This is a genomic window from Rhodopirellula sp. SH410 (assembly GCF_055811895.1).
Window position 1 is genome coordinate 2,014,247 of the sequence record NZ_CM147949.1, and the last position, 230,686, is coordinate 2,244,932.

Below are 230,686 nucleotides of genomic sequence, written 5' to 3' on the forward strand. Positions count from 1 at the left end.
ATAAGCGCTAGTTTACTAAGCTTCATTGCTGTTATTAACTCCCCAAAGTCCATAATGGTAGTAGTAAATGTCTCGATAGCATTGGTCCGAATCGCTATCTGATGCCGCCTACATGCAGAGAGAAATAACCGCCATGGATCGCAGTTGCCTTGCCTTCGATTCCCACAGCGGCGAAATTTGATTTCTCGCTGCGTAGCTCCGTCGTCGTTTGGCGCCATGCGTCGGTCTTGCTAGATGTGGGTATCGGTGCCAAACCTGCTGGAAATGCACGTTTGTCTGCCTGAGAGTGCCAAACCGTCGCATCGGTGGTTGCGATAGGCTGCTCACCGAAAGCAGGAGGACTGGGGGGACTTTGGTGATTGCGGGTGATTTGTGGCGGTAGCTTTGCCGCATTGGGGGTATTCAGCTCGCTGTAGGCTCTCAATGTGTTTGAATCCCGCGTTTGACGCGTGGTCAGGAGAGTGGGGATAGAACAGGTAGGAACGGGGGGTGTGGGCTGCGGTCTGCGGGTGGTTGGCGTATTGTTCGAGGATTTGGTCCCGACATTCGTTGAGTTGGCGCGCGAGTCGAGATTGTGCTGGCGGCGGACTTTTGCGATGGTAGCCATCATCCACCACCTATTTCACCCTCTTGAGATGCCGGGCCGCCGCCATGTCCGACGATTTCGATACCGCCACGCTACCGAACTCCGCTCAAACGGACGTCGTCGAGCGGGAACCTATTCTCGAGGCCATTGGTCTGCAAAAGACCTACGGACGACGACGAGTGGTCGATGGTGTGAACTTGACCGTCGACGAAGCCGAAATTGTGGGTTTGCTCGGGCCAAACGGTGCTGGGAAATCAACCAGTTTTCGGATGATTTGTGGATTGGTCCAACCCGACCGGGGACGGGTTTATCTGGCTGGGCAAGACGTCACCGACTGGCCAATGTTTCGCCGCGCCCGCGACGGGCATATGGGCTACCTGCCGCAAGAGCCGAGTGTCTTTAAGAAACTCACGGTCGAACAAAATATCTCGGCCCTATTGGAACTCCTTGGCTTCGGCCGCAAGCGACGGAAAGAACGCACCAACGAACTGCTCGAAGAATTCAACATCACGCACATTCGCAAGAGCCCGGCGGCGGGGCTGAGCGGTGGCGAGCGACGACGGCTCGAAATCGCTCGCTGTCTCGTTTCGAATCCGAGGATCGTGATGCTCGACGAACCCTTCGCGGGGATCGACCCCGTGACGGTCCAGTCCATCCAAGGGGTGATCACCCAGCTTCGCGATTCCGGGATCAGCGTCCTGATTACAGACCATGCCGCGCGAGAGATCTTGACCACGGTCGATCGCTGCTACGTGATCTACCAGGGACAGGTCCTGATCGATGGCACACCCGATGAAGTCAAGCGGCACCCCAAAGTGCGTGAAGAATACCTCGGCGACCTCGACGCCGCCGCGGGAACGACCCCGCGACCGAGCGAGAGCGAACTGCAGACCCGCGTTGACGAAGCTCACCAACCGGTCCGAGTCAAACCCGCTGCCGCCCGCCAACGCCCCCGCCGCGTTACGGACGTGTGAAACCGCAGCCCGCTGTCGAAGAGAGTAACCACGAACGACACGAATCAAAGCTAGGTGGAGCTCCGCTTCTTTCGTATTCGCGTGATTCGTGTCATTCGTGGTCCCAGAAACGGTGCGTTGGTTGCTCCGTAATCGCTAGCGGATAATTCGTTCGTCTTGATTGAACCACGAATCACACGAATGGCACGAATCAAAGTTGGGTGGAGCTCCGCTTCTTTCGTATTCGTGTGTTTCGTGTCATTCGTGGTCCCAAAAACGTTGCGTTGGTTGCTCCGTAGTCGCAGGCGGACAATTCGTTCGTCTTGATTGAACCACGAATCAGACGAATGACACGAATCAAAGTTGGGTGGAGCTCCGCTTCTTTCGTATTCGTGTGTTTCGTGTCATTCGTGGTCCCAAAAACGTTGCGTTGGTTGCTCCGTAGTCGCAGGCGGACAATTCGTTCGTCTTGATTGAACCACGAATCAGACGAATGACACGAATCAAAGCTAGGTGGAGCTCCGCTTCTTTCTTATTCGTGTGATTCGCGTCATTCGTGGTCTCAAAAACGTTGCGTTGGTTGCTCCGTAGTCGCAGGCGGACAATTCGTTCGTCTTGATTGAACCACGAATCAGACGAATGACACGAATCAAAGCTGGGTGGAGCTCCGCTTCTTTCTTATTCGTGTGATTCGTGGTCCCAGAAACGTTGCGTTGGTTGCTCCGTAGTCGCAGGCGGACAATTCGTTCGTCTTGATTGAACCACGAATCAGACGAATGACACGAATCAAAGTTGGGTGGAGCTCCGCTTCTTTCTTATTCGTGTGATTCGCGTCATTCGTGGTCTCAAAAACGTTGCGTTGGTTGCTCCGTAGTCGCAGGCGGACAATTCGTTCGTCTTGATTGAACCACGAATTAGACGAATGACACGAATCAAAGCTGGGTGGAGCTCCGCTTCTTTCGTATTCGTGTGATTCGAGTCATTCGTGGTCACTGCCCGTCAGCGGCTTTCATTTGCGACCGGTGCCGGGGTTTGGAGCCACGCGAGATTGAAGCGATAGTGGAGCTGACTGCTGATCAAATGAATCACATTGTCGGGTGATTGTGTGGCCGCTAGGTAGCCTGCATGTTCAGCGTTTGTGGGTGTCGCGGTGAATTTCTGCGTCCACGCACCGCCATTGAAATCGCCTTCGCCGGGGGTGAGCAGTTTGCGAACGGGCCATGTCTCGCCCTCGTCGAATGACAGTGCCGCGTACATTCCATGGCCCAATTGCTCCTGCCCTGCAGCATTGATGAAGCTCATCTTGCCGGATTCGGGGTGTTTGCGGTCACCAGTCGTGAATGAGACGAGCAACAAAGGACCTTCGTTGAGCCGCCGCAGGACCAGTCGCTGACCACCTCCGATCGGTGGAAACACACTGGCCGAGTAAGTCCACGTCTTGCCCTGGTCAGCAGAGATGCTCTTAGGCATTTTGCCGTCGATGGAATCGCCGCGGCCCATCGCCATCCAGCGACCGTCGCTCAGTTCAGTCATCTTGGCATGAATTCCCGCGATCGTTCCTTCGCCCGTGCCACCAGCGACGAACTGTTGTTGTGGCTTGCCGGCCCCGGGATCGTTCCATGTCAGACCGAGATCGGAACTGATGTGAAGCGCCGTGCCACCGTTTCCGCCTGGGACCGCGTCACAGGGTTGAATCAATACGCCGTTTTCCGTCAATAACGTCCCAGAGATCACTTGATTGCGGCGTCGAAAGTTTGGATCGATCGCGGAGGGTGGACTCCACGTTACGCCGTTGTCCGAGCTCGTGCGCATCAGCAGCGCTAGATTCTCCCAACCCTCCTTGCCTTGGGCACCCATCCCATTGAAGTGATAGATTTTTCCCTGCCCGTCATGCAAGACGCTCGAGCCGTGCATGTTGTGGTCAGGGCACTTAAGGAATTCACTCGACGGATCCCACTCGGTTTGCCCCGCCCGCAGGCGGCTGGCGAGCACGGTCAGTTCGGTACCGACTTCACGGTCCGTTGAATACCAGACCGCGAGTAAATCGCCATTGGGCAACCACGTTATCGAGGGGCAATGGTTATGCGAATAGAATGGTTCTGACGTTTCCGTGGGCGCGATCACGTAGGAGATTGGCTGCGAGAAGAAAGCTTCGCTGCCACCGGCATTCTCGCTGGCGACGGTCGCATTCGTCCACTTGCGGGGGGACTGCGAAACGTCGCGGGCCCAACGAGGCATGTCCGCGTCGGTCGATGTGATCGGGCTCATCTCCGCGACGGCACCGTCACGCTGTTGGACTGTAAAATGCCGCCAAGTCGATGGCTGATCCGGAGACTGAGCGGTTCCCAAGGTTGCCATCAAACAGCCCACCAACACAGATGGAACGACAAAGCAGATTGATTTGACATGGGAGCTAGAATAAATAGGTTGCATTCGTTTGTTCGGCTAGAGTGGACGTTCGCTCGGCTCTCCGAGCGAACGTGGGATGGTCTTCCACGACGTCGATGCCGCCACGACGGGCTGGGAGCCGATCGGACGTTCATCGTGGGCATGCCGCATCGGCTGCTAGTGATCAGATACAGTATGGTTGGGGACGTCTCGCATGTCGTCCCCTGAACCCGTTCCGAAATCGAAACAACTCACGAGAAATATCTTGCGCAAACCGCTGCTATCTGGGGCGTTCACCACCGGGGTGTTGGTGCTGGTCACGAGCTCGGTCTCAGCAGCGGACACCAACGCTACCGTTTTCGAACTGCCGAAAGGTTGCTCGAATGCGGAGACGAGGGGAGAACCGCCGACGACGGGGCGGGGACTCGTTGCGGGAAGCTCTGGTTGTCAGGGCAACGTGATCTTTTCCAAGGCAGTCCCGTTCGCCGACAACGTCGAACCGTGCGACTACGATATGACGTGCTCGGCTGCCGCTCAGGCTTGCGATTTGGAGCAGTGTCTGCGATCGGTGGGATCCACGCACCAGATCACTCTTTCGGTTCAACCATGATCAGACTTTGGGTCGCCGGATTCGTCGCCGGGACGATGCTCGTGTGGCTGACCTCGCCGCTTTTCGTTCGCAGCTATCACTCGAAGGTCTACGATCCGGTCTGCCAAGGCTTGGTTTATCCTGTTGGGACGAAGTATCGATGGCGGAGCGAGGGGTATGCGACGACCGCATTCGGACCGTATGGAATGCCCGGGCGAAAAACTCTTCCCGAACGATCGGCCGCGCGAGTGGTGGCCCTGTGGGGCGATTCGCAAGCTGAAGGTGTGTGCGTTGCGGACCAGGACAAACTATGGCGGGTGCTGCAAACTCGCCTTAGGCTGGAGGATGAGACTGAATCGAGCGAGGTCTTGCCCATGGCCCATAGCGGCGAGAATGCGGCGAATTGGACGCGGGGATTTGCCGCCGCGGAAGAACAGCTCGGCGTCACCGAGCATGTGCTGCTGGTGTGCGAACTGGATGATCTCACCCCGCTCGCTCATCCTGCTTCGGATTCCTTGGCTGGAACGCGGTCACGTCACGGCAGCGGGGTGATTGATTTCATCCCCGATTTTGTGATTCACGCGGCACGAGGCCTGATCTTTCAGGGCGATTCGGTCGAACTGCGGCGACTTCGTTTCGGCGTCGGCCCAGTCACCAATGACGTTGAAACGCGGTCACACAAGTCGGTCGCCCCCATGAATCTGCCCGCAGCCGACATCGCCGCTAGGCTGGTTGAGTCAACGAACCGTCCCGTCACGGTGCTCTACGCTCCGAGTGTGCCGCGGATCATGGGGGGCGAGCTCCGATGGGATGATCCACAGGACCCTGCCTTTGTGTCGCTCGCCGAAGAGCTTCGACAACACGGAGTTCGCGTCGTCGACTGCCGCGACGGGCTACGGCAGCTAGCCGTTGAAGGTGCATTCCCGCACGGTTTTCAAAATGGGGTGATCGGCAACGGACACCTCAACCCCGCGGGATACCATGCGATCGCGGAGTCGCTCACGCAGGGCGAACGGCCGCGGGAATAATCCCACTGCGGCCGGAGATCGAAAGTGCCTGGTCGCTACGCTCGCCCGAGCGTGGCTGGGTTGGCTGCGAATGCCGCAGGTCCCGCCACCGTCTGGCGACGGTAGCGACAAGATAGAGGGCGATGCGGGGCGAGTTTTAGCCGCGACCGAGTCCCTCGCGGACTTTCTGCAAGAGGTTGCGGACAGGCTGGACGGGCTGAAAGCCCATCAGGCGTCGTCGCTTCCAGTGCCCGTCTTCTGTTTTACTGAACATGATGATTTGAGGGATCAGGTTTTGACCCTCCATCAATTGCGCGGCCAGTTCCGGCTCGGCATCACGATCGACGATGGCAACGCTCACGTTGTCCAGTTCGCCCGACCGAGTCATGTCCGCGATCGTCGTTTTTTTGAGGACTTGGCATGCCGGGCAATACGGGGCACTGACGACAACCATCAACGGCTTGTTTTCCTCGACCGACTTCTTATATGCCAAGGTGTAGTTCTGCTCACTCGGATGTGTAGGAGTTTCTCTCGCAGGCTCCAGCATCGACGAGCCGGTGGTAACGAATGAGAGAGTGAGACCCAAGAACAGTGACAACATTCCATGCTTCCTAGTGCAAGTTGGTAGGTCAAGACAGTTGCGGCACCAAGCCGGCGGCATCGAGTTAGGCGAATCGTACGCCATTGGGTTCCCAAGTCATGCGGGCTGTTTTAGCAAACGCTAATGCGACCCACGAAACCAGGCTCGAAGAAAAGAGGAAATGAACTGTCCGGACAAAATGTAAAGCCGCACCCCATAGAAGTCTCCGGAAATTCCCTTCCGTCGCTTCGACAAGCTGGGCAACATATCGCTTCGCAGTAAGTCGGCTCCTGTCTGCGTACTCCGACGCTGACGTAGGAAATGACTCTGGCCTGAGCAACACCATCGTTCACGTCTTCCAGATCGGGTGTTTCGGCAAGAAACAGAACTCGATTGGGTGAGCGATATTGTTCATCCACGCTGGCGAGGATTGTAGAAATGCAGGTAGACCGTGCAACCTGCAGAATCGGCATTTTCGGAATCCCTTGCCAAGGGAGCCGAAATAGCCGCTTGATGGCACCGTATGGCTTTTATCGTCTCCTACGTATCCTGCCTATCTTAACCATTTGCTAGCAAAGGCTCTCAGGCGTCCGGTTTTTGCATCAAAGTCTGCCGCGTGGATTGCTGCATTTTCGCCAGCCGGTTCCGTCCGTCTGAGCCGGTGCGCACCCGTTCCTTGCGACCGGCGAAGTCGTTGGCCGACAGGGATCCCTCCTATTTCCGTTTGCTCCCGGTTGGCGTCCAATAGTGCCGATTCCCCATCGTCCCCACCGTTCGCCAGAAATCGCTACCCATGACGAGTTGCCCACCTTTGGACCACGATCGACGGGCCATCCTGCGTATTTTGGACGCCAATGCGAATCGTGCCTCCGAGGGGCTGCGTTCGATGGAGGAAACCGCGCGTTTTGTGCTCAATGCCACGTCGCTGACCCAGCAGCTGAAATCGCTCCGTCACCGCTTCGCGGGCTCACTCGAACGCCTGCCGCGGATCGAATTGCTCCAAGCACGGAACTCGGCCCTCGATGTCGGCACGACGGCATCGACCGAACGGGAGCAGTATCGCGGCTCGGTAGCGGAGATCGTGGCCGCGGCGGCAAGCCGGACTCAGCAAGCGATGAGATCCTTGGAGGAGTACGGTAAAATCATCGACAGCCCATTTGCTGCCGAGATCGAACAGCTTCGCTATCGCTGCTACGACGTGTGCTCCCAATTGGAACAGATCTGTCTCGGAAACAGCGACCGTAGAAATCGATTGCAGCAGGCGCGACTGTACGCATTGATTGACAGCGGTACCAGCGAGCCGGAAATGCTTGACCGGATACGCTGCTTGGTTGCCGCGGGGGTTGATGTCATCCAGCTCCGAGACTCCAGCGTGGATGATCGCACGCTCTGGCAGCGGGCGGTTGCGGGAGCGCGTCTCGCTCGCGATCTCGGTGTGTTGTGGATCATCAACGATCGCGCCGATATCGCAGCGGCCTCAGGTGCCGACGGTGTGCATGTTGGTCAAGATGAGTTGCCGGTCGAACAGGTTCGCCTAATTGTTGGCGCCGATAAACTCATTGGGCTTTCAACTCACAATGTCGATCAGGTTCGCGAAGCGTTGTCCTCGACCGCCGATTACATTGGATGTGGTCCCGTGTTCCCAGGCAGCACTAAGACGTTCACCGAGTTCCCCGGCTGTGGATTCTTGCAGCAGGTCGTCAGCGAACTGAGGGGCGTCGCCGACGCCGATCCGACGTTCGCCGCTTTTGCGATCGGTGGGATCACACCCGCCAATGTGCAGGAGGTTGTCGCCGCTGGTTTGGGCCGTGTTGCGGTCACGTCAGCACTGAGTCCAGGCAGTGAATCGGATAACGCGGCATCGCTGCGACGGTGTTTACAGCAGGTTCCTTTATCTAATAACGAGATCGTTCTATGACTCGACTCGCAGTCTTTGTACTCGTCATCGCCTATCAGCTGGCGGCTTCGTTCCCCGCATCGGCCCAGCCGTCTGGCGCCGAATCCATCACCGATGTCGTCCAACTTTCCGGGACAACGGAGTTGATCGAGAGCAGTGGGCTCGTGTTTTCGACTCGGGATCCGAATTGTGTTTGGACGCACAATGACTCGGGCAATGCAGCGAAGCTATACGCATTTGATCATCGTACCGGCGAACTGACGGGTGAGTGTCGATTCACTGGGATGAAGGCTTTGGACTGGGAATCCCTCACATCGGCCGGTGCGGACTACCGCGAGCTGATTGTTGGCGATTGTGGAGACAACGATGCCCGCCGCAAACACATCACACTGTATCGTTTTGACGAGCCCGATCCGCACGCGGTCACGCGACTTTCCGCGTCGGACTACCAAACTCTCAATGTGCGTTTTCCTAGCGGGCCTGCTGATTGCGAAGCGGTTTGGTACGACGCGGCGGAATCGGGACTGATGTTGATGACCAAAGGTCGCTTGCCGTTTGCCAGTGTGTACCGAGTTTTCGATCAGCAATGGGGCCACGAAATAGAACCAGACATTACGCGGGAGAAGTCAGCGGCGGCCGGCGTGCCACCACGGATCGTCACCGCGACGAAAATCGCGACCGTCGCGTTGCCGATGGCCACCGGTGCGGATCGAGATCGAACGACGGGTGACATTTGGATTTCGAGCTATTTTCAAGCATTCTGTTTCCAGCGAGGGGGCCACGCGAGCGTCCCGGAGCAGCTCCGTGATGTTCCCCTCGCCGTCGAAATGCCACGCTGGCGACAGATCGAAGCGATCGCAGTGAATCAGGAGTCTCAAGTCTGGATCACGAGCGAAGGAAACCCCGCTAAGCTGGGCCGGCTGAAGTAGTTCACGGCGTTGCCATCCGCAGATCAATCCAACGAGGTTCCAGGTTCATGTTTGAGATCGAACAAAAGTATCACGTAGACGACCGTGAAGCATTGGTTGAGCGACTTGCCACCGCGGCAACCGTTTTGGTATCGACACAGGAAAACGATGATACCTACTACAACCATCCCAGTCGCGACTTCGCCGAAACCGGCGAAGCCCTGCGGGTACGGCGCATCGATGGCCTGCCACTGGTGACCTACAAAGGGCCGAAGTTACCGGGCGACGTCAAAGCACGTGAAGAGCTCGAATGGCGACTCGACCCCGGCGACATCGACGGATGTGCGATGGAAAGATTGCTGCACCATCTCGGATTCTGTAAAGTTGCCACCGTCAGTAAACGCAGGGAAACCTACCGTCTTGGTACCGACGAGGACTGGCTAACGATCACGATCGACGAAGTCCCCGCGTTGGCGCGTGATGGTGACCGGGGATTGTTTGCCGAGATTGAGTGTGTGCTGAGGACGGATGCACCCAGCGACGAGGACATTGAGCAGGCACGCCAGCGGGTCACCAGTTTGGCAGCAAGGCTGGGACTGACCCAGGCCGAGTCTCGCAGCTATTTACGAATGGTCTTGGAGGGCTAGCCCATCGCGAGTTCACGCTTCGCTTCGCTGAACTTCTCGATCGCGAAGCTCAGATCGTCTCGTGTATGAGCTGCGGACACCTGGGTGCGAATCCGAGCTTTCCCCATCGGAACGACGGGGTAGGAAAATCCGATAACGTAAACGCCCTTGGTGAGCATCCGATCGGCCATACGGACGGCCAAGGCCGCGTCGCCGAGCATGATCGGAACGATGGGATGTTCACCGGGAACGAGATCAAAGCCGGCTTTGGATAGACCGCTACGGAAAAACGCCGTGTTCTCAGCCAAGCGATCACGCAGGTCGGTTGACTGAGTGAGCAGGTCGATCGCAGCCAACGAACCGGCTACGATCGGCGGCGCGACGGAATTGGAAAATAGGTAGGGACGCGAGCGTTGCCGCAGCAGATCAACAATCTCCCGCCGTGCACTGGTGTACCCGCCGCTGGCGCCGCCGAGCGCTTTGCCGAGTGTGCCGGTGATGATATCGATGCGATCCATGACATCATGGTGCTCGTGAGTTCCCCGCCCATTTTTCCCCATGAAGCCGACTGAATGCGAGTCGTCCACCATCACAAGTGCATCATAGCGATCGGCCAGATCGCAGATGCCGGGCAAGTTTGCGATCGTGCCGTCCATCGAGAACACGCCATCGGTCGCGATCATGCGGAACCTTGCCGAGCCAGCTTCCTGTAACTTCGCCTCGAGATCGGCTAAGTCATTATTGCGATAGCGAAACCGCTTGGCTTTGCACAGTCGGACCCCGTCGATAATCGAAGCGTGATTGAGTTCGTCGGAAATAATCGCGTCTTGATCGGTGAGCAGTGTCTCGAATAAGCCACCGTTGGCATCGAAGCAGGACGTATACAAAATCGTATCGTCCATGCCGAGAAACTCACTCAGTCGCTGCTCGAGTTCTTTGTGGATCGCTTGGGTTCCACAGATGAATCGAACCGAGGACAGACCATAGCCCCACTTTTGTAATCCTTCGGCAGCCGCGGCGGCGATGGCGGGATGCTCGGACAAGCCGAGGTAGTTATTCGCACATAGGTTGAGTACTTCGTTGCCATCGCCGACACGAATGTGCATGTTCTGCGGCGACTGAATCGTGCGTTCAGACTTATAGAGGCCTGCCTCACGAATTTGGGCGAGTTCATGGGCCAGGTGTGATTGAAATTTGCCGTACATTTAACTGTTCCAGTTTAGGATTACTTTGCCGGATCGGCCCGACATCATCACTTCAAAACCTTTTTCAAACTCGTGGTAGTCGAAACGGTGAGTGACGATAGGAGAAAGGTCCAACCCGCTTTGCAGCATCACCGTCATCTTGTACCACGTGTCGTACATCTCGCGTCCGTAGATGCCCTTGAGGGTGAGCATATTGAAGACGACCGTGTTCCAGTCGATGGCGATCTCGTCGGCGGGAATTCCCAGCATCGCGATTTTGCCGCCGTGGCCCATCTGTGAGATCATGTCTTGGAACGCGCTGGGGTTGCCGGACATTTCCAAGCCGACATCAAAGCCTTCACGCATGCCGAGTTCCCGTTGCACGTCGCTCAGTTTTTCGCTGCGGACATCGACCGTCCGGGTCGCGCCGAGCTTTGTGGCGAGTTCTAGACGCCATGGATTGACGTCCGTCACAACGACATGGCGAGCGCCCGCGTGCCGGACGACTGCCGCAGCCATGCAGCCGATCGGGCCGGCACCGGTGATCAGAACGTCCTCGCCCAGAATCGAAAACGTCAATGCCGTGTGGACCGCGTTGCCGTACGGATCAAAGATCGCGGCGATGTCGCGATCAATCGCGTGGTCATGATGCCAAACGTTGGTCATCGGGAGCGCGATGTATTCGGCAAACGCACCGGGACGGTTCACGCCGATGCCCTTCGTGTCAGCGCACAGGTGCCGGCGTCCCGCCATGCAGTTTCGACAGCGTCCGCAAACCACATGCCCCTCGCCGCTGACGACATCGCCAGGACGAAAGTCCACCACGTTCGCGCCGACGTCAACGATCTCGCCGACAAACTCGTGCCCCACCACCATCGGCACCGGGATCGTCTTTTGTGCCCAACTGTCCCACGAGTAGATGTGGACGTCGGTACCACAGATACCCGTCCGATCGACTCGAATCAGAACATCATTGATGCCGAATTCCGGCATCGGGACGTCTTCGAGCCACAAGCCACGTTGGCGTTCGCGTTTGACGAGTGCTTTCATATAGACTTAACTCTGCCAGTTTGTTGAGCGATAGAATGAGTAGCAGCCTCTCAGTGAGACGCTGAATCGAGTCCCGTCGAGACCCGGCTACTCTTAGGCGGACGATGCTTCATATAGCGTACCGCGTTGTATCAAAACATAACTTCCTATCGCTGGGAAGCAGCGTGCTGTAGATACTGGACGATTTCCGCGATGGCATCATCCCCGAGTGTTTGCTGGAAATTACTCGGCATGAGTGATGTGGCGGCTTCGCGTCGCAATTCAATTTGATCGAGCGGCAGGTTCTGCACCTTTCCATCTGGCGCAACAACCAATACACGGACTTCGTTCTCGTCTCGCACCAGGCCATTGATGACGGTTCCCTCATCGGTCAAGAACGTCGTGGTCCGGAATGCTTTGTCGACATTTCGATCAGGCACCATGAGGTCTTCGAGCAAACGCTGCGCACTTCGACCGCCGACACCGTCGAGTTGAGGGCCAACGAGATCGCCTTGTCCGGCGAGTTGATGGCACACTGCGCAATGTTTGGTGAATAGCGTCCGCCCTAATTCCTTGTCCCCTTGGAAGTTCACCAGACGGTTGCGAATGTCCATCATCGATTGCTCAACGGCCGCATCGATCGGTTTCGCTTTCGAGCGGACCACCTCGGCACGGGCGATCAAACTGGCATCGGCGACTGTTTGCATGGGTTCCCAAACGGTCTTCTCGAGCAAAACATCCGGCGCGAGCGAGCCGTCCTCGATCATTTTGATCAAAACCGGAACCGTCTGTGTTTCGCTCGCCAGTGAAATCGCTAACTGTGATTGTTGAGCGGTGGTGAGGAGTTTTGCGAGTTTCGATGTCTGTTCGAGTTCGTCGATCGTTTCGCCTTGGGCAGCGAGAGAAATCCAGCCATCGATCAATGGGGCATGGATGGCCAGTTCAGTCGCTCGCGTCAGGAGTCTCGCCAAGGGGCGAGACTCATCGAGTTCGGCAATGACCGCGGCAATCCTTGTGCGGTTGTGTCGATCCTGGGGCAGCAGGGAGAGCAACTCAAGCAGATCGGCGCGGCGATCGATCATCCGATATCGAGTGAGCGTCGCGAGGATTCGCTCCACCGAATCGTCGGTCTCCGACAGCCAAGCGGGTTCGAAGGCGCCGCATGCGATCCACGCATAGGCTGCTTCAGCATCGCCATCGGTACAGCGAAGCACGACCGGAGTTCCCTGGCTGGTTTGGCAGTTCCAATGGACAGCAACCGCGGCATCGCGGCGTGGAGGGAATGCCGTTTGCAAAATCTGGCCCGTCGTTACGTCAACCAGTTCGATGCGATTGAGATGGCTGTCGTCGAGATCGGGGCGTCGGTTGTGCCCTGCGATGCGAAAGGAGATTCGCTCGGGGCACACGAACGGGCTGCTTGTCAGTTGTCCCGTATACGTTTCACCCAGTGGAAACGAACTTAGCAAATCAAGTGGCTGGCCCGTCTCATCGCTGGGGCGATTTTGCGTCGGCCATCGATTACCGTGTTCGTCATGCCAGCTGATGGCCAGCGGTTGTCCATCGTCTAGTCTGGATGTGACATGATCGAGATCGATCTGGATCAGTTCGTCCAACCACGCTCTTAAGTGGGGAGGTACCGGTTTACCTCGTTTGCCAAGCGTATCAACGAGCGTGTCGACGAATCGCTGTTGAGTGAGGGGTTGGTCAGCAGCGATTTGTTTTGCTAGATCAATCACAACGTTGATCCGCTCGTGGGATGCCTGCTCGATGATATGCTGCATGAGTTCCGCCGATTCCGCCGATGACGCCTGGTCTCTCGCGAGGTACGCCATCAAAAAATCAGCCGCCACCGGCGTGGTGACCGCCTGCATGATTTCAGCGAACGCCCGTCTTGGTTGCTCCGGCATCGATTCGGTCAGGCCTTGCAGCGACGAATCGAAATCGTTTTGTGAGCGCGCGATGTTTCGGAGGGCAATGCGAATCGTTTGCCGTTGGATGGGATCGTTGGGCGCGACGGTGGCGAGAGCCTCCAGCAGCGGGACAATCGCTCGCGTGCTTTTGCTGCCGCCGAGCGTCTCAGCGGCGGCGCATCGCACGTGGGCACTGTCGTCGCGAAGTCGTGTGATGGCGAGGTCAACGATGGATGCGACATCGAGTCGCCCCGCATCGAGCGTTTCGCCGCTGAGCGAGGCGGACATCGCTCGGCAGGCGTGGGTGCGTACTCTCGCCGCAGGATCGCTCATTAACTGTTTGAGCAATTCGATATCGAGCAACGCACGTTGCTGCAGATACCAAGTTGCCGTGATGCGAGCAGCCTGATTCTCTTCGCTCGGGGTGCGTACGAGCTCTCGCGCCTCATCGTCGAGGGACTCCGATGGGTGCTCGACGGCGTATTGCAACGCGAGGCCGCGAACCGTCGGATTGGGCGTGTTCCACGAGCGGGCAAAATCTTCGACGGCGGGAGGAGTTGCCGAGACTTCGTCGGGCAATCGCTGCGAACGAATTTGCCAGATGCGTCCTCGGAATCGATCGCGTCCAGGGTGCTCGAGAGGGACTTCGTAATGTCCGATGATCCGGTTGTAAAAATCGGCGACGTAGAGATGCCCATCCGGTCCGAGGCGGATATCGACGGGGCGAAACCAAGGATCGTCACTGGTGAGAAAATCGGGCAATTCGCCGGCCACCGCAGTCGCCCCGTGGTAGGCAACCGCGTTGCGATTGATCCGCGATGTCATCACATTCCCGCTGAGCATCTGGTCGGCCAGAGCAGGCCTCCCCAGTGTTTTGGAGAGGAACACCAATCCGGAAATCGCGGTGCTGCCATGGAAGTGATCCATCATCGGCGGCACCATACCCAAGCCGTCGTGGGGTTTCCCGAAACTCGGGTAGTAACCGTCGCGGACCATTTGACTGATCGGTTTGCTATGGCAATCCGCCGTGAAATCATTCCCCCAGTCGTCGCTCGCCCTGCCAAACGGATTCACCTGCCCCCAGGTCACATGCTCGACCCGCGAGCCATCGGGGCGAAACCGAAACGTGTTGCCCGAATGCATGACAATCTCGTGGCCATCGGAGCCCGCGACGGTTGACTGGTTATTAAAACCGTGGTTCGCGTAAACCCAACCGTCGTCACCGAGCCGCATGGAATTGATCATGCCGTGGGTATCACGCGTGGTATCAAAGGGCCCGAGGACAATGTCACGCTGATCGCAGACATCGTCCCCGTCCGTGTCGCGAAGGTAGTAGATATTCGGGATGCTATAGCAGAGGCAACCATCGCCGTAGGGCAGCACGCCGATCGGAATATTCAGTCCGTCCGCAAACAGGATCGAGCGATCTGAGCGACCATCCCCATCGGTGTCTGCGAGGATACGGACGGAATCGCTAGGCGTTTTCCCGTCGCTCGCTTGGTAGGGATACTCCAGGCTACTGGTCACCCACATTCGACCTCGACCATCAAAAGCCATGTTCATGGGCTTGGCGATTTCGGGTTCGGCAGCGAACAACCGGATTTCGTAGCCCTCGGGCAGGTGAAACCCAGCCTGTTCCTCGCTAGGCGTGCGCGCCTCGGTAGGACGCACACCCTCGCCATACCAACTCGGTGGAGAATTCGGTTCGGCCGCGCCCTCGTCAGCGTGAGACGCTGTACGCTCAGCCGCCGCGATGGGCGAAGACAGGAGCGAGGCAAATACCAGGAGCAGTGTAGATACTGGTACGACGACGGGAGCGATCATGGCGGGCCTGCAGGGTAGGATCTTCAACAAGGATCTTGTTGTCAGATTCTACCCTGAGGTCGTTTGCTCATGTCTTGGCAGCCGGCTGAAAGTTCCGGCATCGTCGGTTTGGAAGATCCTGCCGCATGAGGATCTTCCACGGTAGCCAAGGGCTCGCGGCGTATTGATGTCATGAGCCGAGTCGCGTGAGCGGCCGGGTGGCTCGCGTGAGCGGCCGGGTGGCTCGCGTGACCCGATGCCTGACGGCATTCGGCTCACGATTACCGGTTGAACTTCGACGGCATCAATCGCCTGTTAGGCCGAGAGCAGTTCGTCCATGGTAGCGACGAGCGACTTGACGGCGTTGACGCTATTTTGGAAAGCAGCCGTTTCGGTGTCGGTGAGATCGAGTTCGATGATCTTCTCGACGCCGCCGCTGCCCATCACGACAGGCACGCCGACGTAGTAGCCGCCGACGCCGTACTGCGAATCGCAGTAAGCTGCGACGGGGATGACGCGTTTCTTATCTTTGACGACCGCTTCGACCATTTGCGTGCACGCCGCGGCAGGTGCGTAGTAGGCGCTACCCGTCTTGAGCAACGAGACGATCTCGGCGCCGCCCTTGCGGGTGCGGTCGACAATCTCATCGAGTCGCGCCGAATCGATCAGTTGCGTGACGGGGATGCCGCCCACGCTCGTGCAGCTTGGGATCGGCACCATGGTGTCGCCGTGACCGCCCATCAGCAGGGCGCTGATGTCTTCGACACTCACGCCGAGTTCCATGGCCAGGAACGTGCGGTAGCGAGCGGTGTCGAGCACGCCGGCTTGACCGATCACGCGGGCGTGATCGAACCCGGTTACTTTCCACATCTGTTGGACCATCGCGTCGAGCGGATTGCTGACCACGATGACCACGGCTTCGGGACTGGTGGCTTTGATCTGCTCAGCAACGCTGGTGACGATTTTCGCATTGGTCGCCAACAGATCGTCGCGGCTCATCCCGGGTTTGCGTGGGATGCCAGCGGTGACAACGATCACGTCGCTGCCCGCGGTGTCGGCATAGTCGGTGGTTCCGACGATATTCGAATCAAAGCCCATGATGGGCGACGCCTGCATCAAATCGAGCGCCTTGCCACGCGGCATGTCTTCGGTTTGAGGGATATCGAGTAGGTAGACATCGCCGAGTTCAGCGGCTGCGCACCAGTGGGCACACGTGGCACCGACATTTCCGGCTCCGATAATCGTGATTTTTGCGCGACGTAGCATGAGGTTTCATCATTTTGCGGGGAGGTAAGTGGTCATCATTCCAATATCGTGGCAGCACCGTGCCGAGCGTCAAGAGGGGCTGATTCTCATTGTCGCTCGACGGCTCAGTCCGTCTGGGTGGATGTGGCTCAACTCGTCGCTGTGTGTTCAGCGAGTCTCGTGAATCCGTGCGGCGATCGCCGTCGCGACCAGCTCACTCGGACCGAGGTAGGGTGAGACATCAAACCGAATTTTTCCGTTGAGGTCGGCGATGCGATTGGTTTGTTCGGTGATCGCCTCATGCAGCCGGCCGGCAAAGAGCAGATGAGGTTGCACAACAATTCTGTCGAATCGTCCCGACTCGGCGACCGCGCGGAGCGTGTCGGGCAAGCGTGGCTCGGCCATCGCGTAAAAGGTCGTGAAGACTCCGCCCGCTGGGATGACAAATTCATTGGCGAGCGAAAGATGCGATGCGGCATCACGACCACGGACGGCGACTTCACTGAGCACTCGCATGTCTGAACTGGCGCAGACATCACGACTGCCACGACCGACCATCACAATCGCCGTTCGCTCGATGGCGGCGGCTGCGTCGGGAGACCTGCCGAGTGTCTCATGCAGCCGGGCGCGAACGGCATCGATCATCGCGGTTTGGCGAGTGATCGGTCGCGCATAACTCACCGGCACCGGAGTCCTGCTGGGCATCGCAGCTTCGGCGGCAGCGACTTCCGCAGGGATGTCGCCTTTGGCGTGACCAGCCGAGAAGAGCAGGAGCGGGGCCACGGTGACGCACCGAGCACCCTGCTCAATCAACGATTTCCATGCTTGAGAAATCGTGGGCTGTTGGAACTCCAGCAGGCACGGGCGCACGACCGTGTCATGACCCAAGAGCACGCCCAAACGATCGCTGAGCTGAAAGAATTCAGCGGTACCCGCCGCGTCTCGCGTACCATGGCCGACTAGCAGAACACCGCGGGGATCTCGCAAACTACTGAACGCGGGTGGCGTCGCTGAAGCCTTCTTCTTTCAAGCTGGCGAGTGCCTTGTCGATGTCAAAACCGGCATCGTATTGAACGATGACCTTTTTGACGGTCAGCGTTTCGGGATCGGGTTGTTCGATGAGTGTCACTTCGCTGACCCCATCACTGCTTTCCAAGGTTTCCTTGACGCGGGGATAGCAGGCGAATTGGCAATGCATGCTGGGCACCTCAAGAGTCAGCGTGCCCGCTTCGGCAAGCACCGCTGGGGAGGCCGAAACCGCAGTCGCCGAGGCCGCAGTCGCCGAGGGAGCCGGAGCTTCCGGTGTTCCGCTCGGTGCCACAATCAGGGCGATCATGATGCCCAGGGCGGCAATCCCGGCAACAGCGTAAACGATCGATTTCATAACAGAACCATGGTGAAAGGGGGGTGCTTTGTCACAGCTGAATCGTTGGGCTGAGTGTCGTGGAGTTTGTGAGGAAACCCCTCCGCAGATGAACCTCTCGCAAGATCCACTATCCCGAAATTCGTACGTGACAACTCAGTGGGTTGTTCGTTGCCTCTGATCCTAGCGGATGCTTGCCATGGCCGTAAAGCCGGAGAAAGTCACCCCAGCCGCCAACTCTCACTCCAGTTCACCGTTCGCAGTTCACCGTTCGCAGTTCACTGCCCAGCGGTTTCGGACGGCACTTGATCGATCGTTTCCGCCGGAGCGATCGTTTCCGCCGGAGCGGGCGTTTCCGCCGGAGCGGGCGTTTCGTCGTCGCGCGGGGCCGATAGCATTCGCTCGACCACCCCGACGAGCGGCTTGTCGAGTCCCCAAACGGTGTCGATTGAGAGCGGTTCTTCGGCCGCGGGAGGCGTCTGGCTGGGATCCTCGGTGGAGCGGGAGAAGAGGTGTCCGCGATCGATCCCTCTGAGCGAAGGGTAGGATGCTGCTTGCCAGAGGAGCATTAAACGCTGCAGATTCTCGGGTTCCATCTCGACGGTTAAACCCGAATCGGGCGTCACACCCCACACGTCATCTTCCTCGTCATTTTTGCCGCGGTGGATATTTTGGTCGCTCGGTCGAAAATACTTGGCAACGGTCAATTTCAATGCGCTACGGCCGTACTCCAAGGGCAAGATGTTCTGCACCGTGCCTTTGCCGAAACTGCGGGTACCGCCCACGATTGCCCGGCCGTGATCCTGCAGGGCCGCCGCGACGATCTCGCTAGCGCTGGCCGAATCATGGTCAATCAAAATCGCCATCGGTATGTCTTGGTCGACGAGCGTGCCGCTGGTCGCCACGTTGACCTCTTCCAACACGCCGCCACGAGTCTTCGTCGAGACGATTTTTCCAGTCTCCAAAAACATGTCAGCGACCGTGACGGCGGCATGGAGCAGCCCCCCTCCGTTGCCACGCAGGTCCAGTACGAGCGCATCGAAGTCGTTGTCGAGCTCCTTCAAAATCACTTCGAGATCGCCCACCGTTCGATCGCCAAAGCTTGTCAGCCGAACGTAGGCAACCCGTGGATTTTCCTCGAGACGGTACACCCAGGCGTTGTTCTCGTCGCGATGGTCGCCGATAACGGATTCCATTTGAATGGAGGCGCGAACGATTTTCGTTTCAATCTCTTCCTCACCGCGCCGCAGTGTCAACGCCACCTCGGTCCCGACCGGGCCACGCAATTGGTCGCTGACCTCGCGGATGTCCAGCGTCGTAACACCTTCGCCATTCACTTTGATAATCTCATCGCCCGGCAGCACGCCCGCGGCAAGCGCCGGTGAACCGACCAGCGGAGTGATCACTCGCACGGGGCCTTGCGGATCGGGTTGGTCGACATAAATGCCGATGCCCGCAAACTCTTGATGAATGCTGTCGCGAAAGGCATCATAGGCCACCGGCGGGATGAATTCGCTATGTTGATCGAGTTTCGACGTCATCCCCGACAGGGCCGCCAAGACCAATTCCCGATCGTCAACCGATTCAACGTAGTAGCGGTCAATCAGCGATAGAGCTTCGCCGATCACCAGTGCCGTCTTGGTGCGCTGTTGCAACGTGTGGCATGCCACCGAAGCGACAAACGTGATGCAAATGATCGTGAGATTACGTGGCAGCATCAGCGTTCGCCGGTGGGGGAGCGTGTCAGGAAACTACTTGGGGTCACCGCTGAGGATGCGGACTGGTGGTCGTGGATATTGGGAACGATCCTCAGGCAGCAGGCTCCAAAGCTCATCAGAGCGTTGCCGACTGGGCTTAGAACTGATGTCCCTTTTGGGGGCCATTTTTCGTTAGCGTGAGGATCTCGGGCCCGGTTTCTGTCATCAAGATCGAGTGTTCAAACTGGGCTGAGGGGCGTCCATCTTTGGTTCGCACCGTCCAGCCATCGCCCTTGTCGGTCTTGGCATATCGGGTGCCCGCATTGATCATTGGTTCGACAGTGAAGCACATGCCTGGGAACAACCGATCCACCCGGCTTTGCTTATTCGGAAAATGAGGGATCGAGGGATCGAGGTGAAATTGGCGTCCCAGCCCGTGGCCGACGTACTCGCGGACCACCGAAAATCCTCTGCCCTCCGCTTCGGGAACCACACTCTCGCCAATGGTCGCGACCCGGCATCCCGGGGTGAGCGCATCGATGGCCAAATGCATGCAGTCGAATGCACACTGCACGATTGCGCGGCGTTCTTCGGTCGTTTGGCCCAGAATAAACGTCTCACTTTGATCACCGTGCCAGCCATTGACGATGGTGGTGATGTCAACGTTGACGATATCCCCTTCACGCAGCACATAGTTGTCGGGGATGCCATGGCAGATCACCTCATTGACACTCGTGCAGCAGCAATTGGGGAACTTTTGGTACCCCAGTGTGGCAGCCTTGTGGCCACGCTCGTACGTCCAGTCATGGACGAGCTTGTCGATATCAAGCGTCGTGATGCCCGCTTGGACGTGCGGGCGAATGAAATCCATCAGTTCGCCGTTGACTTTGCCCGCCGCCCGCATCATGTCGCGTTGAGTCGAGGAAAGAATGAGTTTTTTTTGTTTGGTCAGCATACGTCGCCTTCGTAAGTAATGTGTTCGCACGCATTTTAACACGTTCTCTCAAAAAAGTTCAGCCTTCCCGGGCATTGAACTCCAGCTTCCAATGTCGATCTGATTGGCTGCTGTGACACCATAGTTCAAACATCCCGAGTTCGGTGACCCGCGATTGGAATCGAACGGGCACAAACGCCCGCTGCGTCACAGCCTGCGGCGCGGCGTCGGCGGGTTCGTCCTCGAGCGTCAATTCGATCGGCTCGCCTTCCTGCAGCTCCTCAGGGGTCCAGCGATCCAGTCGCGTCCCGGGTGCGTCACTAGACCGCACTGTCGATGAAAAGAAACGGAACTGGGCGGGCGTGCCGACGACCACGCCGACTTCCTCTCCGGGCACATCTGCCTCACTGCCCTCCTCCATGCCCTGTGGGGCGACGCACACAGCCCGCAGGGGGCGAGGGGCCCCGGGGATCGCCAGACCCGCGGTTTCGATGCCAATGTAGTATGACTTCGCCGTGCCGCCCCGAATGCGGATGCCGCCGGAGAGCTTGGTCCAGCCGTAGAACGCGGCGCCGATCGCGACCGCATGATCGAGGTCTGCGACCCCGCTGAGCGTTGTTGGCGATTGGTCGAACCAACTCGCGACCGTCGACTGCAGTCGCTCGCGAATGGAATCGCTGCGAAACACGCCGCCGTTGAGCAGTAACTCTGTTACCGAGCCCGCAGCGGTATCGACGTTCAGGTGGTCAGCCAAAAACGCTGCCACTTGTTGGGTGATTGCTGGGTCGGATTCATAGGGCAACCCGATGTCTTGGAACCCACTCTGCACGCTGGCCAGCGGTCGGGCATCGGCGCCGCACTGAGGGAAGAAGCCCTCGACTAAGGTCTCCGCCGCTTCGGCTTTTGAAATCGTGACCGTGATCGTGCCGCCAATCAGTGAGCTACCGCGGCCGAGCACCGAGATGGAGTGTTCGGCAGGCCCGTCGCTCGCCATCAATCGCTCTTTCGCATCGCGGCAGGCATGCCAAAGCGACGTGCTCTGCCAGGGGTCGAGATCATGGCCCAGGGCACGAAACTTTTCCGATGCGAGATACGCGAGAGCCAAGTCCATGTTGTCACCACCGACGAGCAGGTGACGTCCTACCGCTTGCCGGCGGAGCACCAGATCGCCGTCCTCTTCGGCCACACCAACCAAGGTCAAATCCGTTGTCCCGCCACCGACGTCGACCACCAACAAGGTGTCGTGGGGCTTCATTGACTCTCGCCATGAACCGCCCGTCGATGCGAGATAGCGATAGACGGCGGCCTGTGGTTCTTCGAGCAGCACGAATTGATCGCTCAACCCAGCTTCGATTGCTGCTTGGCGGGTGAGATCCCGAGCGGCCGGGTCGAACGATGCGGGTACCGTCAACACCACCTGTTGTTGGTCAATTGGCGCGTCCGGGAATGCGGCATGCCACGCCGCGATTAAATGTTGCAAATACTGCCGCGTGCAGTCGAACGCCGATACCTTGGGAACTTCCGCAGGTGATTGCCACGGCAGCACCGCGTCGGTACGGCCGGCCCCGGCATGGCAGAGCCAACTTTTGGCCGCGACAACAACCCGCTGTGGGTTGTCCGCTGATTGCTGACGTGCGTACACGCCGGCAACGCCATCGGACGCATCGGGAAAGGCTGCCGCTGACCCGCCACCGGGCAGCGTCGAGGCATCCATTTGCAACGCCTCGATTTCGCCCTCACGCGGCAAGTACAGAAACGAAGGTAACGAGAGCAATGACTCAGTTTGCCCCGGGCCGACGATTTGTGGGATCGGTAGTAACTCGATCTCCGGCGTCTCGTCACGTCGCGCTGCGCCGCCGGACTGCTCCGGACCGGTGGGCTGTGCGGGCGTGTATGCAACGACGCTGTTGGTCGTGCCCAGGTCGATGCCAATGCAAAATTTCGGGGCGTTCGTCACGGCTGGGATCCCATTTTCGTCAAAATATCGAGGACCTGTTGATCGTGACCGTCAACCCGCACACGCTTGAAGACTTTGACCACTTTTCCCTCGGCATCGAGCACATAGGTGCAGCGTTGCATCCCCATCGATTTCTTGCCGTAGTTGTTCTTCTCTCGCCATGCCCCGTATTTTTCGCTCATCGCATGGTCGGTATCCACCAACAACGGGAACGGCAAATCGAACTGGTCACGGAACTTGACGTGACTCTCGGCAGTATCCGTGCTGATCCCAAACAACTGGGCGCCGGCCGCCTGGAGTTCGGCGTAGCGATCTCGAAAGGCACAGGCTTCCTTGGTGCATCCGGGCGTGTTGTCGCGTGGATAGAAATACAACACCACGGGGTTGCCAGCCAGCTCGCTCAGTTTGACCGTGTTTCCATCCTGATCCTGTAGCGTGAACGCGGGCGATTTTGTGCCGGGTTCTAAAAAGTCAGCCATGAGTCAATTTTTCAGGGAGGGGTTTGTGGACGGTTCGATCGCAGGCGTGCGTGGGAGACCAGGAGGCCATGGAACACGCAAAAATGTACGCTGGACAACCCGTTTCGTCGACCCACCCGCCCCGCGTTGGACGCCCCTCAAACGGACATCGCCTGAAGACTTCGGTCCCGCGATGCCATTCGTAGAACCACACTGCCCGGCGTCTGAAAACCTTCGATGTGCCCCGGCCAATGGCCTAAGGATACCGCAGCGTGTGGAGCCGTTGGCGCAGTGGTATCCCCCGCCGCCGTCGCACCCCCGGCAGCGTTGGCCGAGCGGGCAGCGGGCTGGGCAATCGCCCGAGCAAGTCGTTCCCAATGGTGACGGTTCATGTCCCGGCGGGGCCAGCCGACGGTGTCAAAGGCGATTTGGCAGGCAGCTATGATCAAGCTCTGCTCGTTGGCGAGATCAGCACCATGTGGCCAAGCCCGCTGAGTATCCAGTGCGTGTCGGGTCCCCGGGCGACGAATATTCAACGTCGCTGGTTGCCTCGCGTCAGCTGGTTCGACAAAGGCGTCGATCCACTGCACCGCCAATCGTGTCAACATTTCACTGAACTGATTTTGATTGTCTGCCGCCCGCGCGAGTGCTTCATCAGCGTTGGGGAAACGCTTGCGAATGAGCGGCAGTACATCGTGCCGGATCCAATTTCGGGTGTACCGCGTCGACAGGTTGCTGGCGTCCTCACGCCATCCTTGGCTGCGGTCCTGGAGCGATTGCCGAATCGCATCCCGCCGGGTGTGCAGCAATGGGCGTAGGATCACGAAGTCACTGCCGAGCGAACTGGCCCGACGCATGCCCGCCATCCCCTGCGTACCGGTGCCACGCAATAGATGGTGCACAACCGTTTCGGCTTGATCGTCCGCGGTGTGGGCCAAAGCGATATAGCGACAACCGCTGCGAGCGGCGACATCGTGGAAAAACTGGCGTCGGTCCTGCCGCAGAGTCGCTTCCGAGTCGATCTCGGCGACAGGCGATGCGTGCCCGACGTCAACGGCGACGTCCAGAGAGATTGCCAAGTCACGAACAAACTGCTCGTCCTCCTCCGACTGGTCGCCGCGCAGGCGATGATTGAAATGGGCGATCCGAGGGGGCGGAGGTGCGCGGTGGCTGGCGGTCTGCGAAACGCGAAAGTGCTCCACCATCAGCAGCGTCAACGCGACGCTATCGGCCCCGCCACTGCACCCCACCACGACGCCGACCGAAGTTGCCGCATCGGGAGGCAATGCAGCGAGGAAATGCTCACGCACCACCCGCCAGCTGCCTGGTTCTGCCTCAGTACGTCTCATGTGGACACCGCCGATGAGGCGATTGGATCATTCGTGATTCGGTCCATTTTTCATGCATCGCGTTGACTGCTTTTCGCTGCGTTGCTCAGGGCCCGAGCCGCGGCAGCAGATCGTCCAGGTCCAGGAACAAAACGTAGTCTCCAAGGCCCCGAGGGGCGAGCGGGGGGGGGCGAACGCTCGTAGGATTCTCCCGCCCGAGGCGAACCACCCTTCTGGTTACGCCGCGCGGGCCGCCAGGGGAGCATGCGGGCGGACATGGGCGGTTTCCTCGAGGATTTCGGCAATCGCAAGGGCTTGCTCGGCCGCAGGTTGCGACACGTCGAGGAATAAAATTCGCCGACCGCGAATCTCGCACCACGTACTTCCGGCGCCGCCGAGTGGTTCTCCACGGATTTCGAATCCATGATTGCGCGCAATTTTGGCCATCCGGCCGAGTCGCTGCAGGACGTTCTCGTCAGCGGGATGGGATGTGGTGAGCGAGTCGTTGCGCATCGGGGACCCTGGCGGTGCGGCGGGAACGGGCAATTCACAGGCGTACGGTAAGTTTTACCGGTCGTTGAGACCGGATTTATCAAACATAACGCTTACGCCGATAGATCCAACGTGGAGCAGCTAACGCTGTTCTCGTTCCTCGCCGCACCCGCCGCTCCTCAAACGTCCATCGCATCATCATGCCAAACTCTGCACCCGCGCACTCCCATCGCTCCCAGCACGCCCCCGCGGTCGTACGCTCAGCGGCTTCGCCAGGGGCGGACGCCACCGTCGATCCCCAAGCGGAGTTGCTCGCCATGAAAGCGCAGATCCGGCACCTGCAGAGTCTCGCGTCGCTCGGTGAGTTGACCGGCACGGCGACTCACGAATTCAACAACATGCTGATGACGGTGATCAATTACGCCAAACTGGGATTGCGAAACCAGGACGCCGCCAGTCGCGACAAAGCCCTCACCAAAATTCTGGAGGCATCCGAGCGCGCCGCAATCATTACCAACACGATTTTGGCTCAGGCTCGCAACCGCAGCGACGCCAAAGAGCCGACCGATTTGGTGGCCCTGATCCGTGATACGCTTGTGTTGATGCAGCGTGAGATGCAAAAATATCGCATCAGCGTCGAGTTGGATTTGGCCGAGCACCTGCCGCCGATCTCCGCCAGCGGCAATCAGATCCAGCGCCTGTTGTTGAATCTGATGACCAACGCGCGTCAGGCGATGGGCGAGGGCGGCACGCTGCTGATTCGGGTCACCGCCGACACCTCTGCGGCGTCACCGCATGCGGCACCGGCACAGGTCGAACTGACGGTTCGTGATACCGGCGGCGGCATTCCCGACGAGGTCCTGCCGCGTATCTTTGATCCGTTTTTCTCGACGAAGGCTGGTCCGGACGAAACGGGTAAGGGAGGCACGGGATTGGGGCTGGCCGCGTGCAAGGAGATCATCGACGAGCACGGTGGTCGAGTCCGGGTGGAAAGTTCGCTTGGACGCGGTACCGCGTTCGTCATCCGGTTCCCCGTCACGACCGCCGAACAAGCAGCCGCCTGATGAGTCAAAATCCAGATCGCGCCGTTTCGATCGCTTCCAAAGCGGTCGCGCTTACCATTGCCGGATCGGACCCGAGTGGCGGAGCGGGCTTGCAAGCCGACTTAAAAGCCTTTCAACAGAATGGCGTTTACGGGATGTCCGTGGTGACCCTCATCACGGTCCAAAACACGCTCGGTGTGGACCGTGTCGAACTGTTATCGGCCGATCTCATCAACGAGCAGTTCGACGCTGTGGTTGGTGATATACCCCCGCGGGCGATCAAGACCGGCGCATTGGGCAGCGCGTCCATCATCGCCGAGATCGCTGCCAGGCTAGCTAACACAGACTGTCCCGTCGTGGTGGATCCGGTGATGATTAGCAAGCATGGGGTGAAGTTGATCGACGATGCGGCGATCCAAGCCTATCGAGAAGTCATGCTGCCTCGGGCAACCTTGCTCACACCCAATCGTTTCGAAGCGGAGTGTTTGCTCGAACGAGAGATCCGCAATGAAATCGATGACCTGATGCGGGCAACCGAGGATTTACGCGATCTCGGGCCTGCGATGGTGTTGCTCAAAGCGGGGGAATTCGAAGGCGAGCAAATGCACGCCTTCATCAATTCGACAGAGCTCCTGACGATCGCGCTCGAGCGGCATGCGACCAAGCATACCCATGGCGCAGGATGTTCGCTGTCGGCGACGATCACGGCGCAGTTAGCATTGACGCCACCGACCGAGCCCATGGAAATCAGGATGCGTGCCGCTGTCGAGTTCGGCATCGCAGCGGTCAACCACGCCATCCGATTTGCGCCGCAATATGGCCACGGATCGGGGCCAATCGAGTCGCGGATGCTACACATCGGCGACTAAACGCCACGTCTCTGTGAGACTCGGATGCGTTTCCCGCTAGAGCACCGAGGGCGCGAAAATGAGGTCGCGGTAGAAATGGAAATTGTTGACATGCCAATTGCCAATCTGATTCTGGTCATCCGGCGTCCACTGCATTTCGGTGACGATTTTCTCCTTGATCTTGCCGCTGGGGTCGAACCAGATGCTTTCAACACGCTCCATGCCGTAGTGCATGAACACCCGTGATGGTTCCTTCAGTTCCCATTGGATATTCGGCCCGGCGAGCTGGATCGCGTCCACTTCCGCACTGCCTCGCGGTTCTTCCTCCTGTGATGCGTTGGCGATTTGCTCGGCCTTGTACGCTTCTTTCAAATTCATGCCTCTGACCTGACGATTGCGGGACTGCTTGCGAAGCTCCGACGCCAGCTCAACATCTCCCTGGCCGATCAGCTCGAGGTACTCACGCGCGAAATACTCGGCTTGGCTCGTCATCGTGGCGCGCTTAGCCAAGGGGATCGTGAGTCCGCCGGCTCCGAAGCACGAGGCCAATACCAGTCCAATCACGGCCGCCGTGGTGCCCGCAGGCTTCGGCCCGTTGGACTTTCGCAGCGCAAAGATACCGAAGGCGATCGCGGCAATGGGCAGTATCAACATTTGCCAAGCGACCATCGCTGAGGCACTGAGCAGTCCCAACACCAGGCAAACCAGGCCGCTAGCACGCAGCGGCGGTACATCGTCCTCGCTGACGACCTGGAAACCGACCTCCGCGCCCATTCTGGGCAGGTCCAATCCGGACGCCGGGCGCGTGGGGGCAGAATGTTTATCACTGGAAGGGGCGGGCGAATACAACGAGCTGCTGGGGGAGCTCGCCTGCTCGGAGGAGTCTTTCATGGGGCCAATAACGACGCGGGGGGAATCAAACTCGCTGATAATAAACAACGGCTCCCTACGCAGCGAAGCGGTGAATGGTTTGCTCTCTGCCTAAACCGGACGAAGAAATCTGCATTTCCTTGCAAAGGAAATCCGCCGCTCGCCCCGATGCTCCTGGCAATCCGTACTGCTCGCGCAACGCTGTGAGGTCGTTTTTGACCCGCCGGTAGTAAAATGCGTCCGCCAGCATCGCACGGGTGGTCTCATGCAAGAAATCGATCGCGGGTTCGACGTCGCCCACCGAAACGAATTCCGGGAAGATTTTGCGACCGGCCATCAGGTTCGGTAAGGTCATGCTGTCGACCCGCAGTACATGGCGGCCCACGAAATGTAACAAGCGGCCGACTCGGTAAATCACCGCCGCCGGTGTCTCTCGAGCCATTAACTCAAGGCTGACCGATCCGCTGACCATCATCGCGCAGTGAGCCGACTCGATCACCTCAGAGGTGCGATCGACGAAAAAGTCAATTGGCAGGTCGCGGTCCGCCTCGGTGAGCTGGTTCCGACACCACAGGCAATGCCGGTCGCGGTAGGCGGCGACGGCATATCGCACGTGCGACGGCGAACGGGCCGAGGTGGGGCCGATTTCAGTGTCCGCATGCAGTCGACGAATCGCCTCCAGCATGATCGGGAAATTCCGCTGGACCTCGTGATCTCGCGATCCCGGCAGGACGGCGACCGTCTGCGTCGGTACGTCGGCTTCCGATGGCGGGCAAGGTGTTGCCTGTGGCGGGCACGGTGTTGCCTGGGGCGACCGGGAAGTGAGCTGCCGCAGGGCGACGGGATCGAGTTTCTGTTCCGCAACGGCATCGAAAAAGGGGTGCCCGACAAACGTGACCGGAATCCCATGCTCGCCAAAAAAGGTGGTTTCGATCGGCAGCACCGTCATCACGTGATCGACGCTCCGCCGCATTTTTTTGACGCGCCATCCACCCCACGCCCACAATTGGGGCGGACAGTAGTAGTAAACGGGGATGCCGTACTTCTTAGCTCGCCGGGCAATGTGCCAATTGAATCCCGGAAAATCGACCAGCACGACCGCGTCGACGCTACCGCTGGCGAATACTTCCTCAGCTTGATCGGCAAAGCGAAAGAACTCGCGGAGTTTGGGCAGCACTTCGACCAGACCCACGACGGCGTGCTGAGTCAGGTCGAGCTCGACGGAGCACCCTGCCTGCCGCATTTTCGGACCACCGAAACCGCGGCATTGCAGCGATTCCGATCCGGCCCGTCCAGTCAATTCACTAATCAAACGGGCGGCATGTTGATCGCCACTGGGCTCACCAACGGAAAAAAAGAGCGTTTTTGTCACTGCGTATGCCTTCGCCGGTTCAAATTGCGTTGGGTCCCGAGCACTCCAGTCCGACACCAACCACGGCCGATATGAGCTCCGTCGGCAGCCCCATCGATAGCGGCCGCCAAGGCGATTGGCTTGGGGAAACAGGTCTAGGGGTAACGCAATTGCCGCCGCCGCCGCAAGTCAAATTTTACCGTTCGATCGTGATTGTCTCGGCAACGTTGTGAGCGTGGTCGCGGACGCGAATGTACGCATTCAGGGCCGCCATGAATGCGACGCTTACCGCCGGCGGCATCGAAGCGTTGGATAATTCGTCGAGATGTTTTCGCCGCAACGCCTTGACCTCCGCGCGAATTCGCTTCCAAGCCGCTTCCGAGGCGACCTCGATATTCCGGTCTCCCTTGATCAATGCCTGGTGAATCGCCGCCACGTATTGGCTGACCAAGCGGTTGAGTCGCCCCAGATCCTCACGCTGCTCGGCTGTGAAGCGGAGTCCATCGCGGCGTAGTTTGCGATCAAATTTGTCGAGATTGACGATGTAGTCGCTGATGCTCTCGTATTCATCGGCGACTCTTAATTGTTGCCCCCCCTCCTCGGCCGTCGAATGCGACACGTTCGCGGCCATCAGCCCGGTGACAAATTCGGCCACCTCGTCCTGAACCGAATCGAGCACCCGTTCACGCTGTTTGAGGCGATCCCCCAACGCTTTGTCGGGCTCCTCCTGGTTCATCAACTCCAGGCACCAATCGAGCATCTTCAAACAACCGTCGCCCATCTTGAGGATCTCTTTGCGAGACTGTTCCAATGCCAGCAAGGGGGTTTCCAAAATGCGAATATCCAGGTCCGTCAAACGCGGCTTCTCTTTGAATGGCCGCCCCGGCACGATCCGCTCGAGCAATTTGACAATCGGACCGACCAATGGCATGAACAACAGCGTGTTGGCGACGTTGAAGACGCTATGTGTCGCGGCGATTGCCGCGACCGTATGGGGATACGTTTTGACGCCATTGACCATCACCATCTCGGTCACGTCAGAACCGACGATGCTCTGAATCAGTTTGATGTACCAAGCAAAGATCAGCGTGATCCAAAAGACGCCGACGAGGTTGAAAATGACGTGAAAATAGGCCGCTCGCCGCGCGTTGGTGGTCGCACCCAATGACGCCAGTAACGCCGTGATCGTGGTGCCGATGTTCTCGCCGAGAATCAGTGCTGCTGCCGTTGGGTAGCTAATCACGCCCTGTGTCGCCAGCGAAATCGTGATCCCCAGCGTCGCCGAGGAGGACTGCACCAGGGTCGTCATGATGCATCCCACCATGGCGCATTTCAGCACTCCCAAGTAAGTGTCGGCATTGAACCTCGCAAACCAGGCTTCGAAATCCGGGATTTCTTTGATGATCGCACAGGCGTCCTTCATGATTTCCAGACCGAAGAAAACCATGCCGATGCCCATCAGGAACATGGCCCAATAACGCCACCGATCACTGCGGGCAAAGAGGTACGTGAACGCGGCGCCACCGAGCAACGGCAAGCCGTACTTGCCCACCTTCAGAACGAGAATCCACCCCGTGATGGTAGTGCCGATATTGGCACCCATGATCACACCCACGCCTTGAGAGAGTGCCATCACCCCGCTGTTGACGAATCCAACGACCATCACCGTCGTGATTGAGCTCGATTGGACAATGCAGGTGACCAGAACACCGACCGTGGTCGCAAACAAGCGATTTTGCGTGATCGATCCGATCAAACGCCGCAGACTGTTGCCCGCCACCGCCTGCATCCCGTCGGACATGTTTTTCATGCCCAGTAGGAAAATGCCGAGCCCACCGACCAGCTCGAAAATCATGTTGAGAAGTATTGGGAATTCCAAAGCATCGTCGTTTCATTGAGAGGAGCGGTGGCGACGTCTGGAGCCAGACGCAGCGGATTTTAAGCGAACCTAGCGTCATTGCAACTCATTGCTAGCAAAAAAGATCGGTGAACCTGCTCTATTGCCCTGGCCCCCAGAGGTGGGCGCTTTATCTCGCGTAGCTACCGAGTATAGTATGCTCTTCAAGAACGCCCGCCCCCTGATTCCCACCCCTCTCCCCCCTTGAGCTATCTATGAAAACTCGTGTCTCTCTGTCACTCGCCACTTGCCTAGCGGGACTCGGCCTCCTGCTGGTCCCGACGAACGGTCATGCCGATGACGCCGCCTCCGCTGGCACCCAGGTGCTGTTCAACGGAAAAAACCTGGACGGCTGGCATGGTCAGCCCCACTTCGACCCCTACAAACTCGAAGAAATGCCCGCCGACGAACGAGCGGCGAAGATCGAAGAGTGGACCACCGAAGCCCGCGAGCACTGGACTGTGGATGGTGACGAACTCGTCAACGACGGCTATGGCCCCTATTTGACGACCGACGGCGAATTCGAAGATTACGAACTCGAGCTCGAATACAAAACTGTTCCCAAGGCCGACAGCGGGATCTACCTCAAAGGCACCCCTCAGGTCCAGATTTGGGATTCCACGGAAGAGGCCAAATTCGCGATCGGTGCCAACCTCGGCAGCGGTGCGTTGTGGAACAATTCACCAGGCAAGCCTGGCAAGGATCCCTTGGTACTCGCCGATCGCCCCTTTGGCGAGTGGAACAAAGTTCGCGTCGTCCAGGTTGGCGCCCGCACCAGCGTTTGGTTGAACGACAAACAGGTCGTCGACAAAGCCATCATGGAAAACTACTGGCGGCGAGATGAGCCCCTTCGCCCGCGTGGCCCAATCCAACTGCAAACCCACGGCGGCGAAATTCGCTGGCGCAACATCGCCCTCCGCGAACTCGATACGAAAGAGGCCAACGAATTTTTGGCCGATCGCGACACCGATGGCTTCACCTCGCTGACCGACGGCAAAACACTCGATGGATGGATCGGCGCTGTGGACGACTACGAAGTCACCCCGGAAGGTTCGATTCAGTGCAAGGCCGGTCACGGTGGTAACTTGCTGACCAAGGACGAGTACGGCAATTTTATCGTGCGATTGTTCTTCCGCTTGCCCCCCGGCGGCAACAACGGGCTGGCGATTCGCTGCCCCAAGGGCGTCAATCCAGCATACGGAGCCATGACTGAACTGCAAGTTCTCGACAACACCGCAGCGAAATACGCGAAATTGGACCAGCGTCAGTACCACGGTTCGGCCTACGGCATGGCCGCGGCGAAACGCGGTTATTTGCGACCCGTCGGCGAATGGAATTTCCAGCAGGTTCGAGTCGATGGATCAACCATCGAGGTTGAACTCAACGGGAACGTGATCCTGAATACGGATGTCTCCAAGATCACCGACTACATGGCCGACAGCGCCCACCCCGGCAAAGATCGCAAGACCGGCCACTTTGGCTTCGCTGGCCACAACGACGCCGTCGAATTCCGCGATGTGACGATCCTCCCGCTGAAATAGGCTCGAGAACCTCGCTCGGCGATCCATCGTTCGGATCGCCGAGCATCTCGATGCCATTTCCAAACGCAGCGCATATCGATAACCGACGTTCGGTCGGAACGATGTTGAACGCAGCGAATCACATGCGCATCGTTCTGGGATAGAACCCCGCGATTAGCCGATCGACGCTAGCCCGGTTACCGCGTGAAACGCGGAGCGTTTCGTGAACCGGGACCCAACGCTGAATGTCTAAGTCCATGCGGAAACTTCTACACAGGTGCTTATGAGCCGGGGGCTTCAGGCACCCCGGTCGCGACACCAGATGGCACGGGCCGGTAGCGGCGTCTTGATTTTTTCAGCCGAGTCGCGTGAGCGGCCCCATGGCGGGAGTGACCCGATGCCTCACGGCATTCGGCTTATTCTTGCCGGTCGAAACTTCGGCGATATCAACAGCCCGTTAGACGCGGGGCACGAAAATCCCTCGAAGACCACGGGGGTGCGAGCGAGGCAGAAGCCTACGTGAAGAATGTGAGCGGCAAGCATTCGGTTTGAGCGGTTCAGCTCCAACCTACTCTTTTCTGTCGATCAGCCTCTGCTGCCCTGGAGAACGCTCTGCCCCCAGGCCAACTGCAGGGCTGCTTACTTTTCCCTTTTCCAAATCGCGCCGCCCTTGTAGGTGGTGCCGACTTCGTAGCGAGGGTGTGGCGTGACGGCCTCGTCCATGGACGCGGCGATGCGCTGCACGATTTGGGGATGGGCGTCCGCCACGTTGGTCGTTTCGCCGATGTCGCTGGCAAGATCGTAGAGTTCCATCACGTAGCCCGTTTTCCTTGAGCGGATGCCTTTCCAGTTACCCAACCGGAGAGCTTGGGCGTATTGATTGCCGCGGCAGTGGCCATAGTCCCAGTACAGAACACGTTGCTGGTTGTTGACCGTGCCACCTTTCAGGGCGTTCAACACCGAGATGCCATCCAGATGGGGCGGGGGCGTGGCGCCCGCGAGTTTGGCGAAGGTGGGGAGCATGTCTTGGAAGGCGATGACTTGATCGCTCGCACGGCCAGCGGGAACGGTGCCGGGCCAACGGGCGATGAAGGGGACCCGGATTCCGCCTTCGGTGAGGTCGCGTTTGTACCCGCGCAAGGGACCGTTCGTGTCGAAACGCTCGTGAATGGTTTTGTGACCGCCATTGTCGCTTGCGAAGATGATGAGAGTGCGTTCGCGTAGGCCCAGGCCATCAATCAAGCTGACGATTTTGCCCACGTCGCGGTCGAGCATGTGGACCATGGCCGCGTACTTCTTGGACGTCAGGTCCCAGTCGCGTTGAGTGTAAGGATCGGTCGTGGGGACCGTAAAACCCTCGGGGTCTTCGACTCTCGCAGAGAAATGCGGGAGGGCGTAGGCGGCGTAAAAGAAAAACGGTGCCTCTTTTGAATCGTGGATGAAATTGAGTGCGCGCTTGGTGAGCAGATCGTGGGAGTAGTGTTGACGTGATTCAGTGTTGCCGGTGAGTTCGAGTCGCTGCTCGTCGTCATCGAGGTACTCCGGGTAATAATAGTGGGCATGGTCCTGGTTGAGATAACCGAACCAACTTTCAAATCCCTGGGCGGTAGCGCGGCCCTCGGTGTGGGCATCGCCGAGCGACCACTTGCCCATGCCACCGCACCGATACCCAACCCCTTGGAGGACTTCGGCGACGGTGATGTCGGCGTCGTGGAGGTAAGTTTGATAGTGGGGGACGTTATCGCGGGCGACGGAGTGGCCGTTGTGGAGACCGGTCATGAGCGCACAGCGGGCGGCAGTGCAGACGGAACCGCCGGAGTAGGCCTGGGTGAAACGAAGGCCTTCGGCGGCGAGTTGGTCCAGGTTGGGGGTCGCGATTGTCTTGCCACCGTAGGATCCAAGATCGCCATAGCCGAGGTCATCCGCCATGATGAACACAATGTTAGGCTGCTCGGCGCGGGAGGATTCCAAGCCGGCGAGGGCCGCGAGAACGCTGAACAGGATTGCAACAGTTGAAAGTCTCATTCGTCAGCCTGGGCGGGTTCATCGACGTCGTTTTCTCTACCGGTTGGCAGCTCGGTGAGGCACGCGACATGTTGGGGATTGGATGCGGCAAGTTTGTTTGTCCCACCAGGGTCAAGATCCCGCAGGCGGCTCAAGACGCTGGCGTGTCGTCCGGTTTGAGCGTGTTGTGGGAATGATTGTAGATCACGACCTGGCACACGTCTTGTGGGGGCACGGCAGCGGTGTCGGAACGGGCTTTGACACGGGGGCTGGCGGCGAGAGTACGCATATTCGACGTGTTTTCTCCCGTGGGGGTTTCATCACGACGCCCTCGGCGAGCATAATGAGGATTCGACGGGAAACGGGACGCTCGCCGGTTGATCGACGCGAGTCCAGTCGACAAGCGATCAGCGACTTCGTCGCATACGAACACCGTTCCCGTTCTTGCTCCTTGCCGATCCATTCGGCATCTCTTCCCTGTGGTGTCTTTCATGCGAAAACGTGGTCCCATTCTCATCGGTTCCGGCATCGCGTTGCTGGTCGCCAGCCAATTCTTCGACTTCGGGCTCGGTTTCCAGGATGGAAGCGGCCCCGAAGACTCCAGCGACCGGGACGCGCAGATCTCGATGGACCCGACCGTTTCTCGATCGCCAGCCGAGTCGCAGCAGGATCTGCTCGAAGAGGCCGCGACCGAAGACGTCATCCCGCAATTCACACCGACTGCCGAGCCGGAGATGGCTGACGTGGTCGATATCTTGATCGACGGGAGTCAGTATCTGGTGATTTCCGAGGCCGGCGAGAGCGAACGCAAGCCGATGACCTTGGACCAAATCGTCGCGATGGCCGCGATCGTCGATGGGGAACCGAGTGGAATCCGCGTTCGCGTAGCGCGTACCCCCAACGCGGTCGCATCGGCGGAAGCCGCTGTGATGAAACGATTGGCAGGGGCCGGGTTAGCGGCAGACCAAATCGATGCCCGGCGGCAGCTCGTCGAGCTGCCCTAGGTGAAACGTCCGCAGGGACTCACGTCCCTGTGCGTTCTAGATGTCTTTCCAGCAACGTTCCTTGGCGCTTTCCAATACCGCATCGCAAACCTTTTGGGTTTCCAACGCGTCTCGGAAATTCGGATGAAACGCTTCACTGGTTTCGAGTGACTTCAGGAAATCGGCGACCTGGTGAATGAACGTGTGTTCGTAGCCAATCTGCAGCCCTGGCACCCACCAGTTGCCCATGTAGGGTTGATCGGCGTCGCTCACGTGGATACTTCGCCAGCCACGCACAATCGAATCGTCGGCATGATCAAAGTATTCGAGTCGATGCAGATCGTGCAGGTCCCAACGCAGCGAAGCCTTCTCGCCGTTAACCTCAAGGGTATACAGTGCTTTGTGCCCACGGGCGTAACGGGTCGACTCAAATAATCCGAGTGAACCGTTGTCGAAGTGGCAGTGGAACATGCAGGCATCGTCGATCGTCACGGGTTGTTTGGCGCCCGTTTCGGCGTGCACACGCTCTTTGACAAATGTTTCGGTCATCGCCGAGACGTCTTTGATGCCACCGTTGAGCCACAGGGCCGTGTCGATGCAGTGTGCCAGCAAATCGCCTGTCACGCCGCTGCCTGCTGCTTCGGCATCGAGTCGCCAGGTCGCTGCACCGCCTTGGGGCACGTCCTCGTTGATCGTCCAGTCTTGCAGGAAATTCGCACGGTAATGGAAGATTTTCCCAAGCCTTCCTTCGTCGATCAGTTGTTTCGCCAAAGCCACCGCGGGGACGCGGCGGTAGTTGTACCAAACCATGTTGGCCACGCCGGCTTTCTCGATCGCCTCACACATTTCAACGCCTTCAGCCACGTTCATGGCCAATGGTTTTTCGCACAACACCATCTTGCCAGCCTGCGCGGCCGCGATGGCGATTTCCTTGTGCAGATTGTTTGGCGTGCAGATGTCGACGGCGTCGATATCGTCGCGAGCGATCAATTTCCGCCAATCGGTTTCGATCGATTCATAGCCTTGTTGGTCCGCAAAGGCTTGGGCCTTTTCTGCATTGCGTGCGCAGACCGCTTTGAGCACTGGTTGGTATTCCAGATCAAAGAATCGATTCGCTTGGCGGTACCCGTTGCTGTGTGTACGGCCCATAAAGCCGTATCCGATCATGCCGATGTTGAGTGGTTTCATAAAATCGTAGTGGATGTCAGTTTGAGTATGAGAAATGAATTTTCGAAACGACTAGTCGTCGTGGCTGGCCTGCAAAATACCCTCGTCGTGTAGCCACGTTTCGAACACGCAGGGATTGAGTGCATCGGCTAGCTCTAAGCTTCGTTCCAGCCATGAGCGTCTTGGACGCTGAGCATCGCCGCGAGAATGCCGTTCCACGTTTCGCCTTGATGCATGACATCGTTGGGGAACATGCAGCCGTCCCAACAGATATGCCGGCAGACTTGCAGCACATCACCGTGTTCGTCGCGCAGCCAATGCCCGGCGTCGACAGGGATGTTTAGTTTGCCGTTGGGATCGTTCGGCAAGCAGTGCCGACCGGTCTTGTCGTGGCTGCCGGTACCATGAACCGTGGCATCGTTCTGAGCGACGTGAAAATCAATCGTCCACGGCCGCAGGGCGTGCGTCAATTCATGCAACGCTGCGGTCTTCTTTTCTTCGTCCTGCCAATCGAAGTCGCGCGGCAAGATCGCATCTTCGGGTGCGTTGTAGCCGAGTAGGTACAACAGCGTGTGTGCCATGTCGGCTTGAAAGCCCAGTCGTTCGGGGTGGCCGACACGCTCGAGCAGGTCGACCATCGCCCGCCAGCTGTGCATTCCACCCCAGCAAATTTCGCCTTCGGCGGCGAGTCGTTCGTCGTATTCCTCAGCGATATCGCAGGCGGCTTTGAAAGTGTCCGCGATCGTGCTCTGGTTTTTCTCGGGGGCTTCGAACCACTGCGCCGTCGGTGTGGCACTGTCGATGCGTACGACGCCATTGGGCCGCACGCCGAGTTGACGTAGCTTGCGACCGATCTCGCAGCCCTTGCGCACCTGCGTCAGGAATGCTTCGACCTCTTCGGGGGTCCCCGCGGCGCTGCCGCCGCCCGTCGGAGTCCATACCGGGGCCACCACGGTGCCGATATCCAGCCCCCGGCTGCGGACTTTCGCGGCCACCTGTTCGAGTTCTTCGTCCGTAGCGTCGATCGAGATATGGGGTTCGCAAAGGAACACATCGACGCCATCAAATTTACGGCCATCCACTTCCGCGGCCGCGGTGAGGTCCAGCATCTCATCGAGTGAAATCACCGGGTTCGCATCGTCGTCACCTTTGCCGACTACGCCCGGCCAAGCTGCGTTGTGCAGTTTGGGGTAAGAATGAGGATGTTGGCTCATTGAATCAAAACCATTGAAAAGTGAGAAAGTTAACTAATAGGGAGCACAGCGCAATGGCCAGTGATTGTATTCTGCTTCGATGGCACGCGTTGCGGCATCACTGGCTTTGAAAATGCTTGCAGGTCCGCCCCATGATTGCAAGTAGTGTATCGCTTACCGCCCTAAATACTGGTCGAGTTGCTCGGCTTTGCGAAGTAGATACGGGATGTGCTGATCGGTCGCTTGGACCAAACGCTGCAGTTGTCGCAACTGATCCTGAAATTCTTGGCTGAACTTTCGCTGCTGCTCATCTCGCCAGGACTGCTCGAGTTGATTCATTTGCGCGGCAAGTGATCCGCCACGCTGCCGGAGTTCTTCCGTAAATTGCGACAATTGGGCCGCAAATTGACGGATTTGGTCGGGGTCTCCGATCGCTTGACTCATCGTGAAATGCTCCTAGGTACGTTGGTTCTTGGTAGGTTCCAGGACCGACGCGAGAGTTGACTTGTAGAGTTCGTGTGTTGCCGATACGCCATGACGATCAGCCAGGTCGATCAGTATCCTCAGTGCTGCGACGCGAACCTTCGGTGGTGAGGGGACGCTTCGCCGCAGCGCTGCCATCCGCAGCCAGTGCATCGATTCGATATCGTTGCCTAAAACCAAATGGCACTTGCCAATCCAATACGCTGCCGCCGAACTATGGGTGTCAACGTTGATCAGGGGCTCGAGCTCTTCGATCGCTGCGGCGTGTTTTTCGAGATCGTAGAGCGCCTCACCGAGCACGAGCCGGAGATGCTGTAGCGAAGGGTCCCGGCTCAGTCTCGCTCGGCAGACCTTCACGCGGCAATTTGCCCAGTCCACTGAGCAGCGGTCGAGGTCTTGGTCGAAGGCTGTGTTTTTAGCTTTCGCCGACATCTCGCGAACCTCCGTCAGCTGCTGGATCGATCTCGCGAGTTGAGCCTCCTCGCATTCCCAGAGCAGATCGAGGTCGTCGGGGAAAACCTCACATCCCAGCTTCAGGATCTTGGTCGCTTGCATCGGCCGACCTTCGCTGCGGTAGATCGTCGCAAGTTCGAGGTAGGCTTCGCGATCAGAGCGAGCGTCTTTGAGGCGATGCTCCAGTGCCTGTCGTCGATTCGGCCCCCCCGCCACGGCGTGGGAAGTCGATTTCTCAGGCGAATCTCCAGCGGGAAGAGCTGATGAGGACATCGGGCGAAATAGGTCGTTGAAGAGGGGGAAGATGCAACCGTATCACTATAACGCAAAAATTCGACCCGAGTTCGTCCGGCGATACCTCGCAGCCCCTACGCCACGTCCTCGTACAAGCCACGCACCGAGTCTGCGTCCAAGGCGATTGGGTTGAACGTGCCCGTCCACTGCTGGAGGGCATCCTCGACGAACAAGTCGAATTGTGACACGGGGATTGATAACTCGCTCAACGAGGTCGCCAGGCCCGCCGCTCGCACCCATCCCTCGACCAGGTCGGCCAAGCGATCGGGGGCCTCTTCTACCCGCAGCGGCGGATCCCCCGGCAGTGCAATCTCACGTAGCAACTCCGCGTACCACGGCGCATGCTTTGTCCCATTGAACCGAATGACCGCGGGCAGCATCAACCCGACCGCTTGTCCATGCACAATGTCGTGTCGGGCCGTGAGCGGGTTCGCTGTGGCGTGCGCCGCGCCGAGCATGGAGGTCTCGATCGCCATCCCCGCCAGCGATGCCCCGAGTTGCATATTGCCGCGTGCTACCAAGTCTTCGGGTGATTGCAATACCTGCAGGAATGACTTGGCGAGTAATCCAAACGAGCTGCGGCTGTATGTCGTCGACATCACATTGCGACGAACCGTCACATAGGTTTCGATCGCGTGAGAGATCGCGTCGATACCCGTCAGGCTCGTCACGCGTGCGGGCATCGTGACGGTCAGTTCCGGATCCAGAACCGCGATCCGGCAGGCCGCACGGGGATCGCCGCAGGCCATTTTGACATGGGTTTCGGGGTCGCTGATCAGGGCAAAACTTTGTGTTTCGCTGCCCGTCCCGCCCGTCGTGGGGACCGCGATCATGGGCAGTAAATCGGCGGTCGCCTTGCCGACGCCATGGTAGTCGTGGATCGAGCCACCGCAGCTGTAAACGAAATTAATGCCCTTGCAGCAATCCAGGCTACTGCCCCCGCCCAAACCGATCAGCAAATCCGGCGCAAACGCCGCTGCGACCACAACTCCAGCGTCGACCATTGCCGACGTCGGGTTCTCCGCGAAATCGTGAAATGAGCCGACCGCCAACCCGGCTCGCTGCAGCGAATCGGCGATGTGCTGGAAATGGCCAGCTGCGATAATTCCCGCATCACTGACAACCATCACGCGTTTGGCTCCCAGCGAAACAGCGAATTCTGCGATCCGGGCAGAAGAACCTGGGCCGAAGACTAATCGCGTTCGCGGTTGGAAATCAAACGGAGCCTGACAAGTCAATTCGGCGGTGGATACGTTGGACGTGGTCATATCGCCTTGAAAATCAAGTGTTCCCACGCTCCCGCGGTGTTTCGCGGAAATGCGGCAGGGATGATGATGAAATACGACGACCATCCTGCCGAGGATGAGCCGATCACGCCAGCCCCCCATGACGGTCAATCGTCGAGCGATCTCGCCGCCGCTTGGCACCGTAGACGGCTCAGGCAGATGCCCTCCAGGCAAACCCGCCACAGGTGGCTCCCGCGGCGGGGGACAACGTGGTCCCCCGACGCTCGGGCAGAGGTTTCGCCGGTCAACGCCTCGTACTTCAATCGGTGCATGCGCATCAGTGTCTGGGATAGAACCCCGCGATGAGCCGATGGAGGCTAGCCCCGGTTATCGTGTGAAACGCGGGGCGTTTCGCAAACCAGGGCCGGCCCATCGGCTAGTTTCAAACGAAAGCTTCTGCACAGGTGCTTACGTTTTGTTTTCAAACGTCTCAACATACGCGTCGAGCGGGTTATCGACCGCTCGACGGCGTTAGTTCGTGGCGATGTGGAATCGCACCACGGTGGGACGCACGGGTTGGCGAATTATCGCCCCCCACCGCGTCCACCACGTCCACCGCCAGCACCGCGGTCACCGCCGCGTCCGCCGTCGGCACCACGGTCACCGCCGCGTCCACCGCCGGCGCCACGGTCACCACCGCGTCCGCCACGATCTCCGAAGTCGAATTCCGCGCCCTTCATTTCCTTGAACTTGGCTTTTTGTTCGCTGGTCAACGTGTTCAGCACCGACTCCTCGACTTGATTTCGGATTTCAGTCATCTTTTCACGCATCGAGTCGCGGTCGCCGGACTCTCTTAATTCATTCATCTTTTCGCGGATGGCGGTTTCTTGCTCGCTGCGGACTTGGTCCAGTTTCTCAACTTGCTGCGAGGTCATGCCGAGTTCCTTTTGAACTTCTGCATCACTGAGGGCCATCACACCACGTTGCTGCAGTGCCAATTCATCGAGCCGTTGCAGTTGCGTAGGCATGAGTACCTCTTCGAGCAACTCGTGCGATTTCGCTGCTTGCTCTTTTTGTGCGGCTTGCATCTTCGCGAAAAACTTTTGGCGTTCTTCTTCGCTGGCATTTCGGAAATCGAAATTGCGAGCGTCTTCACCGCGAGGCTGATCTCGAACTTGCTGTTCGATCTTGTTGATCGCCGCTTCCTGCTCGGCATCCACCTTGATTTCTTTGCGAACTTCGGCAGAACGCAGCAAGGCCATGATGGGGTCACCGCCACGGGTCGGGCCACCAAACCCACGTTGCCCACCACCTTGACGGCCACCTGCACCCCGTCCGCCACCGCCTTCGGTTCGACCGGGCGGCTGAGCGAAAGCCGTTGGGACTTCAGAAATCTCAAGCACGATCGTGATCGCAACGAGAGCAGCTACACCGGTAAATAAACGTGTCTTCATTGGGGGGCCTGCAAGAAAGGGAGGTAGGGGCGAGGAAGTCGCCCGCAAGATTAGTGGACTCCCTAATGCAACCCTTTCGCGTTTACAAAGTTTCGCAAGTAAACGCGGGAAATATCCCAAATAGCGTGGCCAGATCGAGTCGCTCTCGCGATTCATACACGCAAATGCAAACCTGACGCGCTAGCGAGGAATCGGATTGACTTCCTCGCTGGCGCGTCGGGTTCGCGAATCAGAAAGCGATTAGCGGCGTGCTTTCTTAACCTTTGCGCCGCCTTGGCGGACTTTGAATTTCGGATTGCTCTTGCAGATCACGTAAATCCGGCCACGGCGTTTGACCACTTGGCAATCCGGGTGGCGATACTTCAACGCGCCGATGCTGCTGACGACCTTCATGGGTGGTTCTCTCGGTTGGTGGGCGATGGAAAGAGGGGCCGAAATGCCCCGATAGTTTTGAGGATCGGCAGGATAGCGAATTTTCTGGCGTCGGCAACGCCAAACAAGGGGCTATCGCAACATTTGGTCGAACGCGCTGACCAGTTCATCGAGCGGGAACAGGCAAAATGACAGCTCGCGGCTGGCCAAAATCTGCTCTTCGCTGGCCTCCAGACGCAGTCGCTGCAGTTCAGCTTGCATCTCTTGTCGCTGCGACTGGAGTTGCCGGGCGAACGCTTGATTCACTTCAGTAACGTCGTGTTGCCACTGAGCACGCTTGCCCTGGGGAGGCATGCGCTCCAGTAACTCCCGTTTTTGCTGTATTAAACGTTGGTTGTCGCCTTTTGAGGCGTCCACCCAATTCTCGCCGTGATAGCGGGTGTCTCGAATGCGGCTCTGCAGTGCCTGCATGGTGTGGGGGCGATCGGGGTTCCGATCTTGGCCCGGCAATCGTACCGTCGCGGATACGACCTGGAGCGCTGGCGGAGTGACGCCGAAAAAGTGGCAGATGATACGGTCGGCAAGTTGGTCGTATTTTCCGCCACCGATCCCATGGAGAAACAGGTCGCTGAGCAACAACCGAGCAAACATGGTGGTCATCAAGGCCCGCGGGCGGAGCTTGAATTCGGGGGACGCGGCGTCCACGAGCACCTCGGCCGCCCGGTCGCGGTCGTCTGCTGGCAGGACGATAGACTGCCGCGTCGAGGTGTCGCTACGCAGGTCACTGAGCTCAATCTGCCCCGCGTGGCGGCGAACCCAAACGGCGCGGCGACTGGGGTGATCGTTTCCGTACACCCATAGCGGCAATTCCAGCCACTCGCCGTCGTGACCCAAATTGGGGACCGGGTGGGCGGTGCTGCGGATGCCGTGCCAGGCCCGGTAGTGATCCGCAGCATGGTTGTAGACGTGACGGAATCGTTCGGCATCATCGATCATTTCCATCACGAATCTCGCGAAGGGCATGCCCCGGACGGCAACACCAAGCGGGATTTCGAGCGTCTGCCAGCCCAGATCGGCCTCCAGGCTGTGGCGGGCTTGGGCCAATGCACAGCCGGCGATCTCACAGCGGCGGATCGCCGCCCGAGCATGTGGCCATAACTCGCTCACCAGTGGATTGGGGACCAGCGGCGCAATCGCATGCCGGACTTCTTCGTCGAATCGATCAAACTGCCGCAGATCGCGGATTTTGGCTTGTTCGTAGGGGATCCCCGCGCCGCCTTCGTCATAATGAACGGAACTGGAGTATACCCGTCCAATGGCATCGCGGACGGGAACACGGATCGATCGTCCAGCGGCGACATCATTGTCGATGACTAGGTTGATCGCGTGGGCGCCTAGGTTGCCGCCGATTCGCTGCAATGCAAAATTCTTGAACCACACCCCGGGATGAAACAAGGTTGGTTGATGGCCGGCCATGACGATGGGAGTGGAGTCACTCGCCATGCCGTCTCGACCAGCCTGTGACGCGCCGGGAACGTTCCGATAAGCAGACGTGTACTGCCTCGCGTCGGCGAGCAGTTGGGTGCGAGATTGCCGCTGCAGCCCCGCCCAAAACTCTGATAGTGGCCGATCCAAGTTCCCCTTGAGTAACAGTTCAGCGTCGCCCAAGGGCGGCTGAACGAGAGCACTGTGGTTCTTGCTGCAGGCGCGATAGGCCAGGTAACCGGGCTCAGTAGTGTTGCCGGGACCGGCTCCAAGATCGCGATCAGCACAAGGGACTTCGTTCCAACTAGAGTCCATGGAACCGTCGCGGTTTGTTGTGGAAGTGGGTGGGGTGAGGATGTCTGTCAAAGCGATGCTTCAGGGCCATTGAGGGTCGGTGATCGAACGGTTCAAAGACGCGAGGCGTGATTGAACATCCAGTAAACGCTGCCATGCCGCCTGTTTCAGCAAAACCTGTTCCGTAGCTTCATCCGTTTCCGCGGATTCAATGAGCCGTTCGAGGCGGTGCTGCAGATAGTCCAATATTTCGCATAGCTGCGCTTTCTGACCAGGGGTCAATCCATCAGGAATCGCGGGCAATTCGTCAACCTGTAGGGCTTCGACCGGCAATTGACTTTCGGGTTCCTGATGAAGTTCTACCGCAATGGACTCATCGGATGATTTGATATCACGGCTGTGGGAGCCGCTGCCGCCGCCTATCGATCGCAGCCGTTCGGCAATTTGCTCCTCCGAGCCGAGCAGCATCAGACTGCGTCCCACCGCGATCAAATCACCGTGTCGCAGTATTTTCAATTGACACTCGGCGCCATTGACCTTGGTACCGTTGGTGCTGTCGAGATCCGTCAGCACCAATCGATCATTGTCACGCTGGATTTTTAGATGACAGCGGCTGACACGCTCATCGTTGAGCTGAATGTCGTTGCCTTCCTCGCGGCCGACGGTCAACGGCGTGCTGATGTTCTCAAAAATTTTGCCACGGTCCGACCCGTGCAAAACTTTGATCGTTACATTTGTCACCAATGGCCTCGATCGTGATGAGAGTGATTCGGATTCGATGAACTTCCCGTGGGCCCATTTGCCGCATCCATGACGCGGACTCGTGGGTCAACCTGCGCCAGCAATCTGGTTGGTGCATACGGGTCCTTTTGGGAACCGATCCGAAAACGGGGCTGGCCCTCTCCAGCAACTACTAACAATATAACCAAAAAAGGATGTCGCGTCGCCCCGGTCGATCATCGAGCCCCCGAACGCCCGGATTACGGTCCGGTATTTCCGAACAGTGTTATTGGACCTGCGCAATCACGCATTTCAAATAGTCGCTCTCGGGGCACGAGACGGCACAGGGGTGGTCAGGCGAGGGGCCACGCGATTGCAGGATGATGATGTCCCGCTGGCGTTTTCGCCCGGCGTCGACGAGCATGTTGAGGAAGTCGGAACGGGACACATGCCCCGAGCAACTGCAGGTGACCAGGATGCCGCCGGGGGGCAATAGATCGATTGCAGACATGTTTAGTCTCGCATAGGCACGCAGCGCCGCATCGACTTGGCGGCGGGCGCCCGCGAACCGGGGAGGGTCCAAAACCACCGCATCAAACGTTTCATTTCTCGCCCCGCGAGCTTTCAGGTCGTCGAAACAATCGGCGCGTTCGAACTGTACCTGGTCGAGCGAGTTCTCACTCGCGTTTCGGCGGGCCATCTCCAGTGCCTTCTCGCTGCTATCGACGCCGATCACGTGGCTGGCGCCGGCCCGCGCCGCTGAAAGTGCAAACCCACCGGTGTACGTGCAGATGTCTAGGACACGGCGGCCTGCCATATAACGCGCCGCTTCGGCGTGGTTGGCTTGCTGGTCGAGATAGCCCCCCGTTTTCTGCCCGTCACGCAAGTCAATCGCCATCTTCAAATCATTATGCCGATACCACACCGTATCCGCTTCGGTGACCACCCCATCGGGGGCCGATGGGGCGCACGAGATCCCCCGGCTCCAGGACTCGACTTCCGCGACCTGTGCAGGCGTGATTCCCTCGTGGCGAGCCGTTGCGGCATCGACACGAACGGTAACCCGGGTGCAGGGAGTGCCGTATTTTTCAGCCGCCCGCATGACCTGCTCGATCAAGAACGGCCCCCGCGAGAGCAGTGCTGCGGCGGTAAATTGAATGCTCAAGCAATCGGCGTAGCGATCCACGATCAAGCCGCTGATGCGGTCCGACTCACTGAAGACCAATCGCTCCCCCGCCTCGCTGAGGTCGGTCGTGGGCGTTAATCGGCGGCGTGCGACGGCTTCGTCAATGCGTTGAGCAAACAACGCGTCGTCAATCATTTGATCACGGGAAAAACTGTACAATCGCAAACGCAATCGGCTTGCCGGATTGCACAGACCACGTGCTACCCAATTGCCGTCGTGGTCGAGCAATTCCACCGATTCACCCACTTGGGGGGCCGTGTCGCCCGCGGCGACCGTCGCATCATTCGTGGCGGGGACGGGATCACTACCACCGGACGCGGCAAGCGAAGTGTCGTTTCCTTCCTGCTGACGATGCTTTCGCGACTGCGAAGCGTCTCTCGGCTGCCCAATCGCAGTTGCCAGCACCCAGGGATGTCGCGACAGAAACGGGAAATGGCGGTTGGGTTTGGTCCGTAGCGTCGTGGGCTCAGTCGCCGGTGTGGACGGAGCATGGCTGGGCGTTGAAGGCTCGGCAGGCGTTGGGTCTGGATGCGAATTCACGGAGTTCGAATTTTGAAGTAAGAAGGGCAATGAGAAATAAGTTGGAATTTTCGGTGTTGGCCGGTTGGCCCAAGCCTGATAAATAGGCAAACTAGGCTGCTAGTGATCCGGCTGGTTCGTCGATCTGTTCTCTGCGGCGACTTTTTATGCGAAAGTTTACCCGTCGCGAAGCCGATACTCGACGGGTTGCCGATACCACGACAGCTCGTCATGGCCGCTCGATCACAGCTGTTTTTTCCAAAAATAAACGAAGGTAAAAGTTATGCACGTCGTCGCCGAACCCTGCTCGGGATGCAAGTACACCGATTGTGTCGTCGTTTGTCCGGTGGAGTGTTTCTACGAGGGCGAACAAATGTTGTATATCCACCCGGAGGAGTGCATCGATTGCGAAGCCTGTGTTCCCGAGTGCCCCGTCGAAGCGATCTTCCATGAAGACAATCTACCTGATGAATGGAAGAACTATATCGAAATTAATGCGACGGAATCCGAAAAGTGCGAAGTGATCACTGAAAAGCAAGATCCTTTGGTGGATAACTAACTCCACTGTGCCTTGGCTTGCCTGGATTCAACGTGTCGTTTTTCTGCTTGTCGTGATCGGTTTGGTCAGTGCGGCGAGCAAGGCGGCTCAGCGATGGCGAGCGGAAACGTTCGCGCTATCGACCGAGGCGCAGCGGTTGCGAAGTGAGGCCGCTGCTCAATCGGATCCAGACGTCTCGGCAGCGCTGACGAGCGAGGCGGAGCGGCGTGAGGCCTCGTTGCCGCTATTGGGCAACGTTCGCTGGGATCGAGTCTGCCTCGCCAGTCTCCTATATGCGGTTGGTTTATTGCCATCGGGGTGGGTGCTCCATCGTGGCCTGCGAGCACTTGCGGTTCCCTGCACGCTTCGCCGGGCGATCGCCGCTCAATTACTCGGACATGCGGGCAAGTACATTCCTGGCAAAGCCATGGTCGTGTTGCTGCGTGTCGGTGCGATCTTGCCCAAATCGAGCCCCAGCGTTGCGGACGATCACGCCGCGCCGGCAGCGGACGATCACGCCGCGCCGGCAGCGGACGATCACGCCGCGCCGGCAACGGACGAGCCCCCGCCTGCTGCGCCAGTCGCCACGCGACCGATCGGACGGGTTGCGAGCTGTGTGTTTTTTGAAACGCTGCTGATGATGGGCGTGGGGGGCACGGTGGCGGGCGTCTTGCTATGGCGATCACCGCTGCCTGAATGGGTGCGCGTTTGCGCCGCGGCCATGGCGATCTGCTCCTTGCTCTTCCTCTGTCCACCTATTCTACGTCGATTGCTGGCTCTCGTTGCGGCCCGTCGCAAGCTCGACCCCAGTCGCGGCGACGCCATCACCTCGGCTAACATCACCTGGTCGTTGCTCGGCCAGTGCGGCTTGCTGTCGCTCGTCTCGTGGATATCAATCGGGCTCGCATTCACGCTGCTGATCACGGCGATCCCGTCGTTCGAACCGATGCCGCCGGTCGCCGAACTCGCATCGGTCGCCACCGCCGCGATCTCCTTGGGCATGGTGCTGGGGTTTGCTTCTCTCGTCCCGGGCGGCGCGGGGGTCCGCGAATACGTGACTCTGCTCGTGCTCGCGCCCTTGATCGGGCAAACCCATGCCCTGCTCGCCGTCATCGCGGCGCGGCTGATGTTTATTTTGGTCGAAGCTATTTTGGCCGGCGCGTCCGCTGCCTACCTGCGCCACCTCCGTTTCCTGCAACCGATCTCTCACGGATGAACTCAGCACCACCTCTTCCAACGCATTCGTTTGGTTTTCTGCCGTACGTCAAACCACGTGGCATGACGTCGCGTGAACTCGTCAATCGAGTCCAACGACGGCTGCGCCGCGAACTCAACGACCGCAAACTCAAGGTCGGTCACACGGGCACGCTCGATCCCTTGGCCGATGGGCTCGTCGTTATCGCAGTCGGTGCTGCGGCACGTCTCACACCATGGATGTTGCAGCACGCCAAACGCTACGAAGCCCGGTTCGAACTCGGCGTCAGCAGCGCGTCGGGCGATCTGGAGGAACCCGTTGTCGCACTCGCCGATGCACCGCAACCATCCATGGCGGAAATCCAGCACGCCTGTGAACAACTGCATGGTTGGATCGATCAAACGCCGCCGGGGCACTCAGCGATTTGGGTTGATGGCGAGCGTGCTCACCAACGCACGCGCCGGGGCGAGCAATTCGAGATGCCTACCCGCCGCGTTTGGATCGATTCGATCGACGTGATCGCGTATCAATACCCACACCTCGATGTCAGCGTTCGCTGCGGATCAGGGACCTACCTGCGGTCACTGGGTATGGATATCGCCGGTAAATGCCAAAGCGTGGCCGTGATGACCCGCCTGACACGCAGCGAAGTGGGGCCCTTTGGAATCGCATCGGCAGTCGCCGTCATTCCCCCGGATGACCCGCCACCGCAAAACCGGGAACAGCTCGCCGAGGGACTGACCCCGATGGAGGTGATCGGTGACCTGCGAAACGCCATGGAGGCTCCCGTCGCGGGACTGCCGCACCTGCCCTCGATGCAGCTAGGCAATGACGATGTCATGCGGCTCCGCAATGGTTTGCCGATTTCCGGCCAGCCGCAAATGCCATCGCAGACCGATCTCGATCTGATCGGCTACCGGGCCGAGTCCTCATCACGCCAGACCAGCGGTTCAGGATCACCCGAATCGTTTCTTGGCGAGTGCATCGCCACGGATGCGCACGGTGATTTGGTCGCTGTCATGCGACCCAAGGGCGGCTGTTGGGCTCCCTACCGAGTTTTCGCAGCGTCGCGCTGATGGGCTCTCGGTGACTGTCGCGGCGCGCGCGTGCGAAGAGAAATTGAGCAAGCGATTCGGAATCGACGCGAGCAGCTAAGTTGAGCCCCCTCGCCCCTCACCCCCTCTCCCCCACGAAGCCTGGAGGAGAGGGGAGACTGGACAATTGCGGCTGGTCGGCAGGAGGCGGAGGTGCAGAAGAAAACTTGCGCAATGCAAAACCACTGCAACCCCAAAGGTTTAGCGGTCCAGGCGAACGCCCAAACGGCTAATAGGGTTATGCGGAATTAAATAACCCGAACCTGCGTTGGTTGCCCACGATAGCAGAAAAAAACGGTGGCGAAGCATTGCTCCACCACCGTTTGAGTGTTTCGTCACTTGGCCAAGACCCGGCCTGATGACTTACTCCAATTGCTTCGTTTCAGACGAGGCGCGTGTGCCTAGCAGCGTGTTGAATTTTGCATAAAACGTCACGTCAAGTTTTGGCCGGTGGTCACGCGGCGCGCAAGCGTGAAAATTTGACGTGGGACTCAGTTGGACGCCTCCGTGGCGATACAAGACTCAAAATGAGCCTCCAGTTTGCCCAAAGCATGCCAAAATGCGAGAAAGCTCGCTCGGCGAGCACCGCCAAGTACCGTGGCTTGCCAGCACCCACCAGTTTGCGCATGACCTGCCCCAAATTGTGTGCCATCGCTGCGCTCATGTATCGCTTCCGCACTTTCTCGATGCCGCGAAGCCAAGTGCGACGGGCACCACCGGTATCACATAAATGAGCGAACGTACGTTCGACTCGCTCGCTGCGAAGACGCTGAAGTTTGCGGCCTCGATTGCCTTTGGTGTTCCGTCGATTGCGTCGGTAGGATGCTTCTCGTTCAGGGGATTTATCGGTCCACGTTCGATTGCCTTTTCGATCTGGTTCGGGAATGTAGGTGCGGGTGTTGCATTTGTTCTGAAGGTCATCGAGTGCCTGTTCGCTATGATAGCCCTTGTCGGCAACCACTTCCTCTACTTCAAGATTCGTACCAGCTTGCTTCAAGTTCACTTTGGCTGCGTTGACCGTATCCTCGATGGTGCTCGTGTCGCCTCGATCGCCGTGGTAAACCTCCGCTGAAACGATCACATTGGTTTCCAGATCGACTGCGTTCTCGGCCTTGTATTTCAAGTGAAAACGCCCGTCTTTCATCTTCCCAATGCGAGAATCCGGATCGGTTTCGCTTTCCCAGTGTTCGTTGCTGACCTTCTTTTTCGACTTGCGGCTCTTATCAAATCGTCGAAGCTCTTCGTCGGTGGGATTCGTCTTCCCAGTCTCTTCAGCGTAGAGCTTCCGGAGATACTCTTGCCAGTCGTCACCATTGTCTTTGCGAACGATACTCTTGAGCGAGGCGTTGGCTTCTAGGTCGGTGGCATCCACGCCGAGCGTCTTGCCTGCCAATAATCCGTGATCGGCAGTTGCTTTGAGAATCAGTTCAAAAGCGAGGTTGTGAATCTCCATCGGGAGTCGTTCTCGCGTTAGCGACAACGTGCTGTGGTCCGGCGTCGGTTCTTCCAGTGAGTAGCCAAGAAACTTCGCCAAAGATCGGCTGTCAGCACAGCGCCACGCAATCCCACGTTGAGAAGAGATGTCTTCAAAATAGCCAATGAAGATCATTCGGAAGTAGACGCCAGGAGCGAGCCCCTTGCGTCCGGTTTTCTGGTAGTAAGGCTCGGCAGCTGCTTCCAGCTCTTCGTCAAACCCAATTTCGTCTAATAGCTGATTCAAGCGATCGTAGAATGCATTTCGTGGCGCATTGCATAGCTTTTCAGTCGCTACCCAAAACGTGCCCTGCTGTTCTCGCCGTCGTTTTCCCAATGCCATCTCGGCTCCTCTAAACGTGGATCGCACATCGTAACCGATTCAGGCGAAAATCAACACGCTGCTAGGGCGCCCCACAACCCAAAGCTACTCTGTGCTCCAGTGTGGGCGGGTGTCATTTGCTGATTACCCGATTCGATACTGTCGGTAATGAATTTCACCGCACCATCGCCCATCAGCACGTGCGCGCCGCCTTGATGACGACTCGATGCCGATGAGATTCCCTGTGACGCGTCGCCACCACGGAAACAACTCAAACTGTTGGGTGGTTTGATGGTGTGGAAGGCAGTGTATTGGATCCGACCGTCGGCCCAGCGGCCGCCACGAATTTGGTTACCACCACCGACGTTGGCGCTCTGCAGCCAAAACTGAGGCCGCGTCGGGTCCACCTGATCGTCGCACGCGGCGGGGTTTGTGGAGATCGCGTCGGGGCCGTTGAGTACGAACTCCGAAATGATTTCACGGCCACCGAGGATCGTCGCGATCTCGCCCATGCAAATGGTGCCAGAGAGTCCATCCATGCAATCCCGGAATCGAGTAGTATGCCGGCACCAGAACATCCCACGGTTACGCGCTCGGGCCTCTTGAGCACGGTTGTTGTTGTTGCTACCGCCACCGCGACGCATGCTGCATTCGTCATTGTTCAGTGGATCGGTTGCATCATAGATGCCGCTTTCGTTCAGGCCGCCACTGTGCGTCAACTCCATGACATCCCCGACGCAAACCGCGTAGTTGCAGCGGCCCAACGCGGGCAGTCCACGCCCAGGGTCACTGGGGCAGCGCAGCATCGGAATCTCGGTCATCCACGGCGGATAATACGTTTGCCAAGGACCCGGGCCCATCGGTGGGCTGTCCGGCGGATATGCGAGCGTTCCATCGCCATTGCGATCGAAGGGATTGCTGATCTGTTGCCAAAGCGCCTGTTGCTCGACGAATGGGGTCAGGCCGACTTGCGCACTGAGATACAAGCGATTGCATACAGATGAATCGTTGGTATGCGTGCGTGTGTTGCCCGTCATGTGCTGCGGCAACTGGTTATAGGCCGAATGATAGTTATGTAACCCCAAACCAATTTGTTTGAAATTATTACTGCAGCTCATCCGACGAGCTGCTTCGCGGGCGGCTTGGACGGCAGGCAATAATAGCCCCACCAAGACACCGATGATCGCGATGACCACCAAGAGTTCGACCAGCGTGAATGCTGATCGGGAAAACCGTTTCATTGAACTAACCCTCTTAAAAGTAAAACAAAAACAAGATGCGTCACGGAGATGTTCCGTCCCGCAAGGATAAGAATGCCTCAATTACTCCATGAATCGCAGCGGCGGACACGGCCGTGCCCCGCCGTGCGGCCAGGCCGTCAGTGCGGCCAGGCCGTCAGTCTGGTGCGGGCCCGTCCATGTCATCCACGTAGGCCTGTTGCTCCGCCTGCTGTTCGGGGGTCATCCCGGCTTCGTCGACGACGACGGGCTTGTCACTGCTGCAACCGCTGAGACAAATAGCCAAGGCAAAAATAGAAAGAAACTTCTTCATCGCTAACCTACTTGGTAAACGTAAAAAGTGGCGAAAAGCGTGCGAGTCAGCAGGCTTTGCCTAAACCGGAAGAGTGAAAATCAGAAAAGAGAATGAACGATTGCGCGTCGGAAAACCGGCTCGCTTCGATGGCTCACATTCCCCACGGGTGCCGAGACGATTGGTCCCCTCGAGCCCGCTAGAAATCGCTGCCAAAACACGTAATGCGACTTCATTCGATCGCAATACGCATGCAGTGTGACTTCAAGTCGCCTTAGCGAGTTTGTTCGCGCAAGTCAATGTTTTTTTACGCAAAATGGGGTACTTGTTGGGGCCCCCGGCGTTAGACGCGATTTGCAAACACACCGTGACACCATCGCCATGACGACTCGACCGTGTCCCTGGGCGACGAAACTTGCCGACGTTCTTCTTGCGTGGTGACGCGACTGCCAATCGCCAGCGGCTGTCCCGATGAGGAAAGCAACTGTGACGGAGGTAATTTGCAGCGTCATAGGCTGACGTAGTGGATCTTGTCAAAGATCCTGTGCCGATGTGCACCTCAACAAGTTCCACGACGAATCGCTCCCCGGTCGAGAGAGACATGCAAGCCGGCTCAACAGCGAGCGTGAGGTTTAACCACGAATGACACGAATCATCAGCGTGGATCAAATTCGTGAAAGCAAATGTGACGGAGGTGGTTTGCAGAGTTGTAGGCTGACGTAGTGGATCTTGTTAAAGATCCTGTGCCGATGTGCACCTCAACAAGTTCCACGACGAATCGCTCCCCGGTCGAGAGAGACATGCAAGCCGGCTCAACAGCGAGCGTGAGGTTTAACCACGAATGACACGAATCATCAGCGTGGATCAAATTCGTGAAAGCAAATGTGACGGAGGTGGTTTGCAGAGTCGTAAGCTGACGTAGTGGATCTTGTCAAAGATCCTGTGCCGATGTGCACTTCAACAAGCTCCACGACGAATCGCTCCCCGGTCAAGAGAGACATGCGTGAAAACAAATGTGACGGAGGTAATTTGCAGAGTCGTAGGCTGACGTAGTGGATCTTGTCAAAGATCCTCTGCCGATGTGCTCCTCGATGAAGCGAGTTTGTTGGCGTGTGCCGCCTACGTCGACCTCAACCCGATTCGTGCCGCCATGGCGGGAACGCCTGAATCGAGCGAGTACACCGGAGCCAAGGATCGGATTGATGACTTCACTCAATGCTCAGATCGGACCCGCGAGAGCACCCATGACTGGGATCCGCTCGGAAAACACCCCACTTTGATTCCATCCGGGGGCGCTGCTGCGCCGATATCTGAAAATCGGATCAGAATCAGCTCCATGATCGGTGGCGGCGTTCTGAGAGAATCACACGGAAACCAAATCGGCCAAAACTAAGCGGTAGCCCTCTCTGAAAAGTGGGTGGCCCTCTTTTTCTCCTTTTTCCCGAACGGAGTCTTTGAGGGCAGTGTCTTGTTGCCAAATGCTCAGAGCAAGACGGCGAAAGACGGAAGAGTTTTCTTGGGTTCGACGATGCCGGATGAAAATTCGATTCGCTTGGCGAGTAAAGCCAAGGATCGGGGAAGATAGTCTTGGCGAAGCGAGTGGTTATCGGAATTTGGATGCAAACTGGTTGGTTGAACGACTGGCATGCAATAACTCGAATTCGGTGATCACTTGATCAATCAGAGAAGTTGACAGGGGCACTGCCTCCTCATTGTGATCCGTCCATAGCACCTTGGGGTTTGACGCATCGATGGCCTGAATCGTGGGAACCGTGAGCTCAGGGCTGTGGAATTTCGTCAGTTCAGTTGGTGGCTCAGTTTGTCTTTCGGACGGATCGACGAAACCCAGGCGTTGGAGTGTTTGCTCATTGTATGGAACCATTCCGACCGACGGCAGCATCACAGATTCCGCCTCGGCGTTTTCACCTTGTCCCGAAGATCGATTCAGTTCGTTGATGATTTGCAGTGCGTCCAGTGCCGTTACCAGTCGGTCTCGAGACACATCAAAGAAGCTAAACTTCGAAAGATCCAGTTGGTCAATATCCGGGAATCCATTCGCCCCATTCGTCCCGCCGGTGGCAAATCGAGGATTGTTCAGCTCGTTGATCACTTGCAACGCATCGACCGCGGTTACGACGCCGTCCGAATTGACATCAAACGGATTGAGAGGATTGGAGAAGTCATCGGGGCCGAACAGGTTGATCGTTGCGCTGCTGTTTGAGAATCGCCTGACCAGCAATCCGTTGACGATCTCGACGGCATCAAATTCCCAGTTATCGTCAAACTCAATCACATCACCTGGATCCGAGATGACGTCGATACTTCCGTTCGCGAACACACTGCCGATGACGGCCGCATCTAACATCAACGTGTTGTTACCCAAGCCACGCAGATCAAACCGTCTAATAAGCACGTCGGGTGAATTTATTCGGCATAATTAAAAAGCGTAGGCATATACGACACTTCTCCAAACTCATTGAGTGTTTTCGTAAGTGTGTTTAGCAGTGTACTGAAGCGCTCCCAGGCGCCAGCGGGGAGCAGTTGGTACTTGAGTTTTTTCCAAAGCATTTCAATTGCATTCAGCTCTGGACTGTATGGCGGCAGATGGTAGATGTAGAGTCCTTTCTCTGCCCAGTCTTCCATGCGAGTTTGAAATGCTCCGCTCGTGTGGACTGAGGCATTGTCAAGGACCACAACAGTTGGACCGTCGATTGTTTGGCAATAATCATCGAAAATTGCAATCACCATTTCGCTGTTCACGTAGCCTTTGTGGAGATAGGTGTGGGTTTCACCGTCTTGACCCTGAAACCCAATCGCTTGAACGTTGCTGCCGTGTGCCCCGGTTACGGGTATTTCGTAGCGTCGACCGATCGGTTGCCATCCGTAGGGAACAACTCCTTTGAGCGAGAAACCCGCCTCGTCAAAGTAAACAACGTTCAAATCCGGTTCTTCGAGAAACTCGGCTAGCTCTTCCTTGGCCAATTGAAATTTCTTTTCATCCCGTTTTTGCCGCAAACTTCGACGATAACGTTTCCAACTCAGCCGAAACCGCCTCGCGTATTCTCGCAGAGTGGGTCGCTTGATTTCCTTGCCGGTTTTTTCTTTCAGCTCTTTCAGCACCTTGGCTGGTCGATTCGGGTATTTTCGAAGTAGTCGCCGGAGAGTTTGCTGCTCTGAGGCGTTGAGTATCGGCGGCGCACCGGGATGCTCGGAGTCTTCAAGTGCGTCGGGGCCGCCTTCTGAAAATCTGTCAATCCAACTGGATACCGAATCTCGATCCACGCCAAAGATATCGACAAGGGAACTTATTTCGTACTGTTGGTCGCTGAGTAAGATTGCGTGCGCACGAACTCGCGTATAGTGGCAATGATGACTTTTCCACATTTCCGTCAGTTGCTGTTTTTGCTCGACTGAGCCAATTTGTGCGAATTTTGTAGAGGGGCGTGCCATTTGAATCTCCCGGTTCGTGAAACAGGGAGAAACATGATGCTTCGCATAATCTCGACCATCGAGCATTTGCTAGCAAATCAGAAAGGATTCCCAACTCAACATGGGTGCAAAAAGCTTGCCAGTTATACCGAAATACTTACCCAGATGTGCTTACCAGGATCCTGTGCACTGTTCTGAGTAAGCGAAATCGTCTGTCCCTCTGCGTCGACGACAAAGACATCCGTCACGGTAACATCGGCGGACAAGATGGTCTGGTTGCCCGCGGCATCGACGGCAGTGAACGAAACGGTCGTCGTTGTTCCAGCGGAGAACGTTGCTGGCGCATTCGTTTGTATCGCGGGCGTTGCATCGACGATGTCTGTTGCGGTGGCCCCATTCAAGAATGCGGTGATCCTCGACAACATATCTCCTGAAGCCGTGGGCGAGACGGTGAGGTTCGCTGGGACGGTCAGGGCTGGGGCTGTCGTATCCACAACCGTCACCGTCGCGATTCCCGCCGCACTGTTCAATGCGTCGTCCGTTGCCGTGAAGGTCACGGTCGTCGTACCTAACGGGAGAGAGGCCGGCGCGTCGTGGGTGATTGTCGGCGAAGTATCAACGATGTCCGACACATTGGCAGCGCCGAAAAAAGCCACCAATGCGGCCAGCGTCGCCTCCGCACCGGCCGAGGTGGTTGCTTCCACGGTGAGATTCGGCGGAGCGACAATCGTCGGCGCGGTGGAATCAACCACGGTGATGGTGATTGTCGAAGACGTCATGTTGCCCGCGAGGTCCATCGCCGTGAACGTGATCGGAGTATCACCGACTGGGATCGTTGCGGGCGCGTCGTTGGTGAGCGTTGGATTGCGGTCGACCTCATCCGTTGTCATCGCCGTAGCGAAAAGTGCTGCAACTGCCCCAGCACTCGACCAGGCACCCCCGACCGCGTCGCCTTCGAACACGACGGGGGTGGGCACCACTAGCGTCGGTGGCTCTGCATCAATCGACAACAATGCGAAGTCCTCGGCATCGAAAACGAAACCGTTGGACGACAATCCCGTCAGGCGGATTTCGCTGATCGCGGTCGCGTCACTGGCTTGAAATTCAATCGTGGCGAGTTTCGTTGACGACGTTGCACCTGCGGGCCATGCCCCCAAAAAGTCCGTGAACGAAAAAATCATCGTTCGATCGGTTCGCAAGTTGCCGTCGTCAACGGTCTCAAATTCGGGGCTCTCCGAATCGACATCGTTGACCAAACCATTCGCTAGCACGAACGGCAAGTCTGTGAAACGGATTCTCGACGAATCGTAGTGAACTTCCACTAACAACGCTGGCGGGATCAAACCGTTTGCATCGTCCACGTTGTACAGCACGTCAACCGTGAACTTTTCACCTGCGGTCAGGTTGGCATCGGACGGCGGCACCAAGGCGATTTGCCCCGGTGCTTTCAGTTTGTTGACGAGTTCCACGGATAGTGTTGAGGTTGGAAACGTAAACTCTGGACCGGCAACTGGCATCGCCACCGCAGTCGTCGACGTGGGATCTGAAACCCAGAGCGTCACCGTTTGTGTCCTTGTCGGTTCACCAGGAACAACATACTCGCTGGTGTAGATATCAAATGCGAACCCCGACACCGGATCGGTTTGTTGAGCGGGTAATTTTGTCCACACGGTGTTATCCGAGCGAATCACCGAATCATCGGCATCCGCGATCACCAGCAACGGATTGCCGGTGGGGTCGTTGTCGAACAATGCCTTCGCCGTCGCTGTGAGCGTGTTCGCACCCTCACCGCGAAGATCGATGACACCGATGCCCTGGATGTCGGATTCGCGAAGATCAACATGAGTCCCCTTTCCTTGCACCTCGATCCTGTCGGTCCAACCACCGGTCGGTGCCGTGTTCCCAAACTCCGCATGAAAACTAAATGGTTGATAGAGCGGCCCGGTACGAGCATCAAGAATGAGAGTGTCGTCGGCACCGGCTTTTCCGGTCAGTTTCAAGAATTGGTCGGTGCGAGTTTCATTGGGTAGCGCGAAGGTGGTATCGGCAAACAACGAAGCGTACGTGAATGCGGTACGATCGGTGTAGCGAGTGCTGAAAATCGGATCGGCGGGTGTTTCGACGACGGGACTATTGTCGATTCTGATTTCCGTGACAATGCCGCTCGCGACGTCTCCAGATATTTGGTTGTCGTCTTTGAAAAAGTGAACGACCGCGTTCGCTTCGCTTAAAACGGCTTGGTCATTTGAGTCAATGAAGCTGAACGCCAATTCTCCATCAATCAACATTTGAACTTCGCTGGTGGCGTCGACTCGAGTAAACAGAAGGTTGTACTGTCTTCCTCGCTGAATTGTGATGTTGGAATTTATATCGCTCGCGTTTTCGCGGTGAAAGAATATCACGTTGTCGATATTGTACAGCCCCGTGTTCAAGGTGAGGTCTTTAAAGTCGATGAGTTTTTGATAGTTTGTCCTGTCGCCAAGTTCGAAAGTCATCTCAATGGCATACTCTCTCGGGTTCGTGATCCCCGCATAAAGACTCAACCCTTGACCTGGCTCGAAAACATATCCGCCGTCAACGAACACTCCTATATCCGATGACCTCAATGAGTTCCCGCCGAACGAATCATCAAGCGTGTCATTGAATCCAAACAACCGAGGGTTTTTCCACTGAAGAATTTGATCAGGGACGGGATCGAGCACGATTGGCGCGTTGAGGTCTGGAGTCCCTGTCGTCACAGAAAAAGTGTCCGTTCCTACCAACATGCCCGAAGCGTCTCTAGCGACAATGACGAGCTTTGCCGAAGCACCCTCAGCGAAACCAATCGTCAAAACGTCGCTCGTGATCGAGCCTGTGACCGCAGGATTGTTTGACTCGACGGCGAGGGTCAGACCGGCGGCGTCAAAAACTTTAGAAACGTCGATTGTATGTTGGGTCGTTCCACTGGGCACAATCTGATCGAGAATCCCATGGGTGTCCACCAATTGAAACGGTTCGTTCGTTACCGTGACGCTGTAGGTGTCGGTCGTTGTACCACCCCGAAGCCCTGTGGCATTCACCGTTACACTCGATCTTCCGGCAAACTCTCGATCGTATTGCGTTGACAATCCAAAGGGGATTCCCATCGCCGGGTTATCCACCACAGCGACGTTGGCAGTCTGGTCCACACGCTGGATATGCAAGCCCTTTGCGCTGAACAACCCATCAAAACCGAACCTGTCGATTTGGACAGATAGAAATCCGTTTATCACACGGGTTTCAAACAAATCTTGGTAGTTGATACCGTCAATGACCGCGTCTGGTTTTGCCTCGCGGCGTTGGTCAACCGCAATGCGGGTGGGATCAGGATTCGAAGCCCTAGAATACGCAGTGGTGTAGATCACGCCGTTGGACAGACTCTCATCTGCGTCCCAGGAAGCCGAAACTTGATACACCCCCGGTTCAATAAAATAAAACTCCCAGGCAAGTCGAGACTGGCTGGTCAGGCCCTTGAGGACCTGTGCCGGATAGTCGTTGGTAACCTCTACATCCAAGGAGATGTCTTGACTCGACAACGGAGTCTGGACACCACTCGTGCTGACTTCCAAGAACGCTCCATCACGGGCGATGCGAGTCTCAAAGCTGGTTGCATCCGAGCCGACGCCAATTTGAATCTCGTTCAAGTCCGACAATTGCTGACGATCCGCGAGTACCTTCACCGTCAAATCAGGTGCCGGCGCGACCGGTCCGCTCAATACCAGACCAACGGTCAGATCTAAATCAGCATCCGCTCCGTCACGTGGATCGAGGATTCGCGGGGTCACGATCGGACGCGGGTAGAGTTCAAAAGTCGACACGCCAGCTGGTAGTGTGAACGGCTCGCTCATCGATATCTCGAACCATTCGCCGGTCGCGGGAATGTGCAAATCAAAGTCGATTGTCGTACCCGAATTCGCCTCGGTGTGTTGGTAGAAAATATTTCCGCCGACATTGGGATCGAAGTGCAATTCGCTGACCGAAACACCCGCAGGTAGCGTGAACTCGAAGCCCTCCGCATTGGGCACACGGACGAACAAAGGCTCTTCAGTACCCAGCACCGGAGTTCGCTCGGCGTTTTCAAACCGGCCGACCAAAACATCGATTTCTGGCGATAGTGGGTCTCCTAGATACTTGCGAAACTCATCGGGAAGATCAATCGTTCGGCCAGGCGTGCCCTTCGCTCGACTGCGGACCAACGTGCGGATACTCGGATCGTCCTTGTCCACCAAGAACGTCTCATCGAAGATCACGTTCTCACCGAAAGTACTGAGAGCGAACACGCCCGTGCCATCGACAAAGGGTGTCAAGACGGGGGCGAACGGTGAGGAACCCGTCACGGCGGAACTGGACACACGGAAGGTGGGAATGCCCGAACGATCGGACAATGACAACACGCCATCAGCGTACGTTGAATTCAACGTTGGGCTTTGGCCACCGTCAATGAACGCTCGAATATCTGCCGGCAAGGTTCGCTTGGCACCCGGAGCGAATGTCAAGCCATCGGTCAGTCCTTGCTGAGTCGTTGACGAACCGCCGATGCCGGAGAAATGACGCAAGATCAATACGGCGTCGTTCAGGGTTTCGCTTGCGTCGTCATCCACATCCAATCGTCCCTTGACGCGCAGCCCTTGTAAGTAGGCGAGTATCTCTGCTGCGTCGGTTCGCGTTGCCGTGTCCGAGATGACGTCGGCTGATGTGATGCCTGCGATCAGGGCGTCACCGGATTTCCCCTCGATGAATCGAGCGATCAAGGTGCCGTCGGTGGTGGGCGACAGCAATCCGTCACCATCAATGTCCAGCGCCAAGTCAAACTGACGTACAAAGATATTTGCGGCGGACTCGAACTCTGCTTGTCTCGCATCGGTCAGCAACCGCTCGGTGTGCACACCAATGGCGCCTGGGGCTTCAGCGCCTGCGGCAGTCACCGTGATATCTCGCGCTGTTCCACTGGCAAACTTAACGCCAAACGTAGCGGCACTCCCTAAAAGGTTTTCAAAGCCGCGAAGCCGGAACGTCTGAGGCCCCAAACCGTTGGCAAACGTCGTGCCGGCCACATCCAACTCAAAACTACTTTGAACCCGGCCATCGCCATCGAGCAACTCGAGTGTCGTTCCCCCGTACGGCGGACGAATCTGGACGATATTATTTCCGGTCGTTTCAAACAGCACGTCTTGGTGGATGACACCATCGGGACCGACCAGTGGAATCGTGAAGTAGGTCGTTTGATTGTTGAGCGGTTCGACTCGAGCGGTGGTTCCCGATTCCATTAAGAACGCACCGCCAGGTGATGCTCCATCTCGCAGCGATCCAGAGTCGTTCCCACCGAGCGTGAAAGCTGCCAGCCTCGTTTTCGTTGCTGGCAGATTGAAAGTGCTGGAAAAGATCGAACCAAGGTCGAATGAATCGATCAGGGTATGAGTATTTTCATAAACGGGACCTAGATCAAAGATCTCCGTGCTGAACGCGTTCAGTTTGAGCCGCAAAATCTCCAGCATGCCCTGCAGGTCAACGTCCAGCCCGATGTCGTTGGAGAACCGGTTGCCAACGGTAATTGACGGAGCGATGTTGACGGTCTTGCCGCCCGATTCCACTCGGATTTCCGTTCCTGGCATGAAGGAAATCGAATCGCCTGTGTTGACCTTCAGTGCGGTCGTGGTCGACCCAACAAACACATTGATTGTGCCTCCACCGGCGAACGTAAAATCAAAACCCGCTTGGTGCTGGGCATCGAAGAACGGTTCGACCTTGATGTCTTGCGACAGCGCTAAGCGAGGCGTGATGACATAGGAGACCGTAGTGGCTTCGACATCGATCGGCCCGGCCGAGAATTCATAAACGCCAAACGGCCCGAGAGCACCCACATCGACAGACAAAGCGGCGATTTGACGCTTCGCATCCAACGCCGACCCCAAACCAAAGTCGTCGGTGCTTGCCGAAAGGGTACCTTGTTCGTTATCGAAACTCTGGTCGGAAAGTTGGATTTCCGGTACCGTCAATGCGAGCTTGCCAAGTGACTTGGAGATCCCGACTGATCCAAGTTTTCCGATCTTCGGTGTCTTGGTTCCGATTCCGAGTTCGACTTCAACGCCGAGCAAATCTTCGGATTGACCGAACGAAACGGTGAGACCGGCACCGCCACTGGACTGCTTTGCTCCCGGATCCTTGGTCGTGGCTTCTTGCTCTTCAGCCTTACCTTCTCGGATGGTCTTGTCGTGATCCCCGGGCTTACCCTCGGCCTTATCAATTTCTGCCTTGCGTGTTTTCTCGCGCGCATCACCCAATGAGTTGACGAGCTTTTTGGCTTTGCTGTATCCAGACGAAATCAGATTGATGTAATCGATCAGCGCGAGATTGATGTCGCCATCGAACGCGGGCGGATTGCTGCCATTATCGCTGTCGGACGTCAGCGTACCATCGGGCCTCACAAATTGAAGGTTGCCAGCATCGTCTTCTTCCTGTCGATTGATCGAGAACAGTGGCACGGTTTCGTCAATCGAGATGGGAATATTGCCCTGGGCGCATGACACGACACAGGCACGTCCACCGATACTGGCATTGAATTCAAATACCAAGTCCACGAAAGCACCGACTCGGGGCGACACCGTGTAAACGCTGCCGTCGGTTAGCACGGATCCGGTACCAATCACGAACACACCGTCATTGACTTCATTGAGCGAGTAGGCAAACGAACCGTCATAGAAAGTATCGACGCTGCCAGAGTTTACATAATATCCATACTCGAGCCCCAACCGACCATCAAAGTCGACCGTTGCGTCACCACCCCACTGGGTACCGAAAAACGGATCTTCGTAGACACCTGGTCCCACGGTGAAGGACTGGTCAAATTCGATCCCCAAGAAACCGGGCTCTTTGGAAATTGTACTGTTTGGCAATCCATCGTCGAAACCTTGACCAAAGACGGCTGCGCTACCGGCTCCGAATTGGCTGGCGCCACGGATCTCCGCCGTGAACGGCACTACCGTCACTTGGCTCGATTCAAAAGCACCAATGTCGCCGAACTTGTTGTCGGTACCTCGCGAATCGAAAAAGTCATCCGCTTGATCGGTGACGGGAAACCCGCGTTGATCGAGCAACCCCAGTCGCTCGCCGTTATCGATTGCAATGCTCGTCGCACCAATCGAATGCGTCAAAGTCCGACCACCATTGTCCGCGAGCGAAGAAAGATTCGGATCTTCCTTATAAGTCGTCGCCCCCACAATTTTAGTCAATTGTTGGGTCGAGATATTCGCAATCACGTTCGGTTGTTTTGCGGTCACTGTGAATAACAACGAGACTTGCTCTCCCACCGTCACGGCCCCCGAGCCAATTTGTTGCGTATTGGCACTGACAATGCTGTTGGACAACTCAATTCTGTCAATAATCGTAAGTCCTGAGCCTTCAACGATAGAGCTATTCGTGTTTCCAATAACACGATTGTTTGCGATCGTGCTGTCTATAATAAGGGTCCTCAGGTAGTCCGTTGAAAGCCTATCATCACGACTGGAGGTATGAAAACCGCCCCCGGTTGCTTGTTGTCCCCGTGCGACATTCCCTGAAATCGTACTGCTGATAATCTTATTGACAGAGCCTCCCGATCCTATTGCAATGCCACCGCCAATTCCCAAATCGCTGCTTTCGGCGGTGTTGCCGGAAATCGTTGTTCGCTCGACATGAAGCCCATCACTTGCATAAGCACATCTGGGTAAGTATTTCGGTATAACTGGCAAGCTTTTTGCACCCATGTTGAGTTGGGAATCCTTTCTGATTTGCTAGCAAATGCTCGATGGTCGAGATTATGCGAAGCATCATGTTTCTCCCTGTTTCACGAACCGGGAGATTCAAATGGCACGCCCCTCTACAAAATTCGCACAAATTGGCTCAGTCGAGCAAAAACAGCAACTGACGGAAATGTGGAAAAGTCATCATTGCCACTATACGCGAGTTCGTGCGCACGCAATCTTACTCAGCGACCAACAGTACGAAATAAGTTCCCTTGTCGATATCTTTGGCGTGGATCGAGATTCGGTATCCAGTTGGATTGACAGATTTTCAGAAGGCGGCCCCGACGCACTTGAAGACTCCGAGCATCCCGGTGCGCCGCCGATACTCAACGCCTCAGAGCAGCAAACTCTCCGGCGACTACTTCGAAAATACCCGAATCGACCAGCCAAGGTGCTGAAAGAGCTGAAAGAAAAAACCGGCAAGGAAATCAAGCGACCCACTCTGCGAGAATACGCGAGGCGGTTTCGGCTGAGTTGGAAACGTTATCGTCGAAGTTTGCGGCAAAAACGGGATGAAAAGAAATTTCAATTGGCCAAGGAAGAGCTAGCCGAGTTTCTCGAAGAACCGGATTTGAACGTTGTTTACTTTGACGAGGCGGGTTTCTCGCTCAAAGGAGTTGTTCCCTACGGATGGCAACCGATCGGTCGACGCTACGAAATACCCGTAACCGGGGCACACGGCAGCAACGTTCAAGCGATTGGGTTTCAGGGTCAAGACGGTGAAACCCACACCTATCTCCACAAAGGCTACGTGAACAGCGAAATGGTGATTGCAATTTTCGATGATTATTGCCAAACAATCGACGGTCCAACTGTTGTGGTCCTTGACAATGCCTCAGTCCACACGAGCGGAGCATTTCAAACTCGCATGGAAGACTGGGCAGAGAAAGGACTCTACATCTACCATCTGCCGCCATACAGTCCAGAGCTGAATGCAATTGAAATGCTTTGGAAAAAACTCAAGTACCAACTGCTCCCCGCTGGCGCCTGGGAGCGCTTCAGTACACTGCTAAACACACTTACGAAAACACTCAATGAGTTTGGAGAAGTGTCGTATATGCCTACGCTTTTTAATTATGCCGAATAAATTCACCCGACGTGCTTAAATGCCCCCACCGCGGATGTTCCCAGATGCAGTGGCTGAACCAGCTTGGTTTCCGCTGATTGTGGAGTCGATGACTTCAACGGTGGAATTGTCATTTAAGTCGCCAATCGCGCCACCATGCTTCCCTGACCGATTACCGCTCAATTCGCTTCGACGGATGAGGGTTGTTTGAGGTGGCATACCACCTCCCCGAAGTTCATCACTGGCAGTAGAAATGGCACCACCGTTGTTCAATGCCACATTGCCGCTTAGCTTTGAATCCTCAATTGTAAGCAGCACACGTGTGTAGATCGCGCCGCCGTCGATTTCTGCTTCGTTATTTTCGAGAAGAACATTGGGTCCGATATGCAGTTCGTTATCTTGTACGGAGTACCTGAAGTCTCTAGAGTCAAACAGTAAGTTGACAATCGCACCGCCCATCGCTTCAGAATGGTTATCGCGAAGTACGGAGTCCTTGATCGTCATGCTTCCTACGTTTGCGATTGCGCCGCCACCAGCAAAAGCGGCAGCAAGCTCATCTCCTGAGAAACGACTTGTGTTGTCAGCAAACAAAACGTCTTGGATCGTTGTGTTACCAGCATTGAACAATGCGCCACCCTGTGCGCTGAGGTCAAAGCCATCGAAGGTGGCGGTGCTACGCTCTCCAACTCCATCGACAAAGGCCAAGCCAGAAATGAACGTGTTCGCGAGCGGTCCGACTTCAATCATGCGTGTCTGATTCGAACCGCTGATTTGGAGCAAGTCAGACCCCGGCCCCGAAAGCACTAAGTCAAACACGATTTCGATTGGCGTCGTCAAGAAAATCGTCGAGATGATTCCTTCGTCAGTTTCGATCAATGAAGATGCGAAACGAATACCATTGGCATCCGGTGACAAGTTCGCAATCTTGACTGCTTCGCGAAGTGATAGATCGCCATAAGAGTAGTCACCGTCATCTTCGTCTACCAACGTCGAGACCACTAACTCATGGTTGGTGAACACGGGGCGAAACTGGTTTTCGTACGCGCCAATGTCAATGCGTCCCAATACGAAGCCGCTTTCATCAATCGAACTATCCGCTCGCAAGAACGGATAACTGCGGGCGTCGGAGTTCAACGCATCCTCATACCGCAAAGTAGGGATGATCGGAGCACCAGCCTCATCAAAAAGGATTCCCTCGCTTGCCGAAGGTAGAAACGGCGTCCCAGCATCGAGTGCGGGACTGTCCAACTTCAGTGAATGGACCGCTGGAGCCTTGATCCGTTTGTTGGTACCAAAGAGTGGCGACAGTGGCGCGTTGCCCAAATTGTCGGCCAAGTTTCGGAACAGTATTTGATCGATGTTGATCGGTTGGCCGGCCAAATCACCCACGATGTTTCCAGTTCCCAGCGAACTAGCGCGATCGTCGAGCAATCCTCCCGCCGATGCGGGATCGCCGATCAAATTGAATCGGCTTTCGTTCACGAGAATCGATGCAGCCGACATCAGATAAATGTCGCTTGGCGCTGCAACGGAAGTGTTTCCGGCCACAATGGTATTGACGAGCTTTGCCGTCGGTAAACCGACGACCTCGTTGACAGCGAGACCACCACCACCGGCTGCGGATTCGTTCAGTGTGATTGTCGTGTTGATCAGTCGTAATTTTGCATCGTCGGTAGAGACAGATTGTGGGTCGTGAAAAATGCCCGCACCAAATCCTGTAGCCCGATTCCCTGAAATCGTTGTGTTGTTGAGTGTGGTCGCGGGACCATCCGATGCAACAGGGCTAGTGACCCGCCTGGACGAGATCGCACCGCCATTCTGACTTGCCTCGTTATCAAAGAAGGTGCTATTGGAAATCTCCAAGGTTCCACCGACGTTATCGATACCGGCACCGATCGGTGCTTGATTCGACGAGATCGTGCTACCGCTGAGGATCAGTTGAGCGCCCACACCATCATTTAAACTCGTGAAGACATACACGCCGCCACCGGACTCCGACGCCGTGTTGCCGTCGAGAACACTATCTCGCACCTGGACAACTTGCCCTGCTCCTGCAACGTAAATACCGCCGCCGAGAACCGCGTCGTTGTTTGCGATCTCCGATTCGTAAACAGAAACAATCGACGCATTGGCGAGGCTAAATTCACTTTGAATAACGTAAATCCCGCCTCCGCTCGAGGTCCCAGAGACGTCACCCACCGCAGTGTTTTCCACAATCGTGCTACGGTTAACGACAACGGTTGCCCTATCGACTGAAATCCCGCCGCCCCGGTGTGCCTGATTTCCACGGATGAGTGAGTCTTCGACCACGACGGTCGGCAGTCTACCCTCGACTGACGCCGTAACATCAATCGCACCGCCAGTTTCTGCGATCGTTTCGTCAGCAAGAAATCCGTTGTTCTCGATCGTGCTGTGCTTTACTGTTAGCACACCGTCAGTCAGTTCAACGCCGCCGCCGGCGTTGCCATCAATCAAGACATTTTCGAGCGTCAGGTCAAATGCGCCCCCGGACCTGATGGCGCGGCCTGTACTTCCCGTCATCCTCATTCCCGAGACGTCGATGATATCTTCCACAACGAAGATGGTTTCAGCTCCGCCCGCATCGATGGTAAATAGTTCCGGTCCCGGTCCGAAAATTGAGATGCTCTCTTGGCCTACGCTCGGTGTCCTATCTCGCCCCTGTCCCAACGCGTAGAGCACCCCAGGAAAAAACAATCCTACGTCCTGGTCAGGCTCTCGATGCAAGTCGGGGCGTAGGGTGAGCGTCGCTGGCCCGTCACGGAACAGAGCCTCGCTAAAACGAATGATGTCGTTCGAATCGCCCGCAGGGAGTCCATGCCGAGCTTCGTCGGTAGAAGCTGCCTCCAGCGCCTCTCGCAGAGTCGTTCCGCTGCCGTCATCGGTGAGACTGTCGACGACGTAGGTCGCCAGCAGATTCCGTTTTTCGAGCGTTTCGAATCGGCGGAATCGGCGGAATCGGCGTCGATCGCGAGCTTGCCTCCGCTGTGGCTTCGGTTTCCATCCGAACAGATGTGAAAAGCGATTAGTCGAAAGCATAGGTTCACCTGGCGAGTGGGGCACGATCGAAGCAAGCGGTTCCATCCGATCAGCACCAAAATCGGTGCGATGCGACTTGCGTCAGTAGTTGTTCGTAAAACCGTTACGCAAAAAGGAAACGCCGGAAAGAAATCTGATCGCTTTTTGCGACAATGTACTCAGTTGTCTGCTTATACTCTGCGTGAGAAATTCGTTTTTAAATTTGACTCGTCGCTCCGAGACCACTCGTGTCACCTGCACCTATCTCCTCAATGACGTCGGCCAGCTTGTTGGCGGGAATGGCGGCACGTGATGACGAGACCTGGATGCGTTTTCTTCAGGTGTACGGGCCGCTTGTTTACGAATGGATCGGCCGTGCGGAAGTCAATCCGAGTGCCGTTGACGACATCGCCCAAGACATTTTCACCGCTGTCGCGACGAGTTTCAACAACTATCATCACGACGCGAAACGCAGTGGAAGCCTGCGGCGATGGATGTGGGGCATTGCCAAAAACAAAATTGCTGATTGGCAACGCAAGGATGTGCAGCAAGTCAAAGGCGGGGCAGGTTTTTCTTTTTTTCAAGTCATCAACGAATTGCCCGAAGCTCCGTTCGAAGACAGCGACCCCGGTTCACAGCACAAAACACGCATGCAATTGGCGGCGCGAGCGCTGGCGATCTTGCAGACTGATTTCGAAGAGAATACGTGGCAAGCGTTTTGGCGATCGGTGATCGATGGTGAAAAAACTTCGGCGATCGCCAAAAGCCTTGGCATGACGCCCGTGGCAATTCGACAATCCCGGTTTCGTATTCTCCGCCGATTGCGAGAAGAACTCGGTGCGGATTTACCGGGGACGCTATAGCGACCGATGGCGTCCGTGGAAATTGCGAATTCAAAGCGGACGCCACATTTTTGCAGTAACGGTTTTGCGAAGAGCTCGGTATGAACTTTACACCCCAACACTGCCCCGATCCCTCGACCCTGGCTGATTGGATCGAGGGCGCGGTTTCTGACGACGTCGCTGAAACGGTGATGGCCCACGTCAGCGAGTGCGAGACGTGCAACGAATGGATTGAAAGGGCCGAGGCCGAACCACGCAGCTTGATCGCGATGCTTCGCGACGGAATCCAAACTCTCGCTCCCCACGCCGGCGTGGACCACCCGTTGAGATACATGGCTTCCCTGCCCCAGCCACTTCTGACCAAAGACTTGCCAACCCACCTTGGTGAGTTTCGCATCGTTCGCGAGCTCGGTCGTGGGGGCATGGGCGTTGTTTACGAGGCCGAACAAGTCGCCTTGGGGCGGCGTGTCGCGCTCAAGGTGCTGCCGCCGCATTCGCTGCAAAACGACAATCGAGTCAAACGCTTTGAACGTGAGGTGCAAGCGGCGGCCCGGTTGCACCATACCAATATCGTTCCGGTTTTCGGTGTCGGAAGCGATCGCGACTTGCACTTCTATGCGATGCAGTACATCCAGGGCCGTGGACTTGACCAAGTGATTGCGGAAACACGGGCACGCGTTTTCCCTCGCTCGCCCATCCATTCGGCGAACTCGCTGCAGGATACCGTCAACATCGCGCCCACGATCTCGACGGCGGCGATGCGGTTGTCGAGAACGCGAGCGAGTGAGCCTGATCAAACCGATTTGCCTTCGATCGATCCGCGATTGCAAGAGGCTCCGTCGTCCGAGGCACGCCAATGTGATTTGCCGTACCAACGCTTCACCGCCGACATCGGTGCTCAAGTCGCTTCGGCTCTCCATCACGCGCATGCTCAAGGCGTTGAGCACCGCGATATCAAACCAGCGAACTTAATCCTCGATGAACGCGGCACCGTATGGGTTGCCGACTTTGGTCTGGCGAAACTCGATGACGGATTGGAATTGACTGGCACGGGGAGCCTGCTGGGGACGTTTCGTTTCATGGCTCCGGAAACTTTCCAGGGGCACTCGGACCCTCGTAGTGATATCTATTCACTCGGCATCACGCTGTACGAATTGTTGACACTCACCCCTGCTTTTGTTTCGACAAATCAACGCCAACTGGTTCATGACATTACCAATCGCGGTCCCCGGTCCTTGACCCAAGTCCTCAACGGCGTGTCTCGCGATTTGGCTACGATCATCCACAAAGCGATCGCGCATGATCCCAAGGACCGCTATCACAATGCGGCCGAGTTGGAACACGATCTGCTCAGTTTTGTGAACGACGAGCCCATTTCGGCTCGTCGCCCGTCAATCTCCGAACGGCTCCGGCGTTGGGGCAAGCGGAACCGCTCGCTCGCCGGTTCGTTGGCCACATTGGTCGCGCTGGTGTTGATCGGCTTTTTCGCAAGTACTTGGGCGGCCATTCACTTTCGGCGAATGGAACAATCCCAACGTACGCTCACCACCGAGCGGCAAACCGCGTTCGAGCAAGCCGAAGCGAGTCGACTCGATGCCCTCACCAACTTAAAGAAAGCCCAGATCGGCGAATCTGACATGCAAACTCTGTTGGGTTTGCAAGCGACAGAACAAGGCGATCTTGGCGAATCCCTTTTATGGTACGCCAAGGCCGCCATGATCGGCGACGAGGATCCTCACCGACTTTGGGCGAACTCGGTTCGCTTTCGCACGACGTTGCGACAGGTTCCCCAACCCGTCGCCGTGACCGACCCTAAGACGAGACACACCGCGGAGGAATTTGAGTTTCATTGCTCGCTTGACTTCCTGGCCTGTCAATCTTACCGCGATCGAAACCACGATTTCATTTGGAATCTCATCAGCAACGAAACGTTGAAGCTGCCACCGACAATCGGAAACCTCTATCGCTCGCGTTGGAATTCGGCTGGTGATGTGTTGGCGGTGGCGAACGACTCGAACCAGGTTTACCTACTCTCATTTCCTGGTTTAGCGGTCCTCCATCAAGTTGACCTTCCCGAAAGATGTCGTCACCTCAAATTCACTTCCGACGGGAAGCAACTCTCGATTGCGGCAGGTCCGAGTGCCTACTTAATGTCCACCTCGACACCTTGGTCAACGATCCAGTGTCAACCATTTGATGACGACGTGTTGGTTTGCATGTTCGATCCGACGAATACGAAATGGGTCGCGTTGAGCTCTGATCAATTCGCTGTCATGGATATTTCGGATCCATCGACGATGCCTTCGGTTTCGTTGCTTGGCCGTCATCGAAAGCTTGGGTTCAACGGGCACCTGTGGCCAATGTTCACGACCACCAATGAGATCGTCACTTATGAGGAATCAAATCTTTCTTGGCATAGTTTGGACACCAACGAAGAAACACGAACCATGCCGTTGCCACTCTCGCCGTATTGTCTCGCGATGGCACCCCAGTCGAACGACATCTACTCGTTCGCGTTCTCTGGTTCGCATCAGATCACGGCCGATGACACGACATTGATTGGCAAGGCTCCTTACTTGGCGGTTGCTCAAATCGGAACGACTAATTCGTTTTTGACCGTGGGACCTCGGCCGACATCGCGAATCTGGAACAGCACCAACGGGGAGTCGCGATTGGGACCGATCTACAATGGTCGTGGATCGACTTCGGTTAATTTTTCACAGGACGGCAAGCGACTCGCAACCACGGATCACGACGGACAGATCCGTGTATGGACGTGGCCCGGGGAGACACCCACCGCCGAGATCATCAAACTGCCAAGGCAATCCATCCTTGAACAACAACGATTTAGCCCGGACGGAGAACACTTCTTAACCACCAATCAAACAAAACAAATGGTGGAGGTGTTTGAATCGTCAGCGGGAGAACCGATCGGTCGATCGTTTCGTGCGACCGGCAGGGTCTTGGACGCTCAATTTCTGGGAGATGGATCGCGAATCTTCACCTATTCCGCATCGACAGCCAGTTCGTCGCTCATCGAGGTATGGACGTGGCGTGACTCGATCGAACGAGTCCATGCGATTGAAATGCCCCATCCAGGGAAACAGTCTCTCATCGGCCAACCCACCATTCGACCGGATCGTACAGGCGATCATTTAGCGATCGTGTTCAACGACAACACAGTGGGTGTTCTGGACCTCCCCGCTGACAAGCTGCTTTCGACCTCACCACTCGACACGCCGAAGTCGATCGAATGCTTTGAGTATCCCGATTTGCTCTTCGTTGGGTGTGGGTTCAATAATAAGCGTGATAAAAACGCACTGGTGCGAATTGATCCGGTTAGTGGCAAAGAAATATTTGTTTGTCAACCGAAGTCGAATGCAAAGGACTTTGCAGTCGCAGTGAAGCACCGGATCATCGTCGCGGGAACGACCAAGGCAATTGAATTTTACGATCTGGAGACCGGCAGCCCGTTTGAGCGAACCCAAATCGAATTGCCGAATTGGGTCATGGCGCTGACGATGTCGACTGACGAGGATTACCTGATGGTTGTCACCAAAGACGATCTGTTGCGGGTGATTGAAATGGACTCACTCGAACAGGTCTCGCAAGCCATCGAAGTGGGCCCAGATCCTCGATGTTGGATGCTTGCCAACGACCGTGTCATCGCGACCTACGACGACGTGGGAATTGTTCGATTCTGGGATTGGCGCGATGGCAAGCCGTTGGGGCCTGCCATATCGGTACCGACAGTGTTGCAGCACCAAAATGGCGGTGGCCATTGCTTTACCGTCAACGGTGATCAGCAGCGGATGTTGATCGGTGGGATTCCGGAATCGGTGCTCTACGATCTAAGCGATTTCCACGAGCAAGTTTATGCGGCACCCGAATTCACACAACGATGGGCGGAGTTGGTGTCGCAACGCAGCATCGAGAGCGGGTTTGCAAGTCTGTCTGCTCGCGAGTGGTTTGATCGTTGGAGTGCCTCGTCGGATATTCGAAAGTTTTTTCGAAATCACAGTGAGAACCAAACGACTTCTCAAACTCAATTCCTGAGCTTCGTTTTGTCTGGGGATATTGACAGCGGCGTGCGTTTTGCCGAGCAATCTTTGAAAGAGAATCCAACGCAAACCCCACTCCGAACTCGATTGGCAACCACGCTCGGTGATCGAGCGAAAGATCAAGCCGAATCCATCGATCGGAACCGCGATGCCTCGACGGCGATCCATCACCTGCTTGTCGTCCTGCAACAAGATCCTGGAAACGCGGTTGCCATGGCCAGCGCGAATGATTTGCTGGATCGATTCTTTCCGATTGACGCCGAACAGATACCAGACCATTTGCGTTCGCTGGCGGGTTTGGAATTTGATGATGGTTATTCGAAGCTGATAACATCCTTGTTGATCAGTGGCCGTGCTGCGGAAGTGGCTGGTATGATGGCCAATTCGCCATTATCCGCATCGGCGTCCCCATTGACTCGGTCGCTCCTCAAAGCGATTGCCAATGAAGAAATCGGAGAGGAGGTGACGGCTCGCGAAACCTTCGATAAGGCTCAAAAAGGGTGCGATCCACGTAATGCGCCCTTGATTTGCTGGGATTGGTATTCATGAAAAGAGGCTTCCTCCTGCAAAATGTTGGTTCTCACACTAACACCGCAGGAAAGGAAGCCTCATGGATGTCAAAGCTAACGTCGGAAGCCTTATTCACGCAATCGCAACTGATGAGATTGCGCAGTTCACTGGCCAAATTGCCGACGATTTGCGGCAACAAGTCACCATGCTGCTGGAGTTGTTCGCCGGGAACGACCCGACACCTTCGCGAACGCTTGACCTGGAAAATGCTCTTCAAGACCATCTTCGGGAATTCGGACGCAAGTTGATACAGTGGCTCGTTTCTCGACTTGAACCGGAACTCTCGCAGATGCCCGGAACGATCAAGCACCAACGTAAATCTTATCGTCGCTTGGCCGAAAAAACGCCACGGACCGACGTTGTCACGCGGTTCGGGAAAGTCACAATTGTTCGCGCTCGCTATCGACGCGGTCGATCCGGTCGAACGATTTTTCCGCTCGAAATGTTGCTTGGCGTGGAGAACGGATTCACGCCCGCAGCGGCGACCCGCGTCGGCAAACAATTTGCTGCCGCAGGAAGTTCTCAAGGCCGAACGCTGGAGTTGGTCGAGGATCAAATGGGTACGAAAATCGGCACCGAGAAGCTTCGCAAACTCGTCGGCACACTCGCTGGTGGCATGGAACCCTTTCGTGAGCAGGCTCAGGTGGACAAGTTGATGAAACTGGTCGAGCAAGCCCGGCAGCGGAAACTGAAGCCGGTGCTGTCGGTTAGTCGCGATGGTGTGGCCTTGGGCTTGGCACCATGGAGCTTCTTCGAGATGGCGAGCGTGGCCTGCGTGAGCGTGTTGGCTGACGGCAAGAAGCTCGGTACAGTCTACCTGGGCTGCACTCCCGAAAGCAATCAAGTCACGCTCTCGACGCAATTGACCAGCCTGCTTCAATCGACGATCCGTCGCTGCGGTGACTGCGTGCCGGAGATCGTGTACGTCAGCGATGCCGGCAAGGTCGAGACGGCATATTGGAAGAACACGTTGCGGAAGTTCTTCGTCGATGGCGTGCGGATCAAGATCACTCGCGTCGTGGATTACTACCATGCGGCGGAGCGTCTGACGACGATTGCCAAAGCGCTCAAGTTTGGCAAGAACAAAGGCAAGCGGCAGGAGTGGCTTGAACATGCTCGCTGGTTGCTGCTGCAGCCCGGCGGACACGGAAGGATGCTTCGCAGTATCGCGAAAATGCGAGAGCTACATAAGTACAAGGCGTCAGAGAAAGAAGAAGCCGTCAAAGCGGAACGATACCTTCGTCGCTACAGTCGTTTTATGAATTATGCTGAGATGAAATCACGAGGCTACCCAATCGGTAGCGGCGTCGTGGAATCGGCTTGCAAGCAAGTGGTCAGCGAACGGATGAAGTTGTCCGGCATGCGTTGGCACAAAACCGGCGGCCAAAGAACCATGAGCTTACGCTGTCTGCTACTGAGCGGAATTTGGGATACTGTCTATAGGGCTTGGCTCAACTCAAAACCAACCGTCAGCGAACTTATGAATTCGGGAACCCTGTGAATTACCGACTCGATGAGCGCAGCACCCAGATCGCACCCCTCAAAAACTTTTCTTCGTCGAACAGAACCCGACACTGGCTGACGAACAGTTGATGCTTTACGCACTGGAGCGAGTCAGCGACGGGTCAAGCGTCGCGCTGGAGAACAAGGTAAATGCTCGAGTCAGGGAAACGGCGTTCAAAACAATCTTCGATCGAAATCTAAATCAGTTAGAAATGGAAGATTTAATGCGGTTGGAAAACTTGCTAACGCCCTTGGTGCCGATCGGTGAGGACGCACGAGTTCCCTGGCAATATTCGTTCGAGCCGCCGCCGGATGATTGGATCCAAATGGATTTCAACGACTCGACGTGGTCGAACGGTTGGATGCCGCTGGGAACGATTGGGGATCATCGGCGCGTTCGTACAGTCTGGTCATCGACGGACGTTTGGCTGCGTAAATCGTTCGCAGCGGATCCGACACGTTTCTCTCACTTCAAGATGCGCATCTCGCATGATGATGACGTCGTCGTTTACCTCAACGGCAAGCAGCTATTCGCTCGCCGGGGCGTTCGACCCTATGAAGACTTAGCCCAACGATTCGACTCCAGATTGTTACAATCAGGACAAAATCAGCTTGCCGTTCATGTTCGCAATTCCACACCCAATGGAAAAGTGAGTGAGCTGGAGCGTCTGGGGCGGGGCTTCATCGACCTCGGGTTATCGATGCAGCTAGCCGATGAAGAAATCATCACTTTGGTCGATGACGCGATGACGAAGTACGGCGACCAACCCTTGCTGCGAGTCCTGCGGGCGCGATCTTACGCCAATCAACAACGATGGCGACCCGCAGCGGATGATCTGGTCGCCTTGGAGTCTCTCAGCCACGGCAAATTCTGGCCCTACTTTAACGCAGCACCGCTCGTTGTCCTCTGCGACGACGAGGAGTTCTATCGAACCTACGTCGCGGAATTGAAAACTCATTATCAAGCGGAACGTCTTCTACAGGTGCGCGAGATCGTCGGTGCGAGTCTTCTTCGAGCTGATGCCTGCGAAGACATCCAAGCGATCGTGAAGATGGCCGAAGCGGGCTGCACGCCGAAAGGCCATCCGTATCCCTTGCCATGGGGCGACTTGGTATTGGCGATGGCCAAGTACCGAACCGGCGAATACGAATCCGCCATCGATTGGTGCAAAGCGACCCTGAACCTTGGCCGCCACCCGCAACACGGCGTGGCTCTCTCGATTCGCACACTGGCGCTGCATCAGCTCGGTCGCCAGGAGGAGGCTCAGGCATCGTTAACGGAGCTGACGAAGTTCATGGAGAATCGACTGAAGATGCATTCATTTCTACTTGAACGTTTCCAGCTTTTTGATTGGTACGCCAGCGTCGTGTGGCAGCGGGAAGCGAATGCGGTCCTTTCTCCATGACCGTGTCAGCCCCAAGAAAAAGTAGCAGAGCGATCACAGTGGTTCAGTGGAACGACTCACTCAGCTTGACAGTCTGTTTATCCGTCCGATTCTCGGGGCGTTTCAGCCATCATCATGGTGACCGTTTTCGCCGGTAGCGTGCCGTCCGCGGAAGCAGAAAAGACGTTCAAAATGACCGGGCTCATGTTCCTCGGGCTGATCGACGGCAAGTGGTATAAATGGGTCGCCGATGACTTTTTACTTCGATTGACACGCAGGCCGTTCTCCGCGTCCAGTGCGCCCAACGATGGGCGTGATCCTGTGGGATGAAAGTCCCCTGTACTTAGTTCCGGTTCCTTCGAGGGGAGTCATCATACCAGATGGATAGCTCATAAGACGACAGTACGAGGGGAGGGCAACTGCGGCGCGGTGACAGACCGTGGGGAGGAAGCCTGCGAAGATGATCGATAAGCCAGCGAACCACACGTGCTGGACGTCTTCTCGCCAAGACCTACCAGGTTGCGAACAGAAACCTCATACGAGGCCGATGACTCCCGGAGCAATCCGGGCCCTATCCCGATTGCGTTTGTTATCCTCCGTCCTGGACCGCGTCGACCGATAGAATCGACGCGTGCCATCCATCCGGAACAGTGCACCAAGCGGTTGCCTCGACCCAGAATCGTCCATTTGGTGAAGAGACCAGTATCTTGTCGGTCGGTGCCTGATCTCCAACATGCGCTCCTCGCTCCCATTTGACGAGCTCTACTGGATTCTCCGCGGTACCGCCCAGGCGGTGGTCGTACCTGATCTCAGACCACATCAATTCCTCTGCGGAGCCGCTCGGGGGACGCGAAGCGAAGTAGCCCGCGATCAACAGCCCGGAGGCAATTGCCCCCAGGGGAACCACAACGAACTTCAGTGTTCTGTAGATCAGTTTAGCGACCATTCACATACGGTTGAAGCAGAAAGTATTCGAGTCGGAACGTTTAGGATCACTGCCCTCGCACGTGGAGGCAGTTTTTGTCGGTAGGCGTGGATGCGAGGGCGGTGCATCCTATTTTGTACTGGGCACTATGGGCGGTTGCAAGTCGCGAATCAACGGCTCAGTAATGGCTTTACGGGCTTAGTGTTTTACCATCGCCGGCAGTGGTGGAAATGCAATTTGGCGTCGTTGCTTGATATCGCATCCTCCGCAGCGCGCACCTTCGGTTCCTTGGGTGTCGCGTTTTGCTTCGCACTGCGGTGTTTTTGAGAGCGCGTCATGCGGCTTGTCCGTGAGTTGATTGACGAAAGGCGGCCGCAGGTGGTGACCGCCCGGCCTGAAATGAATGGTGGCTGACCAGAATCGCACCGCACTTGGGGCACCGGCACGCTGAATCCATGTCAGCCGCGTCGCAGATCTCCTGCCAACTCGGTGGTGCTGCCCCCTCGCTCGAGAGTGCGGGCTCGCCTAAGGGAGAATAGGGACAGGCAAGAAACACTGGATCATCCGACGGAAGCGTGCGCCGGAGGTTTTGGAGTCATGTCTCAAGGTCCCATGATTTATTGGTGGGATTGGATTGACAGCGTTTGGCTGTTTGCCGGGAAATTAGACTGGGCCTGCCGGGAAAAACGGAGCGAAGCTCTGCAGAGGTGCGGGCTTGGCAAGGGATATCCCGGTCGATGGTGCGCCAATGGTGTTGCCAGTCCCTGCCGAACATTCGTTTCTCAGGGACGCTGCTTTGAAAACAGATTGGGTACTGGAGCGATGCCTTCAAAAACCATCCACGGTACTCCCATGCACCCTTCCGTCGGAGGAGCCGTTTTTCTAGTGACTGTACTCCTGCGCCCAGTCATTTTGCGATTCATCCTGGAGTCGCTTACTAAGGAACGTGGGATCAATAACTGGCGTCGTGGCTCTTGTTAAAGATCCATCCAGAACAGGATCTTTAACAAGATCCACTACGGTAAACCCGTCACTTATTGTTCCTGGTGTCCTAATCACGTGCCGGACATGACGGACTCAAGCTCATTGGGGACGCGGGCTTGGACTGGCGACGGACGGGGTCGTCGGTCGGCAATGTCCCATCAAACAATGCGGAACGCAAACGGCTCGTCGTCTGGATGGTCGGTTTGAGGAGCGATCCACTCGATTGATTCGGTGAGCACGTCATCGATTCCGACGGGATCAGGGGTCGTCGTTTCAGCGACCATCGGGTCGCGTGCGGTGGTGGGCGGGGAGGCGATGGGGAGTGGTTCGCTTGAGGACCCGTTCTCACCACCGTTGAGATAATTGATCACACGCAGGGCATCGAGTGCTGTGATGACGCCATCATTGGTCACGTCAATTTTGCTACCGGCGGTGTCTGCGTGAGTGAGAGTATGTGAACCGAACGTATTGAGATAGTTGATGACTTGCAAGGCATCAACGGCGGTCACCACGTTATCTTGATTGACATCGGCTGCCAAAACAGAATTGTACAGTGGACTGTCCACTGTGTTGGCGACAAGCCTAATTGGTGTGTTGGTGGCGGATGACACTGTGACGGGATCGAATCCGTAGGTGACGTTGTCGGACGTCGCCGTGAGTTGGTAGTTGCCGGTGGGCAGGTCCGCTAACACAAAGGCGCCATGGGCATCGGTCGTCCAGTCGCTGGGGACTCCGGTGCGGATGGCCGCCACGCCGATATCCGTGCCGGCGTGCCCCATGATGCGGACGGACGCGATCCGGCCCCCGGAGTCATTGAGTGTGAGCGTTTGCACTTCTCCAAATCCGAGGCCACCGTCACTATTATTGCGAAGGTCGGTGGTGGCGCGGTCGATGAGATTGCCCGCAGCATCGAAGGCTTCGACCCGAGCATAGGCCAAACCGCTGGACGTCAACCCCACGACATCGACTTCCGCGTGGGCCGTCGGTTCGTCTAATTTCGCCAGCGCGGTGACCCGATCACCAAGATTCGGTGTCCAGTACTGGAGCTGAAAGTCATAGATATGGACCATGGGCGTATTGTTCAGCCCGGCCACCGTTCGAACTTGCGCTGTCGTGTTCAAGGAGCCTAAGTTGCCGCTGAAAGCGATGCCCGAGACGGGTGCCAATTCCGTATTGAGGGCCATGGTGGCGGCATCGAAATTTCCCTGGGGTAGCTCGCTGCCGTCCGCGGCCGTTACGTGAATGGACACGTCGCTCAAGAGTGGCTCGCCGGAGGCTCGACTGGAGTTGTCATCCGTGTCGAAAACCGCATAGCCGGATAGTGTTGTCGAGTCTGGCAGCAGCGGTGTCGTCGGCGTGGCTGACCAGACGTCGCTGGTGATTCCCGTCTGCGCGTCGCGAACACGGAATGCGATCTTGCTAAAGTCACGTGGTACGGTCACTGCCAGATTGAACGTCGCGGTGTATGCATCGGGTGTCGCGACGCTGACCCAATCGCCATCGTTGATGGACACATCCAGGCTACTGATGCGGTTGATGGTGATATCGCTTTGATTGCCGGACGTATTTTGATTGCGGAGTGTACCCACCGCAGCTTCACCGACGAATTCAAATTGTGACGTTTGCGTGTTAAACTCGCCCGAACCGGACATCGTAAGAGGCACGTCGAGCACATCAAAAACGCCATCGCCATCGGAGTCCTGCCAACCGATCACAGCGAGTGTCGAGGCGGGGGAAGTTTGCGTGCCGAAGGCGGTAATCAGGCGGTCGTAGTCCGCCATGATACTGATTTGTTGCTGAAAGCCTGGGGTGGGGTTGTCACTCGCGTTGGTATTTGGCGAGTTGTAGTAACCGCGGGTGTCGTCGTAGCTTCCGCCGCCGGAGTATTCGTCGAACGCCCAAAAGATATGTCCCATCTCGTGGGTAAACGTGCTGATCGGTCGTGTTGACGGGGAAACAAAGTAGCGTCCCCCGGGGAAAGCGAAGGCACCACGGAAAGAGCCGCCTTCGCCGAAATAGCCGTCTGGGTCATCGGAAGAATCGACGATGAACAGTGAAAACGCCCAGTCGGTGCCGAATTTTTCGCGTTGGGAGTGATTGAACGCCAACATCCCGTCGTCGAGCTGTAGAGACGGATCGACGCCAGCGGTATCGAGAAACTCTCCCACGTAACGATTGTAATTGTTACTCGGTCGGTCGATCGGCTCGTAGCCCGTTTCGACGGGATTGCGGGCATAGGTATCATCGACCGTAAAACTCAGAGAGTGAACACTGTCGAGGGTGCCGAGCAGATCGCTCCACCAGTTCACGCCCGCGGTGATGTTGGCGAGGACGGAGTCAATTTCCGCGGGGGTCCAGTTCTGCGTTTGGGGATCGATCGAGCCATCGGACTCCAGGAAAATCGGCGTCACGGTGACCGTGCCCAGCATGAACTCCGCGGTGTCTTCGGGAGTCGCCCCCAGCGGCACTCCGGCAGCCATGACCCGACGATTCTCGAGGGATTCGAGTCGGAGCAGGCGGCGCGGCTGGCTCTTGGGGCGTGGCACAGGCAGTCAGTGGAAAAAGAGGAGATTGGCGATTTGTCACAATCCATTGTGGCTTAGACGCCGGGAACTCGTAAAAAGTTTCCCGACGCCCTTCAATCGCATTCTCTCTCATCGATCCAATCCGATCGGAGTCACTTCAATTCAGCGAAAAACTCGTCGATGGCAGACGTCCCGACGTCCGATGGTGCCGATTGGGCGTCCTGTCGGTCCTGGGCGATCGAGTCCACGATACTGTCGAGTTGCATCGTCATGGGCGAGTCGAAAATACTCGTTTCAGACGATTTCTTCGTTGTCTCGGTCAGCACAGGCGTTTCCGTCGGTAGCGGCTCGCCGGCTGGCTCGTCCTTATTCGGCGCGAACATCGTCGAGGTCGTCGGATCGAATGCGACCGTCGCATTGGTTGCCATCACACCCGGGGCAACGGGGTTGTAAACGACCGCGTTGGCGGATGCTGTTGGAACCGGTTCACCGCCAGGAGTGTGGTTGGGATTCTCAGCGTTGAGCCGGTTGATCACTCGCAAGGCATCCAGGGAGGTGATCATGCCGTCGCCGTTGACATCCGGGAAGGCGGGTAAGACCAATCCAGCGGGCACGTTGGACAAATCAACCGGACCACCGTTCGTGTTGAGCACATTGATGATCAACAGTGCGTCGAGCGGCGTCACGTTGCCACTGGCATTCACGTCCTCGGCATCGCTGGGACCGGTGAACGGATTGTCAACGACCGTATAGATATAGTCCTCGACTTCGCCGGCGTCGGCGGATCCGAGCGAGTCAAGATTTTCGGTGTAGCTGAGCCGGAACCGAGCTTGGACGTCGCCGAGATTGGCACTGGCGGGCACATTCACCGAGATGGTGTTGATCAGGAACGGGTTGTTCGCGGGGAAACTGACACGCGTCACTTCACCGGGACTGTTCCCGAACACCCCGTCGCCATTCCAGTCAAACCAAGCGTCGAGGTAGCTCGCGTTGGCTGGCAGAGGTGCGTTGGCACCCTGGTTAAACGAGACTTGGAAATCAGTGGTGAAGCCAGGTTGCAGTGTTCCGAGCAGCAGGACCCCGTCGTCGATGTCACCATCGTCGTTGGCGCCGTTGACATCGGCGGTCACCGAGGCACCGAGGTACAAGGCGTCGTTATCATCGTTGACAATCTTGTGGCGGGGGCCATTGTTTTGGATCAAGACCGGGTAGTGCTGACCGCCACCGAAGGTGAGCGATGCGTCACCGTAATCATAGAGATCACCCACCAGGATTTCGACTTGCGACGGCGTCCTTTCGGAGGCCGGTTGCAATCGATTGCCTGCTTTGTCGGCAATGAAATCGGTCACGATGGAATCACCAAGCGGCGTGCTCGTCGTTTTCAGTAGCACGCGAGTGTCGACCAATTTCACACCCGAGCCGTCTGACCCGCCGAGTCCCGCCGCAATGGCGGCGTCGGCGAAGCTCGCCGCGACGGTAGATGCGTCGTCGTTATAGCGGACGACGACCGGCTGAGCGGCAGGATCGCCGGCCGAACCGATTGGTTCGAGCACGGTGCTCGCGGTGTTCAGACGGGTGTCGTCGGCACCACCGAGTGTGATCTGTCCACCACCGTGATTGATAGGCGTCAGCGAGGGGAACGCAGCCGATATGGCGGCGACAATCGCGTTGGCGAGGAGATCGGGCGAGCCGCCTTGGCCGCCGCCGATGACGGTAACCGGGGTCGCACCGGAATCGAGCAGGTCGCCGTCGAAGTCAATTTCGAACGTGACCGGAGTGCTCAGTCCGAGTGCGATCGTGAACGACTGGCCGTCTTGGACCGCCAAGGAGGTTTCACCATCAGTGGTTGGGATTTGCAAACCGAACCCAGGCGAAACACCAATTTGGCTGTTGCCTGTCACGAGGGCCCCACCACTCAGACTGGTGACTGAAATCGGGCCGTTGGTACCGCGAATGCGGAACACGCCCGACGCACCGGATGCTTGCACATCCAGTCCCACGTCGCTGAAGCCTTGCAGCAACGTTTGCACCAATTCTCGCGGCGACGCATCGGCATTGACCGACAAGACAACTCGGTTGACATCCGGTCCGACCACATTGAGGATGCCATCGGAATCAAATTCGAAGGCAATTTCTCGTGTGCCGTCAAATACGTTGATTGTCTCGTTGTAGTTGGTCAGACGTGTGCCGTCGGCAGCCACCGAACTATCCGGTAGCAATTGCACGTCGAGTTCTTGGTTGACGTGTCGGAAGATCGAATCGTCTTCCAGGGCGACGTAGCTCTGATCGCTGTTGGGGTTGCTCGGTGTGCCGAGCAATTGCAACCTGCCACTATCACTCGCCGTCGCAGTGTCCGAGTCCAAGTACACCGCTTCGATATCGAGCACGTTGGGTTGGGCCGCGACGAGCTGGTTGATCGCTTGAGCGAGCAACTGCACGATTCGAGTGGGCGACGAGGTACTGGGCAGACTGATGGCATAGTTACCCGTCGATGGCAGTGTGCCATCGGCGTTAATCAGCTCGGTCACGTCGGTGACAAATTCAAATGTCACCGCTTGATGAGTGCCATCGAAGACCGTCAAGGTTTGTCCGCCGATTGCCGGTTGCGAGATACCGGTCGCTGGATCGGTGGAAATCAAAGATTCCGAAGGAACCGTGAGTTGAATACCGACTTCGGTTTCGAGGATTTCGTCATCGATGAAGGTTTGGTCACCATCGCTGTAATTGACCCCAGCCTCTGCTTTCAAGACGGCCGTGTAGCCCTCCACGCTGCCGTCCTGAGCCCCCAGGAATTCGATAGTGTAGACGGCGTTGTCGTCCCAAATGCCTGCGATTGGCGTGATGCGAATCGTGTTGTCGGCGGGTTCGTATGCGAAGCGATAATCGATGCCTTCTTGCAGGACTTCCGGCGCGGTGCTGCCGAGTACCAACCGTGTGACGAGCAGATTTTCGCTCGTCACGGTGTTGTCATTGACACCGACCCCGTAACCGGTGTCGGCCGGCCGGATACCGTCGATCAATTGAATTTCAAACGCGTCGTAGATCGAGCCTTGAGTGACCGAACGACCAAACAGGTTGGAATCTTCGTCGAAGATCAAATCCTGGCCGCGCGGCGACGTCAGCACGAATCGCGGCCCTTCGTTATCGGTACGCTCTTCGGCACCGCGATCGATAAACCCGCTCAATCCCACACCGAGTGGCGTGGCGAATGTTGGGTCATCCACTCGCAGTTGACCGTTGGCATCGTAGAGCGGTGCCACGATCGGACTGACCGGCAGGCCGAGTGAATTGCGAAGCGTGGTCAAGGAACCACGATCTTCCAGCGATGCGATACCGCTGTCGATGATGGGAGTTCGCGACTGGGGTGTGAAGATCAGGTTGTAAGGATCGACGAATACCTGGTCGCTCGGGTTGATGAACTGCGCCGATTGACCGTAGCCATCGACACCGGAGATCCGAGACGGCTGGTTGTTGCGGTAGTACGTTGTGGCACCGATCACGGTCAGGTCAGCGGACACGTCAATCTGTCCCGATGTTGCCAAGGGTGTTGGCGGGATCGAAATACCGGTTTGGAAATTGCTGACGACGTTATTGAGTAGCGTCGGTGCGGCGTTGTCTTGAACCTGGATCCCCGTCTGGCCCGGACTAAACGTTTCTCGCGGTACGGTCGAAATCGCTCCGATCGCATCGATGTCTGCTCCGGCGGCACCGAAGTTATTGGTGCCTGCAGGCGACAGGTCGGTCAGACGCACGTATGAGAAGCGGTCATTCAAACCGAAGCCGAAGGCGTCCAAATCGATTTTGTTGTCGAGTCCGAAGATTTCACCCACATTGAAATACGTCACGTTGTCGCGGCTGATTTCCACACGCACCCGCTCGGGGATTCCAGCTTCGAAAATTTGGAGGTCGGCGACACCGTCGCCAACGCCAATGAAGTCGTTGGGGCTGCTCGAGCTACCGGTCAGCAAATTATCATCGAAGACGAATGTCGCATGTCCACCCGAGCCGAGCGAGAACGTGAACAATCCGTTTTCGGGATCGGTCGCTGAAACGCCGTAGCAATCCGGTGATCCGAGGGCGGCTTCGCTATCGGTGAACGAGTGCTCCACATCCGGACCGAGTACCGTTTCGCTATCGAGCACACTGTCGGCGAACGACACTCCGCCTTCTGGGAAGAACGTTCCGGCGAACACCTGCGGTCCGAGGCCGACTGCTGGCGTGATCGATCCGCCCACAAGCGTGTTGTTGACAATGCGATCGAATCCAACGGGATTCTGCAACGCCAACCCACCGTTTTCCAAACCGCTAATGTCGATTCCGACATTTTGGTTGTAGGCAAACTCGTTATTGCGAACGACCACACCGGGGATGAGGTTTTCCGTATTGAGTTCGTTGAAGTTGCGAGCGTAGGTGAGTACCGATGGCGTTGCATCGAGTGGACTCTGCGAAATCACGGACTCTTCCGCGGCACGAGAGATCTGCAGACCAGCGTCTTCGTTATAGCTGAACCGAGTGTTCTCGATGATGATCTCGCCCTGTTCGACGCGATCACGATTCGAGTCACCGCGTAGATCGTTGGAAATCGTGGATACGAATGCGGTGGCACCGATGGCGTTGGTGCGAATCGAGGAGGCACCGACCAAGTTGATCTGCTTGTCCGGGACACTGCCGGGCGTATTGGCTTGGGTCAAGTTACCGCGGTTAGCGACCACGCCGAGTATCGAATTGACTTGTTGCGAGTTGATGCGAGCGATGATCGTATCGGCAACTTCCGCAGCCGTTGCATCGGAGCGAATCTGCACGACGACACGGTTCGCGTTCTGAGCGAACCCGTTGCTCGGACCACTTGCTGGTAGAACGTCGAACTCGAACGTGACGCGTTCATTTTCGCCCGCGAGCGTGAATGTCGATCCGTCCAGGATCTCCGATGCGGGTTTCGTGATCAGCGAAACGGCCCCCGAGACCAAACGTTCGTTGGTATCAAAGGCACGGAATCGGCCGTCGACTGTGTTCGGGAAAGCACGGCTGACGTCGCCAGAAGCGATGTATTCCGAGGCGTCGCGAATCTCAAGTTGGTAGGGGCCCGATTGCGTTGGGCGTGCGGTTTCGGCCGGCGTTGTCAGTGACAATTCGCCCGAATCCACGAAGGGTTCGTCGGGTGCTGTGGGCGTTGCGGAGGTGACCAGTTCACCCCGTTCGGCAAACCCGATGACAATGTCATCGATGTACGCACCTTCGTGGGCGTTGTCCACCGCACCGGCTTGATAGTCGCCACCGAATTGATCGCCAAAGCGTTGCGCCGTTGACGTGAAGGGACCGAGTTGATCGGCACTGAACGTCAAGTTGGGGAGGCGAACGGCCGAGCCGAGTCGTGGGATCAACGAGATGTCGCCACCTGCGAAACGATTGGCCACGGCTAGTTGCAGAGCGACCGCGACTTCATCAGGCGTGTCGCTGCTGCTGACAACGATGGAGGTGCCTGTCAGCGGGTTTTGGTTGCTGACCGACAATCCGCTGGTTGCTGGTGTGGTGATCGTGCCGACACCATTGAACTCGACGCTCGCATCGGTCGCAATGATCAAGATTTCGGGCTCGATCGAAATGGTCGCTGCGTAGCCACCCGTTTGTGCCGCATCGGTGCTGCCGGCGACCCGTGGATCGTAGCTCGCGTTTTCTGGGCCGCTGATTCCGATGTAATAGGTGCCATCGGAGGGAGCAACGAACGAAATCGTGCCTGCGGCGAGGTTGGTCGTCGCCAGCAGATTGCCATTGGCCGACCGGAGTTCGACGCCCGCCTTATCAAAGAACCGGACATTGTTGGTGACACCCGGTTGATCTGCAGTCACGGTTACGGAGACCGTGGTGCCTCCGACGACATCGACACTCGATAGATCGACATCGCCACGATTGGTGATCTGCGTCGGGGTGATCGTACCGAGCGTGCCGCGTCCTTCGACGACCATATTGCCGCCACTGTAGGGCAGCGGAGTCGCTTGATAGGTCAAGTCGTTTCGGCCCGTGTCACCGGTGGTATTGACATTGCCAAATGGATCGACTGGATCGGACGCATCGCTGAAGTTGAACAGGGACACGGTTTGGAAGACGGGTGCCTGAACGCCCGTGTTGGCTTCCACGACTTCCTGCAATTCGCCGGGGATATCGGCCCGTGTCACATCGGATCCGAGTGGCACACTGATCTGTCCCAATTGCAGACTACGCAATCCGTCATCAAGCACGTATTCCACGTTATCGATCGTGACAACGAACGTCGTATCGCGATTGATGTAGTAGTTTTCTAACGCCGTTCCCGATGGGACGAGTTGGTTGTAATCGACTGCATCGTCGGTCTCGCCAATTCGCAAGCCGACCACCTCGGAGACATCATCCGCCGTCAAATCGTCGAGCGTGATGGTCGTTGGTGCGTCGGGATGAGTTGCTTTGTAGAGACTCAACACATCGATCGTACGCCGGGCAGCCGACAGATCGTTGTCGAAGGGGAGTGTCAGATCGGCACGTTCGGTATCGGTATCGAGCAGGATGAACTCGGTACCATTGAGATAGACCGTGTACAGTTGGTCTGGATTCGCCGCGTAGTAGTCGTCCGGGTCCACGCCAACAGGCAATGGGTGGGCGTCATAGAACTGCTCGATCGCGGTTCCCGTGGGCAGCATGCGGTTGAGTTTGACCTGAGTGTCAAACGGTGCGGCCACCGCACGAGCGACATCGCCGGCGGTGAGATCCGAGAGTTCAGTGCCCGCGGGGAAGTCTTGCAGCAGGTTGATGGAGATCGCCCCGGCGGGGATCACGCGGGTGCCGTCATTGAGGACGTATTGCTGCCCATCGACGGTGAACGAAGAAATGGCAGCGGGATCGGTGTAGAGCTGCGCCAGGGAAATCCCGGAGGAGAACGTGACCGTGGATGCCAAATCGATCGAGAATGTTTCTCCATTGATGGTGAGCGTTTCGCCATCGACGAGCTGTGAGCCACCGACGGCACGGATTTCTCCCGTGAGCGTCGATGTGGTGCCCGCGGTTGCGAACTCGATCCGCAGTGACAACCCGGATTGACCAGCGAACTGGTCCAAGGGCACGCGTGCCTGACGCCAGGAGCCGGTGTTGTCAAAGAGCTGCTGTACATCGACGTCGATCGTATCGTCGTAGATGCCGAATTCAGCCGGATCATCAAACTCGTCGTCGAGCGTCCCGTTTCTGCGGGCCTCGTTGTTAGTGGCGACAAGGTGTTCGACGCCGGCCTGATCAACGACATAGACTCGCAGCGAGTCACGGTCGTTGTCAAACAGGCTGTTGATGGGGTTGCCGTTTGCGTCGAGATCTTGGTCAACACCGTCGGTCTCGAGGAAGTAGTTGAAATACATCATCGGCAAGTCAGCCGCTGCGTAGCCCTCGAGCGAGAACTCATTGGACTGCACCTCCCCGCGAGCACCGCCGGGGAAGTTGTAGGTGTTTTCAACCGCTTGACCGTCCTGGCGAACGTTTTCAGCGGTGGTGTTCAAGTTCTGTACAGGAGCTTCGCCAAAGGCATAGCGATTGTTGAACGCATCAGCGGTGTAATTGAAGACGAGCGAGTTATTGCCGTTCTCCTCCGGCCGAGCACCACTGAACGAATCATTGATGCCGTGACCATCGTCGTCGCCACGTGCATCGGTGACGTGCCACAGGTTGAAATCGAGGGTCGAGAAATCGAGCCCTTGCGCGTTGGACACGCCCGTTTCGATCGATGTCCGGCCCCCGGCAAAGACGCCCTGCAATTCACCTTCGAGGTTGAATGCATAGATCGTTCCGTTGCCGGTGATTCCAAAGAGGATTTGTCGTCCGGCGGCGTCCCGCAGGCTATTCGGTCCCGCACGCAGGCCGGTGAAGTTGATACCGATAAGGTCGGTCGCCGATTGGACGTATTGTCCGACGTTGTTGTTGCTGCCGGCGTTTCCGTTGACGCCCATGGCGGACGAGGGCACGAAGTACAGCCCACCGTTGCTGGAGACGGCGTAGAGATCGTTGTTGATCAACTCCACACCCGTGATCCGGCCGCCATTGGCGAACCCGCCGAGCTGTAGATTTCCGCTGGCCGAAACGGCGCTGACGACGACACCGGTAATTCTCACCGCGTTTCCGAGCGACGTACCAATGACCGTGGGCAAGCTGCCATTGGCATTCGCCACTGAAATCGCTTGGACAATCCGGTTGCTGAGTGTCTCGGCCGAATCGGTGGGCAGCAACGTGACGGGAACGTTGCCCGGTTGAACAAGATTACTACCCTGGAGCGTCAATCCAGTGATGGCGGTGCCACCGGGCGGCGTCAAGGTGACGGCCGTCGCCGTTGGCAGAGCCAACTGCGTACCCGCGTTGGATACAGGGATGCCCTGGGCCTGGATCGCCTTGGCGATCGTTTCGACGAACACCGTGTTACTGGCCGTGCGATCGATCGGGATCACAACGTTACCCGGTGTCGTCGGATTGGCTGCGTTGGTGAGCTCAAACCGAACGGGTGTGCGACCCGGCAACGTTACGTTGAGCAGCGTTCCATTGGCAATGGTCGCCGGATTGGATGAGATCAAGGTGTAACCCTGATTCAATTCAAACGTGACGAAATCGGTGCCATTGGTCAGCGTGAAGCTGTCGCCGTCGAACAATTGCGGAACGGCAACTCCACTTGCATCGACTGCCGTAGCGGCCGACACGCCGATGACGTTGGCGTCCTCGGGCTGGCCGTCATCGGGATCGTCGTGGGTGTCGATCTGTCCGATTTCTCGAATGTCCGTGCCGGCACCAGCGTTGCTCAATGTCAGACCAAAATCAGGGCCGGTTGCCTCACCGGTCTGATTGTCAAACGCATAGAGAATGTTCTGAGTGTAACCTTGACGATCCAGTCCCGCTCCCGGTGTCAAGCCTTGACGGGCCACCGGACGGTCGGCCACCAAGAACCCCTGCTCGTTGCCGAATCGCGAGCGGATCGTGATCGCTTCGACGATCAGTCCGTCGTCGCTGGCTTCATCAAGAATTTGCGCCGCCGGCGGCTCTTCGAGATCTTGGTCTTGGAACGTTGCGATGCCGGTGGACCCAATGTTCGTCAGACCCGCTGTCGCGGTATCAATGCGAGTGTACTGGTAACTCGTGTCATTGAGATTTTGCGGGACCGTGTAGCCGAACAACTCACCATTGGCGGTGAAAGCGACGTCACGGATCTGCGTTCCAAACCCACCAAGATTAGCGTATCGGGCACCCGTGAATGGATTGACTAAGAATAATCCTGAGGCACTGTTGACGTATAAAAACACGTCATCGAGTGTTTGATCGACGATTGAATTATTGTCGAACAGGACGGGTACCACAGGCCCTTCGGCAACCTGGCTGTAGTTCGAGAATCCATTGAGGTTATTGAAACCTTCTTCAGCGATCCGGCGCGTGCTATCGATGGGTTCCAATCGAACCAACGGGTTCGTGGCATTGCGTTGGGTGAATTGGTCGAGCTGAGCAGGAGTTTGGAATTTGTTCGACACGGCGACATAGTACGTGCCCTCGGGAAGTTCCGCCGAGCCGATGTATGGGTCCGCTGTCCCGAATGATCCGCGGGACAGGTCCGTCGTGCCACCGGCTGACAAGCTGATGTCATCGGCGACATTCGAATCGCCACCGATCAACACAAGGTTCCCGTCAGCGTCAAAGACGTACAGTGACAAGTCGGCACGTGAGGCACCGTCGGCATAATCGATGTCGAAAACCGTCGCGAGATACAATGCGGCATCGTCGCGGGTGAGTTGCTGATATTCGATCTCGAATTGATACCAATCGACGTCATCGATGCCATCGATCGTTCCGGAAATATTCTTGGCCAAGCGGTCCGAAGACAGGGGGCCGGCGCCATTATTCAAGGCGACGTCAACGCGGTTGGTCAGAGCATCATCACGCGAGATCAGAATCGACCCATCGGGTTGCACGACGACATTGGCAGGCAGTGCTGGATCGCCAGTGAACTGTGTATCGTAGAGTCCGAGTCGCTGTGCATTGGCGAGTGTGCCATTGTCACTGGCCGTTTCGAAGTCTTCGCCCGACAAGGGGCTGTGCATCGGTCCACCAATGACTTGCACGCCGTTGTCGGCATACAGCACATCGCTGTATCGAATCTGGGTGCCTGGGAAGACGTCTGGCTCCTCAATCCGAACTTGCAATTGGTAGGAACCCTGGGTCAATCCGGCACGCAGGCCACCGGCTTGATTGAGCAAGGCCTCTTCGTTAACGGCAACGTCGCTCGTATTGCCCACGACCATTTTGTTCTTTTCATCGGCCGTCAGCGTCGCTTTGGATTGGTTCGAAACCGCACTGCGAACGCGGACATGATAGAGCGTTTTTTGCCCGATCACGCCCGGCAGAACCACTCGCATGCCCGCGTCGCGAGAGTTGATCGAATAGTTGTCTTGGAACGCCGCGATTCCGGCACTCGCGTCGACTTGGCCGGTGGCCAATCCGAACACCGAGTCGATGTTCAGTCCGTCGGCACCACGGCCGGTGCGAGAGCTGATCAGACGGGTCAATTCGGCACGGCGTGCCGCCGTGGCGGGATCCGCGGCATCGAGTGAGAGCAGTTCTTCGATGTCGGCAGCCTCGGCCATGGCATCATCGGAGAGCACGATCGTCTGGCCGTTCGCATTGACGAGTTCGACGATCGAGTCGAGACTCAAGTCCGTACGGTCAATGTCCAGCCAGACCTGTGTACCGGCCTCGGCGACGAAGGAGTACACGTCGACGTCACCGCTACTGGAAAGCTCGCCGTCGACGATCAATCCCAGTCGAAGGTTTTCGTCACCGGAAGCGCGGTCGGGGGCGAGTTCGCCGAGGTATTGTGAACGACTTGCCAACGCGTTGGTGTCGCTGTTGCCCACATTGGCCGGTTCATTCTCTGCAGTCAACGAAGCATTGGAATCGGAGGCGGCTTCGCGAATGACGATGCCATCCCAACTACCGACGCCAGGCAGATTGCTCGATGTATCGAATGGGAAGGGATCCGAAGCGGGATCCGAAGGGATGAATTCGAGGAACGAAGTCACCAGAGCTTCGGTGGCGCTGTTGTTGAGACGCCATTGGTGGGCGGTGTCAAAATCGCCCGCAGGACCGATGGCTGAGGTTCCCGCCGTGATGCCTTCAAAGGTTGGTGCGGCCGGCAGGAACTGCAGTCCAGCTTGGAACTGTGCCCCGTTGAGCGCCGTGCTGAGTCCGGTCACCAGTTGATCATTGTTGATCTGACCGAGGACGTAATTGGAACCCGCCGAGAAACCCGTGTAGGTGGCGTTATTTTGGTTGAAGGAGTCGTTGGTGTAGACGCCGCCGTGACTGAACGCGACGCCGGTATCTTGATTGACCGTCATCAGGCGGAAGTCGGTCTGGCCAGGCGTCCCGATTTCATACAACAGGTTGTTGCCATCGTTCAAACCGGGGCTGCCGCTGTTATCGTAACTGATGACATCGACCGACTTCACGCGGCCCGCATCAAACGGCAAGCCGTCGGCGGTCTCGAAGCTCAGCTGGGTGTAGATGGTGCCGCGGTTATCGAGGATGAAGGTCTCGGCTTTCCAGCGAATTTGGCGGCCGAAGATCGTTTGATACTGGGTGCCAATGGCGGGGCTGCCAGCGAGTTCATAGTCGATGTCATACGTCCCGCTGCTGACCACACGATCTGCGCTCGTCAAATCAATCGCGATCGGTTGTGTTGGCAGGAACGCGTCGGACAATTCGACCGGTGCCGGGTTCGGGATGCCCGGTAGAGTGTCCTGAGTGACATTGATGAACGTCGTGTACAGGAATTCCAGGTTGGCCGCGGCGAGCTGTTGTTGCTGGGCTGCGTCAAATCCGGTGACGTTGATCGTGTCGATCCGCCCGCCGTTTTCCACCGTCGTTTGCAGATGTCCGACCTCGTTGGTGGGGACATCGTTATCGATCAGATAAGGCGCATCGGGGGCGACACTGCCGCCTTCACGTCCGAGATCCACTTCCGAATCATTGTTTCCGAATGATGGACTCAGCGGCAGCAGCGGCGGCAGGCGATCGCCGGCAGTGGAGGTCCGTTGGTCGAGGACAATCCCGTTGTTGTCCGTGTCGACGTTGGCGCGGCCGTCGGGAGTGAAACCGGCACCCACGGCATCGTCGCTCAGGGCGGTCAGCACGACGGGGAAATCGGGCATGCCGACAATCTGCAGACTTCCGCCCACGCGATCGGCAATGTCAATCAGCTGGTCTTCGGCGGTGTAGCTGTTGCCGCCAACGATGATTCCAGCACGTCGCTGCAGCAGCGCGTCGTCGACATTGGCATCTTGGCTGGCGAACTTGACGACGAGCGACGCCCGGGCGTCACTCTCTAAACGCAGTCCACCGTAGATATGTTGATTGGGGACTTCGATCGTATCACGAACGATGTGCACGATGTCGGTATCGTCCCACACCACTTCCGTGGCGACGGTGCCACCGCGAACTTCGACACCGGCGAGACCGCCATTGTCGCTGCCGTCGGTATTGATCGCGTTGCCTTTGATCAGCGGGCCGCTATTGCCTCGCAGGGTCAGTGCGTCGAGATTATCGGCCATGTTGACGGCGTCGGGATTGCCCGTCGAGCGACCATGGTCAGTGACCTCTTGCCAGCTGAAACTGTTGACGTCGAATGTCATCGTCGGGCCGTTGCCATCCACAAACGTGCTGTCGATGATCACCGGCTGGGAGGCGCGGACGAAGATCGTTCCGCTGGCGTTGTTGACTCGCCCGACACGTTGCTCGCGAGGATCGTCGGGGTTGTTGCTGCTGTTGTCATCATCGTTGACAAAGGAACGCCCGTCGTCGTTGCTCTCGAATCGTGTGTGGGCGACTCGCAATTCACTCTGGTGGGCTTCGATCACGTTGAAACTGGCGAAGCCGCCTTCGACTCGTGTCGTTCCGCCACCGCCGGCCAAGACCGCGTGATCAAACGAAGCCTCTGCTCCAAAGGCGACGAACACGCCGCCCCAATCACCCGCTTGCAGGGCCGAAGCGGCGCCCGGCGTTGAGTCTTGGAATAGGCCGTTTGTGTTGAACGTGCCACCGGCACCATAGCGGCGGTCGTTCAAACTGGTCATCACGATCGGAGCTGTCGCGGTCCCTTCGGCAAACAATCGAGCGCCGAATGTCACATCAATCCGCGCTTGATTGAGTTTGACAACGGTACCTGGATCAATCGTCAGGCCGGGATCCAACCGCCCCGCCAAGGCGAGTCCCGTCTCACTCACACGCTCGGGGTCGAGCGGGGTCAGACCCACGGCCACCTTATCTTCGAACGAAGTGGAGCTGGTGTTCAGACGCGCCACGCGTACGAACTCGCCAAAGATGGGCTGCCCATTGGCGTCCGTTCCTATGACGGGGGCACGATACAAGCGGCGACCGGTATAGTCCGTATCGCTCGCAACCGTTGGCAGGCTGTTTAACTGGACTTTGCCCGTGTCAGTGAGCGTCACCGTGACACTGGCGTCACTCGCTGCACTTTCAAATCCGTCTCGGGTCACATAGGTCAGGCGATAGGCATAGCTACCCGCTGGCACGGCGCCGGCGACCTGGCTGGGAGTCGTCGGGGCGTTGGCAACCGCATTGGCTTGGGCGAGCAACAGGCTCGGGGGCTCGTGCAAGCTAACCGGGCCGCCCGGATTGCCTTCGATCTTGAGATTTTCGATTAAGATGTGGACGATGTCCGTGTCGTCAAACCGAGCGTTGACATCGAGCGTTTCGAGACTGCCACCGGTCGGTGTGTCGATGCGAATCAACAATCCGTTGTAGGTGTTGTCCAGAATTGTGTTGCCACGAATTTGCGGCCCAACGCGAACAAAATCGCTCGTGAAGTAGGGTGACAATCCCGCCCCGGCGGCGACCTCGTTTTGATAACGAGATTCGTCGAAGCGAGTTTCTGCAAATGTGTCAGGCGTGGCCGCAATGGCGGCATCCGCCGACAGCGAGATGATGCTGTTGATAACGGTGGCGCGGGTGTCGGCCAGTTCGATCGCGGCGACGGTCTGAGGCACACCATCGATCGTGACGACGCCGCCTGCATGTTGAATGTCGGCGTATTGGATGTGGTTGAGGAAAACGCCATTGTTTTCCATGTTCACGCGGCTGTCATCGGCGAAGTCAATGTCGCCGCGAAGATCGATACCACCCCAGGTGCCCCGTTGAGGGTTGGTGCCGAAGCCGATCAACTGGACCGGTGCGTCCGGTGTGCCGAGCACTTGAATGGAGGAATTGCTGCTATCGCGTGAGGCCGACGTGCTGCCCACGCCGATGTGGCTGCCCCGCATCTCGAACGTCACGCCCGCGTCGAGGATCAAGTTGACGTCCTTGGGGACCTGAACATCAGTCAGTTCACCCGTGGTCAATGCCGCTCCGTTTTGGTTCCGACCAATCTGGTAGGTCCCACCGCTGACCACACGAACGACTTCCACCGCGTTTGCCGAGAGCCGGCGTGATTCCACATTTTGGAATGCCGCATTGAGCGTTTTGAATGGATTGGTGATCGATCCCGCAGTACCGGTTCCCGGGCTGGTCGCCGAACTGTCGACGAAAACGGTGGTGTTGGAATCGTTGGGTTCGAACCAATATTGGAACAATCCACCGGCTTTGCCGTCCGCGTCGCCGTCGAGCACTTGGCTGCCGTCGGAGATGGCGTTGGCCGCCGACGTGGTCGGCGTGAAGGTCATCGAGACTTCGTAGTCGCCCTGGGTCACACCACCGATGCCCGTTCCGGGAATGATCGGGTCGTAATTGTCGTTGCCCGACGCGCTGACGCCGACGGCGTATTCACCCGCTTGCAGCTTGACTTCGATCATCGAGTCGTTGCTGAAGTAGTCATCGTTGGCGGCAATTTCGATTGGCACGCCGCTCTCAATTTTGTACAGCCGCAGCATCGTGTCGAGCGTGCTCGACGATGCCAATCGCTCGGCGATCGTTGTGATGTTGATCGTGCCCGCATTGGCCAACGTGAACTTGTACAAGTCAATGTCGTTGCTCTCGGGCTTGTACAGATATTGGCCATTGACGATATCTGCCGGCGCGGGGTACGACGCTTCGTTGGGTTGCAGCAGCGAATCGGTGGTCGCGGGAATCTGATTTTGCGTCGGCATGATCGGATCGAGCACGCTCTCGGTCGACTGCGTGATCGGCTGCGGCAGATGATCGGCGTATCCGTAACCCAGCAGCTGACCGACGCCGAGGAACACGCCGCGGAAGAACTCGCCGCCGGTGAAGTCGTCGGTGCTCTGATCAAAATCTTGGCCATCGAGAACGATTAACTCGTTTCCGTTGGTTGTTTGTGCATTCGAATCTCCCGCCAGGAAGGTCTTTCCCTGGTCGTCGAGGTTGCGTGTGGCGACGGTGACACCGCCGGCGGCGCTGTTAACGAGCACGCCGCTGCCATCAAACGTCCCGGCGAGTTCACCCACGGTGATGCTGTAGATGGGGCCCGGCGAGCCGTTGAAACTAGCACTCGAGATGGCCGCAGCGGCATCCTGTCCGACTTCGATGAACTGCACACCGAGATATTCGCTGAACAACGACGCCACTTCGCGAACGCGTTGTTTCTGTTGTTCGGTAATCAGGTTGAGGTAGGTTTGATTCAGGTCCGTCGTCTGGGTACCAAAATCCTCACCCTGAATCTGATCGGGGAAGTTGTAGTAGACCGTGCTGATGCCGGGCGTCATGTCGCCGTCTTCCCGCCAAATCCCCAGCGGTACCACGCGGTCGTTACGGGTGGGATCGTCCGCGCGAATATCGCGGACACCCTCATAGTCCGATCCGCCGGGGTACTGCAGGTCGTAGTTGGTCGGGTTGATAATGCTGCCGCCGGTCAAGCGGACACTGGTCGTTTGATCGGTATTGCTGCCGTTGAATGCACCGATCACCATCGCCCCCGGTTCGGTCACCGGCGATAATGGATTGCGTGAAATGCTATCTCCCGCCTCGGTCACCGGGATCACGCTCGGATCCGATGGCAGCAGCGTTTGATCGCCAATGCGAAATCGGACCGCGCCATCAATGAAGGCTCCCGCGTTGTCGGGATCAGGTGTTCGCGAGAATGGCGAGGCAAAGATCACGCGGACCGCGTCGGTGCGACCGTCGAGCGGTTCGACGCTGATGGGCTTGATCGGTTGGTCGTCACCACCGGTCACTGTGTCGCGGGTGAACACCGCCGTGTAGAAGTCTTTGTTGAGTACCGACGCGTTGACATCGCTGGTGAAATACACCTCCGCTACGTTCGGTTCGGAGATTAACCGCCCGTCCACTTTCGATACGGGTTCGGGCACGACGGCCAGTACACGCGGCGGCGCGTTGATACCAAATTGGACGGCGAAGTCCATGCCATCGTTGAACGCTTCGTCGTTGGTGTTTCGCAGCGCTCGGTCGCCGCTGCCATACACTTCGATTTGATAGGTATCATCGGGGAGCGCCTCAGCGAACCGGAAGACCACCTCGTTGGGACTGTCACCAATCCCGACGTAACCGGGGGTGACCACGGTGTCAGTAGCGCCCTGTAGCGGCAAACCGTTCGGTGTGGTCGGCGTGACGGTGGTGAAGCCCGCGGCGATGGGGGCGGCGGCGTTCCCTCGCTGCAGCGATGCGGCGATCAACTTCGAGGCCGTTGGGCTGTTGTTTACCGCGGTGATCAGCTGACCAACGGTCGTGCGAGCTCCCGATGCAGTGTTAATGCGGACCGTGACGATGCTATTGGCCACGCTGACCAAGGGTGTCGATGACGAACCGAGGTTCGCGCCGACGATTTTAACGTCGATGGAGCGACCACTTTCGCCCGACTGGCTGGCCAGGAACCGCACCTGCGTCGTTGCCCCCAAGCCCAAATCCGAAACTGCACGAGCGGTATTGGCACCATCGAGCGTCAAGGTCTGCCCACCGGCGGGCAGTTGGTTGCCGATGGGGGTCTGGGTCGAACCATTGACCGAGAATGCGGTGACAACCTGGTTGGCTGGCGAGGCGTTGAGCGCTCGGAGCAAATCGGCCACCGTCGCGGGACGGGTGGGGTTGCTGTTGAGCCGAATATCGATGGTTTTTAAATCGGGATCTGCCGCGGTAATGAGAACCGGAGCAGAGCTGAGCGGGAGGTTGGCGCTCGTCAAACGGACGACGGTGCCATTGCCCTCGACGCCTGGATTCAGTTTCGAGGCGCGGAACTCAACTTCGACCTGATTGACGACCTGGGCGTTGCTGCTGGTACCAAAATCGGTGATCGCACTGGCCGTTTCGAAACCGCCGTCGGTCCCCGCACGGGTGATGCTCAGCCCCTTCGTTGAGACCGAACCATCGTTCGCCCCGACGGAATTGAGCAACGTCGAGACATCGATCGATGAATTGTCATCAAACTGAAAGAGCAACTCGTTGGGGGATGTCTGCAACACCGTTGGATTGATCAGGGCGGCATTGCCTAGCGAAGACCCGCCTTGAATCAATTGACCGCTATTGGGCTGGATGCCGACGAGCTCGGGGCCTGCCAATAACTGGCGCGGTTCGAGCGTTTGCGTATTCAATCGCCGTTCGATTGCAGCCCGTCGGTTGCGGGCGCTCGAGGAGCGTTTGCTTGACTTGCGAGTGCCGCCATCGCGGCCGACCAACCCCAGCCGATCAGCCAGAACACTACGAAAACTGCGATTGGAAGAAGATTTGCCCGGTTTACCGATGGTCATCAGTGGCCTCGTGTTGCTGCCCCAAAGCCCCGTGACCGACAGAGTCACGCGAAGCGGAGGACAGGAAGCTGGAATTCATGTTGCAAATACAATCTCGAAAGCTGATTTACCGCTCATGCCACATAACAGCACCAAAAAGCGGTCGCGTCGAGAGTGCGAATCTAGACAAGCTGCGAGACTTGCGCAATTTTAGCTCAGTCTCGCGATGCGAGTGTACTTGGCAAGCCCTATTTAGCAACGAAAATCACGTTCCATGAAGGGTTTGCGCCGCTGACGACTGGAGAAAACGATTGCACTAGTCGCAACACACCTACGTCGTCAGACGCTGACGAACCGGGAAAAGTTCCCTCAAGAGTCCGACCCTACTTTATCGGCTTAACAGGCTGTCTGAGCCAGTCAGAAAAGTAGTCCTTTGGGGGGCACGCTGAAATGAGAATTGCGCTGCCAAACTCATTGTTATTTCGCTCCATGCCGTTAAAGTAGGGGTTCTGTGCCGATCGACGCCATTGGCTTGAGTACTCTGCGGGGCGCCGCCATCGCCGCGATCCTCAAAAAACGTCGTTTCTGACGATTTTGCTTCAAGTCTATGCAGCGTTAAGGAACGAGCGGAAAAGGACTGTCTGAAATTGTGGCCGAACGCTCCGCGGTCGCCCATTCCGACCGCGGAGCGTTCGGCCACCTATTTTCCGCTCGTTCCTACGTGGAGCGGCACGCTCACCATTCTACTGTGCATGAAGGCCCCGCATGGATCTCGCGATCACGATCGTCTCATTTCTGTTTTTCACCGGCTTGGTCGGCGTACTGACGTGGTGGATTACCCGGAAGGATGATCACACCAGCACCCAGGGGTATTTTCTCGGCGGGCGGTCGCTGACGTTCCCGCTGATCGCCGGTTCCCTGTTGCTGACCAATCTATCGACTGAGCAGATGGTGGGGCTCAATGGTCTCGCCTTCACGGACGGTCTGTGCGTGATGGTATGGGAGGTCGTCTGTGTGATCGCGCTGGTATTCATGGCCTGGTTTTTCCTGCCGCGGTTCCTCAAGAGCGGCGTGGCGACGGTGCCGGAGTACCTCGAGATTCGCTTTGATCACCAGACTCAGGTGGTCACGAATTTGATTTTTCTATTGGCCTACGTGGGGATTTTGCTGCCCATCATTTTGTACACCGGTGCCCTGGGGATGATGGGGATTCTCGACGTGCCCTCGCTGCTCGGCGGTCTGCCGCAGACTCTGGACATGGCCCCGGATACGTTGTCCTTATGGTTGATCGTTTGGGCCGTGGGGATTGTGGGCTCGATTTACGCATTGTTTGGCGGTTTGCGAACGGTCGCGGTGTCGGACACCCTCAATGGGGTGGGCCTGCTCGTTGGCGGGTTACTGATTACTGGCTTTGCATTGTCGGCCCTCGGCGGGGACGCGGGCATCGTCGCCGGTGCGGAGTCGCTGCTCGATGAGCAGCGTGAACGCTTCAATTCGGTCGGCGGGCCCAACAGCTCGGTACCCTTTGGGACCATTTTTTCGGGCGTCTTCATCATCCAGTTGTTTTACTGGACCACCAACCAACAGATCATCCAGCGAACGTTTGGGGCCAGTAGTCTCGCCGAGGGCCAAAAAGGCGTGTTGTTGACCGGGGCTCTCAAACTGCTCGGCCCGCTATTTCTCGTCGTGCCTGGGATGATTGCCTTTTCGATGTTTGCAGACCAGGCAATCAAGCCAGACGAGGCGTACGGCAAACTCGTCAACCGTGTCTTGCCGCCACCGCTGACAGGCTTCTTTGCGGCCGCCATGATCGGTGCGGTGCTGTCCAGTTTCAACTCGGCACTGAACAGTTCCTGCACGCTGTTCAGCCTGGGACTCTACAAGGGTGTCTTTCGCAAGGATGCCGATCAAGCCAGTGTGGTGCGGTCGGGCAAAGTGTTCGGTTGGATTGTGGCCATCGTCGCGATGAGCGTGGCACCGTTGTTGGCGCAAACGACGAGCGTGTTTGGATATTTGCAAAAGATGAACGGCATGTACTTCATTCCCATCTTTGCCGTCGTCCTGATCGGAATGTTAACCCGCCGTGTGCCGGCAATCGCCGCGAAGATTGCCTTGCTGGCTGGATTCGTGGGGATTGCGATCGGTTACTTCGTCCCGCCGTTTGACAAGATTGTCGCCTCACTCCACGATTTTCATTTTCTCGGCCTCATGTTTTCATGGTTGGTCATTTTGATGTTGGTGATCGGCGAAATTTGGCCGCGAGAAACCGAGTTCGAACAACAGGACGTTGGTGCGGTCGACATGACGCCTTGGCGATATGCTGGACCGGTAGGCTGCCTGTTGATCGCAATTGTCTTCACCATCTATATCAGCTTTGCTGACTTTTCCGTGCTCGCTCCGGACCCCACTCCTCCGACCCCACTCGTCCAGGAACCCATATGAGAACGTTTCCTTTAACCTGTTTGGCTTTACTAATGACGCTCAATCTCTCGTCGGCCCCAGCTGCTTCGGACGCCGTGGTCGAAGATTTTGATTCGATCCAACTGTACACGCTCCGCAACGACCATGGCATGACCGTCAAGGTGACCAACTATGGTGCGATCATCACGTCGATCTTGGTCCCCGACCGAGATGGCAATCAGGCCGATGTGGTGCTCGGTTACCACAATGTCGAAGGATACATCAATGCCGTCGATAAACCCTATTTCGGCGCCGTTGTCGGCCGATATGGTAACCGGATCGCGAAAGGGACGTTCACGCTCGCTGGTGAAACCTATTCATTGGCGGTTAATAACGGAGAGAATTCCTTGCACGGTGGTGTCATTGGTTTTGACAAAGTCGTGTGGACGGTGAAATCCGTGGACAACCATTCGATCACGCTAAATTATCTCGCCAAAGACATGGAGGAAGGCTATCCCGGTAACCTCGATGTCACGGTGTCCTACACCGTCAACGACGACAACCAGCTCGTCGTCGACTATCACGCGACGACGGACAAAGCGACGCCGGTCAATCTCACTCAGCACACTTATTTCAATCTCAAGGGCGAGGGCGAGGGTACGATTCTCGACCACGAATTGAAACTGAACGCGAGCCATTATACGCCGGTCGATCAGGGGTTGATCCCTACCGGTGAGATACCAGCGGTCGCGGGCACACCGTTTGACTTCACAACAGCTAAAGCCATCGGTCGTGATATCGGCGTCGACAACGAACAGCTCGTCTTCGGCGGTGGTTTTGATCATAACTGGGTGCTCGACAAAAACGGCGAATCGGACAAGCCAACGCTCGCTGCCGAGGTGTACGATCCTACCAGCGGCCGGTTGTTGACGGTCAGTACCACCGAACCGGGCATCCAGTTCTACTGCGGCAACTTCCTCGACGGTCGCTTGCAGGGCAAGTCCGGTAAAAACTATCTGCACCGCAGTGGTTTCTGCTTGGAAACTCAACATTTCCCCGACAGCCCCAATCAACCGAACTTCCCGTCGACGATCCTGAATCCTGGTGAAACCTATCAAACACAGACCGTGTTTTCGTTCTCAACAAAGTAGGCTTGTTTCCCTATAAGCACATGCGCATCCGTTCTGGGATAAGCAGGTTCGGGTTGTTTGTCCCGGATAACCCTATTAGCCGTTTGGGCGTTAGGCTGGACCGCTAAACCTTTGGGGGTGCAATGCTTTTGCATTGCGCAAGTTTTCTTCTGCATCTCCGCCTCCTAAAGACCAGACTCCATTGTCCCGTCTCTCCTCTCTTCCGAAGCGGGGCAGAGGGGAGACTGGAAAGTTTTTGCTTCGCTTGGAATCAAAATGCAAGGCAGGATAATCGCGTCAGCTCCAAAGATTTAGCGGTCCAGCGTTAGCCCCGGTTACCGCGTGAACCGCGGAGCGTTTCGAGAACCGGGGCTAGCAGCGAATGGGTAATTCCATACGAAACCGTCCGCGGGCCAGCGTACGTTGCTGCATTTCGAAGCCGTGGACTATGCGAGCGAGATTTTTGTGAATGGTGCCTCGGTAGGCAAACATGTTGGTGGCAATACACCGTTTACGTTTGACATTACTGATGCCACCGAGGCATGGCAGCTCAATGGGAAACAACGCCGCAATCCCGGCGGTATCATGTACACCCAAGTTTCCGGCGTGTGGCAAACCGTGTGGACCGAGCAGGTACCTGCCAGCCACATCAGTGACCTGACTATTTTGACCGATGCCGAAGCTGGGACGATCAAGGTTACACCGGAGATTGAGAACAGCGATGCCGTCGCCATGATACGCGTTGTCGTCAAAGATGGTGACCAAGAGGTGGCCCACTCCCGTAGCATCGCCGGCGAGATTTCGATCACCGTTCCTGCCGAAAACGAAGGCGGAATACCGCGGTCGCTATGTCAAGTCGCTTGAGATTTTCGATGAGTTGCGTCAAAAAGGCATCGCCGGCGGCGTCTACACGCAGACGACCGACGTCGAAGGCGAGATCAACGGTTTGATGAGCTGCGACCGCAAGGTCATCAAAATCCCCGCCGAAGAACTCCACGAATTGCACCAACGACTCTACCAATCGTCTCACGTTGGAACGAATTAAGGGACCGAGCGGAAAATAAGTGGCCGAACGCTCCGCGGTCGGAATGGTCGACCGCGGAGCGTTCGGCCACAATATCAGACAGTCATTTTCCGCTCGTTCCTAAACATCCAACAAATGTGCCGTGTCGTCAGTGGCAACGATGACTCGGCAATTTGACGGTCCGATTCAGTACGCTCCTCTTTTTCCCGCTCGCTTCCCATCCTCCTCGGAATTACGTTTCGCAACATGATCCACTCGCTCAAACGACGTCGACCCGTGCTCTTGTGCCTGGTCGTATTCCTGTCCGCACCCGCAATCGGTAATTCCGCGGATGAAGCCGCGTTCCGGCCCCCCGCGATTCCACTGGTTGCCCACGACCCGTATTTCAGCGTGTGGTCACAATCGGATCATCTGTGGGCAACCAAGACCACGCACTGGACGGGTAAGTCGCAGCGGATGGGGGCGATCGTCCGCGTCGATGGTCACGCATATCGCTTGATGGGCAGTGGGCCACAAACCATCGCGGCGATGAAACAGGTCTCCGTCCACGTGCTACCGACTCGCACGATCTATCACTTTGCCGGTGGCGGTGTGCAGGTTCGATTGATGTTCACGACACCCGCTCTGCCGATGAACATTGAGATCCTCAGCCGACCGACGACGTATATCAACTGCGAAGTTTCGGCAATCGATAAGAAAACTCATGAAGTCGAATTTTACTTTGATGCTGGCGGCGAGCTGGCGACGAATGAAGGCCATCAGGAAGTAACCGGTCAAGCCGTCGCGATGGGCAATGCTGCCGGGCTGAAGATCGGTTCGGTCACCCAACAGGTGCTTGGCAAGTCCGGCGACGACTTGCGGATTGATTGGGGTTACCTCTACCTCACCGCACCGCGGGGTGTCCAAGCCAGCGCTGCGTTTGGTTCAGCCGACACGCTTCGTGACGCCTTTTCCGAAGCGGGGCCTCCCGCGATCACAACGGACAATCCCCAGTTTCCGATCGCTGCTGATCGAGTCGTTGCCGCGATCGCCATGCCAATCGGCAGCGTTGGCAGCGAGGCGGTTTCACGTTATGTACTGATCGCGTATGACGATTTGTACTCGATCGAGTTCATGACGAAGAAACTTCGCCCCTACTGGCGAAAGGATGGATGGGAAGCCAAAGACCTTATCGAAGCCGCGGTCAACGAGCATGATGAACTGGAAATTCGCTGTGCCGAATTCGATGCGGATCTAGTGTCCGACCTGAAGGCGGCCGGCGGCCAAGAATATGCAGACATGGGTGCCCTGGCGTTTCGGCAGTGCTTTGCGGCGGGCAAGTTCGTCGCCGACGCCAACGGACAACCGTTGCAGTTCAGCAAAGAGAATCATTCCAATGGATGTATCGCCACGTCGGACGTGTTCTATCCGATGATGCCACAGTTCCTGCTGTTTGGCCCCTCACTGACGAAGTCCGTGCTCGTACCGTTTATGGACTATGCCGCGTCAGATCGTTGGCCGTTCCCGTTCGCGCCACATGACTTGGGCACCTACCCCAAAGCCAACGGCCAGGTTTACGGCGGCGGTGAGACGAACGAAACCAATCAAATGCAAGTCGAAGAGAGCGGCAATATGCTGATCCTGTTCGGTGCTCTTGCCAAAATGGAAGGCAATGCCGACTTCGCGGGTCTGTATTGGGATGAACTGAGCGAATGGGCGGAATATCTCGAGAAGAAAGGATACGATCTCGATAACCAACTCAGTACCGATGACTTCTCTGGGCACCTCGCTCACAACGTCAACCTCAGCGCCAAAGCCATCTGTGGTCTCGGTTCCTATGCGATGATGTGCGAGATGCGAGGTGACGCCCAGAACGCCAAGAAGTATTCTGACATGGCACACGCGATGGTCAAAGAATGGATGAAGGCCGCCGACGATGGCGATCATTACCGTTTGGCGTTTGACCGCAGCGGCACGTGGAGCCAGAAATATAATTTAGTCTGGGACCGTATTCTCGGCTTGGATCTGTTCCCCGCCACAGTCGCCAAGACTGAGATGGAATACTACAAGAGAATTCAAAATAAGTATGGTCTGCCATTGGATAGTCGGTCCGATTACACCAAGCTCGACTGGATCCTCTGGTCGGCCACGCTCACCAACGATCGTGATGACTTCCTCGCGCTCATCGGCCCCGTTCATGATTTCTTAAGCGAAACTCCAGATCGTTCACCGATGACCGATTGGTACTTCACCTCAACGGCAAAAAAACGAGGCTTCACCGCTCGACCTGTCGTCGGTGGCGTGTTCCTAAAACTGCTCTACGATGCTGTGGTATGGTCAAAAGATGCAGCGATGGACGAAACGCAAGCGTCTGATTGGGCACCAATGCCCCGCCCACGTCAAACGCGTGCGATCGTACCAACGAGTGCCACAGCACAGGTGAAATGGCAATACACCTTCGAGACGCCAGCTGACACGTGGCACACTGCCGATTTCACGGCTGAAGATTGGAAAGAGGGGATGGGCGGCTTCGGTACCAACCAAACCCCCGGCACGACGATCGCGACGAACTGGAATACGCCGGACATCTGGGTCCGCCGTACGTTCCATATCGATCGCCCGATCCCAGCACAGGTCGGCTTGCGGATGTATCACGACGAGGATGCTCAGGTGTACATCAACGGTAAACTCGTCGCGAACGTGGGGGGATTCACTGGCAACTACCAGCTATTTGAGATCCCGTCCTCGACACTTCGCGAAGGCCAAAACGTGATGGCGATTCATTGTCACCAAACCACTGGTGGACAATACATCGATGCCGGCATCGATGAGCTCCTACCCGTCGAGACCGACGATAAGAGCGAGGACTGAATGCTGGCCAGTCCATTCGCGTCGAGAGCATTGTCATGAATGCCGTTAAGCGTCGTGGACGCTCGAGAGAGAGCTCAACACGACGATCTTCAACAGGCTGTCGATCGAGCGATTCGGTATCCAGCTCGTTTCGACGGGCATTTAGGCGTTCGAGTTGATCGCTTGGTTTCCGTCGATTGCCGTCTTGCCGATCGTGGATTGGCGGGATGGGCTTCCTTTGCAAACCACCCTCGCCGTTGCCCGTTTCCGTACTGCCTAGAGATTAGGCGTGGTGTAAGGCTCGACATCGCCCACCATGTGGAAGTGGTTGTGGTCAATGTAGACGACCTCGATGGCTTCGCGGTCATGCAGCGTGTGAGGCACAGGATAGCCGACGGTCGTGCGTTCGTCGAAGTAGATCGTGCACTTATAGTGGGCATGGTGCAGCTGTGCGGGGCCGATCAAAGGATAGAACCGCGGTGGATCGATGTAATCAGCGATCTTCTCTTTGATGATCCGCACATCATTGCGTTGCTTCTCCCAAATCAAAGGGATACCGCCTTGCACGGGCCGTGCCTCTTCGAGTGCGACCATGACTTCGTCGTCGCTCGGAGGATCCAGTGCTACCGGGTCGCCACCGGAAGTGGTGGGGCCCAAGATCGGCACGCGATCGTAGCGTTCCTTGTTATGGAACTTTTGTTCCTGCAGAAACTGGTAGTACGGGCTGACCGGAATCGGGTACTCCAGAAAGCCCAGGCTGATGTTGTTTCCACCGAGACCGTAGCAACCGCTGCAGGCCAGCGTCAGCAGGGCTGCTGTCCAGAGACTGAGGCGGGTCAGCGTCGAGTTGAGTATCCGGGTCATCCGAGTAACCTTCCGTGGTTTCGTCATATTTTAAAAAGCGTGCGGCTACCACGAGCAAAGTCGTAGTCAACGATTCAGGTAGTTCGCTTGCGTACTACCTCTATCGTGTCAATCTGTGCCGGTCTTGCGGATAATTCCGGAATTTCCCTTGAATTTCCCCCGTCAAGTAGCGAAATCCCATGTCCGACGCCCATTTTCGCATGCTTTTGACCGCTTCGACCCGCAACACATGGGTGGAGGCGGCTGTTTCTGCGGGCTATCACGCCCTCAGCGGCGGGTTTAGAAGGGGCGAAGGCACGTCAGCGGCCGGGTTGGCGCTGTTGTTTGGTGCCTGAGGGCGATCGGAATTCCGCCGCCTCACCGGGGCCGAGAAGCCCAACAGCCCGCGAACGGGCCGTTGGTTGGTCGGGAGACGGCCTCGTGAGGCCGTCTCCTAGACAGATTTGCGACGCATTCGATCGACCGCGGGGCGGCCTGCTAGCGAAATTGCCGCTTCGAAATGGTCGGCTCAGAAGCCGCGCAGGCATTCCCGCCCAGTTGGGAGAATCAAGATCGGGTAAGTTTTTACACAGAATGACTTGCGGATTTGAGGGTTCGCAAAACATCGCGAAGTGCTAGCAAAGTTTGACCCCGTAAAACACGGCGTTTTTTGCTTTACCGGAAATCATTGGAAGCCGCCGGTGCTTCCAGCGGTACCTCCAGTGGTACCTCCAGTGGTTCCTCCCGTTCCCGTACCGCTGGTTCCGGTATCACCCGTGACGTAGTTGAACGTGTAGATTTCACCGATCTGCATGAAGCTGGGTGAGGGGGTGATTCGCACGTACCGCCGGTCGGCCGAGATGATGGCAAGTCCCCTCAACATCGCACCTTCGGGGATGGTCGTGATTTGGGGCTGATACCCCACGGCACCCCGAGGAACGAACCCACCGGCGCCGAAGCCCAAACCACCTGGGCCAAGCGGGGAATACGAATCGGAAGAGGATCCCGATGACGAGGCCGCCAGAGCCGGGAAATCACGCAGGAACTGTTGCATGGCCGCATTATCGCCACCACCCGCAGCAGGGCCGACGAACTGCCCGAGCACTTCTCGCTCAGCCTTGCGACCGAAGTCAGCGAGGTGGGCGAGTTGGGCCTGCGCGAGTTCGTCGTGCCGTTGACCCGATTTAACCTCGAAAATGACTCGAGCGTTCTTTTCCATCAACGGAATCTGTTGGTGGATCACGCGTTGGGTGGGCCGCCCGACATCCGTTAGGATGTCCACGGTGACTTTACCCGTGGCCACGTTGCCCCAGATCCGATTGAGCGAGAGGCGATACTCGCCACTGAAACCACGAGGGCATAGGTAAGTTTCGCAAATCTGGCCGGACGGGTCGTCGCCGACGCCGGGGAAAGCATCCCCGAGCAGGGTTCCGCCACCGGCACTGACGGGAGATCCGAGGGAACAAATCGTTCCTGCAGGCTCTTCGATCGTCAGGTCGACGTCTGCATCACCGGTCCAGCAAACTCGCACGATCACATCGTGTGAGGTCGCACGGCGAAGTGCCTCGCTGAACATCGCTGCAGCTTCGGTTTCGCCTTTTTCGACGAGTTCTTGATACGTTGCACGAGCGAGCAACCGAGCTTCCTCAACCAGTGGTTGCATTTGCTCGGGCCACGCTTGTCCCAGTACGCCTTCACACGCCCAAGCTAAATCGCTGGGGCTGTCGAGGCGTTTGGCCAGTCGCAGTCCTGTCACGTAGGGCTCGCGTCGGTCGGGATCGATGGCGGAGAGTTGACGGCAGAGCTTCATTGCCACTGCGTCGTGGCGGATCGATTCGAGTCGTCCGATCACGTTGAGCACATCGTCAGGGGTCTCAGCAAAATCGACCGCTGAGAGCAAGGCGCGTTCTACCTCGGCGTCGGGGGCGTCGATCGCCACCAACGCAATTGCGTACGCCTGATACATCCATGGTTGGATCTGTCCGGCTGAGATAGCACCCCCGATGACGGCGCGAATTTCATCGAACTTCGCACGCGAGCCGGAGTCATCGCCATCAGCTTGCAGAGCCGCTGCTTTGACGTTGAGTTCGCCGACGGTCGCTTTAACGCGTCGATCGAGCACGGTCAGCTGTTCGACGGAGTTGATATTGAGTCCAGCGAAATAGCTGCGCCACTGATCGTCGACGGACTGACCGTCTTTGGCGGTCAACCGGATCGGGGCGTAATCATTGGGATTGCGTGAGATCGCAGGAGCGGGCGCAGGTTCCGCAGCCTCAGGAGCGGGTTGACTAACCTTGTCTTGCAAGGAGTGCTCATCGGGGATGACAAACATGCCGCCGCCCATGCCGCCACCCATGCCGCCGCCCATGCCGCCACCCATGCCGCCGCCCATGCCGCCGCCCATGCCGCCACCCATGCCGCCGCCCATGCCGCCACCCATGCCGCCACCCATGCCACCGCCCATGCCGCCGCCCATGCCGCCACCCATCTGGATGATGGGAACGACGAGGTCACCGACGGGATAGACTTTGGTCACAAGGTTGGTGTCGGCATCGTCTCGGGTTGTGATGCTCAGCACTTCGTCTTGAATCATGTACGTCAGCTCGAGATCGCGAAGCATCAGACGCAGGAATGAACGTAACGACACATTTTCAAGCGAAATGTTGACGGGTGTGTCTTCCGTCAATCCGATGCCTTCCAAGGCAGTCCGGTTGATGAGGATCGGAATGTCATGTTCCTCCGCGATCACACGCACAGCTTCATTGAGTGGTGTGTCAGGGAATCGATGTGAAGTTTCGTCATCCAACGAAGACTCGATACGACGTTCGGTTTCGCTGTCACCAACCAATTCAATTGCACCGTACCGTTCAATCCGGCGGCGGCTCAGACGCTGCCAGACGTCGGCATCGGGATAAACGATTGGTGGATCGTCGACGAACGGAATCGCGGATTTCAGAACGAGTGACATCGCGTCGATGAAGTTTCGTTCTCGCAGTTCGCGGTACCGACGATCCCGAGCGAAGGTCTGCAGCGAGAGCGTTTGATCCGTCACGTGCCGTCCCAGCACGCTATCGAATGTGATCGTATCACCTGAAATTCTAGCGATTTCCAATGACACGCCACCATCCGCTTCGGTATAGCGGCCTTCATCGATCAAGGCATTCATCTGTGCCGTGAGGGTCTTCAAACGGGCTTCGCGGCGGAAGGTTTCGTCGAGCAGGCGTGCCTGAGATGTCGCCGCAGCGGACTGGGCCTCGAGGTTGACCTGCTGTTCCAAGAACTTGGCTTCTCGCGACGAGGCGTTTTGGATTGCCGCACGCACTTCACCGACCAATTCGCGGCGCAGCTGTGGATCGATGTCGGGAGTCGTTTGAACGCGTGCGAGCAGGCTTTTTAGCCGGCCCGCTACCCCCACGGGGTCTTGCCGGATTTGACGTGTTGCTTCACGGAGTTGGGCGCGAACTTCCGCTCGCAATCGTCCCTCTTCTCGCGAACGCAGGCTATCGACGTTCCGCAGCAGCTCACCGCCGCTCTCACGCAGCTCATCGTCTCCCGGAGGAAGATTCATCATCGAGCCTCCGAAATTTCCCGGAGCGGCCATGCCCGCCCGCGGAGTCACTGCGCGAGTGTCGAGCGGTTGGGTGGGGGCAGCTGCGGCGGGTGGGTCGCCGGCACCGAAGGGATCATCCACAGGTGCCGAAGGCGGTGTGGGTTTCTCAACCCCAGCGGCGCCCGCAGGAGCGGCTGGTTGGGTTGGTGCTGCGGCGCCGAACGGATCGTCCACGGCCGTGTCGCCTGTCGGCGGGCCCGCTCCAGCGGCATCGCTGAATGGGTCATCGCTATCCATGGCCGCGTCGCTGCCGCCCGCTGCTGGGGCTTCTGCAGGTGTCGGTGCGGGATCACTGAAAGGGTCACTCGCGTCTCCCGCGGCAGTTCCGTCACCGCTGGGGGCATTGTCCTCGGTGCTGCCAAAGGGGTTGCTTTCAGCGTCGCCGAACAGATCATCGATCGATTTCTCATCGCCGGGGTTTTGGACGATGAGGGTTTGCTGAGAAGGGTCCGACAATTTCAACAATGCTTTCGCTTGTGGATTATTCGGGTCGTCACGCAACGCTTTCTCCGCGATCACCTTGGCTCCGCGACGGTTGCCCTGCTGCAGAGCCATGCTGCCGGCCTCGGTCAGCGTTTCGGCTCGCTGGGTGAGCATCGCAGCTGTTTGACGCAGCATCGGGGATCCTGCTGTGGGCAGCATCAATCCGTGAGCGGCTGTGTGCTCCGAAATCAAGCCTGGCAGAAACGCCATGTCCGGATTACTCGCTTCGACTTCGCCAGCGAGTTGGAGCGTGATTGATTGTCCTCCCGTCCGTCCTGTGAGCGTCAGGGACAGGTCCTTGGCGGAAGCGGGGAGCGTCCCCAGATAGATCGCGTCGCGATCCAAACGCAGGGGCGGGAATCGATTTCCGTGCACCCAGCTGAGTGAATCCGCATCGCCAGAGGCGTCGTTGTTCACGACGCTTTCAATCCAGATCGGAGCCATATGGGCCGAGTCGGCAACACCGCGTGCAATCACCGCGGGACCGCTTTGAGCAGGGTCATTACCGACTACGCCAATCACGCCACCGGTCTGATTCGCGAGAATTCCAACGGTCGCCAAGTTTTGGGTGGGGCCAATGACGATCGCATGAACACTGATGTGTTCGCCACGCAGCGAGTCCACCAAGCGTTCAAATTTCGCTGCGTTCTGCGTCGAGTCCAACGAGGTGCCGTCGCCGATGTACACGATCGATCGAGCGTGATCGTCACTGCGTGCGGCCAGTGACGAAGCGGCGCGGTCGAGCAATGCGGCCAGATTCGTATTGCCCAGCGGCAACCGGCGATCGAGTTGTTTGACCGCTGCGATGACTTCTGAGGCGAGGGCGGGCGTGAACTCTTCGGTCAACGCAACCGCTTCGACGTCGCCGGCGAATAGCTGGACTCGGGTGTCTTTATTTTCCAGCCGACGCAGTAGCATCTTCACCGCGGTCATGGAATCGGTTCGGAACTCGCCGACCTGACTCGCCGATGTATCGACAAGGACGACGACGTCCGCCGGAATTTTGGATGCGGCCGCCATGATCGCGTCGCCCGCGCTCGGTTGGACCGAAATCGCGATTGACTGTGAATCTGCCTGCCCCTCGTTACTGACGATCCGCGTGGCCGTTTCCGCCTGCAGTGCTGACTCGCCGGTCGTCGGCGGTGCTGCGTCCGCGGATGCCGCTGCAAAGCCGATGCCTGCATACAAAACCCCAGCGACCATCACTCGGGTTAACAGCGGGAACCGAGCACTGCCGGGAACGATCGCGGCTGTCATGCGGGGAGATTGGCTCGGCAGGGTCGCCGATGGCGGGATCGCCGGTGGAGAAAAGGCTGATAGCATCTTCATCAGTGACTCGAGATGGAGAAGAGGACAGAGGTGTGAGACTCGCTACTCTCAGTTTATTTCTTAAAAACGGAGAATCTACGAAAAAACGCTGGTTATCGGTCCGCGAAAGCAGAAAAGGTTGGGTTGTGAGGTGTATTATTTTGCAACACTTGTTGCGAAACACTACAGCGACCCGCTGCAATGGCTCCCGAGGAGCGTTCCATGACATCAGTAACGCGATTTGAGTGCCAAAGAAGGCGAAAGACAGGACGTTCTGCCGAGAGTTCGGATGGAACGAGGGCTGCCAGGACGAGGGCAGCCATGCGATCGCGACTCAACGCGTCCGCACCAGGCACCCACGCCGCTCGTGCGACGGCGAGGTGGCAACCGCCCCCAACGCGGCTGGAATTGGCTGGATGATCGAGTCGGAAAGATCTCAAATCCGTCGTTCGGCCTCTTTTGCCTGCCTTCATTTCCTGCCTTTCATCCCCACGCTTCACCCAGCCCAACGTTTCGGCTCGATGTATCGGGCAACGGGTTACAACGAAATTGCCGATGCGCCCGTGCCTAGATTGAGGTGGTTCGGCCTTTGGCACCTTCCCGCGTGACATTTATTTTACGATGAGCGTTAGGCAACATCTGAGCTGGCTGGGAACTGAAAAGATTAAATTGAAAACGAAAATGGGCTCACCATCGCCTCGTGCGGAGGATTTCAATCTTTCCTGCTCGACGTTCCCTTTGCAACGAATTCGACATCCGCCGTCCCCTTTCTCTCAACTGGCCCGCTCATCGGCATTCGGGTTTGCCTTGCGCCACCTTGTCATCGCAGGGCCAACGGTGCTCATCGGTACCCAACGGCCGCGAGTCTTGTGGCTTTGGACGAGGGTCTCCGGTTGGATTTTACCTTGATCGATCCGCAGTAGCAGATCTTGGTCAGTAAGCGGTCCAACTCGTTTGGCTTTCTGGAACCACCTGCTGCTCATGTAAAACCAATCCGCGCTCATCAAATCAGGCTCCGGTTTCTACTGCAGTTCTTCACGATGAAACGCCGTTAGACGCGTTTATCGGGGGTTGACAGCTCCCTATGCTATACCAAGCGGTGGTGTGATGAAAGGTTTAAATTGCTGTCGTGCGAGTGGGCTCGCGATCTGAACCGGTCCCAGGGGGTCGATCACTCAGCGTGTGATCGTCTCGGGATCCGTTTTGGTTTCGCGCGCGATCACAGGTTCGACGTCATCGCCGGGGACCAATCCGGCGCCGGGGATCATCCCACGGCCTCCACCGTCTGGTGAGGACAGGACGGGCCAACCGGCGTCAAACCGGGTCTCCGCCGTGAAGTCGACCGGCGGTCGTTCGAAGGATTTAGGTGGAGAACCAGATTCCTGCCTCCCGAATCGCAAGAGTTTGCTGCCGGCCAGACGAGTTTCCTTGCGAATCGATCCCGCTTGGAAGGGGCCCACCCCCATCACCCAGGTGTCCTTCGCCGTCGATCGTGATTGGCTAATTCCCGATTGCCAAATCGCGTGTCGAGTTTCTCGATCATACGCAAACGCCGCGATCTTGGCCGCACTTTCACGCGAGTCGCGGCGAGCGACCGCGATCTCGGGGATCTGCGGGACCTGCGGCGCCCCAGGCACCAGTGTCGCGGCTGATCCGAGTGCATTGTTTTCTGGAATCCCGTAGGTGACGCGGTGATCATCCGCGCCGAGTGTGCCGATTCTCGCCTCGATGATGATATCCGCTTCCTTTTCGGTGGCTTGCAGCAAACAGCCCGCCGCCATGATCTGTTGCCGTAGCGAGCTGGTCACATAGTCCGCATTGACGAACAAATCACCTTTGACCGATTTCAGGTAAGTCGTGTCGAGAAATACCTTTTCGCCACCGAGCGGCCGAAAATCGATGGTTGAAACACTGCGGTCGACGGCATCGGACAGCAGTAATTGCTGGGTGGCCAATTGCTCTTTCGTCGTCCCACAACCGCTGAGCACAAGGGTGAGTGCGGACAACACCACCAGGAACACGCCATGCCAGGCAAGTTCGCATTCAAGGCGGGACGGTAGTGCAAGTGGATAGAAACGCACGGGCGGGGTACGTGAACGCAAGCAGTTCACTCAAATGAAGGAGTTTCGAGGAGGGCGATCCTCATTCGAGGCTACCAAAGGCAGACTTACCAACGATCGGTTGAATATGAATTTCAACGTCGTTGGGGTTACCAAATCGAACCCTGCCGCAGCAAGCGTGATTTGAAAAATGTGCTGCCGTATCCCTAAAACTCGCTCCGCGACCCATGTCCGTCGGTAGACGGATTTCAATGCGTTTGGGGGAGCAAACGCCTTACACTTTTCGTCGGCCGCCGTCCGGGGACGGCGGCCAATCGGGACGTTTACTCAGCTCCAATGTTGGGCGACGTCGTCGGCCAGCAGTGCCAGCAGGTCGTCATCGTCCGCATCGTCGCCCGCAGGCGTTGTCGAGCCCACGGGTGATGTCACGCCGGTGTCGCCTGACGCGGCTACTTGGAAATCGTCCTGGCCGTCGTTCTGGACATCATCCCCGAAATCGGTGATGACACGGTCCGTAACGGTATCCTTGTCCGCTGAAACGCCCGCACCTGTCGCCACCTGGGCTGCTTGCGGGGCAATGTCTTCACCGGCCGAGTTCGTCGATCGATTGAGCTGGTTGATGACCTGCAACGCATCGACCGAGGTGACAAATCCGTCGCCGTTGACGTCGAGGAAAAAGTGTTTTCCGTCGCTGGCAGCTTCTTCGCCTTCGGATTCCCCACGTGTCATGGAGTTAATGACGATCAGGGCATCAATCGCCGTGATCAGATTATCGCCGTTAACGTCCGCTGGCAGCGAAGGATTGTGCAGTGGTTCGGGCGAGCCTGTGATCGTGATCGAGGCTGTATCGTACTGAATGTTCTCGATCGGGACAGGAGAATCGTTCTTGTCGATCAACGTGCTCTGGAATGGGAAACGATCCGCTGGCGATCCCGTTACGGAAGTCGTTCCGGCACGCTGGCCGCGGAAGTAGATCGTGGCCAAAGTGGTGCCCGATCCCCCCAAGTCCCTTTGGTTGGAGCCGAACTCGTCGATCAGGCCTTCGCGATCATTCACGCCGACGGCTGACGCCAGGATGAATTGAGGGTCAAACTCGACATCGAAGTCAAACGTATTCGGATCGCCACCGTTGTCCACAGGAATGGTCGAGAGGAAGTCTCTGTTATAGAGCACATCCAAGAATCCGGCGAAGACGGCCTCGCTAGGTGGACGTCCCGAGCCCAAATCAATGGCATCGATGCGAAGCCCAAATCGCTGGCCAACTGCCACCGAGCTAATGGGATTGCCGGCTTCGTTGACGAAAGTGAAATCGTAATTGACGAGCGGGTTTTGCACCGCACCGACCGTCATGGTGACTTCCGCGACACTGCTAACGGTTCCGAACTGCGGACTCTCCACCGTCAGGATGTACGAGAAGCTGTCAAAGCCGCTGGCACCAATCCCAGGTGTATAGGCGAGATAATCGTTCGCAAGATTTCCGTCGTTGCCGACGTCCACACGAACGACCGAGCCGTTTCCAGGAGCTTGTTTGATGGTCAATCCAGTGACGTTGTCACCGGGGCTGATCAGGTCGTTGGCTAACACGTTGAGTCGGGCTGGCGAACCGGCCACCATCGTTTGACCGAGCGAGTCGACGCCCACAGGGAACGAATCGTCCAGGGCGACGGGGAAATTGTCACCGGGGGGCGAGATCTCAATTTGAGCATAGTCAAATCGGATCTGATCATAGGTGAGGACCTCAGGTCCCGACGGTGTGATCAAAGCCGTTTCGCTAACGGCCGCATCGGCGGGATCCGTTTTGAACGTCGCCAATCCAGCACCCGTTGCTTTCATGGTGATCGTAAACAGCTCGGCAAAGCCGGTGAACGATGCCCGATCTTGCGAGCTACCGATCGTTGACAGATCACTGAGCGATTGAACGGCACCGACCTCGTCGATGACGCCCGGTGTGAGCGTGTTGCCGAGCTGGAAGCTCGGGGTTTCAAATTGTGGCCCGAAGGTGATTTCGAATGGGAACGAGCCATTCGGATCGGCAACCGGCGTAACCAGCTCGGAGGTATAGAGCAGGTCCATGAACGCGGACTGCAGCCCTTGGGTTGCGACGGAGTTCGCTACCGAGATGTCGTCGACCGAGACGCGAAGGTGGAATTCTTGACCGGCTTGCAGGCTCAGCAGTGGTGTGTCGTTGGTTGCATCGAGCAGTTCGATCTTGAACTCTGCTTTATCGTTGGCATAGGACTGCGGGGTGAGCACCACCGTGGACCGTGCCATTTGAGACGTCTGTCCCGACGCGTCGCTGATCGTGTAGGAGAACTGCTCGGTACCGGTGAATCCGTCGGCAGGTGTGTACCGCACGCCCCGACCCGCTGGGTCGATGGTGATGCGACCACCACTGGTGCCCTGGGAGACCTGGGTAATCGACAATCCGCCACCGACTGATGCGATGTCGTTGTCGAGCACGTTCAGGGGAACGTTTTTCTCGTTGCTGGCGACTTCGAAGATGTCGTCGACGGCAATCGGCTTGCCGGTCGCGAACTGCACCGTGATATCCACCGTTGCGCTGCCAGGGTTGCCAAAGCTATCGGTGACTTCGTATGCAAACGAGTCAGTCCCGGTAAAGTTGGACGGTGGCGAGTACAGCACAACCTGTTCACCAGGGTTACCGGGCCGGATCGTCACAATCGCACCGGCGGCACTGCGTGAGTCGACGTTGGAAATCGTCAGCGGGTTGCTTGCCAGGTTGTCGTCATTGCGGAGCACGTCGATCGGAAAGGCAATGGAATTTTGCGGGACCGTCACGACATCATCCGTCGCCAGACCGCCATTGTTTCCAGCGGCGAGAATGCGGATCGCGTGGTCTTCGACTTCGCCGGTGTCCGCTGGTCCGCCCACGCCGAGTCCCGCGGTGTGGCTGTATCGGAATCGGCTAAACGTATCGAGCACGCCATCGTCGGTACCGTCGGCATTAATATCAAACGATGCCGGCAGCGTAATGTCGATGTTATGGGTGCCCGTGCCGAGCAACGCATCGGTGCGAATCTGCTCGCCGGCATCGAGGAAATCGCCGTCGGCGTTGAAGTCGAGCCAGGCTTGCAGGTAACCCGAAGTACCGGAGGTATTGTTCAGGCTCACTGAGATGGTGCCTGTGCCACCGGCTCGCAACACGCTGGTGACGACCACACCGTCTTCATCATCGATTTGGTCAAAATCAGGGTTGACGAGATCATCGCCCGTAGCGGTCGCATTGGGCTGGCCATCGTTTTCACGGTCAATTTGTGATCCGATGGTCAATCCGTCGGCGACTCCGTGACTCGGCCCACCCGCGTCGACGGTCGTCATGTAGGAATCGGGGGCGTCACCATAGTCACGCGATGGCAGGCCGCCGAAGTTGAAATTGCTGCCCAGCGGTGCGCCGATGAAGCTGACGACGTATTCACCTTCGGAATTATTCGGCAGGGTGCGAACGTACCCAGGCTCAGCGACTTCCCGAATGGCGTAAGGGCGACCGAGGATGGGCAGGTCGAGTTTGTAGTAACCGTTGGCATCGGTGATGTCGAACGGCTCGCCGAGGTCAGGGCGGTTGTCGCCGTCCAGGTCGGCATAGATGTACGCGCCAGCGATGCCGGGCTCACCGGCATCGAGTGTGCTGTTGTTATTCAGGTCCGCGAACTTCTTGCCCGTGACGTCAGGATTGACTTGGGAGAATCCGAATGTGGGCCCCACGCCACCGCCCGTGCCGACCGTGACCGTTTGTGAGGCAACCGTCGTGGTGACGTAGTTGCCTGGCGATTGGACGATCAGGGTTTGCACGCCCGGGGTCGCCCCAGTGATCACATAGATCCCGTTGCTATTAACACCGGACGAAGGTTCGTTGAAGTCTTGTGCGCTGTTGCCGTTGTAATCCAAGAACACCGTCGACCCCGATAGAATCGGCGTTTGGCCTGAGGTGGTCGAACCGCTGTTGGTCAGGACGCCGTTGGTCGGTACCGTAACGGATCGCGCACTCGTTTCGGACGTCGGCGAAAGGGCGACCGCGGTGTAGGTGCCCGGAGCGGCAAAAATCGAATACGTGCCCGCCGAACTGCTGACGCCACTGGGTTCGGAAGGGTCGAGCTGGCCATTCTGGTTGACGTCCAGGAACACGCGAGCTCCCGGAAGTCCTGAGTCGCCTGCGCTACTGCCGTCACCATTGGTGTCGAAGAAGACCTGGCCCGTCAACGTGCCCGCAGTGCTACCGGTCCCACCGGTTGTGTTGCCTTTGCCCGTGGCCAGCGTCAAGGACATCGAGTCGGGGCTGTACAGCGTTCCAAACGTGATGACTCCACCGGGATCGACCACGTCGGTGCGGAATCGCACGGGGACGTCATCGGACGTGCCGAGGATGCCGTCGGCACCGACGCCGAGACCGTTCTGAGCATTGAGCGCCCCGCCTCCGTCGGCGAGTGACGGGATCAAGTTGGTACCGTCGGTGTGAAAGAGACCGAATGTGTGGGCGAGTTCGTGCGAGCTCGTGGCACCGAGTTCCAAGCCCAACAGGTCCGCTTGACTGTACAACGCACCGGTCAAAATGCCGGCTACATCGGTGACTTCGTTGTCGACAAAGACCAGCACGGTCTCCGAGAGATCAAAGTTCCCAACGTCAATGGTCTGCGCGATGCCGAGCGGCGGATCCGTGATTTCAGGGAACGAAGCCACCGAGCCAAAGACAACTCGCGTCACCAGCGGATTGTTGCCCGGATCGGGATCGTCGAGGCTATTGAGAATCGTGACGCCGTACTGACCAGGGATCCCGGTCGCACTGTAGTTGCCGTTGGACCCGTAGTATCCAAGATCGGCGAATTGGTTTTGCACCGTTTGGGTAATCTTGCGAGCAATCTGCGAGTACTCGTTTTGCGAGCTAACGAGGACGCCGGCGGCCGTCAGCGTCTGGCTGATGTCTGGCACGCGGAATCGACCGCCGATGGGAACACCCGGCGTTTCGAATTGCTGATTGAATTCATCGCGTGCAAAACTACCTCCATCGAAGTCCAAATAAACAATCTGTTGTTGGCCGATCGCGAGGCTCTCGGTGACCGGGCGGTAGGTCCGCAACCCCAGTGTGTAGTTGGTAAAGCCAGACGTCGCCGAAACGGAGATCGTGTAGCGTCCGTCGCGTGGCACGACCTGCGCCGCATAGGCATTGCCCTGATTCTGCAACGGCGAGTCGATCGGATAGAGGTCAGGCAGCGGTGCGGCCGGATCCTGTCCATCTTGAGCAAACCAGATATTGCTGCTCGGTTGACTCGAATCGAATGTGCTGGGCAGCGAAACGTCAAACGCAGTGGCCGCGCCGATGGTTGCGATATCGAGAATATCGCCGGCCTTCAAGTCCATGCTGAAATAATCAACGTCGGTAACAAACTGGCTTCCAACCTGTTGAAAGCTCACCGAACCGCTGATGTCGATGGTGTCACGTTGTCCGCTGGCGTTGCCCAAGGGCACGAACTCAGCATCCAGATACGAATCGTTCAGGCCCCGGACCTGGGCCGGTTCCTTCTCGGTGTATTTGAACGACGACACGGTGCCGATGTTTCGCGGGCCATCGAAATCGTCCGCGCCCGGGATGGGGCCGAGCGGGTTGGCCGCGAGCAATTGCCGCTGCTCGAGGCCTTCCATCGTCAAGCGACGCGATGACTTGCGTCGGCTCCTCATTTTGTCGCGGCGACGGGAACGCCGACTGCGTGCGGGATTGGCGTCGGTGGGCCCGACGGCATCCGAGGAGGAGGACCAATCCGACGACGGTTGGGAAGGCTGGCGATGTATCATCGAGGGTCTCTGGCGGAGGGGGTCCGTGGGACCAGAATAGGAAAAGTTTCGGTAGCAGCGGGAACGCAAATCGATGCGAAATTCTTGCAAATATACACGCGCTGACGTGCGAGTCTAATTCGACACCTTCGACTGTCAACGAATTGCAATGTTTACGACGCGATTGTGATCGACAAAGTTCCCACTGTTGGTGACTATGCCTGCCTTAATCGCTAAATCCGGACCGCCACGATGCTCGAAACCGCGTCGCGAACGCCCTGAAATAACATTTCGGCTTGTTACTGACCGAAACATAACCCCCCGGCAAAATTTACCGGATGTACCGATTATCGGGATTGATCAGCGTCGATTTGCCAGCCCACGCCACACCGGACGATGAGTCTTTTAGAAACCCTTTTCGATGAGTCGCCCGCGAGAGTCATGATGCACGATCAATCTGCCGCCCGTCCCACCGCATCCCATTCTTCGACACCCGACCGCATTCTAGGGATCTGGCGTTTGGGGCAGCGATTGACCCAGGGCAGCGGCTCGGATTTGTATCTGGCGCAACCCGCGGATAGCTGTGGCAACCCACGCTATGACTATATTCTCAAAACGGTGAGGCAGCCCGCCACCTCGTACGGCGGCAACCCGACCGCGGCGATCAACTCGGCCGCGCCCAGCGAGATTCGCGAGTCGCAACGGCGAATCGCACAGTCGATCCACGCTGCTGGGGTTACCCATCCCAATCTCATCGCGATTCTCGACGCCTCGGACTCACCCCATGCCCCCTACCTCGTCATGCCACGGCTTGATACCGTCACGATGGACCGGCGGACTCGGGAAATCGAACATTTTGCGGTCCCGGTGGCGTTGTGGTGGACGCGGCAAATCGCTCAGGCGTTAGAAAAACTCCATTCCGCCGGTTGGGTTCACGGCAATGTCGTGCCGGCCAATGTGCTCGTCGACGCCAAGGGACACGCGACGCTGATTGATCTGGGGTTCGCCGCGCGGATCCACACACCGCTGCACCGCACGTTTCGCGGCACTCCCGACTACGCCTCCCCGGAACTGGCGGCGGGAACAACAGCGGCCCTGCCCGCGATGGACACGTTCGCCCTCGGCCGCATGCTCTGGGAAAACCTCGCGGTGACCGCACCGGTCGCTCGTGGCGTGATCGAACCCGTCGCCGACTTGATTGAGAAAATGGTCGCCATCGACCCCCAACAGCGTCCAGCGATGAAAGACGTCGTGCAGCGTCTGCTCACTCTGGAAATCGAAACACTCGGCGAACACATCGGTCCCAGCATCGCGCCGCGGGTAATCGCCCCGCGAAGAATCGCCGCCTGATGGCAGGCCGTTGATTTGCGTATGTGGCCGAACGCTCCGCGGTCGGAATGTTCGACCGCAGAGCGTTCGACTGCGGAATGATCGACCGCGGAGCGTTCGACCACAAATTCAGGGTGAGTGAAATGCTGGAAGGTAGCCGTTAACGCGAACGACCTGTCTGCTCACGCGACTCGGCTCGTGAAATCAACATGCCCCTGAGCGTGCTCCCTCGGGCTCGAGACCACTGTATTGAGGGGGTAGGCAGTCGCTCCGCCTCTGTTTCGGTTGGGATCACACTCCAACCATTTCGCTCAGAACCGTGTTGAGCTTCTCAGGGTCAACGACCATGTTCCCACTGTGAACCGTTTCATCAGGGTTCGTCCGGTGGGCCAGGAGATAGTAGTAATCCAACCGAACCGCCGACGCGAGTGAGAAGTAGCAATTGGGGGTCGGGTCGATCGCGTCTCGAATCTCCAATACCTTGCCGCCAGCGGTCATCATGAGCATGTTTGTTAAGCCCGCACCATGATTGGAAACGAGATACTTTGCCCCGGCGGCGATCCGCATTTGCGTTTCCCAATCGTGCTCTTCGGCGATCATTATTTGAAAACCGTGCTCGCGAAGGGTTGGCAGAATGGCATCTTCGTTCTCCACGCGGCGCCGTGTGGCAACGCGGCGACTGATATAAACTCGCTCGCCATATTTTGAAACGGCATCCGATGCCCGCGCGTCACCGAGTCTCAGGAAATGAGTGTAACGAACGTGCATTCGCTCGATGATGTCGTGATGGTAGTTTCCCGTGTACGCGAGGTGCAACGGAAGGATGAGCTCTCGGCACTCGGCTCTTTCGAACCGTCGAAGAAATCGTATTTCGCGGAGCCCAAAAGCTGCGAGACTCTCACGGATGAACGGGTATCGTTTGTATTTATAGGGAAGTAATAGCGTCAGGTCCGAGAGATCGCGCGATAGGGAAGCCACCTCCAAGCGAGCGAGCGCGTCGCACATCCAGTGGAAATAGTTGCAGCTCCAATTGTCGGTGATCCACAGTGCGGGTTGCTCAATGGGTGTGCGCCGTTGGCAGATGCGCTCTACTGACGCTCGCCAATGGCGTCGCTTGCGATACCAAGTCGTTTCATGCTCTGGCGAGACAAAACTCTCGGTGACGTAGCGGCCTCGATGACGCAGCGGTCCCGAGCCGAACGCTTGAGCGTCGTGCAGAACCTCAATCGATGCGGCGCTGATTTCCACCTGCTCCCATGGAGCGAATATTTTGTGATCGCTCGACGCCAAGTTTTTCGGGAGCGCGCGGACATAGAGTTGCCGCGGTGACACAACTTCCTGAGTTTTCATGCTCGACTGCACTTTCGCCAACGGCTATTTCGGTCCGCTTGATCTTGCCCCAGAATGGCCGTTCGAGAATTGAGGAGTGGTCATGCAATCCCCATACTGCGAGGGCCGAGCGACCGCGAATGAATACCCCGAGTCGCTACGTTCGCCAGAACGTGGATTCCACCGTCTGGCGGCGGTAGCTACTGTTTGATTCGATGCGTTTGATTGTCTCGTGGTCGCCCAACGAGGCGAATCGTAAACCAAGCCGGTTGACCGCCACAATATCAACGTTCGAAATGCGGGAGAGAGACACCCCGGTTGGGGGCGGGGTCTCGGTGGCGGCGACGAGATGTTGAGCGCAGCGACGCACCCATCGGGGCCGGAATCGCCCCTGCCCCGATCCATGTCTCAACCGCTGGCGGCTCATCCCGGGGACGGGAACTAGTGCAGCAGGAACGCGTTGAGGTTCCAGCCCGTGTCGGTCGTTTCGACAAAGCTCGATGCATTGCGGAGGAACTTTTTCACTTGGGCGTACGGTGGCCATTGGCCCTCGCTGGTACGCTCCACTTCCTCTTGCTCTTCGTCTTTGAACATCCGGCGGAGGAGTGCTGAGAGCACCGAGTCGTTCTCCCGGAGTTCGCCGCGGCGAATCAGTTCATATTTGGTTTCGAGCGATTCGCCTAAACGTACAATTCGCTGGATCGCGACTTGGTCGGCACCGGCTTGCTGCGCCGTCTTGAACAACGCTTGGATGTCGGCTTGATCGGCCAGCCCGTCACCTGCGCCGGATTGAATTCGCTGGGCCGCTTCGATCAAGAGATCGACATGACTGGCGAACATTAAATAGGAGGTCTCGGAGCCGGCGGATTTGCCGACCATCGCGATTGCCCAGGTATTCAACAGGGGTGGCTGCTTCTCTTCGGGCTCGTCGAAGTCCGCAAAATCGTCGAAGAAGACTTCCTCCTCCAGCTGATCGTCGGCTCGCTCGACCTTCCAAATATTCACACCGGGGACTGTTTCCACCAAGGTCACATCAGGCTCGACTTCCATCGCCTTCTTAACCGCTTCTTGGATGGCTGCTTCGTCAGTGACTTCGATCGCGACGAGCATCCGCTCGGAATCGACCGTCGCGGGCTCAGTGTTATCGGTGAGCAACAAGAGGTGTTCCCCGAGACTGGGCAAGACAATCTTTTCGAGGTCGATCTGCGGGCCCTCCTCGTCATCGCGAATGCCGGCGATGGTGGGGCGAAAGATCTTATCGTTGAAGGCTTCGTCGACCAAGGTTTCCAACGCCCAGAAGCCCTGTTCGATCTTCCAATTGATCTGCGTGGCAGTCGCAATTGTTTTCGGAATCCAGCTTGGCAAGGGACGCATGTCACCGTTGGGAAATTGCAGCATGCGAGCGGCTAGGCGATAACGCTGTGGCTGGTCGGCGACCGCAGGGGCGTGGATGTAACCGCGATGCAGCAGGTCGTATTGGCCTTGAGCGACGACGACGGTGCCTCCCATCGCCTGGACCGCGTCAAAACCTTGGTTTTCGAGCAGGTTGAGAATCTTAACCTTGTTGCCACGATCCACCTTGGCGACATCGCGGATGATCCGCCCCATCGCGATTGGACGAACATACCACTGCACCGTACTGCCGGGTTGGTCGACAGTGATCCGCGCCGCCACTTGATCGGTAACCGTACGGTAGAGTTCTGCGTCGGCGACGGACGCCTCGATGCCACCGGTTGGAATGGCTTCGAGAATTTCGAAGACAACGGAATCTCGGTTCGAAGCGATCATTCGATCCTCCGTGAGAACAATGACGACCTGCTCAATTTTGAGTTGTCCTGGCCGCGTCTTCGGTTTGTAGATTCGCACGGTCTCACCGAACTTTTGCACGTCGCTGCGGGTGGCACCATCAGCCTTCAATTCACCATCGATCCGCTCGACAACCTTCACTGCTTCGTCGTGATTGCCACGGATATCGGCGACGATCGAGAGACACGAGGGACGGCGACGCTCGTTCTCGAAAGGCAACCACGCCGCCACGACTTCCCCGGAGGCGAGTTCAAAAAGGTCCTTGGGACGCACACCAATGGTATCGCCGATGTTGCTCCACATCGAACCGCCGGCGCCGAAGTTCGCTTCCAATAGCGGTCCCATCACCTCGTCCTGGCCCATTTGATGGAGCGTCGTGTTCTTCCACACATCGCACAACGTCGGCATGTCAGCAACACGCACCACGCCCGCGGCATCAGCGGGGAACAAACGTAACCCGCCCACGAAATCGTCGGCAGTCAATCGGCAGGAACAACAGGCCAGAGATACCTGGAAGATGCTCAACACGACCACGAGCAGGCCGAGAGTTCGCGGTCGTGAGGACCGCGTCGGGTTGCCGCGGTGAAATGGAAAATGATGGGTCACGTCAGGTTCCGCCATGAATTGTTCGAAACAGTAGAAGTAAGGGCATGATATCGCACACGAATTGCCAGCGTAATAGTGCCTGCAATCACCCCGAGATCGCCCTTCGGGCATGGTCCCCTCTGGTGAGGGTGCTGTGCCGGCGGTGGAATGTTGACACCGCGGTCAGCCTACCCGCAAACGACGTTAACCCATCACCCCTCGCTCGATCAACCGCCCATTGCGGAACGTGCGGCAGCAACCCTGGGGCGTCATTTGCTAGCGTGCGGAGTCTTTCACCACGCTCGCCTGAGCGAGAGAATGGTTTCTGTCTCTCCACCCTCAGGCGGCGGTCGCTACGAAAACGCGCCGTTGCGGCGTTGATTTTCTAGAAGAAGAATATCGAGTCGATCGCGAACGTCGTCTGCTGGTCAGCATTATTGGCGAGAATGCCGGTCGCATTGCCGTCAATCCAATCCCAGCGGATTTCGGGGCGAACCAAGACGTTGGCATGCGGCTTGATATTGGCTCCGAGCGTGTAGTCGAAGATCTCGACATCGTTGGGGAACACCCCCTTGGCGTCGTACCACTCAAATCGCCCACCCACCGCGATGCAGTCGCTGACGGTGTACATGAGGTAGCTGTTGTAACTAAACGTGTCACGCACGGAGTTGCCCGCACCATCTTCGCTTTGAAGCACGTCGATTTGGCTGACGTATTGGATCCGGTCGGTGATGGTGGCATTGGAGACGATCGAGTGCAAGAATCCTCGTTCGCTGTTGGCCCCGTTGGGATACGATTTGCTAAACCGGCCATCGGTGGTCGTGTAGGTGAGTTGGTAGTTATCCGTCACGTCCCACGAAATGCCACCCAAGAACGTGTCTCCGTTGTCTTCGAAGCCGCCGTTCCAACCCATCGTGTAGCCACCGTAGAGGGTTAAGTCGTTGCCCACGTTGTACTTGGCCAGGGCACCCGTTTGGGTGAACGGCTGGCTATGGTACATCGTGTACGTGTGGCTGTAAAAGAAGTTGTCCGGTGCTGCGACCGTTTCGTAGCCGACGATACTGAAGAAGTGACCGATCTTGACGGAGAGGTCTCCGTAACCGACTTCGCCGTAGGCCTGCGGGAGTGCTTGGCCGTAGCCGCTGTTATCGGGGCCATTGTCCCAATTATTGTCCCACGACCCGTTGTCGATGCCAAAGGCCTGCGTGTCGGGGCCGTCGGTACCGTAGATATAGTCCACACGCCCGCCGTAGTCGAAGCCGTTGCTCGTATCGAGTCGCTTCTCCGCGTAGACCCACATTTGCTGCAATTGGTATTCGTTGGGCCGACTGTTGAACATCGGCAAGGCTTTGTTGAAATAGCCCAATTCGGCCCATCCCCCAGCGACAATCCCATTGGACTGCCCAAAGAGATTGAATTGTTTGCGAAAGTCGTGCTGGCATCCGTCGACGAGGAGTCCGCCAACCTCATCGTCGCATTCCTCGTAACCGCCATCGACGAGGTACTCGGTTTCATAGCTCGAGAGGACCTGGTCGCTGACCTCGTACTCGTCGTTATCGAGAAACCCAATCCGCTCGATGGGCGCCTTTGCGGCCGAATCCTGCTGGAACACAGCGTCGGAGACAAAGGAATCCTGAGCCGACAGCATCGTTGTGTGGGGCCCCATGGCGCCCCACGCCGTCGCCGCTCCGCCAATGGCCAACCATAATGCAAATCGTTTTGTCATCATCTTATGTGGATCCTTCCCCCCAGTGGCTCCCCCGATTCACCGCAACCTGCATCCCGCTCAATCCACCAGGCTATCGTTGGAACGACAGAGCAGAGGTCCGCTCCCACTTGGAAAGCGAGGGCAGCGAGCGACACAAGCCTTGAAATCAAGGATTAACGTCTCAACCTTCGTATCGGCCCGTATAATCGGCAGAATTGAGACGATCGGCAGGAAAAGACCAATCCAACGGCGAAACGGCGATGGAAATGTCAAACTGTGCCGGTTAGGAGGCAAGGGCACGCCATTGGCCCGGTTGGGCGGGCGTCGTGGACGCCGTGGACGCCTGAAAACCGTGCCCGGCGGCTCATCCGGCACGTCCAACGGCGAAATGCGGAGGGATTGCCCGACAATTTATATTTTTCAGTCTTCAATGGAACGTTTCCATTTCCCGGTCCGCCGAAGTCGCGCAGCGAGTGGGCGGGGAGTTCTTTCTGTCGCGTCCAAGAATGTGAGTTACCAACATCGCGTCCACGTTGTATTTTGAGCGGCTCATGCCCATCCCGCACACCGCCACACGCACGCCCCCAAGTTTCCGACCTGATGAGTTTTCTCCGCTTCGCAATGGCGTCTGCATTCTGTCTTGGCGACGTCAGCACGTTGCCGTTCGCGGTGGCCCCGCGGCCAGGGGCGACGGATGAGGCCCGTCCGCGTTCAATGGCGAAAACGGTAGGTGTGGCTGGCGTGGCAGCCGATGGCGTGGCAGCCGATGCGGCGATAGCCAGCGTGGTGAGCGAGACAGATCATCGATCGCCGGATGCATGAAGTCTGCCCTGCGATTAACGTCTTGTAGCGGGCGAGGATGGCCTGCGGCATGGGGTCTTTCACCGGCGATCGTTGCCCCGTTGCTGGGGCCCGTGTGCCTGCTGGTGATCTTCGCGGGGGTGCTCAGCGGTCGTGACCGGTTGGCGTTCCGTGATGTGGGCTACTTTTATACGCCGCTGTATCAGTTCGTCGCCGAGCAATGTCACGCCCAAAGCTGGGGCGCCTTGGGCCAAGCGATCTGGAACCCGTCAGACCAGACCGGCATGCCACTGGCCGGTGAAACCACCACGGCGGTGTTCTATCCGTTCAGGATGCTGGTGTACGCGCCGTCCTGGTCCGCCGAAACGGCGATGGGCGTGTATGTGGTGCTGCATTTGATCATCGCCTCACTGACAGCTTACTTTGCGGCCCGCCGATATCGGTTGGATCCCTGGTCCGCGGCGGTCGCGGGCGTCGTCTATCCGTTCTCAGGAATGGTCTTGTTCCTGGCGACCAACCCGCCGTTCTTGGTCGCTGCGGCTTGGCTGCCGCTACTACTGACACCACTGATCCACTGGCCGACGACGCTGCGGATTTCTGGGGTAGGACGCCGAAACGGATCGACGCGGGAGCCGGCACTGATACCTTGGCGACGTGCGGTGGTGGTCCCCGCCGTTGCGATGTCATTGGTTTTATTGGGGGGTGATCCACCCACCGCCCTGCACGCGATGATCCTCGCCGTGATCGTGCAAGCGTCCCAACTGGCGTTGGAATGCTGGCGTGGCAGGCGCCCGCCGCATGAGCTTCTGCGGATCTCATTGGCGATCTTGGTTCAGATGACAGCGGTCGTTGTGTTGGCGTCGGCGTTGGCGGCGCCGCAGCTTGCCGCGTCATTGGCTTGGTCGGCGCGGAGTGACCGGGTGCAGGACGCGGAGGTACCGGAAATCTCAAAGGTCCGTGCACAGGCCTATGCCTTCTCGGTGCCACCGTGGAGAGGGGCCGAACTGCTGGCACCCAACTTGTACGGGTCACCGTGGCCGGTCAACACACGCTGGGACCGGCTCGTGTTCGATGGAGGGCGTGCCCGTCCGGAGACGGCGTTATGGACGCCCTCGCTCTACAGCGGGATGCTGCTGCCCGTGCTGCTGGTGCTGGGGTGGTCTCGCCGGAAACCGTTTTTCAAATCGGGCCTGTCACGCGGTGGGCTGGCGATGTTGATCGTGTTCACGGTATCGATGGCCGCTGCGTTGGGGGCCTACGGTCCCGTGTACCGAGGGCTGCATGAGTTTTTGCCTGGCTACGATTCACTGCGATATCCCGCGAAGTGGTTGCCAATGGCTGCCTTCGCGCTCGCGATCTGCTCGGCCCGGGCGGTGCGGTGGCACAGCGTCACACGCCGCCGTCAGGAGAGCGTGGCGTCGCCCCATGCTCCCGCCGTTCACGCTCACAGAATCGCATGGACGCTGTGGACGCTTGGCGTGATCGTCGTGTCTGTGGGGACGGCCGTGATGATCTCGAGACTGCAGGGACGCGTCAGCGATCCGTTTTGGGGACCGTTTGTGGCCACCTTAGCCACACGGGGGTTCCTCGTTTCGATGGCCTGCGCCCTCGTTCTCATCCTCTTGATCGCGCGTGCCCGTCGTCCTTGGTGGTGGCTGGTGTTGGTCGCCCTGGACCTGTCGGTCGCCCACCATCGGCTGGTGCCCACGATCGATCGGGCCGCCGAGTCGCAACTGCTTGCCGGCGAGCAACGCGTTGTTTCATCGATCCGCTGGATGCGTGTGAATCAGGAGGGAGGATTCCCCGTGCAGTGGCGAGAACAGTCCGATCGAGATCGTATGTTGACGGTCGAAGCCGGACTGCGATTAGCGAATTTTGGTCGCTGGCACTTAGAACATGGCGACGCTGTCCTGAACAATTTGGTATCGATTGGGTCGCGGGAGCTCGCTGAGTTCTGGCATTATGCCAAAGCAATGGACCGCGCAGACGGTTCGTTGCCCGAGCAGCACTGGCGCGGCTGGTACCGGCTGCTCGGCGTGGGAGGACTGTTGCGTTGTCGGGGTGGGGATGTCGTCGTGTCGGCGGCAACGTTGCAGCGAGCTCTGCCTGTCGTGACTCAGGAGCGGCTGCCTGGGGCGGACGAGATTGCCCCGAGTCAACTCTCGATTCGACGGCAGGTTCAGCCCATCGGCGAGGATCGCGTGGTGGCGTGGCGGGAGCTGCTGCTTGCCTATGCCGACGAGCGAGCGGAGGTGCCCGCCCGGGTCCCGCTGCGAATCATCCGGAGGCTGGCCCGAGCAACCGGGGCGGGGCGTGCAAACGTTTCCGAACTTCCTCCTCCCGCAGGAACGAGCGAGGTGGGCGGCCGGCATCAACTCAGCACACGCCCTCCCCGGCCCGCAGCGGGGCGACCCTCCCAGGAGGAGCGTGAAGAAGGCTCTTCGAGCACTGGGATGGTGTTGCTTTCACGGCACGTGTACCAGGACGGGAATTGGTCCGCGGTGCTGAGGCCGCTCGATAGGGACGCCGCTCCACTGGCCGCAGAGGTTTTTCCCGTCGATTTCCTCTCGCAAGGTGTGCTCTGTCCGCCCGGGCGATGGCGGATTGACTTCATCTATGCGCCCTGGTGGCATCGACCGATGCTGCTGCTCGCGGCGTTCGGTTGGGGCGGCGTTTTCGGGGCGTTTCTGCTCAGACGAACTCGTATTGTAGCGCGTCTTCGATCGCCGCCTGATACTCGTCGTCGCTGAGTTCCAGCAGATTATGCATCACCGCGAGCGTCCCCAGTTTCTGGGGCGATAGGTCGTCCTCGCCCGCCGTCGCTGCCAAAAACATGGCCTGCAGGGCCAGCATCCGCTGTTGGATTGTCCATCGCTTGGACACGCTCAGTACGTAATTGCTCGCTTTAATCCCGGATTGCCGAGCGATCGACGACAGCCGCCCGAGTTCCTCCCGGTCCAGCGGTCGATCAAAAAGGGTATCGGCGATGGATTGAAGGGATTGAATCTCGGGCTCGGTGATCGTGTCGTCGATCAGCGTCATCAACACCGCCGAGCGGATCGCCTCGTCGCGAAATTGGTCTTCACGGACCTGCTCATGAGCCGCCCGATCCATGTGCAGGATCGTCTCGTCCCAGCTCGATCGACACTTATCGCAGTGCACAAATGTCTCGACTCCGCCGATCGGGACCGTGGGAATGAAATACAGGGTCAGGAATGGACGCCGAGCCCGCAGCCGATAGGTCTGTGATGCATTGCAGGTGGGGCAATAAAAATCCCCACGCTCGCGGGTGCGCGTCAGATTGATGGTGCTGATCAAAATCATGTCCGGAATCAATCTCGAGGTTGGGGCAGTGACGAGGGGCGACCATCGCAAACAGCATCGGTCCGCTACAGAAAACTTGCAAAACCGCGTGCCCATCGGGCCGGTTTTTCCCGACGCCCACCCATGAAACGGCGGGTGATGGAAGCGAAAACGCCTAACTCTTTCAGTACTCCATTTTACCGCAATGCGGCCCATGATGTACAAGAAAACGAAGAGGCGAACAGGGACGAAAGCGAACGGAGCGAACGGGGGAGCGAACGGGGACAGAGCACTTCTATCGCTTCGGGAGATGTCCCGGTAGGGGCCGCTGCCTGCCCGGTTCCATCACGCGTAGGCGTCTCGTGCGAGCCGCACCTCGGCGGGGACCGACTGTCGGCGCATTCGGCGACAGGGGGAGGATCGCTACGCAGCGATTCTCTCATCTTTTCGCATCTTCTGGGCTTGAGCTGGCATTGACTCTGGTGGGGGGAGCGAACGGGGACAGAGCACTTCTATCGCTTCGGGAGATGTCCCGGTAGGGGCCGCTGCCTGCCCGGTTCCATCACGCGTAGGCGTCTCGTGCGAGCCGCACCTCGGCGGGGACCGACTGTCGGCGCATTCAGCGACAGGGGGAGGATCGCTGCGCAGCGATTCTCTCATCTTTTCGCATCTTCTGGGCTTGAGCTGGCATTGACTCTGGTGGGCGAAAATTCCTACCACGGAAGAATCTTTGCGAAATTTGCTTGATTTTTCTGATTGGAACGGTCGATCGCAATAGATGGACGTCTCAATTAAATCAGCATTGCCCCGCTCCCTTCCTAAGGATGCGACGATGAAGCGAACGGAAATCGCCAACACAAAACTCATTCACTACGCCCGCCTGGCGCGCCGCAACTCCGCTCGAGCGGCATTGGCGGCGTGTGTGATTGCGACACTACCGGCAACGGGTTGCCGCAGTGGCAAGTCGAGCTGGAATATGTTCGGCCGTAGTGAGCCCTCTGCGGAAGTGCTCGCTGGCTCAGGCCCAACGACCACCTATCCGTCGCCTCCATCGGCGCGTGCCACGCCCGAGGCGATCGCCTCGATTGCCGGCGGCACGACACCCGACGCGACCAAGGTTGCTGCGGCAACCCCCGAAACCAGCCTTCCCGCGGCGGGCACCAACCCCTACGCATTGGCGGGCAACCGCTCGAAAACGCCAGAAAGCAGTGTGCCGACGGGTTTCCCAACCGGGAAAGTGCCGCCCTCGGAGGTGCCACCGACCGTGTCGACGACCATTGCCGCGAGCGAAAACTCAGTGCCACCGGCGTATGCATTGCCCGGCCGAAGTGGTGCGCCTGCGTCTAGCGATTTAGCTGCCACCGCAAACGGTTATGGCGGTGTGGCGGCTGCATCCTCACCTAGCAAGCCAACCGATGCGGGCGGTTTGCCGTCGGGATATCAGCTTGGAAAAGCGCCGGTTGCCGATGCGGACCCGGCCCTCGCGAACTCGCCACCGACCCAGGCTTCAGCCTTCAGCATGCCGGCACCGGGCGGCATGCCCGCACCGGGGACAACCGCGGCTGCTGGGGCACCCGAACCGGCTCGATCAGGTGGGTTTGGGCTGCCAAGTGACATGATTCCACCGGTCGTTCCGAGCTTAGCTTCGGCACCGCCGACCGCGGCGGCTTCGACTGTCGGCAAGGGCAATGAATCCACAGCCGTTGCTGCGTTGGGATTGCCACCGTCGAGTCCTTCGCCCGTGGGCGATTCCACACCGAACGCGACTTCGGCCACCGGTGCGAGCGCAGCGCCCGCCTACCAAACCGCTGCGGCGAGTAAGGCGAAGCCTGCGAGCGGGAATGCGAGCTCGAGTCCGAGTGGCGTTGAGCCAACCGGATACATGCCCGGTAGCACGAGCAAATCGTCGAGCTACCCGGTCATGCGGTAGACGGCTGCGGATCCGGTGAACGTCGAACGAAGATTCGTGGCGTTCGCCAGGCCCGTGGAGTCCACGCTCAGGCGAGCGTGACGACTCCGCGTTGACGATCGTTAGGGCCGTTACATTCCGAATATCGATGAGAATCGCTCGAAACTCGTTTTGTGTGTGAATATTTCGATCTCCTGCTCTGACCTGGAACGTGTCGGGTGACTAGTTTGGAGAGGTGAAGTTCTCGCCCGACAGGTCCTTTCGATTCTCGTCATGAAGCTGACGTCCATACCGAGCCTGTATCGAAATCTGCGTCGTGGGCGCGAGATCCTTGCGGTGCTGCGCCGCTATGGGCTTGCCGATTGGCTCAGCCGCTCACCGCGACTGCCGTTTCGCAATTGGATCACTGACCGTTCCGGAATCCCGCTGACGCAGTACACGCGGGCTGAGCGGATTCGGATGGCGATCACCGAACTGGGGCCCACGTTCATCAAAGTGGGTCAGGTGCTCGCATCGCGTGCCGACCTTGTGGGAATCGAGTTAGCCGAGGAACTCAAGGGGCTGCGTGGCCGGGTCGAGCCGGATAGTGCTGACCAAGTCCGGGCGACGCTCCGCGCCGAGTTGGGGGACGACTTCGAAGCAAAATTCGCGTCGTTTGACTTCGAACCGCTCGCGACCGCCTCGATCGGCCAAGTCCACCGGGCCGTGCTGCCTGACGGGCACCGCGTCGTCGTCAAAGTGCAACGCGCGGGGATCGATCGGCTGATGCGGCAAGATCTGGAGGTGCTCGAAGGACTCGCCCAACTGGCCGCCCGCGTCGACACGCTCGCGATCTGGGGGCCGACGGATATGGTCCGTCAACTCCGCCCCATGATTCTCCATGAACTCGACTTCAACCGCGAGCGAGGGAACCTGAAACAGTTCGCCGAAATGCTCGCCGACAGTCACGAACAGGTGGTCATCCCCGCCGTGGTGGATCGATTGTGCAGTCGTCGCGTGCTCGTCATGGATGAGTTGGCGGGCGTGACGCTGGCCAGCCTTTTTGCGGTGGATGTTGACTCGTCGCGGGACCGTCAGGAAGATCGCCCGGGCTCCGATCAACCGCCTCGGAAATTGTCGAAATCGAATTTGCCGCCGGGCTTTGGGACACGATTGGCTAAAATCTACCTGAAGATGGTGTTCGAAGACGGGTTCTTTCACGCCGATCCACACCCCGGCAACCTCTTTTGTCTGCCCGATGGGCGGCTGGGCATTCTCGATTTCGGCATGACTGGGCGCATCGACGAGACGCTCCGGGAATCGATCGAAGAGATGCTGTTTGCCATTCACGCGGGCGATCGACGCCGTTTGACGCGATTGATTCGTGGGGTGGGGAGCCCCCGGTTGGATTTAGATCAAGCGGCGTTGGAGATCGACGTGACGGAGTTTGTCGATACCTTTGGACGCCAATCTCTCGATCGCTTTGATCTGGCGGGGTCGTTGAATCAACTCAGTGAGATTTTGCATCGCCATGGCATCACACTCCCTAACCAGTCGGCCTTGCTGATCAAAATGCTGATTTCGCTCGAGGGCACGATGCGCGAGTTGGGGGTCGGTTTCGATTCGCTCGATATCGTTCAGAACTACATGCGCCGCGTCATCTGGCGGCGACTCTCACCCCAGCGTCGGTTGCGGCAAGCCCGCCGGATTTACTTGGAAAACGAGGCGTTTTTAGAAGAGGCGCCCGAGCAAGTCCTGGCGATTTTGAATCAAGCCAGACTGGGGCAATTGCAGTTGCGGCTGGATCCCAAACGGATCACACCCGCCGTCAATCGCTTGGTCGTAGGGCTGATGGCGAGCGCGGTTTTTCTCGGCTCAGCCCTGATGTTGTCCTATGAAGTGTCGCCCGTGCTGTTTCCGAACGCCCCGCTGGCTGGGATCAGCCGGCTGAGCATCCTCGGCCTCGTCGGAACCATCGCCAGCATGGCGGTGATGACGGCACTGTGTATGTCGATCTGGCGCAGCGGCCGCGATTAAACGCCTCTCGATATGTTTTCGTTTTTCGAGACCACGGTGGCGAACAGGTTGTTGTTTTCATGAGCCGAGCCGAGCCGAGCCGAGCCGAGCCGAGTCGAGTCGCGTCGCGTCGAGTCGAGTCAGCGGCCCGGCGGTGCGCCTGACCCGGTGCAGCCTGCGGGGCAATATGGTGGGGCAATATGGTGGGGCGAACGTCCACGCCCCCCCCAAAAAAATTCATTGGTGACAAACCACTATTTTGCCGGGTCCGTGATGCCGTTGGCAGCGAAGCCTTTGGCGCGTAGTAAGCACGCGTCGCAGCGACCGCAGGGGCGTACGTTGCCGGGGCTGACTTCGACCGGATCGTAGCACGATAGCGTGTGCGCGTAGTCCACGCCCAATCGCAGACCCTCCGCGATGATCTGTGCTTTGGTCAGGTCGATGAGCGGCGTGTGAATGCAAAGTTTTTTCCGGGCGCCGAGTTGAGTCTCGTCATCGCTCTCGGCGCCGACTCCCGCTTTCGTCGCTAACCGAGCCATCGTCTCGAAGGCGGCAATGAATTCGGGGCGGCAATCCGGGTAGCCACTGTAGTCGAGCGCATTGACACCGATGAAGATATCGGTCGATTGGCACGTCTCGGCAACCGCCAATGCATAGGACAGGAAAATCGTATTGCGTGCCGGCACGTAGGTCACCGGGATGTCGCTGCCGATGTCCTCGACGCAGTTGGATTTGGGGACAGCGATATTTGCGTCGACGAGGGCAGACCCTCCGAGTTGGGCGAGATCGATGTCGATGATGCGATGCGAAACCGCTCCCATCGACTGAGCCAGCGACGTGGCGCGTTCGAGCTCACCGATGTTTCGCTGGCCATACCGAAAGCTAATCGCATGGACTCGAAACCCTTGCTCCCGGGCGATCGCCAGACATGTGGAGCTATCGAGACCACCGGAGAGCAACACCACGGCTGCGGGGGTGGCCGGAGTGGTCGTTGTGGAATTATCCAACATGATTGCCGCCTTTCCAGAGTTTGCGTCCAATGGACGGTGTGTAATTTGTCCAGTTTCCGTCCGCGGCAACGTCTTGCTCGATCACAGACGTGTACGTTGCGAGTTTCGCGTCGAGGTTGTCGATGTGATGCAGGGCGACCGCTTCGAGGGTGACGGGGATTTTGGGGCTGCCATACTCTTGGCTGCCGTGATGGCTGACGACGAGATGTTCGAGCTGCTGCCGCAGCTGGGGTGGGAAGGTTTCGCCGGTTTCGCTCTCGACTTGCTGGATCTTCTCGCCCAATTGCTGAATGCCAATGACAATGTGACCGAGTAATTGTCCACGATCGGTGTAACTGATTTCGCCACCGGATTTCAGTTCGTCGATTTTACCGAGGTCATGCAAGAACGCGCCCATCAGTAAGAGCTCGGTATCGATCTCCGCGTAGCGGGGGCCGATCAGGCGAGCGAGTTCCATCATGTTGAGCGTGTGGTGCAAGAGCCCACCGGGATACGCGTGATGATTCGAAACCGCGGCTGCCGAGACGCGAAATCGATCCACAAAGTCAGCATCGTCGAGATAGCTCATCGCCAGCCGAGTCAGGAACGGCTGAGAGAGTGTGGCGAGCAACTCCCGCAGTCGCGACATGTGCTCGTCCGCTTGCCCTGCGTTGAATCGCTCGAATTCATCGCCGACGACTTCATGGGCGTCCATTCGGTCGATCTGCGTCACGATCACCTGGAGTGCGCCGTTGTGAATTTGAGTGCGGCCATGGCAGAAGATATAGTCGCCGCGATCGAATCGATCGAAGACCGCTTCGTCCGCATTCCACATCATCCCGGCAATCGTGCCGCTGCGGTCGGATAGTTTTAAGAGGATGTACTTGCCGCCTTGGCGGTTCACGCGAAGCTGTTTATCGGCGGCTTGGAACGGCTGGCTCAGCGTCATCGAGTCGGCGAGTTCGTTGATCGGGGTACGCAATGGAATCTAGGGGCTGAAGGGGGGATCGGATAAGACGCAGATGGCTAACACCCAATAGCATCGACTTGTTTAGCGTAACGGCGCAGGCCGTCCGATGTCACCTGCCAAAACAGGTCAAATAATGGGGGGCTCACGCCCCGTTGAGCGACCTTGTTGAGTGTAGCCAAGGAGGCGAGTGCGAGGCCAGTATCGTGTCGCGACGCTCGCCCGATCGCAGCCGAGCAGCTACCCGGTTTGGGCATTTCCTCCAGCTGCTGGCGACGTTGGCGACGCAGCTGCGTCGGCGCCGAAGTTGACGTGATCGAAGCAGCTATTGCGATCAGCAAACTTCCATCAAAATAAGTGTGTAAAAATTGGATTAAGGCACTCGGGGCAACCACAGTGCCACTTGCTGGGGGTTAGAATACGCATATGAACGAAGCGTCAGCCTCCTCTGTCGAAAATTCCGATACCACGTCCAGTTCGGGCGGCTCCACTGCGGGCGGCCTGAGTTCGCGTGGACCGGCGAGTTCGTCCGGTAATTCGCTTGCCAAGAGCCAGTGGATTCGGATGTCCAGTAGCGTCCATCTGAGCAGATCGCAGCAAACCTGGACGGGGGCGGGGAGCGCCGCCGGATACGTCCTCCGGTACCTCGCTCCCATGCGTCGGCTGATGATCGACGTCGTCGGCAGCCAGGAGGAGGCCGACCGCGCACTCGCCATTCTGGTGACCCATTTGGTGAGGTCCGGGTTCAGTGGCCACGATCGCGGTAGGTTACGCGACTTCCTCGTCCGGGGCGTTCGCTCGGCGGCCAAAGCACGATACGACGAAGCGGTCCAGAAAAGTAAAAAAGACAAACTGGAAAGCACCGACACGGCGCCTGCACCTGCCACGCCCAAACTGGACGTGGCCAAAATTGAGGCGCCCCAGTGGCTCGGGTATTGGCGCGACGGAATCCTGCAACGCAGTTGGCGATCCCTCGAAAGGTACCAGCACGCGCGACGGTATGAAGCCGTAGCGCCGAGTCCGCTCGAGAAAGAAATGCCTAAGGAAGACTACATACACGATGTGCTGCGGGTCGCGATGGCATTCCCCAAAGAAAGCCCGAAAGCTTGGGCGGGACGGCTGACGCCACTCGGTGGTCGAAGCATCGAACCCGCTGAAGTACAAACGCAGCTCGAACTGGCACGCATCCGTTTCGCTCAGCATGTCGCCGATGAGGTCGCCCAAACGCTGGAGATCCCTGAATCGACTCTAATCGAAAAGGAAATCAAAACGCTGGGGCTCGGCAAAGCATTCATGGGCGTGAAAGTCGAAAGCTGAGCGAATTCAAACACCGCATGAATTCGAACTCAGCTTTTTGTCCACGCGAAGCAAACAACGGATCGTTACTTCTCATCCTCAGCTTGATCGGTCTCGTCACTGGATTCATCGGCGACGTCGGTATCTTCGCCGAGCGCGTTTCCGATGAATTTGCTAAGGCCCGGACCCCGGAGTTCTCGGGCCGTGGCTAGGATCGTGCCGGTGTCACCATCGACGAGCAACACAAATGGAATTCCGCTGACGTCGTGCTGGTTGCCGATCGTCGTATCCCAGCCCCTGCCCTCGTACACTTGGGTCCAGGGCAACTCACGCTCTTCGAGGAATTTCTTGAGGTCCTCTTCCTTGCCGGGCTGATCGAAGCTGATACCCAAAATCTCAAATCCCTTGTCGTGCCAATCGGCGTACGCCGTTTTCATATTGGGGATCTCACCGATGCAGGGGCCACACCACGTCGCCCAAAAATCGAGCATCACGAGTTTGCCCGCATAGTCACTCGGGAAATTGACTTCCTCACCATCGAGGGTCGTGGCCGTGAACTTGAGCGCGGGCTGTCCAATGCGAAGGTCCGGTGGCATCGGTGACTGTTCCAGTTCCTCGTCGCTGGTCTGCAGGAGCAATTGACCGTTATCGATTTTGAACTCGTACGTTGTGCCCGTGAAATTGAAAGGTTTGCCGATGGCTGCCATCTCAAAATTGCGGCTGATGTTGCCATTGCCATCGCGATCGATGGGCAAACGAGCGTTGCTACCGATCACCCCCGCGATAAAAGTGGAGAAGGATTCGCCGTCGAGTTTGAAATCATATTCATAGCCAAAGTCGCCGTAGTAAAAAACGGTGTCAGCTAAACTTTTTCGACGTGGATCGGTGGGGTCGAATCGATACAAGTCCACTGCCGCGATGCGCCCGTCGCCCAAGTCAATCTCGGCCGAACCACGGTACAGTTTGTAGGAACCACTCGGGGTCGCTTTCCAATCGATCGCGGGATCGTTGGTAAAGTCGCCGTCCGCATTCGCGTCGACGTACAGCCGCGGCTCCGCAGGCGGGGCGGCCTTCTCGGCATCGCCATCCTGAGCGGCATCGCCGTCCGTTTTCGCGTCAGCCGGCTCCGCGTCTTCGCTGTCACGATCCTCATCCGCCGCGGCCGGTTCGGGTTCGTCGAGGATGATGGAATACTCGTTGTCGCCGAATTTCATTTTCCCATATCGCGGGTTGAGCAGATCGTCGGGCTGCTTTTGGATGCCTTCGGAATCTTCATTCAGCTTGGCGCTGATTGGCCGGTAGCCGCCGACCTTTCGCGTCACGCCACTGCCGAGAAATTTTTCCTGCACCTCGACCTGCTCGGCCGAGATCGGTCGGTCACCCGCGACCGTCGCAGCAAAAAACGCGACCATCAGGGCGAGGGGCCGCTTAAGGATACAAATCTGAATCATGGTTGGTTTTCCTACATGCGAGATTCCGAGGAATGAGACACTCGCTTCATTCTAGCGAACAACCGGAGCCGCGATCGGTGTTTTACGCCTGTACGCAGAAAATCGCTGCGACGACTGACCAGCGGTGCTCGCGATCGGCTCTCCCGGCATCGCTGGCCGATGCCCATGAGATTGTTGTCATACCGATAAACGTTGCCATCAACGCGATCCGTTCGCAGAACTCGCCACCCGGGCCGCAGCCTTCACGGGGCGGAACGCTTGCCCAGTTTGCGAGGTCTTCGTAGGACGCCGGTCGATGAATGGCGCGCTCCGGACAACGGTCCCACACCTTGGGACAATGATCCCACACCTCAGGACAATGATCCCACGCCTCAGAAAATGCAGTTTTGTTGATGCGATGTTGATACGATGGTGTGATGCAAATTTTCCACTTCCAGCGACGCCCTTTCATCACACTGCTGTTGGCGATGTCGGTTATGGGGCACTGTGTCGCCCGCGAGCCATCGATGTCCGCCGCGGAGCATGCGCCGGTTCGTCAATTTTTCAGCGAGCATTGCCTGGAGTGTCACGGGCCGGAGACATCGGAAGCCAACGTTCGGTTGGACCAAATCTCGCTACCGACGCATCCCGGGAAGATCGCCCAGACTTGGACCCGGGTGCTGGAGGTGCTCGAATCAGGCGAGATGCCACCGGCGGGAAGCGAGCGACCTGAGCCAGTGGAGATCGAACAGGTTATCGATCATTTGTCGCATGCGTTTGCCAAGTCTTGGGAAGCGCCTGCGACATCACGGCGACGCCTGAATCGACGGGAGTACGAAAACACCGTCAACGATTTGTTGGGGATCAACGTCAGGTTGGCCGATATCCTGCCCGCAGACGGCAGCGTGCAGGGTTTCGACAATGTCAGTGACGGTTTGAGTATCTCGGCGGTACTGTTGGAACGCTATCTTGAGGCGGCTCAGACGGCATTCGAGGCGACGATCCGCCGTATTGAACCGTTGCCCGCCCAGACACGCCGCGCCGAGCTGATGCAGATCAAGGAGAACATCGAGGCGGTCGCTAAGCAGAAGGGTGGTGTGGTGGAGGTGGATGGTTCGTTTGTCGACTTCACGCCCGGTTGGCCGCCGGCGCGGATCGATCCGGCTCATCCAATCGAACCGGGACGGTATCGCTGCCGTGTCGCAGTCTGGCCGCACAATCCCAACGATCGCACGCTGGCGGTCGCGTTGTTTGTAGGGCCACTCTTTGGTCCGGGCATCCAAACCTCGATCGGCAACTTTGACGTCACCGGGACGGCGCAGCACCCGCGAATCATCGAGTTCGAAACCTTCATGGAGGCGGGCGAGACGATCCACATCCGACCCCGTATCTGGCCTGAACACGTGACGTGGCGGGACAAGGACAAAGAAACCCGGCCGGGGATCGGGATTGCCTGGGCGGAGACCTACGGCCCCCTGGACCAGAGCTTCCCCAGCGTGTCGCAGCTGCAACTGTTTGGCGACTCGGACACGCTGAGCCTCGTTGCCAAAGAGGGGATCTACATGAGGCACCGTAAAGGTGTTCAACGGCACGTCGTCGAATCCTCACAACCGAAGACGGATGCCGCTCGCATCATTGGCAACTTAGCCAGGCGTGCCTTCCGTCGTCCGGTCAGTAGCGAGGAGGTCGAGCCGTTGATTGATCTGGCATGGGATCGGCTCGAATCGGGACGATCGTTCGAGCAAGCCGTTGGCGCGGGGGTCGTCGCGGTTTTATGTTCGCCCCAATTTTTGCTGCTCAATGAAACCTCGCTGAGTGAGCAAGAACCCGTTGCTGCGCCGGGGACCGTAGACGAGTACACGCTCGCCAATCGGTTGTCGTATTTCCTGTGGTCGTCGATGCCGGATGATGAATTGATGGCGTTGGCGGCGGATGGTCAGTTGAGTGACCGGCACGTCCTTGCTTCGCAAGTCGATCGGATGCTGGCCGATCCCCGTCACCAGCGTTTCATCGAGAACTTTACGGGCCAGTGGCTCGACCTGCGCGATATCGAATTCACGACGCCAGACAAGAAAATGTATCCTGAATTCGAGCCCTTGCTACAGGCAGCCATGTTGGGTGAGACAACGCATTTCTTCGCCCATGTCCTCGACCAAAACCTGAGCGTGCTGAATTTTGTCGATTCGGATTTTACGTTTTTGAACGAGCGACTGGCCAATCACTACGGCATTGCAGACGTCATCGGGCACGAACTCTTTCGCAAAGTCGAACTCCCGACCGAGAGTATCCGAGGCGGGTTGTTGACCCAGGCCAGTATTCTCAAGGTGACTGCCAACGGCACATCGACTTCACCTGTGCTGCGCGGTGTGTGGGTGCAGGATCGGTTGTTGGGCAACGCGTTGCCACCACCCCCGCCCGGCATCCCGGCCGTGGAGCCGGATATCCGAGGGGCGACCACGATTCGTGAGCAACTGGCCAAGCACACCGAAAATGGTACCTGCGCGACGTGTCATCGTCGCATCGACCCGCCGGGGTTCGCACTGGAAACGTTCGATGCCATCGGAGGTCAACGAGATTGGTATCGGACGCTGGGCGGTGGCACAAAACTGCCGGGAAAATTGCCCTATGGAAAGGGAGCCGAACTCGATTTGGCGGCCACGTTGCCCGATGGTCGTGCGTTCGAGGACTTTCGAGAATTTCGCGAATGCTTGGGCAGCGATGAAGACGCCGTTGCCCGCGCGGTCGCAACCAAACTGCTGGTCTACGCCACCGGACGACCACTGAGCTTGGCCGACCGCGTCACCGTTGACGGGATCGTTGATCGGACACGAGCGAGTCATTTTGGACTCCGTTCGATGATCCATGCGGTGACCGAGAGTGACTTGTTTTTGAAACCAGACTGAGAACTTTTCATACGAATGAACCCATGAAACCAAACCTCGACCGTCGCACGCTGCTACGGGCCACCGGCGTCGCCATCAGCCTGCCGCTGCTGCAGTGCATGAACCATCGTGGCCGGGCGCTGGCCGAGGGATCTACCGGCGGGCCCGGCGGGTCCGGCGAACCCAGCCGGTCCGGCGAAACGCGGGATGTGCGGCGGATGCTGGCAATCAACGCGCCTCTGGGGTTGCATACGCCGAACTTATTCCCCGCAACGTCGGGCCGAGGTTATGAGGTCACCCCGTATCTCGAGCCGCTGCAGCCGTTGCGAGAAAAGGTCACCGTCCTGTCCGGATTGATGCATCCGAATGTCGACGGCGGCCACTCGGCCGAAAACAGCTTTCTGACAGGGGCGGCCCATCCCGGGCAACCGAGTTTCCATAATTCGATTTCGGTTGACCAACTGGCCGCCGAGCAGATGGGGCACCGCACGCGATATCCATCCCTGGTTCTTTCTGCGAACAATACCAGCCTCTCCTACACTCGCTCGGGCGTGCAGATCCCGTCCCGAAAACGCCCGTCACGCCTGTTCGCAGACCTCTTTCTCGATGGTAACGAAGCCGAGAAAGCCGCCCGGATGCGAAGTATCGAGGATGGGCAAAGCGTCATGGATGTGGTGCGTGAGCAAACCAAGCGAGTTGCCCGGAGCGTCGGCAAAGACGACAACCAAACCTTGGACCAATACCTCAGCAGCGTCCGCGAACTCGAACAGCGACTGGTCCAGGCGGCCCAATGGGCGAAACGCAAGAAACCTCAGGTCGATTACCTGCCGCCAACGGATATCACCGAGCGCGAGAATTTCACCGCTCGGATGCGATTGATGTACGACATGATCTTCCTGGCACTGCAAACCGATTCCACTCGGCTGATTACCTTGCAAGGAGCAGGTGGCCATGAAGTCGTCCAGCTCGAGGGCGTCGATGACGGTTGGCACAACCTCAGCCACCATGGTCTCGACCCACAGAAAATCGAGATGCTGAGCATTATTGAGATGCAGGAAATGCGATTGTTTGCTGAGCTGCTGAGCAAGCTCGATGGTGTCCGCGAAGGCGAGCGGACCTTACTCGATCAAACCGCGATCTTGATGGGATCCAATCTGGGCAACGCGTCGAGCCATAGTAACTCCAACCTACCCATCATCGTCGCCGGGGGGCATTTTCAGCATGGACAATATCTGAAATTTGATCCGCAAAATTCCCCGCCCCTGTGCAATCTGTTGGTCAGCTACCTGCAGTTTTTGGGATTGGAAACCGATGAGTTTTCATCCGCGACGGGAACGATGGCGGGGTTCGCCCGCAAATAATGTTGGCGGGTTCGTCGTTTTGTGATCGGAAGGCCCGTGATCGGAGCCGCCACCGCAACGGCGCGGGCGACGGCACGGCAACGGCAGGGGCGACGGCACGGCAACAGCAGGGGTGACGGCGCGGCGGAACCAAACCCACGCACAGGCCCAATCCCGCGCACAGGCCCAGTCCCGCGGCCTGGCAGCCGACCCTCTTTCCATTTGGTATTCAGACCCTCGACGGTGGTATTCAGGCCCTCGACGGTGGTATTCAGGCCCTCGACGGTCGCGGAATCTTGCTCATTGCTCTAGACTCATGGTGTAAGTGGTCGTTGCCTGCGACGACCAGATCTCGACGCATTTCTAACAAATTTCGAACCAAAATGTCCGCTGAGTTATCTGAAACCTGTCTCGCAATCGCTACCGCTGCCAAGGCTGCCTCGCGTCAGCTGGCGACTCTTGATACCACGACGAAGGACCGTTGGCTGCTGGAATCTGCGGACGCGATTGTCGCGGCCACGGACACCATCCTGGCGGCCAATGAAAAGGATCTGGCTGCGGCCCCGGGTTATGGGCTGACCGACGCCAGCGTCGATCGCTTGCGTCTTGATGCGGGCCGTATCGAGGGAATCGCCACCGGGCTGCGTGAGATCGCGGCCTTGAAGGATCCGATCGGGGAGATTCTCGATGGGTTCACCCGCCCGGGTGGGATGCGGATTGAGAAACGCCGGGTGCCGCTCGGTGTGGTGTTCTTTATCTACGAAAGTCGCCCCAATGTGACTGCCGATGCGGCGGGAATCTGCGTCAAGAGCGGCAATGCTGTGATCTTGCGCGGCGGGAAGGAGGCCATGCACAGCAGTCGGGCGATCGTCGATGTGCTCTCTGACGTTGCCCGCAAGGTCGGTGTTCCGGAGCATGCTGTGCAGTTGGTCGCGACGACGGATCGCGCCGCGGTGGGCCACTTCTTGAAGATGGACAAGCAGATTGACGTCACCATCCCCCGCGGTGGTGAGGGACTGATCCGCCGGGTAGCGAGCGAAGCCACCATGCCGGTGATCAAGCACTACAACGGAAATTGCCACGTTTACGTGGACGCCAACGCAGACATTGAAATGGCGGTGGACGTCGTCGAAAACGCAAAGTGCCATCGTTTGGGCGTCTGCAACGCATGCGAATCACTGCTCGTCCACCAGGAAATTGCCGCGGACGTGCTGCCCAAGATCGCCGAGCGGTTGGCCTCGCGGGGAATCGAGATGCGGGTCGACGAGCGGGCGGCCCAGTACGTTCCGGGCGGTGTGCCCGCCACGCCAGAAGATTTTGCAACCGAGTACCTCGGGCCGACGATCAGCATTGCGGTCGTCGATACACTCGATGCCGCGATCGACCATATCGACCAGTACGGGTCGGGGCACACCGAGGCGATCATCACCAACGACATTGCCACCGCCGAGAAATTCACGAACCTGGTCGATAGCGCGGCCGTGATGGTCAACGCCAGCACCCGGTTCAATGACGGTGGGATGTTCGGTTTAGGCGCTGAAATTGGGATTTCCACCGATAAGTTTCACGCCCGGGGCCCATGCGGCTTGCGGGAACTGACCAGCTACAAGTACATCGTACGTGGGAACGGTCACGTACGTAGCTGAGGTTTTTGATGTCCGCCGAATCGCTGAGCCCCAATCAAGTCGCAAATTTGCGTAGAGCAATGGAATCGGCCCATTGGGGTGAGGCTGGCAACGGGGAGGAAGGGCGATCTCCCAGTACGCCAGCGGCCGCGACGAACGCTCACGACGGAGTCGCTCAGTCGCCTGCAGGCACCGTCGCAAACGACCCCTCCGTCACGGCTTACGACTTTACACGCCCCGACCGGATGGGCACGGAGCAACTCCAAGCTCTCTGGTCGCTGCATGAATCCCTTGCCCGGGACTTTGCGAGCTCATGCTCCCGTCTGTTGCGGACCCCCCTCGAGGTCAAACTGCTCAAGATTGACCAGTTGGCCTACCGCGACTTTGTGTCGTCTCGAGAAAAACCGAGCTGCCTCGGTGTGATCACGCCCGCGCCCTTGGGCGGGAACTGGATGCTCGACATCGACCCTTCGCTGGCCTTCGCAATCATTGACCGTATGCTCGGCGGCGACCCCGTCCCCGGCGAGTCCATTCGTCGGCCCCTGACGGAAATTGAGAATCGATTGATGTCGCGGGTCGTCGGGGCGTTCGTGGAACAACTCATTCCCGCATGGGCAAATGTTGTCACGCTGACGCCAGAGCTGAAGTCCATCGAGAGCACGCCGTTTCGCGTGCCGGTGGGACTTCCGGATGAACCCGTGATGCAGGTCGGTTTCGCCGTCCAATGGGGCCGAAACTGCGGCCGAATGACGCTTTGCATCCCGATTCAATCCATTGAACGGTATCGTGACCAGCTCTTGCCGCATCGCCGCGGGGATCAGGGAAATCCGCAGGCTACGGATCAGACGCGGCGGCAAATCGCCGAGAATATCGATGCGGCCAACGTCAACGTCGTCGTCACACTTGCTCGGAGTCGGGTCAAGACCAGCGATCTGCTCGGTCTGTCGGTGGGAGATATCATCACGACTGAGCAGGAAATCGATCACCCGCTGGAAATGGCGATTCAAGGTGTTCCCAAGTTCCACGCCTCAGCGGGCGCCTTCAAAGGCAAAAAGGCGGCTCAAATTCAATCGGTCATGGAACCTCAGTGAGAATGAATAGACGGGGCCGGTGAGTCTTTTTTCTCCCGATTCGACTTGCGGGATTTTATGAAAAATTCCTATAGCTGCCAGCACTACTTGCCGACAGCCTCGCAAAAGTCTGTTGGCTGCAATTCGACGCCGCTCCTCTTGCTCCACAAAAATCCATCATGCGACGCAAACCAACCGCTTTGGCCGCCAGCGCACGAATCCTCATTGGATCGTTCCCATTGGCAGCAGCGTTGACGTTTCCACTTGTGATCGGCTGTTTGAGTAGTTCGAATGGATTCGCTCAGGGACCGCCCCTGCCGTCGAGTTCCGTCGCTCGGCCACCATCCACACTGCCGCAGGGATCCTCGCCGCAGGGCGGATTTGTGCCCCGCGCCGATACGCCCCCGAGCATGCAAGCGACTCCTCCGCCGAACCCGCCGTCCAATGGAGCCTCGGGGGGATCGACCGGCCGACTCAGCACAGGTGGCGAGCTCCCGCGGGGGGCTGGCCAAGAGTTGCGAGTCTATGACCTACGCCCTTACACGGGCTATCTGACGACAGAGGACCGGCCGCATCAAGCTGTCGTGGACTGGATCGTGCGCGAGACCGGCACGGATGTCTGGCACACCGAGCCGTTCGGATTTATGACCGCCGATCGCGACGAACTAACGGTTTACCACACCAATGAAATGCACCAAGTGATCGCCGGAATCGTCGATCGATTCGTCGCAGGTGACAAAGACCCGCAAGTAATGAACCTCAAAGTCATGACGGTGGGTAGTCCGAACTGGCGGAGTCGGGCGCACATGTTGATGCAGCACGTCAGCGTCCAAACGCCGGGCATTCAAGCGTGGTTACTGACCAAGGAGAACGCTGCACTCGTGATGAATTTATTGCGGCAACGTACGGACGTGCGGCAAGTCCAAGCCCTCGATATGGTGATGCATAACGGTCAAACCAAAAAAATCGCCAGCATGCGTGGCCGGAACTACGTTCTCAACGTGAAACCTTCCCCTGCGGGATGGCCGCCGTATGAACCGGAGACGGGCGAAATTCAAGAGGGATACCAGCTCGAAATGAGCCCGCTGCTCAACATTGATGGACGCACACTCGATTGCGTGATCAATGCCAATATCGATCAAGTCGACAAGCTCGTGCCCGTCGAACTCGACCTGCCGCTGCCCAATCAGCAAGTCCACCGTACGAAGATCGAAGTGCCCCAATTGGTCAGTTGGCGATTGCACGAGCGATTCCGCTGGCCATCGGATATGGTCCTGCTGCTCTCCTGCGGCGTCATCGCCAGCCCCGATCGTGAACAAGCCGCCATTCCGTTTCTCGACTTTGCGTCGATCACCGGGACAACAGCCGGGCGGGCCGACGCTCTGATGTTCATTGAGTTTCGCGGGAAGGCGTCCCACAACATAACGCAGGCGCCGACGGCCCCTCAGGTCAGCAGTCGCGTCTCAGCTCCCAACCGCGGACGCTATTGAAATCCGACGTCAGCTCGAGGAGATGGCAGGGGGCCGCTAAAACGACCGGGTTCGGGCGGCTAGCATTTGACTGCCGAGCTGGATGGCGAGACTGCCGTAAATAAAATAGAGAAACATGCCTGCAAACGGCAGGATAGCGACCACGACGGACGCGATCCCAATGCCTATCCGGCCTGCGGGTGTGGGCATGTTCATCGTCGCGACGACGAAGACCGCGAGCAAGAAGCAGTACATCACTCCCGCCATCGCATAGGTGAGATTGAACCAGATCAGACCCCCGACGAGGATCAGCAACGCCAGGCTCATCAGCAGTGCGATGAATGTTGATGTCAACCGTTCCTTGCCGTTGAGTAGGTGTCGACCGAAGGGATGCAGTCGCAGTGCGGTATTCATGAGCGGCGAGGCGATCCAGGTGGTCAGAGCAAAGATCACATAGACAATCACGATGACACTGGTGTACGGCGCTAGAAACGGAACCGTTTCGGCCAGGCGATCGATGTTTCGGATCAATAGATAGAATCCGATCATCAGCGCAAACGCCACGCGTTGATCGAGACGCCCCATCCACACGAAATAGCGGTGCAGTGTGCGGTAGAAAATATTGCTCGAATTGATCGCTTCAATCATCCCCCGGCGTGCGAACTCGTCCGTGGGATCGAGACGCAACGCTTCGCGAAAGGAGAGCTGTGCCTGTTTGTATTCGCCACGGTTGAGGTGCGCATATGCGACCGCAGCATGCGCGGTTGAGTCGTCGGGTTGGCGACTGAGTTGGGCCTTGGCCGCTTCGATCGCGTCGCCCCCACGTCCGAGCCGCTCCAACGCGAGACTGCGGATGTTCGTGCAGGAACCGTGCTCGGGATCAACTTTCAATCCTCGCTCAGCCGTCTCGAGTGCCTCGGCGTAGCGGCGGCTTTGCAATTGCGCTCCGGCGACGATCGCGTGCGAATCGGCATCGTAGGGATCCAAGGCAATCGCAGTTTGTCCAGCCTCAATCGCCGCTGGGCAATCGCCACGTTGCAGCCTTGAGAACGCCAACGCATAAAAACCCAACGCGTCGTTGGGATCGCTCGCGATCGCCAGTTCCGCATGCCGGGTCGCTTCGATCAGTTGCTCACGATGCTCCGGCGTTCGCGCCGCGTCGCCCACTCTCTCGTCTTGCGCCAATGCCAGTGATAGCAATGCGTGGGCATAGGTGTGCTCGGGATACTCCGCCAACACCTGCCGCAGTTCCGATTGGGCGGCGCTGTAACGTCGTTGCTCCAACAGCATCGAAGCACGTCGTAGGATGGTTTCACTCGGGTCATTTGACATCAGCGTTTTACCTTCAAGTAGTCCAGCACCTCGTCATAGACGCCGCCTTCGTTTGCATACAGAGCATGGTTTCGCGCCGTGGCAAACCATTCATTGACCGACGGGCGAATCGTTTTCGCCGCGGCGAGAAGATCCTTCGTCACGATGGGTTTGGGCATCCCCGTCGCAATCGCCTCGGTGAGTTTTTGCTCGACACAGACGTCGATGACCGACTTTAAATCCGCCCCTGAAAATCCCTCGGTCTTGGCCGCCACTTTCGCGTGGTCAACCGAGTCAGTGGGTTTGCCGCGTAGTTGAATGGCCAGCACTGCCTCACGGCCCTTGGAATCCGGTGGGGGGACAAAAATCACACGATCAAATCTTCCCGGCCGCCGAAATGCACTGTCGAGGTGCCAAGGCGTGTTGGTTGCTGCCAGGATCAAGACACCATCGTTGTTGCTTTCGACGCCATCGAGTTCGCTGAGAAATTGATTGATCATTTGACGTCCCCCGCTGCGGCGCATGTCACTGCGGCTCGCACCGAGTGCATCGACTTCATCGAAGAACAACACGCAGGGTTTGCTGCGGCGTGCCTTGTCAAAGATCGCATGCAGGTTTTTTTCGCTGCTGCCCACCCACATGTCCAGGACGTCGCTGATCCCAACCGAGAGGAAGCCGGCACCGACTTCACCGGCGGTCGCGCGGGCGAGGTGTGTCTTGCCACAACCGGGAGGCCCATACAGCAGGATCCCACCACCGACCTTCTTTCCATAGGCGGCGTACATCTCAGCATGCTGCAGCGGATAGATAATCTTCAGCCGGATCTGTTCCTTGACCGCATCCATGCCGCCGACCGATTCAAAACCGTCGGACAGGTTTGCCTCGAGGTCGGGAAGCTCGCTCTCGTCATCGCCACCGTCGGAATCCGGCAGTGGCAGGCCGACCGCATCGGGGATTTTGCCCTCGTCGGATTCGTTGAAGTTACGCAGTCCCAGCAGACTCTCGAGTTCGGCGTCGCGCGCCGACTCGTCATTGGAAACGGCGTCTTGGTACGTCGCGACCGCACCGCGAATGTCACCGCGGCGTTGCTGCAATCGGCATTGTAGCAACAGCACCGAAGCATCGTCGCGGTCCGCCTTCAGCAACGTTTCCACAATCGCTGACGCATGCGAGTCCTTTCCGCGGCGAAAGAAGATCTGCGCCATCAGAAGCGTGAAGTTGTGACGATCGGGAAACCGAGCGGATGCGGCCTTGGCCTGCTCCTCGGCTTCCTCATCGCGACCAACCCGCATCAACAGTTCGCAGAGTTGACGCACTAATTCAATATTCCCCGGCGCAGCGGCGGTTGCTGCACGCAGGGCATCGATCGCAATTTGATTCGGGTCCATCATCGCTAAACATGATTGAGATTAAAAAGGAATGTTGATCAGCAACTCATCCGGAGCCTGGGACGCCCCCCAATCTCATGGATTCCATACGGCCCGTCAATGTGGAGCCCGATGGGTACTCGGCCCGGTGGGCACGCGGCCCGGTAGGTACGCGGCCCGATGGGTACGCGGTTCAACAGCGTTTGGCTCGAATACTGGTATGCGGGTGCTTAGATCTCGAGCAAAGCCTGATTGAGGTCCAGCTCAATGTCTTCGATCTCGGCAGGAGAATTCGAGACGATTGGGGGGAGTGTCAATAAATGAACTCTCAGGATTTCCAGGAGCGTTTTCTGGGCCGCTGGTGATTGTAGGATCGTCGTGTGACTTGCGTCGACGAGAGTGGTCGATTCCGCGTTCGCGCGATACGCGCTTGTGACGGGGACGACACTGTCGGACCAACCCGATCGAGGCCACCAACAGGAATCGCCAATGATGGAATCGACGGTGATCGAAGGCGACGAGGGTGTCGCCGCGAGCTCCTGTAAAAGGCGACTGTTGGGCCTCATTAATTCCACACTCGACGGAAACGAGTCCGAGTATTCACCCGAGAAGACGCCTGGATTGTCGCGGACAATCGTCTCGTAGTCGTCTCGTTCCTGCCCCAAGACTCCCGCCAGCGTCGAACCCAGCCGACCGATGCATCGGGACGCCCACTGCGAACCGCGATGAGGTGTGGCAATGTAAACCACGCGACCAATGTCTGGGCTGGCGCGGAAGAAGAACGACTCGTGCAATTGTTGGAGGAGCTTGGGCGAACCTCGCAATTGTTCAAAGGGCACCTTCGCGATCGAACGCCATAATCGGTCGCCGCTATCGGTTACCTGCAGCTTGGATACTAAACCGCCCATGCTGTGACCGACGATTACCGCACGATGCGATGGTGAATCGTTTGCGCCGAGATGAATTCCTTCGGCGGTGCACGACGGACTGACGCAACCCTGTTGGCAGGCGAACGCAGCGGCAAGCTCTTGCCGCAACGCGGCAGCTGAATTCAGCATGTTATCACCGGTGGGATACCGGAATAACCAAATTTGATACCGCTGGCGGAGCTCTGGGTTGGCCCGTACCGCCTCGCCAATTTCCAAAAAGACCGCCGGATCCGATAACAGTCCATGCACTAAAATCAACGGGACTTTCTCGGCCGAGTAGGGTTCGAGGAAACGCAGGTGCGGGCGATCGATACCATTGTCGCCGCTGAGAAACGCCGTCAGCGGATTGTACTGACTCGATTGCCGCGCATAGTCCAGCGGCATCGATGTGCACTGCGCGATCGCGGGCCCGTTGTCGATGCCACCATTGCTCCCAGGCTCAACTACCAAGGGGTTCACCAGCGTCACGGAACCCACAGGGGGCAGGCTCGATGTGGGATCACCATTGAAATGCCCATCGAGGAAGAGAGTGACGGGAATATCCATCAACGCAGTCGCGGCAAACGGTGTTTGGGAATCAATGAAATAATCGCAGTCCGTTGGCGTCCGATCGCCTGTCTCATAGCCGTCACAAGCCCGCTGTTGCGAATCTCTGCTCGGTTTTATTGCCGATAGCACCACCAAGGGGACGCCTCGTCCGCAGACGTTGCCTGGCGCTTCGGCGGGTGGTTCGAATACGAGCAAGCGTTGGAAGTCGCTTCGCTTCCAAACGAATCCATGATGGATGATGGGAATGCGATACGTTTGATCGGACCCGTTGATCAGCAGGTGTGACGATGGATCGAGCCGACCATAGGATTGACCCTGCGAAAGGATCCGGATCATGGCACTCTTGTGAATTTGGCCAGCCCGTTGGGTACCGCGTTGTTTGCGGGCCACAAATGAGAACCTCCCCGACTCGCATTGAGGCCCGTCACCCTGCCGCATCGCTTCGCTTGACCATGCAATTGCCCGAGCCCAATAATCGACCGCTCGTTCATCACACTTTGCATGGAGGCGTTCGGCGATGATGTACGCACTCTCCCCCAGCACCAGCGGCGACTGTGTGGCCGTCAGGGCAAGCTCGTCGTGGCGACCGAGCTCGCCGTCGCAGCGACACGTCGAATCGTGTTGTGTGGACGAAGACCACCAGTCGCTCCATAAACCCATCGCGGTTGGTGGCACGACGCTCGCCGTTTGCAACGGTTTCGGTCGCATGCAGCAGCAACCGCTGATGTTGACCAGCAACACCACTAAGCAAAGCGATTTTAGAAAACGACGCGAGTGCAAAATCGATCCAAGGTATGGAGAGAACGTGCTTTTTCGACCGTCCATGATCGATGATGGTCCCCTCGCACGGCACGCTCGGGCGGGATTGAGTCAATCCTCACGCTGGCTCGCCATGGGGTCGCATGAGTTATGTCATCGGCGATCGCGGTGGGTGAGATTGACCATTAACTAAGAAAATTGGGATGAAGGGGTTGCGCCGCTTACGCAGCTAATCTTGCCACCGAAAAAAGCGAAAGTAACGATCCGAAATCGCTCATCTCTCCGAGGCTCACGCAGCGGTTGCGTCGTGCTGCTTTCGTTGTGGAAACAAGCCGTTCGACGATTCCGCTGCACAATCGCGCCCGATCCATGCTGTATTCTCGCCTAGGAGCTGTGGCGCCACCGGACGACCGACTACAATTGGTGGTCAGTGGCCCCCACCCGCCCCACGTATTCCTTCTCAGCGAGCGCACAGCATGATCTTTTCTTGGTTTTTTCTTGGTTTGGCGGCGTACGCGGCGATGCGGATTTTGCCGGGGTGTTTGTACACCGTGGCGCCTAATCAACGCGCCGTGAAAACTCGTTTCGGGGCCGCTGAATTGCTGCCCATGATTGCCGAGTCGCCCGATATCGAATCCCCGCTCGATCCATCGCTCAGCGAAGACGAACGCCGTCGATATACCTATCCGCAGGTGCGTGTGATCGGGCCGGGCGGGCCCTACTTTAAACTGCCTTGGGAGACCGTCCACCGTGTTGACGTAGCAACCCAAGCGGTCGACCTGGCGTGGGATCCATCCAAACGTCAAGAGACGATTGAAGCGGTCACGAAGGACAATCTGACCACCGGCGTCAACGGTCAGATCCGCTACCGCGTCAGCGAGAACAATCTGTATCCGTTCTTGTTTGGTGTGACGAGCCCGCTCGAGCATGTGATGGGTTTTTTCGTTTCGGTCATGCGGGAACGGATCGCAAACTTTGTCGATCCCAAGGGTGCGAACCTGCTCAGCACGCAAGTTGAGGACGAGCTGCCTGAGGGCGCCTCGCGTAGCAGTTCGGTCGACCTTTCCGATGGTGTCTCGATCAACGATCTGCGTAAGAATCTGCCGCTACTGAACCAATACATGGAAGAACAGTGTCGATCGACGACGGGCCGCTACGGCATCGAACTCGACGCAGCCTTGATCACAGAGATTGACCCACCTCAGGAAGTCGATCGCGCCCTCTCGGCGATCAATAGCACTCGAAACCAGGTCGCCGCAGACATCAGTACAGCCCGCGCCGACGCCGAGCAACAGATCACGATGAGCGCCCGGGCGGTTGAAATTGCGACTAACAATGCTCACGCGGAAGTCGCGCCGTTGCAAGAACTTGCCGGCACACTTGCGTCGATCAAGAAAGAGGGTGGGTCGGAGTGTCTCCAGGCTTATCTGCGGAACTCACGTGTGCCACTGCACGGTCTCGCCTCACGAGTCGTCTTGAGCAAACCGCAACGCTCGTAAACCCGCAGCGTTCGCAGACGTTGAAACTGCACTCATTCCGACTTGCTCCCTTGCCTTCCACTTAGATTTCATCATGCACATTGTCCTATTCATCGTCGGATTCGCGACCGTCCCTCTGTTACTCACCCTCGCCCGCGCATTCGGTATCTACACCTGCGTCCAGGAGTGCGAGGCGCAGGTCTTCACCCTGTTCGGTAAAGTCATCGGGACACTCAACCGTCCGGGGTTGCACTTTCCCATTTCAATCTTCGGACCGCGGGCGATGTTAATTCCGTTCTTTGGAAAACGCTACGTCGTCAGCACCGCCCTGCGACAACACTATCTGCGGAGTCAAATGGTCAACTCGGAAGAGGGGACGCCGATGGGTGTCGGCATCTGGTACGAAATGCAAGTTGCCGATCCTGTCTCCTACCTGTTCATCAACGCCAATCCTGATGGGTCGCTGCAGGCGAATGTGACGAGTTCGACCATTTCAACTCTGAGCAATCTCGAAATGGAGACGATGCTCGAGAATCGGCACAGCCTCAGTCGGACGGTTCGGCAAGCCGTGTCGCCGCTATCGGAGAAATGGGGGTATCGCCTCGGGTCTGTCTACATCCGCAAGGTCGAATTCACGGACATGCAGATGGTCCATAATATTACCGAAAAGGTGGTCAAACGCTTGGTGCAGGTCACCAGCGCGATGAAGCAGGACGGCGAGAACCGCGTCGGCCTGATCAAGAGCGAGACGGCATTCAAAGTGAGCCAGAAAATGGCAGAGGCCGCCGCCGCACGACCTGAGATCGTGGGTCGGAAGCTCAACGAGATCGCCAAGAACGACCCCGAGGTGCTTGATACGGTCTTGGAAGTGATGGAGATCGACCAACTGATCCAATCCGGTGCCTCCGTCGATGTCATTCCGAATTCCGGCAACGTGTTACTGCAACTTGGTGATGGGAAGTAAGCGGCAACGAAAAAATACGCCGTGTTGCCAGTCCCGCCAGAACGTCGATTTCACCGACTGACGACTGACGACTGACGACTGACGACTGACGACTGACGACTGACGACTGGCGACTGGGGACTGGGGACTGGGGACTGGGGACTGGGGACTGGGGACTGGGGACTGGGGACTGGGGACTGGGGACTTGGGACTGGGGACTGGGGACTGGGGACTGGGGACTGGGGACTGGGGACTGGGGACTTGGGACTTGGGGGCGGCGAACTCTGATTCGAAGCGTTGTGCTGTCTCCCGGTCGCGAGGTCGACGCACCGGCGACGGGGAGATTTTTTCCCAAGCGGCATCTCTGCCGAGCGTGATTTCGTTTCTCACGGCGAATCCAGGGTATGATCCAGTACCCACGCACAACGCCCGATGAGTTCGATGCCCTTCACCCATGCAATCTCAGGCGTCCGCCGGTCCTGGGCGAACGCATCCGTGTTGTCGCGTCTGCCGAGAACACCGTGACGCATTTTCGAGAGCTCATCCGATCGAAGATGGCGTCTTGATTCGATCAACCTACAACGAGGAATGCAGACAATGACTTCACCGATCAAAATCGTTCTTCTTGTGATAGGGCTCGTGCTGGCTCTGCCATGGACGACCCTTCTCGCTGGTGAAGAACGGCCCAACATTGTTCTGGTGATGGCGGATGATCTTGGCTATGGGGACACCGGTTATACCGGCCACCCTTTTGTCAAAACGCCTCATCTCGACCGCATGGCGGAATCCGGTGTCGTGTTCAATCGTTTTTATGCCGCCGCGCCTGTCTGTTCCCCGACTCGCGCGAGTGTCATGACCGGTCGTCATCCGTTTCGGGGCAACGTACCCAATCACGGCCACTACCTGCGTCCCCATGAGACGACCATCGCTGAGGCGTTGCAGTCCGCTGGGTACGTGACGGGGCATTTTGGTAAATGGCATATTGGTTCCATACAACCAAACAGCCCGACCTCGCCGGGCGGACAGGGATTCGATGAATGGCTCTCGGGACTGAATTTCTTTGACAACGATCCCTTCCTTAGCCGCAACGGCCACTACGAGCATCTCGAGGGTGCGGGTACCGTCATCAGTATGGATGCGACCATTGATTTTCTGAGCAGACATCGAGGCGGTGGCAAGCCCATGCTCGCCGTGACTTGGGTGCCGTCCCCTCATGACCCATTTGGTGAGGTGCCCCAAAACATCCCAGACGCAGAGAATCTCTATCAGGGGCACGAGCACGCCGGCTATTTTCGTGAGATAACGCTGCTCGATCAGCAGGTAGGGCGATTGCGAAAGAGCCTTCGCGAGCTGGGCATCGCGGACAACACGCTGTTCCTCTTTCACAGTGATAATGGCGGACTGGTTACCGAGTCATCCGGTGGGCGAATGAGAAAGGGCTCTGTCTACGAAGGTGGACTGCGAGTGCCCGCGATCCTCGAATGGCCGGCGCGGTATCCGCACGGAGAGCTCGATGCGCCGGTGAATTCTTCAGACATCTACCCCACCTTGTTGGAGATCGCGGGTGCCAAGGTTGAACATCAGCCAACGTTGGATGGAATCTCGATCCTTCCCTACCTGGATGGAGACGTCACAGAACATCCCCCGATGGGTTTTTGGCATGGCTACATGTCCGGTCAAGGCACGTGGAGCGATAGGGTCATCAAGAGCCTGATGGAGGCCCAGCAGGCAGGAGCTGACAACCCTCATCCTGGCAGGATTCTCAAAAACGTGAACGACTTTCCTGTACGCGATAAGACTGACCTCCATGGTCACGCAGCGTGGAACGAGTGGCCATGGAAACTCCATCGAATTCAGGAACAACCCGGTGGAGAGATCCAATGGGAACTCTACCAACTTCAGGATGATCCCATGGAGTCCGAGGACGTATCAAGTCAATATCCTGATCGGGTTGTGAGAATGCGCAACGACTTAGAGAAATGGCAGCGATCTGTCCTGGATAGTTGGTCCGGGAACGACTACGCGAGATAAGAAATCGGTTCGTCAACCCGCAGGGGAAGAGGAAAGAAAAGAGACCACCCATTTTTCGTGCGAGGGCTTCGCCCCGAAAGGTTGTGCTCTTCGAATGATCCCGTCACATCTGTTTTTCCATTGGGTGACTCTTCGGACCGAAGGTCCAACGGTTTGCCTAACCCAGCCCAACGGGCTCGTCTTTTCTCCAAGCAACAACAGCCTGTCCAACGTTAGCGAGAAGCTATCAAGGTGATACCCATGATCAAGTTCGATACGCCGGTGACTTTCAAGCCCTCTTCTCCAATGCAAAACGTTCAAACTCTCCTGTTGATCGCAGTTTCGTTTGTTTTACAGGCGATCCCCGGTTCACTGGCGTGTGCGAATGATGCCACGATTGCAACACCGAACATCGTCTTTTTGTTGGCAGACGATCAAAGTACGTACTCGGTTGGATGTTATGGGAACAAGGATGCCCAAACGCCGAATATGGACCAGCTCGCACGTGACGGCGTGGTGTTCGACAAACACTACAACACGACGGCGATCTGCATGGCAAGTCGTGCGAATGTGTTTACGGGAATGTACGAATATAAAACCGGATGCAATTTCTCACATGGCGACATGAAACCGCAGGTTTGGGAACAATCCTATCCGGTCCTTTTACGTAATGCCGGGTATCTAACTGCATTCGCCGGGAAATTCGGAATGCTGGTTGAAGGCAAAGGGCTTTGCGAAGACGACTTCGATTTCTGGGGTGGTAGTCCTGGTCAGACGGAATACGTGACGGCAAAGAACAAGTCGATGCAGAGGTATGCCGCCAAGTACCCTCATTCAACATTGTCATATGGAGCGTTCGGACAGGACGTGATCCGCGAGGCGGTCAAGCAAAAGAAGCCGTTCTGTCTGTCGATCAGTTTCAAAGCACCCCACAAGCCGGCGATCCCTGATCCGCGTTTCGACGACGTTTACGCAGGAAAGCGATTTACCAAGCCGGCAAACTTCGGCCGGGAGTTCGGTGAGCACCTGTCGCCCCAGAGTAAAGCAGGACGCCAGTATCCTCGGTTCAGCGATTGGAAGTACGACACGGATTACGACGGCGAAATGGCCAAGTATCATCAACAGGTGTACGGAATCGACGTCGCCATTGGAATGATTCGCGACGAACTGAAGGCGCAGGGCGTGGCGGAAAACACGGTCGTCATATACACCAGCGACAATGGCTATATCTGCGGCTCGCACGGCTACGGCTCGAAGGTTCTGCCGATGGAAGAATCGTCTCGTGCCCCGCTGATGATTTATGCCCCACGTAGTCTGCTAAACGGCAAACACGTTCGCTGCGATCGGTTGACAGGAAACATCGACTTCGCGCCGACAATCCTGGCACTGGCTGGCCTGCCGATCCCACCAAGCATGGATGGAAAGAGTCTGCTGGAATTATTGCAGGATCCAAACGAGGGTGGGCACGAACAGTTGGCTTTTATCAATACCTGGGGTGCCCTGCCAACGCAAAGCCTGAGTTGCCTGACCAGGCAGTACAAGTACACGTATTGGTGGTATGGCGACGACAGCATGGAGCCAGTCGAGGAGTTGTTTGACACTCAGGGCGATCCTCTGGAACTGACGAACCTCGCCGACGATCCTGATAGGGCTGCCGTGCTTGAATCCATGCGCATGCGATACGCACAGGAACTCGCAAAGTGGAAGACGCAAGCGGTCGATTACAACGACTACCAACGCTACGTACAGCTTTTCGATCGAGAGATTTCCGTCACTGAGAAAGACTTCTCGTTCGGATCTGCGTCTACGGCGAAGGCCTCCCAGCAGAGCAGAGCCTTGAATCAAGAGCGACGCAGGCAGGAAAAATAAGACCGATGAACAACTTTATTCTCGCGATCCACTACGTCGACTATGCTCTACTTCCCATCAGTATCAAAACGGCCGGCCGCGACGGGATAGTCAAGAATACCCATGACGGCCCTGGTTGGCTGCGAGGTAGCGAACGAGCGGGAAATGACTGTCTGAAATTGTGGCCGAACGCTCCGCGGTCGAGTATTCCGCGGTCGAACATTCCGGCGTCGAGCATTCCGCGGTCGAGCATTCCGCGGTCGAGCATTCCGACCGCGGAGCGTTCGGCCACTTATTTTTCGCCCATTCCTAAGTTCGGCGGGCTGGGTGCGTGCTACCATCAACGAAAAAAGCAAGCGGAAATGAAAATGAAATACCTAGCGATTGTGATGTTGGTCCTGATCAACGCAGCGGTATGCTCCGCTGCACAGACACAGGCTGACTTCTTTATTTCTCCCAGCGGATCAGACAGTTGGTCCGGTACGCTCGCTGAGCCCAATTCGGAGGGAAGTGATGGGCCGTTTGCGACGTTGGAGCATGCTCGGGATGCCGTTGGGGAACTCAAAAATGAGGGAATATCGGACGTCGTTGTTCTCATTCGAGAAGGAACCTACCAACTGAAGGAGACGATTGTTTTCGGTCTTGCGGATTCGTTGCAAGGCGGTGCGACGGTGACCTACGCCGCCTATCCGGGTGAAAAGCCAGTGTTCAGCTCAGGACAGGAAATCAAAGGTTGGGAAAAGGTACCCGGCGACCTTCCGGGCTTGCCAAAGGAGGCAAAGGGCGAGGTGTGGATGGCCGATGTCTCGGGCCGGTTCTTCACTCTCTATGATGCTGAGGGGATGCTGCCGCGAGCCCGCTCTGCAGGTTTTATCCCTCTAGCCGGCGGCAGTCGCAATCGACTGCATTTCCCGAAGGGCAGACTGAAGAATTGGCCCAACGTCGAAGACGTCGAGATCATCGTCCGTCCACATCATGCATGGATATCCAATGTGTTGCCCCTGGTTTCTGTCGACGAAGACAAGCAGCTCGCGAGCACATCAATCGATGCAACGTATGCCATGAACCCACTTCATTTTCTGCCGACCACGGAATCGTGTTGGATTGAAAATGTGCTCGAGGAACTCGACGAGCCCGGTGAATGGGTTCTCGATACCAAGCAAGGGAAAGTCTACCTGTGGCCGAGGAATGAGTCTCCGGTGATGGCTCCACAGCTGATCGAACTGATCCGAGTCGAAGGTGAAGTCGACAAGCAGGGCCCCCAAGACATTCCCGTACGCAATCTCTGTTTTCGGGGACTCACATTCATGCACGGTGACCGATACACCCTGACTCGAGAGGATGCTGGATTGCAGCACGATTGGGACATGCTTGACAAGCCAAATGCCTTGGTGCGATTGCGTGGAACAGAGAACTGCACTGTTGAGCAATGCCATTTTTCCCACAGTGGAAGCGGTGCGATCCGGGTGGATCTGCATGGGCGGAACAATAAGTTGTCGGGCAATCATATTGAGCATTTGGGAGGTGCCGGCATCCTGCTATGCGGCTACGGCCCAGGGACGAAGGATGTGAATGCAGGCAATCTCGTCGATAACAATCATATTCATCACATTGGGCGAATCTATCTGCATTCGCCCGGCATTATGATCTGGCAAAGCGGCCAGAATCATGTGGCGAATAACCTGCTCCACCACATGCCGTACTGCGGAATGATCGTCTCAGGGTTCATGACACACTTTTTTGAGAGAGGTGGTCGCGAGCTTGCTCGGACCATCCGGAAGCATGAAATCGGTGACCTACCCAGGAATCCAACGCCCGAGGATGTTCGTCCCTACCTCCATTCTCGCGGTAATCTCATCGAGTACAACGAGATACACAATGTGATGGAAAAAATGGGAGACGGAAATGGGATCTACATTCGTGGCGCAGGGGCGGGGAATGTGATTCGTCGCAATTACATTCATCATTTGGTGACTCCGATGCTCATGCAGGCGGCGATTCGAACCGACGGCGGGCAGCGAGATACACTGATTGCCGAGAACCTGATTTACAAGTGCATGGCTCAGGGCATCATTCTGAAATTGAACAACCGCGCCGAGAACAACATTATCGCTGATATTCTTGCACCGCCACGCGGATTTTACTTGTCACTAAGAGAGGGCCCATTGGCCGGTGCCGTGATCAAGCGAAACATCTTCTATTCCACGGGCAAAGACACCGTCTTCATCGATGAGTTGGCTCCCGGCAATGGCAGGAAATCGGAGGATCGTCGAGGGCGTTCTCTGGCGAGATCCCAGGATGCCGATACGGACTACAATATTTACTATAGCGCCACGGATCCTGAACTGGGCGCGGCGATGCTGGAAAAACAGCAAGCTGATGGAGTTGATAGCCACAGTCTGGCTGTCGACCCGCTTTTCGTTGATCCTTCCACTGGCGACTTCCGACTCAGGCCGAATTCGCCAGCATTGAAACTCGGTATCGTACCCTTCGATATTTCAAAGGTCGGATTGCAGGCCGCTAAAAAGTAACGAATAGGCGGTTTTCACGTGACTTGGAACCAGAGAAGGAAACACTGTTCGGGGCGCACATTAGCAACGCGGGATCAATACTGGCGTAGTGGATCTTGTTAAAGATCCATCCAGAACAGGATCTTTAACAAGATCCACTACGGTAAACCCGTTACTTATTGTTCCTGGTGTCCTTAGGCGATGCGACTTAGGAACGAGCGGAAGATAAGTGGTCGAACGCTCCGCGGTCGGAATGGTCGACCGCGGAGCGTTCGACCACAATTTCAGACAGTCATTTCCCGCTCGTTCCTTACCAAGTCACGGCATCAGCAGAAATAGAAAAGAGGTATACTTGATGGAAACGCCACGATCGCACTTCCGGCCGAGATGGATAGCTTTTGTTTGGCGGACAATGCTGGCAGTCTTCTCGATTCCGGCTGACAGCTCCTCTGGGGGATACCTGCGTATCGGTTCGTGGAGATCGATGCGGTCCATCTATCGCAGACCGATGTGGCAGAGTATCGATCCATACCAATGTTAGAACGCAGTTTTCATTTCATTTACCGAGAGATCATTGCAGCCATGTACCAGCGTTTAAGAAATCAAATACCCAAATTACTGATCCTTCTGGTGTTGGTATTCTTGCAGACGCAAGTCACGATGTCCGCGGAGCCTCGGTATGACGGCAGTTGGGAATCACTTCAGAAGATGCCGGTGCCGGCCTGGTTTGATGACGGCAAGATCGGCATCTTCATACACTGGGGGCCGTACAGTGCGATCGGCTACCGCAAGGGAGGCGGCTATGCGGAACACGTTCCCAAGCTGCTTTATGCGGATCCGGAACACTACTATCCCTACATGAAGCAGCGCTGGGGCGCGAGCCCGCCCGATTTCGGGTACAAGGATATTATTCCCGACTTCACGGCTGCAAATTGGAACCCAGACGAGTGGGCGGAGCTGTTCTCCGAAGTCGGAGCGAAGTATGTGGTGCTGACGGCGGAGCATCACGACGGATGGGCCAACTGGGATTCGGACCTGACGCCGTGGAACGCCGTGGACATGGGACCACATCGCGACCTGGTCGGCGATTTGGGCAAGGCGGTGCGCAAGCTGGGGCTGAAGTATGCACCGTCCTATCACCGTGAGCGTCACAGTTCGTTTTTCGCCAAAAAGCTGTATGTCGTTAACGCTGAGCCCCAAGCGGATATTGCAGAAGAGATCAGACGCGTTCCCGAAGCCGCGTCACTCTACGGTCCCTTTGGCTTTACGAAGGAATTTGTTGACGACTATGTTGCTCGATGGAAAGAGATTCAGGCAAAGTATCATCCCGACATGCTGTGGATGGATGATTTTCCGATCTACACTCGCGATGGCAATCAAGTCCGTCGTGGTAAGGCGAAGCCAGAGATTGCCTACCTCGACGATCAGGTGCGCGGCATGATCACCGACTTCATGAATGACGGGGCAGAACGTGGGCAACCGGTCTATGTGAACAACAAGGGAGGAAACCGGAACTGGCCCGACGGAGTGGGCTGCCTGGAGAAGGACAACCTGAAGCTCGAGGTGATCGGCCCCAAGTGGCAGAGCTGCACGACCTTCGGCTCCTCTTTCGGATACAAGGAGGGCGATCGATACAAGACCGTCGAGAGCGTCATTCATGAGATGCTCGAGGTGATTAGCCGCAACGGAAATTTCTTGATCAATATCGGCCCGAAAGAGGACGGCACTATTCCCGAGCCTCAGGTCGAGCGTCTGCATGCCATGGGCGACTGGCTCCGGATCAATGCGGACGCGATCTATGGTAGCCGCTACTGGAAGGTTTCCGAGCAACAGGATGAACACCTCGTCTTTACAACCAATGGCAAAAAACTCTACGCGATCAAACTTGCGAAACCCAGTGCTTCCTTCACGATCACGCCCACTGCCGGTTGGTCGGGGACAAGCGTCAAGTCGGTCAGGTTGCTCGGATCGAAAGCGGACGTGCATTGGGAACTCACGCCTCAAGGTTTGGCGATCACTCCGCCGACAGACTTGGGCAAAAGTCAGTATGCCTGGGCGTTCGAAATTGTTACCGATCAGATGCAACACGTTTCCAATGCGATTCAAAGCGACGCGTCCAAAGCCTTGCAGGGCACGAAAGAGGTCGACTTGGAAGGCTATGAGTTTTCGCCGATTCCCAATGTCCCAGACTCGTCAGTCGTTATCGAATCCGGCTCCAAAGCGGACGGCTTTGTGCAACTCAAGCCACAGCAGGGGGTTGGCGTGGTAACGGTGAACCAGGAAACCAGCAACGATCCTGCGGCGTCGTTGACCGATGGTAAGCTGGTTGAAGGAATTGGTCCCGTCTTTAAAAACGGCATTCACAATGGTGCTTATAAAATGGATTTAGGCACCGTGCAGGCTGTTTCGGCCATCACCAGTTGGTCACATCATTGGAAGGGCCGTCGCGGCGCTCAAAAGCTAACCTTGTACGGCAGCGCCGCCGCGACCGATCCGGGGTGGGACCTCAGTCGGTTTACCCCGCTGGGGACCATCGATACAACCGACGGGGCGGAAGCGAATTTCACGGCCGCGTCCCTGCGGGCACCTGACGGCAAGTCGCTCGGTCAGTTCCGATGGATCGTCTGGGCCGTTTCGCCTATTTCGAATGCTGGCAACGGCGAAAACACGGCATTTCAGGAACTCTCTGTTGAGATTCGATAGTATGTCGTGCCAGCTATTCTCAATACAGATTTCGAGTCAATTCAGGTGGATCAGCTAAACGCTTCGTGCTGTGGCAGTCGATCGTTTGCAGCGCGAAGGCGTTTTTGAAGTCGGTTCATCGTTACTCAATAGGGACCCATCAATGCGGATCACACTCACGCTGTTATTGCTGTTATTCAGTTCGATGGCTCGTTTGCAGGCTGTTGAACCGGACAAGCCCAATGTTGTTGTTGTCGTCGCGGACGATATGGGCTGGGGAGATTCGGCTCCTTACGGTCACGAACTGATTCAGACGCCCAATCTTGACAGGCTGGCGGCGCAGGGTGTGAAGTTTTCTCAGTGCTATTCGGCCTGCGGTGTCTGCTCGCCATCGCGATCAGCGATCCTGACAGGGCGGACCCCGTATCGCAACGGCGTCTATCGGCATCTGTCAGGGAATCACGAGGCTCACCTACGGGCTAGCGAGATTACCTATCCAGAGTTGCTCAAGGAGATCGGATACGAAACCTGTCATGTCGGAAAGTGGCATCTGCTCTCGAGACAGCAGTTCAATCGTCCCGAGTATCCCCAGCCGGGCGATCACGGCTTTGACTATTGGATGTACACTCAAAACAACGCCAGCCCCAGCCACGAGAACCCTGATAACTTCGTTCGCAACGGCGAGCCGGTCGGTCAGCTCGAAGGCTACTCGGCGCAGCTCGTTGCGGCCGAGGCAGCACACTGGCTGAAAGACATCCATGATCCCTCCAAGCCGTTTGCCATGTCGGTATGGATGCACGAACCTCATTCGCCGATCGCAACCGACTCGCGATTCGAATCGTTGTACAAGGGGCATGAGAACAGCAAGTACATGGGGAATATCACGCAATTGGACCATGCGTTGGGAATGGTCATGGATGCACTCGACGCGCAAGGAGTCAGCGAGAACACACTCCTGTTTTTTACATCGGACAACGGTCCCGTGCCCGCTTTCGGAGGATCTTCGGGCGGCTTGCGAGGCAATAAACGCAGCGACCATGAAGGCGGGATCCGGGTGCCCGGAGTTGCTCGCTGGCCGGGGCATATCAAGCCCGGGACGGTTAGCGACGTTCCCGTGATTGGCACGGATATTTTTGCCACGGTTCTGGACATCGCGGGCATCCCGCTGCCAAAGGATCGCACGATCGACGGCGTCAGCATGGTGCCTGCCTTCGCAGGTCAACCGGTCGAGCGCAAGATCCCGCTGTTCTGGCGAACCCACGTTTCGCCACCCGGTGACCGCGTGGCTCTGCGCATCGGCGACTGGAAACTGGTCGGCAATGAAACGTTAACAGAGTTCCAGCTGTACGAAATCCAAAAAGACTGGAAGGAAGAAAATGACTTGGCCGCTTCGATGCCAATGAAGACGGAACAGATGAAGAAGCGGCTTCTCGAAGTCTGGCGCGATATTGAAGCGGAAGGCCCTGACCAGTGGTGGAAGAGCGAGCGACAGAAACCAGTGCGCGGCGGGGCCGTGAATTATTGAAAGAAGGCACGGCAGAGCCCATTTCACTGCGTTGCATAAAACACTCTCCAGGTACCGGGATCGGTCCCACTGAGCCACGACTTGCGTACGCACCGCTATTGGTGTCACGGGGGTGGAGCACCGCGTTGTGTGCCCCAGGGCGTCGGGGGGGCGATGGTCGCCGTCATCGCAGTCGCTCCGTTGTGGCGGGCATGGATTCAGCCAGGAAAGACACGAAGCAGACTCACGCTCGTTGCCATTGAACTCTTGCTTGAGCTCCCCGCCTGGTTGTTGTAGGGGGGGAAGGGAGGGTTTGAGTTTGAGTTTGAGTTTGAGTTTAAGTTTAGGTTTGAGTTTGAGTTTGAGTTTGAGTTTGAGTTTGAGTTTGAGTTTGAGTTTGAGTTTGAGTTTGAGTTTGAGTTTGAGTTTGAGTTTGAGTTTGAGTTTGAGTTTGAGTTTGAGTTTGAGTTTAAGTTTAAGTTTAAGTTTTAGTTATCAGGGTCTTTTGAATACGATTCGTTGTCTTCTCGAGCGCGATCGCCGGCAATGCTTTTGGTCAATGCGGTCAGCATCGCGACGATTTCTCCTAGTGTTGATTTGCCCCGCTCGATATCGATCGGGTTAACCAGTTTCATCGCGACGAGTACGTCCAGGCATGCCCCACACTCCAAAGCCGACCCGCGAGCGATATCATAAAAGCGTGCTTGGTCTTTGCGTGTGTGTTTGCCGGAACCTTCAGCGATGTTGAGCGGAATTGAAACGAAAGCCCGCTTAAATTGATCGAGCATGACGCCCGTGAGCTTGGCGGTCCTCGCCATCTCTGCTGCCCATGCAACGAACTCGATGGAACGCTGGTAAACAGTGAGCGACTCATGGGTTAGCTGTTTCATCTTCTTCCATCCTCCATCGAAAACTTAAACTCTCACTTAAACTCTCACTTAAACTCTCACTTAAACTCTCACTCAAACTCTCACTTAAACTCTCACTCAAACTCTCACTCAAACTCTCACTCAAACTCTCACTCAAACTCTCACTCAAACTCTCACTCAAACTCTCACTCAAACTCTCACTCAAACTCTCACTCAAACTCTCACTCAAACTCTCACTCAAACTCTCACTCAAACTCTCACTTAAACTCTCACTTAAACTCTCACTTAAACTCTCACTTAAACTCCCCCGTCCCCTCCCACTCAATCTCCCCACCCGCTGCGGGAACGAAAAGAACCTCTCGATAAGGCGCGCATACCCGACGTCATCGGTAAAGATCAAGGCAGCATTAGACGGTTACTCCCCTGCCAACGTCGTCGAACTCGTGAGCAGGAGGAGGCTGAGTAATCGAATGAGTGTTTTCGCGAGTTGTCAGTTTCGGCTTGGTTCTTGATCGGTGTCCACAACGTTCTGTTGGCAATTCATTTGGCTGGAATTGCTTTGCTGGAATAGGGTTCGGATGTGTCGGCTTGCGTTTTCATGCGGGGGTAGCTAACGAGGAAATGGTTTTCGTCAATTAGGTTGAAGACGTAGTGCGTAGCGTTGTCGGGTAGCCGTGCGGAGACTTTGTTCTCGCCCTCGATTGTCGCAGGCAGGCGATACCATTCCTCGTACTTGTGATTTCCATTGTCCGTGTAGATGAGATTGGCGGAAACAACTTTCGCTCCATTTTCACGGTACGCGACCCAGACGCGATTGCCTTGACGGCCGTGCTCGAGAGGCGTGCACACTTTGTCCTTGGCGAACAGCGAGGCTTTGCAAGTCGGGTTCAAATAGGGTGGGCTGGCCTTCATCTCGTCCAGATGTGTTTGCAAACGGTTGTTCAGTTCCCGCGCCTTCGCCGGCATGGAATCGGCAAGGTTATGGGACTCTTCGATGTCGACTCGCTTTCCGGCCGCGTCATACAACTCGTAAAGCTCTAGGGCAGGACGATGGGGCAGCAGGTATTCGCTCCAGTTGCGAATTAGTTTGAATCGGCCTTGGCGGATGGTGGACTGCATCGAGGAATGCGGGAAGTGCCACATCATCGTGTCTCGAGGCTCGCCTTCTGCGCCGGCAATCAGGCCGCTGTCGGTAAGGTCGGACTTTAAAAACGGGGCGAGATCGAGGCCATCTAATTGTTGAGCTTTCGGTTTGCTCGTTCCCGTCCAACTCAGGATGGTCGGATAGAAATCGAGTCCATTGATCATCGCGTTTGATTCCACGCCGGCCATCAGACCTGGTCCCTTGATGATCAAAGGTACTCGGACACCACCTTCCTTGGCGTTGATCTTGCCTTTGTCCAACGGATAGTTGTCGGTGATGACTTCGCCCGGATGTTGTTCCATGCCACCATTGTCGGAGGTGAAAATGATGTACGTGTTTTCAACCAGCTGATGGCCAGGCCAACGTGGATCGTCAGTCTGTCGGAGGTAAGTCAGCAGGTCGCCGACGTAATGGTCCAGCAGTTCGACCATCGCCGCATAGTAAGGATTCTTTTGACCTCCCATCGCCCAACCCTTCGGATCGGTGGGGAACGGCACGTCCAGTTTCTCGCAATACTTCCGCAGTAAGGTCTCGCTGCGAGAATGAATCGGCGTGTGGACAAGCCAGGTACAGTAGTAGAGAAAGAACGGATCGCCCTTGTGCTGCTGCAGGAAGTCCAGAGCGTCTTGGGAATTTTGATCGCGCGGAAAACCATCTTCATCAAGTCGGTAGGGATCGTCCTTCGCGCTGGTCGCAAAGCCGGTCAGCCGATGGGGCTTCATTTTGCTGGTAACGCCGATATCCATCCGCGCGTAATCGAATCCCTGGTCGGTTGGCTGCGGAAAGGCGTGATGACTGATCGCACAGTGCCATTTTCCGATGGCACCGGTGGTGTAGCCGTTCGTCTTGAGTGCCTCGGCAATCGTAATTTCGCTCAGATTCATCCGCCCGCTGTACCAAGGCGAGATGACCGCGCTATTGTTCTTGTAAGGCGCCGGCGGTCCGCCACCAACGACATGCGTCTTCTGTGACCGCGCGGGATGCTTGCCAGAAAGAATCGCAACGCGTGATGGGGCACAAGTCGGCGCGGGCGAATAGGCCTGCCAAAACTTGATGCCTTCTTCCGCAAGTTGGTCGATGTTGGGCGTCTCATACGGTGACGGCTCATCGACGTCATAGCAGCCAACATCCTGCCAGCCAAGATCGTCAGTAAGAATCAGAACGATGTTGGGTTTGGCTGGACGAGCACTCTCTGCCAACGCGGTTGAAAACGTTCCGCAGGCAATCAACGAAGCACAGAGCGTGGAGATCAATTTGTCTCTCATGGATTCAAAATTCTTTCCTGCGGGAGTTCTTGCCAATCTAATCGTGGCAGCCGATCTCTTGTTTGGCGACGTCGAGTTCGTTTGTGAGCCTCTGGACGATCGCTGGATGCTGCCGAGCCACGTTGGTCGTTTCATCGATATCCTTTTTCAATATTGTAGAGCATGACGATCAAAGACGTGGCCGATCGACTGGGCATCTCGTGGGGTGCCATCATAGAAATCCGGAAGGCGTATCACCGAAAGCATTTTGCCACGCCTTCGTTGAGAGATGTTCGTCGGATCGCGATCGGCGAGATCTGCATCGGCAAGGGGCATCGTGATCTAACGCTGGCAATGGACCCGAATTCCGGAGCCATTGTCTTTGTGGGCGAAGGCAAATCCGATGGATCGCTGACTCCATTCGGGACCCGATTGAGATGCAGGCGTGGGCAGTTCAAGGCAGTCGCGATGGACATGTCAGCGGCCTACATTTCGGCCGTCAAGGCAAACCTCCCCAGCGCCGCGATTGTCTTTGATCGCTTTCATGTCGTGAAGCTCATGAACGAAAAATTGACTCAGCTGCGTCGACAGTTCCTTCAGGGGGCGACATCAGATCAACGGGCAGTTCTCAAGGGCAGTCGCCGATGCCAACATCACAACGTGGAACCAAAAAGCCGACACGCGAGCAAGTGTCCTAGGCCGTTAAGCCCAAGGGGCGCGCCGCTCAACAGTGCCATTCGTTACCGACACTCGTTTCTTCCGGGCCTGACGCAACCACATCACGCTCGCAAATGGTGGGTTTGGCAGGGTGGCATTCGCGTGCCGATGATCGTCAAAGGACCGGGCATCCAAGCGAGGACGACCTTCGCAGGAAATGTTGTCAATTACGACTTCCTGCCGACCTTTGGAACAGGACGAGAAATAGAAGCGTCAATCCATTTCACTGTTTGAACCAGCCTGGAGCGTGCATCAGACCATTTGGGAGCTCACGTGCATCCCGGGGCCTCTCTCGACGGTTCCATCGGCCTGCGGGGCTGAACACACAGCGAAGGGAAGCTGAGGGCGACGTTCACCCGGTTCGTTGAGCGGGCGGGAGTGAAGCCGTTCATGAACTTGAGGGCTTCGGTGTGAACCGAGAAAGAGTGATCGGGGCGGTTCGCGAACCACGCCCTCAACGACTGGTTTGGTCATAGCGGGGACATCGCGGAAACGTACTACCTGCAAACCACCTAAGCCCTGAAACCGGCAAGGGACCCTGATCTAAGTTTGGAGGGGCAATCGCTACGAGATCAGGAGGCACCCCCAGCCATCAACCCAAAGCAAAAGCCCCGTGAAAACGGAGCTTTGATGACTGCGAATGGTATGGGGAGAACCCGCAAAATACACCCGGAGGGATTCGAACCCCCAACCCTCGGTTCCGAAGTTCAGCTTTTTCACCGGCCTTTTATTGCTAAAAGTCCCCGTTTCTCGTGATTTCCAATGTACCGCAAATACAACGAGGGTTGCAAGTAGCTAGTTTGAATCGCAGTATTGAGGGTTGTTCGGTATTGTTCGGTAGGCGAATTATGGCACGGATTGAGCAACCAGATTATTCACCGGCCCCATCGCATCGACTCACCACAAGTGCCTCCCATCGCTGCCAGCCAGCCACCAGGTTTAGCCGCTCGCTCGCTTGGCTGGCGATTTCGACTCAGGAGCCGGGTCGGCGGCCGCGTCGCTTAGAGGGCGATTCTGTGGCGTGCATGTCGAGCGGGATCTCGCCTTTCGTCGCCCGGTGAATTTCGCGATCCTGCGCAGCGTGCGTTTTGGCCACCGGGGGAAGGAAGCATCGGGCAGCCAGTCAGCCCGCAACGGTGACGCAATCCGATCAGCCCGCGGCATTGAACCAGGGCGGAATTTCGACGATCCGGAGAGCACGATAACCAGCAAGTGTACCGGAGCCAGCCAGTCAAGCGACATTGAACCAGGGCGGCATTGTCACCGGGGAAAGTGATTCGGTGACGACGTCGTCCATCACCTCGGTGACCTGCTCATCATCGCCGCTGGCTTGCTCATCGCGCCACTGCTGCCACCTCGCGGCGCTCGCTGGGCTGACAGTCACGCGGCCCGATCGTATGCCCGCGGCGACGGCTGCGATCTCATCCGGCAGAGGCAGATGGGCCAGCGGCAGTTTTCTTTCGACGGCGGCCATGGTATCGCACCCCAGGAACTCGCCAGCGGCCGCGTGCGTCCATCCGCGAAGCTTCACGAGGTGGAAGGCCTCCTCGGCCTTCAGGCGGGCCGTGTGAGCGTCCAGGGAAGCCGATTCGGCGATGTGTGATCGTTCCATGCTGCGAATTATTACCGCGTCGTCGACGGCAAGCCAATAAGTGGTTCAATATCAAACGAAAAAACCCGCTCGGGCACCACTGGCGGCAATTCAGGACCAGTGGCACCCGGCGGGCTTGGTGCATCGCCGCGATGATGACACGCGGCAGCGGCGATGCTTTGAATCAGCTTGGCTGCTCGATGCCGTCCAGGATGTGAAACGCGGAAGGATCCAGCACGGCAAAATCGCCTCTGAACCAAATTTTGAACAGCAATTGGTGGCGGCTGAAAGCTTCGTCGCCCTGTTCGGTGATTTCAATGGTCGCACCTTGACGCAAGCCCAGCACGAAGTTGCTGAAGTTGCCAACCACGATCTGCTCATCTGGCACGCTCGTGCTGTCCAACCCGGCAACCCCGCGAAGAACCGGGGGTGCATCCAGCCATCGGTCTTGCAGATCGACAGACATTCCGAGCGAGTGGCTGTTGTTCACGCTCAAAAGTGCCGCGGTTGGCTCGTGATCGTTCAGACGCACCGCCTTGGCACCCAAAGCCAGTTTTGCCCAATCGATCTCGCCCACGGTGTCGGTTGAATCAATGCCCGGCTGATGGAGGATTCCGCACGGCTGTTGAGCGGCTCCGAGTCCGTTGATTCCGAGATTGTCAATCACGGCGGCAAGTGCACGAAACAGTGTCAGCTCGATGACCGCTGCGGCGTTCGGTGCATCCTCGATCAATTCGCGGCTCGAACGGACCATGCAGCCGATCAACTTCGGCGTGATCGTCACGCGGCCCAAGGTGATCGCCGATTCCTTGAACTTGTCGTTCTCGAATTTGACGTCCATTTCGGGGTCAGCATCGACTTTGGCGATGTCCAGGCCAGCACCGTTCAAAGCAATCGTCCCCATACCGGCATTGACCAAAATCGATCGGGCGCGGGCCTTGTCGATCACTTGGCTAGCCAGGGCAGTTGGCAAGATGTAGCCCGCGCTCGTCGCGTTGCCACGGTCCAGGGCCGCACCGATGCTGGGCGGTGTGTATGCCGTTTCGCCCGTCACGAGAGCCCGCAAGTATTCCCCGGCAGGATGCTGGCAATCGCTGGGTTGCTCGCCAGTGCCGGGCAACCCAGCGAAACTTTGCCCCCTGCTGACGGAATAGTGCCGCTGGCCTTGGGCGTCAGTCAACACCGTGTAACCACGCGATTCACCCGAGCGGCCGGGGTGTGGCAAGTGCTCGCCAATATTCTCACGGGCGGAAATCATGGAGGTGATCGACGCGATCTCGCCAAGTTTGGCTTGGTGCTCTCGCTCGTGATCGTCGTTCCATGCCGATTCGTTCACATCCAAACTCGCTTGCATCTCGGCGGCCAGCTTGCTCTTTTGTTCGCGAAGCTCCTTGATTTTTAGACCGCGATATTTTGAATTGAACGTGGGCGCGGGCTCAGGACCACCGACGTTAATAGGCGCTTGGGCGGTGGCTGCTGTGCTGTTGAAAAAACTCATTGTCTTGGCTTTCAAACTTGGGTTGGGGCTTCGTCGACGCCGCGCGGCATCGCTCGTAAATGGTCGGTGATCTCGGCCCGGGGCCAGCGAAGTGTTCGCCGGCTGAATCGCCTTGGTTGTGGAAGCTGGCCATCACGTGCCCAGTCCAAAACAGTTTGCGACGACACGCCCAGTTGCTCAGCAACCTCGGCGGTGGTCATCCAGTGAGTGCTCATCGAAGTGCCTCTGAAATTTGGGCGATGATGTGGTTTTCGATTTCGTGGAAAAGCCGCCGAAGTGAATCCGGCAACTTTTCAACGCGGGTGTAGGATCGCACGTCGATCAACGCGGCGGCCAACTCTGCAGCCGGCAAGATCGGCACCACGATCGTCTCCATGGGTGAGTGCTCGCCACGATCGCAAGCCACACGGCGGTTATGCTCGGCAGTGACAATCGAGAAGAGCCACGCCGGAAACTTGGCTGCCCGGCCCAATGAATCCATCGAGCGGTAGGACGCATCCCACGCGGCCCGTTTGATGCGAAGCAGGTCTTCGCACTCAACGGTGCCGATGGAAACGCGGGCGGCGGCTGGCGTCAATGTTGTGCTCATGTGCGAAATCTTAGAACAGCGGGTTGGCCGAGCGGGCCAACCTCTTTGAAAAGCGGTCGCTCGGCCATCTTTTTTTTGATTGGCTACGGCCCGTCATCCAGCAGCAAGCCAGCTCCAACGAATTCAAACCGGCTCAAAACTGGCCAATATCGAAATCGTTTTTTTTGACATTGCACGCGTGGGAGGGCATCAACGCTCTTCCGCTCGCGCGAACGTCAGAATCCAGAGGGGGCTATGCCCATGCCCGGGCCGTCTGTGACGTTTGTGACGTTGTGACGTTAGGTTTCATCGCAGCCTATATTGCAATTGCGCACCCCATGAAGCCCTTCTGCTTACTATCTCCTGTATGTGTGTGAGTTAAATAACGTCACAAACGTCACAGAGTAGAAATAGCCCGCAAAACACGGGGGAAAACCCGTGACGTTTTCATTTTTGAAACGTCACGCAAACGTCACAACGTCACAGAAAACGTCACAGATCAGAAATTTTTTCGTTAGAATCTTCGATTTCGGTGTCATTTAAAGAAATTCCTTGAAAACCTCTGGCTTGTTCACGGATGGACGACAGCGAAACGTCGAATCTCTGTGACGTTATGCCGAAGCGTTTCGTGATCGCTCGCCCCATCGATCGCGCGTTCATCTTGGCCGCTGTCTCGGCATCTGAATTAGCCTCGCACCAATGCCGGAAGGCGGCGACGATGCTGTCGGTTGTCGTCTTCTGCTTCGATGCTGGATCGTGCTTCACTACCTCGCCGATGAACGCTGCGACGGGGTCCATATCGGCTTTGTACTCGGCAATCCGGGTACGCATGGCCTCGCTGATCGTGAACCCGCCCTGGGAATGCAATCGCTGTAACCCCTCGATTGCCCAGCAGAGGATTCCAGGCAGTTCGCCCGATGCTATCCACCAGCTAGCCTTGTCCATGCCGACTACGATTTCTGACTCGGGGACCTTGCGATCGAATCCGATCAGCAGCATTCGGCGCCAGACGCCCATCGACTTGTCTCGAATGTGTGGCCGGGTATTCCAGCCCAGTGCGACCTTGGCCGTCGGGAGAGCGCTGAACGGCTCCTTGCCCTTGGGCTCAAACTGGATCGGCTCGCCGCTGGCAAACGCCTTGAACAGCCCCTCGGATGTGCGAGCGTTTTCGTTCACGTCGGGATCGACGTTCAACGCTTTCCCGATCGTGTCGTTCAGTGCAAATTGATTCTTTCCGAACCCCTCGAATTTCACTGACGACAGGTTTTTGACGCCTACCAACGCGGGAAAAACGCCAGAGAGCATGACGGATTTGCCTGTGCCCCCGTCGCCTTCCAGCACAAGGAACCGCTGGAAGTCGTTCCCCGGCTCAAGGATGTAACCGGCGTACTCCTGAATCAATAGCCGTGACTCTTCGTCTGGCAACGCCTCTTGAAGATACTTATCGAACCGCGGGCACTTGCTGCTCGGCTGGAATGCGATCGCTAGTTTTGTCCCGCAAAACCAGTCTGGTGTGTGCTCACTGATTGCATCCGCCGGGTTTGTCCCTGCGATCACAGACGCCAAGTCGAGCAGCCCATTTTCAAGCGAGAGGTATTTATCGTGCGTTGCCGTTGGGCTTCGCATGGAAGGCATTTCCACGCTGCCAGAGGCAAGGCAGTGTGATTTCATCTCCCCGATGACATTGCGAGCGAGCGAATTTGACGACTTTATTTTCGATGCTTTTTTCTCGCCTATCGCCAGTTGCGCAAGAGCAATATTCGTCAACTCTTGATTGATAGAGAACCGGATTTTCGCATCAAGCTCTTCGTCTGAAAGCCTCGTCCATTGGCCGGTTCGATATTTCCACCATTGGCCACGCCAGTACGCCAGTCGCCCACCGTGAACGCTTTCGTAGCGACTGACGTTTAGCCTTGCTAGCCTCGCCGGGTCGTGCGGCTCCTCGTGCTCTTGCAGATCATCAAGGATATCTTCTAGGGTTTCGGGGCCGCGAATTTTCGCTATGTAGTCGGCGGATTGATCGAAACTTAAAACCTTGATTTCTTCCCCCGCCTGAATCGCGTCATCAATGCCCTTCGCGTTGTCCCAAGTCTCAACAGCAACAGTAGGATTCCACGAAACGGTTGTGCAGTGCGTCCACAGTCCGCCTAGGCTCTTGCCAACTCCCTTGTTAGTTGCTGCATCGGAATCAAACGCTAGTATGATCCTGCTAGGCTTGTGATGCTCCAGGACGGTGACAGCGGATTGCCATGTAGACGTGCCAGCCAGAGCGATTGTAAGAATCCCTGTCTTGGCCGTTGCAATGTCGCCCTTAAATTCGCCTTCGGTGACCCTGATTGTGTCCGCGTGCATTCCCTCAGTCATCACTGGGCAATGGCAAGGCGAGCCAGGCGACGGGCCGCTAACGTGACTCGATGAAAGCCACTTATACTTGGGATCGCGCTTCGGGTTGTGGTCACGCAAGGCAACGATACGCCCAGCGATGTCACGCGATGGGATCATAAGCGCCGCTCCTTGGGCAGATACCTGGAGCGAACCGCCGGGGAACACGCCGGGGACGTTCTCGGCTATCTCGCCACGGCGGCCTGGAAACAGACTGCCAAGCTTGAGCAGCCGCACTGTGCGATCTGTTTTACTCGGCAAACTCCAATAGCCCGCCCGATCAATATCCCCGTCGCTCAATCCGCGATCGTTAAGTGCCTTTCGGTCATCATCCGTTAGCCCAAAAATCTTCGCGGCCGCCGTGTAGACTTCATGGCGCAGGTCGGCAACCTTATCGCTGACCTCGCGCTTCGGTGGCTTTGGTATGGGGGGCGTCCGCTTTGCCTTTGATCGCGGCCGGGATGTCGGCACGTTGCCGATGTGCTCTGCCACCGCTGTTATCGATTCATCGAACGTGCAATCGTTCAGCCATTCGATTGCTGCAAAACCATCGCCACTCTCGCTAGAGAAACATTGATGGCAGTAGCAAGCGCCAGCGGCCTCGTTGATGAATCGGAACCGATCTCGTCCACCGCATTTCGGGCAAGGGTGATTTTTGCCGTCAAGCAGTTGAGTATCGATGCAACCAACGGCTGATATGATCTCAACCCATCTGCCATCGGCTCGGCTGCGAACCTCTTCCTTGTCATAGTGCTTTTCACAATGCGTGTTTGCCTCCCGTGTTACTTGTGGTTGCTTGTCGTATCCTAGCGTCGCTGATGTTAAAATCCTCATGGTTGCACCCCCATCCGATTCCACTGCTTGGCGGATTCGGGCAGCCGATCGTAGACACGTCGCGAAATTGCCAAGCCAGTGTTTAGGCTCTGGTCGCTCGCATCTTGGCGAAACCCGCAGCGATGCGCGGCGACAATTAGAGCACCGGTCGAGACGTAGCCGGCCTCGCCACGAAGTCTCAGCCATCGCTCTACAGCGTGCTTGGCCGCGTAGGAGCTGATTGACGGGCCTTTGATTTTTTCGTTGCGGGCGAGCCACTGCATGCACCGTAGGATTTCGCTCTCTTGGGGCGCGTCCCCTACGGGCCACTGGCGGCGAACGTCGATCAATCCGCATTCGTCGACGCGGTAGGCCTTGCCGTCGATGGCCTTGATTGTGGGGTATCGCTTGCGACGTTTTACGATTTGCGATTGCCCGGAGCCGGCGAGTGGCGTATCATCGGCGTGCCGGGTGTCAACACTGGCAACTTTTTTGAGGGGCTTCCGATTTTGCCGATCGGTGGCCCTTTTTTCGTTTGAGCTCGACATTATTTGGCACCCCTTGAATTCGCGGGGCCGACAGTCTTTTCGGTGCGGGCGACGATGAACCGATTCACGGCCTGCCGACTCGTGATCAACTGAGAGCCGATCCGGACGGCCTCCAGCCGAGTCCCACCAACGCCGCGGTGGATCCAGCGGGCCATTGAGCTCTTGTCGGGTCGCTTACCCGTGATCGCGGACAGTTCCTTGCGGGCGTCAGCGATCGTCAAAACATCTTCTGAGAGAATCCGAGAAACGGTCGTCTCGGCATTGGTTGCGGTGATCGGCACTGCATGTACTCCGGTGCGGGTGTGGTTAAAAACAACACGCGTATCAGATACCGGCAGTGCCGATTCTCAGTGTGGGACTAGTGCGGGACTAGTTAGGCATTAGTTTTAGATACCGCTCGCCTTTGGGCAAAACAGTAATTCCCTTTCCTTGGGCAGAGTCAATCAGTCCGTGAGATTTCAAGCGTTTCCGCAATTCCGGCGGGCAGGTCGGCCCGTGAGTGGCCTTGAAGAAAATCACGTTTGATTTCACACAGACTCCGTTCACTGCGCCTTCATCGACAGCGACTTGCAAGAAAAGTAAATCATCGGGGTCAATCTTCATTCCCTCAAATTCGGCTGCGGGGTCAACCTCGATTGCCGGGGCCCCGGCCGCTGAAATCGTGTTACCGAAACCCTCAGCGAACCGAATCAGCTCAACCGTCAGTTCGCCCAGGGTGATACGTCGCTCGATTAAATCTTCTCGCGCGTCGTCAGCTAGCCACTCTTCGCCGTTTGCCCAGTGCCTCAGTGACTTTATCGCGGCGGTGAATCGATTAACCTTGCCGACCAGCAGCTCGGCGGCGGCGGCTTGGCCGTTGAGCGCCCCCCATTCCACGACGATATCGGTGAAGAACCCTTCACCCGTGGCGGTCTGAATCGGTGTCGTCAGTGCTCGGGTCGCGATGCTCAGTAGCGAGCCGGTACCGCGTTGCTGTGCGTGTTCGAGCGTCTCATCGTAATTCAGCGAGTCAATTTGCTTTGCATCGCTCACGATCTCGCGAAGGCTTTGCGTGATCTTGGCGGTATCGTTATCGACCATCTTTAGATTCCATAGTTTTGAAAGAAAGTCGCTGCCGGTCTCCGAGTGTCGCTATGGAACAACGCTCAAGGAGACCGGCGGCGCGGGGATCAATCCGCTGGCGACGTGATTTGATTCTACAGCTTCGGGGCGGCCTTGGCTGCCTCTATGGCGGCCTGCAACGCCAATTTTGCGTAGTGGCGGCTCTGGGCTTTATTGGAGTGTCCGTGCATCGCCTGAACCGCTTCGATGCCCAGTGCATCGCAAATAACGGTCGCTGCGAGGTGCCTGATCTGGTAAGGGTGCCACCGCTCGACACCTGCACGCTTGGCGGCCCGCTGGAGCGATTGCCTATAGGAATGGGATGTGAAGCACTCACCTGGCTGTTTCTTTGGGTTTGCCTTCGCTCTGCTCAATTGGCTCGGCTGAACCTTGGATTTCCGGTTTGCTCGCTTCTGGGCGTTCACCCATGCAACCGATTCACGAGGAGAGAATAGATAGGCGTCGGGATCTCGATTCAGGTAGTCCGTCACCGCTTCCCGCACGTCACCGACGAGAGGAACGGCTTTCGTTTTTCCTTGGTGGGCTGTCTTGTGCTTGGCGAGGCGATACACCCACACTTCGCCAGATCGGTCGATGTCGCGCGGTCGCATCCGGCAAATCTCGCTCGGCCTCATTCCGGTACCGACTTGCACACGGATCATCGCTTTGAGAATTGGCGTCAGTTCGGTGGCGGTTTTGCGAACAACTTCGATGTCGACCGGCTGCACGTCTGCCACCTCGGGCGCGGTTGTCTGCCCCAGACGCAACGGATCGACAGAGCGGAGTCGCTGCCACGTTGATTCCTCGACCAGCTCTTGCGAAACGGCGTACTTGAAGATTCGCACAACCAGCTTTGTCAGAGTGTTGCAGTACACCCGCGAATAGCTCCGACCAGTTCTTGCGTCCTTTGTCTCCACCCATCGCTGCCGTTGTCGCTGCATCGCCAGGGGGCCGTAGTCGCTCGCCAGTGCATCCCCATCGTGCTTGTCGAGTGCGGCGCAAACTTGCGTCAGTCGGTGGAGCTCGCTTTCGCTGTCCCGATAGCGAACATTCGCCATTTCCAGATAATTGGCGGTGACGTGCCGGACCAGGACCGGCGATTTCGTTTGGTTCGCCGTGGTCGCAGTGGCTTGCCCTATCAATGCGTTCACCCGGTCATCTAGGCTGGCGATGTCAAAATCGTCAGGTAACGACAGTCCGCCCGACTGGTAGATGCTGATCAGCACGGCGTACCTGGCGATCGCCTCGGGGCTATCGTGCTTGCCCAGGTAGATGTCACGTCCCGCTATCGTGACGACAGATTGCCCGCTCAGATGGAAACGGCGGGCGGGTGCTTTGGCCTTGGGTCTGGCCATGGTCGGTCTCCCCGTGATTCGAACCCGTACCAGTCCACTAGGACAGTTTTTCGGTATGGGTTCAGGTTTCAAACGGGGCCGCACGTCTTATGACGGTAACGCTGAATCGCGTTCCAGCCGGTAATTTACGCTGTTTTCTTCAATACACCCGGAGGGATTCGAACCCCCAACCCTCGGTTCCGAAGACCGATGCGCTATCCAGTTGCGCCACGGGTGCATATTTTGTTGGCGTGACAATCGACTGGGCCGATGTCATTGATGCCGAAGGGGTATCATGAACTTTTTTGTGTTGCTCGACAAGTCCACCGGTTGGGAAATATGGGCTTCACTGAAATATTTTCGCAGTGCTCTGGTATGCTTGCTGTCTTCGGCGAACGGATGCTGAAGGCGTGGGGAGTTGTGGGTGACGCGTACGGCCGTTGGCTGGAAGCAGTGGATTTGTCATGAAGGTGATTCTTGCCGAAAAGCCGTCTGTGGGTCGCGATCTGGCCTCCTTTTTGAAAGCGACGAGCCGCCGTGATGGGTATCTCGAGGGCGGTGGGTACCAGGTGACGTGGGCGTTTGGCCACTTGGTCGAGCTCGTCGAACCGGGGGATTATGACCCGGCTCTGAAACGCTGGACGCTGGAGTCGCTGCCGTTCATCCCCGCAGAATTTGAGCTGCGGCTGCGGGGCGATGACGGCGCGAAAAAGCAATTCGCGATTATCAAGCGGCTCTTCCAAGCGGCCGATTCGATCATCTGTGCGACGGATGCGGGCCGCGAGGGCGAGCTGATTTTTCGCTATATCCTGACCCTGACGCGTTGTGAGCGGAAGCCAACACAGCGACTGTGGCTCTCGTCGCTGACGACCAGTGCGATTAGTACGGCGTTCGGCTCGATCCGGCCCCTCGCCGATTACGACAATCTCTATGCAGCGGCCAAGTGCCGTAGCCAAGCCGACTGGATCGTCGGGCTCAATGCCACTCGCAATTACACGGTGCGTTACCGATCGACGGGCGGCACCGACGAGGACCATTCGTCGGACGCGAAGCGCAAGCGTGGCAAGGGATTGCTGTGGAGCCTCGGTCGGGTTCAGACCCCGGTACTGGCCATGATCGTCCGGCGTGATGATGAGATCCGCACCTTCCGCCCCGAACCGTTTTGGGAGCTGATGACGACCTATCGCAAGGTGAACTTTCGCTACACCGGAGACCGATTTCAAAAGCAGGCGGATGCGGAAGCGCTGCTGTCCCAGGCCGCCTCGCACCCGCTGCTGATTCAAAAGGTGCAGGGCCGGGCGGAGAAATCGCTGCCCCCGCAGCTCTACGATCTGACTGAATTGCAGCGTGACATGAACCGTCGCTTTGGGATCTCCGCCGCCGATACGCTGGCGGCAGCCCAGTCGCTCTATGAAGCCAAGTTGATCACCTACCCCCGGACGGACTCGCGTTATTTGACCCAGGATATGCGGAAGGAGGTGCCACCGATATTCAAGCAGCTTGCCACGCTCAAGCCGAAAGAGATCGGCAAACTCGACCTCAGTTCGCTGCCGTTCTCCAGCAGAATCTTTAATCGTGCCAAGGTTACCGATCACCACGCGATCATCCCCACCGGCTCGCTCCCGGGGAGTCTCAACGATCGGGCCCAGAAGGTTTACGATGCCGTCGTGGTTCGTTTCATCGCGGCGTTTTACCCCGAGTGCCAGAAAGAGGTGACGGTGGTGGATGCTGTCGCGGGCGAGGTTCCGTTTCGCGTGCGAGGCGTGCGCGTCGTCGTGCTGGGATGGACGGAACTGTATCCGCGTAAAGCCAAGGGGGCCGATGCCGAGGATCAGCAGACGTTGCCCGCGTTCCAAGTCGGCGAGAGGGGGCCTCACGAACCGGTTGTCAAAGCGGGAGAGACATCGCCACCGAAGCATTTTACGGAAAATACCTTGCTCGGTGCGATGGACACGGCGGGCAAACTCGTCGACGAAGCTGAACTGCGTGAGGCGCTCAAAGAGAAGGGATTGGGCACGCCGGCGACCCGGGCGGCGACGATTGAAACGCTGCTGCAGCGGAAATATATCGAGCGAGCCAAGAAGAATATTGTCGCCACGGATCTCGGCCGATATCTCGTCGCGATTGTGAAGGATCGCAACTTGACCTCGCCGGAATTGACGGGCGAATGGGAGGCGAAGCTGAAACAGATCGAAGCGGGACGCTCGTCGCCGGATGTCTTCATGCAGGAGATTGCCGAGTACACTCGCGGGATCGTGCAAGCAAGCGACATCGATACGCTCGATCACCAAGCGTATGGACCATGTCCTCGCTGTGGCCAGCCCATCATCGCTGGCAAGCGGGCCTTCGGCTGTTCGGGCTGGAAAGCAGGTTGCCAATTTGTGTTGCCGCCGACGTATCGTGATGAGGCGTTGTCGATGCAGCAAATTCGCGAGCTGTTGCAACTCGGCGTCACCGGGAAACCAATCCATCTGGCAGGGCAAAATCCGTTTCTGTTGGGCATGTCGGCTTCGGGTGTGCTCATCGAGATACCCGTTCCCCAAGGTGATGAACAGGAGCAAGGTCGCCCCTCCCAATCGAGGTCTTCCCGCAGCAAACCGCGTCGAGGCGGAGAATCGGCAGCGGTCGGGAAACCGCGTCCGTCCCAATCTGCCGGCTCCCGCGGTGATACGAAACCGGAAGCTGAATTGGGGGCTTGTCCGCTATGCGGTAGCCCCGTCACCGAGACGGCCAAAGCCTACAGTTGCAGCCGCTGGCGAGAGGGTTGCGGTTTGACGATTTGGAAGACGATCGCAGGCAAACGCATCACCGCTGCAATGGCAAGGAAGCTGTTACGTGATGGTCAAACCCAGACGCTCAAAGGATTCAAGTCCAAGGCGGGGAAGCGGTTTGAGGCAAAACTGAAGCTTGAGGATGGCAAGGTCGAGCTTGATTTTTCGTGACAGGTCTAGCCGCTCGCATCGAGCGTTCTGGCACGAGACCAAGTCAATTTCATGAGCCGAGTCGCGTGAGCGGCCGGGTGGCTGCTGACCTCATGAGCCGAGTCGCGTGAGCGGCCGGGTGGATTTAGTAACCCGACGTGTTCACGGGGGGATTCGATTTATTACCACGCTGTTGCGCCGGGTGACAATTTAAACGCGGAGACGACTAAATCAACGACCGGGGTACAGTGTGTTACCCGATGCCTTACGGCATTCGGGGCATGGGGGGGCGAGCAATGGCGTGTGTCACCCGATGCCTTACGGCATTCGGCTCATGGTGGGGTGTCGAGCAATGGCATGTGTTACCCGATGCCTTACGGCATTCGGCTCATGGTGGGGCGTCGAGCAATGGCGTGTGTTACCCGATGCCTTACGGTATTCGGGGCATGGTGGGGGGCGTCGAGCAGTGGCGTGTGTTACCCGATGCCTTACGGCATTCGGCTCATGGGGTGTCGAGCAATGGCGTGTGTTACCCGATGCCTTGCGGCATTTGGGGCATGGTAGAGAGTCGCCGATCAAGGGAGGAATTTGTCTGTAAAACAATCCTCCGCCCGTACCGCGTCAGGGCCGATCACTTCGACCTCCTGCATCTGGTCGACCAATTGTTGCCATCTTTGTAGCGTCATTTCCCCGAGTTTGGTTGACTCGGTGGGATACGCCAGTGGTCGCATCTGAGCGGCACCGAACTGCAGGACTTCGGCGGTCATCCCGTGCGAGTTCGCTTTCAAAATTGCTTCATTCGCCAGTTCGGGTGATTGCAGGTAGTCGGCCCAGCCGGCTTTTGTGGCCGCGACGAATTCTCGCACGAGTTCGGGTGATTCTCGAATGAGTTTCCCCGTCGTCACCAGCACACTGGAATAGGGATTCCAGCCCAGGTCGCTGACCATGAGCGTTCGGACCTCCAGGCCTTGTTGGCGGGCGAGCAGTGGCTCGGCGACGACATAGGCTTGGACGGACATCTTGGGATCGTCAATCATGCCAGCGATGGAATTGAAATAGGGGACCTCGCGGACTTCGTCCAGAAATCCACGTTTGCGGAGGAACGGCAGAAAGGCTCGTCCAGGTTGGCACTGCAGCGTCATGCCTGACAAATCATCAAATCCTTCGACGCCGCTGTCGGCACGGACCAGCAAACACCGGGGGTTATTTTGCACCGCCGCGAACACGGCCACAATGTCGGCACCCTGTGCACGAAACAAGACGACGTCATCTGCGTTGGTGATCGCGAACTGGCTACGTCCGAGCAACAACTCGGGAGCGACGGGGGTCTCGCGGCCGCCCGGTTTGATCTCGACGGCCAGTCCAGCGTCCTGATACAGGCCACCGACGAGGCCTTCATAGACGCCGCCGTGCTCGACTTCCGGGTACCAGTTCAGCTGCACACGGACGGGCGCAAATTTGGAGCCGTCGGCATGCTCCGAATTCTCTTCGCTCGGTGCGGAACACCCCTGGCAAACCAGTAGCGTCGTGATCGACAGCGCGATACAGATCAGTTTCGACGAAATAGAATGGAACACTTCAGTAGTCACCTTAGAACGCGGTCAGGAACGAGCGGAAATGGGTGGCTGAACGCTCCGCGGCCGGAATGGTCCACCGCGGAGCGTTCGACCACAAATTCACCCCACCCGAGTGTAGCGGCTCAGGAAGATTCTTCCGATCCAGTCCACTGCGGAAAATAGTAAGAGCCCTAGAAGCGTTGACATTCCCAAGGCAGCGATCAATGCGTCGGTTTGTAGCAGGCCTTGCCAGCGCGTCATTAGCGCCCCCAGGCCGACATAGTTGGCGCCGTTGCTGACGAAGAACTCGGCAACAATCGCCCCAATCACCGCCAGTCCGCTGCTAATTCGAGCCCCCAGCAACAGGTAGGGGATTGAGGTCGGGATCTGCAAGCGGACGAGGGTTTGGAGACGTGACGCGCCGTACAATCGAAATAAGTCTTGATGCTCTACCCGACTGGCTTGCAAGCCCGTGGTGACATTGTTGACGATCGGAAACAGGCAGATGATCACCGTCGCGATCACGGCGGTGCGAAATTCGTACCCGCTCCAAATGATCAACAGTGGAGCGATCGCCACGATGGGAACGGTTTGCAAAAACACGACGTAGGGAAACAGCGCGCGGCGTAGCAGTCGAGATTGGCTGAATAAGATCGATAAACTGCCGCCGATGAAAAGAGCGACGACCAAGCTGATCGCGGCGGTTGAAAACGTGACGAGACTCGCGGCTACCAATTCCTGCCGCCGCTGCCAGCCTGCCACGAGGACTTGGGACGGTGTGGGCAGCAGGATCTTGGGCAAGTCGAAGATCTGGACGCTGAGTTGCCAGGCGAGCACCGCGACGACGGCAACGCCAGCAACACAGAGGATACTGATCAGGGTTTCACCCGTGGTCGACTTCATGTTTCCGCCGCCGCACGCAAACGATCGGTAATCACTCCATAAAACTCGCCGAACGCAGCAGTCCGCCGCACGTCGATTTCGCGACCCAACCCAGAGCTCTGCGTCGGGCAGGCAATCGGGTTATCGAAGATTGCCTCGATCCTGCCCGCGTGCATGACGCAGACGCGATCGCTCAACGCGATGGCCTCGGCGATATTGTGAGTCACGAGCACCATGGTGAACTGGTGGGCGTGCCAGAGTTGGGTGACCAAGCCGCCGAGTTGCGTTCGCAGCAGGTCATCGAGCGCAGCGAATGGTTCATCGAGCAGCAGGAGATCGGGCCGTGTCACGAGCGCCCGCGCGATCGAGACTCGCATTTTCATGCCCCCGGATAGCTGGTGAGGGAACCTGTTGGGCACGTCACTCAATTCAACCTCATCGAGTGCGGCGATGGCCCGTTGCTGCGGCGTTCCTGGTGCACCGTCATCGTTGGGAGAAGGACGCCGTCGACGCTGCAGTTCCAAGGGCAGCGTGACGTTCCCGAGAACGCGCCGCCAGGGCAGGAGAGCGGGTTGCTGGAACACGAAGGAGGTTGCCTCGGCGTGACGATCGCAGCGGCCGCTGGTGAGAGTCTGCAGGCCGGCGATCACTCGTAGCAGTGTCGTTTTGCCGCACCCGCTCTGGCCCACAATCGCCAGACGCTCGGTCCGCCGCACATCTAGGTCGACAGACGCGGCGGCGCGATGCCCTCCGGCGAATTCAACGCTGCCAGCGTGGATCGACACGGTCGACACGCGTTGAGGGTGAGCGATCGTGGCGGGTTGCGAAATGGGGCTCACAGCGATGACGGGGGTGCCGAATGAACTGGGCATGGAAAAACATGAGCACGACGAATCAGTGTAAATTGACGACTTCCGCCGATTTCAACAACCTCCCTCGACCTCGCCACGCATGCAGCTTCACTGTCTTGGCACCGCCGGTTACCATCCCAATGAGACACGGCACACGTCGTGTTACTTTCTCCCCGAATCAGGCCTGGTTCTCGATGCGGGCACGGGGATGTTCCGCCTGCCCTCGCTGATTCAAACCGATACGCTCGATATCCTGCTGTCCCACGCGCACTTGGATCACATTGTCGGGCTGACCTTTTTGCTCGGGATCGTTTATCAACGGCCCGTCGAGCGAGTCCGCGTGTGGGGCGAGTCCGAAAAACTCGATGCTGTGCAAAAACTATTGGGCAGTGAGTACATTTTTCCCGCTCAGCTGCCGGTGACGTGGCATGCGATTGATGAAATCGGGACCACCGCAGAGCATGCGTCCCTTGATATCGCGGGCACCCGAGTGACCTGGCGACCGCAAACCCATCCCGGTGGATCGGTCGCCTACCGGATCGACTGGCCAAGGACGACGACAAGCCAGCCGCCGACAGATGTCGGGCGCTCACTCGTGTATGCGACCGACACCACGGGGGCAACCGATCCGGATATTTTGCAGTGGATGCGGGGCGCGGATGTCCTGCTGCACGAATGTAATTTTCATGATCACCAGCGAGACTGGGCACGCAAAACCGGGCATAGTTACCCTGAGCGTGTGGCCGAGGTCAGTGCTGCTGCTGAGGCGCGACGCGTATTTTTAACCCACATCAGCCCGATCGACCCGATCACACTCGAGGAGCCGGACCCGCGGTTTTCGATGCCCTGCGAAATGGTAGATGATTGCCAAGTCATCGATTTCTAAGCATCGCGTGAACAACAAGTGACGGATTTTCCCGTCGCCACCGTCGCCAGACAGTGGGCCCCCACGCTTTGAGCAGACCGGCCCCAGGCCATGGACCACTTCCAATTCGACCCATTACCGCCTATGATCTATAGACTCTTGGTGTCCCTCCTAAAAAAAACTTTGCGATCATTTCATGCCTGTTTCTTCGTCCTCCTCCGCGCTGTCGTTACGCGGCATCGTGCCGCCATTGATCACGCCACTTAGCGCTCGGGATGTGCTCGACCGCGAGGGGCTCGCCCGGTTGCTGGATCACGTGATTGGGGGAGGGGCCGCGGGCGTTTTCATTTTGGGGACGACGGGCGAGGCACCGAGTCTCAGCTATCGTTTGCGCCGCGAGCTCATTGCTGAGACGACTCGACTGGTCAACGGCCGTGTTCCGGTGCTGGTCGGTGTGACCGATACCGCCTTTGTCGAAACGGTGCACCTGGCGGAGTATGCAGCCGAGTGCGGCGCCGACGGGGCGGTGCTGACGACGCCGTACTACTTTCCGGCCGGCCAGACTGAGTTGACATCCTACGTGGAGAACATCCAGCCGCTCATTCCGCTGCCGCTGATGCTCTACAATATGCCGCAGTTGACCAAGGTATGGTTTGAGATTGAAACTCTGCGTCGGCTTTCGTCTCTGGAGGGGATTGTGGGCGTCAAAGACAGTAGCGGCGACATGCAGTACTTCGCCCGCCTGTGCGAGCTCAAACAGGAGCGTCCCGACTGGTCCATTTTGCTGGGCCCGGAAGCCAAACTCGCCGAAGCTCATGCGCTCGGTGGCGATGGGGGCGTGTGCGGAGGTGCCAACGTGATGCCCGGTTTATTCAACGATTGCTATGAGGCACTGCGTGACGGTGACGTGGCCAAGCAGCAGCAATCGCAGCGTAAGATCGATCGTTTTCAAGACATCTATGAGATCGGCAAATACGCCTCTCGACACATCAAAGCGACCAAAACGGCAGCGTCGTTACGGGGCATCTGTGGCGATCTGCCCGCCGACCCATTTCACGCCTTCGCTCAGCCCGAGCGTGAGCGAGTGGCCGAGATCCTCCGTAGCGTGGATAGCCTGTGATTGCGTCGACTTTTTTCACCGGCGTCGACTGGGCTGTCCTGATCGGCTATTTCGTTGGCATCCTGGGTCTGGGGCTGTACTTTTGGCGACGCAATAACTCAGCCGAAGAGTTCAGCGCTGGGGGGCGGACGTTATCGGGCTGGTTGTGTGGTCTGTCGATCTTTGCCACCTACCTGAGCAGCATCAGCTACTTGGCACTGCCAGGCAAAGCGTTCGTGGATAACTGGAACGTGTTCGTTTATTCGCTCGCGTTGCCGTTGGCGGCAGCGATTGCGGTGCGATTTTTCGTACCGCTCTATCGGAATTCGGGCGAGGTGTCTGCGTACGCACTGCTGGAGCGCCGATTTGGTTTGTGGGCGCGGATTTATGCGAGTTGTTTCTACCTGCTCTATCAAATCGCGAGGATTGGCGTCGTCATGTATTTGATGGCCCTGCCCATGGCGGTGTTATTCGGATGGGACATCCGCACGGTGATTTTGTGCACGGGCGTCGTCGTGACGGTGTATTCGTTCGTCGGTGGTCTCGTTGCTGTCATCTGGGCCGATGCGATCCAGGCGATCGTGTTGCTCGCGGGGGCGTTGCTGGCACTCGGGATTCTCCTTTGGGAAATGCCGGGCGGCCCCTCCGAAGTGATCGAAGTTGCCGTCGCGGCCAATAAGTTCTCATTCTCCCCGGAAGACACGTCGTTTTGGGATATTTCGGAGAAAACGATTTGGGTGATCTTTGCCTACGGCATCTTTGACAACTTGCGGAATTTCGGCATCGATCAAAGCTTCATCCAACGCTATATCGCCGCGCGTAGCGACCACGAGGCGGCGAAGAGTTTGTGGTTGGGGGCGTTGTTATACGTTCCCGTCAGCGGCTTGTTTCTGTTCATCGGTTCGTCCTTGTATGCGTACTACGAGAGTCATCCGACCGATCTACAGGAAGTCCGGGTGATTGTCGCCGAGCAGAAGTTGATGCAAGCGGCGATGCCTCTCGACGCACCGGAGTATGATGCACGTCTCTCCGAGACTGCCGCGGCGCTCACAAACAGAGATTTGGGCGATCGCGTGTTCCCGCATTTCATCGCCTCGCACCTGCCACAGGGGGTACGAGGACTGTTGATTGCAGCGATCTTTGCCGCCGCGATGAGCACGGTATCGACATCGCTTAACTCTTCAGCAACGCTCGTGATGAGCGACTTTTTCAAGCGTCTTTTTCGGCCCAAATCAAACGACGCCGAAGACATCAGTGTGCTGCGGTTGTCGACGATCGCCTGGGGGGTGATGGGCACGATGATGGCACTCGCCCTGATTCGGCTGACCGAGAGCGCCCTGGACGTCTGGTGGTTATTGTCCGGCGTCCTCGGGGCGGCGATCATCGGTTTGTTTTTGCTGGGGGTTCTGGTGCCGGCGATTCGCAGTCCTGGTGCGATTGGTGCGTCCGCCGTCGGGATGCTCCTCGTTGCTTGGATGGCGGCATCACGATCAGCGTACTGGCCCGAATCGCTCTCGGGATGGGCCAGTCCGTTCGAGCCACTCCTAGCGATCGTGTTTGGACCGATCGTGATGATTGGCATCGGCTGTCTCGTCTCGCTGATGAGCAAACCGGAGGTTGTCGAAACGTCCGATGAGTGACGGTGCTGGGCCGAGACGCGACGAAGTTCAGGTTGATCCCACGGGCCGCAATCGTTGTTGGTGGTGTGGGACCGACGCGATGTACCAGACCTACCACGACGAGGAATGGGGGCACCCGACTGCAGAGGATCGGCACCTGTTTGAAAAAATCTGCTTAGAGGGTTTCCAATGCGGTCTATCATGGCTGACGATTCTGCGTCGCCGCGAGGCATTTCGTCGCGTCTTCCATGAGTTTGACATCGAGTCCGTTGCCGCGATGACGCCAGACGACGTGCGGCGATTGGTCGTTGACGAAACGATCATTCGTCACCGCGGAAAAATTGAGGCGGCGATCCATAACGCCGCTCGGGCAATCGAAATGCAAGCAAGCGAGGGTTCGTTGGCGGCATTCTTTTGGGAATTTGAACCCAAGGACAGCCCTCTGCTAAGCTCCCGCGAGGATGTCCGAGCGGTGACGGACGAGTCGAAGGCGATGAGCAAAGAACTCAAACGCCGTGGGTGGAAGTTCGTCGGCCCTACGACTTGCTACGCGTTCATGCAGTCCGTGGGGATGGTCAATGATCACCTTGTGGGGTGTGACGACCACGTCCGCATCACAGGACTGCGAGAGAATTTCACGCGGCCTCATGATGGTCGGCCCGTCGGCTGAGGCGGCAGCACCCCCCGGATCTTGGGGAGTGGGTTCAACCGTCCGTGAGTGTTCATCCGCGGTGCGGTTCCGATCTGTCCGCGGCACCAGCGCCCTGCATGGTAGGCGGTGTTGACGGGGCGACCGCGATCCCGAAAAGCAGTCCAGCGAGGCTGACGGCGACGCCCGCCAACTCGTGAGGGACGGCCCAGCCCAACGGTACCAACCAGGGTTCAAAGAACATCTCCCAGCCACTGACAAAGTGCAGCATCCATATCGCGATGCCCCATCCCATCGCGAACCAGGCCGCTTGCGGTGGCAGACGCTTGGCGTGAATCCCCACGACGAACGGAACGAACAGGCTGACCAATGCCATCGAGTAGGAGGCTTGCACGAGTTCGTAGGCACCCTGCCCACGTAGCGCCAACACGGCTGAAACGATCGTGACGACAACGATGGCACCGCGTTGCAAGAGCAGCAATTGAGTTTGAGAGAGTGGCTCGGCACGGCGCAATCGCCAGGCGGGCTCCACCAAATTGTGGGCCATCACCGCTGAGGGCGCCATCACGGCGCTGACGATGGTCGACAACACAGCAGAGACAATGGCCAAGAAAAAGATTAATAACAGGGCGGGATTGAGCAGTTTGGCAGCCACCATCACCACGACGCCATCGAGTGCACCGGATTCAAGTGGCAACAACAAGTGAGCGGCCATTCCCGTGCCAACGGGCAGGGCTCCCATCAGAAGGTATCCGCCGCTGGCCACCAAGCATGCTTTGACGGCCACCCTGTCGCTCCGCGCTGAAAAAATTCGTTGCATCAGATCTTGCATCGGTAGATTCCCCAACGCCCCGATCGCCAGCGCGCTGACGGCCACCATCGTATCCCGCCAAAATGTTTCGGGATCCGCGATTCGCCAGCGGCTCTCGGGGATGTCCGTGCGGAGGGTTGTGATTCCCGTGGCGACGCTGCCATCGCCGAGATGGATCAAGATGGCATGGCCGAGCAGCAACAGTCCGATCAGGATCAAGCCCATCTGAATGGCATCGGTCCAGGTGATCGTCCACATGCCACCGAGCAGCGTATATCCGGTCCCCACCGATGCGACGAGTAAAATCCCAATGTCCTTCGGCAGTCCGAAGAAGACCTCGAGGATTTGGGCTAAGGCGACGAACTGGGCCGCCACCCAACCGAAGTAGCTCGGCACGATGATCAAGGACGCTATCTTTTCGGCGGCAGTGCCGTAGCGGATACGAAAAAAGTCCGAAACGGTCAGAATCCCCATCCGCCACATCGGCCCGGCAATGAAGAGTCCGGCGAGTAGCAAGCACAACGCAATGCCAACCGGATCGAGCATGGCTTTGCGAAGCCCCTCGTTGCCCACTTCGTCAGCGGTCGTCATCAGGGACTCGGCGCCGAACCAAGTGGCAATGATCGTGATCGCCGCCAGCGACGTGGGTAAACGGCGTCCCGCCAGGACGAAGTCCTCCACGTTTTCAATGCGGCGTTGGGCGAGCCAACCAATCAGGTACAAGCCCGCACAATAGACGAGCAGTGAACCTAGAAAAATGCCGTACATCCCGGCGGGCAAATGAGTCGACTCGAGCATAGACGCGGCGCAGAAGCGGAAGAAACGCAAAGGCTAATTTTGCGGCAGCAATGTAGCGAAAACACCCATTTCCGCGACGGGCAAAATCATCAAAATTGATTTTTTGTCGTCCGCCCGGATCAGCTCGACCGCCGCGGTCGGCTAGACCTCAATCTCGTTGTACGCCTCTTCAATCAAGGCTTTGCCGTGCTCCCGCTCCAACCGTCGGACGGTGAAGTGAGCACGCGCGAGGTCTTGGTAGTGATCGATGAAATAGCTATTGATCAATGCGCCGCCAACGGCACCGATCACCGGGATCGCTTGGGCGGCTAGCTTCTCACTCACCACCATTCCAAAGCGATGGCTGATCATCTGTAGCAGCTTCACCAGCGGCGGTGCGGCGGTTTCACTCACACCGTATTTCAACACGTACTTCGAGGCATCGGCCACCTGTTTGCTCATCGCGGCGCGGACGGCGAAATAGCCAATTTCCGTGTCGTCGTTGACATCGCTCTCATCACCACCATCGATGGCGAACACTTCCAAACAAGCCAACTGGGTCTTCACGTTTGTCAAGTCTTCGCCTTGAGACCGCGCAATGTCCGCGACACTGCGGAGGATCAAAACAGTCGAGACGGGCAGCTCAAGAGCCACGGTGGAGAGTCCAAAGGCGCCCCCAGCGGCGCCGGAAAGCCCCGCCATCAGTTTGTGGCTGAGCAATCTTGGTTTCCCGCTCGACGTTTCCTCACCGAGCGTACGCAAGGCTACCTGGAGCGCTGCCTGCAAGGATTTATCGACGGCGGAGTGAAGTGCATCCTCCGCGATAGACGGCAGTAGTTTGATCGATGCTGTAATCGGTGCCCCGATCAGTTCCGTTAACCGTTCGGCGAGCCCATGATGTTCGAGCGTCTCTTTCGCCTCGTAGAGTTCCACCAGCACGTCGTCGGGCAGCTCACCTTGAATCCATTGATCTGTCATCGAACACTGCTCTCGCAAATAGAGTTTTTCCGGCGGTCGGTTCAACGCATGCTTCCATCACTCTGCCATGCGGCGTGCCTTTTACTTTAGCGGGACTGCCCCAGCAATGGGTGATGGCGTTCGGTGGCAGCCCGGTGGTCTGCCACCGCTCGCGAATCGGGTTGGCCTTGAAATGGTCCTTGAACTGGAATGAAAGTTGCTCCACATTGGCCACTGGATGGTGACGTCTCGACAGACGGCAGACACCTGGTCGCGCAGACACCGAGTCACCCACTCACCCAGACACTCGGGTCCCCCCCGCGTCCCCTCCTCCCCCCCCCGCGTCGCTCCCGCCCCACAATGTACGGAAACATGAACGAAAAACCTGTCGCACCGCGATGTGTGATCGCCGACGATATTCGCAGTTCGCGTGAAATGCTCAAAAGGTGGATGCGTGAAATCGGTTTCGAGACACTCATCGCATGCGATGGGGAGCAAGCTTGGCAGCACCTCAAGCGTGTCCCCTGCGACCTGCTCATCACTGATCTCGCGATGCCCGACTTGAGCGGTTTGGAGCTAATCCGCCGACTGCGAAGTGATCGCGATCCGCAATGCAGGCAATTGCCGGTAATCATCATCACCAGTTTATCGGACGAAATGATGGGTAGCGTTGCAGAGGAATTCGAAGCCACCACGATCGTGATCAAACCGCTTGAGAAAAAACTCGTGCTCGCCATCGCCAGGAAACTCCTGCGAGGAGAAACGGTCGACAAACTCTTTCAATCGGGGCAAACGGGAGGCTGTGGCACGACCGGTATCTCACCTTCGCTCCGCAATCTCATCGAGAAAGCGAAATCGTTTCCAGACGTTGGCGATGGACCGAAGGTGGTGCCGCCCGAAGGTCTTTGACCGGCAGAATCCGACCACGTGGCTCTTGTATGGTAGGATGAGCGGGTCACGTTAGCTGCGAAAATTCGATCTAAGCACCTGCGCATCCGTTCTTGGATAGAACCCCGAAATTAGCCGATGGGCGTTCGTCCCGGTTACCGCGTGAAGCGCGGAGTGTTTCGAGAACCGGGGGTAACGTCCATCGGCAAATTCAACACGGGAACTTCTGCACAAGTGCTTATGAGTTTTTCCACTTTCATTACACGAGCCCCTGTGTGGCTGTTGGTCGTTCTCATGGCGGAGGTTTCGTCAGCACAAACGCTGTCGGAACATTTGAAAGCCGAGCCGGCGCCAACCCTTGCCAGCGACTCTCGCCAGCATGGAGACGCCGTTCGCGGCTCCATTCTCTACACCAGTGCGAAGCTGGCGTGCACCCAATGTCATGCAACTCGCGGCGACGACCTTGTCGGTCCGAATTTGACGCGACTGGGCGAATCGATTTCCGACGTTGACATCGTCCAATCCATTCTGCGGCCGTCATTGTCGATCCGAAAGGGTTATGAAACGACGCGGGTTTTGACCGTCGATGGCGAGATCCTTACTGGCCGGATCGTCCACGAGAGCGACGATCACCTGACCCTGCAGCCGGCGGCACCGGGTGCATCAGCGATCACGATCAAACAGACGGACATCGATCAGAAGTTACCCACTGAACAGTCCGCGATGCCTGACAACGTGATCGATCAGTTGCAGAATCGTCGCGAGTTCTTGGATCTGGTTCGCTACGTGATGCAGCTCACCGCGACGGGGGCCTCCGGATCACCGGGTGCCGCCCATCCACCGGTGAGCCCGATGGCACACGGGCAATCGCTTCCGCCTACGTTACAGGGCGTTGTGTTGCTCAACGAATTCAACTGCGCCGCATGCCATCACAACGACTTGCCGCAGATCACAACCGCCGCCAAGCAGGCACCCGATTTGGCTTGGTCGGCTGATCACGTTGACCCACACCACCTGTTCGAATTCATCGCTGCCCCCCACACCACGAAGCCCGGCACGATGATGCCCGACGTGATGATGGAACTCAGCGACGAGGATCGGAAGTTAGCGGCCATACAGCTCACGCACTACATCGTGTCGCTCGGCGAGCAACGCTTTGCTCGACAAGACATTGACGCGTCCGCCGCAGAACGCGGGTCGGCACTGTTCCACTCCGTCGGCTGTGTTGCCTGTCATTCGCCTCGCGACGAGACAGGCCGCGCGACGCTGTCCGACGATTCGGTACCGTTGGGACGCATCCCCGAAAAATACAGCGTCAAGTCGCTCTCAGAGTTTCTTGAGAACCCGCACCAGGCGCGTCCGTCCGAGCGGATGCCGAACATGCGTTTGACGCACTGGGAGGCGACGGACATCGCGAACTATCTATGTCTCGGCGGGGCGGATCCTTCCCGCGAGGTGTTTGAACTCGACCGCGACTTGGCAGCGCAGGGCCGAACTCGCTTGCACGAACTCCGGTGCGTGCAATGCCATACCGGGCAACGTGAGAAGTCGCTCATTGATGCTCCACCGCTGTCTCGCGTCCATCCAGATCGCGGTTGCTTGTCCAATCGAACCGGTAACTGGCCGCGATTCGATCTCACGGCCGAGCAACGCGACGCGCTGCGAGCAGCCATTTCTCGGCCTCGCACGAGGCTGACCGACAACGAAGAAATCTCAGTGACGCTGACCGCGTTTCGATGTTTGAATTGTCACAGTCGCAATGAACTCGGTGGCGTGGCAGCCCAGCGGGATACCTATTTCCAAACAACCAATCCGAACTTGGGACCGCAAGGACGTATTCCACCCACGCTGACCAACGTCGGGGCCAAACTGCAGCCGACATGGCTGCGGCAGGTGCTCATCAGTGGTCGAGCGATTCGACCCTACATGCGGACACGGATGCCGCAGTATCATGCTGACAATGTCGCCCACCTTGTCGACCAGCTCTCCGCAGCGGACGAATTGCCGGCGATCGATTACGGAACGTTTTCGGACGAGAAAGCCGCCCGTCAGGTGGGCGCCCAGATGGCTGGCACGGACGGGCTAAACTGCATTGCCTGCCACACCTTTCAGCTCAAAGAATCCGCCAATATGCCGGCGGTTGATTTGACCGAGATGGCGGAGCGGTTGCAGAAGAAATGGTTCTACCACTACATGCTGGACCCACAGAAGCTGAGTCCGAATACGGTCATGCCAACATTCTGGCCGAGTGGACAAGCGATGCGAGCGGACATCCTCGAGGGCAATACCAACGATCAAGTCGAAGCGTTATGGAGATACTTACTCGATGGACGACAAGCCGCGACGCCGCGTGGTTTGATCCGGGAGCCGATGCGGTTGCTGGCAACCGAGGAAGCCGTGATGCTGCGTCGCGCCTACCCGGGCATCGGTAAACGAGGAATCGGAGTCGGCTATCCCGGCGGTGTGAACATCGCCTACGACGCGGAACAAATGCGTTTGGCGATCATTTGGAAAGGAGTCTTTGCCGACCCCGCGGGTGTATGGCGGAGCCAGGGACACGGGACCGTACGACCGCTCGGTGACAACGTCATCCGGCTGGCCAGTGGCCCCGAGCTTGAGGACCCTGATGTGCCTTGGGGTCCCGACGACGGCCGCCCACCCCACTACCGATTCCGTGGATACTCGCTCGACGATTTACGTCGCCCCACTTTTCGCTACTCATTCGGTGAGATCGAGGTGAGCGATTATGTGGTCAATGACGTTGATGCAACGGGGGCCACTCCGATCCTGCGCCGCACGATCACACTGGTTTCCCAAGACAACGCCAAGCAGGTCGCCTTTCGTGTCGCCCGTGGCGAATCGATTGAGCGAGATGGGGAGGATTGGTACCGCATCGATACCGATTTGCGAGTGCGTCTCGGTGGCGGGCAGCGGATGGAAATTCTCGAGAATCTCCCAGGCGAGCGATCCTCACGAGAGTTACGCGCCCCGCTCACGGTTTCCAAAACACCAATCGTACTGACCCTTGAATACATGTGGGGAAAATAAAGTTGCGTTACCTGATAACTCTATTGATCGTATTCGTCCCACTCGCGATCGTGCGAGCCGAAACGCTGGGTGAGTATTGGGGGACGGCTGAACAGGAATCGAAGTACTACCGCATCGTCGAAATCCCCTTGCCCGCAGAAGCGGCGATCGAGGCGGGCTGTTTCGAAGTCATACCGGACGGCCGGCTCGCGATTGGCACTCGACGGGGCGATTTGTATCTCGTTCGCGGTGCCTTTGCCGAAAACCCGCAACCCGAGGTTTCCCTGTTTGCAGCCGGGCTCGATGAATTGATGGGAATGTCGTATCGGGACGGTGCATTCACGGTCACGCAGCAAGGCGAAGTGACCCGGATTACGGACACCGATAACGATGGCCGCGCCGATAACTTCGAAACGCTGAGCGATGTCTGGGGGTTTCGAAATTACCACGAATTTGCATTCGGATCCAAACCCGATCAGGACGGCAACACGTGGGTCGCCTTATGTCTATCGGAGTCGTACAACTCCAAGGTCCCCTTTCGCGGTTGGTGCCTCAAAGTCACACCGGAGGGAAAAACGATCCCGGTCTGCAGCGGTATCCGCAGCCCCTGTGGTGTTGGAATGAATGAACACGGCGTGATGTTTTACGCCGAGAGTCAAGGCCCCTGGAACGGTTCCTGTTCGCTGAAAGTATTGCAACCCGGGGGCTTCATGGGGCATCCGATCAGTTTCAATTGGTATCCGCTGGCCAACGAGATGACCGACGGAGAAATGGGGGCCGAGCCGATCATTCCACACACGCCCTCGCGATTGGAAACCGAACGGGCGCGAGTTGACGAGCTCGTTCCCTACGCGGTTGTTTTTCCGTATATCAAAATGGGACGTTCCATCTCCGGGTTTGTCGTCGATCGCAGTGGCGGCAAGTTTGGACCGTTCGAGAATCAAATCTTCATTGGTGACTTCAGTTTAAGCGTGGTCATGCGGGCGACAACCGAGCAGGTCAACGGCGTGTGGCAGGGTGCGTGTTATCCGTTCCGCGAAGGCTTGGCGACGGGATTGCTCGCGTGCGCATTCACCCCCGAAGGCGACTTGATCGTCGGCGGCACCAACCGCGGTTGGCCTGTTCGCGGTCCGAGACCGTTCGCGGTCCAGCGATTAGACTGGACGGGAATCGTGCCCTTTGAAATCAAAGAAATCAACGCGCGGCCCGATGGTTTCGCGATCACGTTTACCTTGCCCGTCGACCGCGAGGTGGCGTCGGACCCTCATTCCTACGACCTGACGACGTACACGCACATCTATCGACAGGCATACGGCAGTCCCGAAGTCGATCACACGACGCCCAGGGTTCGTGCCGCCAAGGTTTCCGCCGATGGCTTGCAAGTGCATTTGGTCGTCGACGGCCTCGTTCAAGGTCACGTCCACGACTTTGATCTGAATGCGATCCGCTCCCGCGATCACGCCGAACTCGTCCATGACAATGCCTATTACACCCTCAACGAGATCCCTCGCGATTGAACCGCGTCGGGCGATGGATGATCCCGCGGATGGCCGATCAGACGCCGCAGGAGCCGATGCCGATGCCGCAGCAGTCGATTGAAGACCTAGCGGTGTGTTGATTTCATGAGCCGAGTCGCGTGAGCGGCCGGGTGGCTCGCGCTGCCCGATGCGTTATGGCATTCGGCTCACGATTGCCGGTCGGACTTCGACTCAATCAACAGCCTGCTAGGTCGTTCTCGATCGTTCCTATTTCGTGTTGGCGTTTTGGAGGCGTGCTGCCCAGAATTCACGGGCCGAACGGATGAAGGGCGCGTAGGCATTCAAGTCAGCGGCGGGCTGGGAACGTAGGTGCGTTTCGTAGTCGGCGAGCCAGTTCTGAAAGACCTCGACGCTGCTACGTGAGATGCGGCGTTGGCCATCGACCTCGAAATACCACGGGGCGGTCGTGGCGGCGCGAAAATGATCTTCGTATAGCGTCACCACTCGAATCACCGCCCAGCCAGACCGTGTGATGCGTAGCGGTGGGATCTTGCCGCCCGCTTGGGCGTACTCATCAAGTTTTGCTGAATAATGAATTTGGCCGTTGTAGATCACCTCCAAATAGTCGACGGGGTCTTGAACCGTGAGGGTCAGCTCAGCCGTTAGCAAAGCGGGGGTGCTCGAATCGACTTTAAAAACATGTCCCGGCAGTTCGCCACCAAGATTAGCGATCAGCAGCGGCCCATTGGTCGCAAAACTACGGCCCGACCAAGCTCCCGACCACCACTGGGCGGCCGCATCCACGGGCTGAGTGATCGATGTGGTGGGGTCGGTGGTATTGCCGGCAACATAGAGGCGGTTGTATCCGACCGGATGCAAACCGCCGCCATCACCGCTGCCGGCCAACGGCGCGAGTCGGAATCCGGCATCAAGTAATTCCCAAGTGATCTGCTCAGCTTCGCGACCAAGTGATTTCGCCGTCCGCGTCACCTTGGTGGGAAAGGGGCGGCCGGTTTTGGTCTGGATCTGCGAACCATCCAACCGCAACCAATCGCCGAGCACAAAGCAACCGTCAATCTGATCGCTGGCGAGGTAGACCGGTAGCGGCCATGCGAATGGATCTTCAATCGCAACTTTCACTTCCCCGGTCGCATCTCCAGGTTGACTGCGTCGCTGTGATGCGAGCGTGGCGAGTTGTTGCAGGGCGACCAGGTCAGCGTCAGGGGACGCCGGTGATTGCGAAGTTGGTTTGGCTGCCTCGCGATGGTTCGCGAGATAGAATGCCAAGCCGCCCGTCGCTTTGACATCGTGGCGAATCCACAATGGATCGCTGAGCGGTGGTAGTTCATGTCGGTCGCGTTGACCCCGCAATCGGGCGATTTCCTCTTCGGGGTTTGGATCACCGTCGAGCGCGCCGGTGGCACTGCCGGTCATTTTGCCTGCGACCGTTGCGGCGACGTGTAGGTCCTCCGCGGTCATGCGTATCGGCAAGCTTTCTCTCGACCAGGGAACGAAGCAGTCACCGCTCGTCCAACCGAGTTGCTGCATGTCCAGGATGCGTGGTAGGGCGAACAGGTGTTCGTCCGCACTCGTTTTTTCGATGGTAGAATTGCCCGCGATGACCCGGTACTCCGGACCGCGTGAGACGCGAAACTCGTACGCTCCCTCACTCAAGGTCAATTTGGTGGGACCGTCGATGGCAAAGCCGAATCCCGTTTCGACCGTGGTTCGGCCCGGCAGGGGCTTGATCTTCCGGAGCCGCTTCATGCGGCTCGCGGGGCGTCCGAGGCTACTGGCGATTGTCGGGCGAGTCAGTTCAATGCGGGCCACCGTCGGCGTCCCGTCGGCCTCGTCGACGGCAGAAATGGTCCATTTTCCTTCCGCCGCCCACGCCTGTGGGCAGACCGATAATAGGCCTAGAAGCACAAATGCGATCGCGGGGCGCTGCGTAGTTGGTTTGCATTTTGCTACAGTCTTATTAGCGATGGCGGCGATGCCAATTTGACAGATGCGCCTCACATCGCGCCATTGCCCGTTTTTTTCGCCCGTTCGACGTTTCCTACTCTGTTGATGACACACTGTGGCTGAAGACCTTTATCAAACGCTTGGAGTCTCTCGCGACGCGGACAAGACCGATCTGCAAAAAGCCTATCGTAAACTGGCCCGCAAGTACCACCCGGACATGAACCCGGATGACAAAGCGGCCCAGGAAAAATTCAAACGCGTCCAGGAAGCCTACGAAGTCTTGGGGGACGATGAAAAGCGGCCTGCGTACGATCGCTATGGCGCCGATTTCGAAAAAATTCGCGGCGGATACCCGCCTGGGGCTGGTGGGGCCGGACCGGGAGCCGGAGCGGGCCCCTCGTTTGACGGCCTGGATCTCGAGCAGATTTTCGGTGCCGCCGGCCGCCAAGGCGGTGGCGGTGGCGGTGCGAGCGGTGGTTTTGAAAACGGCTTCAATGATTTCTTTGAACAGATTCTCGGCGGCGGCGGGGCCGGGCACCGTGGCGGAGCCGGTCCGGGCGCGGGCCGATCGCGAGCAGCGGCGCCGCCCCAGCGTGGTGCGAACGTTCGCTTCGAGCTGGCGATCCCCTTCGAAAAGGCCATCCTGGGCGGGAAAGCGGAATTCTATCCCACAGGCACGGGCAAAAACGAGAAACTCTCGGTAACCATCCCCGCAGGCGTGGAGGATGGTGCCAAGATCCGATTGCGAGAACAAGGCCATCCAAGTCCCGGCGGCACTCCCGGCGACTTGATCCTGATCATTAAGATCGATCCCCATCCGTACTTCGATCGCAAGGGAAAGAACCTTGAACTCGAATTGCCGATCACCGTCGGCGAAGCGGCGATGGGTGCCAAAGTCGATGTGCCGACCCCCAAAGGCACGGTCACGCTGTCGATCCCACCACGCAGCCGCAGTGGTAAACGGCTGCGGCTGAAGGGCCACGGGGTGCAATCTGCCAAGGGTGACCCCGGCGACATGATTGTGGAACTGCAGATCCAACTGCCTGATTCGATGTCGGATGCGGCAGTCGAATTGTTGAAACAATTCGAAAGTGAGCAACCGTTCGAGCCACGCAGCGGCTTGAAGTTTTAAGCCGAGTGTGGCACTCCCTGCCTCTTCGCCCCGCCCCCACCATGCTCCACCGCATCCTCGTTGTTGCAGCCACGATTGTCGTCTCACTGCCGGCGGTTCGGGCGGCGGAGACGACCGTTACGATTGGCCGACAGCCGGGGCAGCGAGCGACGGCTGAATTTCAATTCCCCAAAATCGCGGCACCCGTCCAAGGTGACGCTGCCTCGCGGGGGACGTGGTCGGTCGTCTCGGGGAGCCCTGATCCAGCGGGAGCTGGGCTGGGAAAACTCAGTGATGGGCAGCTGCCTCGATCTGCAGATCAACCGAGTGAGAATTTCTTTTTCGCGCCCGCCACCGAGGGCGGCCGGCTAAGGCTCGATTTGCACCAGTCGGTCAATATCGCACAGATCCGCTCTTATTCGTGGCATTCCGGTGACCGCGCCCCGCAGGTGTATACCGTATTTGGATGCGCTCCTCAGGGCATCGATTCGGGACGCCAGCATGCTTCCGATGACCGAGGCCTGCCGCTCTCGCCAGCCGCGGGGATCGATCCCACTTCGTGTGGCTGGACCAAGATCGCATCGGTCGATACACGTCAGGGTAACCGCGAGCGTGGCGGTCAGGTGGGCGTCCAAATTGCGGCCCATGACGATGCAGCCCACGTGCAAGGAGTCGGGCACTACCGCTACTTGCTATTTGACATCCAGTCGACGCGGCCCAAGGGGCGATTTTCAAATACGTTTTTTAGCGAGATCGATGTTCTCGAAAGCGGCGATCAAGTCAGCCCTGCGAAACCTGTCGTCACGCAGGGGATCGAAACCTATCCCATCGAGGATGGCAAATACACGTTTGTCTTGGATACGTCAGAGTGTCCTGATTTGACTCGCTGGGCGGACCAGGAACTCTCGCCCGTCGTGCGATCGTGGTATCCCACGATCGCGGCGCTGCTGGCCAGCGAGGATTACGAGCCGCCACGACAATTTCAAATTCGCTTCAGTGCCTCGATGGATGGGGTGGCAGCGACCGGCGGAACGCAGGTGACGTGCTCGGCCGATTGGTTCCGTCGCAACTTGCAGGGGGAAGCGAAGGGAGCGATCGTGCACGAACTCGTCCATGTCTTGCAGCAGTACGGGAACGCCCGCCGGACCAACCGCCACGCGATTCCGGGCTGGGTCGTTGAGGGCATTGCTGATTACGTTCGCTGGCACCTTTATGAACCCGCAGCGATGGGCGGTGGCGTGTCCGGGCGGCGTCCAGCCAGTCTGAAATATGACGCCAGCTACCGGGACACGGCCGCGTTCTTGGCCTGGGTGATCGCCCATGGCAGCCCTGATTTGCTCACCCAACTCAACGCTGCGGCGCGAGCGGGACTCTATTCCGACGCGTTCTGGAAAGAGACGACGGGAAAAACCGCCGACGAATTGGCTGCCGCCTGGCATCGCGATCTCGAGAAATAGTCGATCGGTGGCTTCGCCCGTCGCGAGGACCGGTGCTCCGTTCAGCTGGGAGCCGCTGCCGGACGGGCGGCACCATTTACGACGAAGCGGATCCTATCAGATACAATGATCGTCTTCGATTCGGTTCCCCGTCGGTGGCATGCACACTTCGGTTCAGGCCTGATCGGCGTCGGTCACGGACAGGTTCAGGCTCACGGCGGCGACTCCACGGAAGATCCGCAAGGTCGACTCGCTGTGTTAAAATCGGAACGGCCTGCCACCGCATTCAATCTCATCCCCACTTTTCCCGATCGGGCTCCATGATTCGAATTCCATTTTCCGGGCGCGTCACCGTCGCGCGCGTGACATTATGTCTGGTTGCATTGATGTCCGCGGGGGCCAATCTGTCCATGGGAACCAGAGCGTCAGCGGAATCCACTGCTGCGTCTGCTGATCCGGTCAAGGTGTTGTTTTTGGGTGACCACGGGCATCATCAACCCAAAACCCGCTTCGACGAGCTCGCTCCGGTGCTCAAAACACGCGGCATCGAGCTGACATACACCGACGATTTGTCGGACATGAACCTCGAACATCTGCAGCGATATGATGCGTTGGCGGTGTATGCCAACATCGATGCGATCGGTGACGACGAAGCCGCTGCCATCCTGCAGTATGTGACAGAGGGCGGAGGATACGTGCCGCTGCATTGCGCCAGTTTCTGCTTTCGCAATCATCCTGAGCTCGTCGCGTTGACCGGCGCCGAGTTTCAGCGTCATGGAACCGGCGTGTTCCGCACAGACATCGCCGAGCCCGACCATGAGGTGATGAAAGGTTTCGGTGGGTTTGAGAGTTGGGACGAATCCTATGTGCATCATCTGCATAACGATCAGGATCGCACGGTGCTCGCCTATCGCACCGATGCCGAGGGCCGCGAGCCCTACACATGGATTCGAACCCAGGGCAAGGGCCGCGTTTTCTATACCGCATGGGGACACGACTCGCGCACGTTCACCAACCCGGGATTCCAAAACCTTGTTGAACGTGGGATCCGCTGGGCCGCTCAACGCGACCCGCAAGCGGCCGGCGATTTCCTCGCTGACCAACCCTTCCCAGTACCCGCGATGACCTCAATCCCCAAGGATCTCAAGCCCTTCGAGTATGTCGACGTCGGCAGCGAGATCCCCAACTACCGCCCGTCGACGAAGTGGGGCGTGCAAGGCAAACCGCTCAGCTCGATGCAAAAACCACTCGAGCCCGCCGAGTCGATGAAGCACATGATCGTGCCCGAGGGGTTCCATTTGGAACTTTTTGTTAGCGAGCCGGACCTGCAGGGCAAACCCATCTGCATGGCGTGGGACGAACGCGGCCGACTGTGGGTCGCTGAAACCCTCGACTATCCCAATGAACTCCAGCCGCCCGGTGAGGGCCGCGATCGCATCCGTATCTGCGAGGATACCGATGGCGACAACAAAGCCGATAAGTTTACGGTGTTTGCCGAAAATCTCAGCATCCCCACCAGCATTGCGTTCGTCGAGGGCGGTGTGATCGTTCAAGACGCCACGCGAACGCTGCGTTTGGAAGACACGGATGGCGATGATGTCGCCGATGAACAAGAAGTCATCGTCACGAATTGGCGGCTGGGCGATACCCACGGCGGTGTCAGTAATTTCCAGTACGGCCTGGACAACTGGATCTGGGCGATGCAGGGCTACAACGATTCACGCCCCGAGTCCCAGGCGGATCCCGATGCCGCGATCCAGCGTTTCCGACAGGGGTTCTTTCGCATGCGTCCCGATGGTTCCGACATCGAATTCATTCGCTCGACGAACAACAACACGTGGGGGCTTGGCATTAGCGAAGAGGGATTGATTTTCGGTTCGACCGCCAACGCGAACCCCAGCATCTACATGCCGATCCCGAACCGCTACTACGAGCGCGTGCGTGGTTGGACGCCCTCGTTGACGCTCTCATCAATCGCCGACACGTACCAATTCAAGGCGATCACTGACAACGTTCGCCAAGTCGACCAGTTTGGTGGCTATACCGCCGGTGCGGGGCATGCCCTGTACACGGCTCGAGAATATCCGCAGGAATATTGGAATCGCGTCGCCTTCGTCAACGGTCCCACCGGTCACCTAACAGGCTCGTTCGTGCTCCAGCCGGACGGGACAGACTTCCGTTCGACCAGCCCGTTCAACTTGCTCGCTAGTGACGACGAATGGACCGCGCCGATCATGGCCGAGGTCGGGCCCGATGGTCACGTGTGGGTGATCGATTGGTACAACTACATCGTCCAGCACAACCCCACACCGCAGGGGTTCAAAACCGGGAAGGGTGCCGCGTACGAGACGAAACTGCGTGATAAAAAACACGGGCGGATCTACCGAGTTGTTGCCGATGGTTCGAAGCCTCGACCCATTACCAACCTTGCTGAGGCCTCACCCCATGAATGGGTGGCGGCGCTCACGGATCCCACCCAGTTGATTCGCAAGCACGCTCAGCGATTGCTCGTCGAACGAGGCAATCAAGATGTTGTTGAGGACTTGATCCAGCTCGTCAGCGACCGCAGCACCGATGAGATTGGGTTGAACGTGGGCGCGATCCACGCGTTGTGGACTCTGCATGGACTCGGTGCTCTTGAGCAACCCGGGACGACTGGCAGGGCCGCCTCGAGTGCACCGGGAGCTGGTCCCGATGCACTCGAAGCCGCGACCGATGCACTGGTCCATCCATCGGCGGGCGTGCGTCGCAATGCTATTGCGGTATTGCCGCGAGTTCCTGCATCAGTCGACGCGATCCTGGCTGCTGGGGTGTTGACCGATCGAGCCCCTCAAGTTCGCCTGGCAGCACTCCTGGCATTGTCTGACCTGCCTGCGACACCGGCTGGTGCAGCAGCCTTGATCACCGTCGCGGGCAATCCCGCCGATATGGCGGATCGCTGGTTGCCGGATGCCCTCACCAGCGCCGCGGCGAACAACAGCAGCGAATTCCTGGCATCGCTGGCAGAGGCGGAAACGCTGCCTGACCCAGCCTACGAGATCATCAGCCGTGTGGCGGAACACTATGCACGCGGCGACGATGTGCACGATGCTGCCGGGGTCCTCGCTCGACTCGGCGGCGCCGACCGACGCGCACTCGACGCTGTTCTGGCCGGCCTCAGTCGGGGCTGGAAACCCGGTCGATCGGTCGAACTGACCGCGGACACCGAAACGGAATTGACAAGCATGTTCGACCAGCTCTCACCTGGATCACAGGGGATCTTTGTGAAACTGGTGACCCAGTGGGGTAGCAAGAAATTCGCCCAGTTCCAGATGGAGATCGCCGAACGATTGCTCGACACGGTCGGCGATGAAGACGCCTCGGATCAGGCACGCGTCGACGCTGCCTCACAGGCTGTTGAATTCATGAATGATGATCCTGGGATCGTCGAAAGTTTGCTCGACGAGATCACTCCGCGAACGCCACCCACCGTCGCACGCGGGATCATTGCTGCCGTTGGTGCGAGCCAATGGGAAGACGCCGGCGGCGAACTCGTCGGTAAACTCAATGCGATGACACCGGGGCTCAAACAAGCCGCGATCGTCCAACTGCTGCAACGCCCCACGTCGACGATGGCCCTGCTCGCAGGGATCGAAAGCGGAGACATGCGATTGGACGAGTTGGCCCTCGATCAACGCCAAGCACTCAATGCTCACCCGAACGCAGACGTCCGCGCCCGGGCGAAAGAACTGATGGCCGGCGGGGGAGCACTTCCGAATGCCGACCGGCAAAAAGTTCTTGACCAGTACACCGTCGCGACCACGAACACCGGTGACGTGGCCCGGGGCCAGGAAGTGTTTAAAGTGAACTGCTCGAAGTGTCACGTGCACGGTGAGATGGGGTCCGAAGTGGGGCCCAACCTGACGGGCATGGCCGTGCATCCCAAGACCGAATTGCTGACGCATATTCTGGACCCGAGCCGCAGTGTCGAAGGCAACTTCCGGGCCTACACCGTGCTCACTGTCGACGGTTTGGTCCTCAATGGTATGCTCGCGTCGGAGTCCAAGACCGCGATCGAGTTGTTCGATACCGAGGGGAAGAAGCAGAGCGTGCTGCGGGAAGACATCGAGGAGCTCGTGATGTCGCCCAAGTCGATCATGCCGGAAGGTTTTGAAAGTGCGATCACGCCCGAGCAAATGACCGATCTGCTGGAGTTTTTGACGCACAAGGGTCGCTATGTCCCGGTCCCGCTCGGCCAGCAGGCCACCGCGATCAGTACCCGGGGCCTGTTCAGCAGCGGTGACAATGGCCCAGACCGGTTGGTGTTCTCGGACTGGAAACCGAAACAGTTCAAGGGTGTTTCCTTTGATCTGATTGATCCCTTAGGCAAAACGAAACCCAATATCATTCTGCTCTACGGACCGAACTCACCGAATTCGGCGCGGATGCCCAAGTCCGTCTCGCTGCCGTGTAACACACCGGTGACGGCGATTCACCTGCTCAGCGGCGTGAGCGGTTGGGGATTCCCGTACGACGATCAAAAGACGGTCTCGATGATCGTGCGGCTGCATTACGCCGATGGAAAAACCGAAGATCATCCCCTCCAAAACGGTGTTGAGTTCGCGGATTACATTCGCCGCGTCGACGTGCCCGGCAGCGAGTTCGCATTTGGACTCGAGGGTGGACAGCAGGTTCGCTATCTGTCCGTGCTCCCAAATCGGACGGAAACGATCGATACGATCGAATTGATGAAGGGTCCCGATCGCAGCGCGCCGATCGTGATGGCTGTCACCATCGAACCGCTCGCCGAAAAAGATCAGAAGCACTAGAAAACCATAACGTCCTTTCCCCACCCCCTCTCCTTTCACTCTGCTAATTATCAACATGAGCCGTTCACCGTCGATCTTTCAGCCTAGCTGCCTTGCGTTCACGGTTGCTGGTTTGGTCCTTTCCCTTGCGTTCCTCACCGCTCCGGTGCAGGCTCAAGAGGCCGACGCCAGCAACGAATCGGGTGCCAGTGATTCCTCCGAAACACCCGCTTATCCGCTGGCGGTGGCGATCGATGGCGACGACATCTACACAGTGGACTTGGATTTGCCGGGGGTCTGGAAAAGCGGTGTGGGCGATGATGCCACGACGCAGCTTTATGTCGCCGGTTCAAAATTGCTCCGCAAACCGCTCAATCGTCCACGCTGCATCGTCATGCATCCCGAGGGCGGCATTCTGGTGGGCGATTCGGCGACTCGCGAGGTCTACCATATCGCTGCGGCCGGTGGTGAGCCGCATGGGTTAACCGATGGCAAGATTGGCATCCCGATGGCGTTGGCACTCAGTGCCGATGGCAAGACGCTCTACGTGGGTGATGCGGAAAAACGGGCGACTCTGAAACTACCTATCGGCGGCGGAGATCCTGAACTGGTGGCACGAGTGAACGCACGCGGACTCGCGTTCGACCAACAGGGGAGCTTGTGGGCTGTCACTCCCGACGCAGATGCCGTGGTGAAAATCGATGTCGAAACGGGAGACATCGAGAAAGTCGTCACCGACCGCCCGTTTCAATATCCCAATGGTCTCGCCTGGGCCGGAAGCGATGGAGGCTACGTCACCGATGGTTACGGGCATGCGATTTGGAAGTTCACCGCCGACGGCAAAACAGAAAAATGGCACGAGGGTGATCCACTCGTGGGTCCGGTGGGGATCGCCGTGACAGACCAATCCATTTTGGTTGCCGACCCAAAACAAAAACAGGTCTATCAGTTCGACCGCGAAAGCAAACAGGCGAAACCGCGACTGTAATCGGTGGGCACCGAGGCGGTTGATGGAGTGGTATTGGGCCGGCATCGGTGGGCCGAATGCTGCCGTGAGCCCAATGTTGGCATGGGGGAACCGAACGCTGGCAAGGGGCATCGGGTGACGTGCGTCACCCGGACGCTTACGCGTCTCGACTCAATCGTCAGCCGGCGAGGGCAAATTGTCGACCAGTTTCGGATTGTTCTGGTGCCGGTCCCGGTCGCGATTCGTTTTCTTGGCGAGGTTCTTTTGCAAGGCGTCCGTCAGGTCGATACCGGATTGATTCGCCAAGCAAATCACGACAAACAACACATCGGCGAGTTCATCCGACAGTTCCCCGGACTCCTCGCCTGGTTTGCTGGATTGCTCACCATGGCTGCGGGAAAGAATTCGGGCGACCTCACCAACCTCTTCCATCAATTGCGCAAGATTGGTGAGTTCGTTGAAGTATCGCACGCCAATGGTTTGAATCCAATCGTCGACACGGCTCTGCGCATCGGCGATGGTGAGTGACTCAAGTACCTTCGGCGGGACACCGCTCATGGTTTGGCGAGCAACAGATAGGTACCGCTTTTGCCTGCGACGGCGATGTCCATTCGGTCGTCCTGATTGAAATCCTCGACAACGACTTGCAGCCCGGTCCCAACTTGCCCTTCATCGATGATGTGTTTCGTGAACGACTTGGTCTCGGGGTTCCATCGATACCAGTACAAACAGGGGACTTCTTTGCCGCCAGGATCGTTCCCGTTGTGGGCAAAGTATCGCTTGCCGGTGATCAGATCGGGATTGCCATCACCGTCGAGGTCTTTCCACGTCAGGCTGTGGGGTTGGGAATAGCTCCGGTCAATCAAGTGATCGACCCATTGGATCGTCCCGTCGGCATCCGATGCGCCCTTGTTCTCACGCCACTGGAGACCGAAGTTGTGGCCATTTCCGTAGATCAAATCATTGTCACCGTCGCCGTCGAGGTCGGTCACGATCATCGGCAGGCTCGCATCGAGGCGCCAGTCCGCGTGATACTCCCAGGGGCCCGCCCAAGGGTCTGATGCGGGTTGTTCGTACCATCCAGTACCGACGAGGATGTCTTTGCGTCCGTCCCCGGAGATGTCCCCCACGGCAATGCCGTGACCGTTTTGAGGACCAAGGACTTGTCGTTGAACTTTGTAGGCGGATGAGACTTTATCTTGGTCCGCTTCGCCCGCGGGAGACTCCTTCGGCACCAAGCGCCAGACAACCATTGGCGTGTCTGGTTTCCAGCTATTGACGATCCATTCCAAGTTCCCGTCCCCATCAACGTCTTCGAGCAATTGGCCCTCGTTGGCGGAATCTCCGGTGTCGACGAGCAGGTGTTGATCCCACTGTTGTCCCAGTCGAAGCCGCTCCTCACCTGGGTTGCGATACCAATTTACCTGGGTTGGCAAGAACGAGCCTGCGATGACGTCGAGGCGTCCGTCGCGGTCGACATCGAATAGATAGTCACCGTTGCTTTGCAGGTAACCGTTCCAGTCATCGATATTTCGCAGTGGCCGCGGTGCCCAATCGCCATTGCGAAACCAATTGCGACCGGCAACAACATCGAGTTTGCCATCGCCATCGACGTCGCCTGCAGCAATCCCTTCGTTCGCGTCCACGGTGAGCAATCGCACATCGAACTGCAACGGTTCCGCAGCAGACAGCGGCAACATGAGCCAACCAGCGATGGCGGCGAATGAGGAAAGGCGAAGTGATAACATACAATCGATCCCTTAATTTGATTCAGGCTGAGAACTAGCGATGCGTCCACCTCGGACCAGCACATCCAATTCATCGTGAAATTGTTTTTCCAAAGCTTCTTTTCCGGCAAAACCCATGTGTGTCGATTCGACGATGCCGCTGCGCCCAATCACGAGCGTCAGCGGGATTTCCTTGGCCGAGAAATCCTCAATCAGCGTGCTCTCAGGATCGACAGCGACATGGACGCCCCAATCCTGTTCGCTCGCAAAACCGTTCACGAGACTTGGGTTTTCGCCCGCATTGATGGCATAGAAGACAACGTCCTTGTCAGCGAACTGATCGACAGATGACTTGATGACGGGCATCGCTTGGATGCAGGGCGTACACCACGTCGCCCAGAAATCGAGCACGACGATCTTGTCCTTGAGGTCCTCTGACGTGACTTCGCTGCCGTCGAGTAGTGTCAGCGTGTAGGCTGGTGCGGGTTTACCGAGCAAAGGATGGCTGCCGAGCTCGTCAGCGGTTTGCTCGTGATAATCCGCCAGGGATTTGTACTCGGTCGCGTCTGTTGCGGGAGTAAAGTGGAACAGTTTGTCCTCGACTTCACCGGTCATTCGCCACGATACGAAATCGTACCGGAGCGACAATCCGTAGCCCTCAGGCACATGGACTTTATCGTTTGCCTGCAACATCGGCGTGAGATTAACGAGCAACCGCAAGGGGCGGGGGTGTTCCTCATCGGTGATCCATAAATCCCACACGACGCCATCGTCCTGTTCACCGCGAACGTGGACGGAATCGGTGCGTCCACGGAATTGGGTTTTTCCCATCGCGTTGACCGAAAACATGCCGTTGAAGAAGCTGATCGAGGGGTCGACTCCGGCCAGTGTCAAGGCGAGTACGGGTTCGGGATACGGCCCCAGATTAATCGGGGCGCTGGTGACAATCGCTTGATTGTCCTGAGGGCTGGGCAATTCATAGTAGGCTTGAGGGGAGAGCGCCACGGTACTGATTTTGCCGTCGGCATAGATTCGTTTGCTATCGTCTTCCGCCTTGTGATAGATCGTGTATTGGTCCGGCGACTTCGAGGCAATCTGAAACGTCGAGAGTTCCCTTGAGAGAATCTCGCCATGCATGACCGTCTCGATGGTCAGGTCGACCTTTGCGCGGGATGCGTCGGCGTCTGTGATCGATTGGAAGAACGGCTCGAGGGCTGCGATGACCTCTTCGCTGGGCTGAAACTGATTCGCCTCGGCCGCCGCATCCGCCCCCAAACGGTCCTCTTGCTGCAAATCCGCATCATCGGCCGCAACGTGGGATCGGTTGACGAACGCTGTCATTGCAACTGAAATCAACGTCAACGAGACCACACACCGGAGCCGGTTAACAAGGCAAGCACACCGGCGCGGGGGTTCGACGGGGAAGTTCATTTGTCACCTGTCTTGGCTAAGTACTGATAGCTCTGAACGATGCTTTCCAACGGTGCGGGAGATTGATCCTGTTCCACATGGCATTGATCGACACCAATTTCCTTAGCCAGACGCATGACGCCCGGAATATCGATCACACCGTCGCCGAGTTCTTGGAAAGCGTCCTTCGGCACGGCGGATTGGTCCATGATCACGGGCGTCCCGGCGAGCAAGTCTTTGAGGTGAATCTGACTGATCCGTCCGGCCAAACGACGCATCAACGCGAGGGGATCATGACCGGCAATCTTCGCCCAGAATACATCGAGTTCAAATTCCATTTGCTGTGGATCGAAACGTTCGATGAAGATGTCATAGGCAGTCATGGGTTTCGTGTCGGCATCCGCAGCGGGGAGTTCTTGGAACTCAAAGGCGTGATTGTGGTAACACATTCGCATCCCCGCCGCCCGGGTCTTGTCGGCGGCGGAGTTCGCCGCATCGGCGATCGCGCGGCACTTGTCGGTCGTGTCTCGATGGTTTGGGGCGATGTACCCGAACACCACGTGCCGCAATCCAATTCGCTGGGCCAGATCAAGCGTCCGATCGAGTGACAGAACCCCCTCAGCGTCGGGCGCCGTGATCACGTTGCTGTCGAGGAAGGCGCTGTGCACGCACAGTCCAGCGGCGCGGGCCATGGCAGCGATCTGAACGGCCTCCTCATCGATATTCACCAGTTCGACCTGCCAGTAACCCGCCGCAGCCACCGCGGCCAGCGTCTGTTCCGGAGCGGTCGCCATTTGGTGGCGGACGGTGTAGAGCTGCAGACCGATGTGATCCAGGTATGGCAGCGGAGACAATTGCGGTGGCGGGCTGGCTTCGCTCGTGCTGGCCGCTTGCTCGGCCGCGGCGGCTTGCTCGGCCGCGGCGGCTTGGGCAGACGAGGCTTCACCGGCCGCTGCGAACGCACTGAGGGGGCGTGCCAGCCACGCCGCTAGCGCGGACGTCACGGTGATGCCGGCCGCTCCGCGGCGGTTAAGCCGCAGTGACGAGAGATTGTGTTGGTCAGCAGAGGGAGTTGATTCGAGGGACATCTTGTTCGCTAAAGATCGCGTGATTGCCTTTTGCGGCGACTGTATTTTTCCAGAGTTCGGCGTTCACCGGCGGTCAAACTGGATTCGCCCGACTGATGGATTTTAGCCAAAATTCGGTCCGCTTCCCGCTCTTGATCACGAATTTTCTTTTCCGGATCGTGCAATTTCAGTTTTGCCCGCCTCGAACGCTGCCTCAGACGGGCTGGAATCTCATCCAGTTGAGTCAGATCGAGCCACTGAAATCCCCATCCTTTCTGCACGTAAAGGAACCCAAAGAGGGCGCCTGCCAAGTGTACTCCGTAGGCGGTGTCACTGCCGCTCATGCCCGCCGCACCAAACAGATCCATTAGCACGAGGAAGCTGACCAGTACCCAGGCTTTGACGGGTAACACGAACATCAAGAGTAGTTCCTGGTGCGGATAATAGCACGCGAACATGACCATGATGGCCATCACGCCACCGCTGGCACCGAGCGTCTCGACGCTGACGGATACCCCGGGCATGAACATCCTCAGCAGCCAAGGAGAGGCCATCGCGACGACGCCGCCCACTAAAATGGCCGCCAGATAGGATTTAAGAAACTCCTGGCCGCCAATTCGCTGTTCGATCGGCCGGCCGAACACGTACAGCAAAAACATGTTGAATACGAGGTGGAGAATGTTCCCCGTGTTGTGGAGAAAACCATAGGTCAGTGCTTGAAACCACAACCAAGGTCTCAGCAGCGAGGTGCCGCGAACGGCAAAGATGTCGTCGATGTGGCTGCGTTTCTCGCCCATCGGGCTGACAGCGAGCTCCTGTTGGGTCGAATCAATCCCCAACTGCAATTCCGATTCGGGGCTGTACAAAAACAGCATCTGGGCCGCAAACACGATTACGTTAATCACAATCAGTGTGATCACCATGCTGCGTGGATTCTCGATCCGATCCCATGGTGTGCGTTCGGCGCGACCGTAATCGCGATCGTTGATCCCCATGACAATTGGAGCCTTAACTTGGGTGAATGTTTTTAATGCGGCTGGGCCGCAAAGTCGCTCAGCTCCCCGAGCTGGGCGCGTGCGGTTTTCGATGCGGTTTTGGCCGTCAGCTCGGGACGCCGAGCGACAATCGCTCCGAAATACAATCGAACCAGGCGATAACGGATGTCGGGGCCGGGTGGCTCTGTAATGAGTTAACCGCCCAGGCTAACGCCCAGGCGGTTAATACATATTTTACAATCACGGTTGACTTAACAAGCCGATAATCGGCTCATCCAGTCAACATCTCAGTCGCGGGAGCGACCGCCGCCGCCACCCGTGCTGCTGCCACCACCGTCGCGGCGCGGTCCACGACCGCCACGTCGGCGACGAGGACGATCTTCACCGTCACCCGCGTCGTCACCACCACCACCACTGTTATTACTGCCTTCGCCGTCTTCGAGTTCAGCGGCCAAGGGGTCTTCCAGGCCGAGTTCTTCGAGGGCGCGTCGACGGCTGAGTTTGACACGGTCGTGCTCATCGACGTCGATGACCAGCACCTTCATTTCGTCACCAACGGCGATGTGGCGGTCGAGGTTACTGATGTAACCACCGCTCATTTCGCTGATGTGAACGAGTCCATCGCGGCCGGGGAGAATTTCCACGAACGCACCGAACTCTTTGATGCTGCTGACGGTGCCGTCATAGATTTTGCCGATCTGAACCGTTGCTGTGCAGGCTTCGACCTGACGCATGGCTTCCAGGGCGGATTCCTTGTTGCTGCTGGCGACGAGCACGGTGCCGTCATCATCAACTTCAATGACTGCGCCGGTGGACTCTTGAATACCACGGATATTCTTGCCGCCAGGCCCAATCAAAGCACCGATCTTATCGGGCGCGATCTTCGTGCGGAGCAATCGTGGTGCGGTTGGCGAGATTTCGCGACGTGGCCGCGGAATCGTCGTCAGCATTTTCTTGAGGATCTCGATCCGAGCCTCACGCGATTGCTTCAGCGTCGCACGAATGATCTCTTCGCTCACACCTGTGATCTTGAGGTCGAGCTGGATGCCGGTGATGCCGTTTTGCGTTCCGGCGATCTTGAAGTCCATGTCGCCGAAGTGATCTTCGGTTCCGAGGATGTCCGTCAGCAGGTGCCAATCGTCAGGTGAATTCTGCACCATGCCGATCGAAATCCCGGCGACAGGGTTGCTGATCGGGACGCCCGATGCCATCAGGCCAAGGGTCGCACCACAGACCGACGCCATCGACGAACTGCCGTTGGACTCGGTGATGTCGCTGATCACGCGGATCGTGTATGGGAACGCCTCAGCGGGTGGCAGCACGGGCGCCACGCTGCGTTCAGCCAAGGCACCGTGGCCGATTTCCCGGCGTCCTGGGCCACGAATCGGGCGGCATTCGCCGACCGAGTACGAAGGGAAGTTGTAGTCGAGCATGAACTTCTTGCTGTACTCGTCCTGCAATCCGTCGACGCGTTGCTCGTCGCGACTGGTGCCCAGTGCAATCGTCACGATCGCTTGGGTTTCGCCGCGTTGGAACAGAGCCGAGCCGTGCACGCACGGCAGCAGATCCGTTTCGCAGTGAATCGCGCGGAGCGAATTGCGATCGCGTCCGTCGGGGCGAGTGCCGGCGCTGATCAGGTCACGGACGACCTTCTCTTCGAGGTCATGCCAAACCTTCTTGAACCGATTGACGCAGATGGCACCGTCGGCCTTCGGATCAGGGATGACTTCGCTCATGGCGCGGTCACGCATGCCACGGGTGGCATCGGCGCGAGCCTGTTTGCCGGAGGTCTGCTGAGCGGCGCGGAAATCGTCGTAATAGGCGTCGTTGAGACGCTGGAACAGTCCATCGTCGGCGGGCGATTCGAAAGGAACCTTGGTCGGGTTCACTTTTTGGTAGAGTTCTTGCTGCAACTCGATCACTTCGCGGATGATGCGGTGCGCGAACTGAATCGCTTCCATCATCTCTTCTTCGGGCATCTCGTTGGCGAAGCCCTCGATCATGGCAACCATTTCTTGGCTGCCGCTGACGATCATGTCGAGCTCGGATTCTTCGAGCTGTTCGAAGGTCGGGAACGCAACCAATTTGCCATCGACCTTGCCAACACGGACGCTGGCCAGTGGGCCTTGGAACGGCAGGGGGCTGATGTGCAGTGCCGCGGCGGCACCGTTCATCGCGAGCACGTCGCCGTCATTTTGCAAGTCGCTTGCGACGACCATTGCTTGGATTTGGACTTCGTCCATGTACCCATTGGGCCACAGCGGGCGAATGGGGCGGTCCATCAACCGTGAACTGAGAATTTCCTTCGTGCTCGGACGACCTTCTCGCTTGAGAAAACCGCCGGGGAACTTACCTGCTGCAGCAAGTCGTTCGCGGTAGTCGCACATCAGCGGGAAGAAGTCGATGCCTGGACGGGGAGTCCCCGAAGCGGCAGCGACCAAGACCACCGTGTCGCCGTACTGAACCAACACACTGCCGGCAGCTTGTTTCGCGACATGGCCCGTCTCAAAGGACAAGACGGAATCGCCGATTTTTCGCTCTACGCGAATTTTATGAATACTCACCACAACCTCTATTTTTCTTTACTTTTTCCTACAAACAACAAAACGGCAGCACATCGCCGCCAACAAACTCGATCGACACAATCTATCGCGGCACGACTCGAGAAACATCGCGCCCGCGTTCACCAGCATGCCGCCGAGCAATTTTGAGCTCGGCACATGCGTGAAAGTTGAAACAAGAAATGTCCGCCCATGGCGAACGTTCAGTTATGTGTGGTGTCAGCAGAAGGAGTGCACACACTCGCATTACCAATCCGGGGCATGATGCCCGTTGGCCCATCCACACACGGTCGAAGGACCATGCCGACGACCAACCTGACGAGATACTACTTGCGAATACCGAGCTTACCAATGACATCGAGGTATCGCTGCGGGTCGTGAGCACGAACATAGTCGAGCAAACGCCGCCGGCGACTGACCAGACCCAGCAAACCACGACGCGAAGCAAAATCCTTGCGGTGGGTTCGCATGTGCTCGGTCAAGCCATTGATCCGTTCGGTCAGAATTGCGATCTGTACCTCAGGGGATCCGGTGTCGTCCGCAGTCGCTCCGTGTTCGCTGACCACTTCCTTCTTACGTTCTTTCGAGATCGTCATGCGTGAACTGTTTCCTAGATGAATCCAATACGGAGGTCACATGCCATCCGCGTCAGACCCAAGTTAAAGTGAAATTATTTTCCCGCGAAGTCTAACGTGCCACCCTGCCAACGCAACGTCAAATCGAGGTTGCGCCCGTGGTTTTTGTGTTTTGGTGCCATTCCGAACACTCCATCCCGCAGGCGATGGTCCCCATGAATGGTTGCCAGAATGCTCGTTCAGCGACAGTTGCGGTCGACCGGGCTGGCCAGGACCCCTCGCTCGATCATCGCCTGCAAGATCTCCTCGGCGGCGTCGGCGGGCGTCATTCCCTCGCGAAATCCCAAATGAATCTCGGGATTCTGCGGAGCTTCGTAGGGGTCGCTGATCCCCGTAAAATTGCGGATTTCACCCGCTAACGCCTTTTTATAGAGCCCTTTGGGATCACGCTGCTGGCACACTTCCAGGGGCGTATCCACGAAAACTTCCATGAAATCGCCGGCTTTCCCGTCGCTCTCGACCACCCGCCGGACCCGGTCTCGGTCTCGACGATAAGGACTGACAAAGGCCGCCAGCGTGATCAGGCCCGCAGCGGCCATCAATGAGGCCACGGCGCCGATACGGCGGATGTTTTCTTCGCGGTCAGTCGCCGAAAATCCTAAACCAAATCGCTCGGCGAACGCATCCCCATGCTCGATCGCCAGCGCCGACGGTGGCGCACACAGCCCATGACGCACGTTGTCACCATCGAGCAAGGTGCAGGCGGCGCCCCGTGCGATCAACAACCGATCGAGCTCGTTGGCAATCGTCGACTTGCCACATCCGCTCAGCCCCGTAAACCAGACCACGCAGCCCCGCTGCCGTAGATTCTCCTCCCGTCCCGCCCGCGTGACGGTGTTCTCATGCCACACGATGTTTTGCGAAACGTCGCTCTCGGCGGGTGATGGGTGGGATCGGGGAGGTTGATTCATTTTTCGTCGCAAACGGAAGTGGTGCGGGGTGCTCATCGTGGAACTCACGACCGGCGGAGCCGCCGGTCGGCAATTTACAAATTATAACGGGCCTTCAATCCATCGCGATGCACGCTGGCGAGTCGCTCGTGGCTGGACCACGCGGCAGCTTGGCATGCGGCCATGTACCCATCGAGCAGTTCGCCATATCGTCGCATCGGCTCGGCACCGAGGTCCCAGCCTGCGGCGTAGAGTAATCGCGCGGCCGTCGCGGGCGCTGCGGCGGCGGCCTCATCGACGAGCATTTGAGAATATCGCTGCCGCACCGAAGAGGAATCACCGCCCGTGCATGGGCCAAGGTATTCGAGCAGTCGCCCGCGTTCGATCACCTCCGGCAAAAGGCCGAGCTGGTCAGGGATTTTCTCGTCACGCAGCCGATCGGGTTCCGGTGACAGCGACATTTCTGCCAAAAAACGAGCTGAAAACTTGGCAATCCCATCGTTCGCGGTCGCCCAATGCGTTCGCAGCCGAACGCTCTGATCGGTGAACACGCTGCAGCGAACCGCATTGGAAAACGCCTGTTCGGCGCCCGCTGTGTCTCCACTGGTCCACTTGGCATACCCCAGCAAATCGTGTCCCCACGACAAATCGGGGCGTTTTCGACAGATGGCGGCAGTGTGCGCTGCAACGTCAGCCCAGCATTGTTGGTCGGGATTGAAATCGCTAGCCGCTAGCCCAAGGGTCGCCTGCAAGCGGGGCGAGATCTCGCTCGGCATCGTCCGTAAATCGAAACACCACCGCATCCAATCGTTCCAGGTCAGCCCCAAGTCATGAGCGATTTTTGGCGTCAGTCGGCAACTCAGGGCACTCGCGAGCGAGTCAATCACGAGCTGACAGCGGACGGGAACCTCACACAATTGTTGGGCCAGAAGGTCCGCCGCCAAACGGCGCGGATCGCTGGCCGCGGTCCAGTCAATATTCGCGAGTTGGGGGAGCCGCTCGATGACCCACTTTCCCCATGCATGTTCGCGCCATGCACACGTCGAAGCCTGCGAACCGTTGCGATTATCGTTCCCGTCGACGCAGTCAGAACCTTCAATCGCTGGCTCTGCGTGTCGACAGTCCGCTTGCGGCAGCGACGTCAGCAACCAGTCAAATAGCAACGCTTCAGACAATCGGTCTCCCCACGGCAGCCAGTCGCCACCACCATGGTACCACTGGCAAATATCCGTCGACCTCCCCGTCTGGGCGGCGACATCGGGGTCGAGCAACCGCACGCACAGCCAGTCGCCGGCGCCGTTTCCGACCAAGGGCAAGAAGTTAGGCGGCATCAGCGGCGGCCAGATCGGGTCGGGCACCGCAGCGAGCAGCGTCTGAGGCATCACGGGATACCGAAATTCCCCTGGCCCTGGCGAACGCGTACACTGTTCGTCGAACCACTGGTTCAATTCGTCGCCAAAATCCACGCCAAACCGATCAGCCAACTTTTTTGACCACGACGCCGAACCTTTTGCGGGCTCATGCCATGCATCGCCCTCGAGAGATCCGCCGCTTTTCGCGGCGGCGGAGCTAGCGGTAGTCGAATCTGGTGTGGTCACGTTCTATAATCAGCGGCTGGCAAGGCCTGCCGATCAGATGAGTTTGGGGAAGAAAAGAGATCGATGGCAGCGGACCGACGCACCGATTGGTCGCCAGCCTAGCTTCATAATCCTATTCAACGCAAGACAAGCGAGTTATCAATGAAACCCATCCACCACCATTCTACTCGAACGTGGGCTGCCAGTTGGAGCGTGATACCCTCGCTCTTGGCGGCCTTGGCGATTGCCTCACCGCCTGCGTCGGCGCAAAAATTTGAACCGAATTACGACGAAGCCAAGGTTCCCACATATCAACTTCCCGATCCATTGATCACCGAGTCAGGCGATCCCGTCACGACGGCGAAGCAGTGGCCGGAACGTCGCGCCGAAATTCTGGAGCTTTTCACGCAGCATGTCTTCGGACGGATGCCCGAGCAACGCAATGTGGAGTGCAAAGTCGTTCGCCGGGACGCCGATGCCAACGGGGGCCGCACGATTCGCACCGAGTTGAGCGTGATTGTGAAATCACCGGAAGCCAGCCCGCAGGACCGCGCCGAAGATGGGAAATCCGTCGAAATCCACGTCCTCGTCGACGTCCCCAAGCCCAACGGCACCGCCACCCCAGCGGCCGTTCCGGCATTCCTGGGGCTGAACTTTCAAGGCAACCATACCGTCACGTCGGATCCGAACGTGCGCGTCACGCAGTCCTGGGTGCGTGATCGACGGGATGACTCGACCGACGGAAATCGAGCCACCGCCGCCGGCCGAGGCGTCGCGGCGAGTCGCTGGCCCGCCGACATGATCAATCAACGGGGATACGCGCTCATCACGGCCTACTACGGCGATATCGACCCCGATTTCGACGACGGGTTTCACAATGGCATCCATGGATTGATGCCCGAATTCATCGCGAGTTTGCCGCCGGAGCAACGGCCCGGTTCGATTGCCGCGTGGACCTATGGAATTTCTTGCATTCTCGACGCGATCGAAAACACACCGGATCTCGGCATCGACACCGCTCGGGTTGCCGTTATCGGACATTCCAGGTTGGGCAAAACGGGTTTGTGGGCCGGTGCGACCGACCCCCGATTCGCGCTGGTGATCAGCAACGACTCCGGTTGTGGCGGAGCCGCCCTGTCACGCCGCGCCGTCGGCGAGACTGTGGGCCGGATCAATTCGAGCTTCCCGCACTGGTTCTGTGATGAATTCGAGCAGTACAACCAGAACGAAAACTCGCTGCCAGTGGACTCGCACGAACTGATCGCACTGGCTGCACCGCGGCCAATCGCGGTCGGCAGTGCCACCGAAGACCAGTGGGCCGATCCGCTGGGCGAGTTCCTCGCCGCTCGAAACGCCTCGCCCGTCTACGAACTGCTGGGATTGCCTGGGCTCATCGACGACATGGGGCAGTCGCCGAGCGAGCCTCCGCTACCGGACCATACGTTTTCCGATGGCTCGATCAGCTACCACCTCCGGTCCGGCAAGCACGACCTGGCGAACGAGGACTGGCAGTGCTACCTCGATTTCGCCGATCGGTTCCTGCAACAGGACTGAGGATCCGTAGCTTGGGACCATTGTCCCGAGCGTCCAATCAGAAGCCTGCTCGGGAGGGGAGAGATCCTGTCTGGACGGGGAGAGATCCTGTCTGACGGGGAGAGATCCTGCTCGGACGGGACAATGGTCCCATCCTACGTTTAAAAATCTTCATCGTCATCATCATCATCCTGGCGGTCCGGATGGAGCGGATCGTCGGGGTCAAAGAACAGATCGGCGAGGCCCAGCGGCACGGCGTCGCCACCGAGCGTGCGACTTCGCCGCTCTGCCAACCGCTCCAAGTCGACTGCGTCCTCTCCCAAGCATTTTTCGAGGGCCTCCTGCCAGGCGATATCGCGTGCGACAGGATGGTCGGGGTCTTGCGCCATCCGTTTGATGGCGAAACGCAGCAGATTCAGTCCGTCGCGAGGAGAAAAATCGAGTTTCAGTGTGTGTGAATGCTGCAAGAAATCGACCGTCAAGGCGAGCATCTCCGGCTCGGCGAACGGTAGGTGATACTGCAGGATCGCCATCTCGTCTTGTTTGTTGGGGAACCCAACCTGCAACGTCGGCTGCAACCGGCTGAGGATGTAATCGGGGATCTCGAAGGTCGACTCGTCCTGGTTCATCGTCACCGCGGCGCGAAAATTCGGTGACGCGGGGATCGTAATCCCGGCCACGATCGACTCGACATACCGCCGGCTATCGAACAGGGGTGCGAGCGAAGCCCATGATTTCTCGTTCATCCGGTTGCCTTCGTCCAGCACGCAGACGCCACCACGAATCATTGCACTGACCAGCGGCGAGGCGTGATAGGAAATTTCTCCACCCCGGGTCAGCACAGGCGTGATCAACAGATCTTCCGGACGCGTGTCGGCGGTGCACTGGTAGATGTACAGCGGCACGCCCTGCTGCTTGGCTGCCGCGATGGCGAGTTGGGTCTTGCCCACACCGGGTGAACCGAGCAAGCGAGGCGTCAGCGGCAGGTCATTGGCATCGACCGTGATCCAGCAGGCCAGAAGCTGCCGGAGAATCTCGTTTTGGCCGATCCAATCGCCGGGTGATTCGTAGGGATGGGCCAACTTCAAGTCGACACCATCGACACTGAAAACCGAATCCGTGCGTTCGGTGGACGAATTGGATTGGGGTGATTCGGAAGAACTCATGCGGAATCCAGGAGGAATGAAAAATAGTCGCCTTTCGCTCCGCGAAAGTGGCGTTTTCCCTTCATTTCAAAACTTCGAAGGGTAACATCTTTGCGTTTCGAGCACCTGCGTCAGCGGGTCAATTCGGCCGCCTCGACGGCATCATCGCCGCTCGCCAAGTCAACCTGCTCGTGACGCGCCGCCTCGAGAATCGGCCCGAGGTATTGATGCAACGGGTGATCGGAAAAGTGATCGATGCGAAATCGGCGCAGGCTGTTGAGGAATCCACGCCAGCGATCATGACGTTTTTGCACCGCACCGAGATGCCCGATGTGCCCATCGCGGTCAATGTAAACTTCGGTGCCGCAGTGACGGTACCCCATCCACGCCGGTGGCGTGCGAGTCACGATATCGTTGTTGTTAACGAATCGATAGTGATCGAGTTTGACAAAGTTAATGTACCGTTTATTCCCAACGCGGGGACTGCCATAGGTGAACAACGCACTCGGGACGCTCTGGATATGTGAGAGAAAGCAACGCCCCGCACAAATCGTCGCCATCGCACCACCGAGCGAGTGACCGCAGAACCACACGGGTTGATCGTTGCCCATCAGCGCCGTCTCCAGCATCGGCCACAAATCATCGACTTCGGTTTTAAATCCCCGATGCACCTTACCCGCCGTCTCTGCCAAGACGGAAGCGGCGTTGGCGTCCGCTCGGATGTCGTTCCATTCATTCGGCTCCGTTCCCCGGCATGCGATCACGCAGTCGGAATCGTTCCGGAACCGATAGGCCTGCGAGCCATCGTGATCGAAAAAGGTCACGTCAGGAAATCCGACGAAACCAGCCGCCTCGGTCGCTTCACGCTCATCGTTGTACGAGATCATCGCCAATTCCGCGAACAATAATGATCGCTGCAAAAACGTCATCTCCGCGATCGGCCCCCGCGCGTGACTGTAAACCACAACCGGAACTTCGTTCTTGTCGTGCACAACACCGGACGGATCTTGGAGATCACCGACCGGACTGTGCGGCGGCAACGTCCCCACTCGGTTGGCTAGTTCAGGTTTTGAATCGATCATGGAACGTTCCTCCAAGGTGAATGCGGCGACCTGTACGACATTGTGCCATATCGTCCCATGGAGCGGGGCGAGCGACGGGGCACATTCGCCCTGACGAGGCGAGCGGTCGACCCAGGACGCAAAGGCCAAAACCGTACCCACCGCTTCTCAGTCGCCGTGATGGTTTAGGAACGAGCGGAGAATTACTGTCTGAAATTGTGGTCGAACGCTCCGCGGTCGAACGCTCCGAACGCTCCGACCGCGGAGCGTTCGGCCACAATTTTCCACTCGTTCCTTTACGTCACCCGTTTGCGAACCAGTCGGCAGTCAAGCCAAATACCAGACGCGTGAGACGTGTCTGGTGGATTCGCGTTGTCATCGACTGCCAAAGGTCCGGCATTCGATCGAAGGGGCGGCGCCGTGACAATACTTACGTCCGTCCCCTGATAGTCCGCCTCGAGTCGCCGGGAGTCGATCACGCAGGGTGCGTCGGGCAAACGGGTCGGTCCTGCCGCCTCGTCATAGGTGACGAGGCAGTATCGGACACCGGGGTTTCGCGCGTCTCGCAATTCGTCACGCTCGGCGACGACGAACAACGCGTCATCGAGGATGACGCGTTGGCCGATCTGCAGCCTCAACAATCGCCCCTCGTCGGAGGCGATGCGGATTGGGTCGCCGAACAAGGCCCGGCGGAGACGCGATATCAAGTTCACTATTCCTTCGCAGCGTCGGCTTTCCCCGCAACAAATTTATAGATCCGGCCACCGCCCATCATCGTGCTCATCAAGGCTTCGCCCGATTCGGTTTGCCCGAACGTGAAGACAGGCAGTTGCTCCCAGGCGATCGGACGGTTCTCAAGCACCTTCTTGGACTGAGGGTCGATCTTCATCGCCCACAACCGGCCGCTGACATAGTCACCGTAGAGGTAATAGCCATCGAGTGATGGTGTTTCCTTGCCGCGATAAACCAGGCCGCCGGTGACGGATTTTCCCCAGTCGTCGGTGTGCGGGTATTCGACCAACGGTTCGATGTATTTGTCATTGACGTCCGAACCTTTCTCGCCGTCCAAGGTGAAGCGGTTGGCGCCTTCACGCAGACTCCAACCGTAGTTGCCGCCCTTGCGGATCAGGTCGATTTCTTCCCAGTCATTCTGGCCGACGTCGGCGGCCCAAAGTTCCTCGGTGACCGGGTCAAACGACATCCGCCAAATGTTGCGAATGCCCCAAGCGTAGATCTCCGGCCAAACGTTGGAACGCCCAACCAGTGGGTTGTCCTGGGGAATGCCATAGGCCAGTCCGTCGTCTTTTGTGTCCACGTCGATCCGCAAGATCGAGCCGAGCAGTTTGCTGAGGTCCTGGGCTGACTTGAGCGGGTCGTTGCCTTTGCCACCGTCGCCCAACGCGATATACAGATATCCGTCGGGGCCGAACGCGACCGTGCCGCCGTTGTGATTCCAAAACGGCTGGTCGATTCGCATCAATTCACGTTCGCTGTCGGGATCGCCCCATTGGTGCTGCGATCCTTTCTTGGTGCGGAACTCGCTTATGATGGAAACGTGGGGCCGCTGGGAAGTCGTGTAGTAAACATAGAACTTGCCGTTCTGTTTGAATTTGGGGTGGAACGCGAGACCAAGCAGACCTTCTTCGTTCTCGCGATCTTTGTATCCCACCCGGTCACTCAGATCGATGAAGAGCTCGGGCTCGTCGACCTGTTCACTGTCCTGGTCAAAAACGTAGATCTCGCCCGTTTGGCTGGCCACGAACAAACGCCCACTCCCGTCGCCAGCACCCGTCATCACGATCGGGCGACTGATCCGCAGGTCGGGGTAAGCCTCGACGATCTGGACATCCATCGGACTGACGTTCAGATCCGCTGGCGGATTGGCGAGATTGATCGTTGGGGAACCGGGGCTTTCAGCAGTAGCCGTCGCGGTTGGCAGCGAGTTTGCCGCCGAAAGCACCAGACACGCCGCCGCAGTGCGACGCAGTAAGGGGGTTAAATACAAAGTAGACATTGGCACAGAAGACCTCAAAGGCATGGTGTCGGTGTTGGAAAGAGCGTGAACGTTGGCCGCCGAGAACCGTTGGATCTGGCCGGGCTCTCAAATGTGATCAGAGCACCCGATTGCGATTGGCGAATCGCAGACCACAAGCCAGCTACCACAATCACGGTCGATCGCCCATTCTACCCAGTCTGAGCCAAGCGGTCGAATGGGCGATATTGTCGACCGAGGGGCTCCTCTCGTCGTGAGGAACCAGCGTGTTCCGGCTCAGACGGGCGCCGCCGTCGGGCGACAATTCCCGCACCACCACCACCCGAAAACGAGATCACACAATGCTGCCCGCTATCCAATCGAGCTGGGAAAGCCCCGTGGGGCGACTGCGGATCAGCGTGAGCGATGATGTCGATGACACCCCGCACTGCGTGGGTCTGTATTTCGACGATCATCAGCCTGAGCCGAAATGCTGGTCCAACGACACCGCCGAGGTGGACTGGAGGCGGCATGATTTCACGCACCGCGTCGTCGCACAACTCACGGCCTACTTTGCCGACGGCCAATTTTGCTTTGACCTACCATGCCGTTTCAGCGGTACGGAGTTCCAGCAACAGGTGTGGCATCAGCTCAAGCTGATCCCGGCGGGGGCGACGCGGACGTATCGTGAGATCGCCGGCATGATCGGCCGGCCCTCCGCGGTCCGGGCCGTCGGCTCGGCCGTTGCCCGCAACCCATTGTCCATCATTGTTCCCTGCCACCGTGTTATTGCCACCGGAGGCGGGCTCGCCGGGTTCGCAGGCGGCCTCGACCGTAAAGAGTTCTTGCTCAACCACGAAATGTCAGGTCACCCGGACAATCGAACCAGCCAGTCGGCGAGCGTCACGACGCCCGTGCCCACGATCGCCCAGCCGACAACCGTCAGCGTACGTGTCCCCGGTAATTGACCTGTCCACGTCACTCGTGAGGCGAGCATCGCGACGGCCACAACGAGGAACGCCAAACAGAAACCGCCCACGTTGGCTTCCGCGGACACCCACCAATGACCTCGCGTCCAATGGCTCCATGACGTGGTCATCCCGCAGGCAGGGCAACGCATGCCAAATAAAACTCGCATCGAACAGGGCGGCAAACCGAGTTGTTGATGGGTACCTAAACCAGACGCGGCGGGCGACAGCGCCCGGGCCACGCCCAGCGGCATGATGAGTCCCACGGACATGAATCCAGCGGCCACGCGTAGCCACCATGCCGAACGACGCAAGCCGCCCCGGATCGGAGCATCGAACGGCTCGTCCTCGGCTCCGCTCGACACGCGTCGAACGTGACGGTCTGCAGGGGTGGCCGAACGCTCCTTCGATCCAGGTGAGTCGCGATCCTCGCCAGGCAGAGGCGGTTGATTCATGTGCCGCGCCGGTTGCCGTACCAGCGGATTTGCATGCGGTCGCAGTATCGGAATCCGGCGGCGGCCGCCCACGGTCGCAGCCACACCGCGGCCGCGTCGAGGTGCTCGACGCTGATGCCTTGAGGCATGATCCATACATCCGACGCAGCAACGCCTAGATCTCCCACCACCTCGAGGATCTCGTCGTACTCGTCCGGTGAATCAACAACAAATTTGACCTGCACGGCCGGTGCGCGGTCAATTAACCGCCGCATCACCGCAATCGGCATCCGCCGCTGTTCGTGCAGCTCAGCCCAACGGGAGTCGCCGGCCAACGCGGGCCCCGAACCTTGACCCGGCGCACTCCGACTCAGCTTGGGACTCAGTGACAGGAGATCGCTGGGCACCTCGACATCGACCGTCCCCGCTGTCTCGATCGTCACGTGCAGTCCCGCCGCACGCAGACCGATCGCCAGTTCAGCCATCCCCTTCATCAGCAGCGGCTCACCGCCCGTCAGCACCACGTGTTCAACCATCGATGCAGATGTTCGGTCGCCGTCGGTAGGCATCTGGGCCCGTCCCGCCTGTTCGATCAGGTCACTGATCGTTGACTGACCACCCTCCGGATTCCATGATGCATAGGGCGTATCGCAAAACCAGCAACGCAAATTACAGCCGCTGGTGCGAATGAAGAAACTCGGCACGCCCGTCAGCAATCCTTCGCCCTGCAGGCTCGTAAAGGTCTCCGCGATCCGCAGCGATTTGCGGTCGGGCCCGCTCAGGGGTAATGCTAGTTCTTGCGTTTTCAAATTCCGGGACCGTCTGACCAACCAGTGGGTGAATCACGGTAATATCGCAGAAAGTACGGAGTCAACAACCCGCGACGGCCGCCGGAATCAGCGTGGCGGCATGCTTTGCCAATTCGACGTAGTTGGGACGGTCGGAGGCTTGGTCGTGCTGGAAACCCTCGATCACCTGACCTTGGTAATAGGTAAACACGCCCGGCATCTGGAAGGAGTTCCCCTGCGGCCAGCCCAGTCCGTGGCCATGCAGCAGACCGGCGACGATCCCCCGCACCCACACTCGGATCCCGAACAGTTGACGGAAATCGCCGAGATCGAGTCCGAACTGGCGATAGAGGCGGCATTGCGGGTCGGAGATTCGCGGGGCGTCGTCCATCCCATACTGAGCAAAAAACTCTCTGCCGTCGCCCTCGCCCAGGTGCACCAACACGATGCCGCAGCCGGTGGCTTCGATCTCATCTCGCCGCGCGGAGATTTCCGCGAGTGCTTCGCGGCAAAACGTGCAGCCCGAATGACGCAAAAACACGACCATCTGAGGTCGCTCGCTAGCGAGGCGATCAAGCGTCCGCCCCGTATTGGTGCGCAATTCCTGCAGCGGCACATCCGCTTCCGGCGTGTCGTAGGCGGAGCCGACAGCGTGATCATGTTGGACCGCGCCCCACAAAATGAGCAGAAACGGGACGAGCCAGACCAGATCGTTGGTCAGAATCACCCATCCAAACTGGGCCTGCAACTCGCTCGACGACAATGCCACCGCGAACCCAATCACGCCCAACAGTTTGCCCAGAAAGCCCACCAGCACGATTGGCCAATGCCGGTATGGATTCGTAGCTGCAATCAGGAATCCGACGCCGAGCACGCCCTCAATCATGCCGATGCACTGCCAAAAAATGGCTTCCGTCGGGGACGCTTGCACGCCCAGCCAGGCGAGCATCTCAGTGGGCATGCCGATCGCCAGCCCGCCCCACATGAAATGGTAGATCGCCGCAATGAGCAGTACGTATTTCATCCAGTTCTTCGGTTGGTAATTCATGGCTATTTCACTGCGAACATGGATTCAAAAGGCTGTGCGACTTGAGCGAGTTTTTCCAAACTCTGATAGAGGATTTGCCTCGCTCGCTCTTTGCTGATTCCAATTTCGTCCCCCAGAGCACGCAATGATTTTCCTTTCTCAGAACCGTCCAAGCCAAACCGACCGCGGACAATGAAACACTCGCGTTCGTCAAGAATTTCCTCCATCTCTTTGAGCACCACCGTGGCCGCAGCCAACATATCCGAGGCTGAAGGCTGATCCGAGTCCACGGTCTCCGCGGCCCAGTCGAGCGCTTCGTTGCCGTCACTCAACTCCCGAGATCGCCGCTTGCACGCGCGGCCAATCAATCGCGAGAGATGCCGCTGAACGGCATGGGTCAGGTAGGTGCTGAAACGATAGCCGCGACTGAAGTCAAACTTATCGATGGCGTTGAGCAGGATCGCATTTGCCTCTGCCACGAACTCGTCAAACTCGTCGCTCGACGAGGACATTTTGCGACACACAAACGAAATCAGACGCAAGTTGGCACGAGCGATCTCCTCGCGAGTGTCGTTGGCGTCGTCAAGCAAGCGTCGGATCTCGGCTTCGGTTTTCCGAGGCCGACGCTGGTTCCGCAGCGTGGAGCTCAACGCGTGGGCGCGAAAACGGAGAAAGTTGACACGCTTGAATAGGAACTGCTCCCCTTCGAACGTCAAAATTCGACATTCCTCGACGGCTGTTAAGAAGGTGGCCGCCGCGTGTCCAGCGTCCCGGACCGGGCGGTCGTCTTCCTCGACGTAGAGAGCGCAGTCAATTTCAGCGAAATCCTGCTCATGAGCCGACTCGAAGTCGGCATGTGGTATGAACGGGATTTTGGCGTCGGCCACGGTAGCTTCCGGATGTTAGGTAACGTTCCATCAGAATAACGCTGTCATTTGTAGCACACCGCTTGCCAATGACCAGTAAAATAGTCGTAACTGAGTAATTGCGTCCCATTGCGACACCGAGCCGTGGTGAACGTAGGGTGGGAATATTCTCCCGTCCGAAGTCGATTTGGTCGCTCGGGGCAGTGGTCCCAATCTACCGAAAACGTACGCTGGCAAGTGGTCATTTTGCGAGCGGTGCCTACAAAGCTCCCGTTAGAAAAATCAGCGTTGGATCATTGAGGTGAGTTGTGCGTATCGCTATCGTCGGATCGGGAATTTCCGGGCTCACCTGCGCCCGGGTTCTATCGCGTCAGCACGACGTTACCGTCTTCGAAGCATCCCAACACGTCGGAGGGCATGCGCACACGGTTCGCGTGGGAACCGCGAACAAACACCACGATCTCGATACCGGTTTCTTGGTTTATAACGACCGAACGTATCCGGTTTTCTCGCAAATGCTTCGCGACTTGGACGTCGAGACGGCGCCCACGTCAATGAGTTTCAGCGTCCGCTGCGATCGCTCTCATACGGAATACAATGGCACCTCGATCAATGGCGTTTTCGCCCAGCGCCGGAATGCCCTGCGGCCTTCGTTCTTGAGAATGCTGTCAGACATCGCCCGCTTCAATCGTAACGGACCTCGCGATATCGACCGTGTGTCCGAAGCTCAGACCGTGGGGGAATACCTGGCCGCAGGCAAATACTCTCGCCCATTCGCTGAACGCTACCTGCTGCCAATGGGAGCGGCGATTTGGTCCTGTCCACGAGCGTCATTCGCGGACTTTCCAATCCGCTTTATCCTGGAGTTCTATCATCACCATGGTCTGCTCAGTCTGACCGATCGCCCCGTCTGGCGGACGGTCGTGGGCGGTTCTCAGAGGTACGTGACCAAGTTGATCGAGCCGTTCAGCGACCAGATCCTCTGTGCCTGTCCCGTTCACAGCGTTCGCCGTTTTGAGAATGAGGTGAGGGTCGATCACGCCGGTGGCGAGGAAGGTTTCGACGAAGTCATTTTCGCCTGCCACAGCGACCAGGCTTTGCGAATCCTCGATGACGCAGATGCGATCGAGACGGAGTTGCTCTCTGCTTTCCCCTACGGCGAGAACACCGCCGTGCTGCATACCGATGAATCGGTTCTGCCTCGGCGGCGGCGTGCGTGGGCGAGCTGGAACTACCATATCTCACGGCAACCTGAAACACGCCCAACGGTGACCTACAACCTCAACTTGTTACAGGGGATCGAGTCCGCGAAAACGTTCTGCCTGACGCTTAACAACGATGACATCATCGATCCGGCCACCGTACTGGGGCGGTTCCACTATTCACACCCACTCTTTACCACGGAGCGGTCGACCGTTCAAAAACGTCATGGCGAGGTCATTCGGCGGCGTCGAACATCCTACTGCGGCGCGTACTGGCGAAACGGATTCCATGAAGATGGCGTCGTCAGCGGTCTGGCCGTGTGTGGCGAGTTTGGTGTTCCTGGCTGGACCATGGAGGCCCGTCAGGAACGTTTCCAGACGACCGCATCGACGGCAGGTGTCAGCTCATGAAAGCCAACCATAGTTGCCTCTACGAAGGTTCGATACGCCATCGGCGGTTCCGAACGAAGTCGCATGAATTCTGCTATCCCCTGTTTCTGTTTTATCTCGACCTCGATGAGATCGAAGAGATCTTCGACTTGGCGCCCTTCCTCTCGACGCGTCGCTTCAGTTTGGTCCGGTACAACCGACAGGACTTTCCAGGCAGAGCGGAGGAATCGCTCGCCGATACCATTCGGCAGACTGTGCGGACGGATGCAGGATTGGAATTCGATGGACCGATTCGGATGCTTGCGCATCTGCGGTACGCCGGTTTGGTCTTCAACCCGATCACCGTCTACTATTGTTTTCATGGTGATGGTGAATCGCTCGCAGCTGTTGTCGCTGAGGTCACCAACACGCCCTGGCGAGAGCGACACTGCTACGTGATTCCCTGGGGAGGCGAGCAGCGAATCAAGCGACATCGATGCGCCAAAGCATTTCATGTCTCACCGTTTCTGCCCATGGACCTGGA

At 57.8% G+C, this 230,686-nt stretch carries 149 protein-coding genes, 1 tRNA gene and 1 pseudogene (2 of these 151 cut by a window edge); 60 read left to right on the forward strand and 91 right to left on the reverse strand.

Annotated elements, in window-relative coordinates; genetic code table 11:
- Positions 1-26 carry the start of an outer membrane beta-barrel protein gene (locus tag SH410x_RS07580; RefSeq protein WP_473675885.1) on the reverse strand. 1,330 nt of this gene lie to the left of the window's left edge, so the window shows 26 of its 1,356 coding nt (coding positions 1-26); it begins with the start codon at positions 24-26; the stop codon falls past the left edge of the window.
- Between the two features lie 625 nt (positions 27-651).
- Between SH410x_RS07580 and lptB the strand changes: the two genes are divergently transcribed.
- Positions 652-1,560: an LPS export ABC transporter ATP-binding protein gene (gene lptB / locus SH410x_RS07585; protein ID WP_473675886.1), complete on the forward strand. Its 909-nt coding sequence runs from the start codon at positions 652-654 to the stop codon at positions 1,558-1,560.
- Positions 1,561-2,538: 978 nt separating this feature from the next.
- Here the strand turns inward: lptB and SH410x_RS07590 are convergent.
- Entirely contained in the window at positions 2,539-3,897 is a 1,359-nt protein-coding gene (locus SH410x_RS07590) for a sialidase family protein (RefSeq protein ID WP_473675887.1), read from the reverse strand.
- 636 nt (positions 3,898-4,533) lie between these two features.
- Here SH410x_RS07590 and SH410x_RS07595 point away from each other — a divergent pair.
- On the forward strand, positions 4,534-5,544 hold the full coding sequence (locus SH410x_RS07595) for an SGNH/GDSL hydrolase family protein (protein ID WP_473675888.1): 1,011 nt from the start codon (positions 4,534-4,536) through the stop codon (positions 5,542-5,544).
- A gap of 136 nt (positions 5,545-5,680) precedes the next feature.
- Here SH410x_RS07595 and SH410x_RS07600 read toward each other — a convergent pair whose 3' ends face one another.
- Positions 5,681-6,124: a thioredoxin family protein gene (locus SH410x_RS07600; RefSeq protein WP_473675889.1), complete on the reverse strand. Its 444-nt coding sequence runs from the start codon at positions 6,122-6,124 to the stop codon at positions 5,681-5,683.
- A gap of 772 nt (positions 6,125-6,896) precedes the next feature.
- On the opposite strand from SH410x_RS07600, the gene SH410x_RS07605 reads away from it, so the two are divergent.
- The 3 genes from SH410x_RS07605 to cyaB are packed head-to-tail and all read left to right on the forward strand — an operon-like array spanning position 6,897 to position 9,555.
- Entirely contained in the window at positions 6,897-8,021 is a 1,125-nt protein-coding gene (locus tag SH410x_RS07605) for a thiamine phosphate synthase (RefSeq protein ID WP_473675890.1), read from the forward strand.
- Positions 8,018-8,929, forward strand: coding sequence for a DUF2059 domain-containing protein (locus tag SH410x_RS07610; RefSeq protein ID WP_473675891.1), 912 nt, complete (start codon positions 8,018-8,020; stop codon positions 8,927-8,929). The genes SH410x_RS07605 and SH410x_RS07610 overlap by 4 nt, the downstream gene beginning before the upstream one ends.
- A 47-nt stretch (positions 8,930-8,976) precedes the next feature.
- On the forward strand, positions 8,977-9,555 hold the full coding sequence (gene cyaB / locus SH410x_RS07615) for a class IV adenylate cyclase (RefSeq protein ID WP_473675892.1): 579 nt from the start codon (positions 8,977-8,979) through the stop codon (positions 9,553-9,555).
- On the opposite strand, the gene SH410x_RS07620 is transcribed toward cyaB, so the two are convergent.
- The 12 genes from SH410x_RS07620 to SH410x_RS07675 all read right to left on the reverse strand — a co-directional run bounded on the left by SH410x_RS07620 (position 9,552) and on the right by SH410x_RS07675 (position 24,955).
- A complete protein-coding gene (locus SH410x_RS07620) occupies positions 9,552-10,739 on the reverse strand; it encodes a glycine C-acetyltransferase (RefSeq protein WP_473675893.1) in 1,188 nt (395 codons plus the stop codon). The two genes, cyaB and SH410x_RS07620, sit on opposite strands and share 4 nt — an antisense overlap.
- Positions 10,740-11,768 carry an L-threonine 3-dehydrogenase gene (tdh, locus tag SH410x_RS07625; protein ID WP_473675894.1) on the reverse strand — a complete coding sequence of 343 codons (1,029 nt, stop codon included), beginning with the start codon at positions 11,766-11,768 and terminating at the stop codon, positions 10,740-10,742.
- 146 nt (positions 11,769-11,914) lie between these two features.
- Complete coding sequence (locus SH410x_RS07630) at positions 11,915-15,481, reverse strand: PVC-type heme-binding CxxCH protein (RefSeq protein WP_473675895.1); 3,567 nt, start codon at positions 15,479-15,481, stop codon at positions 11,915-11,917.
- Positions 15,482-15,775: 294 nt separating this feature from the next.
- Positions 15,776-16,726: a malate dehydrogenase gene (mdh, locus tag SH410x_RS07635; RefSeq protein WP_473675896.1), complete on the reverse strand. Its 951-nt coding sequence runs from the start codon at positions 16,724-16,726 to the stop codon at positions 15,776-15,778.
- A 147-nt stretch (positions 16,727-16,873) separates the two neighbouring features.
- Positions 16,874-17,692, reverse strand: a complete 819-nt coding sequence (locus SH410x_RS07640; RefSeq protein WP_473675897.1) for a sirohydrochlorin chelatase — start codon at positions 17,690-17,692, stop codon at positions 16,874-16,876.
- 1 nt (position 17,693) lies between these two features.
- Entirely contained in the window at positions 17,694-18,089 is a 396-nt protein-coding gene (locus SH410x_RS07645) for a heavy-metal-associated domain-containing protein (protein ID WP_473675898.1), read from the reverse strand.
- Positions 18,090-18,346: 257 nt separating this feature from the next.
- A complete protein-coding gene (locus SH410x_RS07650) occupies positions 18,347-19,786 on the reverse strand; it encodes a S41 family peptidase (protein WP_473675899.1) in 1,440 nt (479 codons plus the stop codon).
- A 136-nt stretch (positions 19,787-19,922) separates the two neighbouring features.
- Positions 19,923-20,720: a type I methionyl aminopeptidase gene (map, locus tag SH410x_RS07655; protein WP_473675900.1), complete on the reverse strand. Its 798-nt coding sequence runs from the start codon at positions 20,718-20,720 to the stop codon at positions 19,923-19,925.
- A gap of 58 nt (positions 20,721-20,778) precedes the next feature.
- Positions 20,779-22,656, reverse strand: a complete 1,878-nt coding sequence (locus tag SH410x_RS07660; RefSeq protein WP_473675901.1) for an Hsp70 family protein — start codon at positions 22,654-22,656, stop codon at positions 20,779-20,781.
- Complete coding sequence (gene bcp, locus SH410x_RS07665) at positions 22,653-23,135, reverse strand: thioredoxin-dependent thiol peroxidase (protein ID WP_473675903.1); 483 nt, start codon at positions 23,133-23,135, stop codon at positions 22,653-22,655. Before bcp ends, SH410x_RS07660 begins: the two co-directional genes overlap by 4 nt.
- 137 nt (positions 23,136-23,272) lie before the next feature.
- Positions 23,273-24,463, reverse strand: a complete 1,191-nt coding sequence (gene tilS / locus SH410x_RS07670) for a tRNA lysidine(34) synthetase TilS (protein WP_473675904.1) — start codon at positions 24,461-24,463, stop codon at positions 23,273-23,275.
- 216 nt (positions 24,464-24,679) lie between these two features.
- Positions 24,680-24,955, reverse strand: coding sequence for a hypothetical protein (locus tag SH410x_RS07675; RefSeq protein WP_473675905.1), 276 nt, complete (start codon positions 24,953-24,955; stop codon positions 24,680-24,682).
- A 179-nt stretch (positions 24,956-25,134) separates the two neighbouring features.
- Between SH410x_RS07675 and SH410x_RS07680 the strand changes: the two genes are divergently transcribed.
- Together SH410x_RS07680 and thiD are read left to right on the forward strand one after the other, a co-directional pair.
- Positions 25,135-25,998 carry a sensor histidine kinase gene (locus SH410x_RS07680; protein WP_473675906.1) on the forward strand — a complete coding sequence of 288 codons (864 nt, stop codon included), beginning with the start codon at positions 25,135-25,137 and terminating at the stop codon, positions 25,996-25,998.
- Entirely contained in the window at positions 25,998-26,846 is an 849-nt protein-coding gene (gene thiD, locus SH410x_RS07685; RefSeq protein WP_473675907.1) for a bifunctional hydroxymethylpyrimidine kinase/phosphomethylpyrimidine kinase, read from the forward strand. Before SH410x_RS07680 ends, thiD begins: the two co-directional genes overlap by 1 nt.
- A 36-nt stretch (positions 26,847-26,882) precedes the next feature.
- On the opposite strand, the gene SH410x_RS07690 is transcribed toward thiD, so the two are convergent.
- The 3 genes from SH410x_RS07690 to SH410x_RS07700 all read right to left on the reverse strand — a co-directional run bounded on the left by SH410x_RS07690 (position 26,883) and on the right by SH410x_RS07700 (position 30,901).
- Positions 26,883-27,716, reverse strand: a complete 834-nt coding sequence (locus tag SH410x_RS07690) for a hypothetical protein (protein ID WP_473675908.1) — start codon at positions 27,714-27,716, stop codon at positions 26,883-26,885.
- Between the two features lie 55 nt (positions 27,717-27,771).
- On the reverse strand, positions 27,772-29,067 hold the full coding sequence (locus SH410x_RS07695) for a lipid-A-disaccharide synthase (protein ID WP_473675909.1): 1,296 nt from the start codon (positions 29,065-29,067) through the stop codon (positions 27,772-27,774).
- A 175-nt stretch (positions 29,068-29,242) separates the two neighbouring features.
- Positions 29,243-30,901, reverse strand: coding sequence for a Na/Pi cotransporter family protein (locus tag SH410x_RS07700; protein ID WP_473675910.1), 1,659 nt, complete (start codon positions 30,899-30,901; stop codon positions 29,243-29,245).
- A gap of 257 nt (positions 30,902-31,158) precedes the next feature.
- Here SH410x_RS07700 and SH410x_RS07705 point away from each other — a divergent pair, with 257 nt between their 5' ends.
- Positions 31,159-32,484 (forward strand): 3-keto-disaccharide hydrolase, encoded by a 1,326-nt coding sequence (locus tag SH410x_RS07705; RefSeq protein WP_473675911.1) that lies wholly within the window; start codon positions 31,159-31,161, stop codon positions 32,482-32,484.
- 618 nt (positions 32,485-33,102) lie between these two features.
- Here the strand turns inward: SH410x_RS07705 and SH410x_RS07710 are convergent.
- On the reverse strand, positions 33,103-34,488 hold the full coding sequence (locus tag SH410x_RS07710; protein WP_473675912.1) for an arylsulfatase: 1,386 nt from the start codon (positions 34,486-34,488) through the stop codon (positions 33,103-33,105).
- Between SH410x_RS07710 and SH410x_RS07715 the strand changes: the two genes are divergently transcribed.
- Positions 34,476-34,664, forward strand: coding sequence for a hypothetical protein (locus tag SH410x_RS07715; protein ID WP_473675913.1), 189 nt, complete (start codon positions 34,476-34,478; stop codon positions 34,662-34,664). The genes SH410x_RS07710 and SH410x_RS07715 overlap by 13 nt on opposite strands.
- A gap of 294 nt (positions 34,665-34,958) precedes the next feature.
- On the forward strand, positions 34,959-35,471 hold the full coding sequence (locus tag SH410x_RS07720) for a hypothetical protein (RefSeq protein ID WP_473675914.1): 513 nt from the start codon (positions 34,959-34,961) through the stop codon (positions 35,469-35,471).
- A 36-nt stretch (positions 35,472-35,507) separates the two neighbouring features.
- Here the strand turns inward: SH410x_RS07720 and SH410x_RS07725 are convergent, their stop codons facing one another.
- From SH410x_RS07725 to SH410x_RS07770, 10 genes are all read right to left on the reverse strand, one after another.
- Positions 35,508-36,638 (reverse strand): Gfo/Idh/MocA family protein, encoded by a 1,131-nt coding sequence (locus SH410x_RS07725; protein WP_473675916.1) that lies wholly within the window; start codon positions 36,636-36,638, stop codon positions 35,508-35,510.
- Between the two features lie 134 nt (positions 36,639-36,772).
- A complete protein-coding gene (locus SH410x_RS07730) occupies positions 36,773-37,831 on the reverse strand; it encodes a sugar phosphate isomerase/epimerase family protein (RefSeq protein WP_473675917.1) in 1,059 nt (352 codons plus the stop codon).
- Positions 37,832-37,984: 153 nt separating this feature from the next.
- Entirely contained in the window at positions 37,985-38,254 is a 270-nt protein-coding gene (locus SH410x_RS07735) for a WXG100 family type VII secretion target (RefSeq protein WP_473675918.1), read from the reverse strand.
- Between the two features lie 12 nt (positions 38,255-38,266).
- A complete protein-coding gene (locus SH410x_RS07740) occupies positions 38,267-39,019 on the reverse strand; it encodes a tetratricopeptide repeat protein (protein WP_473675920.1) in 753 nt (250 codons plus the stop codon).
- A gap of 95 nt (positions 39,020-39,114) precedes the next feature.
- Positions 39,115-40,308, reverse strand: coding sequence for an iron-containing alcohol dehydrogenase (locus tag SH410x_RS07745; RefSeq protein ID WP_473675922.1), 1,194 nt, complete (start codon positions 40,306-40,308; stop codon positions 39,115-39,117).
- A 542-nt stretch (positions 40,309-40,850) separates the two neighbouring features.
- Positions 40,851-41,720, reverse strand: coding sequence for a hypothetical protein (locus SH410x_RS07750; RefSeq protein ID WP_473675923.1), 870 nt, complete (start codon positions 41,718-41,720; stop codon positions 40,851-40,853).
- A gap of 240 nt (positions 41,721-41,960) precedes the next feature.
- Positions 41,961-42,113: a type B 50S ribosomal protein L36 gene (ykgO, locus tag SH410x_RS07755; RefSeq protein ID WP_040763550.1), complete on the reverse strand. Its 153-nt coding sequence runs from the start codon at positions 42,111-42,113 to the stop codon at positions 41,961-41,963.
- 111 nt (positions 42,114-42,224) lie between these two features.
- Positions 42,225-43,892, reverse strand: coding sequence for a hypothetical protein (locus SH410x_RS07760; RefSeq protein ID WP_473675925.1), 1,668 nt, complete (start codon positions 43,890-43,892; stop codon positions 42,225-42,227).
- 60 nt (positions 43,893-43,952) lie between these two features.
- On the reverse strand, positions 43,953-44,612 hold the full coding sequence (locus SH410x_RS07765; protein ID WP_473675927.1) for an FHA domain-containing protein: 660 nt from the start codon (positions 44,610-44,612) through the stop codon (positions 43,953-43,955).
- 265 nt (positions 44,613-44,877) lie between these two features.
- Complete coding sequence (locus SH410x_RS07770; protein ID WP_473675929.1) at positions 44,878-46,317, reverse strand: class I SAM-dependent rRNA methyltransferase; 1,440 nt, start codon at positions 46,315-46,317, stop codon at positions 44,878-44,880.
- A gap of 262 nt (positions 46,318-46,579) precedes the next feature.
- On the opposite strand from SH410x_RS07770, the gene SH410x_RS07775 reads away from it, so the two are divergent.
- From SH410x_RS07775 to truB, 3 genes are read left to right on the forward strand one after another with little or no spacing between them, the layout of a single operon-like run.
- Positions 46,580-46,855 carry a ferredoxin family protein gene (locus tag SH410x_RS07775; protein ID WP_473675931.1) on the forward strand — a complete coding sequence of 92 codons (276 nt, stop codon included), beginning with the start codon at positions 46,580-46,582 and terminating at the stop codon, positions 46,853-46,855.
- A 7-nt stretch (positions 46,856-46,862) separates the two neighbouring features.
- Entirely contained in the window at positions 46,863-48,050 is a 1,188-nt protein-coding gene (locus SH410x_RS07780) for a lysylphosphatidylglycerol synthase domain-containing protein (protein ID WP_473675933.1), read from the forward strand.
- On the forward strand, positions 48,047-49,105 hold the full coding sequence (gene truB / locus SH410x_RS07785; RefSeq protein ID WP_473675935.1) for a tRNA pseudouridine(55) synthase TruB: 1,059 nt from the start codon (positions 48,047-48,049) through the stop codon (positions 49,103-49,105). Before SH410x_RS07780 ends, truB begins: the two co-directional genes overlap by 4 nt.
- 472 nt (positions 49,106-49,577) lie before the next feature.
- Here truB and SH410x_RS07790 read toward each other — a convergent pair whose 3' ends face one another.
- The 3 genes from SH410x_RS07790 to SH410x_RS07800 all read right to left on the reverse strand — a co-directional run bounded on the left by SH410x_RS07790 (position 49,578) and on the right by SH410x_RS07800 (position 52,469).
- Positions 49,578-50,939, reverse strand: coding sequence for a transposase (locus tag SH410x_RS07790; RefSeq protein WP_473675937.1), 1,362 nt, complete (start codon positions 50,937-50,939; stop codon positions 49,578-49,580).
- Between the two features lie 50 nt (positions 50,940-50,989).
- Positions 50,990-52,159 carry a DUF1559 family PulG-like putative transporter gene (locus SH410x_RS07795; RefSeq protein WP_473675939.1) on the reverse strand — a complete coding sequence of 390 codons (1,170 nt, stop codon included), beginning with the start codon at positions 52,157-52,159 and terminating at the stop codon, positions 50,990-50,992.
- A gap of 154 nt (positions 52,160-52,313) precedes the next feature.
- Positions 52,314-52,469, reverse strand: a complete 156-nt coding sequence (locus SH410x_RS07800) for a putative periplasmic lipoprotein (protein WP_473675941.1) — start codon at positions 52,467-52,469, stop codon at positions 52,314-52,316.
- A 1,060-nt stretch (positions 52,470-53,529) separates the two neighbouring features.
- Between SH410x_RS07800 and SH410x_RS07805 the strand changes: the two genes are divergently transcribed.
- Complete coding sequence (locus SH410x_RS07805; RefSeq protein WP_473675943.1) at positions 53,530-53,841, forward strand: hypothetical protein; 312 nt, start codon at positions 53,530-53,532, stop codon at positions 53,839-53,841.
- 210 nt (positions 53,842-54,051) lie between these two features.
- On the opposite strand, the gene SH410x_RS07810 is transcribed toward SH410x_RS07805, so the two are convergent.
- Genes SH410x_RS07810 through SH410x_RS07820 form a run of 3 tightly spaced genes read right to left on the reverse strand, consistent with a single transcriptional unit; the run spans position 54,052 to position 63,259 of the window.
- Entirely contained in the window at positions 54,052-54,861 is an 810-nt protein-coding gene (locus SH410x_RS07810) for a dockerin type I domain-containing protein (RefSeq protein ID WP_473675945.1), read from the reverse strand.
- 11 nt (positions 54,862-54,872) lie between these two features.
- Positions 54,873-55,964, reverse strand: a complete 1,092-nt coding sequence (locus SH410x_RS07815; protein WP_473668492.1) for an IS630 family transposase — start codon at positions 55,962-55,964, stop codon at positions 54,873-54,875.
- A gap of 56 nt (positions 55,965-56,020) precedes the next feature.
- Positions 56,021-63,259, reverse strand: coding sequence for a choice-of-anchor Q domain-containing protein (locus tag SH410x_RS07820; protein ID WP_473675947.1), 7,239 nt, complete (start codon positions 63,257-63,259; stop codon positions 56,021-56,023).
- Positions 63,260-63,671: 412 nt separating this feature from the next.
- Here SH410x_RS07820 and SH410x_RS07825 point away from each other — a divergent pair, with 412 nt between their 5' ends.
- Entirely contained in the window at positions 63,672-64,763 is a 1,092-nt protein-coding gene (locus SH410x_RS07825) for an IS630 family transposase (RefSeq protein WP_473668492.1), read from the forward strand.
- Positions 64,764-64,778: 15 nt separating this feature from the next.
- On the opposite strand, the gene SH410x_RS07830 is transcribed toward SH410x_RS07825, so the two are convergent.
- Positions 64,779-67,799, reverse strand: a complete 3,021-nt coding sequence (locus SH410x_RS07830; RefSeq protein WP_473675949.1) for a hypothetical protein — start codon at positions 67,797-67,799, stop codon at positions 64,779-64,781.
- A 251-nt stretch (positions 67,800-68,050) separates the two neighbouring features.
- Between SH410x_RS07830 and SH410x_RS07835 the strand changes: the two genes are divergently transcribed.
- The 4 genes from SH410x_RS07835 to SH410x_RS07850 all read left to right on the forward strand — a co-directional run bounded on the left by SH410x_RS07835 (position 68,051) and on the right by SH410x_RS07850 (position 76,160).
- Positions 68,051-68,641: an RNA polymerase sigma factor gene (locus SH410x_RS07835; RefSeq protein ID WP_473675951.1), complete on the forward strand. Its 591-nt coding sequence runs from the start codon at positions 68,051-68,053 to the stop codon at positions 68,639-68,641.
- 80 nt (positions 68,642-68,721) lie between these two features.
- Positions 68,722-73,230: a protein kinase domain-containing protein gene (locus SH410x_RS07840; protein ID WP_473675953.1), complete on the forward strand. Its 4,509-nt coding sequence runs from the start codon at positions 68,722-68,724 to the stop codon at positions 73,228-73,230.
- Between the two features lie 61 nt (positions 73,231-73,291).
- A complete protein-coding gene (locus tag SH410x_RS07845) occupies positions 73,292-74,752 on the forward strand; it encodes a hypothetical protein (RefSeq protein ID WP_473673834.1) in 1,461 nt (486 codons plus the stop codon).
- Between the two features lie 214 nt (positions 74,753-74,966).
- On the forward strand, positions 74,967-76,160 hold the full coding sequence (locus tag SH410x_RS07850) for a tetratricopeptide repeat protein (RefSeq protein ID WP_473675955.1): 1,194 nt from the start codon (positions 74,967-74,969) through the stop codon (positions 76,158-76,160).
- Positions 76,161-77,270: 1,110 nt separating this feature from the next.
- Here the strand turns inward: SH410x_RS07850 and SH410x_RS07855 are convergent.
- From SH410x_RS07855 to SH410x_RS07870, 4 genes and pseudogenes are all read right to left on the reverse strand, one after another.
- Positions 77,271-77,402, reverse strand: coding sequence for a hypothetical protein (locus SH410x_RS07855; RefSeq protein ID WP_473673935.1), 132 nt, complete (start codon positions 77,400-77,402; stop codon positions 77,271-77,273).
- A pseudogene (locus SH410x_RS07860) lies at positions 77,399-77,557 on the reverse strand (IS91 family transposase); the annotation flags it as partial. The pseudogene SH410x_RS07860 and the gene SH410x_RS07855, both read right to left, overlap by 4 nt.
- Positions 77,558-78,206: 649 nt before the next feature.
- A complete protein-coding gene (locus SH410x_RS07865) occupies positions 78,207-80,594 on the reverse strand; it encodes a dockerin type I domain-containing protein (RefSeq protein WP_473675957.1) in 2,388 nt (795 codons plus the stop codon).
- A 131-nt stretch (positions 80,595-80,725) separates the two neighbouring features.
- On the reverse strand, positions 80,726-98,287 hold the full coding sequence (locus SH410x_RS07870) for a dockerin type I domain-containing protein (RefSeq protein WP_473675959.1): 17,562 nt from the start codon (positions 98,285-98,287) through the stop codon (positions 80,726-80,728).
- Positions 98,288-99,031: 744 nt separating this feature from the next.
- Here SH410x_RS07870 and SH410x_RS07875 point away from each other — a divergent pair.
- The 5 genes from SH410x_RS07875 (at position 99,032) to SH410x_RS07895 (ending at position 105,670) form a co-directional block, all read left to right on the forward strand.
- The gene (locus tag SH410x_RS07875) at positions 99,032-100,708 is read left to right on the forward strand and encodes a solute:sodium symporter family transporter (RefSeq protein WP_473675961.1); all 1,677 of its coding nucleotides are present in this window, start codon (positions 99,032-99,034) and stop codon (positions 100,706-100,708) included.
- A gap of 32 nt (positions 100,709-100,740) precedes the next feature.
- A complete protein-coding gene (locus SH410x_RS07880) occupies positions 100,741-101,817 on the forward strand; it encodes an aldose epimerase family protein (protein WP_473675963.1) in 1,077 nt (358 codons plus the stop codon).
- Positions 101,818-102,219: 402 nt separating this feature from the next.
- Entirely contained in the window at positions 102,220-102,660 is a 441-nt protein-coding gene (locus SH410x_RS07885) for a glycoside hydrolase family 2 protein (RefSeq protein ID WP_473675965.1), read from the forward strand.
- A 13-nt stretch (positions 102,661-102,673) separates the two neighbouring features.
- A complete protein-coding gene (locus SH410x_RS07890) occupies positions 102,674-102,841 on the forward strand; it encodes a hypothetical protein (protein ID WP_473675967.1) in 168 nt (55 codons plus the stop codon).
- Positions 102,842-103,066: 225 nt separating this feature from the next.
- Positions 103,067-105,670 (forward strand): glutaminase family protein, encoded by a 2,604-nt coding sequence (locus SH410x_RS07895; protein WP_473675969.1) that lies wholly within the window; start codon positions 103,067-103,069, stop codon positions 105,668-105,670.
- A gap of 255 nt (positions 105,671-105,925) precedes the next feature.
- Here the strand turns inward: SH410x_RS07895 and SH410x_RS07900 are convergent, their stop codons facing one another.
- Positions 105,926-106,513 carry a hypothetical protein gene (locus SH410x_RS07900; RefSeq protein WP_473675971.1) on the reverse strand — a complete coding sequence of 196 codons (588 nt, stop codon included), beginning with the start codon at positions 106,511-106,513 and terminating at the stop codon, positions 105,926-105,928.
- 179 nt (positions 106,514-106,692) lie between these two features.
- Between SH410x_RS07900 and SH410x_RS07905 the strand changes: the two genes are divergently transcribed.
- Positions 106,693-106,848 carry a hypothetical protein gene (locus tag SH410x_RS07905; protein WP_473675973.1) on the forward strand — a complete coding sequence of 52 codons (156 nt, stop codon included), beginning with the start codon at positions 106,693-106,695 and terminating at the stop codon, positions 106,846-106,848.
- A 329-nt stretch (positions 106,849-107,177) separates the two neighbouring features.
- On the opposite strand, the gene SH410x_RS07910 is transcribed toward SH410x_RS07905, so the two are convergent.
- From SH410x_RS07910 to SH410x_RS07925, 4 genes are all read right to left on the reverse strand, one after another.
- Entirely contained in the window at positions 107,178-111,914 is a 4,737-nt protein-coding gene (locus SH410x_RS07910; protein WP_473675975.1) for a vWA domain-containing protein, read from the reverse strand.
- A 752-nt stretch (positions 111,915-112,666) separates the two neighbouring features.
- Positions 112,667-112,897 (reverse strand): DUF4339 domain-containing protein, encoded by a 231-nt coding sequence (locus SH410x_RS07915; protein WP_473675977.1) that lies wholly within the window; start codon positions 112,895-112,897, stop codon positions 112,667-112,669.
- A 171-nt stretch (positions 112,898-113,068) separates the two neighbouring features.
- A complete protein-coding gene (locus SH410x_RS07920; protein ID WP_473675979.1) occupies positions 113,069-113,995 on the reverse strand; it encodes a DUF6655 family protein in 927 nt (308 codons plus the stop codon).
- A 285-nt stretch (positions 113,996-114,280) separates the two neighbouring features.
- Positions 114,281-119,758 carry an Ig-like domain-containing protein gene (locus SH410x_RS07925; RefSeq protein WP_473675981.1) on the reverse strand — a complete coding sequence of 1,826 codons (5,478 nt, stop codon included), beginning with the start codon at positions 119,756-119,758 and terminating at the stop codon, positions 114,281-114,283.
- 423 nt (positions 119,759-120,181) lie between these two features.
- Here SH410x_RS07925 and SH410x_RS07930 point away from each other — a divergent pair, with 423 nt between their 5' ends.
- Positions 120,182-121,087: a protein kinase family protein gene (locus tag SH410x_RS07930; protein ID WP_473675983.1), complete on the forward strand. Its 906-nt coding sequence runs from the start codon at positions 120,182-120,184 to the stop codon at positions 121,085-121,087.
- Between the two features lie 270 nt (positions 121,088-121,357).
- On the opposite strand, the gene SH410x_RS07935 is transcribed toward SH410x_RS07930, so the two are convergent.
- From SH410x_RS07935 to SH410x_RS07945, 3 genes are all read right to left on the reverse strand, one after another.
- Positions 121,358-122,416, reverse strand: coding sequence for a glycosyltransferase family 61 protein (locus SH410x_RS07935; protein WP_473675985.1), 1,059 nt, complete (start codon positions 122,414-122,416; stop codon positions 121,358-121,360).
- Between the two features lie 420 nt (positions 122,417-122,836).
- Complete coding sequence (locus tag SH410x_RS07940; protein WP_473675986.1) at positions 122,837-124,822, reverse strand: membrane or secreted protein; 1,986 nt, start codon at positions 124,820-124,822, stop codon at positions 122,837-122,839.
- A 349-nt stretch (positions 124,823-125,171) separates the two neighbouring features.
- A complete protein-coding gene (locus tag SH410x_RS07945; RefSeq protein WP_473675987.1) occupies positions 125,172-126,515 on the reverse strand; it encodes an outer membrane beta-barrel protein in 1,344 nt (447 codons plus the stop codon).
- Positions 126,516-127,094: 579 nt separating this feature from the next.
- On the opposite strand from SH410x_RS07945, the gene SH410x_RS07950 reads away from it, so the two are divergent.
- Positions 127,095-127,316: a hypothetical protein gene (locus tag SH410x_RS07950; protein ID WP_473675988.1), complete on the forward strand. Its 222-nt coding sequence runs from the start codon at positions 127,095-127,097 to the stop codon at positions 127,314-127,316.
- Complete coding sequence (locus tag SH410x_RS07955) at positions 127,313-130,045, forward strand: hypothetical protein (RefSeq protein WP_473675989.1); 2,733 nt, start codon at positions 127,313-127,315, stop codon at positions 130,043-130,045. Before SH410x_RS07950 ends, SH410x_RS07955 begins: the two co-directional genes overlap by 4 nt.
- Here the strand turns inward: SH410x_RS07955 and SH410x_RS07960 are convergent.
- Positions 129,987-130,619 (reverse strand): zinc-ribbon domain-containing protein, encoded by a 633-nt coding sequence (locus SH410x_RS07960; RefSeq protein WP_473675990.1) that lies wholly within the window; start codon positions 130,617-130,619, stop codon positions 129,987-129,989. The genes SH410x_RS07955 and SH410x_RS07960 overlap by 59 nt on opposite strands.
- A gap of 811 nt (positions 130,620-131,430) precedes the next feature.
- On the opposite strand from SH410x_RS07960, the gene SH410x_RS07965 reads away from it, so the two are divergent.
- Together SH410x_RS07965 and SH410x_RS07970 are read left to right on the forward strand one after the other, a co-directional pair.
- Complete coding sequence (locus tag SH410x_RS07965) at positions 131,431-132,528, forward strand: hypothetical protein (RefSeq protein WP_473675991.1); 1,098 nt, start codon at positions 131,431-131,433, stop codon at positions 132,526-132,528.
- A 252-nt stretch (positions 132,529-132,780) separates the two neighbouring features.
- The gene (locus tag SH410x_RS07970) at positions 132,781-134,523 is read left to right on the forward strand and encodes an ABC1 kinase family protein (RefSeq protein ID WP_473675992.1); all 1,743 of its coding nucleotides are present in this window, start codon (positions 132,781-132,783) and stop codon (positions 134,521-134,523) included.
- A 233-nt stretch (positions 134,524-134,756) separates the two neighbouring features.
- On the opposite strand, the gene queC is transcribed toward SH410x_RS07970, so the two are convergent.
- Entirely contained in the window at positions 134,757-135,512 is a 756-nt protein-coding gene (gene queC / locus SH410x_RS07975) for a 7-cyano-7-deazaguanine synthase QueC (RefSeq protein WP_473675993.1), read from the reverse strand.
- Positions 135,502-136,473, reverse strand: a complete 972-nt coding sequence (locus SH410x_RS07980; RefSeq protein ID WP_473675994.1) for a 3'-5' exoribonuclease YhaM family protein — start codon at positions 136,471-136,473, stop codon at positions 135,502-135,504. Before SH410x_RS07980 ends, queC begins: the two co-directional genes overlap by 11 nt.
- Positions 136,474-136,884: 411 nt before the next feature.
- Between SH410x_RS07980 and SH410x_RS07985 the strand changes: the two genes are divergently transcribed.
- On the forward strand, positions 136,885-137,775 hold the full coding sequence (locus SH410x_RS07985; RefSeq protein ID WP_473675995.1) for a hypothetical protein: 891 nt from the start codon (positions 136,885-136,887) through the stop codon (positions 137,773-137,775).
- A gap of 65 nt (positions 137,776-137,840) precedes the next feature.
- Here SH410x_RS07985 and SH410x_RS07990 read toward each other — a convergent pair whose 3' ends face one another.
- Positions 137,841-139,205: a TlpA family protein disulfide reductase gene (locus tag SH410x_RS07990; RefSeq protein ID WP_473675996.1), complete on the reverse strand. Its 1,365-nt coding sequence runs from the start codon at positions 139,203-139,205 to the stop codon at positions 137,841-137,843.
- 416 nt (positions 139,206-139,621) lie between these two features.
- On the opposite strand from SH410x_RS07990, the gene SH410x_RS07995 reads away from it, so the two are divergent.
- From SH410x_RS07995 to SH410x_RS08015, 5 genes are all read left to right on the forward strand, one after another.
- Complete coding sequence (locus tag SH410x_RS07995) at positions 139,622-142,087, forward strand: DUF1592 domain-containing protein (protein ID WP_473675997.1); 2,466 nt, start codon at positions 139,622-139,624, stop codon at positions 142,085-142,087.
- A 23-nt stretch (positions 142,088-142,110) separates the two neighbouring features.
- A complete protein-coding gene (locus SH410x_RS08000; protein WP_473675998.1) occupies positions 142,111-143,427 on the forward strand; it encodes a DUF1552 domain-containing protein in 1,317 nt (438 codons plus the stop codon).
- Between the two features lie 362 nt (positions 143,428-143,789).
- Positions 143,790-145,052 carry a glutamate-5-semialdehyde dehydrogenase gene (locus SH410x_RS08005; protein WP_473675999.1) on the forward strand — a complete coding sequence of 421 codons (1,263 nt, stop codon included), beginning with the start codon at positions 143,790-143,792 and terminating at the stop codon, positions 145,050-145,052.
- Between the two features lie 8 nt (positions 145,053-145,060).
- Complete coding sequence (locus SH410x_RS08010; protein WP_473676000.1) at positions 145,061-146,122, forward strand: flagellar motor switch protein FliM; 1,062 nt, start codon at positions 145,061-145,063, stop codon at positions 146,120-146,122.
- Between the two features lie 158 nt (positions 146,123-146,280).
- Entirely contained in the window at positions 146,281-147,591 is a 1,311-nt protein-coding gene (locus SH410x_RS08015; protein ID WP_473676001.1) for a hypothetical protein, read from the forward strand.
- Between the two features lie 36 nt (positions 147,592-147,627).
- Here SH410x_RS08015 and SH410x_RS08020 read toward each other — a convergent pair whose 3' ends face one another.
- The 3 genes from SH410x_RS08020 to SH410x_RS08030 all read right to left on the reverse strand — a co-directional run bounded on the left by SH410x_RS08020 (position 147,628) and on the right by SH410x_RS08030 (position 152,551).
- Positions 147,628-148,902 carry a tetratricopeptide repeat protein gene (locus SH410x_RS08020; protein ID WP_473676002.1) on the reverse strand — a complete coding sequence of 425 codons (1,275 nt, stop codon included), beginning with the start codon at positions 148,900-148,902 and terminating at the stop codon, positions 147,628-147,630.
- Positions 148,902-150,272: an AAA family ATPase gene (locus SH410x_RS08025; RefSeq protein WP_473676003.1), complete on the reverse strand. Its 1,371-nt coding sequence runs from the start codon at positions 150,270-150,272 to the stop codon at positions 148,902-148,904. Before SH410x_RS08025 ends, SH410x_RS08020 begins: the two co-directional genes overlap by 1 nt.
- A 206-nt stretch (positions 150,273-150,478) precedes the next feature.
- On the reverse strand, positions 150,479-152,551 hold the full coding sequence (locus SH410x_RS08030) for an esterase/lipase family protein (protein WP_473676004.1): 2,073 nt from the start codon (positions 152,549-152,551) through the stop codon (positions 150,479-150,481).
- A 410-nt stretch (positions 152,552-152,961) separates the two neighbouring features.
- On the opposite strand from SH410x_RS08030, the gene SH410x_RS08035 reads away from it, so the two are divergent.
- Together SH410x_RS08035 and SH410x_RS08040 are read left to right on the forward strand one after the other, a co-directional pair.
- Positions 152,962-153,984, forward strand: a complete 1,023-nt coding sequence (locus SH410x_RS08035) for an SPFH domain-containing protein (protein ID WP_473676005.1) — start codon at positions 152,962-152,964, stop codon at positions 153,982-153,984.
- 73 nt (positions 153,985-154,057) lie between these two features.
- On the forward strand, positions 154,058-154,927 hold the full coding sequence (locus tag SH410x_RS08040; protein ID WP_473676006.1) for an SPFH domain-containing protein: 870 nt from the start codon (positions 154,058-154,060) through the stop codon (positions 154,925-154,927).
- 365 nt (positions 154,928-155,292) lie between these two features.
- Here SH410x_RS08040 and SH410x_RS08045 read toward each other — a convergent pair whose 3' ends face one another.
- Positions 155,293-155,436, reverse strand: coding sequence for a hypothetical protein (locus SH410x_RS08045; RefSeq protein WP_473676007.1), 144 nt, complete (start codon positions 155,434-155,436; stop codon positions 155,293-155,295).
- A gap of 67 nt (positions 155,437-155,503) precedes the next feature.
- Here SH410x_RS08045 and SH410x_RS08050 point away from each other — a divergent pair, with 67 nt between their 5' ends.
- The 5 genes from SH410x_RS08050 (at position 155,504) to SH410x_RS08070 (ending at position 165,481) form a co-directional block, all read left to right on the forward strand.
- Complete coding sequence (locus tag SH410x_RS08050) at positions 155,504-156,937, forward strand: sulfatase family protein (protein ID WP_473676008.1); 1,434 nt, start codon at positions 155,504-155,506, stop codon at positions 156,935-156,937.
- A gap of 240 nt (positions 156,938-157,177) precedes the next feature.
- Positions 157,178-158,785, forward strand: coding sequence for a sulfatase family protein (locus SH410x_RS08055; protein ID WP_473676009.1), 1,608 nt, complete (start codon positions 157,178-157,180; stop codon positions 158,783-158,785).
- Between the two features lie 368 nt (positions 158,786-159,153).
- Entirely contained in the window at positions 159,154-161,295 is a 2,142-nt protein-coding gene (locus SH410x_RS08060) for a right-handed parallel beta-helix repeat-containing protein (protein ID WP_473677266.1), read from the forward strand.
- Positions 161,296-161,808: 513 nt separating this feature from the next.
- On the forward strand, positions 161,809-163,977 hold the full coding sequence (locus SH410x_RS08065) for an alpha-L-fucosidase (protein WP_473676010.1): 2,169 nt from the start codon (positions 161,809-161,811) through the stop codon (positions 163,975-163,977).
- 184 nt (positions 163,978-164,161) lie between these two features.
- Complete coding sequence (locus SH410x_RS08070; RefSeq protein WP_473677267.1) at positions 164,162-165,481, forward strand: sulfatase-like hydrolase/transferase; 1,320 nt, start codon at positions 164,162-164,164, stop codon at positions 165,479-165,481.
- Between the two features lie 467 nt (positions 165,482-165,948).
- Here SH410x_RS08070 and SH410x_RS08075 read toward each other — a convergent pair whose 3' ends face one another.
- Positions 165,949-166,350 (reverse strand): four helix bundle protein, encoded by a 402-nt coding sequence (locus tag SH410x_RS08075; protein ID WP_473676011.1) that lies wholly within the window; start codon positions 166,348-166,350, stop codon positions 165,949-165,951.
- Between the two features lie 519 nt (positions 166,351-166,869).
- On the reverse strand, positions 166,870-168,738 hold the full coding sequence (locus SH410x_RS08080; RefSeq protein ID WP_473676012.1) for a sulfatase: 1,869 nt from the start codon (positions 168,736-168,738) through the stop codon (positions 166,870-166,872).
- 162 nt (positions 168,739-168,900) lie between these two features.
- On the opposite strand from SH410x_RS08080, the gene SH410x_RS08085 reads away from it, so the two are divergent.
- A complete protein-coding gene (locus SH410x_RS08085) occupies positions 168,901-169,668 on the forward strand; it encodes a transposase (RefSeq protein ID WP_473676013.1) in 768 nt (255 codons plus the stop codon).
- Between the two features lie 997 nt (positions 169,669-170,665).
- Here SH410x_RS08085 and SH410x_RS08090 read toward each other — a convergent pair.
- From SH410x_RS08090 to SH410x_RS08135, 10 genes are all read right to left on the reverse strand, one after another.
- The gene (locus SH410x_RS08090; protein WP_473676014.1) at positions 170,666-171,046 is read right to left on the reverse strand and encodes a hypothetical protein; all 381 of its coding nucleotides are present in this window, start codon (positions 171,044-171,046) and stop codon (positions 170,666-170,668) included.
- 163 nt (positions 171,047-171,209) lie between these two features.
- Entirely contained in the window at positions 171,210-172,523 is a 1,314-nt protein-coding gene (locus tag SH410x_RS08095; RefSeq protein ID WP_473676015.1) for a phage major capsid protein, read from the reverse strand.
- A gap of 11 nt (positions 172,524-172,534) precedes the next feature.
- The gene (locus SH410x_RS08100; protein WP_473673960.1) at positions 172,535-172,738 is read right to left on the reverse strand and encodes a helix-turn-helix transcriptional regulator; all 204 of its coding nucleotides are present in this window, start codon (positions 172,736-172,738) and stop codon (positions 172,535-172,537) included.
- Positions 172,735-173,112, reverse strand: a complete 378-nt coding sequence (locus SH410x_RS08105) for a hypothetical protein (protein ID WP_473673962.1) — start codon at positions 173,110-173,112, stop codon at positions 172,735-172,737. Before SH410x_RS08105 ends, SH410x_RS08100 begins: the two co-directional genes overlap by 4 nt.
- Before the next feature lie 471 nt (positions 173,113-173,583).
- Positions 173,584-176,307, reverse strand: a complete 2,724-nt coding sequence (locus SH410x_RS08110) for a phage/plasmid primase, P4 family (protein WP_473676016.1) — start codon at positions 176,305-176,307, stop codon at positions 173,584-173,586.
- On the reverse strand, positions 176,304-176,834 hold the full coding sequence (locus SH410x_RS08115) for a hypothetical protein (RefSeq protein ID WP_473676017.1): 531 nt from the start codon (positions 176,832-176,834) through the stop codon (positions 176,304-176,306). Before SH410x_RS08115 ends, SH410x_RS08110 begins: the two co-directional genes overlap by 4 nt.
- Entirely contained in the window at positions 176,834-177,115 is a 282-nt protein-coding gene (locus tag SH410x_RS08120) for a DUF1580 domain-containing protein (RefSeq protein ID WP_473676018.1), read from the reverse strand. Before SH410x_RS08120 ends, SH410x_RS08115 begins: the two co-directional genes overlap by 1 nt.
- A gap of 88 nt (positions 177,116-177,203) precedes the next feature.
- Complete coding sequence (locus SH410x_RS08125) at positions 177,204-177,914, reverse strand: hypothetical protein (protein WP_473676019.1); 711 nt, start codon at positions 177,912-177,914, stop codon at positions 177,204-177,206.
- Between the two features lie 116 nt (positions 177,915-178,030).
- Positions 178,031-179,290 carry a tyrosine-type recombinase/integrase gene (locus tag SH410x_RS08130; protein ID WP_473676020.1) on the reverse strand — a complete coding sequence of 420 codons (1,260 nt, stop codon included), beginning with the start codon at positions 179,288-179,290 and terminating at the stop codon, positions 178,031-178,033.
- 143 nt (positions 179,291-179,433) lie between these two features.
- Positions 179,434-179,507, reverse strand: a tRNA-Arg gene (locus tag SH410x_RS08135).
- A 226-nt stretch (positions 179,508-179,733) separates the two neighbouring features.
- Between SH410x_RS08135 and SH410x_RS08140 the strand changes: the two genes are divergently transcribed.
- Positions 179,734-182,211 (forward strand): type IA DNA topoisomerase, encoded by a 2,478-nt coding sequence (locus SH410x_RS08140; RefSeq protein ID WP_473676021.1) that lies wholly within the window; start codon positions 179,734-179,736, stop codon positions 182,209-182,211.
- A gap of 554 nt (positions 182,212-182,765) precedes the next feature.
- On the opposite strand, the gene SH410x_RS08145 is transcribed toward SH410x_RS08140, so the two are convergent.
- The 3 genes from SH410x_RS08145 to SH410x_RS08155 all read right to left on the reverse strand — a co-directional run bounded on the left by SH410x_RS08145 (position 182,766) and on the right by SH410x_RS08155 (position 185,500).
- Positions 182,766-183,767, reverse strand: a complete 1,002-nt coding sequence (locus tag SH410x_RS08145) for an ABC transporter substrate-binding protein (RefSeq protein WP_473676022.1) — start codon at positions 183,765-183,767, stop codon at positions 182,766-182,768.
- A gap of 99 nt (positions 183,768-183,866) precedes the next feature.
- On the reverse strand, positions 183,867-184,649 hold the full coding sequence (locus SH410x_RS08150; RefSeq protein ID WP_473676023.1) for an ABC transporter permease: 783 nt from the start codon (positions 184,647-184,649) through the stop codon (positions 183,867-183,869).
- Entirely contained in the window at positions 184,646-185,500 is an 855-nt protein-coding gene (locus SH410x_RS08155) for an ABC transporter ATP-binding protein (protein WP_473676024.1), read from the reverse strand. The genes SH410x_RS08150 and SH410x_RS08155 overlap by 4 nt, the downstream gene beginning before the upstream one ends.
- A 79-nt stretch (positions 185,501-185,579) precedes the next feature.
- Between SH410x_RS08155 and SH410x_RS08160 the strand changes: the two genes are divergently transcribed.
- From SH410x_RS08160 to SH410x_RS08175, 4 genes are all read left to right on the forward strand, one after another.
- Entirely contained in the window at positions 185,580-186,365 is a 786-nt protein-coding gene (locus SH410x_RS08160; protein WP_473676025.1) for an MBL fold metallo-hydrolase, read from the forward strand.
- A gap of 175 nt (positions 186,366-186,540) precedes the next feature.
- Positions 186,541-187,464 (forward strand): dihydrodipicolinate synthase family protein, encoded by a 924-nt coding sequence (locus SH410x_RS08165; protein ID WP_473676026.1) that lies wholly within the window; start codon positions 186,541-186,543, stop codon positions 187,462-187,464.
- Positions 187,461-189,083: a sodium:solute symporter family protein gene (locus SH410x_RS08170; protein ID WP_473676027.1), complete on the forward strand. Its 1,623-nt coding sequence runs from the start codon at positions 187,461-187,463 to the stop codon at positions 189,081-189,083. The genes SH410x_RS08165 and SH410x_RS08170 overlap by 4 nt, the downstream gene beginning before the upstream one ends.
- Positions 189,076-189,732, forward strand: coding sequence for a DNA-3-methyladenine glycosylase I (locus SH410x_RS08175; RefSeq protein WP_473676028.1), 657 nt, complete (start codon positions 189,076-189,078; stop codon positions 189,730-189,732). The genes SH410x_RS08170 and SH410x_RS08175 overlap by 8 nt, the downstream gene beginning before the upstream one ends.
- Positions 189,733-189,784: 52 nt before the next feature.
- Here the strand turns inward: SH410x_RS08175 and SH410x_RS08180 are convergent, their stop codons facing one another.
- Entirely contained in the window at positions 189,785-191,320 is a 1,536-nt protein-coding gene (locus SH410x_RS08180; RefSeq protein ID WP_473676029.1) for a high affinity choline transporter 1, read from the reverse strand.
- 141 nt (positions 191,321-191,461) lie between these two features.
- Positions 191,462-192,277: an EcsC family protein gene (locus SH410x_RS08185; RefSeq protein WP_473677268.1), complete on the reverse strand. Its 816-nt coding sequence runs from the start codon at positions 192,275-192,277 to the stop codon at positions 191,462-191,464.
- 351 nt (positions 192,278-192,628) lie between these two features.
- Here SH410x_RS08185 and SH410x_RS08190 point away from each other — a divergent pair, with 351 nt between their 5' ends.
- The 3 genes from SH410x_RS08190 to SH410x_RS08200 all read left to right on the forward strand — a co-directional run bounded on the left by SH410x_RS08190 (position 192,629) and on the right by SH410x_RS08200 (position 197,688).
- A complete protein-coding gene (locus tag SH410x_RS08190; protein WP_473676030.1) occupies positions 192,629-193,165 on the forward strand; it encodes a response regulator in 537 nt (178 codons plus the stop codon).
- Positions 193,166-193,384: 219 nt separating this feature from the next.
- Positions 193,385-196,192, forward strand: a complete 2,808-nt coding sequence (locus tag SH410x_RS08195) for a c-type cytochrome (RefSeq protein ID WP_473676031.1) — start codon at positions 193,385-193,387, stop codon at positions 196,190-196,192.
- Between the two features lie 2 nt (positions 196,193-196,194).
- Positions 196,195-197,688 carry a DUF7133 domain-containing protein gene (locus SH410x_RS08200; protein ID WP_473676032.1) on the forward strand — a complete coding sequence of 498 codons (1,494 nt, stop codon included), beginning with the start codon at positions 196,195-196,197 and terminating at the stop codon, positions 197,686-197,688.
- A gap of 228 nt (positions 197,689-197,916) precedes the next feature.
- Here the strand turns inward: SH410x_RS08200 and SH410x_RS08205 are convergent, their stop codons facing one another.
- Complete coding sequence (locus tag SH410x_RS08205; RefSeq protein WP_473676033.1) at positions 197,917-199,575, reverse strand: CehA/McbA family metallohydrolase domain-containing protein; 1,659 nt, start codon at positions 199,573-199,575, stop codon at positions 197,917-197,919.
- Positions 199,576-199,729: 154 nt separating this feature from the next.
- Between SH410x_RS08205 and SH410x_RS08210 the strand changes: the two genes are divergently transcribed.
- The 4 genes from SH410x_RS08210 to SH410x_RS08225 all read left to right on the forward strand — a co-directional run bounded on the left by SH410x_RS08210 (position 199,730) and on the right by SH410x_RS08225 (position 207,936).
- Complete coding sequence (locus SH410x_RS08210; protein ID WP_473676034.1) at positions 199,730-200,746, forward strand: DnaJ C-terminal domain-containing protein; 1,017 nt, start codon at positions 199,730-199,732, stop codon at positions 200,744-200,746.
- 41 nt (positions 200,747-200,787) lie between these two features.
- Complete coding sequence (locus tag SH410x_RS08215) at positions 200,788-202,182, forward strand: basic secretory protein-like protein (protein WP_473676035.1); 1,395 nt, start codon at positions 200,788-200,790, stop codon at positions 202,180-202,182.
- A gap of 365 nt (positions 202,183-202,547) precedes the next feature.
- Complete coding sequence (locus SH410x_RS08220) at positions 202,548-206,969, forward strand: PVC-type heme-binding CxxCH protein (RefSeq protein ID WP_473677269.1); 4,422 nt, start codon at positions 202,548-202,550, stop codon at positions 206,967-206,969.
- A 55-nt stretch (positions 206,970-207,024) separates the two neighbouring features.
- Complete coding sequence (locus tag SH410x_RS08225; RefSeq protein WP_473676036.1) at positions 207,025-207,936, forward strand: NHL repeat-containing protein; 912 nt, start codon at positions 207,025-207,027, stop codon at positions 207,934-207,936.
- Between the two features lie 150 nt (positions 207,937-208,086).
- Here the strand turns inward: SH410x_RS08225 and SH410x_RS08230 are convergent, their stop codons facing one another.
- The 9 genes from SH410x_RS08230 to SH410x_RS08270 form a co-directional block, all read right to left on the reverse strand.
- Positions 208,087-208,473, reverse strand: a complete 387-nt coding sequence (locus SH410x_RS08230) for a nucleotide pyrophosphohydrolase (protein WP_473676037.1) — start codon at positions 208,471-208,473, stop codon at positions 208,087-208,089.
- Positions 208,470-209,663 (reverse strand): FG-GAP repeat domain-containing protein, encoded by a 1,194-nt coding sequence (locus tag SH410x_RS08235; protein ID WP_473676038.1) that lies wholly within the window; start codon positions 209,661-209,663, stop codon positions 208,470-208,472. The genes SH410x_RS08230 and SH410x_RS08235 overlap by 4 nt, the downstream gene beginning before the upstream one ends.
- Before the next feature lie 12 nt (positions 209,664-209,675).
- Positions 209,676-210,983, reverse strand: coding sequence for a redoxin domain-containing protein (locus tag SH410x_RS08240; RefSeq protein ID WP_473676039.1), 1,308 nt, complete (start codon positions 210,981-210,983; stop codon positions 209,676-209,678).
- 86 nt (positions 210,984-211,069) lie between these two features.
- Positions 211,070-212,140, reverse strand: a complete 1,071-nt coding sequence (locus SH410x_RS08245) for a sugar phosphate isomerase/epimerase family protein (protein ID WP_473676040.1) — start codon at positions 212,138-212,140, stop codon at positions 211,070-211,072.
- Positions 212,141-212,148: 8 nt separating this feature from the next.
- Positions 212,149-213,114, reverse strand: coding sequence for a rhomboid family intramembrane serine protease (locus SH410x_RS08250; protein ID WP_473676041.1), 966 nt, complete (start codon positions 213,112-213,114; stop codon positions 212,149-212,151).
- A 287-nt stretch (positions 213,115-213,401) separates the two neighbouring features.
- A complete protein-coding gene (locus SH410x_RS08255) occupies positions 213,402-215,678 on the reverse strand; it encodes a polyribonucleotide nucleotidyltransferase (RefSeq protein WP_473676042.1) in 2,277 nt (758 codons plus the stop codon).
- Positions 215,679-216,001: 323 nt separating this feature from the next.
- Entirely contained in the window at positions 216,002-216,271 is a 270-nt protein-coding gene (rpsO, locus tag SH410x_RS08260) for a 30S ribosomal protein S15 (RefSeq protein WP_146404896.1), read from the reverse strand.
- A gap of 218 nt (positions 216,272-216,489) precedes the next feature.
- Positions 216,490-217,221, reverse strand: a complete 732-nt coding sequence (gene cysC / locus SH410x_RS08265; RefSeq protein ID WP_473676043.1) for an adenylyl-sulfate kinase — start codon at positions 217,219-217,221, stop codon at positions 216,490-216,492.
- A gap of 74 nt (positions 217,222-217,295) precedes the next feature.
- On the reverse strand, positions 217,296-218,798 hold the full coding sequence (locus SH410x_RS08270) for an SMI1/KNR4 family protein (RefSeq protein ID WP_473676044.1): 1,503 nt from the start codon (positions 218,796-218,798) through the stop codon (positions 217,296-217,298).
- Positions 218,799-218,939: 141 nt separating this feature from the next.
- On the opposite strand from SH410x_RS08270, the gene SH410x_RS08275 reads away from it, so the two are divergent.
- Entirely contained in the window at positions 218,940-220,331 is a 1,392-nt protein-coding gene (locus SH410x_RS08275; protein WP_473676045.1) for a glucuronyl esterase domain-containing protein, read from the forward strand.
- A 140-nt stretch (positions 220,332-220,471) separates the two neighbouring features.
- Here the strand turns inward: SH410x_RS08275 and SH410x_RS08280 are convergent, their stop codons facing one another.
- The 4 genes from SH410x_RS08280 to SH410x_RS08295 all read right to left on the reverse strand — a co-directional run bounded on the left by SH410x_RS08280 (position 220,472) and on the right by SH410x_RS08295 (position 224,530).
- Positions 220,472-221,476 (reverse strand): AAA family ATPase, encoded by a 1,005-nt coding sequence (locus SH410x_RS08280; protein WP_473676046.1) that lies wholly within the window; start codon positions 221,474-221,476, stop codon positions 220,472-220,474.
- 110 nt (positions 221,477-221,586) lie between these two features.
- Positions 221,587-222,537, reverse strand: a complete 951-nt coding sequence (locus SH410x_RS08285) for a lipase family protein (protein ID WP_473676047.1) — start codon at positions 222,535-222,537, stop codon at positions 221,587-221,589.
- Between the two features lie 275 nt (positions 222,538-222,812).
- A complete protein-coding gene (locus SH410x_RS08290) occupies positions 222,813-223,223 on the reverse strand; it encodes a hypothetical protein (RefSeq protein ID WP_473676048.1) in 411 nt (136 codons plus the stop codon).
- A 5-nt stretch (positions 223,224-223,228) separates the two neighbouring features.
- The gene (locus SH410x_RS08295; RefSeq protein WP_473677270.1) at positions 223,229-224,530 is read right to left on the reverse strand and encodes a PQQ-dependent sugar dehydrogenase; all 1,302 of its coding nucleotides are present in this window, start codon (positions 224,528-224,530) and stop codon (positions 223,229-223,231) included.
- A 320-nt stretch (positions 224,531-224,850) separates the two neighbouring features.
- On the opposite strand from SH410x_RS08295, the gene SH410x_RS08300 reads away from it, so the two are divergent.
- Positions 224,851-225,456: a methylated-DNA--[protein]-cysteine S-methyltransferase gene (locus SH410x_RS08300; RefSeq protein WP_473676049.1), complete on the forward strand. Its 606-nt coding sequence runs from the start codon at positions 224,851-224,853 to the stop codon at positions 225,454-225,456.
- Here the strand turns inward: SH410x_RS08300 and SH410x_RS08305 are convergent.
- The 4 genes from SH410x_RS08305 to SH410x_RS08320 all read right to left on the reverse strand — a co-directional run bounded on the left by SH410x_RS08305 (position 225,357) and on the right by SH410x_RS08320 (position 228,592).
- Complete coding sequence (locus tag SH410x_RS08305) at positions 225,357-225,911, reverse strand: DUF2752 domain-containing protein (protein ID WP_473676050.1); 555 nt, start codon at positions 225,909-225,911, stop codon at positions 225,357-225,359. The genes SH410x_RS08300 and SH410x_RS08305 overlap by 100 nt on opposite strands.
- Positions 225,908-226,699, reverse strand: coding sequence for a 7-carboxy-7-deazaguanine synthase QueE (locus SH410x_RS08310; protein ID WP_473676051.1), 792 nt, complete (start codon positions 226,697-226,699; stop codon positions 225,908-225,910). The genes SH410x_RS08305 and SH410x_RS08310 overlap by 4 nt, the downstream gene beginning before the upstream one ends.
- 61 nt (positions 226,700-226,760) lie before the next feature.
- Positions 226,761-227,726, reverse strand: a complete 966-nt coding sequence (locus tag SH410x_RS08315) for a SelL-related redox protein (RefSeq protein ID WP_473676052.1) — start codon at positions 227,724-227,726, stop codon at positions 226,761-226,763.
- Between the two features lie 2 nt (positions 227,727-227,728).
- Positions 227,729-228,592: a sigma-70 family RNA polymerase sigma factor gene (locus tag SH410x_RS08320; RefSeq protein ID WP_473676053.1), complete on the reverse strand. Its 864-nt coding sequence runs from the start codon at positions 228,590-228,592 to the stop codon at positions 227,729-227,731.
- 287 nt (positions 228,593-228,879) lie between these two features.
- On the opposite strand from SH410x_RS08320, the gene SH410x_RS08325 reads away from it, so the two are divergent.
- Positions 228,880-230,184 carry an NAD(P)/FAD-dependent oxidoreductase gene (locus SH410x_RS08325; RefSeq protein ID WP_473676054.1) on the forward strand — a complete coding sequence of 435 codons (1,305 nt, stop codon included), beginning with the start codon at positions 228,880-228,882 and terminating at the stop codon, positions 230,182-230,184.
- A protein-coding gene (locus SH410x_RS08330) for a DUF1365 domain-containing protein (RefSeq protein ID WP_473676055.1) crosses the window boundary here: on the forward strand, positions 230,181-230,686 show its 5' portion. The gene runs 271 nt beyond the window's last position; 506 of the gene's 777 nt are visible here — the first part of the coding sequence; its start codon is at positions 230,181-230,183; its stop codon lies beyond the right edge, outside the window. The genes SH410x_RS08325 and SH410x_RS08330 overlap by 4 nt, the downstream gene beginning before the upstream one ends.

Bases quoted from the DNA above. Each gene is read 5' to 3' on its own strand.
- lptB (WP_473675886.1), top strand. From the start codon at position 652: ATGTCCGACGATTTCGATACCGCCACGCTACCGAACTCCGCTCAAACG.
- SH410x_RS07590 (WP_473675887.1), bottom strand. From the start codon at position 3,897: ATGGCAACCTTGGGAACCGCTCAGTCTCCGGATCAGCCATCGACTTGG.
- SH410x_RS07595 (WP_473675888.1), top strand. From the start codon at position 4,534: ATGATCAGACTTTGGGTCGCCGGATTCGTCGCCGGGACGATGCTCGTG.
- SH410x_RS07600 (WP_473675889.1), bottom strand. From the start codon at position 6,124: ATGTTGTCACTGTTCTTGGGTCTCACTCTCTCATTCGTTACCACCGGC.
- SH410x_RS07605 (WP_473675890.1), top strand. From the start codon at position 6,897: ATGACGAGTTGCCCACCTTTGGACCACGATCGACGGGCCATCCTGCGT.
- SH410x_RS07610 (WP_473675891.1), top strand. From the start codon at position 8,018: ATGACTCGACTCGCAGTCTTTGTACTCGTCATCGCCTATCAGCTGGCG.
- cyaB (WP_473675892.1), top strand. From the start codon at position 8,977: ATGTTTGAGATCGAACAAAAGTATCACGTAGACGACCGTGAAGCATTG.
- SH410x_RS07620 (WP_473675893.1), bottom strand. From the start codon at position 10,739: ATGTACGGCAAATTTCAATCACACCTGGCCCATGAACTCGCCCAAATT.
- tdh (WP_473675894.1), bottom strand. From the start codon at position 11,768: ATGAAAGCACTCGTCAAACGCGAACGCCAACGTGGCTTGTGGCTCGAA.
- SH410x_RS07630 (WP_473675895.1), bottom strand. From the start codon at position 15,481: ATGATCGCTCCCGTCGTCGTACCAGTATCTACACTGCTCCTGGTATTT.
- mdh (WP_473675896.1), bottom strand. From the start codon at position 16,726: ATGCTACGTCGCGCAAAAATCACGATTATCGGAGCCGGAAATGTCGGT.
- SH410x_RS07645 (WP_473675898.1), bottom strand. From the start codon at position 18,089: ATGAAATCGATCGTTTACGCTGTTGCCGGGATTGCCGCCCTGGGCATC.
- SH410x_RS07650 (WP_473675899.1), bottom strand. From the start codon at position 19,786: ATGCTGCCACGTAATCTCACGATCATTTGCATCACGTTTGTCGCTTCG.
- map (WP_473675900.1), bottom strand. From the start codon at position 20,720: ATGCTGACCAAACAAAAAAAACTCATTCTTTCCTCGACTCAACGCGAC.
- bcp (WP_473675903.1), bottom strand. From the start codon at position 23,135: ATGGCTGACTTTTTAGAACCCGGCACAAAATCGCCCGCGTTCACGCTA.
- tilS (WP_473675904.1), bottom strand. From the start codon at position 24,463: ATGAGACGTACTGAGGCAGAACCAGGCAGCTGGCGGGTGGTGCGTGAG.
- SH410x_RS07675 (WP_473675905.1), bottom strand. From the start codon at position 24,955: ATGCGCAACGACTCGCTCACCACATCCCATCCCGCTGACGAGAACGTC.
- SH410x_RS07680 (WP_473675906.1), top strand. From the start codon at position 25,135: ATGCCAAACTCTGCACCCGCGCACTCCCATCGCTCCCAGCACGCCCCC.
- thiD (WP_473675907.1), top strand. From the start codon at position 25,998: ATGAGTCAAAATCCAGATCGCGCCGTTTCGATCGCTTCCAAAGCGGTC.
- SH410x_RS07690 (WP_473675908.1), bottom strand. From the start codon at position 27,716: ATGAAAGACTCCTCCGAGCAGGCGAGCTCCCCCAGCAGCTCGTTGTAT.
- SH410x_RS07700 (WP_473675910.1), bottom strand. From the start codon at position 30,901: ATGATTTTCGAGCTGGTCGGTGGGCTCGGCATTTTCCTACTGGGCATG.
- SH410x_RS07705 (WP_473675911.1), top strand. From the start codon at position 31,159: ATGAAAACTCGTGTCTCTCTGTCACTCGCCACTTGCCTAGCGGGACTC.
- SH410x_RS07710 (WP_473675912.1), bottom strand. From the start codon at position 34,488: ATGAGACTTTCAACTGTTGCAATCCTGTTCAGCGTTCTCGCGGCCCTC.
- SH410x_RS07720 (WP_473675914.1), top strand. From the start codon at position 34,959: ATGCGAAAACGTGGTCCCATTCTCATCGGTTCCGGCATCGCGTTGCTG.
- SH410x_RS07725 (WP_473675916.1), bottom strand. From the start codon at position 36,638: ATGAAACCACTCAACATCGGCATGATCGGATACGGCTTTATGGGCCGT.
- SH410x_RS07730 (WP_473675917.1), bottom strand. From the start codon at position 37,831: ATGAGCCAACATCCTCATTCTTACCCCAAACTGCACAACGCAGCTTGG.
- SH410x_RS07735 (WP_473675918.1), bottom strand. From the start codon at position 38,254: ATGAGTCAAGCGATCGGAGACCCCGACCAAATCCGTCAATTTGCGGCC.
- SH410x_RS07740 (WP_473675920.1), bottom strand. From the start codon at position 39,019: ATGTCCTCATCAGCTCTTCCCGCTGGAGATTCGCCTGAGAAATCGACT.
- SH410x_RS07745 (WP_473675922.1), bottom strand. From the start codon at position 40,308: ATGACCACGTCCAACGTATCCACCGCCGAATTGACTTGTCAGGCTCCG.
- SH410x_RS07750 (WP_473675923.1), bottom strand. From the start codon at position 41,720: ATGAAGACACGTTTATTTACCGGTGTAGCTGCTCTCGTTGCGATCACG.
- ykgO (WP_040763550.1), bottom strand. From the start codon at position 42,113: ATGAAGGTCGTCAGCAGCATCGGCGCGTTGAAGTATCGCCACCCGGAT.
- SH410x_RS07760 (WP_473675925.1), bottom strand. From the start codon at position 43,892: ATGGACTCTAGTTGGAACGAAGTCCCTTGTGCTGATCGCGATCTTGGA.
- SH410x_RS07775 (WP_473675931.1), top strand. From the start codon at position 46,580: ATGCACGTCGTCGCCGAACCCTGCTCGGGATGCAAGTACACCGATTGT.
- truB (WP_473675935.1), top strand. From the start codon at position 48,047: ATGAACTCAGCACCACCTCTTCCAACGCATTCGTTTGGTTTTCTGCCG.
- SH410x_RS07790 (WP_473675937.1), bottom strand. From the start codon at position 50,939: ATGGCATTGGGAAAACGACGGCGAGAACAGCAGGGCACGTTTTGGGTA.
- SH410x_RS07795 (WP_473675939.1), bottom strand. From the start codon at position 52,159: ATGAAACGGTTTTCCCGATCAGCATTCACGCTGGTCGAACTCTTGGTG.
- SH410x_RS07800 (WP_473675941.1), bottom strand. From the start codon at position 52,469: ATGAAGAAGTTTCTTTCTATTTTTGCCTTGGCTATTTGTCTCAGCGGT.
- SH410x_RS07815 (WP_473668492.1), bottom strand. From the start codon at position 55,964: ATGCTCGATGGTCGAGATTATGCGAAGCATCATGTTTCTCCCTGTTTC.
- SH410x_RS07825 (WP_473668492.1), top strand. From the start codon at position 63,672: ATGCTCGATGGTCGAGATTATGCGAAGCATCATGTTTCTCCCTGTTTC.
- SH410x_RS07830 (WP_473675949.1), bottom strand. From the start codon at position 67,799: ATGCTTTCGACTAATCGCTTTTCACATCTGTTCGGATGGAAACCGAAG.
- SH410x_RS07835 (WP_473675951.1), top strand. From the start codon at position 68,051: ATGACGTCGGCCAGCTTGTTGGCGGGAATGGCGGCACGTGATGACGAG.
- SH410x_RS07840 (WP_473675953.1), top strand. From the start codon at position 68,722: ATGAACTTTACACCCCAACACTGCCCCGATCCCTCGACCCTGGCTGAT.
- SH410x_RS07845 (WP_473673834.1), top strand. From the start codon at position 73,292: ATGGATGTCAAAGCTAACGTCGGAAGCCTTATTCACGCAATCGCAACT.
- SH410x_RS07850 (WP_473675955.1), top strand. From the start codon at position 74,967: ATGGAAGATTTAATGCGGTTGGAAAACTTGCTAACGCCCTTGGTGCCG.
- SH410x_RS07855 (WP_473673935.1), bottom strand. From the start codon at position 77,402: ATGACGCGCTCTCAAAAACACCGCAGTGCGAAGCAAAACGCGACACCC.
- SH410x_RS07870 (WP_473675959.1), bottom strand. From the start codon at position 98,287: ATGACCATCGGTAAACCGGGCAAATCTTCTTCCAATCGCAGTTTTCGT.
- SH410x_RS07875 (WP_473675961.1), top strand. From the start codon at position 99,032: ATGGATCTCGCGATCACGATCGTCTCATTTCTGTTTTTCACCGGCTTG.
- SH410x_RS07880 (WP_473675963.1), top strand. From the start codon at position 100,741: ATGACGCTCAATCTCTCGTCGGCCCCAGCTGCTTCGGACGCCGTGGTC.
- SH410x_RS07895 (WP_473675969.1), top strand. From the start codon at position 103,067: ATGATCCACTCGCTCAAACGACGTCGACCCGTGCTCTTGTGCCTGGTC.
- SH410x_RS07900 (WP_473675971.1), bottom strand. From the start codon at position 106,513: ATGACCCGGATACTCAACTCGACGCTGACCCGCCTCAGTCTCTGGACA.
- SH410x_RS07905 (WP_473675973.1), top strand. From the start codon at position 106,693: ATGTCCGACGCCCATTTTCGCATGCTTTTGACCGCTTCGACCCGCAAC.
- SH410x_RS07910 (WP_473675975.1), bottom strand. From the start codon at position 111,914: ATGAAGATGCTATCAGCCTTTTCTCCACCGGCGATCCCGCCATCGGCG.
- SH410x_RS07915 (WP_473675977.1), bottom strand. From the start codon at position 112,897: ATGAGCGCGGATTGGTTTTACATGAGCAGCAGGTGGTTCCAGAAAGCC.
- SH410x_RS07925 (WP_473675981.1), bottom strand. From the start codon at position 119,758: ATGATACATCGCCAGCCTTCCCAACCGTCGTCGGATTGGTCCTCCTCC.
- SH410x_RS07930 (WP_473675983.1), top strand. From the start codon at position 120,182: ATGCACGATCAATCTGCCGCCCGTCCCACCGCATCCCATTCTTCGACA.
- SH410x_RS07935 (WP_473675985.1), bottom strand. From the start codon at position 122,416: ATGAAAACTCAGGAAGTTGTGTCACCGCGGCAACTCTATGTCCGCGCG.
- SH410x_RS07940 (WP_473675986.1), bottom strand. From the start codon at position 124,822: ATGGCGGAACCTGACGTGACCCATCATTTTCCATTTCACCGCGGCAAC.
- SH410x_RS07945 (WP_473675987.1), bottom strand. From the start codon at position 126,515: ATGATGACAAAACGATTTGCATTATGGTTGGCCATTGGCGGAGCGGCG.
- SH410x_RS07950 (WP_473675988.1), top strand. From the start codon at position 127,095: ATGAGTTTTCTCCGCTTCGCAATGGCGTCTGCATTCTGTCTTGGCGAC.
- SH410x_RS07955 (WP_473675989.1), top strand. From the start codon at position 127,313: ATGAAGTCTGCCCTGCGATTAACGTCTTGTAGCGGGCGAGGATGGCCT.
- SH410x_RS07960 (WP_473675990.1), bottom strand. From the start codon at position 130,619: ATGATTTTGATCAGCACCATCAATCTGACGCGCACCCGCGAGCGTGGG.
- SH410x_RS07965 (WP_473675991.1), top strand. From the start codon at position 131,431: ATGAAGCGAACGGAAATCGCCAACACAAAACTCATTCACTACGCCCGC.
- SH410x_RS07970 (WP_473675992.1), top strand. From the start codon at position 132,781: ATGAAGCTGACGTCCATACCGAGCCTGTATCGAAATCTGCGTCGTGGG.
- queC (WP_473675993.1), bottom strand. From the start codon at position 135,512: ATGTTGGATAATTCCACAACGACCACTCCGGCCACCCCCGCAGCCGTG.
- SH410x_RS07985 (WP_473675995.1), top strand. From the start codon at position 136,885: ATGAACGAAGCGTCAGCCTCCTCTGTCGAAAATTCCGATACCACGTCC.
- SH410x_RS07990 (WP_473675996.1), bottom strand. From the start codon at position 139,205: ATGATTCAGATTTGTATCCTTAAGCGGCCCCTCGCCCTGATGGTCGCG.
- SH410x_RS07995 (WP_473675997.1), top strand. From the start codon at position 139,622: ATGCAAATTTTCCACTTCCAGCGACGCCCTTTCATCACACTGCTGTTG.
- SH410x_RS08000 (WP_473675998.1), top strand. From the start codon at position 142,111: ATGAAACCAAACCTCGACCGTCGCACGCTGCTACGGGCCACCGGCGTC.
- SH410x_RS08005 (WP_473675999.1), top strand. From the start codon at position 143,790: ATGTCCGCTGAGTTATCTGAAACCTGTCTCGCAATCGCTACCGCTGCC.
- SH410x_RS08010 (WP_473676000.1), top strand. From the start codon at position 145,061: ATGTCCGCCGAATCGCTGAGCCCCAATCAAGTCGCAAATTTGCGTAGA.
- SH410x_RS08015 (WP_473676001.1), top strand. From the start codon at position 146,281: ATGCGACGCAAACCAACCGCTTTGGCCGCCAGCGCACGAATCCTCATT.
- SH410x_RS08020 (WP_473676002.1), bottom strand. From the start codon at position 148,902: ATGTCAAATGACCCGAGTGAAACCATCCTACGACGTGCTTCGATGCTG.
- SH410x_RS08025 (WP_473676003.1), bottom strand. From the start codon at position 150,272: ATGATGGACCCGAATCAAATTGCGATCGATGCCCTGCGTGCAGCAACC.
- SH410x_RS08030 (WP_473676004.1), bottom strand. From the start codon at position 152,551: ATGGACGGTCGAAAAAGCACGTTCTCTCCATACCTTGGATCGATTTTG.
- SH410x_RS08035 (WP_473676005.1), top strand. From the start codon at position 152,962: ATGATCTTTTCTTGGTTTTTTCTTGGTTTGGCGGCGTACGCGGCGATG.
- SH410x_RS08040 (WP_473676006.1), top strand. From the start codon at position 154,058: ATGCACATTGTCCTATTCATCGTCGGATTCGCGACCGTCCCTCTGTTA.
- SH410x_RS08045 (WP_473676007.1), bottom strand. From the start codon at position 155,436: ATGCGTCACGGTGTTCTCGGCAGACGCGACAACACGGATGCGTTCGCC.
- SH410x_RS08050 (WP_473676008.1), top strand. From the start codon at position 155,504: ATGACTTCACCGATCAAAATCGTTCTTCTTGTGATAGGGCTCGTGCTG.
- SH410x_RS08055 (WP_473676009.1), top strand. From the start codon at position 157,178: ATGATCAAGTTCGATACGCCGGTGACTTTCAAGCCCTCTTCTCCAATG.
- SH410x_RS08060 (WP_473677266.1), top strand. From the start codon at position 159,154: ATGTTGGTCCTGATCAACGCAGCGGTATGCTCCGCTGCACAGACACAG.
- SH410x_RS08065 (WP_473676010.1), top strand. From the start codon at position 161,809: ATGTTAGAACGCAGTTTTCATTTCATTTACCGAGAGATCATTGCAGCC.
- SH410x_RS08070 (WP_473677267.1), top strand. From the start codon at position 164,162: ATGGCTCGTTTGCAGGCTGTTGAACCGGACAAGCCCAATGTTGTTGTT.
- SH410x_RS08075 (WP_473676011.1), bottom strand. From the start codon at position 166,350: ATGAAACAGCTAACCCATGAGTCGCTCACTGTTTACCAGCGTTCCATC.
- SH410x_RS08080 (WP_473676012.1), bottom strand. From the start codon at position 168,738: ATGAGAGACAAATTGATCTCCACGCTCTGTGCTTCGTTGATTGCCTGC.
- SH410x_RS08085 (WP_473676013.1), top strand. From the start codon at position 168,901: ATGACGATCAAAGACGTGGCCGATCGACTGGGCATCTCGTGGGGTGCC.
- SH410x_RS08090 (WP_473676014.1), bottom strand. From the start codon at position 171,046: ATGGAACGATCACACATCGCCGAATCGGCTTCCCTGGACGCTCACACG.
- SH410x_RS08095 (WP_473676015.1), bottom strand. From the start codon at position 172,523: ATGAGTTTTTTCAACAGCACAGCAGCCACCGCCCAAGCGCCTATTAAC.
- SH410x_RS08100 (WP_473673960.1), bottom strand. From the start codon at position 172,738: ATGAGCACTCACTGGATGACCACCGCCGAGGTTGCTGAGCAACTGGGC.
- SH410x_RS08105 (WP_473673962.1), bottom strand. From the start codon at position 173,112: ATGAGCACAACATTGACGCCAGCCGCCGCCCGCGTTTCCATCGGCACC.
- SH410x_RS08110 (WP_473676016.1), bottom strand. From the start codon at position 176,307: ATGAGGATTTTAACATCAGCGACGCTAGGATACGACAAGCAACCACAA.
- SH410x_RS08115 (WP_473676017.1), bottom strand. From the start codon at position 176,834: ATGTCGAGCTCAAACGAAAAAAGGGCCACCGATCGGCAAAATCGGAAG.
- SH410x_RS08125 (WP_473676019.1), bottom strand. From the start codon at position 177,914: ATGGTCGATAACGATACCGCCAAGATCACGCAAAGCCTTCGCGAGATC.
- SH410x_RS08130 (WP_473676020.1), bottom strand. From the start codon at position 179,290: ATGGCCAGACCCAAGGCCAAAGCACCCGCCCGCCGTTTCCATCTGAGC.
- SH410x_RS08140 (WP_473676021.1), top strand. From the start codon at position 179,734: ATGAAGGTGATTCTTGCCGAAAAGCCGTCTGTGGGTCGCGATCTGGCC.
- SH410x_RS08150 (WP_473676023.1), bottom strand. From the start codon at position 184,649: ATGAAGTCGACCACGGGTGAAACCCTGATCAGTATCCTCTGTGTTGCT.
- SH410x_RS08155 (WP_473676024.1), bottom strand. From the start codon at position 185,500: ATGCCCAGTTCATTCGGCACCCCCGTCATCGCTGTGAGCCCCATTTCG.
- SH410x_RS08160 (WP_473676025.1), top strand. From the start codon at position 185,580: ATGCAGCTTCACTGTCTTGGCACCGCCGGTTACCATCCCAATGAGACA.
- SH410x_RS08165 (WP_473676026.1), top strand. From the start codon at position 186,541: ATGCCTGTTTCTTCGTCCTCCTCCGCGCTGTCGTTACGCGGCATCGTG.
- SH410x_RS08175 (WP_473676028.1), top strand. From the start codon at position 189,076: ATGAGTGACGGTGCTGGGCCGAGACGCGACGAAGTTCAGGTTGATCCC.
- SH410x_RS08180 (WP_473676029.1), bottom strand. From the start codon at position 191,320: ATGCTCGAGTCGACTCATTTGCCCGCCGGGATGTACGGCATTTTTCTA.
- SH410x_RS08185 (WP_473677268.1), bottom strand. From the start codon at position 192,277: ATGACAGATCAATGGATTCAAGGTGAGCTGCCCGACGACGTGCTGGTG.
- SH410x_RS08190 (WP_473676030.1), top strand. From the start codon at position 192,629: ATGAACGAAAAACCTGTCGCACCGCGATGTGTGATCGCCGACGATATT.
- SH410x_RS08195 (WP_473676031.1), top strand. From the start codon at position 193,385: ATGAGTTTTTCCACTTTCATTACACGAGCCCCTGTGTGGCTGTTGGTC.
- SH410x_RS08215 (WP_473676035.1), top strand. From the start codon at position 200,788: ATGCTCCACCGCATCCTCGTTGTTGCAGCCACGATTGTCGTCTCACTG.
- SH410x_RS08220 (WP_473677269.1), top strand. From the start codon at position 202,548: ATGTCCGCGGGGGCCAATCTGTCCATGGGAACCAGAGCGTCAGCGGAA.
- SH410x_RS08225 (WP_473676036.1), top strand. From the start codon at position 207,025: ATGAGCCGTTCACCGTCGATCTTTCAGCCTAGCTGCCTTGCGTTCACG.
- SH410x_RS08230 (WP_473676037.1), bottom strand. From the start codon at position 208,473: ATGAGCGGTGTCCCGCCGAAGGTACTTGAGTCACTCACCATCGCCGAT.
- SH410x_RS08235 (WP_473676038.1), bottom strand. From the start codon at position 209,663: ATGTTATCACTTCGCCTTTCCTCATTCGCCGCCATCGCTGGTTGGCTC.
- SH410x_RS08240 (WP_473676039.1), bottom strand. From the start codon at position 210,983: ATGACAGCGTTCGTCAACCGATCCCACGTTGCGGCCGATGATGCGGAT.
- SH410x_RS08245 (WP_473676040.1), bottom strand. From the start codon at position 212,140: ATGTCCCTCGAATCAACTCCCTCTGCTGACCAACACAATCTCTCGTCA.
- SH410x_RS08250 (WP_473676041.1), bottom strand. From the start codon at position 213,114: ATGGGGATCAACGATCGCGATTACGGTCGCGCCGAACGCACACCATGG.
- rpsO (WP_146404896.1), bottom strand. From the start codon at position 216,271: ATGACGATCTCGAAAGAACGTAAGAAGGAAGTGGTCAGCGAACACGGA.
- cysC (WP_473676043.1), bottom strand. From the start codon at position 217,221: ATGAATCAACCTCCCCGATCCCACCCATCACCCGCCGAGAGCGACGTT.
- SH410x_RS08275 (WP_473676045.1), top strand. From the start codon at position 218,940: ATGAAACCCATCCACCACCATTCTACTCGAACGTGGGCTGCCAGTTGG.
- SH410x_RS08280 (WP_473676046.1), bottom strand. From the start codon at position 221,476: ATGAGTTCTTCCGAATCACCCCAATCCAATTCGTCCACCGAACGCACG.
- SH410x_RS08285 (WP_473676047.1), bottom strand. From the start codon at position 222,537: ATGATCGATTCAAAACCTGAACTAGCCAACCGAGTGGGGACGTTGCCG.
- SH410x_RS08295 (WP_473677270.1), bottom strand. From the start codon at position 224,530: ATGTCTACTTTGTATTTAACCCCCTTACTGCGTCGCACTGCGGCGGCG.
- SH410x_RS08300 (WP_473676049.1), top strand. From the start codon at position 224,851: ATGCTGCCCGCTATCCAATCGAGCTGGGAAAGCCCCGTGGGGCGACTG.
- SH410x_RS08305 (WP_473676050.1), bottom strand. From the start codon at position 225,911: ATGAATCAACCGCCTCTGCCTGGCGAGGATCGCGACTCACCTGGATCG.
- SH410x_RS08315 (WP_473676052.1), bottom strand. From the start codon at position 227,726: ATGAATTACCAACCGAAGAACTGGATGAAATACGTACTGCTCATTGCG.